Below are 227239 nucleotides of genomic sequence, written 5' to 3'. Positions count from 1 at the left end.
TGCGCAGGGTGAAGCCGAGCGGCAGAAGGCGGCGTGCAGCATCCTGCCCGAGTACGCCCATGCCCATGATGCCCACAGTCGATGTCGAGGCGGCGGGGGGATAATACTGCGTCCAGCGGCGGGCCTGCTGATCGGCGTGAAAACGGCTATAGCGGCGATGGTGCATGGTGACATGGGCCGCCACGTAATCGCTCATCTTCTGGCTGAGATCATCATCGACGAAGCGCACGATCGGCACATCGCCGGGCAGGTTGGGATGCTTGAGCAACGCGTCCACCCCGGCGCCCAGCGACAGGATGGCCTTGAGATTGGTCAGGCCATCAAACGCATCGGGCTTGGGCTTCCAGGCGAAGATGTAGCGGATGTCCCTGGGATCGAAATCATCGCCGCGCCGGACCACGGGATAATCCCCCACTTCACGGGCCATGGTGCGGGCCCAGGCGGCTTCATCGACGTCGGACAGATGTAGGAGCAGCATGTTTCATTCCCCCGCTTCACAACAAAAGAGCCGCACCTGTGGGGTGCGGCTCGTAAATTCGGTCTTCGGCGCGCCGCTTAGTTGCTGGCAGGCGCCGCAGTGGCAGCAGGTGCAGTGGTGGAGCCGCCAGCGGCCGGAGTGCCTTCAACGGCGGTCTCGGTCTGCGTGGTGGATGGCGTCTCGATGACGGCAGCCGGTGCAGTCGCGTCAGCGGGCATTTCTTGCCCTGGCAGCGGCTCTGCCTCGACAGCGGGCGCCACTTCGGCTGCGGGCGCAGCTTCGGCCGCCGGAGCAGCCTCTTCGGCAACCGGAGCAGCCTCTTCGGCAACCGGCAGCGGCTCTGGGTTCGGCGACAACGTGCGCAGATAGGCGATGATGTCAGCGCGCTCTTCGGCAGTCCGAACGCCCGAGAAGTTCATCTTGGTGCCGGGGACATAGGTCTTGGGCGCGGCGAGGAACTCGTCCAGGTGCTCATAGGTCCAGGTGTCGCCAGCGGCGTTATGGGCCATCATGCCGTCCGAATACGAGAAGTTCGGGTGGCTGCCTTCGAGGCGGCCGACGACTTCATAAAGGCCAGGGCCGGTCTTGTTGGCATTGGCTTCCGAGAAATCGTGGCAAGCCTGGCACTTCTTGACCGCGGCGGCGCCACGATCGACGCTGGCGCTGGCCAGCAATACCGCAAGCGGCACTTCCGGCTCGGCCGGTCCGGCTTCGGCAACGGCGGTCGGTTCGGGTTCGGGCAGGGCATAGCCCGGGCCGTTCCCCACGATTGGGTGATAAATGGCTTCGGCAAGGAAGCCGGCACCCATGACGAACAAAAGAGTGCCAAGGACGGCGCCCATGATCTTGTTAAGCTCGAACGAATCCATTTGGTCTCTCTGCCAGTCCCATCCCCTGCGGACGATAGCCGAACCGTGCTAAATATACGACTTCCACAGAAAGGAAATCACCTCAACGGCCCGGTTCGACGCGCGCGGAAGATAGTATCAAGGTGGTGTGGGCGCAACAGTGCAATCCCCCGGTGCGACAATTCCTCACCACCGTTTCGCGCAAAGCCGCTTCCGCAGTCGAATTGACTCCCATCCGCCAGCGGTTCAAAAGCCGTGGCGCATTAGGATGGACATTGCAATGACCAAGAAAATCGCCTTCCAGGGTGAGCCCGGAGCTTTCAGTCACGCCGCCGCCCAGAATTTCTTTCCCGGCGACGACGCTGTTGGCTGCGTCACCTTTGAGGAGACCATCAATGCGGTTCAGTCCGGCAAGGCGGATTTTGCCGTGGTCCCGGTGGAAAATTCGCTCTATGGGCGCATCACCGATATCCACCACCTGCTGCCCGAAAGTGGTCTCTATATAATAGGAGAGACTTTCCTGCGGGTGGAGATGACCCTTCTGGGGGTGCCCGGCGCCACGCTGGCGGACATCAAGGCGGTGCAGTCGCTCTCGGTGGCGCTCGGCCAATGCCGCAAATTCATCAGCCAGAACGGCTATCGCACCATCAATGCTGTCGATACCGCGGGTTCCGCCCGCGAAGTGGCCGAAAAGGGCGACAAGTCGGTTGCCGCCATCGCCTCGCGCTTCGCCGCCCAGATCTATGGGCTGAACGTGCTGGCCGAGAATATCGAGGACGCTGCGCACAATACCACGCGCTTCCTCGTGTTGTCGCGCGACCAGCAGGAAGCCCCTGCGGGCAATGGCAAGGTCAAGACCACTTTCGTGTTCCGCGTCCGCAACGTGCCGGCCGCGCTTTACAAGGCCATGGGCGGCTTTGCCACCAATGGCGTCAACATGACCAAGCTGGAAAGCTACATGGTCGGCGGTGCCTTCACCGCCACCCAGTTCTATGCCGATATCGAGGGGCATCCCTCCGACATCGGCGTCCAGCACGCCTTTGAGGAACTGGGGTTCTTCACCGACTATTTCCGCGTCCTCGGTGTCTATCCGGCCGCTGGTACGAAATAGTCGCAAGGGAGCGGTATCCGCCGCTCCCTCCTCCGGCGCTTTGTCCTGAATTGATCCCCGTTCGTCGGGGCCGCGCTGCGCCATGGGCGCATCTGCGCGGCGTCGTTGCGCGACTAGCTCTGATGCGCCGCATCGCCTCGCGCTTCCCTTGACATGTCTACGCCATTGCCGTGCAGGCAAAGCGCTACACGCGTCGCTCCTAGGGTCGTCTTTGCGCTGAATTTGCATTCATTGCACACCAGTGCAAGTGTTTAAAGTAGATAAAAACCCATGTTTGCTTAGCGAATGCGGAGTGTTGTCGATTGACAATGATCTGGACTCATGAATTTCTTGCACAGCTTTGCAAGGCTGCAAGCATGCAGTCCTGCAGCGTCAATATCTGGGAGGATGAGATGCGATTTGACTTGCTAAACAAGAGCCGCCGGGGGGAAGCCGGTGGCGCGCTCTGTTCGGCCGCCGCAATTGCGGTTGCCATGATGCTGGGGTCCGCCCCGCTCGCGCAGGCGGCGGACTGGAGCGTGGCCGCAGTGCCCTCGGTGCTGCAGACCAAGGCGCTGACCGAGGCCGATGGCGATGCCGATGCCGATGACCCGTCCGTCTTTATCCACCCAACCGATCCGGCCAGGAGCCTGATCGTTGCTGCTGCCAAGAAGGGTGGCATTCTGGTCTATGGGCTGGATGGCCAAGTGGTCCAGGCGCTGGACGTTGCCGATGGCGGGCGCATCAACAATGTCGACGTGCTCTATGGCTTTCCGCTGGCCGATGGCAGCCCCGCCGATCTCGTGGTCGCCTCTGACCGGGGTCTCGATATCATCCGCGTCTACCGCATCGATGGTGATGCCGCGGCGCCGCTGACCGAAATTACCGATCCGGCCGGCCCCCGCGCCTTTCCCAGCCGCAACACCGCTGATGGTAGCGCCGTCGAGGACAATCCGGTCGATGACCAGAATACCGTCTATGGCCTGACCACCTGGCACGACAAGGCGGGCGGCAATGCCTGGGTTGTCGGCACGCAGCGCCATCAGCCCACGGTGGGCATCTTCAAGCTGGAGGCCCGCGACGGTGGCGTCGTCGCTGCCGTCCTCGATCATGCGTTCAGTGCCCCCACCGAACATGCCGGCCAGTCGCTCTGGCAGGAGAATGACGATAATCCGCTGCTCGATTTCAGCCCGCAATTTGAAGGCGTGGTCGTCGATCGGACGACCGGCATGATCTATGCCGGCCAGGAAGATGTCGGCATCTGGGCCGTGCCGGTGACTGGCGGCGAACCGGTGCTCGGCTATGAAACGCGCGGCTCGGCTGAGAGCAGCTTTCACAATCCTGACAGCGTCATTGCCCGCGACGTCGAGGGGCTGACGATCTATTACGCCGCCGATGGCACCCGCTATCTGTTGGCCTCCAGCCAGGGCGGCGCCCATGGCGACAAGCTCAAGCCCGACGCGCCCTATCACGACAGCTTCGTGGCCTTCTCGCTCGATGCGGGCCTGACACCGCTCGGATCCTTCCATGTCGCCGCGACTGGGGATCGGGACGCGGCGCAGGAAAGCGATGGCTCCGATGTCATTTCGGTCGGCTTGCCGGGCTTTGAAAATGGCGTGTTCATCGCCCAGGACGGCTATGCTGGCGATCTCAACAATCTGGATGGCGAACTGGCCTCGACCGGCTTCAAGTTTGTTGATTGGGCCGAGATCGCCAAGTCTTTCACCCCGCCGCTTGCCGTGACCCCAACGGGCTGGGATCCGCGCCAGTAAACAGGTCTGGGGCTCAACCAGCCCCGGACATGTCTTTGTGCCTGCGGGACCCCTTGCCTTTGCCGCAATGATGTCCGATATAGCCCTCGGGAGGTTGGCGCGGACGTGTTCCTCGCCAACCGGGTCAGGTCCGGAAGGAAGCAGCCCCAACGAGACCTTCACGGGTCGTTGCCAGCCTCCTACTTCGCCCTATGATAGCCGCATGGCTTTTGGCAGATTCTCTCAAGACCGAATGACGGAAGGGTAGGGATGGCTGACGTTCAGACATCGTCGCCCTATCTGGTGCTGGCGCGCAAATACCGCCCGGTGAGCTTTTCTACGCTCATCGGCCAGGATGCGATGGTCCAGACCCTGGGCAATGCGTTCAAGCAGAACCGCATCCACCACGCTTTCATCATGACCGGTGTGCGCGGCGTCGGCAAAACCACGACAGCCCGTATTCTGGCGCGCGCCTTCAATTACGAAGACGCCACCGGCCGCCACCCGACGCTTGATCTCGAGGTCGAGGGCGAACATTGCCGCGCCATCATCGAAGGCCGCCATGTCGACGTGATCGAGATGGACGCCGCCTCCAATACCGGCATCAACGATATCCGCGAGATCATCGACTCGGTGAAGTACGGCCCGGTTTCGGCGCCCTATAAGGTCTACATCATCGACGAAGTGCACATGCTCTCGACCGCGGCCTTCAACGGGCTGCTGAAGACGCTCGAAGAGCCGCCGCCTTATGTGAAGTTCATCTTCGCGACGACCGAAATCCGCAAGGTGCCGGTCACCATCCTCAGCCGCTGCCAGCGCTTCGACCTGCGCCGCATCACGCCCGAGGTGATGACCGCCTATCTCGAAAGCATTCTCGCCCAGGAAGGCATCGGCTTTGAGCCAGAAGCCCTGGCGATGATCGTGCGCGCCGGCGAAGGCTCGGCCCGCGATAACCTGTCGCTGCTCGACCAGGCGATTGCCCATGGCAATGGCATGGTCACCGCCGATACCGTCAAGGCCATGCTGGGCCTGGGGGACCGCGCACGGATCATCGACTTGTTCGAGGAACTGATGGGTGGCCGTATTGGCGACGCCATCACCACCATGCGCGCGCTCTATGACATGGGCGCCGATCCGCAGACGCTGGTCGCCGACCTCGCCGATTTCACCCATCTGGTTACCCGCATCAAGGTTGTGCCCGCTGCGGCCGATGACGTGTCGCTGACCCCCGATGAGCGCAATCGCGGTGCCGAAATGGCCGGCAAGCTGCCCATGCGCGCGCTGACCCGCGCCTGGCAGATCCTGTTCAAGGGCTATGACGAGGTTTCGCGCGCCGGTAATGGCCTGCAGGCGGCCGAAATGGTGCTGATCCGGCTGGCCTATGCCGCCGATCTTCCCAGCCCGGAAGACCTGATCGCCAAGCTGTCCAATCAGCCGGCACCCTCCGGCCAGGGTTCGGCGCCGATCTCCCGGCCGCCCCTTGATGGTCCCGGCGCCAGCCAGTCAATGATTTCTTCCGGTGGTTCATCCGGCGGCGCGACCGCGCTGCGGCTGGAATCCTCGCGTCCGGCTCCCATGCCACTGTCCTCGGCGACCCCGGCACCGCAGCACACCATGCCGCAGCCGGCTTTGTCGACCGTGCATTCCTATGCCGAACTGGTCGCCCTGGCCGGCGCCAAGCGCGAAATCCTGCTCAAGAACGCGCTGGAAGCTTCAATGCGGCCGGTCTCGTTCAGCGAGGGGCGCATCGAAGTGGCGCTTGTCGATGGCGCCGATCCCGGCATCATCGCGACGCTTTCGGCGCGGCTGCAGGCCTGGACCGGCCAGCGCTGGCTGGTCAATGTTTCCAACAAGATGCCCGAAGGCAAGACCATCCGCGAGGAACAGGTCGAGCGCGTTCAGGCTGCCCATGCCGCCGCCCACGACGATCCGCTGGTGCAGGCCATTCTTGAGACATTTCCCGGTGCCAAGCTGGTCAATGTGAAGGTCCGCGACGATGCCGTCGTGGCCACACCTGAAATTGACGCACTGCCAGAACCCGAAGAGGACGACGAATGAAAGACATCATGGGAATGATGAAGGCCGCGAGCGAGATGAAAGGCAAGATGGAGGCCATGCAGGCCGAACTCGCCAATCTCGTGGTCGAAGGCAAGTCCGGCGGCGGCCTCGTCACCGTCTCGCTATCGGGCAAGGGCGAAATGAAGGGCCTCAAGATCGACCCGTCCCTGTTCAAGGAAGACGATGTCGAAGTGCTCGAAGATCTGATCCTGGCCGCCCACAACGACGCCAAGGTCAAGGCCGAAAGCGAAATGCAGTCGCGGATGGCCGAAGTCACCGCCGGCCTGCCGATCCCGCCCGGCATGAAGTTGCCATTCTAGTTTTTGGTCACTAACGGGACCGTCAGGCTGCGCGATGACCGCGCGATTGAACGCAGAAATCGGAACTGAACTCCATGGCGTCCGGCGGACCCGAAATCGAGCAATTGATCCAGCTACTGGCGCGCCTGCCGGGGCTCGGGCCCCGTTCGGCGCGCCGCGCCGTGCTGCACCTGATCAAGAAAAAGGATCAGCTGATGATCCCGCTTTCGGCGGCGCTGGATCGCGCCGTGCTGGCGGTGCGCAGCTGCGAAGTCTGCGGCAATGTCGATACGCAAAGCCCATGCTCGATCTGCGCCGATCCGCGCCGGGGCGATGCCGGCATGCTGATCGTGGTCGAGGATGTTGCCGATTTGTGGGCGCTTGAACGCGCCGGCGTCGGCGCCGTGCGCTATCACGTCCTTGGTGGCGTCCTGTCGCCGCTGGATGGCGTCGGTCCCGATGATCTCTCGATCGACATGTTGATACGCCGCGCACCCGATTACCGCGAGATCGTGCTGGCGGTGAACGCTACGGTCGAGGGCCAGACAACGGCGCATTATATAACCGACCGGCTGGTCGGCTCAGGCGCCAAGGTTACCCGCCTCGCCCATGGTGTGCCCGTCGGCGGCGAACTGGACTATCTCGATGAAGGCACACTAAGCCAGGCACTGAAGGCCCGCACCGAAATCTAGTTTTTGCCATGTTTAGAGGGGTCCTGCCGTCCTTATCCGGGGAAGGGGACCCAACAACCCGCCTGCTTAATGTGTGCCGTGCTCGGGGCGGAAATCGTCGCCCTCGTCCCATTCAGGCTCCTCGACATCCTCATCGTCAAACATCTCGTCCTCCCCCTCCAGCGCATGGCGGGCGTCGATATCGTCGGGGGAAAGAGCGTCGAGATGATCGGCTGGATCACGACCAAGCGGCGCCGCCAGACCGGCATAGTCATTGGTCTCGTCGGCATTGTTGGAGGTGACGCTCAGCGCTTCGATAGCGCGGTCGATTTCCGCGAGTAGCGCCTCGGGATCCTTGTCGCCAAAATCGGCACTGCCGCGTGCCACAAGCTCGTCACGGATTTCCTGCAGCCGCTGCAGCCGTTCCTCCGCCGAACGTTCATCGCCGAACAGGAGTTCCTCGATCTCGCTCTGGCTGAACGGCTGGGCGATGCCCGGCTGGTCGGCATTGTCGAAATTGGTCCGCTGCGGCACGATGGTGCCGCGATGGTCGTGATGCTGAGCCATGATGGTCCTCCCGTGACTGCTGGTCACCGGAAAACGCGCAAAAGCCCCGCGAGTTCAACGCCGCTGCAAAATGTGATCCCGCATTTCAGGCCAGATCGCCCGGCTCGTCCCGACCCACCAGCCGCAGGCCCGGCGCATCGTCGGCACCGCTTTCCCAGCCGGCGGGCAGGGCGCGATTGGTCTTGGCGCCCAATTCCTTGAGCATTTCCACCTGCCGCAGCACATTGCCGCGCCCGGTCGACAGCTGCCCCTTGGCATCGGTAAAGCTTTGGCGCGCTTTTTCCAGATGCCCATCGACCTTGTCCATGGTGGTGAGGAACCCGGCCACCTTTTCGTAGAGCGCACCGGCCCGCTCGGCAATCTCGTCGGCATTGCGGTGGCGTTTTTCGATGTCCCAGATATTGCGCACGGTGCGCAACACGGTCATCAGCGTCGTCGGCGTGGTCAGCATGACGCCCTGGCTCATGCCATATTCAAACAGCTTGGGATCGGCCTGGATGGCAATCGCCAGTGCAGATTCGATGGGCACGAACATCATCACATAATCGAGGCTGCTGCGGGCATGGCGCTGATAGGTCTTCTCGCCCAGCGTGCGGATATGGCCGCGTACCGAGACCAGATGGGCCTGCAGATACTGCGCTTTCCCGTCCTCGTCGCTATTGGTATAGGCCTCAAATGCGGTCAATGAGACCTTGGAATCGATGACCAGCCGGTCGTCATTGGGCATCAGCACTTCAACGTCGGTGCGCAGGCGCGCCCCGTCCTCGCCGGCATGACTCTTCTGGGTGACGAATTGCTCGCCTTCGCGCAGCCCCGACTGCTCGAGAATGGTGGAGAGGATCATTTCCCCCCAGGCGCCCTGGGTCTGCGAATTGCCCTTGAGCGCCCGCGTCAGGTTATTGGCTTCGGTCGTAATTTGCACATTGCTTTCCAGCAGCGCGCGGATCTGCTCGCCCATCGTCGCCCGGTCCTTGATCAGCCCGGTATGAAACTCGCCGATCTTTTCCTGCAAAGGCTTGAGCAGCACGTCGACCTGCTCGCGGTTCTGCTTGGAAAAGGTCTCGCCATGGCTTTTGAGCACGTCGCCGGCAATGGATTTGAACTCGTCGGTCATCTGCTGGCGCGCTTCGAGGAACCGCGCCAGATTGGCTTCCGACTGCTTGGTCTGCTCGGCCATTCGGGCGCGCAGCGCCGATAACTCGGCATAGAGGTCCGAACTCTTGCTGCGTTCGCTCTCCAACAGATCCATGCCGCGTTCGCGTTCCTTGTGGACCTGCTGGTCGAGGTCGCGGATGCGGCTGTCGCGTTCGGCGATCTGGCTCTGGAAATTGGCGCGCAGCTGATCAGCCGCCTGCTGGGCCGCCGCTTCGGCCCGGGCGGCACTGGCGCGCATCGCCCCGATCAGAGAACCGACGACCAAAAGGGCGAGCAGGGCCGCGCCAATGATGATGGCGTGCTGCTGGGTAACCGGCCAATCGCCGGCAACGAAGATGACATTATCCATCCGGGGAACTTACCGCGATTCGCATGTTCGCAGAATGTTCTCTTTCGACATGGCCACAAGAGTTGACCGCGCGGCGGAAAATACCATATCGAGAGGCAAACATCCCCTTTGGACGCAATTTGTCATGGCCATCCGCCCAATTCTCGTCATTCCCGATGCTCGCCTGCGTGCCGTTGCCGACCCGATCGACAGCGTCGACGAGGATATCAAGACCCTTGCCAAGGACATGCTGGAGACCATGTATGACGCGCCCGGCATTGGCCTGGCCGCGCCCCAGATCGGCGTGATGAAGCGTATCGTCGTCATGGATCTGGCGCCAGAAGGCGAGCCGGCCGCGCCGCTGGTGCTGATCAACCCGGAAATCCTCAAGGTCTCCGAGGAAACCGCGGTCACCGAGGAAGGCTGCCTGTCGATTCCCGAGCTCTATTACGACGTCGAGCGCCCGGCCGAAGTGACGGTTCGCTATACCGATCTCGATGGCAACATTGTCGAGCTGGAAGCCAAGGAGCGCCTGGCGGTCTGCGTGCAGCACGAACTCGATCACCTCGATGGCGTGCTCTATATCGATTACCTCAGCCGCCTGAAGCGCGACCGGGTGATCAAGAAGTTCGACAAGGCCGCCAAGCGCGCCGCGGGCTGATTGCCTGCACTGACCGCGACACTGCAATCACCGGGCTTGTCCCGGTGAACCATTTTTGGACACGCGCCTGCCATCCTGGGCCCGAACCATCGCTGAGGAATTTTCCATGCGCGTCGTCTTCATGGGTACGCCCGATTTTTCCGTCCCGACCCTGACCGAGATCGTCTCTTCCGGCCACGAAGTCGTTGCCGTCTATACCCGCGCGCCAAAACCGGCTGGACGTGGCCAGGCCGAGCGCAAGTCGCCGGTGCATGAGGCGGCGGAGGGTTTCGGTATTCCGGTGTTCACGCCGCGCTCGCTCAAGGGCGCTGACGAGCAGGGCGTCTTCGCGCTGCATGATGCCGATGTCGGCATTGTCGTCGCCTATGGCCTGCTGCTGCCCAAGCCGATCCTTGATGCACCGCGGCTGGGGTGTCTGAACCTTCATGGCTCGCTCCTGCCGCGCTGGCGGGGCGCCGCGCCGATCCAGCGCGCCATCATGGCCGGCGATGCCCAGACTGGCGTCATGGTGATGCAGATGGATGAGGGGCTCGATACCGGTCCCGTCGCCGTCGGCGAAGTCATTGCCATCACCCCGGACATGACCGCGGGCGAATTGCACGACACCATGATGCGCACCGGTGCCGACCTGATGGGGCGGGCGCTGGCCGCGCTCGAACGCGGCAGCCTCGATTTCAAGCCGCAGCCTGAAGAGGGCGCGGTTTATGCCAGGAAGATCGAAAAGGCCGAGGCCCGCATCGATTGGAACCGGCCCGCCGCTGACGTGCACAATCACATTCGCGGCCTCTCGCCCTTCCCGGGCGCCTGGTTTGAAATCGAACTGGCCGGCAAGCCGGTCCGCATCAAGGTGCTGCGCTCGACGCTTGCCGAGGGCAGTGCCGCCCCCGGCACCATCCTGCCCAATCTGACCATCGCCTGCGCCGATGGCGCGGTGCGGCTGGTGCAGGTGCAGCGCGAAGGCAAGTCGGCCATGGACGCGGCGACGTTCCTCCGTGGGGCCGGTGACCTGCCGACGACTGCGCTCTAGCAATGCCGCGCTACAAGCTCACCATCGAATATGACGGAACCCCCTTCAACGGCTGGCAGCGCCAGCCGGATCGCCCCTCCGTTCAGGCGGCGGTCGAAGCGGCAATCCTGGGCTTTTCCGGCGAGACGGTGACTATCCAGGCGGCCGGGCGCACCGATAGCGGTGTGCATGCGCTGGGGCAGGTCGTGCATTTCGATCTGTCCAAGGCATGGGACCCGTTCCGCATCCGCGAGGCGATGAACTATCACCTGCGGCCCAATCCGGTGGCGGTGGTGGAAGCCGAGGCGGTGCCCGATACCTTCGAGGCGCGGTTCTCGGCCCTGGCGCGGCATTACGAATACCGCATCCTCAATCGCCGCGCCCCGGCGGTGATCGAGCGCAACCATGTCTGGCACCTGCCGATGGAGCTGGACGCCGATGCCATGCATGCGGCGGCGCAATTGATCCTGGGCACCCACGACTTCACCACGTTCCGCGCGGCCGAGTGCCAGGCCAAGTCGCCGGTCAAGACGCTGGATCGTTTCGCCGTCAGCCGCCAGCTCGATCACATCATCGTCACGGCGAGCGCTCGCAGCTTCCTGCACCATCAGGTGCGCGGCATGGTGGGATCACTCAAGATGGTGGGTGAGGGCAAGTGGCGACCAGCCCAGTTCCGCGCCGCGCTCGATGCTGCCGATCGCAGCCGGTGTGGCGCGTTGGCGCCGCCCGATGGGCTCTATCTGGTCAGGGCGGATTACTGACCGGGTCAGGCCGGCAGTGGCGAACCGGCGACGATGATCATGCTGAGAATGAGCAAGCCAATCAGCACCGCCGCAATCTGTGCCACGCACAGGGTGGCAATCTGCATCGGTGTCAGCGTCACGATCAGCCGGCCGATATTGACGAAGATCACCAACATGCTGACCAGGATGGCCACTAGCAGCAACACGCCCAGTCCGCCCAGCAGGGGCGCAATGAACAGGGCGATCGCGGTCAGCAGGGTGACCCAATTGCTGGCGACAAGATAGGGAATGAAACCATCAAGCCGGCTGATCTGGCGCAGTACCAGATAGGCGACTAGCGCCTGGATGGCGAAGGCGCCGATATTGCCGAGTACGACCTGGGTGGCGGTGCCCGGCGATTGCGCAAAGCCCAGCAACATCGGTCCATAGGCGGCTATGACAATTCCGGCGATAACCGCGATGAAGCTACTCACCAGCCCGCGCTGGCTGAAGTCGAAATAGCTGGCAGCCTGCCTGTTGCCGGTTAGCAGGGCCCAGCAGCCGCGGGCGGCGCTCGTCATCTCGTCGACAAAGGTTGCGGTCTTTTGGGCCAAGGGTGAGTCTCAACGATCAGATAGGGGAACCGGCGGGTGTGGCCAGCATGTAGAGCGTCATGGGCAAGCCGACAAGCAGTGCAACGGTTAAAACCGCAAATGCCACCGAAACGCCGATCGGCCAGCTGCCCGCCACGCGGCCCAGGCGATAGAACAGATAACCCACGGCGAGCAGTGCCAGCGTGATCATCTCGATGCCAATACTGGCCAGGATTGTGCCGGCGATCAGGTAGAAGACCAGGGCATAAATGCCGGGCACCAGCATTTCCAGTACCGGTCGATCCAGCTGCAGGATGAAGCGGGCCAGATAGACCGCGATCAGCAGTGCCGAGATCGCCAATCCCTGCACCAGAAGATTGACCGCCACCCCGATGCCACTCGGCATGCCACTGCCCAGCGAGCCATAGCCGATGGCGATGAAGGCAAAGAAGAAGTAGATCGCCAGTGCGGTGGCGAGGCCTGCACCGGACAGGCTGAACTGCTCGCGCCAGCCGCCCTGGTTGCGCACGATTTCAACCCAGCCGCGCGCGGCATTGCGGATCGCCAGCCAGAGCTTCATGACGGCGTCTCCCCAAAAAACCTGTTCATGAACTCGGTATAGATCGCGGTCAGCCCGGTCACGTCGCTGATCAGCACATGCTCGTCTGCCTTGTGCATCGAGGGCCCGACCAGCCCGCATTCGACCACCGGGCCGTATTGGGCGATGAAGCGCGCGTCCGACGTGCCGCCGCCGGTGGAAAGGCCCGGGCGCTGTCCGGTCACCGCCGCAATGGCGTCGCCCAGGATATCGACATCGGCGCTGACCGGCGACAGGAACGAGCGCGACGGCATGCCGGCCACGTCGAACCGCACCTTGATCGCCCCGGCGTCGACGCTCGCAATGCGCTCTCGCACCCAGTCGGCGAGAGTCTCGGGGGTCCAATTGTCATTGTAACGGATGTTGAACTTGATGGCGCCCTTGGCCGGGATCACATTGCCCGTGGGATTGCCGACATCGATCGAGGTGACCTCCAGATTGCTGGCCGGGAAATGCGCGGTGCCGCCATCGATGCGTTCGCTGCTCAGCGCGGTGACGATGGCCGCCAGCACCGGGAGCGGGTTGCTGGCCTTGTCGGGATAGGCGACATGGCCCTGCACGCCTTCGACAGTGACCAGCCCGCTCAGCGAGCCGCGCCGGCCGATCTTGATGCTGTCGCCCAGCGTAGCGGCCGAGCTGGGTTCGCCGACAATGGCGAAGTCGAAGCCGTGGCCCTGCGCCTCGGCCCATTCCATCAGCTTGGCGGTGCCGTTGATGCCGTCGGCTTCCTCGTCATTGGTGATGGCGAGCATGATGGTGCCGGCTTGCGCCGGGATCGCTGCAGTGGCGGCGACAAAGGCGGCGACGCCGCTCTTCATGTCGGCCGCGCCGCGCCCGTAGAGTTTGCCATCGGCCTCGCGTGGGGTGAATGGATCGGCAGTCCAATCGGCCAGGTCGCCCGGCGGCACCACATCGGTATGGCCGCCAAACAGCAGGCGGCGCCCACCGGTGCCACGGATGGCAAAGAGATTGTCGACTGGGTAGGAGCCGTCACCCTCAAAGCGCAGGCGCGTCACGGTAAAGCCTAGGCCAACAAGGGCATCATCGAGCAGATCGAGGACGCCGGCCGTTTCCGGCGTCACCGATGGCCGCGCGATCAGGGCCTTGAGCAGCTGGACGGGATCGATGCCGATTGCGGAAGTCACTGATAGTCCCGTCCTGTGCTTGACGTCAGATAGTCGCCGCAGCCCCGTCAAGGGGATCTGCGCCATATGAGTTGGAGCCGGCAGTTCCCCGCAGGAAACCACAGACGACGAGCAGGTAAAGCCCGAAAATGCCGAGGGCGCCAAGGGCCAGCGACAGCGGTGCCGAGGGCATAGGCATCATAATGCCGCCGCCGAAATCCACCATCGACATACCAAGCCCCAGCGCCTGCACGATCAGTAGCAGCGCAGCCACCGCCATATAGATGGCGACGTCGCGGCCGCTATTGTTGCGGTCGTGCCGACGTTTCACCATCAGGTTATAGGCAGGATAGGCCAAGATGGCGAAATTGATCAGGCTTCCCCAGGCCCCGGCGCGCATGGCGGCGGCACTCGCCTCGGCCACGGCGGCCATATCGGCATTGCTGGGATCGAAGGCCGGCAGGCCCATGTTGAGCCCCAACCCGAAAACCCCCAGAATGATGCTGATGATCAGGCTGAGAACGATCAGTCCCAGCACGCCCAGCCACCAGGTCTTGCGCGCGATGCGCCCGTCCGAATGGGTATAAAGCGATACGATTGCGTCCATCTGGTCCCTCTTGCGTGTCGAGCATGGCTCCGCTGGTTCCCTCTCCAGCGAAGCCAAGACTAGGTGAATCGCGCCCGGACGCCTAGTCGCGCAGCAAGTCGTTGATGCCGGTCTTGGAACGGGTCTGCGCATCGACGGTCTTGACGATGACGGCGCAATAGAGCGATGGGCCGGGCGTGCCATCGGGCAGCGGCTTGCCGGGCAGATTGCCCGAGACCACAACCGAATAGGGCGGCACCTTGCCGATATGGATTTCGCCGGTAGCGCGGTCGATGATCTTGGTCGATGCGCCGATGAAGACGCCCATCGAGATCACTGCGCCTTCGCCGACGATCACGCCTTCGACGACTTCGGAGCGCGCGCCGATGAAGCAATTGTCTTCGATGATCACCGGGCCGGCCTGCAGCGGCTCCAGCACGCCGCCAATGCCGACGCCGCCCGAAATGTGGACGTTCTTGCCGATCTGGGCGCAGGAGCCGACGGTGACCCAGGTGTCCACCATGGTGCCTTCATCGACATAGGCGCCCAGATTGACAAAGCTCGGCATCAGGATGACGCCCTTGCCGATATGGGCCGAGCGGCGCACCACGGCGCCTGGAACGGCGCGGAAACCGGCGTCGCGGAAATTGCTTTCCTCCCAGCCTTCGAACTTGGTCGGCACCTTGTCCCAATAGGACGAGCCGCCCGGCGCACCGGGGATCATGGTGTTATCGTTGAGCCGGAAGCTGAGCAGCACGGCCTTCTTGAGCCACTGATTGACCTGCCAGGTGCCGTCGATCTTTTCGGCAACGCGAGCCTTACCGCTATCGAGCAGCGCCAGCGCGTCGTTCACCGCCTCGCGCACCGCGCCTTTGGTGCCGAAATTGATCTCGGCGCGCGCCTCGAAGGCATCATTGATGGTCTGGGCGAGATCGGCATGCGACATGGTGTGGTCCTTGGCAGAGCGGCGTTCGGCCCGGACCATAGCGGCACGCGGATTGCTGTCAATCGTGGCGCGCTGTCGCAAAGGTGATGCTTTGTCGCTTTACCCCGGCCCCATTGATCCTTAACCCGGCTCTGGCACCATTGTGACGCCTATGAAGGAGAGCCGGAATGGCCAAACGCCGCCACACCCCCCTGCGCACCTCGGTCGAGGATTTGGTCGCCGCCAAGCGCGCGCCGCAGACGCCGCAGACGCAATCGAGCGCGTTCCGCCTGGCCTTCTCCGACGAAGATTTCATGACCTCGGAAGATACCCGCGGCATCCGCTTCCAGCTGGAATATCTCAAGACCGAGTTCCGCCTGCGCGAAGCCGGGATCTATTCGACCGTGGTGCTGTTTGGCGGGGCGCGCATTCCCGAGCCGGGCAAGCCGGCCTGGGCCGCCAAGAACGAAACCCAGAAGCGTAATCTCGAGGCGGCGTCGCGCTATTACGAGGAGGCCCGCCGCTTTGCGCAACTGGCGTCGTTGACCGCACGCTCGCTGGATTTCAAGGAATATGTGGTGGTCACCGGCGGTGGCCCCGGCGTGATGGAGGCCGGCAATCGCGGCGCCGCCGATATGGGGGCGCCCTCGATCGGGCTCAACGTCGTGCTGCCGCACGAGCAGGCGCCCAACCTCTATGTAACGCCCGAACTGAGCTTCAACTTCCACTATTTCGCCACCCGCAAGATCCACTTCCTGCTGCGGGCCAAGGCCGTGGCGGTGTTCCCCGGCGGCTTCGGCACCATGGACGAATTTTTCGAAACCCTGACCTTGATCCAGACCGGGCGCATGGAAAAAGTCCCGGTGCTGCTGTTCGGCGCCGAATTCTGGGGCAAGGTGATCAACCTCGAGGCGCTGGCGGAGGCCGGCACCATCGCGCCGACCGATCCGGACCTGTTCCATGTCGTTGATGACGCCGAAGCGGGCTGGGACGTGGTGCGGAAGTTTTATGATTTGCCGAAGGTGCGTGAGACCGAGGGGTAGTCGGGCAGGCGAATGCCCTACTCACCGGGCTGCCCACGGGCTTGACCCGTGGGCCAGTCTCAATCTGGTAGGAGCGGCGAGTGGTCCTCGGGTCAAGCCCGAGGACAGCCCGGTGGAAGGGAACAGAGCGGTGGAGGGTATGGCCAAGCCTTCCCCCCTCGGGTCAAACTATCCCTTGAACACATGCGCCGCGATCGACTCCGGCTTCATCTGGATCGAGAACCCTGGTTTGGTCGGGGGCATGTAGGCGGCGTTCTCGATAATGCAGGGGTCGATGAAGTGCTCGTGCAAGTGGTCGACATATTCGATCACTCGGCCGTCCTTGGTGCCCGAGACGACGAGATAATCGATCATCGACAGGTGCTGCACATATTCGCAGAGGCCGACGCCTCCGGCATGTGGCCAGACGGGCAGACCGAACTTGGCCGCCATCAGCAGCACTGACAGCACTTCATTGAGCCCGCCAATGCGGCAGGCATCGATCTGCACGATGTCGATGGCGCCGTCCTTGATGAACTGCTTGAACAGGATACGGTTCTGGCACATTTCGCCGGTCGCCACCTTGACCGGCGCGATGGCCTGCCGGATGGCGCGGTGGCCCGACACGTCGTCGGGGCTGGTCGGCTCCTCGATGAAATAGGGATTGAAGCGCTTGAGCTGGTTGACCCAGTCAATGGCCTGATCGACTTCCCAGACCTGGTTGGCGTCGATCATCAGATAGCGGTCGGGCCCCATGATCGCCCGCACGATTTCCAGCCGGCGGACGTCGTCTGCGAGATCGCGGCCGACCTTCATCTTGATGTGCTGGAAGCCCTCGGCCACCGCTTCGGTGGCAAGCCGCGTCAGCTTCTCGTTGGAATAGCCCAGCCAGCCTGCCGAGGTGGTGTAGCACTGGTAGCCCTCGGCCTTGAGCGTGGCGATGCGCTCGGCCTTGCCGGCTTCGGCTTTCCTGAAGATTGCCAGCGCCTCTTCGGGGGTGATCGCGTCGGTGAGGTAGCGGAAGTCCACAATCGAGACGAGCTGCTCGGGCGTCATGTCGGCAACCAGCTGCCAGACCGGCTTGCCGGCCTGTTTGGCCAGCAGGTCCCAGACCGCATTGACGACGGCACCGGTTGCCAGATGCATGGCGCCCTTGTCGGGGCCGATCCAGCGCAGCTGGCTGTCGCCGGTGACATGGCGCCAGAAGCGGCCGGGATTTTCGGCAATCCAGGCGAGGTCGAGACCGATAATGCGGCTCTGCAGGGCATTGATCGCGGCGCAGACCACTTCATTGCCGCGGCCAATGGTGAAGGTCAGGCCATGGCCTTCCAGATCGCCATCGGTGCCCAACACGACATAGGCGGCGGAATAATCCGGATCGGGGTTCATCGCATCCGAACCATCGAGCGAGGCCGAGGTGGGGAAGCGCAGGTCGAACACGCGCAGATCGGTAACCGTGGTCATTATCAACCGCCAGAGAGTTGGAATGGCGTGCCGGGGCCGGACAAATGTCCGCCCCCGGCACCGGGGCTTACTGGTAGAGCACGGCCGCGATTTCGGGATCGGCCATGTTGGACTTGTCGTAGAAGTAGAAGCCGGTATCGATCACGGGTGGCAGAGCCTCGCCCTTGAGCGCCTTGACGGCGGCAGCGACGGTTTCGTAGCCGATGCCGACCGGGTTCTGAGTGATGGCGCCAGCCATGACGCCGTCGGTGATGGCCTTGATCTGGGCGGCGCCAGAGTCAAAGCCGATGATCACGACCTTGCTGCCGAGCTCGGTCGCGCCATTGGCGACGCCGATAGCCGAGCCTTCATTGGCGCCAAAGATGCCCTTGAGGTCCGGATTGGCCAGGAGGATCGACTTGGTGATCTCGGTCGACTGCAGCTGATCGCCGCCGCCATACTGCACCGAGACGACTTCGATGTTGGGATAGGCTTCCTTGATGCGGTTGACGAAGCCATCAACGCGGTCGATGCCGGTGCGGCTGGTCTGGTCATGGGCGACGACGGCAACCTTGCCTTCTCCGCCGATCAGTTCGGCCATCTTGTCGGCAGCCAGAGCTGCGGCAGCCACGTTGTCGGTGGTGGCGGTGGTCAGCGGGATATCGCTGTCGACGCCGGAGTCGAAGGCGACGACCGGGATGCCAGCGGCCTTGGCCTGTTCCAGCAGCGGGGTCGCGGCCTGGCTGTCGAGAGCGGCAAAGCCGATGGCACTGGGCTTGCGGGCCAGGGCGGCGGCCAGCATGTCGATCTGACGGTCGACCTGGGCTTCGGTATCGGGACCTTCAAACGTCACGCTGACGTCGAGCTCGGCAGCAGCCTTGTCCGCACCGGCTTTCACGGCCTGCCAGAACTGGTGCTGGAACCCCTTGGAGATCAGGGCGATATCATATTGCTGCGCAAAGGATGGGGCGCTGGCGGCGAGAAGGGCGAAGGCGCTGATGGCGCCGATCAGGGTGCGTCTGTTGAACATGGTTCCTCCCGGAGGGTTAAGTCGTTTCTTGTCGTCGAGGCCTTGGGGCCTTCTTCCTATTGGCATCGCCACGGGGCGGCGCGGGTGAGCCGGTGCCTAAAGATTGCGGCGCCGCAGAATATCGGCGTAGACGGCCAGGATGATGATGCAGCCGGTCACGACCGTCTGCCATTCCTGAGCCACCGAAAGGATGCGCAGGCCATTGGCCAGCACGGAAATGATAAGGGCGCCGATCAGCGTGCCGAGCACGGTGCCGCGGCCGCCGCTGAGCGAGGTGCCGCCGATAACGACGGCGGCGATGGCGTCGAGCTCATAGCCCTGGCCGAGGGCGGGCTGGGCCGAATTGAGGCGCGAGGCGATGAGCAGGCCGGCGACGCCGCAGACCGAACCGGCCAGCGCGTAGACCGCGATCTTCCAGCGATCGACATTGACCCCCGAGAGCCGCACGGCCTCTTCGTTGGAGCCAAGGGCAAAGGTGTAGCGGCCCAGCGCGGTCTTGCCGAGAATGAAGCTGATGACGGCAGCGACGAGGAACAGGATCAGCACGCCATTGGGGACAGGCAGCGCCGGGATGATCGAGCCGATCAGCGAGCCCTGGGCGATCTGGGTGAAGCCGGGCGTGTCGTTGAAATAGATCGGGCGTGTGCCTGAGATCACCAGCGACAGACCCTTGAGGATCAGCATCATGCCGAGCGTGGCGATGAAGGGCGGCACCTTGAGCTTGGCAATGATGGTGCCCGAAACCAGCCCGGCAGCGGTGCCGGCCAGGATTGCGCCGAGCACACCCAGCGGCAGCGGCAGCCCGAGGAAGGTCAGGATGACGCCGGCAATGACAGCGCAGAAGGTCATCAGCGTGCCGACCGACAGATCGATGCCGCCGGTAATGATTACCAGTGTCGCGGCAATGGCGAGCACGCCATTGACCGAGGTCGCCTGCAGGATAGCCAGCACGTTCTGGGTCTGCATGAAATTGGGCGAGGCCAGGCTGAATACCACCAGAAGGGCAATGAGGCCCGAAAAGGCCAGCAGCTTGTGAAAGGCGCCGGAGGTGCGGATGCCGGCGATCAGGCCGGGCTTGGTCTCGGTGCTGATACTGTCCATTATGCCGTCTTCCGGTTGGGTTCAGTTTCGGCCACAGCGCTTGGGCGCATGGTGGCCAGCCGCATGATGTCTTCCTGCGATGCGCCGCCGGGCAGAAAGCCGGTCAGCCGCCCCTCGCACATCACCGCAATGCGGTGGCTGAGGCGCAGGATCTCGGGCAGTTCCGAGGAAATGACGATGATGGCGCGTCCCTGGGCGGCCAGGGCATTGAGCAGCTTGTAGATTTCCGACTTGGCGCCGACATCGATGCCACGCGTCGGCTCGTCAAAGATCAGCACTTCGCAGTCGCGCAGCAGCCATTTGGCGATGACCACTTTCTGCTGGTTGCCACCCGAAAGCAGGCGCGCCTCCTGGCTGTCCGAGGGGGTCTTGATCGCCAGCTGCCTGATATAGCCCTGCGCCGTGTCGCGCATCGCGCTTTCGCGCAACACGCCAGCCGGACCGGTAAAACGCGACAGGCTGGCCAGCGCGATATTGTTGCGCACATCAAGCCCGGTCGCGAGACCGAAATGTTTGCGGTCTTCCGAGAGGTAACCTATGCCAGCGCGCACCGCATCCTGCGGCGCCGAAATTCGCACCTGCTCGCCATTGACGAAGACTTCGCCGGCCTCGATCGGATCGGCGCCGAAAATCGCCCGCGCCACCTCGGTGCGGCCGGCGCCCATCAGGCCGGCAAGTCCGAGGATTTCGCCCTTGCGGACGCTGAAGCTGACATCGCGGATTTCCCGGCCGCGCCTGAGCCCGCGCACATCCAGCGCAACCGGGGCGGCGGAGACATCGGGGAAGGCGGGGGTCTCATTGCTGAGCGTGCGGCCCACCATCATCGAGATGATGGTCTCGATCGGGGTGGTGGCGGCGGGCACCGTGCCGACATATTCGCCGTCGCGCATCACCGTCACCCGGTCGGCAATCCGTTTCAGCTCGTCCATCTTGTGTGAGATATAGACAATGCCAACGCCTTCGGCCTTGAGCCGGCCGATGATGGCGAACAGCTCGTTGATCTCGGCATCGTTGAGCGCTGCCGTGGGCTCATCCATGATCAGCACGCGCGACTTGTAGGACAGTGCCTTGGCGATCTCGACCATTTGCTGGCGCGCAATGGTCAGCCCGCCGACCTGCACGCGCGGATCGAGCTTGAGGTTCATCGAGGCAAAGATCGTCGCGGCCTGCGCATTGAGGGCTGCCTCGTCGAGCAGCAGCCCGCCCATGCGGCGCGGCTCGCGGCCGATAAAGATGTTCTGCGCCGCCGTCAGGTCGCGCATCAGCGCCAGTTCCTGATGGATGATGCCAATGCCCATGTCCTGGGCCTGGCGCGGGCTGGCGATGTCGACAGCCTGCCCATCGAGCAGGATCGATCCGGCATCGCGCTGGTAGACGCCGGACAGGATTTTCATCAGCGTCGACTTGCCGGCCCCGTTTTCGCCCATCAGGGCGTGAACTTCGCCGGCCAGCAGTTCGAACTTTGCCTTGTTGAGCGCCCTGACCCCTGGAAACGATTTGTCGATATCGACCATTTCAACAAGGGCGCTCATGGGCGGTGTCCTCTAGATCGTGACGCCGCCATCCACGAGGATGGCTTGGCCAGAAACAAAGCGGGACTCGTCAGACAGCAGGAACAGCACCATCGGCGCGATATCATCGACGGTGGCGAGGCGCCCCATCGGCTGGCGGGCGATGAAGTCTTTTTCCGCCTGCATCGGATCGGGTGAACCGGCAATGCGGGCGCGCAGCGATGGGGTGTCGACGGTGCCGGGGCACAGCGCATTGCAGCGCAGGCCCCGCTCGACATAGTCGGCGGCCATCGCCTTGGTGAAGCCGATCACGGCAGCCTTGGTCGTGCCGTAGAGCAGGCGATTGCGGAAGCCCTTCACCGAGGAAGCCATCGAGGCCATGTTGACGACGGAGGCAGCGCCATTGGTCTTGGCCTGTGCCAGCAGGCCCGGCAGCAAGGCCTGGGTGACATGGTACATGCTGCGCACATTGAGATCGAAGCTGAAATCCCAGTCGGCGTCGGTGGTGTTTTCGATGGTGCCGTTGTGCACGAACCCGGCGCAGTTGAAGATACCGTCAAAAGCCTGCTGGCTGGCCGCGAACGCCTTGATTGCATCGGCATTCATCACGTCGAGCAGCACGGTTTCGATATTGGCATGTTCGGCGGCGAGGGTCTTGAGACCCTCCGCATTGATATCGGTGGCAACGACATGCGCGCCTTCGGCGGCGCAGGCCAAGACGCTCGCCCGGCCGATGCCCTGGGCCGCAGCCGAAATGAAAATACGCTTGCCGTTCAGTCGCATGCCGAAAATGTCCTCCCTTGGCGTCACTGCATTGCGCCATATACAAACAATCTATTCACAAATGAACTATCGAGGCAATTGAATTCGTGTAGACTTGCGGGCAGGGAGTGAGGCGATGACCAAAACCAATGAGCTGCACGGCCCGGACGAGGCCAAGGAAGACCGCTACCGCGCCCCGGCGCTGGACAAGGGTCTCGATATTCTGGAGCTGCTGGCCGAGACCGACGGAGGCCTCAGCCAGGCCGAAATCGCCAAGGCTCTCGATCGCTCACCCAACGAAATCTACCGCATGCTCGACCGGCTGGTGCGGCGTGACTATGTCCGCCGCACGCTGGAGGATCGCTACGAGATCACCCTCAAGATGTTCGAGCTTGCCCATGCCCGGCCGCCGATGCGGCGCCTGGTGAGCCTGGCCACGCCGGTGCTGCGCAGTTTTGCGCTCAAGGCCCAGCAGGCCTGCCATCTGGTGATCCAGGACCGCAATATCCTTGTGGTCATTGCCCAGGTCGACGGGCCCGGCTACTGGAACGTCTCGATCCGCATTGGCAGCCGTATCGGCCTGCTCAATACCGGCTCCGGCCATGTCTTTCTGGCCTTCGCGACCCCTGAAGAGCGCGTGTTGATGCTCGAAGAACAGGACATGGGCAGCCCCGAAACGATGCCGAAGGGCCTGGAGGCGCGCCTGACGCTAGTGCGCGAACAGGGATTTGAAGACCTTCCCAGCGCCCAGGTGTCGGGCGTCACCAACCTGACCGTGCCGATCTTCGGGCCGTTGGGCTCGGTGCTGGCGGTGCTGACCTGCCCCTATACCCAGCGGCTCGACAAGGTTGATGCTCCCGACAAGGCGCAGTCGCTGAAGCTTCTGCTGGCGGCCGGCCGCGAAATCTCGCAACGTACGGGCGAACACACGGCGGAGTAGGATAAGCATGCGCATCCTCGATACCCATTTGCACCTGGTCTACCCCGAGCGCTTCTCCTACCCCTGGCTCTCGGGTGCGCCCGCGCTCAACAAGCGCTGGTCGGTCGAGGATTATTTCGCCGAGGCCGTGGGCCTGGGCATCGCGTCGGCGCTGCACATGGAAGTCGATGTTGCACAAGCCGATATGCTCGGCGAAACCGAATATGTGCTGGGCCTGCCGCGCATCATCGGCGCCATTGCCGGGTGTCGACCCGAACACATGAATTTCGTCGACCAGATCGAGCGGCTTTCCGAACATCCTCACGTCAAGGGCGTTCGGCGTATCCTGCATGAAGTGCCTGATGATCTCAGCCAGTCGGATCTGTTTGTCGAAAACATCCGCCATCTGCCCGACTACAATCTGAGCTTTGATCTCTGCCTGCGCGCCGATCAATTACCCATCGGCATGATGCTGGTGCAGCGCGCGCCCGATGTCGAATTCATCCTCGATCATTGCGGCGTACCCGATGTGGCGGGCAAGGGGCTCGATCCCTGGCGCGCCCATATCACCGAATTTGCCCGCTTGCCCAATGTGATCGCCAAGATTTCCGGGGTCATGGCCTATGCCGGGCCCAACTGGACCGTCGATGACCTGCGCCCCTTTGTCGAGCATGTCATCGAGAGCTTCGGCTGGGACCGTGTGGTCTGGGGGTCCGATCATCCCGTGGTCACCCGCACCGGCTCGCTGACCCGCTGGGTCGAGGCGACCCACCAGATCATTGCCGGTGCCAGCGACAGCGAAAAAGCCAAGCTGCTGCATGCCAATGCCGAGCGCGTCTACCGCGTCTGAGCGTCGCATCAGGGGAACGGGCGTGTCTGGCAGCCGTTCTGCAACAGGCGCCTTGAACCCGGCGCCGCGAAGGGGCAGTCTCGCCCTTGAACACCAGCTTGGGATGATTGCATGGCCTCCGAAGATCGTATCGCCGTATCCACCTGGTCGCTGCACCGGCACCTGGGCACCACCTATCCGCATGATCTCGACACGCTGGCAGTCGGCCCGGTCGAGGAAACCTATGGCGAAGGCACCGAGTCGCTGCTCGACATTCCCTCGGCAATCGCCAATCGCGGCATCAAGCGGCTCGAAATCGTCTCCTTCCATATTCCCAGCCGCGATCCGATCTATCTCGGCGAATTGCGCGATGCGCTCGATATCGTCGATGTCGAACTGCAGACCCTGCTGATCGATGCCGGCGACATCAGCAATCCGCTGACCAGCAAGCGCGACACGGCCTGGATCGCCAGCTGGATCGAAACCGCCAATATCCTGGGCGCCAAGCACGCTCGCGTTATCGCCGGCAAGCAGAAGCCGACCCGCGATGCGCTGGACCTGTCGGTCAAGGCGCTGACCAGCCTCGCCGATGGCAATGCGGGTTCATCCACTCGCCTGATGGTCGAGAACTGGTTCGATCTGCTGGCCGAGCCCGCCCATGTGCATTTCCTGCTCGACAAGCTCGATGGCCGCGTCGGGCTCAATGGCGATTTCGGCAATTGGGGCGGCCCGACCAAATATGCCGACCTGCAGTCGATCTTCGGCCGCGCCGAACTGTGCCATGCCAAGGCCAATTTCATCGATGGCGATCTCGATGAGGCCGATTACGGCAATTGCATCGCCGCCGCCGAAACGGCTGGCTACAAGGGGCCCTACACGCTGATCTTCGACAGCGAAATCCCCAATGAATGGGCCGGCATTGCCGCCGAACGCGATTTCGTGCTGACCCGGCTCGACTGATCGGGCGCCGGCGCGGCCGTCAGTCCAGCGGCTTCAGATCCGCCAGCAATGTCGGCAGCAATTCGGTGACGGTGGGGTGGATATGCATGGTCTGCTGCATTGAGGTATAGGGCAGATCGCCCGCCATCAATTGCAGCAGCGATTGCACCACCTCATCGCCGCCAATGCCCAGAATGGCAGCGCCGAGAATGCGCTTGCTGCTGGCGTCGACCAGCACCTTCATCAGCCCCTGGGTTTCGCCCCGCTCCTTGGCGCGGCTGACCCGGGTCATCGGCATCGTCCCCATCAGCACTGGCCGGCCATAGTCGCGGGCCTGCGCCTCGGTGATGCCGATACGTCCCAGCGGGGGATCGATGAACAGGCCATAGACCGGCACGCGCCCGGCAATCGAACGCTTGCCCTTGTCGAGCAGGTTGTCGGCGACGATTTCGAATTCATTATAGGACGTGTGGGTGAAAGCGCCCCGTCCATTGATATCGCCCATGGCCCAGATACCGGAAACCGCGGTGCGCAAGTGGTCGTCCACCGGGATATAGCCGCGCTTGTCGAGTTTGAGCCCGGCCGCTGCCAAATCGAGGTCCCCGCTATTGGGCGTTCGCCCCAGCGCGATCAGCAGATGCGAGCCTTCGATCGAGGACCGCCGTCCGCCGCTTTCCAGCGACAGCAGAATGCCGTTCCCCGCTGGCGCCACGGCTTCGATATTGGTGTTGAACAGGAACGAGACCCCATCGGCCTCCAGGATCTGGCGGATCGAAGTTGAAATGTCTTCGTCTTCGCGCGATGCCGGGCGGGCGCCGCGTTCGATCACCGTGACCTTGGCGCCGAAGCGCGCGTATATCTGCGCGAATTCCAGACCGATATAGCTCGCCCCCGCGATCACCAGATGCGCCGGCAGCACGTCCAGGTCCATGATCGTGGTATTGGTGAGATAGGGGACGCGCGCCAGTCCCGGCCAGTCGGGCACGCTGGCGCGGGCACCGGTATTGATGAAGATTTTCGGCGCTGTCAGCACCCGCCCATCGACGCAAACTTCCGTGGGCGAGACGAACGACCCCGAGCCCCTGATCACTTCCAGCGTCTTGAACCCGCCCAGCCAATCGGTCAGGCTCTTGACCGAGGCGCCGACCACCTTGTCCTTGCGGGCCTTGACCGCGAGCATGTCGACGGTGACGGGCCCCGCGATCGCCACGCCGAAGTCCGCGGCATGGCGGGCTGCCCAGGCGGCGCGGGCACTTGCGACCAGGGTCTTGGTGGGGGTGCAGCCATCATTGACGCAGGTGCCACCCAGATGCTCGCGCTCGATCAGCGCGGTTTTCCAGTTCGCCTCGGCAAGCCTGGCGGCGAGAAACGGGCCGGACTGACCGGCTCCGATGATGATCGCGTCGAACGTTTCGCTCAAGGCTACCCCCCGTTTCGCGGCGGCGAGAATGCGATGCCTCGCACCCTGGGGTGCGAGGCATCTGCTTGGTCGTTTACGCCCACTCGCCCTTGCGCATCACTGGCTCGGTCGTCCCATCGGCATGCACGCCATCGATGTCGATCTTGTCCGAGCCGATCATCCAGTCGATGTGGATATTGGAGCTATTGCCGCCCTGGGCGTTGATCTGTTCCTGGGTCAGGTCCTTGCCGCCCTCGAAGCAATCCGAATAGCACTGGCCCTGCGCGATATGGCAGGAGGCATTTTCGTCATAAAGCGTGTTGAAGAACAGGATACCCGAGGCCGAAATCGGCGAAGAATGCGGGACCAGCGCCACTTCACCCAGCCGGCGCGCGCCTTCATCGGTGTCGAGCACCTTGTTGAAAATGTCCTGACCCTTGGCGGCCTTGAGTTCGACCAGCCTGCCACCCTCAAAGCGTGCCTGCATCTCCTCGATCAGCGACCCGTTATGGCTGAGCGGCTTGGTGGCGGCCACATAGCCATCGACGCGCAACCGGTGCGGCGTGGTGAACACTTCTTCGGTGGGGATATTGGGATTGCAGGTAATGCCATTCTTGGCTTCCGAGGCGCCGCCCTTCCAGCGGTGACCATCGGCCAGCCCGACCGTCAGGTCCGTGCCGGGGCCAGTATATTTGAGCGCGGCAAAACGCTTGCCGTTCAGCCAGGTCCAGCGCTGCTTCAGGTTGGCATTGTGCTCGGCCCAGGCGGCGATCGGATCGTCGCGGTCAACGCGCGATGCCTTGAAGATCGCATCGGCAAGCTTGCCGACCGCAACTTCTTCGCTGTCATTGGGGAATACCAGCTTGGCCCAGGCGGCGCTCGGATAGGACACGATGTTCCAGTTGATATCGAAGCCGGTGATCAGCTGCAGGGCAGGCTTATAGGCCGCCGAATTGGCGCGGTTGGCGCGCGATACCTTGTCGGGGTCCTGGCCTGCCAGCATCATCGGATTGTCGCCGGCAATGGCGAGGCGTGCGGTATTGGCTTTGAATGCATCGGCCATGCCCTGGTAGAGCCAGCCAGCGGCTTTGTCGAAGCTGGCATCCCGGGCGTGCCGGTAGCGCGCCAGGGTGGCTTCCTCATCCGAATAGAGCGTGGTCACCAGACCCGCACCGGCCTTGTAGGCATGCTCGGTAATGCGGCGCACCAGCGGTGCCGCTGTCATCGGCGCCGTCATCAGCAGGTCCTGACCCTCAGCCAGCTGCAGGCCGACCTTGATGGCCACTTCGGCCAGCTTGTCGAGCTTCACCGGGTCGATGGGATTGGTATTGGTCATGAAATACAGTCCAAAGCAGTTGAATTGGCTCGAACCCTAACCGCTCGTTTCGCGCCCTGCCAGCCCCAAGCGCAAAGCTGTTGATGCAGGTCAAAGCATCGACCGCTTCTGGCGTGCAGATGTGGGTTCGCAAGCAACAATGGAGCGTCCAATGCACGTCGATGTCACCCTGATTTCTCTTGCCAGCATCGCCATGTTCGGCATTTTCCTGGCGGCCCTGGCCTATGGCCAGCTGGCAACCCGCAATATCGACAAGCAGAAATAGTTGCCGACGATGCCGGCGGGACTGGCTGCCGTCGCTCAAATCGATGGGATCGCTTGGTAGCGGTCCCTCTACTTCTCCACCGCCGAAGTAATCCAAGGAGTCATTCCCGCCTGCGCGGGAATGACTCCGTGTGTTCTGACGAAGCTGGAATGCGGGATTGGCGATGAGACCGGCGGTGGTCGCCCCAATGCTCGCTACCGCCTACCCGCTCCCCAACCACCCCCCCGCCTGTTGCCGGTTTGCATCATCGGGTGACGCGCTCGCGTGCGCCCTGTTGGCAAATCCGAACGCCTTCGCTACAAATCGTCTACCGCATCGGATCGAACGAGGGAGGCGGCATATGGCAGTATCAGTCATCGTCTACCCCATGGGCAGTTTTCGACCTTAGGTCACGCCCATCCGCGGCCCGCCGTTTTTAGGCCCGCCGCCCGCGGTCTACCCATCACAGCCCACCCGATCTGACAGGGTCATTATCGTCCCTGCACCGGCTGTGCCTTTCATCTCTGCCTTTTGAAGGGCCGGTTCGCGGATAACGCGGCCGGGTCACCATAATGAGTCGCAAGAAACTCGATTTTCGCGCCGATGCCTTCCGCAAGGTTCTCGGCTTCACCTTTGCCTATTGGCGCCAGCAGCCTTTGCGGTCGGTGCTGATTGCCGTGCTGGTGCTGGCCGCCACTCTGGCCGAGGCATTGAGCCCGATTTTCGCCGGCCGGCTGGTCGATGCTGTCGCCTCAGGCAGCGGGCAGGATGCCGGCTTCTGGACGGCGGCGCTGGTCGCGTTCTGGACCATGGCGGGGCTCTATCTTGCGTCGGTCGTGCTGCGCCAGCTGGTGTTCTTCAACCTGATCACCTTTACCCTGACGATGATGAACGGCGTCATCGCCAGTGCCTTCCATCGTGTCCAGCGCTTCTCGACCGATTGGCACGCCAACAGCTTTGCCGGCTCGACCGTGCGCAAGATCACCCGCGGCAATGGCGCGCTCGATCTGCTCAACGATACGCTGCTGGTGGCGCTGCTGCCCTCGCTGGTCATGCTGGTGGGCGCCACGGTGATCCTGGGCGCCTATTGGCCGGTCATGGGCCTCGTTGTCGGTCTCGGCTCGCTGATCTATGTCTCGATCACCGTGTGGGTCTCGATGGGCTTTGTCGCGCCCGCCGGTGCCCTGGCCAACACCTGGGACACCAGGATGGGCGGCGCTTTGGCCGATGCGGTCAGCTGCAATTCGGTGGTCAAGGCCTTCGGCGCCGAAACCCGCGAAGAAAAGCTTCTGGGCGGTGTCGTCGGCAAATGGCGCAAGCGCACCAAGCGCGTCTGGCAGCGCGGCACGCTCAATGGCGGCCTGCAGGGCCTGATGATGGCCATCATGCAGACGGCCATTCTGGGGACGGCTCTATTGCTCTGGCAGCAGGGCGTGGCAACACCGGGTGACATCACCTTCGTGCTCACCATGTTCTTCGTCCTGCAGGGTCACCTGCGCGACGTCGGCCAGCACATTCGCAACCTGCAGCGCTCGGTCAATGACATGGAAGAGCTGGTATCCCTGTTCGACCAGCCGCTGGGCATCGACGACAAGCCGGGCGCCGTGCCGATCGAGATCGGTAAGGGTGCCATCGCCTTCGAAAACGTGACGTTCCAGTACGGTTCGCACGTCACCCCGCTCTATCGCGATTTCTCGGTGCGCATTGCGCCGGGCGAACGGGTCGGGCTGGTGGGGCATTCGGGCTCGGGCAAGACGACCTTCGTCAAGCTCATCCAGCGGCTCTATGACGTCAATGCCGGAGCGATCCTGGTCGACGGGCAGACCATAGCCGATGTTCAGCAGTCCTCGCTGCGCCAGCAGATCGCCATCGTGCAGCAGGAGCCGATCCTGTTCCATCGCACCCTGGCCGAGAATATCGCCTATGCCCGTCCTGGCGCCTCGCGCGCCGAGATCGAACTGGCGGCCAAGCAGGCCAGCGCCCACGGCTTCATCATGAACCTGCCCAAGGGCTACGAGACCATGGTGGGCGAACGCGGTGTCAAGCTGTCGGGTGGCGAGCGCCAGCGTGTCGCCATTGCCCGGGCCTTCCTGGCCGATGCACGGGTGCTGATCCTGGACGAGGCCACCTCGAGCCTGGACAGCGAAAGCGAAGTGCTGATCCAGGAGGCGATGGAGCGCCTGATGGTGGGCCGGACCACGCTGGTCATCGCCCACCGCCTGTCGACCGTGCGCGCCCTCGATCGCCTGCTGGTGTTCGACAAGGGCGAGATCGTCGAGGAGGGCAGCCACGAGACGCTGATCACGCTCAAGGGCGGTATTTATCGCCGGCTGTTCGAGCGCCAGGCGCTGGAACTGACCAAGGGCCTCAAGATCGCCTGATCGACAAGCGCCGGGGAGCGATCCCCGGCGTAATGCCATTTACTGGCGACCGCCAATATCGTCGAGATTGACCCGCCCAAACGCCTGGAGATCGGGTCGACTTCGCGGCGTTGGCCGTGCGGCGCAGCACGCGCCATGACCGGTTCCAGCCGGGCAGGGCGGGCATTGCCGTCACTTTGACGAACAATGCCTTCGTCTGGGTGGCAATGGCCCCGGAGCGTGTGCCCGATTATATCAGGGGTCAATTCAGTGCGCGGCCCACATGCCGCAAGGCACATAGGAGCCCGCCATGATTGACGCCCGCGTCCAGACCGATGTCCGGTCCGTCCCCGTCCTGCCGCTGAGTACCGTGCTCGGTCCGGTCCATCTCGCCGTCACCGAAAGGGAGCGCGCCCTCGCCATCTGGCGCGATGTCGTCGGCCTCCAGGTGATTGCCGAAACCGACAACATCTTGACGCTGGGCGCTGGCGGTAAGCCGCTGATCGTGCTGGAAACCGGCGCCACCCGCCCGTCCGAGCCGCGCACTATCGGCCTCTATCATGTCGCTATCCACGTGCCCAAGCGCGCTGACCTGGCGCAGCTGGCCGTTCGTGCCCTGCAGCGCAATGTGCGCATCGCTCCCACCGACCATCTGGTCTCCGAGGCGATCTATCTGTGGGACCTCGACGGCAATGGCATCGAAATCACCTTCGAGACGCCCTGGCGCGGCACGCTGGGTGATCCCGAGCTCGGCCATTATGCCGTGACCACGGAAGGCAAGCCGCATTCGGGCCGTGATCCCATCGATCTCGATGGTCTGTTGGCCGAACTGGGCTCGCAGCCGGTGCTGGAAGCCGACATGCCCGAAGGCACGCGCATCGGTCACGTCCATGTGCATGTCAACGATCTGCACCAGGCGATGGATTTCTATCGCGACGTCATCGGCTTTGCCGGTTTCCTGCTGATCACCTCGTTCGGCATGGGTGATGTCGGGCTTGATTACATGCCCCACACCATCGCCTTCAACATCTGGTCGGGCCCCAATGCTGCCCTGCCACCGGCTGGTGCGGCGGGGCTGCTCTGGTTCACCATCGTGCTGCCCGATACGGGAACTCTGGACGGCGTTCGCGCCCGCCTCGATAGCGCCAAGGCGCCGATCATCCCCGTTGAGGACGGCATCGAAACCCAGGACCCGTTCGGCAACCGCATCAAGCTCGTGGTCAAGGCGTAGCGAACATGGTTAGGTCTCCCTCGCATACGTGAGGGAGGCATCATGCGCAGCGCCGAAGACGTCATCGACTTCTGGTTTGTCGAGTATGGCAGGGACGACTGGTTCGGCGGCAAGGCCGAGTTCGACGCAGTGCTGGCGTCACGATTTGCTGAAACCCATGCCCATGTCGCGCTCGGAGAAGCCTGGCAATGGCGGCAGACGCCCGAGGGGCGTCTCGCCGAGATCATCGTGCTCGACCAGTTTTCCCGGCAATTGCACCGCGGCTCGCCCAAGGCCTTCGCCCAGGACACTATGGCGGTGGTGCTGGCTCAGGAGGCCATCTCCGCCGGCGCCGACATGGCGGTCGATCCATCCCGGCGGATGTTCTTCTATATGCCGTTCATGCATTCGGAGTCGCTGGTGATCCAGCAGGAGGGCGTAACGCTGTTCACGCCGCTGGGCCCGGAAATGCTCGATTTCATGACCAAGCATCGCGATACCGTCGCCCGTTTCGGCCGCTTTCCGTTCCGCAACAAGGTATTGGGGCGCCAGAGCACGCCCGAGGAACTTGCCTATATGACGGAGCAGGGCGATCGGGTGTTCTAGGGCTTTGTCCGGACGCCCACCCGGGCTCATGACCCGGTTGAGAAGGGGACCGCCCAGCGTGCCCCTACCGCAACAGCGTCGGATCGACCAGCGCGCCCTTCTGCCCGATGACAATGCCCGCCACCCGGTGCGCTGCCTCTGCGGCCTCGGCCAGTGATTTGCCTGCCAATCGGGCGCTGAGATAAGCCCCGTTGAAACTGTCGCCCGCGCCAGTCGCATCGACCACCACGGCCCCCGGCTTCGGCCCGACCTTGACCCGTTCGCTGGCGGTGGCGATCAGCGCCGGATCGGCACCATCCTTGACCACCACTTCCTCTACCCCAAGTTCGAGATAGCGTTCGGCCGTGTTCTCGACACTGTTGTCGCCAAAGATCGGGGCTTCGTCCGAATGCGTCGGCAGCACGATATCGCAGAGGCTCGCCGCCGCCGTCAGCATCGAGCCCATCACCCGCGCATTGGTCCACAGCGCCGGGCGCACATTGGGATCGAACGCCACCTTGGCGCCGGCATCGCGCGCCTTGACGATGGCGCCGAGCAGGCGGCCGCGGGCGCGCGGATGCAGGATGGCCAGGGTGATGCCGGAGAAATACACCATGCTGGCCCCGTCCAGCGCCGCGTTGAGCGCGTCCTTGTCCTCGGCCAGCAGCTTGGCCGCGGAGGTATCGCGCCAATAGGTAAAGTGGCGGTCGCCCTTTTCCTGATGGATCATATAGAGGCCCGGGCGCCGGCCCTTGATGGTGGCGATATGGCTGGTGCCGATATTGTTGGCCTCGAGGAAGTTGCGGATCTCGCCGGAATAACGGTCATCGCCCAGTGCGGTGAAGTAATCCACCGACCAGTCATCGCCGAGCAGGGCCCGCATATACCAGCTGGTGTTGAGCGTATCGCCGGCATAGCCCAGCCGGTATTGGCGATCTTCGCCGCCGCTCATCTCGATCATGCATTCGCCGATGCTTACGAACCGCTTTTGCGTCAAGGCTGCACTTCCTCGTTGGATTCGGTAAGGGTTATGCCGGTAAACACAGCCGCGCCGCAACCTCGGGTTGCGACAAAGTGCTGATCGCCCGCATCTTCCATACAAGATGCGAAGGCATTATGGTGCCGCCACCCTAGCTTGGAGATTCTCGACCGATGACGCGCCTCAGCGCCAAGACCCTTTCGGGGTCCCCCACCGCCTTTGCCACGCCCGATTATGACCGCAGCGCCGTCACGCCGGGCATTGTGCATCTGGGCATCGGAGCATTCCACCGCGCCCATATGGCTGTCTATGTCGATGACCTGCTCAAGCAGCATCCCGATTGGGCGATTGTCGGCGCCAGCCTGCGCCGCCCCGACACCAAAGAAGCGCTGGAGCCGCAGGACGGTCTCTACACCGTCGCCATCCGTGACGCCGCCGGCACCCGTGCCCGTGTCATCGGTTCGATCCTCAAGGTGCTCGACGCCAATACCGAGCGCGATGCATTGATCGACCTGATGGCGTCACCCGCCATCCGCATCGTCTCGCTGACCGTCACCGAAAAGGGCTATTGCCATGATCCGGCGACCGGCGATCTCGATAAAGGCCATGTCGATATCGTCTATGACCTCGCAAATCCCGATGCTCCGCGCAGCGCGCCCGGCCTGATCGTCGCCGCCCTGGCCCGCCGCAAGGCCGCTGGCCTCGCCCCCTTCGCGGTGATGAGCTGCGATAACCTGCCCTCCAACGGCCAGACCACCCGCCGGATCGTCACCCATTTTGCCCGCCTGCGTGATGGGGAGCTGGGCGATTGGGTCGAAGCCAATGTGGCCTTCCCCGGCACCATGGTCGACCGCATCGTTCCCTCGACCACCGATTCTGACCGCGAGACCATTGCCAGCCTGACCGGTCTGGAAGACGCCTGGCCGATCATGACCGAGCCCTTCACCCAATGGGTGATCGAGGACAATTTCCCCCAGGGCCGTCCGCCCTTTGAAACCGTCGGCGCGCAACTGGTCGAGGATGTCGAGCCGTTCGAGCGGATTAAGCTGCGCATGCTCAATGGCGCGCACTCCACCTTGGCCTATCTCGGCTACCTCGCCGGCCATGAATATGTCTCGGACGCTATGGGCGATCCGGCTTTCGCCAAGCTGATCCACGATATGCAGACGCTCGAAATCATGCCGACGCTGGACATGCCCGGCGTTGATCTGGCCGCCTATCGCGACCAGTTGCTGGAGCGCTTCCGCAATCCCGCCCTCAAGCACCGCACCTGGCAGATTGCCATGGATGGCAGCCAGAAGCTGCCGCAGCGCCTGCTCGGTACCATCCGCGATCGCCTTGCCGCCGACGCACCGTTCGAGCGGCTGGCGCTCGGCGTTGCGGGCTGGATGCGCTACGTCATGGGCATTGATGAGAATGGCGACGTCATCGACGTCCGCGATCCCCTCGCCATGCGCATGTTGGCCATCGCCGCCGACGCCGGCGACGATGCCGAGGAGCTCTATATCGGGCTGGTCAGCCTGACCGAGGTATTCGGCGGTGACCTGCCGGAAAACCAGGCTTTCGGCGAAGCCGTCGCCACCCATCTCGATACTTTGCTGGAGATCGGCGTGGCGGAGACGGTTTACGAGGTTGCCGAGGGAGACGCTGCCTAGGCGGCGCACGCGCCCGACCGCCGTACCATCGTGACCACCGGGCACGTCCCGGTGCCTCCAGCTCCGAAGATGGATTGCCCGGACAGGCCAGGCAATGACGGCGACTAGTGTTTTGGGATTTCCTTACACTATCCCACCCACTGCGCTACCCGCGGGCTTGACCCGTGGGCCATTCTCAACACGGCATGTGCGGCGAGCGACCCGCGGATCAAGTCCGCGGGCAGCCCGAATTTGTAGTTTGATTTAAGGCTTAAATCCGCCCCTCCATCGCCCGGTCAAAGATCTCCAGCGCCCGTGCCTTGGTCAGTTCAATCGGATTGCCGCCCGCCGTGGGATCGACAATTGCCATGTCGCCGATCAGCTCGCGCTTGCTGCCATCGACATTGAAGTCCGCCAGGGTATGGGGCACATCGAGCCGTGCCCGCAGGGCCAGCACGGCATGCTGGAACGCTTCAAAGCTCGGTGACAAGCCGAGATAGGCGGCCAACCGGGCAATGCGGGCTTCGATGGCAGCTTTGTTGACCGCCAGCACATAGGGCATGAACACCGCATTGGTCATGCCGTGGTGGGTGTCATAGAGCGCCCCAACCGGATGGCTGAGGGCGTGAATGGCGCCGAGTCCCTTCTGGAATGCGGTGGCGCCCATCGCCGCCGCACTCATCATGTGGCCGCGTGCTTCGACGTCATTGGGATTGGCATAGACCTTGGGCAGGTTCTCGAACACCAGCCGCATGCCCTCGACGGCTATGCCATCGGCCAAGGGGTGATAGCCCGGCGCGCAATAGGCCTCGAGGCAATGGGCCAGCGCGTCCATGCCGGTACCCACGGTGATGAATTTGGGCATGCCCACCGTCAGCTCGGGATCGATGATCACCACTTTGGGCATCATCAGGGGATGAAAGATCACCTTCTTGGTATGGGTGGTTTCGTCGGTGATGACCCCGGCGCGGCCCACTTCCGAGCCGGTGCCTGCGGTGGTGGGGACGGCGATGATCGGGAAAATCCCCTTGGGATCGGCGCGGGTCCACCAATCGCCGATATCCTCGAAATCCCACATCGGCCGGGTCTGCCCGGCCATGAAGGCAATGACCTTGCCGACATCGAGGCCCGAGCCGCCGCCAAAGGCGATGACGCCATCATGCCCACCTTCGCGCAGCACCTTGATGCCGGCCTCGACATTGGCCGAAATTGGATTGGGTTTGACCTCCGCAAATACGCCAACCGGAATGCCGGCATTTCTGAGCAGCGCGATGGCGTTCTGCGTTACCGGCAGATTGACCAGCCCCGCATCGGTCACCAGCAAGGGCTTGCTGATCCCGGCTGCCTTCAGCGCCTCCGGTAACTCGGCAATGCGGCCGGGGCCGAACTTGATGGCGGTGGGGTAGTTCCAATTGGCTTTGGTCATGGCGCTGTTGCCTTCACATTCACGGTGTCATTCCGGCGGAGGCCGGAATCCATGCGGTGGGTCTGCCACACGCTGGATGTTGCGGTTGACCACGGACAAGGATCCCGGCCTGCGCCGGGATGACCCCGTGGGTTGGGAGCGTTCCGGGCATTACACCCGCTTCAGATGGTAACTCTTCGGCTGGGTCAGATTGGCATAGCCGATCTCGCTCAGCGCGCCGCCCTTGCCGGTGTCCTTGACGCCGGTCCAGACCAGTGCCGGATCGAGGTAATCGCAGCGATTGGCGAACACCGTTCCGGTTTCTACCCGCGATCCCAGCCGCGCCGCGGCATCGAGATCGCCGGTCCAGATCGAGGCCGTCAGCCCATAGGGGCTGTCATTCATCAGCGTCACCGCTTCGTCGTCATCGGCAACCTTCATGATCCCCACCACTGGCCCAAAGCTTTCCTCGCGCATCACCGACATCTGGTGGTTCACATTGGTCAGCACTTCGGGCGCCAGATAGGGCGAGCCATGCTGGTCCAGTTCGTGGCTGGCATTGAGCAGCCGGGTCGCACCGCTGCGCACGGCTTCGGCAGTCTGCAGGCGCACATGATCGGCAAAATTGCCGCGCGCCATCGGGCCGACAATTGTATCGGGATCCATCGGATTGCCCAGCGCCCAGCCCCGGGCGTTTTCAACGAAGCGCTCGACGAAATCGTCATAGACGGCTTCATGCACATAGATGCGCTCGACCCCGCAGCAGCTCTGCCCGGAATTGAAGAACGACCCATCGACGAGGTTTTCCGCCGCATTGGCGAGATCGGCGTCAGCCCGCACATAGGCCGGATCCTTGCCGCCCAGCTCCAGCCCGAGCGTGGCAAATGTCCCCGCCGCCGCCTTCTCGATCCGGCGCCCGCCTGCCACCGATCCGGTGAAATTGACATGGTCGATGGCGCCCGAGCCGATCAGCTTTTCGGTGTCGTCATGGTCCAGTGCCAGGTTCTGGAACAGCCCATCCGGCAGCCCCGCCCGCACCGCGGCCATGGCAAAGCGCTCGCCCGCCAGCAGCGTCTGGCTGGCATGCTTGAGGATGATGGAATTGCCGGCCATAAGCCCGGGCACGATGGAATTGACCGCCGTCAGGAACGGATAATTCCACGGCGCGATCACCATGACAGTGCCCAGCGCCTCGCGGGTGATATAGCGGATAAAGCCGTCCTTGCCCGGCTTCTCGGCCGGTGCCAGCGCTTCGGCGGCCAGATCGATCATGTAGCGGGCGCGTTCCTCGACACCGCGCTTTTCGCCGCCGAAGCGGATCGGCCGACCCATCTGCCAGGCCAGTTCGGGCACGATATCGTCATTCATCGCCAGCAGCGCATCGACGAAATGGCTCATGATCTTGGTGCGTTCGGCAAGGGTGACCTCGCCCCAGCCGCGCCGCGCCGCCTTGGCCCGCGTCACCGCCGTCTCGATCTCGGCGGCGGTGGCCAGCGGCCGCTCGGCATAGACCCTCCCATCAATGGGGGAGATGATTTTTACCGTCTCGGTCATGGTCGGTCCTCGTATATGTCCACCCAACAGCAGTTATGGGCGTCTGGTAAGGCTGCATGTGGAGCGGGTTCAGCTCCGTTCAAACCCGCGTTTCAGCTCCCAGTCAGTGACGCGGCGGTCATATTCAAACTGTTCCCACTCGGCGGTATGCACGTAGTGCTCGATTGCCGCCGTGCCGAACGCCTCGCGCAGCATCGTGGAGTTTTGCAGCATTTCGGTGGCTTCGCGCAGCGTCTTGGGAATTTCGCGCAGCGTCCCGGTCAGATAGGCGTCGCCGACAAAGGCCGGCTCCAGCGGCAGCTTGTCCTCTATCCCCCTGATGCCAGCGGCAATCAGCGCAGCGATGGCGAGATAGGGATTGAGATCGGCCCCACCCATGCGGCATTCGACGCGGATGGCCTTGCTGTGCTCGCCACAGAGACGGAAGCCAGCGGTGCGATTATCCGGGCTCCAGATCGCCTTGGTCGGCGCAAAGGTGCCGGCCTGGTAGCGCTTGTAGGAATTGATATAGGGCGCAAGAAAATAGGTGATGTCGCGGGCATAGGCCAATTGCCCGGCCATGAAATGCTTCATCAATTCGCTCATGCCGCGCTCGTCCTTGGCGTCGACAAACATCGGCTTGCCTGCCTTGTCGGCCAGCGACATGTGGATATGGCTCGACGAGCCGGCGAGGCCAAAATCCCACTTGGCCATGAAGGTCACGGCCTTGCCCTGGCCATAGGCGATTTCCTTGGTGGCGTTCTTGAGCACCACATGGCGGTCGGCCATGGTCAGCGCATCGGCATATCTGATATTGATCTCTTCCTGGCCTGGGCCCCATTCGCCCTTGGAGCTTTCCACCGGAATGCCCGAGGCCTGCAAATGCTTGCGCAGCTGACGCATTACCCCTTCTTCCTTGGTGGTCTGGAAGATGTGGTAATCCTCGATGTAGTAGCCCGACGTGGTCAGGTTGCGGTGTCCCTTGTCATGCACCGTGCGGTAGTCGTCGTCGAACAGGTAGAACTCGAGTTCCGTCGCGGCATTGGCGGTGTAGCCCATCGCCGCCAGCCGCTCGATCTGATGCTTGAGAATGGCGCGGGGGCTGTGGGGGAGCGGTTCGTGATGGTGATCGGTCAGATCGCAGAGGACGATGGCCGTGCCTTCCAGCCAGGTGGCCTTCATCAGAGTGGTCAGGTCCGGCTTCATGACGAAATCGCCATAGCCCTTGCCCCAATTGGCCGCCGTGTAGCCGGGTACCGGCTCCATGTCGATGTCATCGGCAAGCAGGTAATCGCAGCCATGGGTTTCGTCATGGGCCGTGTCGAGGAAATACTCGGCCTGGAGACGCTTGCCAATCATCCGCCCCTGCATGTCGGGAAAGGCGACCAGCACCGTATCGATGCGTCCCGCACCCACATCCTCCCGCAGCGCTTCCAGCGAATAGGCAGCCATACTCTCTCTCCCGATTGCGTCGTTTGGCTGGGGCCTTGATCCCTCCACGGTTCAAGACCCCAGATTGGCTCAGGCCTTGTGTTCGAGCGCGAATTCTTCCTCTGGCGACAGGATCAGCTTGTGACGGCCGACCAGCGCGAAATAGGCGATGAACACGGCAAACCAGATCGCCACGCCCAGAATGCCGGCGCGATAGGCCGCGTCACCGGTGATTTGGAAATAGATGGTGACCGCCGCGATAATCACGGTCAGCGCCGCGCCCGGAACGCCGAAGGGATTGCGGAACGGCCGATCCATGTTCGGCTGGTTCTGCCGCAGGAGGATGAAGCTGATGCCCTGCATGATGTAGCTGAGCATGGCTCCGAACACCGCCATGTTGAGCAGGGTAAAGCCGATCACCGAACCCCGGTTTTCCTCGCCGGCCAGGAACCAGACCGAGAGGATTACGGCGAGGCCGAGCAGGGCGCCCGCCACCATGGCGATGTGAGGCGTCTTGCGGCTGTCATGGGTCACCGACAGCAGGGTCGGGAAATAGCCGGCGCGGCTGAGCGAGAAGATCTGCCGGCCCTGCGCGAAGATGATGGTGTGGAACGAGGCGATCAGCCCCAGCACCGCCACCAGCGCCAGCCCCTTGGCAATGCCGTCGCCATAGATGGCCTTGAAGCCATCCAGCAGCGGTTCGCCCGACGAACCCAGCGCAAACGAGCCAATGCCCGCCACCGATGGATTGAGTGTCAGGATGGCAAAAGCTGAGACCACGAGGGTGAGGAAGGCCGCGATGATGCCGCGCGGCATATCGCGTTTGGGGTCCATCGATTCTTCGGCCGCCAGCGGCAGCTGCTCGACGGCCAGGAACAGCCACACCGCAAAGGGCAGGGCATAGAAAATGCCGATTATGCCATTGGGCAGGAACGGTCCATTGCCCTCTGGCAATTCAACTCCACCCGGCCCGATATTGAGCGCCCAGCGGGAGAAATCCATGTTCGGAATGGCCGAGATCCAGAACACCAGCAAGCAGGCCAGCGCCAGCAGCGTCACCACCAGCGTCACCCGGAAGCTGAGCGCCACGCCCCACACATTGAGCCCGACAAAGACGATATAGGCCAGCACCCACCAGACCGGTTGGAAACTGTCGGGCGTGCCGAAAATCCCGGTGAGATAGGAGCCGATGAAGAACACGATCACCGCTGGGGTGAGCACATATTCGACGTTCTCGGCCAGACCGGTGAGGAACCCGCCCCAGGGGCCCATGGCGGTGCGGGCGAAGGAATAGGCGGCCCCGGTATGGGGCAAAGCCGGGCTCATTTCGGCAATGGCGAAGGTCAGGCCGAGATACATGACGCCGATGACGATGGTGGCAATGAACATGCCGCCCCAGCCGCCCTGCAGCAGCCCGCCATTCCAGCCCGAGAAGTGTCCAGAAATCACGGCGCCAACGCCCAGCGCCCATAGATGCCACACATTGGCGTGCCGGATCAGGCCACGCTTTGCGAAGTACGAACTGTCGCGCGTTGCATAGGCAACACTGCCGACCTTCTTGGTCTCAGCCATTCAAGTCCCCCTGGTTTCAGTCCCCATATCCTTGGTCTAGCGAGCCATTGCCAGTCCACGCGCTGTACGCGCCGTCTCGAGGCAACGGGCCAGCCGGTTGGCCCATAGGGCGACCCCGGCGGGTTCGAGAATTTCGTCGTTCCGAATTTCGATCATCGTGGCTTCGAGCCCGCGCCCGTCGCCATGCTTTTCCAGCGTCAGCGTCACCCCGTTGAGCGCCGCATAGGGCTGGTTCCAGCCCACATTCATGTCCGGCTCTTCCGCCTTGAGCGCGTCGTATACTGTCTGGGTAAAGCGCGGATCGGTGCCGTGGATCAGCCCGATTGGCCAGGGCCGTGCTACCCCCAGATAGACCGGGGTGAACGAATGCATGCAGACCAGAATGGTGTCCTGCCCGGCCCTCCGGCGCATTTCCAGCACCGCATCGATGGCGTCGTGGAAAGGCCGGTGAAAATGGGTGATGCGGTAATCCCGCTCGTCGGCGCTCAATCCCTCATTGGCGGTGATCCGCGTCGTCTCGGACAGCGTCCAGATCAGGTCGGGTGCGTCGAGATCGCGATTGCAGTCGATCACCAGCCGCGACACTGTCGATTGCACCAGCGGCGCCCCCAGCAGATCCGACAAGAGATGGCTGACCGACAAGGCGCCCGGGTCCCAGGCGATATGGCTCAGCCGCTCGATGCCGGACAGACCCATATCGCCATATTTTTCGGGAATGCGGTTGGAAGCATGGTCGCAGACCAAGACAAAGGGCGAGGTCCCACTCGCATTGGAAACGATCACAGCCTTGTCAGCTTGCGTATCCACCTTGCCCCGCCCGTGCAGCGATTAACTCTGTACTAGTAGTTCCATATTGGTGATATCTGTCAATCCTGAATTCAGAAATCCAGGACGGTTGGGGATGGAAGGCAAGACGGTCGCAGCGCGGATCCACGATGCGATGCATCGGCTCACGGCGGCTGAAAAGCGCGCGGCACGGGGGCTTCTGGCCAATTACCCCACCATTGGTTTTGCCCCGGTCGCCGAGTTCGCCGCGCAGGCCGGCGCCAGTTCGGCCACTGTTCTGCGCTTCGTGTCCCAGCTCGGCTACAGGTCTTACCCCGATTTCCAGCGCGCCCTGCGCGAGGAGCTGGACGAGCGGGCCAAGTCGCCGCTGCAGCGCAGCCAGTCCGCGCCGCCCCGGCAGGCGGGCGATGCCAACTTCCTTGATCGCTTCATTACGCAGTCCATCGACAATCTGCGCAGTTCCGCCGCGCTGATCCCGGCCTCCGAGTTCGAGGCGCTCTGTGTGCGGCTGGCCGAGGGCAAGGGCACCTGCTACCTCGCGGGCGGACGGTTTACCGACTTTCTCGCCGGCTATCTCGAAGCCCATCTGCGGCTGGTGCGCCCCGGCTTGCGCCGTCTCGATGCGCGTCCGGCGACCCGCGCCGACCAGATGATCGACGTCAAGCCGGGCGATACCGCCATCATCTTCGACGTCCGCCGCTACGATGCATCCCTGCTCGAGGCGGCGGCGGAGCTTGCAGCCCGCCGCGCCTTCCTCGTGCTGATTACCGATGAATGGATGAGCCCGATAGCGCGCCATGCCAAGCTGGTACTGCCCTGCCATACCGGCCTCGATCGGACCTGGGACGCCAATGGCTCGGTCTTCACCCTGGTCGAAGCGCTGATCGCCCGCACCACCGAACTGGCCTGGCCTGTTGCCAGCAAACGCATCAGCTCCATCGAGCGCAGTTAGCGCCTCAGTCCGTCTTCTCCAAATCCAGGTAGTCCTCGGCGCTCATCCGGATTTTCGGGTCGAGCTCGCCGATGGCCTTGGCACTCTTGCCGGTATAATCCAGCTTGTGCAGCACGGTACGGATAACGTTGAGCCTTCCGCGCCGCTTGTCGTTGAAGCGGATTACCGTCCAGGGCGCATGCCTGGAATCGGTGCGCTTGAGCATGTCGTCCCGCGCCGCCGAATAGGCGTCCCACTGGCCTAGCGCCTCCAGATCAATGGGCGACAGCTTCCACACTTTGAGGGGGTCGTGGCGGCGGTCATGGAAGCGCTTGAGCTGCATTTCCCGCCCGATAGACAGCCAGAACTTGAACAGGTGGATGCCGTCATTGGTGATGCGTTTTTCAAATTCCGGCGCTTCCGCTAGGAAGGTCTCGGTCTGCGCGGGGGTGCAGAACCCCATCACCGGTTCGACCCCGGCCCGGTTGTACCAGGATCGGTCGAACAGCACGGTTTCCCCGGCCGCAGGCATCCAGTCGACATAGCGCTGAAAATACCATTGCGTCCGTTCGCGATCGTTGGGCTTGGGCAGGGCTGCGATCAGATTGTAGCGGGGATTGAGATTTGCCAGATAGGTCTTGATGGTGCCGCCCTTGCCGGCAGCATCGCGCCCCTCGAACACATTCATGATGCGCTCACCGCTCTTGCTCAGATGCGCCTGCAGCAGAACCAATTGCTTTTGCAGATCATACATCTGCTCTTCATAGAGTTCGCCATCGAGTTTATCCTCATAGGGATAGCCACCAGAGCCCATTGCCGCTTTCTTGATGGCCTTGGGCAGTTCCGGATTGTCGATGTCAAAGCTCTCGAGCAGGTCGGTCACACTGTCTCTCCGTTGTCGCATTCAACGTGCTATGAAGGCGATCCACGCGCAAGGGGCGCGTTCTATCGAGGTTTCCAGACGGCTCACATGGTCGATTTTCCGTCCTCTCCGGCTCCGTCCATGCCCGTGACGGCGCGCCTGCGCGCGCGCGCTTCCCTGCTTGCCGCCATGGCAGTCATTCTGCTGGTTCTGGTTATCGCCGGCAGCCTCACCATTGTGCCTGCGATCATGGCGCTGCTGGCCACTTTGGGCATCGCGGCGCTGCTGCCCTCGGCCGAGGTTCACGTTGAGCCGACAGTCCTCGAAGTGCTGGAGCCTGGGCGCGAGGAACGCTCGGTCGCCGCTTTCGCCGAGGCCCTTACAGATCCCTGCCTGGTGCTGGATCGGCGGGCGGTGGTGGTCCATACCAATGCCGCCGCCAGCCGGCAGTTTCCCAATGTCGTGCCCGGCAATCCGGTGACGCTGTCGCTGCGCAATCCCGAATTGGTGCAGGCCATCGAGGCTGTCGGCAAGTCTGGCGCCACGCGCACCTTTGAATTGCATGAAACGCTGCCGTCCGAGACTTGGGACAAGGTCGTCGTCGCGCCGTTGCGCCTGCCGGGCACCGATTGGCTGACCGATGATGCCCGCCAATCGGTCGTGACCTTTCAGAGCCTGACCGAGCTCAAGCGCGTCGATGCCATGCGTGCCGATTTTGTCGCCAATGCCAGCCACGAATTGCGCACGCCGCTCGCCTCGTTGCTGGGCTTTATCGATACGCTGCTGGGCCCGGCGGCCAAGGACGCTGCCGCGCGCGAGCGCTTCCTCGGCATCATGCGCGGTCAGGCCGAGCGGATGAGCAAGCTCATCGACGACTTGCTCAGCCTCTCGCGCATTGAAATGCACCAGCATGTGCGCCCCACCGGCAGCATCGATCTTGCGGCATTACTGCGCGAAGTGCGCGATGGTCTGCAAATCCAGGCCCGCGCCGCCGACCTGGATATTGTCATGACCCTGCCCGAGGGCGTCGCCACCACAATAGGCGATCGCAGCCAGCTCTATGAAGTGTTTGAAAACCTCATGGACAACGCCATCAAATATGGGGCCAGCGGCAAGACTGTCGAGGTCACCCTGACCCCGGCCGGTCGCACCGGCTTCCAGCATCTGGTCAGCGTCACCGACCATGGCGGCGGCGTCGAACCCGAACATGTGCCGCGACTGACCGAGCGGTTCTACCGCATCGACGCCGAAATCAGCCGCAAGCAGAAGGGCACGGGCCTTGGCCTCGCCATCGTCAAGCACATCGTCCATCGCCACCGCGGCCTGCTTACCATCAAGAGCCGCCCCGGCGAAGGCATGCGGGTTGAGGTGCTGCTGCCCTGAGGGGGGGGGGAGGCGCCTACTGCTCGGCATCTATGTTCTCCGTTTGCCATAAGCAATCTCGTTGGCATGAAGCGCCGCGGACACAGCGCTACTAACACCCCTGAGTCATTCCCGCGCAGGCGGGAATCTATTCTTCCTGCCGTGGCCGCCCAAGAGTGGATTCCCGCCTGCGCGGGAATGACTCCGTGATGATGGGGAGATGCGGCCATTACATGTCGCGGCGGCGGGCAACCTTTGACCCCACCACCTCCCAAAACAAAAAGGGCGCCAGTGGCGCCCCTTGTCATTCTCAGTCTGCAATCCGCTTAGCGACGCTTCTTGTCTACCTGGTGGTAGGCGCGGCGCGAGTGGAATTCGCAATAGGGCGTCGAGTCCTGCGAGTGCTGACCGCAGAAATAGAAGTCCTTGGTCAGTGGATCGCCGATTGGCCACTTGCAGGTGTGCTCGTTCAGCTGCAGCAGGCTCAGCCGCTTGTCTTCAGGAATGAAAATCTCGGCCGCTACCGGCGCGACATACATCTGGACTTCGACATCATTGCTGACGGCCAGCGCGGTGGCGCCGATCGACTGCGGACGGCTGACACTGGCGCGAACCTTGTTCATGCCGGCCATGGTGCTGCCGATGCTTGCCGTGGGGCTCGCGACCCGACGAGGCGCTGGACGCGCTGCCGGACGGGCGCGCGGCGTGGAATTGGTTGGCTTGGCGCGCGCCGACAACTTGAGCCGGTGGACTTTGCCGATCACCGCATTGCGGGTGACGCCCTGGCCGAGTTCGCCAGCGATCTGGCTGGCGCTAAGGCCTTCCATCCAGAGCTTCTTCAAAAGTTCGACGCGATCCTCAGACCAGCCCGCCGATTGTGCTCCTGAATCTATCGTCAAAACAGAATCCTTCATTGTGCTGCCAAAATGGTCGGCAACCTGGTATATCTACACGTCGTATGCAGAGCGGGTCCGCCACACGAGATATCGTGTCCCCGACGCCTTCTATAGTACGCCATGGGAGGAATCGGGATCAAGAGTCCGAGCCAACTTTCACGGGGAAAACACTTGGTTAAAATCCGGTAAAGAAAGTCAGAGTCATATCAGGCACTTGCTGGCGACACGCCCGCGAAACATTGACTTTCAAGACGAAAATCGCCTAACTGCCCCCCGCGACGCGCTGCAAAAAGGAGCGCGTTTTTGGTCTTTTCGGGGCCAGTGGCAAACTGATTGGTCCGCTGCGCCTTTCCTGCAACAGCTTGATATTGAGGATATGCCATGTCTGCGCTCTACGGCACCTATGCCCGGTCCGAACTCGCGTTTGAGCGGGGCGAAGGCATGCGCCTGTACGACCAGCACGGCCGATCCTATCTCGACTTCCATTCCGGCATTGCCGTGAACGCGCTCGGCCATGGCGACGCTCATCTTGTCTCCGCGCTCAAGTCCGCCGCCGACAAGGTCTGGCACACCTCCAATGTCTTCACCATTCCCGAGCAGGAACGGTTGGGGCAGCGGCTCGTCGATGCGACCTTTGCCGACTCGGTGTTCTTCACCAATTCGGGCGCCGAGGCGCTGGAATGCGCCATCAAGACCGCGCGGCATTATTTCTGGGCCAAGGGCGAGACTGATCGCTACGAGATCATCGCCTTTACCGGCTCGTTCCACGGCCGCACCATGGGTACCATCGCCGCCGGCGGTAACCCCAGCTATCTGGAAGGCTTCGGCCCGCCAATGGCCGGCTTCAAGCACACCGCGCCCGGCGATCTCAAGGCCGTCGAAGCGCTGATCACGCCGCAGACCTGCGCCATCCTGATCGAAACCGTGCAGGGTGAGGGCGGCGTGACCGCCATGACCCCCGAATTCATGCAGGGCCTGCGCGCCCTCTGCGATGAGCACGGCATGCTGCTGATCCTGGACGAAGTGCAGTGCGGCTACGGCCGGACTGGCCGGTTCTTTGCCTTCGAATGGAGCGGCATCACGCCCGATATCGTCGCCGTGGCCAAGGCCATTGGCGGCGGCTTCCCGCTGGGTGCGTGCCTCGCCAAGGGCGACGTTGCCGCCTCCATGGTGCCCGGCACCCATGGCTCGACCTATGGCGGCAATCCGCTGGCGTCGGCCGTCGGCAATGCCGTGCTCGACCGCATCCTGGCGCCAGGTTTCATCGATCACGTCAACCAGATGGGCCAGAAGCTCGCCTGGCACCTGCAGCAGCTGGCGCAGAAATATCCCGATTACGTGGTGGAATCGCGCGGCAAGGGCCTGCTTGCCGGCATCAAGATCACCCCGCCGGTGCGCGACTTCGTTGCCCGCCTGCGCGATGACCACCAGATGCTAGCCATCGGTGCCGGCGACAATGTGCTGCGCCTGCTGCCACCATTGATCGTCTCCGAAGCCGACATTGAAGAGGCGATGGACAAGCTTGGTGCGGCCTTTGCCGCCATCGAGGCTGAAACCGCTTCGGTTCCAGCCGTGGGGTAAGCATGAGCACGCGGGTTCGCTATTTCGGCCGCCGACGACGCGGCCTGTTCCCTCCCCCCTGAAGGGGAGGGCTAGGGTCGGCCCCGGAGCCGTGCAGACTAAAGTCTGCGCACCGGGCGCCGCCCTCGACCTCTCGCAAAGAGAGGAGCGACCGAGCGATCAGCTCACGAACCCAAGCGTCAAAAAAGGAACCCGGCCCATGACTTCGACCGGCACCCCACGGCATTTTCTCAATATCGACGACTTTTCCTATTCCGAACTGCGCGGCATGCTCAACGCCGCCGTTTCCCTCAAAGGCCGCCTCAAGGATGGCGACCGGCCCAAGCTGCTGGCCGATAAAGTCCTGGCCATGATCTTTGAGCGTCAGTCCACCCGCACCCGGGTCAGCTTCGACGTCGGCATGCGCCAGCTTGGTGGTGAGACCATCATGCTGTCCGGCCAGGACATGCAGCTGAGCCGCGAGGAAACCCTGACCGATACCGGCCGGGTGATGAGCCGCTATGTCGATGCCATCATGATCCGCATTCTCAGCCATGCCGATCTGGTCGAGCTGTCCGAAGGCGCTACCGTGCCGGTGATCAATGGCCTGACCCGCCGCGCCCATCCCTGCCAGGTGATGGCCGATCTGATGACCTTTGAAGAGCATCGCGGCAATATCAAGGGCGCCAAGGTGGCCTGGGTTGGCGACAGCAACAACGTGCTGCATTCCTGGGTCAATGCGGCCGAGCTGTTCGAGTGCGAGCTGACGATTGCCGTGCCGGACGAATACTGGCCCGAAAAGGACCTGATGCTGGATATCGAAAAGGCCGGAAAATGGGTCAAGCTGATCGAGGATCCGCGCGAGGCGGTCGAGAATGCTGACCTGATCGTCACCGATACCTGGGTGTCGATGGGCGACACCGACGCCGCCGAGCGTCGCCGGGTCTTGAAACCCTACCAGGTGAACACCAATTTGATGGGCCTGGCGAACAAAGACGCTCTGTTCATGCACTGCCTGCCCGCCCATCGCGGCGACGAGGTGACCGACGAGGTGATCGACGGTCCCCAGTCAGTGGTGTTTGACGAAGCCGAAAACCGCCTCCATGCACAAAAAGCCATCCTGTGCTGGGCCTTCGGGGTCGAGACCAACTAGTCCCCGATATTGACCGGATTCATCACCAGACTTCATGGTGAGCCTGTCGAACCAGCAGATCGCACCCACCTTGGGTTGTGGTCTGCTTTCGATGCGCTCAGGATGGGGTCTGCTGGTATTGCTGGTTGGCCTTGCCGACCTGAAAGCCCTTTCTGACAATGACGACGGACGCGACTGCCATGACCGACACCCTGATGTCTTCCCTCGGTCTCGATCGCCCGGAAACGGGCGACGATGCCGTGGTGCCCTTCACCCTCGACAAGCTCGATACCCGTGGCCGCTCGGTGCGGCTGGGTGATGCCCTGGACACCATTCTCAATCGCCATTCCTATCCGGCGCCGGTTGCCCGGCTGCTGGGTGAAGCGGTGGTGCTGGCGGCGCTGATCGGCTCCTCGCTCAAGTTCGAGGGGCGCTTCATCATGCAGACCCAGACCGATGGCCCGGTCAACCTGATCGTCGTCGATTTCGACGCCCCCGACGGGCTGCGCGGCTATGCCCGTTTCGATCACGATGCCCTGGTCAAGGCAGCCGAGAGCGGCCGCACCAAGCCGGGCGAACTACTCGGCAAGGGCCATCTGGCCATGACCATCGACCAGGGCCCCCATACCGAGCGTTATCAGGGTATTGTCGCCCTTGATGGTCATTCGCTCGAGGAAGTGGCGCATACCTATTTCATGCAATCCGAGCAGATCCCTACCATGGTGCGGCTGGCGGTTGCCGAGATCACCCGCAAGGGCGATCATCGGCCCCATTGGCGCGCCGGTGGCGTCCTGATCCAGCACCTGCCGGAGAGCGGCATCAGCCGGCAGATCGACCTGCCGGGCGATGGCAATTACGAGGAACTGGACGAGGCCGATGGCTGGAGCGAGGCTAAGGCCCTGCTCACAACGCTCGAGGATCTCGAACTGGCCGATCCGGACCTGTCGCCCGAGCGGCTACTGTTCCGGCTCTATCACGAGACCGGCGTGCGGGTGTTCTCGCCCCTGCCAATGGTTGAGCGCTGCACCTGCTCGGCCGATCGTATCGAAGAAATGCTGGCCGATAGTTTTTCAGCCGAAGACCGCGAAGAAATGGCGGTGGATGGTCAAATCGAGGTGGTCTGCGAATTCTGCTCGACGGCCTATCACTTCAATCCGCACCAGTTCGGCGTCAAGCACTAGCGCAGTTGCACTGCCGCACGAAACCGCCGCTCCCAACGGGGCGGCGGTTTTTCTTTGTTGTCAGCAGTTTGAGGATGTAGGCATGACTTGCGCAATCTCGCGTATCCGGCCAGACTGACCGCATGAACCGGGCCAGGGGGATGCCAGGTGAATGTCGATCTGCTCTCGACGATCGAGGCGATCCAGCGCCAGACCAGCGCGCCGGCCGTCTTCGATCTGATGCACAAGGCGATTTGCTCTTACGGGTTTGATCGCTTCATAATTTCAGGACTGCCTGATCCGGGAATGGATGTGCGCCCGCTCGTGCTGCTTTCGGGCTGGCCGGAGGAGTTCTACGAACGCTATATCGAGCGCGACTATGTGCGTTTCGATCCGGTCGCCCGCTACTGCTTTTCCACGGCCATGCCGTTCACCTGGGACGAAGCGCCCTTCGATCCCAATGCCGACCGCATGGGACAGCGGATCAAAAGCGAAGCCAGCGATTTCGGTTTGCGCGAGGGGCTTTGTGTCCCCATTCATCTCGGAGGTGGGGGGCATGGCGCTGTATCGCTGGTCGGTCCGACCGGGCACCTGACTCATACGCTGCGGCTCGAGTTGCATATGCTGGCTCTCTATGCCCACGGACAGATGCGCCACATCAATGCCAATGCCGACGATGCCAGCCAGCGTCGTGCCATTACCCAGCGCGAAGCCGAGGTGCTCAAATGGGCGGCCAATGGCAAAACGGCCCATGAGATCGCCACCATCACCGGCCTGACCGAGCGCACGGTCAACCAGCATTGCGAGAACGCCCAGCGCAAACTGGGCACCAGCAACCGGCTGCACACGGTCGTTGAGGCGATCCGTTATCGTCTCATCGCATTGTGACTTCCCCCAATACCGCACGGCCGGCTCCACTGCCTAAATGAAGTCTTAACGCCCGGACGGCGTTGGGGGCAGCAATGAAGGCGCATCTGGAAAGCGCGCTGGTCGCTGGACCGGCATTGGTCTTGCACGGGCGCAATGGGCATCTGCAGCACCGGGGACACTTTGACCTGCCGGGTGGTGACGCCCCGAGCTGCCGCGATGCCGATGCGGGCCATTGTCGTGATGATACCCGGGCGATTACGCAGCTCATTTTGCAGATCATCTGGCGCGTCAGCCGTCCTCCAGATCCCCGCCAGCACAGTCTGCTCCCGCATTGACCCAAACTTGCAGGTTGCCGTGTCGGACACGTTGGACTTGATAAAAGCGATCTTGCGCCAGGATTGCCCGGACGACGAGACTGCACGCCAAGTGCTCCATGCCGCTCTGGAACGCGAGATCGACGTCCTGGTCTATTGCGCCGTGATCCTCGGCATCGGCGAGGCGCCGGCAATGGAGCGCGCCGCCGCATGGCTGGATATGGCCTATTTCGACGTGGTGCCGCGCAATCTCAGTGGCTCCAGCGCCCCGGTGCGGCTCGACGCCCTGGCCGATATCAAGTGCTTCCGCGTCATGGTCCTGGACATCGATGTGCTGTTCTGTGCTCCCGATTTCAGCAATCTCCTGGCGATGAAGGCATATCGGCGCCGCCATCCCGCATTGGCGCGCCAGGTTTGCCTCGTTCCGGCCTCGGCCCTGCGGGCCTATCTGGTCAATGCGTGTTCGTCGGCACTGATCGATGGCGCCCGCCAAAATCTTGCCCGCCGCTGGCCCTATGCAGCAGCACAACTGGAACTGACCAGGCCGGCGCGATGGCTCTTCGTTTCTGGCCTGCTGGTATTGCTCGGCGCGGTAATCCTCATGCCGTTTCTGGGGCCGTCGGTACTCGGCCTGCTGGTGCTTGCCATGCTGGCCGTGCCTGCGGCCATTCGCCTTGCCGCCATCCGCCATGCGCTGGTCACGCCGGTTGCGGCTGCGCCCGAGCCGATCCCCGACGCCGAACTGCCGGTCTATTCGGTGCTGATCCCGTTGCGCAACGAGGCGCATATGGTGCCGCAATTGCAGCGGGCGATGGCAGCGCTGGATTATCCCGCCGACAAGCTCGACATCAAATTCGTGGTCGAGGCCCGTTCGGCGGCGACTTTGGTGGCGGTACGCCAGTTACTTGACGATCCGCGCTTCTCGCTGGTGCCGGTGCCCGAAGCTCTGCCCCTGACCAAGCCCAAGGCGCTCGATTTCGCCCTGCCGCTCTGCCGGGGTCAGCATGTCGTGGTCTATGATGCCGAGGATACGCCCGACCCCGGCCAGCTTCGTCTCGCTGCCGCGCGGTTCCGCGCCGAGCCGGACATCGAATGCCTTCAGGCTGAACTGCTGATCGACAATGGCCGCGAGAGCCTGCTCACCGGCCTGTTCGCGGGTGAATATGCGGGTCTGTTCGGGGTTATGCTGCCAGCGCTTGCCGCCTGGGGCCTGCCGGTGCCGCTGGGTGGCACCTCCAACCATTTCCGCGTCTCGACTTTGCGGGCGCTGGGCGGCTGGGATGCCTTCAACGTCACCGAGGACGCCGATCTCGGCATGCGGCTGGCCCGGATGCGCTATCGCATCGGCGTTTTGGCGTCGAGCACCCAGGAAGAGGCGCCGATCCGACTGAAGACCTGGATGAACCAGCGCACGCGCTGGCTCAAGGGCTGGATGCAGACTTTCATCGTCCATAACCGCAGTCCCTTGCGCCTCTATAAGGAAATGGGCCTGGTCCCGATGCTGGTCTTCGAGTTCCTGGTGCTGGGGATGATCGTCGCGCCGCTACTCCACTGCGCTTTTTTGCTGACCCTTGTGGGGCGGCTGGCGCTGGGGCTCCCGGCGCTGCCCGATACGCCCCTGTCGTGGCAGGTGCTCTATCTCGGTGTGTTCGCCCTGGGGCATGGCGCGGTGATGGCGCAGACCCTGTTGGGGCTCCACCGGCACCGCCGCTACCATCTGATGCTCCAGCAATTGGCCTTGCCATTCTATTGGCTGCTGATCGCCTTTGCCGCGCTGCGCGCGGTGCGCGAGCTCCTCGACAGGCCGTTTCACTGGGCCAAGACCGAGCATCGCCCCATCCTGTCGCGGCGTCGCCACCGCCACCGGAGCGGGACTGCGCCCGCTCCGCAAGTTGCGCCGGTTTATTCGGCTGCCGGCAAGCTCACGCCATAGATGGCAGCCAGTTCGTCGACCATGGTGAAGGCGCTGAGAATGCCGCCGCCGCTGTTCCACACCAGCTCGCTGACGCGCTGGGCCTTGCCGTTCTTGACGGCGTCGAGGTTCAGCCACAGCGGGTCGGCCAGCCATTCGGTCAGGTTCGCCTTGTTTTCTTCCGGGTCGGCATCGGCCGAGAAATAGAAGATGCGATCGCCGGCCATTTCCGGGATACGTTCCTTCTGCACTTCCTCGGCGAACTCGTCCTTGTCCTGCGCCGCGGGGCGCTTGAACCCGATCTGCTCGAGAATGCCGCCGGCAAAAGTATCCTTGTAATAGATGCGGGTACGGCCGGGCGCGAAGCGCACCAGCGACATCTGATCGTCAATGGCGGGGCCAACGGCGTCCCGCAGCGCGGCAGTGCGTGCGGCGAATTTGGCGAGCCCGGCTTCGGCCTCCGCCGCCTTGCCGACCGCGGTGCTGTAGAGAAGCTGGTTTTCGCGCCAATTGCCGCTGAGGTTTTCCGCAAACACCGTCGGCGCGATCGCCGAAAGCTGCGCATAGATCTTTTCCTGGCGCACCTTGTTGCCGATGATCAGATCGGGCTCGAGGCTGGCCAGCACTTCCAGATTGACCGCATTCTCGGTCCCGAGCGGCACGGTGTCCTTGAGCGCTTCGGCAACATGGGCATACCAGGGGTCGCCATTCCAGCTCTGCACCGCGCCGACCGGCACCACGCCGACATAGAGCAGGGCCTCGGTGCCCTCATTGGTCAGGATCACCACGCGTTGCGGCGCGTCGGGGACTTCGGTGACGCCCATGGCGTGGGTGATTTCGCGCGCTGCCACTGGGGCTGCGAAGGCCACGCCGGCAAGGGCGATAGCGAGGAACTGCTTGATCATGGATTTACTCCAGGGTGCAAAAGAACGGCCGGCACCATGGGCGCCGGCCAATTGGGATCAGCGGGTGGGGGCGACGCCGTAAATGGACTCGATCTGGTCGAGCAGCGCATTGGCCGCGATGATGCCACCGGCGGTGTTCCAGATCGCGTCATCGACCTTTTGCGCCTTGCCGGCCTTAACCACGGGCAGGGCCTGCCACAGCGGATCGGCGGTCCAGTCGGCGGCCGCGCTGTCAGCGGCGCCGTCACCGCTCTCGTAGACGAAGTAGAACAGGCGATCACCCTCGAACTCGGGGATACGTTCCTTGGTCACTTCATCGACGAATTCCATGCGGTCCTGGTTGGCCGGCCGGGCAAAGCCCAGCTGTTCCAGCACGACGCCGGCAAAAGTATCCTTGAGATAGATACGGGTGCGGCCCGACATGAAGCGGACCAGCGAGATCTTCTCGGCCTTGGCATCGCCCAGTTCGGCGCTGAGCTTGGCAATGCGCTCATCATAGGCGGCGACGGCGGCGGCGCCTGCATCGGCCTTGCCGGCAGCTTCGGTGTACAGGGTGAAGTTTTCTTTCCAGTCGCCGCGTAGCCGCTCGGAGATCACGGTGGGAGCGATGGCCGATAGCTGCTCGTAGATCTTTTCGTGGCGGATCTTGGTGCCCAGGATCAGGTCGGGCTCCAGGGCGGCCAGCAGCTCGAGGTTCACCGCCGATTCTTCGCCCAATACGGTCACGTCGGCCATCTGGGCGGCGATGTGCGCATACCACGGATCGCCCAGCCATGAGCGCACGGCGCCGACGGGGATAATGCCGACAGCGAGCAGCGCCTCGGTGCCTTCATTGGTCAGCACCACGATGCGCTGCGGCGCGTCGGGAACTGTGGTAACGCCCATCGAATGGGTGATTTCGCGGGCCATACTGGCCGGCGCGAGCGCGATGAGCAGCGTTGCTGCGGCCCCCGCGATCAGGTTACGAAAAGTGGACATTTGTCGCCTATAAACTTGACAGGGTGGGTCAGAAAATGATCTGGGCAAACAGTCAGAATTTAATCTGACTGTCAATATCATCTTATGGGGTTCGCCCTGTCTGCTCCCGCCCTGTCCACTGTTCGATCCGGCCCGCTGGCCCGGCCTCTGCCATTGATCTATGCCGGCCTTGTGGTCGGGCTGGTCATCGCCGTGCTGGCCAGCCTGACGCTCGGCTACAAGATCTATTCGCTAGAGCAGGTGTGGCAGGCGCTGTTCGCCTTTGACGGCTCCGAGACGGCGGTGGTCATCGCCAATCTGCGCCTGCCCCGGGCGGTGATTGCCCCCCTTGTCGGCGCCGGTCTCGGTATTGCCGGCGTCCTGGTGCAGACCCTGTCGCGCAATCGGATCGCTTCGCCTGACACGCTGGGGCTCAATGCCGGGGCCTCGGTGGCGGTGGTTATGGCCAGTGCCGTCTTTGGGGTCGGATCGCTGCTGGGCCTGTCGCTGGCGGCTGCGGCGGGGGCTTTGGCAACCAGCATGCTGGTTTTCTTGCTGGCTGCCACTGCCGGTGGATTGTCGCCCATTCGCATCGTTTTGATCGGCGTAACCGTTGCCGGGCTTGGCAATTCCATCGTCCAGATCATCCTGACCACCAATGAAGCACAATTGCAGCAGCTGCTTTTCTGGCTGTCGGGTGCTTTTGTCGATCGGCCGATGGCGCTGGTGCAGAGCGGCGCGCCGATCATTCTTGTCGGCGCACTGATCGCCATTGCCCTGGCCCGCACGCTCGATGCGCTGCAGGCCGATGACTCGACCGCCACCGGTCTCGGCGTGCCGCTGGTGCTGGTGCGGGGCGCCAGTTTCCTCTCGGTATCGCTGTTGACCGGAGCTGCCGTCTCCATGGCTGGCCCGGTCGGCTTTGTCGGCCTCGTCGTGCCCCATGCGGCGCGCTGGCTGGTGGGCCTGCGTCACAAGCTGCTGATCCCGGCGGCGGCGCTGATCGGGGCGGTCTATGCGACGACGGCCGATATTGCCGCGCGCTTCGTCATCTATCCGGTGGAGGCCCCCGTTGGCGCCATAACTGCCGTTGTCGGCGCCATGGTGCTGTTGATCCTGTTGAAGCGGAGAGCGGCATGAGTGGCCTGCCATCCACCCTGACCGCGGCGCGGGCGCCGCTGGCCGTTGGCCTCATGGGTCTCGCTTTTGTGCTCCTGGCCCTGTCTGGCGTGGCCTTTGGCTCCACCTGGATCCCGCTTGATCAGGTCGCTGCGACCATTCTGGGCGCCGGTGAAAAGACCCAGAAGATCATCGTGCTGCAACTGCGCCTGCCGCGCGTGGTCATCGCTGCTTTGGCGGGTGGTGGCATGGCGGTTGCCGGTTTCCTGCTGCAAAAGATCACCCGCAATTCGCTGGCTTCGCCCGGCGTGCTCGGGGTCATCGATGGCGCGGCGCTTGGCGTCGTCATCTTCCTCGCCATGATGTCCAATGAGAGCAATGCGCTGGTCACCTCCATTGCCTATCAGCCGGTTGCGGCCATGCTGGGGGCGGTGGCGGCGATCAGCCTCGTCTTCATCCTTGCCGGCCGCCAGTCCTCCTCGGCCATTCGCCTGCTGCTGTTCGGCATTGCCGTTGCCGCCGTCGCCAAGTCGGTGACCATGGTGATGATGCTGATCGGACCGATCTACCAGACCAGCCAGGCGGCGCGCTGGATTGCCGGTGCGGTCAACGAGGTCAATTGGGGTGAAATCCAGATCACCGCCATCGCCATGCTGCCGGTGATGGCACTGGCCTTTCTCGTTGCCCGCAAATTGCCGCCTGCCGATCTTGATGAAGTCTCGGCGCGCGGTGTCGGGCTCGACCTGCCGGTGTTCCGCCTGCTGATCTTCGCGCTGGCCGCGGCCATGACGGCGCTGTCGGTGGCCTTTGTCGGCGGCGTCGGCTTTGTCGGGCTGATGGCGCCGCATCTGGCCCGGCTGCTGGTCGGGCGCAATGTCTATGCCGGGCTGATCGGCAGTTTTCTTCTGGGCGCCATCATGCTGGTGGGCGCGGACCTGATCGTGCGGGTGGTCTTCGCCCCCACCGAGGTTCCGGCCGGCACGGTTACCGCCATTATTGGCGCGCCCTATTTCCTCTTCCTCTTGATGGGCAGGCAACGCCATGACGGATAGCGAAAACCGCATCGAGGTACAGTCTCTCAGCCTCTCCTATGGCAATACTGCCGTGCTCAAATCGCTGAGCCTGCCGATTGCGCGCGGCAAGATCACTGTGCTGGCTGGCCCCAATGGCTGCGGCAAGTCCACACTGCTGCGCGCCATCCGCCGTCTGCACAAGCCCGAAAGCGGCCGCATCCTGCTCGAAGAGCTTGATATCGCCAAGTTCAACGACCGCGCCCTGGCGCGCCAGATCGGCCTGCTCGCGCAGAGTCCATCGGCACCCGAGGACATGACGGTCGAGGAACTGGTGCGGCTGGGGCGTTATCCGCATCAGTCGATGCTGCAGCCCTGGAGCCAGAACGATTCAACGGCGCTGGAAGCGGCGATGGAGGGCACTGGCGTCGCTCACCTGCGCAGCCGTCGTCTCGGTTCGCTCTCGGGCGGCCAATTGCAGCGCGTCTGGATCGCCATGGTGCTGGCGCAGGAAACCGACGTGGTCTGTCTCGACGAGCCGGTCAACCATCTCGACATGGCCCATCAGCTCGATTGCCTCGACCTGGTGCGCCGCCTCAATGTCGATTACGGCCGCACCATTGTGCTGGTACTGCACGATCTCAATCTGGCGGCGCGCTATGCCGATCGCCTGGTGTTTCTCAATGACGGCGTCATCGCCGCCTCCGGCACGCCCGAGGAATTGATGACCGAAGCCATGATCGCCTCCGTATTCGGGGTGCAATCCATGGTGATTACCGACCCTGTGCATGGACGCCCGCTCTGCATTCCCCTGCGGACCGGCCCGGCGCACAACAAAGGAGATGCAGATGCTGCCCGTAGCTAACGAGACCGCCGACCCGACCTATGCTGCTATCCGCGCAGCGGTTTCGGCATCCTATTCGGGCGCGCTTGGCAGCACGCGACTGCCGCCACTCGAGGTGCTGGCCTATCTGGCGACCGCCATCGGCTCGCTCTACCGCGAAGTGGCTGGCGCCCATGAAGGCCCCGAGGGCTGCCCCTGTGGCTGGGAGCCCTGCGCGCTGATGGATGTCATCACCATGCAACAAGCCCTTGCGGCCAGCGCCTTGCCCAACGATGATCCGCGCCAGACCGCGCTGCTCACCATGGAGCCGGCCGGCCACGCCTGACCCAATTTCCCGTTCCGTGCCGTGAGAGGGCGCCGACAAGACCAAGCTGTATTGAAGACCACTCATGCTTCGCCGATTTTTCTCCTATTACGCGCCCTATAAGGGGCTGTTTTTCCTCGACTTCGGCTGCGCGGTTCTCGCCGGCCTGCTTGAGCTGGGCTTTCCCCTGGCGGTCAAGCTCTTCGTCGACGACCTGTTGCCCGGCCAGAATTGGGGCCTCATCGCTGGGGTATCCGCCCTGCTGCTGGTGATCTATGCGCTCAATACCGGCCTGATGGCGGTGGTCAATTACTGGGGCCATGCGCTGGGGATCAGCATCGAAACCGATATGCGCCGCCAGGCCTTCGACCACATCCAGAAGCTCAGCTTCCGCTATTTCGACAACAACAAGACCGGCCACCTGATCACCCACGTCACCAAGGACCTCGAAGAGGTCGGCGAAGTGGCCCATCACGGTCCCGAAGACGTCTTCATCGCCATCATGACCTTCATCGGGGCCTTCATCCTGATGTTCACGGTGCATTGGCAGCTGGCTTTGCTCACCACCATCATCGTGCCGTTCATGACCTGGCTGGTCAGCCGCTATGGCGCGCGCATGACCGAAACCTGGCGCAAGCTGTTCCGCCAGGTCGGCGAGTTCAATGTCCGCGTGCATGAAAGCGTTGGCGGCATCCGCGTGGTCAAGGCCTTCGCCAATGAGGACCATGAGAAGCGCCTCTTTGCCCTGAGCAATGAGGGCTACAAGACCACCAAGCTCAGCGCCTATGCCTATATGACCGCCAGCATTACCCTGTCCTATTTCAGCACCCGCTTCGTGCAGCTGGTGGTGATGATGGCCGGCACCTGGTACGTCATCCATGGCGAGCTCAGCTATGGCGGTTTTGTCGGCTTCCTGCTGCTGGTCAACGTCTTCTTCCGCCCGATCGACAAGATCACCTCGGTGCTCGAAAGCTATCCCAAGGGCATTGCCGGCTTCCGCCGCTTCACCAAGCTGATCGACACCGCCCCCGATATCGCCGACCGGCCCGATGCCGTCGCCGTCGATCACCTCAAGGGCGACATCGCCTACCAGGATGTGAGCTTCGGCTATTCCGACCATGGCAAGGTGCTGGACGGGCTCAACCTGACCATTGCGGCGGGCGAGACCGTGGCCTTTGTCGGTCCCTCGGGCGCCGGCAAGACCACCATCTGTTCGCTGCTGCCGCGCTTCTATGAGGTCGATAGTGGGTCCATCAGCATTGATGGCATCGACATCCGCGACATGACCCAGCAATCGCTGCGCGCCCAGATCGGCATCGTGGCGCAGGACGTGTTCCTGTTCGGCGGCACTATCCGCGAAAACATCGCCTATGGCCGCCTTGGCGCCAGCGACGAGGAGATCATCGAAGCCCTGCGCCGCTCAGCGCTCGACGAATACATCCTGTCGCTGCCCGATGGGCTCGATACCTTGGTGGGAGAACGTGGCGTCAAGCTTTCGGGCGGCCAGAAGCAACGGCTCGCCATTGCGCGGATCTTCCTCAAGAACCCGCCGATCCTGATCCTCGACGAGGCGACCTCGGCGCTGGATACCGCCACCGAGTTCGCCATCCAGCAATCGCTGGCCGCGCTCTCCCGTGGCCGTACCACGCTCGTCGTCGCGCACCGCCTCGCCACCATCCGCAATGCCGACCGGATCGTCGTGGTCGGCCCGACCGGGATCTCCGAGCAGGGCACGCATGCCGAGCTTCTTGCCCGCCGCGGGGATTATTCGCGGCTGCATGAGGCGCAGTTCGGGTCGCTGGAGGGGTAGGGGCAGGCTTGTGGGGGGCAGGCCGAACGCCTGCCCTCAAGCCAGCGGATGAATGGCGGCGAGGCGCCAGCGTGGGGTCATCTTGGCGTCGTCGCCATCCACCAGCGCTTCGCAATTGCCGTGCATTGGCGCGATCTCGGCGCGCAGGTGGACCTGCAGCGGCGCATCCCCGGCGGTGACGGTGACGCTCAGCTCATCGCCATCCAGCACCGCGGCGGGCCAGACAATATCAGGCATGCGTACATTGTCCTGGCCCAGCCCATTGGCATCGGCCCAGACCATGGCGGCATGTTCTGCCACTTGGGCGGTTTCCGGCAAGCCGGCGCGGCCGCGATAGGCCGGCAGATAGATCTGTCCGGCGGCCAGCGTGGCGAGAAACTCTACGGCCTGTTCTGGTTCCACCCTGCCATAGCGCTGCCGCTGCGGCAGCAGCACCAGCGAGGCGGCGAACCGGCAGCCGCCGATATGGGTGGCCTGCACGATATGGAAGGTTTCGGGGTCCGCCGCCGCCACCAGCGCCTTGTAGGTTGCAAAGCCGAACCGGGCGCAACAGGCATCGCGGCGGCTATCGGTGCAGCAGAGAATGACCTTGCGCGGATCGGCCCGGCCCACCAGCGGCTCGCCCGCCGTGAGGCGGGTGATCGCCGCCGCCAGCTCGATCTCGCTGTCGAAATCGGCGGCGATGCCATCGGCCTGCAACTGGGGCAGGGTGCCGGTTTCACCCACCCGATCGACCAGTGCCACATGGATGCCGGCCCGCATGGCCAGCCGGATCGCATCGGCGAGCGCCGGGCCCATATCCACCGACTCAAAGCGCGGCAGCCGCCACTTGCCGCGCGGCCATGCCACCAGCATGGAGCGCTGGGCCACATTGCCGGTGCCGGGCAAGGGCTCCCCCCGCTCCAGGCTGAGTTCGCGGCAAAACACGTGCTTGGCCATGATAGGCTGCCTTCTCGATCGTCTACAGGTCAGCCGGACCGGCCGTTAGTTGACTGTGAAAGTCATGTTTGTGCTGCGTACCAAAGTGGTGAAACGCGATCAAGATAGGCGCGGGAGATGACTGGCGGAAAATCTGCGGGGCTGGCCAGGGCATGCGCTCCAATCATAACCAGCTTTGTGGAAAAATCGCCGATATCCGCGGTTGATCCGTTGGGTCTCATAACTCCTGGGATATGAGAGGCGGCAGGGAATTCATTTTCGCCCATTCGGTTTTCTTGCCACATATGGCACAGGAGCGGGCAGCGGCGTGGACGCGGCCTGGGCGGGTCATGGCCGCCACGGATTTTGGGAGGACTGCATTGAAAAAACTTGTTCTGGCTTCACTGCTGCTGGCGCTGTCCAGCAGCGTCACTTTTGCCGACACGATCAAGGTCGGCGTCGTCGGCCCGTTTTCTGGCCCGGCCGCGCTGCAGGGCAAGAACTTCCAGGCCGGGATCAATGCCTGGCTGGCCGTCAACGGCAATACCATCGGCGATGACACCATCGAGATCGTCTATCGCGACCTGCCGGCGCCTGATCCGGCCCAGTCCGCCGCGCTGACCCAGGAACTGATCGTCAGCGAAGGCGTGCAATATCTCGCCGGTTATTACTACACCCCCGACGCCATGGCGGCCGCGCCGATCCTCGAAGAGGGCAATGTGCCCATGGTGGTGTTCAATGCCGCCACGTCGGCGATCGTCAATGCCAGCCCCTATGTGGTGCGCACCTCGTTCACCACCTGGCAGACCTCGACCCCGATGGCCGCGGTCGCGCGTCAGCGCGGCATCGACAAGGTCATTACCGTGGTTTCCGACTACGGTCCGGGCGTCGACTCCGAAGCCGCCTTCGTCGCCGGCTTCACTGGCGCGGGCGGCGAGATCGTTGAATCCGTGCGCATGCCGATGAACACCAATGACTTCAGTCCGATGATGCAGCGCATCAAGGATTCGGGCGCCGAGGCGGTGTTCGCCTTCCTGCCAGCCGGTCCGGCAACCCTGGGCTTCGTCCAGGCCTATGTCGAGAACGGCCTCAAGGATGCCGGCGTTACCCTGCTGGCCCCCGGCGATCTGACCCAGGAGCCCGATCTGGCGGCGCTGGGCGACAATGCGCTGGGTCTTTTGACGACGTTCCACTACGCGGTCAGCCATGACTCGCCTGAGAACTCCGCCTTTGTCGAAGCGGCCTCCAAGGCCATCGGCAGCGCCTCGGAACTCAGCTTCCCGGCCGTCGGCGCCTATGACGGCATGTATGTGATCTCCAAGATGATCGAAGCCACCGGCGGCAATCAGGACGCAGCCGCTGCTGTCGAAGCGGTCAAGGGGCTCTCCTGGGTCAGCCCGCGCGGCCCGGTCTCGATCAATCCGGAAAACCGCCACCTGACGCAGAACATCTACCTGCGCGAAGTGGCGCTTGAGGATGGCCAATACATCAACAAGGAAATCCAGACCTTCGAAAACCAGGGCGACCCCGGCTGGAAGGCTCCGTAAGCCTGGCGGACGGATCCCCCCCCCCACCCTCCCCCTGATAGGGGGAGGAGCCGAGCCGGTGGCTATCCCAAATCCTGCCCAGCCCTAAATCTGTCCCTCCCCCTATCAGGGGGAGGCTAGGTGGGGGTAACGAACGTCGCGGTGGGTAATGCCCCGCCGGGCATAGGCGAGGTCCAATGCAAACCATACTCTCCATCGCCGCCGACGCCCTTGCCTATGGCATGGTGCTGTTCATCATCTCCATCGGCCTCAGCGTCACCATGGGGCTGATGAAGGTGGTCAATCTCGCCCACGGCGCCTTCGCCATGATCGGCGGCTATATCGCTTCTTATGCCACCCAGCAGATGGGCCTGCCCTTCGGCGTCGCCATCCTCGCCGCCGTGCTTGGCACCATGCTGATCGCCGTGCCGCTGGAGCGCTTTCTCTATCGCCGCATCTATGGCGCGCCCGAGCTGACCCAGGTGCTGATGACCATCGGCATCACCTTTGCCATTATCGGCATCGCCAATTTCGTCATGGGTCCCACCCTCAAGACCATCGCCCTGCCGGCCCAGTTGCAGGGCCCGGTCGATCTCGGTTTCCGCACCATTGCCGCCCATAAGCTGTTCGCGGTGGCTGTGGGCATCATTGTCGCCGGCGCGCTCTGGTTCATCATCGAGCGCACCCCGTTCGGCGTGCGGCTGCGTGCGTCGGTCGATGACGCCGCCATGGCCGGCGCGCTCGGGGTCAAGACCAAGATCGTCTATGCCGTCAGCTTCGCACTCGCCGTCGGCCTGGCCGCGCTGGGCGGCGTGGTCGGCGCGCAATTGCTGCCCATCGAGCCCTATTACGCGCTGCATTACATGGTGACCTTCCTTGTCGTGGTCTCGGTCGGCGGGGCCGGCTCGATAGCCGGCGCGCTGGTCGCCGCGCTGCTGCTTGGCGCCGTGCAGACCACTGGCCGCTATCTGATGCCCGAATATGGCGAGTTCTTTTTCTATCTGGCCGTTATCGCCATCGTCTGCGTCTTCCCCAATGGCCTGATGGGGCGCAGCAAATGAGCGATATCAGCCTGACCTCGACCAAACCCGTCTGGCAGCGCACCGCCATGCGCGACCTGATCGCCGTGCTGATCCTCGCTGCCGTTGCGGCGCTGGGTTATCTGCTCTTTCCCAGCAATCTGGCGCTGCTGACCCGCATCATCGCGGTCATGTTGCTGGTGCTGTCGCTCGATCTGGTCACCGGCTATTCCGGGGTGGCGACCCTCGGTCATGCGACAGTCTTTGGCGCCGGCGCCTATGCCGCCGGCATCTTCGCCGCCAAATTTGGCGTTACCGATCCGCTATTGATGCTGGCCATCGGCGCATTGGCCGGGGCCATTGCCGGGGCGCTGTCGAGCCTCATTATCCTGCGCGGTCATGGCCTCAGCCAATTGGTGCTCTCGATCGCCGTCGTCTCGCTGGCGCATGAGGCCGCCAACAAACTATCCGCCTGGACCGGCGGCAGCGATGGCCTCTCCGGCATCGCCCCGGCGCCGCTGCTGGGCCTCTTCCGCTTCGATCTTTTCGGCCGCACTGCCTTTATCATGGCGGTGGTGCTGCTGATCGCCGTGTTCGTCGTCCTGCGCATCATCGTCCGCTCGCCCTTCGGCATGCTCTGCCGCGGCATCAAGCAGGACCCGATCCGGGTGCGGGCCATGGGGGCGCCAGTCTACTTCACCCTGGTCAAGATGTACGCCATTGCCGGCGCCGTGGCCGGTCTCGGTGGTGCGCTATCGGCCATCGCCACCAAGGTCGTGGGGCTCGACAGCCTGTCTTTCACCATGTCCGCCGAAGCGCTGGTCATGCTGGTGCTGGGCGGCACCGGCAAATTGTATGGTGCCATGATCGGCACGCTGGTTTTTGTCTGGTTCGAGGACCGCGTCTCGGCCATCAATCCCTTCCACTGGCTGACCATTGTCGGCGTGCTGCTGGTCATCGTCGTGCTGTTCGCCCCCAAGGGCCTGACCGGCGCTGCCGAAACGCTCTGGACCCGATTGCGGAGGCAGTCATGACCCTGTTCGAAGTCCGCAACCTCAAGAAACGCTTTGGCGGCCTTGCCGTCACCGATGACGTGTCGCTGGCGCTCGACAAGGGTGACCGCATCGCGCTGATCGGCCCCAATGGCGCCGGCAAGACCACCTTCGTCAATCTGGTGACGGGGCAGCTCAAACCCGATTCCGGCAGCGTTCAACTCGATGGCGCCGATGTCACCAAAGCCTCCCCAACCGCCCGCGTCGGCGCCGGTCTGGTGCGCAGTTTCCAGGTGACGCGGCTCTTCTCCGAGATGACGCCGCAGGAACATGTCGCGCTGGCCCTGCTGCAGCGCCTTGGACGATCACAACACATTTTCGCCGATTATCTTAGGATGCCGGAGATTGTGGGGGAGGTGGGGGAGATATTGGGGCTGCTGAACTTGCGCGACATTGCGCAGGTGAAGGTCAGCGAGATTGCCTATGGGCAGCAGCGCTTGCTGGAGATTGCGCTGGCCATGGCGCTGCGGCCCAAGGTCTTGTTGCTCGATGAGCCGGCGGCAGGGGTGCCGAGTTCGGATACGGTGCTGATCGAAAAGGCGCTGGCGCAATTGCCGGCCGACCTGGCCGTGCTGATGATCGAGCACGACATGGATTTCGTTTTCCGCTTTGCCCGGCGCGTCGTGGTGCTGGCGGCCGGGGCGATCATTTTCGATGGTACGCCGGCGGAAGTTTCGGCCGATCCGAAAGTGCGTGAAGCCTATCTGGGGAGCTATGCCGATGACCGCAGCGTCGCTTGAGGTCGCCGGGCTGAGCGCCGGCTATGGGCCAACGCGGATTCTGGAGGGCGTGAGCTTCTCGGTCCCTGCCGGCGGGCGCCTCGCCGTGCTGGGCCGCAATGGCATGGGCAAGACCACTTTATTCGCCAGCATTGCCGGCCAGACCCGGCGCTATGATGGCAGCGTGCGGCTGGGCGATATGGAGATAACCGGCCTTGATGGTTCCGCCCGGGCCCTGGGCGGCCTCGGCTATGTCCCGCAAAGCCGCTCGATCTTCAAATCGCTGACCGTCGAGGAAAACCTCTTTGTCGGGCTGAAGTCGCGGCCGCGCTCGGCGCTTGAGGAAGCCTATGCGATGTTCCCCCGGCTCAAGGAGCGGCGGCGCAATCTCGGCTCGCAGCTTTCGGGTGGCGAACAGCAGATGCTGTCGACCGCGCGCACCATTCTGGGGCAGCCGACCGTGCTGCTGCTCGACGAGCCGCTGGAGGGGCTCGCCCCGGTGATCTGCGAGGAACTGATGGCGGCGTTCGCTCAATTGGCGGCGACCAAGGCGATGACAATCCTTCTGGTCGAACAGCGCATCAAGGCGGCGCTGGAGTTTGCCGACCGGGTAATTGTTCTGGAACGCGGCCAGATCGCCTGGTCAGGGACGCCCGCCGAGCTGGAAGCGCAGCCGGAGACGGTGGATCGGTTGTTGGGCGTGGGGCATTAGGGGCGTTCGCCCCGTGTCTCCTTCCAGGTCCCGCCACTCCCCGCCAAACACGGAGTCATTCCCGCGCAGGCGGGAATCCATTCGTGCTTCGGTGTCTGGAAGAATGGATTCCCGCCTGCGCGGGAATGACCCGGTGGTTTGGACGGCGGCCTGGGCCGAGAGTGGAGCCCCCCTATTCCAGCCCCACATAATTCTCCGCCAGGCTCTGCTGCGCTGCCAGTGACCCGCGCAAATAGTCGAACTCGGCGCGCTGGATGCGGCGGCCGAAGGGGCCGGTTTCGGGGAAGGTGTGGAGCAGGCTCGTCATCCACCAGCTGAAGCGCTCGGCTTTCCAGATGCGTTGCAGCACCTGGGTGGAATAGGCGTTGATCCCGGCGGGGGAGTGCTCGACGAACCATTCGATCAGGGCATCGGCCAGCGAGCCGACATCGCTCATGGCCAGGTTCAACCCCTTGGCGCCGGTGGGTGGCACGATATGGGCGGCGTCGCCGGCCAGGAACAGCGCGCCGAAGCGCAGCGGCTCGGCGACGAAGCTGCGCAGCGGCGCGATGGATTTCTCGATCGCGGGGCCGGTGACCAGGCTTGCTGCGGTCTGCGGATCCAGCCGCAGGCGCAATTCATCCCAGAAGCGCTGGTCCGACCAGGCGGCGACCTGCTCGTCGGCCGGCACCTGTACGTAATAGCGGCTGCGGCTGGGCGAACGCATCGAGCAAAGCGCGAAGCCGCGCTCATGATGGGCATAGATCAGCTCATGCGCCACCGGCGGCTGATCGACAAGAACACCAAGCCAGCCAAAGGGATAGACCCGCTCGAAGGTGGTCAGCGCCTGTTGTGGCACGCTCTGGCGCGAGATGCCGTGATAGCCATCGCAGCCGGCAATGACGGCGCAGTCCAGCCGCTGGGTAACGCCGTTCCGGCGATAGGTCACATGCGGCGTGGCGCCGTCGAAGTCGTGCAATTGCACGTCGTCGGCTTCATAGATCGTCAGGGCCCCGCTGGCGGCGCGGGCATCCATCAGGTCGCGCGTCATTTCGGTCTGGCCATAGACCATGACCTGCCGGCCGATCAGGGCCGAGAAATCGATACGATGACGCTCGCCATCGAAGCTGAGCTCGATCCCTTCATGCAGCAAACCCTGCTTATGCATGCGGCTGCTGACTCCAGCGCGGTCCATCAGCGCCATGCTGCCCTGCTCGAGCACCCCGGCGCGAATGCGCGACAGCACATAGTCCGCACTCCGGCGCTCGATGATGACAGCCTCGATTCCCGCCAGTTCCAGCAGACGGCCGAGCATCAGCCCGGCCGGACCCGCGCCGATAATGGCGACCTGTGTACGCATGCAAATGCCTCCCTTGGAACCAGCATGCTGGACTTCTTGTTGCCGCTTTCCAATGGACAGGCGCCGCAAAGTCTTGGATGATCCGAACATGAGGACCATCCCGATCTACGCGCTCTATGGCGAAGCCCTGCAGGATCAGGGGCAGGACTGGCTGCACTGGGAAACCGTGCGTTCGCGCAGCCGCCTGCATGACTTCCGCATCCAGCCGCACCGCCACGAGCAGTTCTTTCAGGTGCTGCTGCTGACCCATGGCCGGGCGCAGGTCAGCATGGATGGCAATCGGTTTGAGCTGTCGCCGCCGGCCTTGCTGGCGGTGCCGGCGCTGACCGTGCACGGCTATGACTTCAGCCCCGATGTGGAGGGACTGGTGCTGACGCTGATGGATCGCGACGTCGGCACGGTGCTGGCGGCTGCGCCGGATCTGTCGGCGCTGCTATCCGCGCCCCTGGTGCTGACCGGCACCGGGCTGGATGACGTTTCCGCCGCCATCGACCAGTTGATCGCCGAAGCCAGGCGCCCGGCCAGCGGCCATGGCATTGCCATGCAGGCGCTGATTTCCCTGCTGCTGGTCGCGATCCACCGGGCGCATCTGGCATCGGCCGATATTGCCAAGGCGGCGGCCGACCGTTCGGTGCACCATGCCCAGGCATTCCGGATGCTGGTCGATCAATGCTACCGCCAGACCCGCTCGATTGCCGAATATGCCGGGATGATCGGCATCAGCCCGACCCATCTCAACCGGGTATCGCGGCAGGTACTGGGCGCTTCGGCACTGGCGGTGATCGAACGCCGCATTGCGCTGGAGGCCAAGCGGCATCTGCTGTTTTCGACGCTGGAAATCAAGGAGATCGGGGATCTTCTGGGCTATCCCGACCCAGCATATTTTACGCGGTTTTGCACGCGGGCGCTGGGCATGCCGCCGGGGGCATACCGGCGGTCGGTGCGGCAGGGGCGGTGAGGGAGGGTGGGCGGAATGCCTTTCTTCCCCTTGAGGGAGGGGTGGGTATTGGCGCGAAGCCAAGAGACCCCCACCCCGACCCTCCCCCTCGAGGGGGAGGGGGCGACTGAGGATGGCCCGGTTCACGGGGCGTCATCCCGGTGGGAGGCGGGATCCAGTTTTGGGGAGAAAGTGGATTTGGACGAGCCGGGGGCCGGCGATTGGGTGGGATGGGGCCGGATCGGTGGCATGCGTCTTTCTTCCCCTTGAGGGTGGGGTGGTTGGGTATTGGCGCGAAGCCAGGTGACCCCCACCCCGGCCCTCCCCTCAAGGGGGAGGGGGCGATGGGGGCGATGGTCCCTGGACAGGCGGGCGAGCGCGATGCCTGCGCCTAGCGCTGTCCCGCCGCGACATTGCGGACGGCTTGAATGAACGTCAGCGCGGCGAGGGATTGTGTGGTGTCGGTGCGGGTGGTGAGGCCAACCGGGCCGATGGTTTCGCTGGTATCTACGGGCAGCAGCGCCAATTGGCCATCGGCGACGTCGCCGGCGACGACGCCTTCCGAGATCAGCCAGACGGCGTCGGTTTGCCGGACATAGGCGCGGCCGAAGGCGTTGGAGACGGTTTCGACCTCGTCGCGCAGATTGGTGACGCCATTGGCCAGCAGCATGCGGTCGACGAGGCGGCGGATCACCGAGTCAGGGGTGGGCAGCAGGGTCTGGTAGCGGTCGAGCATGCCCAGATTGAAGCGCGGTTCGCGCAGCAGCGGATGGCCCATGCGCACCACCATCACCACGCGTTCGGAATAGAGATGCTCGAAGGAGAAGCCGAGCATGGCATCGGGTTCGGCCATGCGCCCGATCACCAGATCGACATCGCCGGTGCGCAACAGCGACAGCAGATAGGCATTGGGGCCGGTGACGATGCGGGTGCGGGCGCTCTGGCCGTCCTGGGTGAAGGCATGCACGGCCTGCGGCAGGATCAGCGCCGACACGGTGGGCAGGGCCCCGACCTTGACCAGCGTATCCTCATGGCCCTGGCTGGCGGCATCGACGCCCTGGCGCAGGGCGGCAAGGCTGGTGCCGGCATAGCGATAAAACACCTCGCCATAAGGGGTGAGAAACAGGTTGCGGCGGCTGCGGTCGAACAGCGGGCTGCCCAGCAATTCCTCCAGCTCCTGGATGGTTTTCGAGGCCGCCGGCTGGCTGATATTGAGCGCGTCGGCGGCATTGACCACGCTTTTGAGCCGAGCCACTTCGAGAAAGCAGGCGAGATGGCGCAGCTTGATGCGGGGATCGATGGCGCGTTTGGCCATGATGCTTGCCTCCGGTTATGAAACTGGCCTTTTCGGCGCGGCAGCGGCGGTCCAGTCGAGATTAAGATAATCTCTGGGTTATGATCTCCGGGCAAGTAATCATTTTACTTGCGGCGCTGCACAGCCTTAAATCGGCGGGGAGCGAAGGGGCGTGCCATGAGTTTTGTGCAGATCGGCGGCTTGACGCTGCACTATCGGGTGCAGGGCCGCAGCGATGCGCCAGCCCTGGTGCTGGTCAACTCGCTCGGCACCGATGCGCGCATCTGGGATGACGTGATCGCGCTGCTCGGCGCGCGCTATCGCATCGTCTCCTATGACAAGCGCGGGCACGGCCTGTCCGACGCGCCCGAGGGCGATTACAGCCTCGACCAACATATCGACGATCTCGAAGGCCTGCTGGACCACCTGCAGATCGAGCAACTGGCGCTGTGCGGCGTTTCGGTGGGCGGCCAGATTGCCCAGGGCTTTGCCATCCGCCATCCCGAGCGGCTGACAGCGCTGGTGCTGTGCGATACGGCGGCCCGGCTGGGCAGCGCCGAGATGTGGAACGCCCGCATCGCCGCGGTGCGCGCCGGTGGGCTGGACGCCATTGCCGATGCGGTGATGGAGCGCTGGTTTACCCCGGCCTTCCGCCGCGAACGGCCGGCGGAACTGGCGGGGTGGCGCAATCTGCTGCTGGCCATGCCGGTCGCGGGCTATGCCGGCACCTGCGCAGCGCTGCGCGATGCCGATCTCACTGACGCCGTGGGCGCGATTACCACCCCGACGCTGGTGGTCTGCGGCAGTCAGGACCTGTCGACGCCGCCCGAACTGGTGCTGGCAACGGCCCAGCTCATTCCCAATTCCCGCTTCGAGCTGATTGCCGGGGCAGGCCATATTCCGTCCATCGAACAATTCCAGGCACTGGCGGCACTGATGCAGAGCTTTTTCGACGAGGTCAGCCATGGTTGAAGTCACCCAACGCTTTACCGAGGGCATGGCGACCCGCCGCGCCGTTCTGGGCAATGAACATGTCGATGGCGCCACGGCGCGCAAGACCGCGTTCGACGACGATTTCCAGACCTTCATCACCGAAGGCGCCTGGGGCTCGGTGTGGTCGCGGCCCGGCCTGAGCAAGCGCGAGCGCTCGATGCTGACGATAGCGCTGCTCGCGGCGCTGGGCCATGACGAGGAAGTGGCCATGCATGTGCGCGCCACCGCCAATACCGGGGCCTCGGCCGAAGACATCAAGGAAACGCTGCTGCATGTGGCGGTTTATGCCGGGGTGCCGGCGGCCAATCGGGCCTTCAGGATTGCCAGGGAAGAACTGGCCAAACGCGCGACGGGGGAGACGCTGCCATGACCGGACTAATGCTGCCAGGCGAGGATGGCGCCCTTTATCCGCGGGACCGTTCCTGGCATCCGCCGGGGCTGACGCCGGGCTACAAGAGCTCGACCTTCCGCGCGCCAAAGCATGCGCTGCTGTCGCTGGGGGCGACCGCGTCCGAACTGAGCGGGCCCACCTTTGGCCATAGCCTGATCAACCCGCTCGACAATGACCTGATCCGCAATTTCAGCCAGGATGGCAGCGAGGCCATTGGCCAGCGGCTGATCATCTATGGCCAGGTGCTGGATGAGAACGCCCGGGCCGTGCCCAATACGCTGGTCGAATTCTGGCAGGCCAATGCCGGGGGCCGCTATCGCCACAAGCGCGAGGCCTATCTCGCCCCTCTCGATCCCAATTTCGGTGGCTGCGGCCGCGCCATCACCGATGCCAATGGGTTTTATTCGTTCCGCACCATCAAGCCGGGGGCCTATCCCTGGCCCAATGGCGGCAATGACTGGCGCCCGGCCCATATCCATTTTTCGGTGTTCGGCCATGCCTTTGCGCAGCGCCTGATCACCCAGATGTATTTCGAGGGCGATCCGATGATCTGGCAATGCCCGATTGTCGGCAGCGTGCCGGATAAGGCCGGGATCGAGCAGCTGATCGCCAGGCTGGATCGGCATAATACGACGCCCATGGATGCGCTGGCCTACCGCTTCGATATCGTGCTGCGTGGCCGCCGCTCGACCATGTTCGAGAACAAGCTGGAGGGCAATTGATGCTCAACCCCCTGCCCAGGCTCAAGGAAACTCCGTCGCAGACCGGCGGGCCCTATGTCCATATCGGGCTGACGCCCAATTTCGCCGGTATTGCCGGGGTTTACGATACCGATCCCGGCGCCACCATGCTGACGCCCGAGACCAAGGGCCAGCGCATCACCATTGCCGGGCGGCTGATCGATGGCAGCGGCGCGCCGCTGACCGACGCGGTGGTGGAAATCTGGCAGGCCGATGCCGATGGCCGCTATGCCGGAGCCATGTCGCACGCGGCCAATGCCGGCCCGGCCTTTCTGGGCTGGGGGCGCCAGCCCAGCAATGGCGAGGGGATTTTCAGCTTCGAGACCATCAAGCCGGGCCCGGTGCCGGGTCCCGATGGCAAGCCGATGGCGCCCCATGTCGTGCTGTGGATCGTGGCGCGCGGCATCAATATCGGCTTGCAGACGCGGCTGTATTTCGCCGATGAGGCCGAGGCCAATGGGACGGATTATGTGCTCACCCGCATTCCCGATATCCGCCGCCGCGCGAGCTTGATTGCCCCGCGGGACGATAGCGGGCCGGTGCCAAGGTATATGCTGGATATTCACCTGCAGGGTGACAGGGAAACGGTGTTTTTCGACGTATAGGGGCGGTGCTCCTTCCCTCGATGCTCTCCCTCACGCAGCGCTGCCCACGGACTTGATCCGTGGGCCATTCTCAGCACGGTGTGCGTGACGAATGATCCCCGGGTCAAGCCCGGGGACAGCGCAGTGGGTGTGTGGGATTGAGTGTTTGCAGCGGGCCTTGCGACACCCGCACCGACGCTCGTGTTCTACCCACCGGGTCATTCCCGCCTGCGCGGGAATGACTCCGTGATGGAGGATCACGCGGTGTTTGTGAGGGCAACGTCGCGGACCCACCAAAAAAAGCCCGGCATCGCTGCCGTGCTTTTGTTTAGATCGGGTAGTGGATCGGGCCGTCCTGGACGGTGATCCAGCGCAGTTCGGTGAATTCGGCGACGCCGGCCTTGCCGCCGAAACGGCCATAGCCGGAGGCTTTGACGCCGCCGAAGGGCATCTGGGCTTCGTCGTGGACGGTGGGGCCATTGATGTGGCAGATGCCCGATTCAATGCGGCTGGCAACGGCCATGGCGCGGTTGATGTCGCGGCCGAACACGGCTGAGGACAGGCCATATTCGGTGTCATTGGCGACACGGACGGCCTCGTCGACGCTGCCGACGCGGATCACCGCGACCACGGGCCCAAAGGACTCGTCGCGATAGAGCTTCATGCCGGGGGTGACGCCATCGACGACGGTCGCCTGCATGATGGTGCCCTCGATGCCGCCACCGGCGACGACGCGGGCGCCCTTGCTGACGGCGTCCTTGATCAGCGCATCGATGCGCTGGGCGGCGGAGAGATCGACGAGGCAGCCGAGCGGGGTATTGCTGGCGCGCGGATCGCCCGCCTTGAGCGCGGAAGCCTTGGCGGCGAGTGCGGCGACGAAGGTGTCGGCGATCTTGTCATCGACCACCAGCCGCTCGGTGGACATGCAGATCTGGCCCTGGTTCATGAAGGCGCCAAAGGCAGCGGCGGCGACGGCGTCCTCGATATTGGCGTCGTCGAGCACCACCATTGGTGCCTTGCCGCCGAGTTCGAGCAAAGCCGGCTTGAGGTTGCGGGCGGCCAGTTCGGCGATCAGACGGCCAACGCGGGTCGAGCCGGTGAAATTGACGCGGCGGATGGCGGGGTGGGCGATCAGCGCCTCGACCAGTTCGGGCGCATCTTCGGGGGCGTTGGAAACGACATTGAGCACGCCCGGCGGCAGGCCGGCCTCAAGCAGGGCATCGCCGATCAGGCGGTGGGTGCGCGGGCAGATCTCGCTGGATTTGAACACCACGGTATTGCCGCAGGCCAGCGGGGTGGCGAGGGACCGCACGCCCAGAATGACCGGGGCGTTCCAGGGCGCGATCGACAGCACCACGCCGGCGGCCTGGCGAATGCCCATGGCCATCGAGCCCGGGCGATTGGAGGGAATGACCTCGCCAGTAATCTGGGTGGTCAGCGATGCCGCCTCGCGCAGCATTTCGGCGGCGAGCATGACGTTGAAGCCGGCCCAGCCAGCGGTGGCGCCGGTTTCGGCACCCATGGCGGCGATGAAGTCATCGGTGCGCGCCTGCAGCCGGTCGGCGGCGGCGAGCAGGATCTTGCGGCGGGCGCCCGGCGCGGTCTTGGACCAGCCGGGAAAGGCGGCGGCGGCGGCATCGGCGGCGCGCAAGGCGTCGTTGACGTCAGCGGCGGCAGCGCGGGTCGCCAATTCGCCCGAGATCGGGTTGCGCCGATCAAAGGTCGCGCCGCCAGCGGCCGCACAGTCCTTGTTGTTGATGAGCAGGCCCAGATCGGTCATTGCAAGTCTCCGTTGGTCAAGGAATAGGGCTGGTAAGGCCGCGTCGCACACCGGGCTGTCCCCGGACTTGATCCGGGGACCTCTCCCCGCATGTGCCGTGTTGAGAATGGCCCGCGGGTCAAGCCCGCGGGCAGCATTGGTGATTGTCTGGTACCGCAGCACCCCCACCCCGGCCCTCCCCTCAAGGGGGAGGGGGCAGGCCGGTGCGTGTGGAAGCAATGTGCAATCATGCGACCGCCCCCAGGAACGCCCGCTGCACGGCGGGGTCTTGGCGGAGCGCCTCGGCAGTGCCGGTGCCGACGATGCGGCCGGCATCCATCAGGTAGCCGCGGTCGGCGATGGCGAGGCTGGCCTTGACGTTTTGTTCGACCACCAACAGCGCAATGCCGGTCTGGCGGATGCGGCCCAGCGCCTGGAACAGTTCGCCGGTGACGATGGGCGCGAGGCCAAGGCTGGGTTCATCGAGCATCAAAAGGCGCGGGCAGCTCATCAGGGCGCGGCCGATGGCCAGCATCTGCTGCTCGCCGCCCGACATGGTGCGGGCAATCTGCGCCTGCCGTTCGGCAAGGCGGGGAAAGAGGTCGAGAACCAAAGCGCGCTGGCGCTGTTCATGCGGGCGGGCATGTCTGGTATAAGCGCCGAGTTCGAGGTTTTCGGCGACGGTCAGGTCGCCAAAGATGCCGCGGCCTTCGGGGACGAGGGCAATGCCCAGTTCGAGGAATTTGTGTGCGGGCAGGCCGAGCAGGTCCTTGCCGTCGAGGTGCAGTTGCGCTGACGGAGCGGGGCGCGCGAGGCCGGCCAGGGCCTTGAGCAGCGACGATTTGCCGGCACCATTGGCGCCGAGAACCACGACGGTTTCGTTGGCATCGACGCCGATGGAGACGCCATCCAGCGCCAGGTGCTTGCCGTAATGCAGCGAGATCGGGCCGGCGCTAAGCATCTTCAACTCCGAGATAGGCGCGGACGACTTCGGGGTCGCTGAGCACGTCGGCAGTGGGGCCATCGGCGATCTTGGTCCCCGTATTCATCACGATACACCGGCTGCAGAGCGCCCGGACGGCGTCCATCACATGCTCGACCAAAAGGATGGTCATGCCGCTTTCGCGCAGGCTCGTGATCAGATCGATCCCGGCCCGCAATTCGGTCGGATTGAGCCCGGCCAGCCATTCGTCGAGCAGCAACAGGCTGGGTTCGGTGGCCAGCGCCCGGGCCAGTTCCATGCGCTTGAGATCGATATAGGTCAGGCTATCGGCTGGCTGGCGAGCGCGGCCGGCGAGGCCGACCTGGGCCAACAGCGTCTCGATGCGCACTTCGGCGTCGCGGCCCCAGAGCGGATTGCGACGGAAGGCGAGGGCGGCCAGCACGTTTTCGCCGACGCTCAGCGAGGGCAGGGCGCGCACCAATTGGAAGGTGCGGGCGACGCCCTTATGGGCAATGCGATCTGGCGAGAGGCCGCTGATCGTATCGCCACCCAGCGCAACACTGCCATCGCTGACCGGCAGATAGCCCGAGATCATGTTGAGCGCGGTGGTTTTGCCCGAGCCATTGGGACCCAATAGGCCCACGGTTTCCCCGGCGACGAGATCAAAGCTCAGGCCATTGACGGCGGTGAGGCCGCCGAAGCGCTTGGTGACTGACTTGAGGGACAGAAGGCTCATGGCGTTGCCTCCTGGCGCAGCCGGCCGAAGAGCTTTTCACCGGCCGCCAGCACCCCATTGGGCAGGACGAAGACGATGGCGATGAACAGCAGCCCCAGAATGATCGAATAATGGTTGGGGAAATTGGCCGAGAGCCATTCGAACAAGAGGAACAAGGGGATCGCGCCGAGCAGCGGCCCGAACAGCCGCGTCGGCCCACCCAGCAGCGCCATGATGACGACGAGGAAGGAGACGGTCGGATTGAACACGATGGACGGCTCGATATAGGTCCAGCGCGGGGCCTGGATGGCGCCGGCCAGCGTCATGATGACAGCGCTGACGGCGAACAGGGTCAGCTTGGTTTTGGTGATGCCGATGCCGAGATGGCTGGCCACCACCGGATCATCGCCGATGACGCGCAAGGCCAGCCCGATCCTGGCGCGGCGCACCCACCAGGCAATCACCAGCGTGGCGGCGCCCAGCACCAGCAGCTGCCAATAGATATGCTCGGGCCCAAAGGGCAGGAACACATAGCGGCCGAGGGTGCGGGTGACATTGACCTCGTAACAGGTGACCAGCTGGCGCACCAGTTCGGTCAAGCCGAAGGTGAACACCACGAAATACACCCCGGCCAGCCGCAGCGTGGCGAGACCGACAATCACAGCCACGACGAGGCCGATGACGGCAGCGGTGAGCAGCACCAGCGGATAGGCCATGACATCGCTGAGCACGCCCACCGTATAGGCGCCGATGCCGAAGAAGGCGACGGTGGCCAGCGATACATAGCGGGTGGGGCCGGAGAAAAACGCCCAGGCGGTGGCGAGAATGGCATAGCCCAAAATGCCGATCATCAGCCCGAGCGGGTAGGGCCCGGCGAACAGCGGCACGGTGGCGAGGCCGGCGAACACGACCAGCGCCGTGCCCCAGATGAGAAGCGTCTTGCCGGTCATCTTGCGGCCTTTCCGAACAGGCCCAGCGGGCGAACGACCAGCACCGCGAGGAAGATAAGATAGGTGGCGGCCAGCGTCAGGCCGGGATCGATGAAGCTGGCGACGAGGGTTTCCACCAGCCCCAGGATCAGCCCGGCCGCGAGCGCGCCCATGAGATTGCCGACGCCGCCCATGATGACGACGATCAGCGCCTTCATGGTGAAGATCACCCCGGCAGTGGCCGAAAAGGTCAGATACATCGAGATGACGACGCCACCCGCAGCGGCGAGCCCGCCGCCCAGCGCAAAGGCGAGGCGGGCGACGCTGTCGACATTGATGCCGACCAGTGGCGCCGAGCCGGGCGAGGAGGCGACGGCGCGAATGACGGTGCCGAGCCGCGTGCGGGTCAGCAGCAGGAACAGCCCGCCGCCGAGGACGATCGCCAGCACCAGCGCCAGCAGGCGATTGGCGGCAATGGTGGTGCCGAAGACGTCGACCGGAATGGCGAGGAAATTGTAGCTGACAAAGCCGCTGCCGAAGATCACCAAAGCCACGCCCTGGATGACAAACAGCAGGCCGAAGGTGGCCAGGATCGAGTCACCTTCGAGCCGCCCCCGGTCGCGCGAGCGGGCAGCCAGGGCTGCAGCATCACCGCATAGATGGTGTAATTGAGCGCAAACCCGGCGGGGATCACCAGCAGCATGCCCATCAGCGGATTGATGCCAAGGCTGTTGAACAGCACGAAGGCGCCAAAGGCGGCGGCAATGATCACATCGCCATAAGCCAGGTTCATGATGCGGGCGACGCCATATTGCAGCGTCAGGCCCATCGCCACGAGGGCGTAAGTGCCCCCGAGGACGAGGCCGGTGAGTATGGCGCTTAAGAGCATGAGGGCTCCGGGTGGTTGATTGTCATGAAGGGATACCCCCTCCCGACCTCCCCCTGGTAGGGGGAGGGGTGCATCGCGATTGGGGCAGGATGTTGCCTATGCACCGGCCCTGCTCCTCCCCCTCGAGGGGGAGGTTGGGTGGGGGTGCCGCCACAATTATCGAGCTGGGGCGAGCGCAGAACCCCCACCCCCGACCCCTCCCCTCAAGGGGGAGGGAGAAGCAGCGGAAGGACCGACCTAGCTGGCCGGAACCCAGGCGGGCTTGGGCACGACCGGGTCGCGGGCGGCGTCGCGTTCGGTATGGGCGAGGCCGACAAATTTGCCGTCCTGCCATTGGCCCACCGTCCACAGCGCGCGCAGTTGGTTATCGACCAGCTTGACCTTGCCGATAATGGTGTCGAATTCGCCGGTCGAGAGCTCCGCCGATACCGCCTCGCGGTCGAGGTCGCCGACGCGCTCGATGGCCTGCTGCAGCATTTCCAGGCTCGCATAGGTGATGGCGCTGGCCCAGCTATCGGGGGCCTGGCCATTGAGCGCGGTGTGGCGCTCGAAATAGGCGGCGAGCGCTTCGCTGTCGGGATCGATGCCGCCAACGCCCATGACGCCGTCATGATTGGGGCCGGCGACCTTGGGATAGATCGGGAAGGCAGTGCCGACGCCCAGATAGAACACCTTGGGGCTGAAATTGGCGACCACGGCCTGCTGGGTGAGGGCGAAGGTATCGGGCGGATAGGAGAAAGCGACGAAGGTGTCGACGCCCAGATTGGCCACCTCGTTGATGATCGGGGCGAAGTCGGAAGTGCCCAGCGGATAGGTCTTGTCATAGACCAGCTCGAACCCGGCCTCGGTGAAGGCCGGCGTTGCCGCCTTGGAGAGGTCGATGCCGAAGCCGTCGGCGACCGAGGCGATGGCGACCTTGTTGTTGATGGTGCCGGCATCGCGCTGCTTGACCAGCAATTGCACCAGCGCATTGGCATAGTCATGCCCGCCGCCCAGCATCCAGAAGCTGTGCTTCCAGCGCCTGGCAAGGTCCGGCGCCATGTCGGTCACGGCCGTGCCGGCGAGCTGGGGATAGCCGAAGCGGTCAAAGGTCGGCCCGGAAGCCAGGTTGGCGCCGGTGCCCCAGGTGGGCAGGATGAAGTCGACATTGTCCTGGGTGGCGAGACGCTCGATGGCGCGCACGGTTTCCTCGGCGGCGGAGCGGTCGTCATATTCGGTGACGTCGAGCGGCAGGGTGACGCCCAGCTTGCTGAGCTTGATGCCGCCGGCCTTGTTCACGTCATCGACCCACAGCAGATAGTTCGGCGTGGTGGAAATCCCGGCGCCGGCGGCATTGGCGCCGGTCTTGGAAATGGCATAGCCGATGCGGATGGCGGTGCGGTCCTGCGCGAACACGGGCAGGCTGGCCAGTGCGGTGGCCAGGGCGGCGCTGGCGCCTAGCCCCTGCAAAACGGTTCTACGGCCGATATTGGTCATGTCTTCCTCCTCCAAATGCCCGCCTGGCGGGCGCTCCCGGCGTGGCTCCGTTGCTGACCTTGGCGGTCATTTTTGCATCCGGATCCAACCCTGCCCGAACGGTAGCGATAGGGTGAGTGGGTGAAAATGGACAATTCAAAGAGATAATTGTACTTTTACGGCGATTTTGGAGGAGATCGCATGTTGGGGACAACAGAGCTGCGGGCGCGGCAGCTGCCTCTGCCGGAGCCGGGCCAGGCGCAGGACGTCGAAGTCGCCGACATTGCCAGCGCGCTTTCGGCCATTGAATGGGATTTCGGGCCGATCAAGGCAAGGCGCGGCGGGCATGGCTTCGTGCTCGCCTCGGGGACGGGCGCACTGCATCTGGCCGCTGGCGAGACGGCCATCGAGGCCCCCTGCGTGATCTGGCTGCCCAGCGGCACCACGGGCAGCGTGCGGCTGGATGCGGGCGCGCGCGGCGCCATGATGACGGTGTCCGATGCCGCGCTCGGCCGGGTAGTGCCGGCCAGTTCCATCGCCGGGCCCCTGCGGCAGGCCATCGACCGGCCGCTGCTGGCAGTGCGGCTGGAGCCCGCTGCGGCCCGGGCGGTTCTCCGCGATCTCGAAGACATGCGCCGCGAGGCCATCGACGACCTGCCGGGGATGCGCGAGGCGATCATGAGCCGGCTGTGCCTGGTGCTGATCGCGTTCTGGCGGCTGGGCGGTGGCGCGGTGGCGCAGCCACAGGCCTCGCCGCGGGTGCTGGTGCAGGGCTTCATGCAATTGGTGGAGCTGCATGCGCGCAGCCAATGGCGGATTGCCGACTATGCCGGGGCCATGGGGATATCGAGCGACCGGCTGACCTCGGCCATCCGCCGCGCCACCGGCCAGAGCCCGCTCGAACTGGTGCATCGCCGTCTGCTCGATGATGCCGAGAGCCTGCTCGAACGCTCGTCGCTGCAGGTCAGCGAAATCGCCGATGCGCTGGGATTTCGCGATGCCGGCTACTTCAACCGGTTCTTCTCGCGCCAGAAGGGCATTTCGCCCGGCCGCTATCGCCAGCAGGCCATGCGCCTGCGCGCCGGGCGCGATGGATCCTATGCCGCCTGGCCGTGATCAACGGCCAAGCGGGGGGCCCGGTGCTGGCCAAGACCGCAGCGCATAGCCGATGTGACACCACAAACCCTTGCGCGGGGGGCTGCTGGATGATTTACGGAGCACTCCGTGCTGCCACCCGTCTGGACGCAGCTGTCCGCAAAATCTCCGGGTACCGCAAAAGCATGATCCGTCTCGAAAGCATTGGTAAGCAGAACGGCAAGCAGATCGTCTTCATCGACGCGTCGGCAGCGCTGCAAAAGGGCGAGAAAATCGGCCTTGTCGGCCCCAATGGCGCCGGCAAGACCACCCTGTTCCGCATGATCACCGGTGAAGAGCAGCCCGACGAGGGCCAGGTCTCGGTCGATCGCGGCGCCACCATTGGCTATTTCAGCCAGGATGTCGGCGAAATGGGCGGCCGCAGCGCGGTGTCCGAAGTGATGGACGGGGCCGGCCCGGTCAGCGCCATCATCACCGAAATGCGCGCGCTCGAAGCCGATATGGGCGATCCCGACAAGGCCGACGAGATGGACGCCATCATCGAGCGCTATGGCGAAATCCAGCACCAGTTCGAGGAGCTCGACGGCTATTCGCTCGATGGCCGCGCCCGCGAAGTGCTCGATGGCCTGGGTTTCTCGCAGGAAATGATGGATGGCGATGTCGGCGCGCTGTCGGGCGGCTGGAAGATGCGCGTGGCCCTGGCCCGCATTCTCTTGATGCGGCCGGACGCACTGCTGCTCGACGAGCCGAGCAACCACCTGGACATCGAAAGCCTGATCTGGCTCGAAGCCTTTCTGCAGAACTATTCCGGCGCCCTGTTCATGACCTCGCATGACCGCGAATTCATGAACCGCATCTGCACCAAGATCATCGAGATCGATGCCGGCACGCTGACCACCTATTCGGGCAATTACGAATTCTACCAGCAGCAGCGCGCCATCTCCGAAAAGAACCAGCAGGCCCAGTTTGAGCGCCAGCAGGCGATGCTGGCCAAGGAGCTGGACTTCATCGCCCGCTTCAAGGCGCGCGCCAGCCATGCCGCGCAGGTACAGAGCCGGGTCAAGAAGCTCGACAAGATCGACCGGGTCGAGCCGCCCAAGCGCCGCCAGACCGTCGAATTCGAGTTCCGCCCGGCGCCCCGTTCGGGCGAAGACGTTGCCATGCTCAAGGGTGTCAGCAAGGCCTATGGCAGCCGCAGCATTTATGAAGGGCTCGATTTTCAGGTTCGCCGCCGCGAGCGCTGGTGCATCATGGGCGTCAATGGCGCCGGCAAGTCGACGCTGCTCAAGCTGATCACCGGCACGGCCGAACCCGATGCCGGCACGGTGACGCGCGGCCCCTCGGTCAAGATGGGCTATTTCGCCCAGCATGCCATGGATATTCTCGACGGCGACCGCACCGTGTTCGAGCAGCTGCAGGATACGTTCCCGCAATCGGGCCAGGCGCCGCTGCGCGCGCTCGCCGGGTGCTTCGGCTTCTCGGGCGACGAGATGGACAAGAAGTGCCGCGTGCTGTCGGGTGGCGAAAAGGCCCGGCTGGTCATGGCCATCATGCTGTTCGATCCCCCGAACTTCCTGGTGCTCGACGAGCCGACCAACCACCTCGATATCGCCACCAAGGAAATGCTGATCAGCGCGCTCTCCCAATATGAGGGCACCATGCTGTTCGTCAGCCACGATCGCCATTTCCTCGCCGCGCTGTCCAACCGCGTGCTGGAACTGACGCCCGAGGGCGTGCATGTCTATGGCGGCGGCTATACCGAATATGTGCAGAGCACCGGCCAGGAAGCCCCCGGCCTGCGCAGCTAAGCTGGCGGTCAGGCTGGGCATGCAGAGAAGCCGGCGTCCTTGGGAACGCCGGCTTCGGGGTCGTGCTGATTGGAGGTCAGCGCACGCATGTCAGGCGGCCGGGGGAAGCCGCCGCGACATTAGAAGCGGTAGTTCACGCCAACCTTGACGGCGTGATTGGTCAGGTCGTCCTGGCGGCCAATGCCACTGACGGCGCTGTCGACGTCGAAATAGCGGGTCTGCAGGTATTCAGCGCGTAGGCTGAAATTGTTGCCCAGGTTCTGCTCGACGCCGGCACCGAAGACGACGCCGACATGGTTGTCCTTGCCCGAAGTGGTGGTGCCCCATGGCTCCAGCTCGGCCAGCGATGCGCCGGCGGTGCCGTAGATCAGGGTGTCGCCAAGGGCGAAACCGGCACGGGCCTTGGCAGCCACGGACCAGTTCTGGGTGAGGCCGGCGCCCGGGGCCAGTTCATAGAGCAGCGCATCGGTGAATGCGGCTTCGACTTCCGCACCGACGACGAACATGTCGAACTGCTGCAGGTAGCCGGCCTGTACGCCACCGGTCCAGGCGGTCTTGCCATCCTTGAATTCGTCGGAAGTGACGCCGCCGATATGGGCGCCAGCATAGAAGCCGGTCCATGCGTCGCTGACCAGCGCAATGCCGGCGTCGGGGTAGGTGACAGCCGGTGCCGTCGTCGGGAAGGACAGGTCAGCCGCCTGGGCCGCGGAAACCGAAGCCAGGGCCGCGACGCCGGCCAGGAGAGCGAGGGTGAGGGGACGAATGTGCACGTATATGCTCCTAGTAAACCAGATCAGGTTGGCGGCCTTGCCGCCGCTGCGCTCGCCACAGGGACATGCCGAACGCCGGGCCACCCTGTTCCCCCAAGCTTGCGCGGAGCTTACGGCGTGGTGGATTCTGTGTGTTGTGTGTGCAACACCGGCAGGGTGATGATCAGGCAGGCGCCGCCGCCCGGCGCATCGGCGATCGACACATGGCCGTGGTGATGCCGGATCATGGTCTCGACCAGGTTCAGCCCGAGCCCGGCGCCATGGGGCGATGGCTTGACCCGGTAGAACGGCTCGAACACCCGGTCGCGCTCGCCCTCGGGAATGCCGGGGCCTTCGTCACAGACCATGACGGTGCCATCGCGGCTGACATCGACCCGGATCTCGCCGGCCTTGCCGCCATGGGCAATGGCGTTCTGGATGACATTGGTCAGCACCCGGCCCAGGCTGCCGGCATCGCCATTGACCAGCACCGGCTTGTCCGGCGCATTGAGCGAGAGTTCATAACCGGCGGCGATGGCGAGGGGGGCGAGGTCGCCCACCACCTGCTCGGCGAGGTCGCCGAGATCGACGGGCACGAAACTGGTTTCCCCCTGATCCATGCGCTGCAGGTCGAGCAATTGTCCGGCCAGGCTGGAGAGCCGCGCCACATCGATCAGCAGCCGCCCCTGTTCGGGAAAGGGATCGGCGGTTTCGATGCGGGTCTGCAGGATCGCGATGGGCGTGCGCAATTCATGGGCCGAGTCGGCCAGGAACCGCTCGCGCCGCGCATAGGATTCGTCCAGCCGCGCCAGGGCGTCATTGACCGCCTTGACCAGCGCGCGCACTTCCTCGGGCACATTGTCGGTGGGCAGGCGGGTGCCGCGGGTATTGATGTCGATCAGCCTGGCCTGATTGGCGGCGGTTTCGATGCCGCGCAACTCGCGGCGCACCACGCGCGGAATGGCGATGACGCTGGCCAGGATCAGCACCGCAATCGTGCCCAGCGCCAGGGTTGCCGAGAGTTCGCGCACCAGGGCGGCGAGGCCGACGACGGGCCCGGCGCCGGTCATCACCATCACCGGTCCGGCAGGTGAGGTCTCCGGCCGCAGCAGCACCGAGGAGCCCTCGACGTCATGGGCCAGCCGGATCTCCATGGAATCGACATACCACATCGTGGCTTCGATGAGCTGGTATTGGGTCGGCACGCGGCCGATGCCGGCATTGGCCCCGTCGGGGGTGCGTGCATAGAACCAGACGTCGGGATAGGCTTCGACCAGCTCGCGCAATTCCCTGGTCTCGACCACCTTGATGCCCCCCGCGCCATCCGGCTGCAGGCTGCGGGCAAAGGTCAGCGTGGCACTGGGATCGAGCGGCTTGGCATTGCCGATATAGTCGAGCGCCGGATAGATGGTGAACGGCACCACCCCGACAAAAAAGAACAGCGTCAGCGCCACCAGCTGCACCTGGATCATGCGCCTGGTGAGCTGGCGTTCCAGCAGTTTGGGCTTTTGGGTCCTCACGCGTCCTGCTTCAGCAAATAGCCGACCCCGCGCACGGGGTGGATGGTGACACTGGCGCCGGCCGCGGTCAGCTTGCGGCGCAATCGCGATATATGGGCCTCCAGCGAATTGGAAGCGATCTCGTCATCGGAGCCATAGACTTCCTCTTCCAGTACGCCACGGCGTACCGTGCGACCAGCCCGGCGCATCAGGCTTTCGAGCACCAGATATTCGCGTCGTGGCAGGTCCAGCCGTTCGTCATCGACAAAGACTTCGCCCGCATTCAGGTCGAAGGACAGATTGCCGATGCTGAGCGGCTTGGACGTGACCTGGGACGGGCGCCGCAGCACCGCGCGCAACCGCGCCACCAGCTCGCTGATCTCGAATGGCTTGGGCAGGTAATCGTCGGCGCCCAGATTGAGGCCTTCGACCCGGTCATTGGCCGAGCCACGGGCCGACAGGATGACGATGGGCACATTGGGGCGGCGCTTGCGCAGATAGGCGATCAGCGAGGCGCCATCGCCATCGCCCAATTGCCGGTCCAGGATCACGAGGTCATGCGCCACCGTCTCGATGGCCTCGATGGCGATCTCGATCGAGGGGGCGCAATCGGTGACGAAATCATGCTTTTCCAGGGCCGTGCGCAGCAGCGCCGCCATGTCGGGCTCGTCTTCAACCAGCAGTAATCGCATCCGCACAAGTCTCCTTGCCTGCCAGTGTGCACGCAAACCCTTGCGGCAACCTTGCACGGCTGGCCGGCCATTGCGCCCGCGCACTGGCGGCATTGGCTCCATGCAAGCGCCCCGGGCGATCGCAGCGCAAGGTTCACGCAATCTTGCCGGGGCAAAACCACCGCGTTGCTGTGTCCTGCAGTTCAGCCGCTCTCCGGAAATCCGGTTCTGCGACAGCCAGGGGGGAGGCAACACCCCGTGATTTCTCTTTGTAGCCGGAGTAGCCCAGTGGTCCAACAGGCAGAGCCCATCGACAATTCCAAGCCCGAATGGGCGCTCACCCGCCGGGAGCGCAAACGCCAGGCGCTGCTGGCTGCAGGTATCACGCCGCGTCGGGTTCCCTGGGTCTGGATCCTGGCGGTGGCCGCCGTCGCCGGCGGCGCGGCCTATGTGCTGATCCCGCAGCTGACCGCTACTGAAGCCGCGACGCCGGTTGTCGCCGCAGTCACGCCCGATCCGGTCAAGCGCCTGCTGAGTCTGGATGTCACGACGCTGGCGCCGCAAGCGGTGCAGGAAACCCTCAAGGCCACCGGCTCGCTGGCGCCGCGCCGCACCATCGGGTTGACCTCGCAGGTTGGCGGGACGGTCTCGGCGGTCAATTTCCGCATTGGCGATACCGTCAAGGCAGGCGATGTGCTGGTGCAGGTCGATATCGAAACCCTTTCCATCCAGCTGCAGCAGCAAAAAAGCACGGCCGAAGCCACCCGCGCCCAGCTGGCTTTGGCCCAGACCACGGTCGAGCGCACCGCCAAGCTGCTGGAGCGGGGCCTGGTGCCCAGTGCCAATCTCGATGCCGAGCAGTCGCGCCTTGAAGCGCTGCAGTCCAATCTCAAGGCGCTGGAAGGCCAGGTCGCAGCCGCCGAAATCGGCCTGCGCAATGCCACCATTGTCGCGCCCTTCGACGGCGTTGTTGCCGCCCGTTCGGTCGAGCCGGGGCAGGTGACAGCGCCCGGCGCGGCGCTGATGCAGCTTGTCGATCTCTCGGTGATGGAAATGACCGCCTATGTGCCGGTCAGTGCCAGCCCCAGTGTCAGCCCCGGCCAGCCGGTCATGCTGACGGTCGAGGGCCTGCCCGGCCGCCAGTTCGAAGGCAGCGTCGACGGCATCAGCCCGGTCGCGACCCAGGGCACCCGCACGGTGCCGGTGCTGGTCACGGTCGCCAATCCCGAGGGTGAATTGCGCGGCGGCATGTTCGCCACCGGCCATATCGTGACGGCAGCGGCCGACGCAGCCCTCGCCGTGCCGCCCGCCGCCATTCGCGAGGATGCCGAGGGCGATTACATCCTCAAGATCGTCGATGGCGCCCTGGTGCGCCAGCCGGTCGAGCCCGGCCGCAACTGGCCGGCCGCCCGCATGACCGAACTCAGCGCCGGCCTTGCCGTCGGCGATAGCTTCGTGTCGGGACGCCTGGATGATCTCCAGCCCGGCATGCAGGTCGTCGTGGTGGAGAACTAGCCGATGTTCCTCACCCGCATTGCCGTCAATAACCCTGTCTTCGCCACCATGGTCATGGTGGCCCTGATGGTGTTCGGGGTCTATTCCTACCAGCGCCTGCCGATCGAGCAGATGCCCGATATCGACCTGCCGGTCGTTGCCGTGGTCGTCAGCTATCCCGGCGCCTCCGCCGAGTCGGTGGAAAACGACATCATCAAGCCGATCGAAAATGCCGTGAACACGATCAGCGGCATCGACACGCTGCAATCGACCGCGCGCTCGGGCCAGGCCCTGATCATCATGCTGTTCGACATGGAGGTGAACTCCGTCGAGGCGATGCAGGAAGTGCGCGACAAGATGGCGCCACTCGAGGCGACGCTGCCGCAAAGCGCCGACAAGCCGCAGATCCTGCGTTTCGATCCGGCCGCCATGCCGGTGATCTCGCTGGCCATCCGCTCCGACACCATGTCGGCAACCGACCTGACCAAGCTGGCCGACGACGTGGTGGTCGAACGCCTGCGCAATATCCAGGGCGTCGGCAGCGTCTCGCTGGTCGGCGGCGTGCCGACCCAGATCGACGTGCTGGTCGACCCCGACCGCCTCGATGCCTTCGGCGTTTCGATGGGCGAAGTGATGAGCGCCATCGGCCAGAACAATCGCGATCTGCCGGCCGGCACCATTACCGAGGGGCAGGTCGCCCGCTCGATCCAGATCGAGGGCCGTCTCGAGCAGATCGATGACTTTGCCGACATCATCGTGGCGCGGACCGGCGGCCAGCCGGTACGTCTGGGCGATGTCGCCACCATCAGCGCCGGGGCCGCCGAAGATGAGAGCCTGGCCTTCATCAATGGTCAGCGCGCTCTGGCCATCGATATCGTCAAGGTTCAGGGCGCCAACACCGTCGGCGTTGCCGCTGCCGTGCATGAAGCGCTGGACCGCCTGGAGCGGGATGAGCTGCCCGAGGGCGTCCATGTCGACGTGGTGCGCGACAATGCCGTGCCGGTCGAGCAATCCTTCCACACCGTGCAGAACATGATCATCGAAGGCGCATTGCTGGCCGTCCTGATCGTCTTCATCTTCCTCAATTCGTGGCGCTCGACGGTCATTACCGCGCTCACCTTGCCGATCTCGATCATCGGCACGATGATCGTGCTCTATGCCTTGGGCTTTACGCTGAACATGATGACGCTGATGGCCCTGTCGCTCTCGGTTGGCATCCTGATCGACGACGCCATCGTGGTGCGTGAAAACATCATGCGCCACCTGCATATGGGCAAGGGGCACTTCCAGGCTGCGGTCGATGGCACCAATGAAATCGGCCTCGCCGTGCTCGCCTCGACCCTGTCGATCGTCGCGGTGTTCCTGCCGGTGGCCTTCATGGACGGCATGCTGGGGCGCTTCTTCCTGCAGTTCGGCGTCACCGTGTCGGTGGCGGTGATGATCTCGCTGTTCGTCGCCTTCACCCTCGATCCGATGATGTCGAGCGTCTGGCACGATCCAGCCTCCGAACCCGGCGTCAAGCGGGGGGCGGTCGGTCGGGCCATCGCCAGGTTCGATGACGGCTTCACCTGGCTCAGCCAGCGCTATCGTAGCGTGCTGCGCTGGTCGCTGCGCCATCGCCTCGCCACGCTGGGCATGGCGGCGGCGTTGTTTTTCTCCAGCTTCCTGCTCGTCCCCATGGTCGGCATCGAATTCGTGCCGCCGACCGACAATGGCGAGTTCCAGGTCGAGGTGGAAACACCCCAGGGCTCCTCGCTGGCCTATACCGGCGAGAAGGTACGCCAGATCGAAGCGCTGCTGCGCGAAATGCCCGAGGTTGAACGCACCTATGCCACGGTCAATGCCGGGCAGGGCGCCAGCGGCCAGAACGCCGCCAGCATCCTCGTGAGCATGGTGCCGGCAAGCGAGCGCGATCGCATGCCGCACGAAATGGCCGGTCCCACCCGCGAAGTGCTGGCCCAGGTGCCGGGCATCACCACCGTGGTCGGTGTCGCCAGCTTTGGCAGCGTCACCAAGCCGGTGCAGGTCACCCTCTATGGCGATAGCTTCACCACATTGAGCCAATTGGCCGATGACCTCTCGGCCCAGCTGGCGGACATTCCGGGCCTCGCCGATATCGAAACCTCGCTGCAGGATGCCCAGCCGGTTGTCGCCATTCGCGTCAACCAGGATCTGGCCAGCGAACTGGGCGTCTCGCCCCAGCAGATCAGCGCCGTGCTGCGCCCGATGCTGAGTGGGGAAGAGGCCAGCGAATGGACCTCGCCGGAAGAAGACACCTACAAGCTGATCGTCCGCCTGCCCGAAGGCGCGCGCGACCAGATCGAGGCTCTGTCCAACCTGCCCATCTCGCGCACCGAAACCGCGGTGGTGCGGCTCGGCGACGTGGCCGATGTGGTGATGTCGACCGGTCCGGGCGAAATCATGCGCAAGGACCTGACGCGTCAGGTCACCGTTGACGCCAATATTTCGGGCGTCACCATCGGCGATGTCATGCCCGGCATTCAGGCGGCTATCGACGGCATGGAACTGCCGGCCGGCTACCGCATCTCCATGGGTGGCGATGCCGAGCAGCTCGGCGATACGGCCGCGTCGGCCGGCTCGGCCCTGCTGCTGGCGGTGGTGTTCATCTATCTGGTGCTGGCCAGCCAGTTCGGCAGCTTCCTGCAGCCCATCGCCATCATGATGTCGCTGCCGCTGTCGCTGGTCGGCGTGCTGCTCGGCCTCATGGTCGGCGGCACCACGCTCAATATGATGAGCATGATCGGCTTCATCATGCTGATGGGCCTCGTGGTCAAGAACGCCATCCTGCTGGTCGACAATGCCAACCAGCGCGTCAAGGAAGGCCACAACCTCTACGACGCCCTGCTCGAAGCCGGCTATACCCGCTTCCGCCCCATCATCATGACCACGCTGGCCATGATCATGGGCATGCTGCCGCTGGCGCTGAGCCTGCATGAAGGCAGTTCCCAGAATGCTCCGATGGCCCATGCGGTCATTGGCGGCTTGATCAGTTCGACCCTGCTGACCCTCGTCGTCGTGCCGGTGATCCTCACCTATATCGACGGTTTCTCCCGCTTCATGAAGCGGCGGATGCAGGGCAAGCCGGCCCCCCATGGCCAGGACGATGGTGACGTAAAAGTCGCCGTCTGATGGCCGATCACGGCAGGCGCGAAACCGAGCTCCCACGGCATGCGCGCCTGCCGGTCCCCGTTTCAAAACTCCATTCCAGCAGCATCACAGACAAGGACCGCGCCATGCACGCCATGCCGGCTGACCTCTCTCCATCCGCGCCCGTCGCCCGGGCAAACCGCAACACCCGGCGCCTGCTGGCAGTGACCTGTTCGGTACTGGTGCTGGCAGGCTGCACCACTACCGGCTACCAGAAGCCGAACATGGCCGTGCCGGCGACCTTCGCCGCTTCCGGGCAGGCCCAATCAGTCGACAACTCAGCCAATCGCTGGTGGCTGGCCTTCCGCGATGATCGCCTCAACACCTTGATTGCGCGCGGTCTCAGCCAGAATCTGGATATTGCCCAGTCGCTCGAGCGCATCAACCAGGCCAATGCCGGGATGATCGCCGCCGGCGCCACCATGGTGCCCGCGGTCTCGCTCAGTGCCGGCGCACGCCATGGTACCGAAGGCGTGAGCCCGGCCATCACCACCGCATCGGTCGGCAGCAGCGCCTCCTGGACGCTGGATCTGTTCGGGCAATATGGGCAGTCGCGCCAGCTGGCCCAGGCCAATCTCGACGCGGCCTATTTCTCGGTCGATATCGCGCGGCTGACCTTCCTGTCGGAGCTCTCCAACGCCTATATCGACCTGCGCTATTATCAGGAATCGCTGGCACTGGCCCGCGCCAGCCTGGCCACCCGACGCGAAACCGTGGCGCTGACCGAAACGCTGTTTTCCAGTGGCGCCGGCTCGCAGCTTGATGTGCTGCAGGCGCAAAGCGCCCTCGACGCGGCCTCGATGCAGGTGCCCGGGCTCGAACTGGGCTTCATCCGCTCGCTCAATCGCCTGGCGACGCTGACCGCGCAGAATTCGGGGGCGCTGGAAACCGATCTGCAAAAGGGCGCGCCCCAGCCCTGGCCGCGCCTCAGGATCAATGCCGGCATTCCCGCCGATCTGGTGCGCCAGCGCCCCGATATCCAGGCCGCCGAGCGCCAGCTCGCCGCCGCCAGCGCCGAGGCCGGCATTGCCCAGGCCCAGCTCTATCCCTCGCTGTCGCTGACCGGCAATATCCAGCTGGTGCAGATGGCCGGCGGCGCCATTGGCAGCTGGGGATTCGGGCCGGCGCTGAACCTGCCCTTCCTCGATGGTGGCCGCGCGCGCGCCAATCATCAGGTGGCGCTGTCCAAGGTCAATCAGGCCTATAACAGCTGGCAGATGGCGGTGCGCCGCGCCATTGAGGAAACCGAGAACGGCCTGGCGGCCGTGCGCCGCGATAGCCGCAGCATCGAAACCGCCCAGAAGGTGGTGTCCATCGCCGAGCAGACGCTGGGGCTCGCCCGCGAAAGCTACCAGGCCGGGCAGGGCCAGATCCTCGACGTGCTCAATGCCGAACGGGCCCTGTTCGATGCCAGGGCCAGCATGGCCTCGGCAACCCAGCAATATGCCCGCAATTATGTCGTGCTCAATGTCGCTGTCGGCGGCGGCGTCGCTGCCATCGCGGCGAAATAGGCGCTGGCTGGAGCGCGCCCTGCATGAATTCCTTCCGATTCCAGAAAAAAGCGCATCTCGCCATCGGGACGCAAGGTTGAGGCAAGCTACGGAGCGCATTTGAGGGCGTCTAACCTGAAAGGATATCAAATGAAATCGTCCCTCGTGATCGCTCTTGCCGCTGTCGCTGCCATGGCTCTGCCGGGCGTGGCCTTCGCTGCCAGCACCGCCGAAGAGAGCACGTCCAGCGAGCGCACCGTCTTCGGTCAGGACACCTTCACTGTCGAAAAGGCGCTGGCCGATCGTGGCATCAATGCCGAGCGCGTCGAAGAATGGGGTAGCCTGGTGCGCGCCTTCGTCGTTCAGGACGATGGCAAGGTGGCCATGCAGTTCTTCGACGCTCACTCGCTGCAGGCCGTGAACTAATAGCGTCTGACTTGCGCCTGGGCGTCGGAACGCGCGTTCCCGACGCCGGTCGTTCCCTCCCGAACTGACCTGCTCCCCCCGCCGGGGAGCGCCCATCGCGTCCACATTGCAATGGTTGTCTGGCCGATGATGGCAACATCACCGCGCCGATATCCATTGCATTTGTGCGTTTGCGGCGGACTGTTCCATCCGCCCCATTGCCCTGTCGCGCCCCGGCCCGCCAGCGGCAACGCATTGCACTTGACAGCAAGATTATTTGCAGCAATCCTTGATCTTGCAAGGAAGGTTGCGAGTCATGAACATTCTGGATCGGGTCAATTCCCATTCCGCCAAGCTGACCGAGACGGATCGCAAGATCATCGGCACGCTGTTCGATAATCGGATGGAGACCGCCTTCCTGTCCGGCCCGCAGCTGGCCGAACGGGCAAGCGTGCATGAAGCGACGGCCACGCGGCTGGCGCAGAAGCTCGGCTTCAAGGGCTATCCCGAATTGCGCGCGCAATTGCAGCGCGAACTGCTGGACGGCCAGGACGCCGCCGAGCGCATGCGCCGCTCGGTGTCCAAGGTCGAGCATGGCGGCTATCTCGCCGACCTCATCGCCATGGAAAAGGCGGCGCTCGATGGCCTGGCCCAGGCGGTGACTCAGGCCGAGATCGACAGCGCTGCCGACATGCTGTTCGCGGCCAGGCGGGTATTCATCTTCGGACAGGGTCATGCCCTGTCGGTGGCGACTTTCCTGCAGCGCCGGCTCGATCGCTTCGGCATGACCACCATTGCGCTGACGGGGCGCGGGCGCGACATCGCCGAACGGCTGGTGAGCCTGGAGGCGGGCGATGCCGTGATTGCCCTGGCCTTTCGCAAACAACCTGAAAGCTATGCAGCCCTGGTGCGCCACAGCGCCGCCGTCGGGGCCAGGACCATCCTGGTGTCCGATCTGGCCGGCCCGATGATGGAGCCCAAGGCCGACCTGATGCTGGCTGCCCCGCGCGGGCGGTCCGGCAGCGAATTCCAGACGCCGACAATTCCGTTCGCCATCGTCAACGGCATCCTGCTGACGATTGCTGGCCGGCACGAAAAACAAGTCATCGGCAAACTGGAAAAACTGTCGGAGCTGTTCGACCGCTTCGACTAACTGGAGGAGGAACCAACATGTTGAAGCTATTGAGGTCAGCCCTGTTGCTGACTGCCGTGTGCCTGCCGGCAACGGCCATCGCACAGGACGTGACGACGATGACGCCGGAGGAGGCCCTGCCCTATCTCGACGCGATGACAGCCGAGGAACTGTTGCCGCTGGCGCTCAAGGAAGGGCAGGTCACAGTCTTCTCGCTGTCGAGCCGCATTGCGCGCGTCGAGGCGGCGTTCGAGGCCGCCTATCCCGGCATCGACCTGATCGGCGTCGACCTGAGCTCGGTCAAGCAGATCGCCCGCATCAAGGCCGAGCAGGATGCCGGCGTGTTTGCCGTCGACGTGCTGTATCTGGCCGATACCCCGGTCGTATACAGCGAGCTGCTGGCGCAGGGCCGCATCCACAATTACCTGCCGCCGCGCGTCGCCGCTGACATTGCCGACGAACTCAAGTCGCCGCTGACCGCCCATCGCCTCTCGACCAAGGTGCTGATGTACAACGAGGCCGCCTATCCCGATGGCTCGCCGATCTCCAATCTCTGGCAGCTGACCACGCCCGACTGGCGCGGCAAGGTGCTGATGGTGGACCCCGGCCAGCGCGGCGAACTGCTCGATCTGCTGACCGAAATCTCGCTGCATCCCGACGAGATGGCCGCCGCCTATGAAAAGCAGTTCGGCAGCCCCATCGCCGTCGACAGTGACCTGCAGGGGGCCGGCGAGCAGTTCATCCGTGATCTGTTCGAGAACGATCTGATCCTGGTCGCCAATAGCGACGTGCTCAATGAATCGGTGGGCGACAAGGCCGCCACCAATCCGCCCGTGGCTTTCGGCACCTATTCGGACCGCCGCGACAATGAGGATGAAGGCTGGGCCCTGCAGGTGGCCAATGACGTCGAACCCGCCAATGGCATCCTGTTCCCGGCGGTCCTGACCCTGGCCAACAAGGCGCCGAATCCGGCGGCTGCCCGCCTCGTCATCGACTTCATGTTTGGCGATGACAGCCCCACCGGTGGGCCCGGTTTCGCCCCCTTCAACGTCCCCGGTGACTATGCAACGCGCAGCACCATCACCGACGATCCCGATTCAGTGCCGCTGGCGGAACTGAATGCCTGGACGATCAACCCGGCCGCCATTGCGGCGGCCCGCGGGCGCATCGCCGATCTGATCATCACCTTGCAATAGAGCGTTCGGCCGGCACGCCCTGGCGTGCCGGCCCCGCCGAGGCAAACAACATGACATCGAAATCGCCGACCCTGGCTTCGGGCAGCCGTCTGTTCCGATCCGAAACCGTCACGCCGCTCATCCTGATCGCGCTGGTCGCCGTGCTGGTAATCGCGCCGCTGGTCAAGATCGTGCTGGCCACGCTGACCCCCGATGGCCTTGCCGCCTGGCAGGCCGTGCTCGCCAGCCCGCTCTCGCAAAACCTGTGGTGGAAGCCGCTTGCCAATACCCTGATCCTGGGCTTTGGCGTCGCCAGCGGCTGCCTGCTGCTGGGGGGCTTCCTCGCCTGGCTGGTCATCCTGACCGATGTGCCGGCGCCAAGATTTCTCGGCGTGCTGTCGACGCTCCCCTTCATGATCCCGAGCTTTGCAGCGGCATTGGCCTGGGGCACCCTGTTCCGCAATTCGCGGCTGGGCGGTTCGGCCGGATTCTTCGAGGTCAATGGCATTGCCATTCCCGACTGGCTGGCCTGGGGACTGGTGCCCACGCTGATCGTGCTGGTCGCCCATTACTATTCGCTGGCCTATACCATCATCGCCGCCGCACTCAGCTCGGTCGGCGCCGACCTGATCGAGTCCGCCCAGATGGCGGGCGCCAAGCGGCCGCGCATTTTCTTCGGCATCATCCTGCCAGTGGTGACCCCGGCCCTGATCGCCGCGGCATCGCTGACCTTTGCCGGCGCCGTCTCCAATTTCGCCGCCCCGGCGCTTCTGGGCCTGCCGGTGCGCATGCAGACGCTGTCGACCCGCCTGTTCGGCATGATCGAAACCGGCAGCGGCGAACGGGGCTTCGTGCTGGCACTGCTGCTGATCGGGGTCTCGGCCAGCTTCCTGTTCCTGGCCGATCGCGTCGTTTCGGGCCGCAAGGCCTTCATCACCGTCACCGGCAAGGGCGGCCGCACCAAGCGCTTTGCCCTGGGCGCCTGGCGCTGGCCGCTCTTCGCTCTGGCCGTGCTGCTCGGCGTCGGCACCACCATCGTTCCGGTTCTGGTGCTGGCCGCATCCAGCCTCGCCCCGCAAAGCGGCGCCCTGTTCTCCAACTGGACGCTGCATTTCTGGATCGGCGAGGGGGGCGGCCAGATGGCTCAGGGCCAGGCCGGCATCTTCCGCAATCCGGTGCTCATCGATGCGCTATGGAACACCATCAAGCTTGGCCTGACCGTCGCCGGCATCACCATGGTGCTGGGTCTGGCCCTGGCCCACACCATCGTGCGCCGCAAGGGAACGCTGCTGGCCAATGTGCTGAGCCAGCTGGCCTTCATGCCGCTGCTGATCCCCAGCATCGCCTTCGCCGCCGCCTATATTGCGCTGTTCGGCGCGCCCATCGGGCCGTTCCCCTCGCTCTATGGCACCTTTGCCCTGCTGGTCATCGCTGCCGCCGCGCATAATCTGCCCTATGCGGTGCAGTCCGGCCGCTCGGTGCTCGGTCAGGTCTCGGCCGATATCGAGGAAAGCGCCAAGCTGACCGGCGCCAGCGCGGTCCGGCGCATGCTGGTCATCGTCTTCCCGCTGGCCATTCGCGGCCTCCTGGCCGGCGCCATCCTGGTCTTCGTCAAGATGGTGCGCGACCTCTCGCTGGTCGTGCTGCTGTTCAGCGCCACCTCGCCGGTGCTGTCCATGGTCGCCTATCGCTATGCGTCGGAGGGCTTCATGCAGTTCGCCAACGCCATCACCCTGCTCATCCTTGTCATCTGCCTCGCCGCGTCCCTGGTCGCCCAGGCGCTGCAGTCGCGGGTCCAGAAATGGAAACAGTCATGACCGCCCAACCTGCCGGCATCGCCGATGCCATCAAGATCACCGATCTGGTCAAGCAATTCGGTGCCTTCACCGCCGTCGATCACGTCGATATCGCCGTCCCCAAGGGCGCCTTCCTCGTGCTGGTCGGCCCCTCGGGCTGCGGCAAGTCCACCCTGCTGCGCATGCTGGCCGGGCTCGATGAACCCAGCGCCGGCGAGATCAGCTTTCTCGGCAACACCGTCTCCAGCGGCACCGGCGGGGTCGTCGCCGATCCGCGTCAGCGCAATGCCGGTCTGGTATTCCAGAGCTATGCGCTCTGGCCGCACATGACCGTGGCCAACAATATTTCCTGGCCGCTCAAGGTCGCCAAATGGAGCAAGGCGGATCGCGACGCCCGGGTCAACGAGGTGCTGGCGCTGCTCGGGATCTCGGCCTTGCGCGACCGTTACCCCGCCGAGATTTCGGGCGGCCAGCAGCAGCGCGTCGCCATTGCCCGCACCATTGCGCCCAAGCCCTCGATCCTGCTGTTCGATGAACCGCTGTCCAATCTCGATGCCAAGCTGCGCATCGAAATGCGGAGCGAACTGATGCGCATTCACCGGGCCACCGGCGCCACCTCGGTCTATGTCACCCATGATCAGGTCGAGGCCATGACCATGGCGACCCATGTCGCTGTGCTCAATATTGGCCGGGTGGAGCAATTCGGCGCGCCGATTGATCTGCTGCGCGAGCCGGCGACCACGTTCGTGGCCACCTTCCTGGGCACTCCGCCGGCCAACCTGCTGCCGGTTGTCCGGCGGGGAGCGGAGCTGATTTATGGCGATCTGCCCCTGGCCGATGCCGCCATTGCCGGCAATCTCGACAGCGCCCAATTGCTGTTCCGGGCCCAGGACATCGGCATTGGCCGTGTCGAGGGGCGCCCCTCGCTGGCCGCCACCTTCTCGGAAGCCGCCCCGATTGCCGGCCAGACCATGGTCACCGCCATGGTCGGCGACGTGCGCATCACCGGCATGGTCGATGGCTATTTCCATGCCATGCCCGGCGATCCGATCGAGCTGAGCTTCCTGCGCGATCCCGACGCTGTATTCACCACCGGCGGCGAAAGGGTTGCCCGATGAGACTGATCCTGTTGCGCCACGGCGAAACCACCTGGAATGCCGAGCAACGCCTGCAAGGTCAGGACAATTCCAACCTGTCCGAGCGCGGCATCCAGCAGGCGCTGCGCTTTGTCGGCTTCGCCCGCGCCTTGCAGCCGGCCCGCAGCGTCTCCTCCGATCTGGGGCGCACGCGCCAGACCGCCCAGCTGATCGGCCATGGCGAATGCCCCAGCGATCCGCGTCTGCGCGAGCTCGACATGGGCGAGTGGACCGGGCGTATCAAGGCCGACCTGATCGCCGAACGGGCCGAGGACTATCACGCCTGGCGGGCCGGCCAATTCACCCCGGCCGGAGCCGAAACCTGGCAGATATTCCGGGCCCGCATCACCGACGGTCTGCGCGACTGGCTGGGGCGCGGGGCGGGGGACATGCTCGCCATCGTCCATGGCGGGGTGATCCGCGCCGCCTGCCACGAATTCATCGGCCTGCCGCCCTCGCGCGTTATCCCGGTGACCCCGGGCACCGCCACCATTCTCAACTTCGCCGGCCCCACCACCGAAACGGCGCAGCTCGAAGGCTACAATATCGGCGCCGTGGTGCCCGATATCGCGGTCGCCGATTAGCGGCGTCGGCGCTCAGTATGGCCTGGCAATGCCCAGTTTGGATGCGAGGTTCGCCCAGGTGGCGGCCTCAAACCGCTCGGGCCATTCAGCGCCGATATTCCGGGCCATCACCCGTGCGCGCGGCAGGAATGCCGCCGCATAGGCCAGTTGCGCATGCTGTACCGCCTCGGCTTTCGGCTCCAAAGCTGGCATCGAGGCCAGCAAGGTTTTTTGCGCGGCGGTGATCTGCCGGTTGAGATGCAGCATGCCGCCCCGATGCGGCAGGGCGGCTTCTGCTATCAGCAGGTCAATCAGTGCTGCGCGCAGCATGAAAACGCCAGTCAGGCCGATGACATATTCCTGGCGTCCCAGCGCCAGTGGCATCAAGCCAAGAATGCGGATGAATTCTTCCACCTGCCAGCGGAAGAATTTCGGGTCAGGACGCGGCGGGGCAACCTGGTCGGGCAGCGTGTCGTAAAGGCCGTCGTGATCGAAGATGACCTTGAGCGCATTCTGGGGCCGGCCTGCCAGCTGGGTCGATGTGGCCATCTCGACATCGACACGCAGCCAGTCATCGGTAATCGCATTGATCAGCGTCGGCCGCACCGAGCGGTCCCACCACAGGACGATGTCGCCCGCCGCACTGATGGCGCGCCGGCACAGCGCCGCGATCTCGTCGCTCGGACCATCCTCGGTCACGATCAACAGGTCGATGTCACTATAGCGGTCCGCAAGCCCATAGCCGAAACTGCCGCTCAGATAGAGCGCCCGCACCTTGGGCTCCCTGCCAAACACGCCGGCCATGGTTGCGATGGCGGTCTCGAGATTGGTCGGCATGGGTCAGCCTCCGCTGCAGCGCAGCGCGACGCTCGCACGAATAGCGGTGGTGTCGCAACATGCCGGGAAATGCGCTAGAATTTGATTCTGGCGCGGTCCACGCCTCCCCCCTCCGCTGGGAAAGCAGCATTCATGCAGGACGAGATGATCATCGAACCAACTGTTCGAGCGAAAGCAAAAGGAGGGATTGCTGTCATTGCTCGCAATAGGAGGTTTTGCGATGAAACTATCGGCCCCGATCTATCGTCTGAAACAGAATGCCAAGCGCCTGGCCCGCCAGTTGGCCATCCCCCTGCATGAGGCCCTGGATCGCGTGGCAAGCCAGGAAGGCTATAGCGGCTGGAGCCTGCTGGCCGCGCGCCATGCGGCGCTATCGCCTGCCGCCCGGCTTTATGATCGGCTGACAGCCGGCGATCTGGTGCTGGTTGCGGCGCGGCCCGGGCAGGGCAAGACCTTGATGGCCCTCGAACTGGCTGCCGAGGCGGTCAAGTCCGGCAGGCACAGTGTGTTCTTCACGCTGGAATATACCGATGCCGACGTGTTGGAGCGCCTGCGCGCGATTGGCTTTGACCCGACGCCCTTCGGCCAGAGCTTCATGTTCGATTGCTCCGATGCCATCTGCGCCGACTACATCATCAATATGCTGCAAAGGGTGCCGGTCGGCACGCTCGTCGTCATCGACTATTTGCAGTTGCTCGATCAGAGGCGGGAGAATCCGGCCCTGGCCGATCAGGTCGCCGCGCTGAAGGCCTTTGCCCGTCAATGTGGGTTGGTGATCGTCTTCATCGCGCAGATCGATCGGTCATACGACCCCGCCGTCAAGGCCTATCCCGACCTGGACGATGTGCGCCTGCCCAATCCTTTGGACCTCAGTGTGTTCAGCAAGACCTGCTTCTTGAACAATGGCGAAGTTCACCTCCAGGCCGCGCACTAGCCGGAGAAGACGGACGACGGGCAAAGTGGATTTGCCCGTCGTGACCGGTTCGGGCCGTGCTAAACCCGCAGCTCTTTCTGCCCGCCCGGCAGGCGCATCAGCACGAACAGCGACAGCATGGTCAGTACCAGCAGCAGCGTCGAAAGCGCCGCGGCGGTGCCGAGTTGGCCGCGGATGACTTCGGCGTAGATGCCGAGCGACAGTGTCTGGGTCGAGGTGTTGTAAAGGAACAGCGTCGTGCTCAGCTCGGTGATGATGGTCACCCAGCTCAGGATCGCGCCCGAGAGGATGCCCGGTGCCAGCGCCGGCACGATGATGCGCATCAGCGTGCGGAACTTGGAGGCGCCCAGGCTGACGGCTGCTTCTTCGATGCTTGGATTGAGCTGATACATCAAGGCGGTGGTGGAGCGGACCGCATAAGGCAGGCGCCGGATCGTCAGGGCGATCACCATGATGGTGAAGGTGCCGGTGAGCAGCAGCGGCTTCTGGCTGAAGGCAGTGACCAGCGCGATGCCGATGACCAGCCCCGGCACCACATAGGGCACCATGGTCATGGTATCGAGCGTGCTGCTGAGCACGCCCTTGCGCCGCACCGTCAGGTAGGCGACGAGCACCGCGACGACGACCAGGATCACCAGCGCGGTTATCCCGATGCTGAAGGTATTGCCGACATAGCGCATGATGTCGCGCTGGGAATCCACGTAATTGTCGAGCGAGAACCCATCGACGAACTGTCCGTAAAGCGTATTGCGGAAGGAGCTGACGACAACCACGATCAGCGGCGCCAGCGCCAGCGTCAGGAAACCGTATACATAGGCATGGGCAGCAACGCCGCGCCATCCGGGCAGGCGCTTGGGCTCGATGGAGCGCAGTGCCGTCATCGAGAATTTCTGCCGGCTGGCGAGATAGCGCTGCAACAGGAATACCGAGAGAGTGACCGCGATGACGATCACCGCGACCGCTGCGGCAAAGCTGGTATCGGTCCCCACCTCGCCCACGAAGGAGCTGTAAATCAGCACCGGTACGGTGCGGAAGCCCTGGCCGATCAGCATGGGCGTGCCGAAATCGGCGAAGGCCCGCACAAAGACCAGGAGGCTCCCCGCGAGCACGGTGGGCCAGAGCAGGGGCGAGATCACCTGGACGGCCCGTTTCCAGCCGGTGATGCCCATGCTTTCGGAGGCTTCCAGCAGGGAGACGTCGATGGTGCGCCATGCACCCATCAGATAGGTGAAGATCAGCGGCACCAATTGCAGCGTCAGCACCAGCACGATGCCGACAAAACCATAGATGCTGGGCGGTTTGAACCCGAACAGATCCTGGAAAAACGTCGTGATCATGCCGTTATTGCCGAGCAGCAGGATCCAGGAATAGGCGCCGATAAAGGGCGGCGACATCATCGAGGCCAGGATCAGCATCTGCACGGTGCGATTGCCGGCAATGCGGAACATGGTCATGAAATAGGCCAGCGGAAACGCCACCACCAGCGCCAGCGCGGTGACGCAGACCGTGACCATCATGCTGTTGACCAGCGTGCCGTAATAGAGCCGCGAGGAGAAGAACTTCTCGAAACCGGCCAGCGACATCCCGCCGTCGACCGAGAAGCTGCTGATCAGCACCATCACCAGCGGCCAGATCACCAGCAGCAGATAGCCGCCGGTAAGGGCGACAGCGACGGAGGTCCAGCCGTCGAACCGGTCCCCGGGGACCTTCATTTTGCTGCTCCCCGCATGATCGACACGCCGCTCGCGGCATCGAAATAGGTCAGCATGTCGGTATTGAGCTGCAGCGACACCTGCTCGCCCCGCGCCCACAAGGCATCGCGGCGCGAGAATTCGAGGAACTCGATGGTCTCACCGGTGCGCAGCCGCGCCCGGATCTGCGAATGCGAACCGAGGAAGGTTTCTTCCACCACTTCGGCTGAGAGGCCACCATCGCCCACTTGCACGGCTTCGGGGCGCACCGATACCTGCACCTTGCCAGTGGCGGCGGGGTCGATGGCTGCGCCGACATCGATCGTAACGCCGTCGCCCAGCTCGAGCAGGCTGGCGCCGTTCCGCTGCAGCAGGTCGCGTTCGATCAGATTGGTCTTGCCGATGAACTCGGCAACGAAGCGATTGGCCGGATTGCGATAGATCTCGGCCGGCGAGCCGACCTGTTGCACCACGCCCAGATTCATCACCGCGATCCGGTCGGAAACCGCCATCGCTTCTTCCTGGTCATGGGTAACGTAGACCGTGGTGATCCCGGCTTCGCGCTGGGCCTCGCGGATGGTGTCGCGCATTTCGACGCGCAGCTTGGCATCGAGATTGGACAGCGGCTCGTCCATCAGCAGCACGGCGGGGCGGATCACCAGGGCGCGGGCCAGGGCGACGCGCTGCTGCTGGCCGCCCGACATTTCGCCGGGCAGACGATCCTTCAGATGGGCCATATGCACCTGTTCCAGCGCCGCGGCGACGCGCCGGGCGCTTTCCGCCCGATCGACATTGCGGGTCTGCAGGCCGAAGGCGACGTTCTTGCCGGCGCTCATCTGCGGGAACAGGGCATAGCTCTGAAACACCATGCCGATATTGCGCGCCGACGGGGAGCGATCATTGATCACCACATCGTCGAACGCGATGGTGCCGGATTCAATCGAATTGAATCCGGCGATCATGCGCAGCAAGGTCGTCTTGCCGCAGCCCGAAGGCCCCAGCAGGGTGAAGAACTCGCCGTCCGCAATGTCCAGGTCGAGATTGGGTATCGCGACCTGGCCATTGTACTCTTTGCGCAAGGCGCGCAGCGCGATGCTGGTCACCGGGCTGCTCCTGGGTTCGACAAAGCCAAGATCAAGACCTCACTGCGCTTCAAGGATCGCGCGATACTTGCCGACGATCTCGTCGCGGTGCGCCGACACATAGGGGCCGTCTTCCTGGACGGTCGGAATATCGGCAAGCGCCGGCAGGCCCGGCTTGACCACGCCCTCGCGCAGGGGGCGACCGGCGGTCTTCTCGGCGATGATGGTCTGGCCTTCTTCGGAAATCACGAAGTCGATAAAGGCCTGGGCGGCGGCCGGGTTCGGCCCGCCCTTGATGACCTGGATCGTTGCCGGCAGGAAAGCGGCGCCTTCCTTGGGATAGACGATCTCGACAGGAGCCCCGCTCAGCACGAAGTTGAGCGACAGCGGCTCATAGGTGAGGCCAACGATGTATTCGCCGGCGGCCACGTCCTTGGCCACCTGGCTCGAGGAGCCGATGGAGATGCCGTCAAGCTGGGTAACCAGGGCTTTGACATAGTCCCAGCCAGCGGCCGATTCATAGTCGCCGCCGACGGCCTTGAGCATGTTGGTCAGCTGCGCGAAGGCCGATGACGATGCGGTGGGATCGCCGAACGCGATCTTGCCCTTGAGTTCGGGGACCAGCAGGTCGGCATAGCCGCCGATGGTGACCCCGGCCGCTGCCGCTGCATCGGTGTTGACGAGCAGGTTCGAGCCATCGGCCTGATAGGGGGTGAAAAAGCCGGTCGTGTTCTTGCCCGCTGCCACCATCGCGGCGTCCTCGGGCGAGACATATTCGCCCCAAAGCTCGAGATTGGCATTGGCCTGTGCCGCGCCGCCACCGAACATCACGTCGCCCTGCGGGCTGCCGGCTTCGCTGCGGATGCGCTGGTAGAGCTCGCCGGTGCCGGCGGTGATCAGCTGGACGGTCACGCCGCTGGCGTCTTCGAACACCGGGATGATGTTGTCCAGCATCCCTTCCTCATTGGGCGTATAAACAACCAGGGTCGATCCCGAAATGCTCGCGTCCTGGGCATGTGCGCCGACAATGGTCGGGACCGCGAGAGCGATGACAGCCAGGGCTGTCGTGCCGAAGGCGGAAATACGGGGCATTGATATTCCTCTCGATGGGGCATTGTGACGGAAGTGTGACAGTTCTGTGACAGAGCATTGCACTCTTTTCAGAGGCTCGCCACCTCATAAATCAACGTCCCGAAAGTTCTGCACTGGGGGGCAGGGGCGCGCGGCGGCCAGGCGGTAGACCGTTAGCCGAAGACGGCGGTTCCGGCGCCCAGCCGCTGCGCTATGCCCGTCAGCGCGATGGCCATGACGAGGCCAGTGCCCAGCGCCGCAAGGCTCAGCCAGAGCGTGAGCCTGCCGAGGGAAGCCGATGTGTCAGGCTCGATCCGGCCATCGCCGAGGAGCCGACGCAGGCGCGTCAAATGGTGCTCGACAATGATAAGCAGCCCGGCAATGGCGGCAAACAGGCCTGCGACGAAGGCGCTCAGGAGCAGGGTGCTGCTGTCCAGCATGGCGGCGCCGCCCAGCACCAGGCCGCCATTGCACAGTGCCAGGCCCGCTGCGACGAGAAAGATCAGTCGGGCCATGGGTCTCGGACCGCTCCTGTCGGCTAGATCAGCGCGTCGCGCAGGCTTTTGGGCGCTTCGATATTGCCCGAGAGCTTGAGTTCGTTCTCGACATGCTCGAGGTGGTGCACCATGGCCGATTTGGCCCGTTCCAGATCACCGTTCTTGAGGTGCAGCAGCAGCGCCTCGTGCTCGTCGGGGCCGCAATTATACTTGTCGGAATCACGGAAGGCGGCGGTAATCAGCGAGGTGCGGCTGATCAGGTCGCGCATCAGGCCGCAGAGATAGTCTGCCTGCGCCATTTCGGCCAGCATGATGTGAAAGCCCCCCGACAGCTTGATGATCTCGCGCTGGTCATTGGCATTATTGGCAATGCGTTCCTTGGCGACATGCTCGAACATGTCCACCAGCTTGGCCGAATCCAGATGCCCCATCAGCCGCTCCAGCACCCGCTGTTCGACTTCGCGGCGAATGTGAAAAATGTCGCGGGCTTCCTCGGCGCTGGGCTCGGCCACGATGGCGCCCTTGTTGACCTCGATGGTGACCAGGCCTTCGCGTGCCAGCATGGCCAGCACCTGGCGCACGCGCGCGCGACTGACACCAAACACTTCGGCCAGTTCAGCTTCCTTCAGCCGCATGCCGGGACGCAGGCGTCGCTCGGCAATGGAGAGCCAGATGCGTTCGGCGATATCGTCTGCGGATATGGGTGCCATGGCTATGCCTGGATGAGGTTGCTCGCAACTTCATAACTTTTTTTTGCCGCCGGTCCACATAAATCACCGACGTTATTGTAGACAATAATGTCGACTTTCTATCATATCAGCGGCAATGGCCGTGACGGAAGGTGCGCAATGGAATTCGATCTGACCTCGCTGGGGCCACAGGACCGCTATCGGCTGCTGACCAATTTCGTTGGCCCGCGCCCGATTGCGCTGGTCACCACCAAAGCCGGGAGCGGGCACAATAACGGCGCGCCGATGAGCTTTTTCAACCTGTTCTCGCATGACCCGGCCATCGTGGCGCTGGGCATCCAGCCGCGGCTGGATGGGCGCGAAAAGGACACCATGGCCAATATCCGCCGCACCGGCCAGTTCACCGTGAACATGGTCGACATGGCCCTGTCGCGCACCATGCTGGTCTGCGGCCTGGGCGTCGATCCCGATGTCGATGAACTCGAACTTGCCGATGAGCAGGTGGCGCCGGGCGTGCAGGTCGAGAGCGTCTACCTGCCGGCCAGTCCCTGCGCCATGGAGTGCCGGGTCGAGCGGCTGATCGAATATCCGCGCCGCGTCATCATCCTGGGCGAGGTCGTGCATATGCACATTCGTCCCGATTGCCTCGACGAGAGCCAGCGCTACGTCAATCCCGAGGTCTATCACCCCATCGCGCGCCTGCATGCGGACAACTACATCGTTGCCGACCAGCAATTCGTGCTCAAGCCCCCGGCGCTTGCCGACCTCCAGAAATAGACCGTCCATCATGCAGATCTTGCTGATCAATCCCAATTCCACGGCGTCGATGACCGAACAGGCCTTGCGCACCGCCCAGCGGGTGGCCGCGCCCGGCACCAGCATTTTCGCCCGCACCGGCATCGACACCCCGGTGAGCATCGAGGGCTTCTCGGACGAGGCCTTGTCGGTGCCCGACATGCTGGCGCAGATCCGCGCTGGCGAGGCCGATGGCGCCCAGGCGACCGTCATTGCCTGCTTTGACGATCCGGGGCTCGATGCGGCGCGCGAGGCTGCCGGCGGCCCGGTACTCGGCATCTGCCAGGCCGCGGTGCAGGCGGCCATGGTGCTGTCCAAGCGCTTTTCGATCATCACCACGCTGCCCCGCTCGGTGCCCGCCATCGAGGATCTGGTGCTGCGCTACGGCGCCAGCCAGCATTGCCGCCGGGTGCGCTGCATCGACCTGCCGGTGCTGACGCTGGAGACCGAAACCCAGCGCGCCTTTGACCTGCTGGTCGCCGAAATCAGCCGTGCCCGTGACGAGGATAGCGCCGAAGCGGTGGTGCTGGGTTGCGCCGGCATGTCGGAGATGACCGCAGCGCTGACCGAGGCCACCGGGGTGGTGGTCATCGACGGGATCGTCGTTGCCATCAAGGCGGCCGAAGCGCTGGTGGGCGCCGGGCTGCGCACGTCCAAGGCCAATGCCTATGCCTATCCCCGCGTGAAGGATTAAGCGCGGGTCCCTGACGAATTGCACGGAATAAGCCCGGCACCTGACAGATTATAATGTCGCCAGAATTGTCGACAATATAATTGACAAGGGTGCGTGCCGGGGTAGGATATGACCCAAGCGGCTGCGCAGACAGGTCGCATGACAAAGAGGGAACTATGGGATTTGTCGAAACGGCGCAGCCCTGCTCCAGGGTGCGCGCAGCAACATTGATGGGCCAGATGCCGTCGGCTCCCCGCCATTTTCGATTGATCGGGGAATAGGCCCATGCTGGTCTTCATCATCAAGAAGCTCGCCAACGCACTCCTGGTGATGCTGGCCGTGGCCTTTCTGGCCTTCCTGATTTTCCGCCTCGCCGGCGATCCGGTGGATATGATGTCCACCGAGCAGACCACCCAGGCCGACCGCGAGCTGATGCGCGAAAAGCTCGGCCTCAATGACGGGTTCTTCGTGCAATATGTCCGCTTCGTCGCCAATGCGGCGCAGGGCAATTTCGGCATTTCCTATCGCAATGGCCAGGAAGTGCTGGGGCTGATCGCCGAGCGTTTCCCCGCCACCATGGAACTGGTGCTGGTCGCCACCATCCTGTCGCTGGTGATCGGATTGCCCCTCGGGGTGCTGACCGCGATCAAGCGCGGCAAATGGTATTCGGAAATCCTGCAATTCGGCTCGATCATCGGGGTGTCCCTGCCCAGTTTCGTGGTCGGTATCCTGTTGATCCTGGTGTTCTCGGTGACGCTGGGGGTCTTGCCGGCCTTCGGGCGCGGCGACGTGGTGGATCTGGGCTGGTGGTCAACCGGCTTCCTGACCCGCACGGGCCTCATGGCGCTGATCCTGCCCTCGATCTCGCTGTCGCTCTATCAGGTGACGCTGATCATGCGCCTGGTGCGGGCGGAAATGCTCGAAGTCATGCGTTCCGATTTCATCAAGTTCGCCCGGGCCCGCGGCATTCCACGCCACCGGATCTATTTCAGCCATGCCCTGCGCAATTGCCTGATGCCGGTGGTGACGCTGACCGCCATGAATATCGGCACCCTGATTGCCTTCGCGCTGATCACCGAGACGGTGTTCCAGTGGCCGGGCATGGGCATGCTGTTCATCCAGGCGGTGACCTTCATCGATATCCCGGTGATGGCGGCTTACCTCTGCATCGTCTCCTTCATCTTCGTTTTCCTCAACACCATGGTCGACATCTTCTATGCGGTGATCGACCCGCGCCTGCGCGGCGCCAACTAGTCGGGAGAATGGCAAGATGGCGATGAAATCAACACCTGTCCGAGCCTCGTTACTGACCCGCATCCGCAAGAGCGACCTGTGGTGGGCCTTCACCCAGTCGGTCTCGGCGCGTGCCGCGGCAATCCTGTTGATCGTGTTGCTGGGCTCGGCGTTCCTGGCCCCGCTGATCGCGCCGCAAAACCCCTATGATCCGATGCAGCTGGACATGTGGAAGTCCGAATTGCCGCCGATCTGGGTGCAGGGTGGCGAATGGCCCTACCTCCTGGGCACCGATACGCAGGCCCGCGACATGCTCTCGGTCATGCTCTATGGCACCCGCACCTCTGTAATGATCGGGCTGCTCTCGGTGACGCTGTCGCTGTTGATCGGACTGACCTTTGGCCTTCTCGCCGGCTATTTCGGCGGCATCGTCGACAATCTGCTGATGCGTATCGGCGATGTGGTGCTGTCTATCCCCACCATCCTGATCGCCATCCTGGTGTCGGCGGTGGTGCGGCAGATGCTGCCGACCAATCTGCGCGAGGTCGGGGCCTCGGCGGTGCTGATCCTGGCGATTACCCTGTCGGGCTGGGTGCAATATGCGCGCACCGTACGGGCCCAGACCATTGTCGAGCGCGGCAAGGAATATGTAATGGCGGCGCGGCTGCTCAAGGTGCCCTCCCGCCGCATCATGGCGCGGCACATCCTGCCCAATACGCTGACCCCGGTGATGGTGGCAGCAACGCTCAGCTTTGGCATGGCCATCCTCACTGAGGCGACGCTGTCCTTCCTTGGTATCGGCATGCCACCGGGCCAGCCTTCGCTGGGCACGCTGATCCGCATCGGCAATCAATATCTGTTCTCGGGCATGTGGTGGATCGTCCTGTTCCCCGTCATGCAGCTGTCCCTGCTGGTCATCTCGGTGAACCTGCTGGGCGACTGGCTGCGCGATGCCCTCAATCCGAAGCTGAGATAGACATGCACAATCTGCTCCTCAAGAATGTCCGTCCCCTGGGCGGCGCCACTACCGACATGCTGGTGCGCGATGGTGTCATCGTCGAGATCGGCTCGATTGCCGAGCAGCAGGGCGTGGCGGTTGAAGATGGCGGCAATGCCATTGTCTGGCCCGGCCTGATCGACGCCCATACCCATCTCGACAAGACCAACTGGGGCATGGCCTGGCACGAGAACAACCGCGAAGCCGTGCTGCGCAGCCGCATCGATTACGAGCGCGAAAACCGCATCGCCATCGGGCTGGATCCGCATCGCCAGTCGATGCGCCATGCCATTGGCCTGGCCGCCAACGGCGCTTCCCACATTCGCAGCCACGTCGATATCGACACCACGCATGGCCTGACCCTGGTCGAAGGCGTGCTGGAGACCCGCGAGAAGCTGGCGGGGATCATCGATATCGAACTGGTCGCCTTTCCGCAGTCCGGCGTCATGGTCATGCCCGGCACCGTTGAATTGCTGGATGAAGCGCTGGCCAATGGCTGCACCGTGCTTGGCGGCATCGATCCCTGCGGCATCGACCGCGATCCCAAGGGGCAGCTCGATGTGCTGTTCCAGCTGGCGCTCAAGCATGGCGTCGATGTCGATATCCACCTGCATGAAGCGGGCGAGCTCGGTGCCTTCACCATGGAGCTGATCTTCGAGCGGGTGCGGGCCAATGGCATGCAGGGGCGTTTCGGTATCAGCCACGCCTTTGCGCTGGGCATGAATGACTATCTGCGCGTCGGCAAGCTGATCGAGGAAATCGCCGAACTCGATATCGCCATCCTCACCACCGGCGCGCCTTCCGCCACTGTGCCCTCGGTCAAGCGCCTGCGTGAAGCCGGCGTGCGCGTCGGCGCCGGTTGCGACGGCATCCGCGATACCTGGGGCCCCTGGGGTCAGCCCGACATGATGGATCGCGCCCGCATCATCGGCATGAAGAATGCCGTGCGCTCCGATATCGACCTCCGCCACATGCTCGAACTGGTGTCGCAGGGCGGCGCTGACGTGATGCGGCTCGACGGCTATGGCGTCGCTGTCGGTGACAAGGCCGATTTCACCCTGTTGGCTGGCGAAACCGTCGCCCATGCCGTGGTCGAGACCACGCCGCGTCCGGCGGTGATCAAGGCCGGCCGGGTCATCGCCCGCAACGGCACCTGCATCGTGGACATGCCATGACCGGCGCGAACCAGACTGCCCTTGCAGCGCTGAAACTGGGCGCGCGTCCGGATGGCCGCACGCTGCTGACCGCCGATTGGGTCCTGGTCCATGAGGGCGCCGGCCCGGTGCTGCTCAAGCGTGGCGAAGTGGTGATCGAAGGCGACCGGGTCATCTTTGCCGGTCATGACTTTCCCGGTGAGGTGGCCCGCCGCGTCGATTTCGGCGCTTCGCTGATCTCCCCCGGCCTCGTCGACCTCGATGCGCTGTCCGATCTCGATACGACGATCCTGGGGATCGATCATTTTCCTGCCTGGAAAAAGGGCCGGGTGTGGCCGCTCTCCTATGTCGAGAACGGGCCGTACGAAATGTACACGCCCGAGGAACTGGCCTTTCAGAAGAAGTTCGCCTTCGCCCAATTGCTGCTCAATGGCATCACCACGGCGGCGCCGATTGCCTCGCTGTTCTATCGCCAATGGGGCGAAACCACTGCCGAGTTCGACGCTGCCGCCGATGCGGCGGGCGAGTTGGGCCTGCGCGTTTATCTCAGCCCCGCCTATCGCTCCGGCGGCATGGTGCTGCACGGTCCCGGCGATATGCGCGCTCATTTCGATGAAGCCCGCGGGCTCGAAGGCCTTGATGAAGCGGTCAGATATATCGAGCGGCAGGCTGGTCGTTATGAAGGGCTGGTACAGGGCCTCCTGGCGCCCGACCGCGTCGAAACCGCAACCGCCGGCCTGCTGCGCGCCACCCTTGCGCGCGCCGAGGAACTCGATTGCAAGGTGCGGCTCCACATGGCGCAGGGTGTCATGGAAGTGCACACCGTCAAGGCGCTGCACGGCTCGACCGCTCCGGTCTGGCTGGCCCGCGAAGGCCTGCTCAATGACCGCCTGATCGCTCCCCATGCCACCGAGGCAAGTGCCGAAGACCTGACGCTCTATGCAGGCCATGGCGTATCGGTGGTGCATTGCCCGCTGGTCTCGGGGCGTGGCGGCGGCAGCCTCAAATCGTTCTCGCGGCTGCGCGACATGGGCATCAACATTGCGCTGGGCACCGATACGACGCCGCCCGACATGGTGATGAACATGCTGATCGGGCTGATCGTCTGCCGCATGAATGATGGCGCCCCCGACCGGGTGCTCTGCCGCGACTTCTTCGACGCCGCCACCCTCGGCGGCGCCAAGGCGCTGGATCGCGACGACATCGGTCGCATCGCCGTCGGCAGCAAGGCCGATATCGCCGTGTTCGGGCTCGACGACCTGCATATGGCGCCCTCGATCGATCCGATCACCACGCTGGTTACCGGAGGCTCCGGCAAGGTGACCAAGGCCGTGTTTGTCGATGGCCGCCTCTCGATGCGCGACGGTCAGGTCGCAGGCTTCGACCTGCAGGCAGCCCGCGGTCAGGCCCAGGCCCAGTTCGATCGCCTGATTGCGCAATACCCGGCCCGCACCTGGGGCAATCCGCCAGTATCCGAGATTTTTCCGCCCAGTTATCCCACGAGGGACCGGCTCAATGGCTGACGCAAACCAACCGTGCCTGGACGTCCGCGACCTGGTCGTCGAATTTCCCAACCGGCATGGCACCCTGACGCCGCTCAACGAGGTCTCGCTGACCATCCAGCCGGGTGAAATCCTCGGCGTGGTCGGCGAGTCAGGGGCCGGCAAGTCGATGACCGGGCTGGCCATTCTGGGCCTGCTTGAGCGGCCCGGCCGCGTCACTGCCGGGGAGATCTATCTCGAAGGCCGCCGCATCGACCAGTTGAGCGATGCGGAAATGGAAATGGTGCGCGGCCGCGAAATCGGCGCCATCTTTCAGGACCCGCTGACCTCGCTCAATCCGCTGTTCACCATTGGCGACCAGCTGGGCGAAACCATCCGTCAGCACATGCCCGAGATGGGCAAGAAACAGGCCCGGACCCGCGCCATCGAATTGCTGCGCGAAGTCGGCATTCCGGCTCCCGAAGAGCGTGTCGATCAATATCCGCATCAGTTCTCCGGCGGCATGCGCCAGCGCGTGGTGATCGCCCTGGCTTTGGCGGCCCGCCCCAAGCTGGTCATCGCCGACGAGCCGACCACGGCGCTCGACGTCTCGATCCAGGCGCAGATCACCGGCCTTCTGCGCCGGCTGTGCAAGGAGAACGGCACGGCGGTCATGCTGGTGACCCACGATATGGGCGTCATCGCCGAAACCGCCGACCGCGTGGCGGTGATGTATGCCGGGCGCCTGATCGAGATCGGGCCGGTCGACAAGGTGCTGAAATCACCCTCGCATCCCTATACGCGTGGGCTGATGGCTTCGATCCCCGCGCTTGGCGCCCGGGTCAAGGAACTCAACCAGATCGATGGCTCGATGCCGCGCCTCAATGCGACGCCGCCCGGCTGTGCCTTCAATCCGCGCTGCGCCGAGGCCGGCCCCCGCTGCCGCAGCGAGCGCCCCGCACTGGTTCCAACCAATTCCGGCAGCGCCGCCTGCTGGCTGCACAATGGAGGCGTCGCATGACCGAGGCACCAACCAATGCGCTCGAAGTGGTGCATCTCGACAAGGTCTTCGACGTCTCGGCCTCGTTCCTTAACCGGGTGGTCTATCGCCAGCCGCGCCGCCTGCTGCATGCCGTCAACGATGTCACCTTCGACGTGCCCATGGGCGGTTGCCTGAGCCTTGTCGGGGAATCGGGCTGCGGCAAGTCGACGGTCGCCAAGCTCGTCACCCGGCTTTACGAGATCAGCGCCGGCGAGATCCGCTTTGCCGCCGGCAAGTCGGGCGCGCCGCTCTCGGCCCAGATGATCTTTCAGGATCCCTATGCCTCGCTCAATCCGCGCTGGCGGGTCAAGAACATCATCGCCGAGCCATTGCGTGAGCTGAAGCTGCGCGACAACGAGGCCGATATCGCGGCGCGCGTCGCCGAGCTGCTGGACATTGTCGGGCTCAATTACGCCGATGGCGAGAAGTTCCCGCACGAGTTTTCCGGCGGCCAGCGCCAGCGCATTTCCATTGCCCGCGCCCTCGCGTCCGAGCCGGAATTCCTCGTCTGCGACGAGCCGACCTCGGCGCTCGACGTATCGGTGCAGGCGCAGATCCTCAACCTGATGCGCCGCCTGCAGGATGAGTTGGGACTGACCTATCTGTTCATCAGCCACGACCTCAGCGTCGTCCGCCACATGTCGGATCGTATCGCGGTGATGTATCTCGGCCGCATCGTCGAAGAGGCGGAAACCGAGCTGCTATTTGCCGATCCGCAGCACCCCTATACCCAGCTTTTGCTGCAGACGATCCCCAATGTGAACGACCCGCAGCGCGACCGCGAGATCGTGGCCGGCGAAGTGCCGAGCCCTTTGTCACCACCCTCTGGTTGCACCTTTCACACGCGCTGCCCGCTGGCGCAGCCGCGCTGCAAGGCCGAGCGACCCGAACTGGAACACAAACCCGATGGCCGCCGCGTGGCGTGCCACTTCGCCTGATCACGGCCGAGGGGACCGCAGGCGAAATCGAGATCATCCCGAAGGCCGTGTGCCGGGCCGAGGGACGAGAATGGAACGCAGTCACAACAGGAGAGAACGCATGTCAGTCTTGAAGAAAGCAGTGGCCGTATTGGCACTGTCGCTGTCGCTCGGCGCGATGGCAGCACACGCCGAAACCGTGAAGTGGGGTTCACGCGCCGATATCTATTCGCTCGATCCCAATTCGATCCCATCCACCTCCAACCTGGCTTTCCTCAACCACATCTATGAAAGCCTGGTCCGTTACGACAAGACCTTCCAGCTGCAGCCGGCGCTGGCGACCGAGTGGGAACTGGTCGATGGCAAGTTCTGGCGCTTCAAGCTGCGCGAAGGCGTGAAATTCCACAACGGTGCCGAGATGACCGCCGATGACGTGGTGGCCTCGTTCAAGCGCGCTGCCGATCCTGCGTCGCCGCTCAAGGGCAACATGCCCTTGTTCAAGGACATTCGGAAGATCGACGACTACACCGTCGAAGTCGATGTCAGCGCCACTTCGTCGCTGTTCCTCAACGACATCACCAATATCTTCGTGTTCGACGCCGATTGGCTCAAGGACAATAATACCGAAAAGCCATCGGACTACGCGCTGGGCGTTGAAGGCTATGCCACCAGCCACGCCAATGGCACCGGCCCCTTCATGCTCGAAAGCCGCTCGCCCGACAGCAAGACCGTGCTGCTGGTCAACGACCAGTGGTGGGATGAAAAGCACCACAATGTCGATCGCCTGGAATTCATCCCGATCACCTCGGCTGCAACCCGTATCGCGGCACTGCTGTCGGGTGAAGTCGATCTGATCGACAGCGCCCCGATCCAGGATCTGGAGCGTCTCAAGGCCGATCCGAACATCAATGTGATGAACCTGACCGAACTGCGCACGGTGTTTATCGGTTTCAACCGCAACGAGACCCTGCCCAGCGGCGCCCCCAATCCGTTCAACGACCTGCGCGTGCGCCAGGCCTTTGAAACCGCTATCGATCGTGACCTGATCAACCAGCGCATCATGCGCGGTCTGGCGCGGCCCTCCGGCTCGCTGATCGCCCCCGATATCGCCGGCTATTCGGCCGCCCTCGATACCTATGAGCCGGGTGACACTGCCAAGGCCGCAGCCATGTTGAAGGAAGCCGGCGCCGAAGGCTTGCCCTTCACCTATACCTGCATGAACGACGAGAGCATCAACGAGGAAGACTGGTGCCAGGGCATTTCCAACATGCTGTCGCGCGCTGGTTTCCAGCCCACGATCGACATGGCCCCGCGCGCCGTCCAGTCGCCCAAGCGGACCAAGGGCGAAACCGAAGTCTTCAACATCAGCTGGGCCAATGAGCCGACGCTGGATGCCTTCTCGCTGCTCTCGCAGGTGCTGGCAACCAGGGAAGGTACGTTCGGCGTGTCCAATTATGGTGGGTGGTCGGAACCCGAACTGGACGCACTGGTCCACAAGGCTGCGGAAGTGAGCGATCCGGCTGAACGCCTGGCGCTCGAAGAGCAGGCTCTGCGTATCGCCAAGGAACAGGTGCTGCTGATTCCGCTGCACCAGCAGCCGATTGCCTGGGCCACCACCAAGCACATCGAATCCATCGACGTGCGCGCCGACAACAAGGCGCGTCATTGGTTCACCATGGCGACCACCGAGTAAGACGACAAGCCGGTGCCCCACTGGGGCACCGGCACCTGATCATGGGGGGCGATATGACGGGCTTGGGCGACCTCAATCTGGGTGAACGGCCGGCCGGACGGACCCTGCTGACGGCAAATTGGCTCTTGGCCCATCAAGACGGCTGCCACGTGTTTTTCCGCAATGGCGAACTGGTGCTGGAAGGCAGCCGCGTGCTCTATGCCGGCCAGCGCTTCGAGGGCGACGTCGCCCGGCGGATCGATCTCGGCGATGCGCTGATCAGCCCGGGCCTCATCGATCTCGATGCCCTCTCCGATCTTGATACCTATACGCTGGTGCTGGACAACCAGCCCGGTTGGTCGCGCGGCCGCATCTGGCCCACCAGCTATGTCGAGCGCGGCCCCTACGAAATGTATTCGGCCGACGAGCTGGCGTTCCAGAAGAAGTTCTCCTTCGCCAGCCTCCTGCTCAATGGCATCACCACGGCGCTGCCCATCGCCTCGCTTTATTATCGCCAATGGGCCGAAACCGTCTCCGAGTTCGACGCCGCAGCCGATGCCGCGATTGAAATCGGACTGCGCGTATTTATCGGCCCTGCCTATCGCTCCGGCGGCTCGGTGGTCGATGATGCTGGTGTGTTTCACCTGCGGTTCGATGAAGCGCGCGGCCTAAAGGGCCTGGACGACGCTATCGAATTCATCCGCCGCCGCCATGGCGATCATGGCGGGCTGATCAACGGTCTGCTGGCGCCCGACCGGGTGGAAACCAATACGCTGCAACTGATGCAACGCACCATGGCCGCCGCCCGCGATCTCGATTGCCGCGTCCGCCTGCACATGTCCCAAGGCAAGCTCGAACTGGACACCATGCAGGCGCTGCACGGCACCACCGGCCCGCAATGGCTGGCCTCGCATGGCCTGCTCAGCCAGCGGCTGATCGCCCCGCACGGCACTCATGCCAATGAAACAGATATCGAGCTCTATGCCGAGCATGGCGTGACCCTGGCGCATTCACCGCTGGTGTCGGCGCGCATGGGCAGCGTGCTCAATTCCTTCGCCAAATTCCGCGACAAGGGCATCAATATCGGCATGGCCACCGATACCGCCCCGCCCGATATGTGGATGAATATGCTGGCCGGGCTGATCGCCAGCCGCATCGCCGACAAATCCTCATCCGCGACCAGCAGTGCCGATTTCTACAATGCCGCGACGCTGGGCGGCGCCAAGGCTCTGGGTCGCAGCGATCTCGGCCGGCTCGAAGCGGGCGCCTGTGCCGACGTCTCGATCTTCCGGCTCGATGATGTGCATATGACGCCCACGGTCGACCCCATTACCACCCTGGTCATGGGCGGCAATGGCAAGGTCACCCAGGCGGTGTTCGTCGATGGCCGTCTGGTCATGCGCGATGGCTGCATCACTGGCTTCGACATGGTCGCGGCCCGCAGTCGCGCCCAGCGCCAGTTCGAAGGCCTGATCGCCAGATATCCCGACCGCAGCTGGCAGCATCCGCCAGTCGAAGCGCTTTTCCGCCCAGCCTTTCCAGTGCTTTGACTGGCACCGGCCTATTGTGATGATGGAGCAATGACATGGCAGCGATAGTTTTCGTCAACGGCACAGTGGTGCCGGTGGACAAGCAGCGCCGCATCATCGAGCGCGGCGCAGTGCGCGTGGTCGATGACCGGATTGTCGAGGTCTGCGCCAGCGACGACGTCACCATCAATCCGCAAGACCGGGTGATCGACTGCCGCAACAAGCTGGTCATTCCCGGCCTGATCGACGCCCATGGCCATGCCGGCCATTGCCTGATCCGCAGCATCGGGGTGGATACCAACCCGCTCTGGATGAAGATCGTCACCCCGGTCTATTATCACTACACGACGCGCGACTATTGGTATGCCGATGGCCTGGTGTCCGGCCTCGAACGGCTGCGCTCGGGCGTCACCACCGGGGTCAGCATCATCTCCTCGATGCCGCGCAGCGACGATCCGCAATTTGCCATCAATCACGCCCGCGCCTATGGCGAACTGGGCCTGCGCGAAATCATCTGCACCGGCCCCGCCGGTCTGCCATGGCCGCGCGCCGTCACCCGCTGGGAAACCGGCGCGCCGGTGCCGCACAGCATTTCGTTCGCGCAGATGATGGACGGCACCGAAGCCGCCATCCAGAGCATCAATGGCTCAGCCGATGGCCGGCTCAGCGTCTATGTGACGCCGTTCACCATCGTGCCCTCTCTCGACCCTTCCAACATGTCGACGCCTGATCAGGCGGTTTCCCTCACTCAGGATGACCGTGACCAGGCCCGCGCCGTGCGCGAGCTGGCGCGCAAATACGGCGTCCGCATCCATTCCGATGCCTTTGCCGGCCAGATCCGGCTCGCCTATCAGGACAAGGAAAACGCCCTGCTGGGGCCCGATATCCATCTGCAGCATTGCTGGGGCATTTCGCATCAGGAGATCGATATCCTGGCCGAAACCGGCACCCATGTGACCCATGCGCCGCCCGGGCGCTCCACCCCGGTGATCGAGATGATGGCGCGCGGCGTCAATGTCGCCATCACCTCGGATGGCACCGCGCCGAGCCGCTATTTCGACATGCTGCAGACCGCCCGCTCATTCCAGGCGACCCAACACGTGCTGCGCAATCACGACCGTTATTATTTCCCGCCCGGCAAGGTGCTGGAGATGATCACCATCGACGCGGCGCGGGCGCTGGGCCTGGACCATGAGATCGGCTCGCTCGAAGTGGGCAAGAAGGCCGATATCGCCGTGCTCGACATGAACCAGCCGCACCTGACGCCCAATTGGCTGCCCGTGCACCGGTTGGTGCATCAGGCCGTCGGGTCAGATGTGGAAATGGTCATGGTCAATGGAGAGATCATCATGGAGAACCGCAAGGTGCTCAATGTCGACATGGACGCGGCGCTGGAGGAAGCCAATCGGCAGGCCAATGCGCTGGTCGAGCGGGCAAACCTGCAGCAATATCTCTGCGATCCCGGCTGGGGCCAGCTCTACCGCACCTTCGATCAGAAAGTAGAGCTGCCCGACCTGCCGGTGTAAGCGGCCGGACGCGCCGGCCGCCAAAGCTCAGGCGCGCTTTACGTCAAGCAGCGGAATAGGCTGGGTCAGCATATCGGAGGCCTCGGCCTTGCCATGCAGGGCCCGGACCACGTCCAGCCCGTCCTCGACCCAGCCAAAGGCCGCAAAGCCCTGGCCGTCGGGCTGGCGCTTGCCGCCTTCATCCAGCTCGGGCTGGTCGCCGACGCAGATGAAAAAGCCCGACGATGCCGTGCCCGGCGCAAACCGCGCCATGGACAGCGTACCGTCGCGATGGCGCAGGCCGGTCTGGCTGGTGGGTTCATGCACGATTGCGGGCAGGGGCGTGGGATATTCCTTGCCCTGCATCAGGTGCCCGAACTGCAGCACGTCGATCTTGGCCGGCAGCGTATCGGGCTGATTGCAATCGGCCACGATGCGATAAATGCTGGCATTCTTGAGCAGGCCCTGATCGACATAGGCCAGGAAATTGGCGGCTGTGACGGGGGCGCTCGCGACGTCGACGACGATGGTCATGTCGCCCAACGGAGTGCTGATAACGACCTTGGGGAGGGGAGTTGCTTGAGACACGTTACTAACTGCGCTTCTTGGTGAGTCTGGTCGTGGACCCTATACATCGCCGCCGGCCCAATCCACCATCCTCAACACGCCGCCCGCCGCAAAAGTGAACGCCCGGCCGGAAACTGCTCCGCCGTGCCCTGGCTTTGACATGGGTCAAGCGCCCGCCTGACGGTGCCGCTATGGTGGCGCCGATGGATCTCGATACCGTTCTCCCGCGCTGGTAAACCCCGAAGTGAGGCGACATGACATTGCAGGCATTGGTTCCCCTGATCACCTACCCCGACGTCCCAGCCGGTGACTTTGCGCACCGCGCGGCCAATGTCGCCCAATATCTGGGCGCCGCGCTGCACGTCGTGGTGCTGGAGCCCGATTTTCACGCGCCGACCAATACGATGGCACAATTTGTGGTCGATGTGCCGGGGATGCTCAAAGGCATCAAGGATGCCTGCCATGCCCGCGGACAGGAAATCGCCGACGCCGTCGCGCAAGCCGCCGCCCAGGCCAATGTCGGTGTTCGCTCTGGCTTGATCGAGGCTATTCCCGAACGGTTTGGCGAAGCGGCAGCGGGGCAGGCCCGCTACCACGATCTGACCCTGTTCGGCTGGAGCCAGGACAATCAGGCAATCCGTGGCGCCATCGAGGCCGTCATCTTCGGATCGGGTCGCCCGGTTGTGCTGTTGCCCGAACGCCAGGATGATCCCGATTATGGCACCGTGTTTGTGGCCTGGGACGGCAGCCGGGTTGCGGCCCGCGCCGTTGCCGACGCCGAGATTTTCCTGACCAGGACCACCCGCGTCATTGTCGGCACAGTGAAGGACGAAAAACACATCGACGATCTGCAGGCCACCGAGCGCCTCGTGGAGCACCTGAAGCGGCGCGGCATCAAGGCCGAAGCCCGCGCCATTGCCGGCAATGGCCGGCCGATTGGCCAAACCCTGCAGGATGCGGCGCTGGCCGACAATGCCGGGCTGCTGGTTCTGGGCGGCTATGGCCATTCGCGGCTGCGCGATTTCGTTCTCGGCGGGGCAACGAAAGGGGTGCTGGACGACCTGCGATTGCCCGTTCTGCTGTCGCATTGACCGACTGCGCCTGGCGTTCAGTCCAAGAACGCCAGGTCGCAGGAGCGCGTCGGCGCCGGGTATCGGGCGCCGATCCCCGCATCAGACCAGCGTGAGCAGCGCACCAGCTGTTGCCAGCGTGATCACAACGATCCACGGCGCGGTCTTCCATACGGTCAGCAACAGGAAGCCCGCCAATGCCAGGGCAAAATCGGCGGGTGTCAGCACCGCGCTGGTCCAGACGGGGGTGTAGAGGGCTGCCCCCAGAACGCCCACCACGGCGGCATTGGCGCCGCGCATTGCGGCCTGAGCATGGGGCCGGGATCGAAACGCATCCCAGAACGGCAACGCGCCCACAACCAGCAGCAGGCCGGGAAGGAACACCGCTACCAGGGCGATGGCAGCGCCCAGGGGGCCTGCCGGCCCCTCCTGCATCACGGCCCCCAGATAGGCCGCGAACGTAAAGAGCGGGCCGGGGACGGCCTGGGTGGCCCCATAGCCGGCAAGGAAGGCATCGCTGGAAATCCAGCCGCTTTGCACCACCTCCGCTTCCAGCAGCGGCAGCACGACGTGTCCGCCCCCAAACACCAGTGCGCCCGCGCGGTAGAATGCATCGAAGAGGGCAAGAGCCTGCGATGAAGCGGCGGCTTCGACAACGGGCAGTCCGACCAGCAAGACAAAGAAGAGGCAGAGCGCCGCCCATCCGACCGCCTTCGGCACGCCAAATGTCAGGTGACCAACCTGGTTCAGCGGCAGTCCGCGACACAGCCACCCCCCCGCAAGTCCGCCGCCGACGATCGCCGCGACCTGCCCGATCGAGCCGCCAACCAGAACCACCAGAAATACGGCCAGCAACGCGATGCCAGCCCGCTCCCGGTCCGGCGTGAGTGCCTTGGCCATGCCCCACACGGCTTGTGCAACCACTGCCACGGCCACAAGTTTGAGGCCATGCAGCAGCCCGGCTCCGGCGTCGCCTTCGAACCAGGCGGCTGCGTACGCGAAGAGCAGCAGAAAGAGCGCCGAGGGCAGTGTAAACGCCGTCCAGGCGGCCAGGGCGCCGAGCGGTCCGCCGCGCAGCAATCCCAGCGCGAAGCCGACCTGGCTCGATGCCGGCCCCGGCAGGAACTGGCAGAGTGCAACGAGATCGGCATAGCCTGCTTCACTGATCCACTGGCGCCGTGTGACCAGTTCATCCCGGAAATAACCCAGATGGGCAATGGGACCGCCAAAGGATGTCAGGCCCAGCTTGAGGAAGACCTGGAAGACCTCGCCCGCTGTGCCGGGCGTGCCGGTGCTTGTCGGCCTCCGAGGCCCGTCAGCTTCCGGCCTCACGCCAGGCGCCGCCGGTTTTCCGGCGCGCCGGCTGCCGACCAGCGCGACCCGGAGGAAGCACGAAATGCCGGCTGGGCGGGGCCCGGAGTGTCGTGACTTGATCGCATTAGGCCTACCCCACCGAAAACCGGAGTGTATAGGCCATGCCATGACATTTTCAAGAAACGCAGGCCTTCAGGCCTTTGTTCGGCTATCCGGAATGGGGTTCCACTCGGCCAGGTGAAACCGCCATCGTGGATAGGGGCTCATGCTGGGGCGTGTTGCCAAAGCGCTGAAGCCAGATTCAGTCCAGGCGATGATTGCGTCCCCCCATGTCGCATTGAGAATGCGCCGGCTGGCGCCCTGGGGCGCCCGATTCGGCCACTTTGCGCCACTCGTCTGCGTCGGCCCGTTCCCAAGTCGAACAGGCAAAGCGATATCCATCTCAGTTTGTTGGCCGCAAATGCCACTCGTCCTCTTGCCAGATCGCGATGGAGTTGACATGTTGCGGTTCAGTTCAGCATACTAAGTTAGTTCAATATATTGAACTTTAGAGGGGCGTCACAGTGAGCGGCAGGGGAGCGGAGCGTATTCTGGATGCGGTCGAATGGTTCGCCACCACGACCACCTCGGTCAGCTACACCGATTTTGTGCAGGCGCTTGATGTGCCTAAGAGCAGCGGATTGCTGCTTCTGCAGCTGCTGGTGAAGCGCAACTACGTCGAGCGTCTTGCCGACAACCGCTATCGGCTGGTGCGGCTGCCCGGGGAAAGCGTCGAGGGCGGCGCGACCTGGGGGACAATCCTGCGACTGGCGGAGCGGCATCTGCATGAAGCCGTTGCCAGCGTCGGTGAGTCAGCCTTTGTCGCCGTTCTCGAAGACGGTCGTATCCGCTATCTCAACAAGATCCTGCCGCAGCGCGAAATTCGTTACGATCGGGATATCGCGCCGACCCGACTGCCGCATCAGGTGGCCAGCGGCCTGGTCTTTCTGGCTGACTTCGACCCCGCTGCGCTGGAGGAGTATTGCAGCCAGGTCGGTCTCGCCCCTTCGGAGCGGGCGGAGCTCGAAGACCTGCTGGTCGCGATTCGGCGCGATGGTTTTGCCGTCAACATCAATGGCGTCGTCGAAGGCGCATCTGGCGCCGCTGCCCCCGTGCGCGACGCCAGGGGGCGCGTCGTCGCCGCCATCAATATTTCCGGACCACGCGAGCGGTTCATCTCAAATCTCGACGCGGTGAAGGCCGCGGTCGCGAGTGTCGGGCGTGCCGTTACCGCTGAAGTAGCGCACCGAACCCGCAAATCAATGTGACTCACAGGAGGATCGTTCACATGAAGCATGTTCTAAAGACCAGCCTTGTCATCGCCAGCTTTGCAGCCCTATCGGTCAGCGCCTTTGCGCAGACCGTGCCGGTGCCGGATTATTATCCGGCCGATTATGCTGACCTGATCGAAGGCTCGCGCGCCGAAGCTGGCATCGTCATCTATTCCAACATGGCTGACAACAACTGGGCGCCGCTGCTTGAGGGCTTCAAGGCCCAGTATCCATGGATCAATGTTGAGACGCTTGATCTGGGTTCGGGCACCGTGCATTCGCGCTGGGAAGCCGAAGCCGGTTCCGGGTCGCGCTCCGCCGATATCCTGGTGTCCGGTGCCAATGACCGTTGGGCCAGCTATGGCGTCGAAGGCGACCAGATGATGGCCTATGAGAGCCCCGAACTGGCGCAGCTGCCCGATTTCGCCAATCCTTATCCGGGTGTGAGCGTGCTGTCATCCGATCCGCTGGTCATCACCTACAACGCGGCACTGCTGCCCGAAGACAAGCGCCCAACCGGCCTCAAGTCGCTGGTCGAAGACGCTGTCGCCGATCCCGGCACGTTCGACGGCAGGATCACCACCTATGACGCCGCCCGCAATTCCTTCGGCCTTGCCGCCTGGTGGAACTACATGAACGTCAAAGGCGAGGAAGGCTGGGCCGACCTGCGCCAGATCGGCAAGATGATCCGCGGCGAGACCTCGGGCGGCGCGATGAACGAGAAGATCGCCACCGGCGAATATGTGACCGGCATCGCTGTCTCGGGCATCACCATTTTCCCGCGTCTCGAGCAGCCCGGCGGCGAAATTCTCGGCTTCTCCTTCCCCGATGACGGCACCATCATGATGCTGCGCGGCATGGGCATTCCAGAAGGCGCGGCCAACCCCAACTCGGCCAAGCTGTTCGTTGACTTTGCCCTCAGCAACCAGGGGCAGACGCTGGTCGGCAAGGGCGGGCTCGTTCCCTACCGCGACGACGTTGCCGAGGATCAGGTCCGCTATACCTACCAAGGCATCACCGAGCTGATCGGCGCCGACAACCTGATCGTCGCCGGTTTTGACGAAGGCCTCATCACCGAGGCCAGCGACTTCGTCGTCAAGTGGAATGCCGCTCTCCAGGGCCAGTAAACGCCTCACTCCCGCGACGAGGACGGTCGGTCATTGCCGGTCGACCGTCCTGCCGGCGGAACATGGATCATCAACATGACTGACTTTAGCGAAACGCGGGCGAAAGCCCCGTTCATCGACCGTTCCCAACTGATCTTCTGGGGCGTCTCGATCTTGACGGCCGTGCTGGTCATTGGGCCGATCGCACCCATTGTCATCCAGGCCTTCCTGGACAAGCCGCTCTACGCGGCCGATGCAGGTGCGACTCTGGCCAATTTTGGCCGGCTGTTCAGCGAAGCCGGCATGTTGGCCATTTTCCTCAACACGCTGTTCTTTGCGGTGCTGACCATGGTGGTCGCCCAGGTCTTCGGCGCTGTCATGGCGGTGCTGATCGGACGCACCAACCTGCCGGGCCGGGCCTGGTTCGGCGAAATCTTCGTCTGGCCTTTGTTCGTCTCGAACCTGGTGATCGCCTTTGGTTGGTTCACCATGTATGGCCCCTCGGGCTTCATCACCCTGGCCTTCAAGAGCTGGTTCGGGCTTGCGCCATGGGACCTCTATTCCATCGCCGGCATGGGTGTCGTGGCGGGGCTCAGCCAGGCGCCGCTGGCCTTCCTGATGTGCCTTGGCGCCGTCACCAAGGCCGATGCGCAGCTCGAAGACGCCGCGCGTTCGGCCGGCGCCGGCCCGTTCCGTGCGCTCTGGTCGGTTACCGTGCCCATGATGCGTCCGGCGATCATCTATTCAGCTGTGCTCAACTTTGTCATCGGCATCGAAATGCTCGCCATTCCGCTGCTGTTCGGTGGTCCCAGCGGCATCCAGACCATCACGACCTTCCTCTATGACCAGGGCATCAACGCTGCTGTCCGTCCCGAATATGGCATTGTCGGCGCTGCCGCCGTGATCCTCCTGATCGTCGTGGCCTTCCTCGTCTGGCTGCAGGGCTTCCTGATGAAGGGCAGCGGGCGCTTTGTCACCGTGCGCGGCAAGGCCAGCCGCCCGGCTCTGCTCGACCTCGGCGCTTGGCGCTGGCCAGCCTTTGGCATTGTCTTTGCCTTCCTGTTCTTCACCATCATCACCGTGTTCGCCGGCATCTTCCTGCGGGCAGGGGTGAGCTTCCTGACGCCGCTGGTGCCGTTCTGGAAACTGCTGACGACGGCAAATTTCGAGCTGATCTTCTCGTCGGCCAACTACATGCGCTCGATCACCAATTCGATCATCATCTCGCTGGTCGGCGCTTTCATCGGCACGTTCTTCGTCACTCTCATCGCCTTGGTGGCTCGCCGCTCCGAGTTCAGGCTGGGCCGTCCGCTCGAGTATCTGGCGCTGTTCCCCCGGGCCGTCCCCGGCATCATCGCCGGCCTTGGCTTCTTCTATGCCGTGGTCTGGCTGCCCGGTCTGGACGTCGTGCGGGGCACCATCTGGATTCTCGTACTGGCCTTCATCCTGCGCTACATCCCGGTCGGCTTCGGCACCATCTCGCCGGCGCTGTCCCAGATTGGCGAGGAGCTCGATCGTGGTGCCCGCATCTCGGGTGCCGACTGGTGGACCACCGTCACGCGGATCATCATGCCGATCCTCAAGCCGGCGCTGTTCTCCTGCTATGCGCTGCTCTTCATCCACTTCTTCAAGGAATATGTAACGGCGGCTTTCCTGTTCCAGCCGGGATCGGAAATCATCGGCACCACCATGCTGCAACTCGTCGCGCAGGGTGACAACGGCCCCGTCTCCGCCCTTGCTACCATTCAAGTCATCATCACCGCGGTGTTTGTGTTCCTCGCCCGCCGCGTTCTGGGAGCCCGTATCTATGGCTAACCTTGTCCTCGAAAACCTCACCATCCGCTATGGTGGCGTTACCGCCGTCAACGACATCTCCATCGATGTCGCTGCAGGCGAATTCCTCACCTTGCTGGGCCCCTCGGGCTGCGGCAAGTCGACGACACTATTCTCGGTCGCTGGCCTTAATCACGCGACCTCCGGGATCATCCGCATCGGCGACAAGGTGCTATTCGACGGGTCGAAAAAGACCTTCGTGCCGCCCGAACACCGCAATATCGGCCTGGTGTTCCAGTCCTATGCGCTATGGCCGCATATGAGCGTGGCCGACAACCTGGCCTTCCCGCTCAAGCTGCGCAAGATGGGCCGAGCCGAGCGCGACGAGCGCATCAAGGAAGCGCTGTCGCTGGTCGAAATGCTGCCCTATGCCGAGCGCTTCCCGTTCGAGCTGTCCGGTGGGCAGCAGCAGCGTGTGGCGCTGGCTCGTGCGCTGGTCTATCGTCCAAGCCTCCTGCTGCTCGACGAGCCGCTGTCCAACCTCGATGCCAAGTTGCGCGAGCGGGCCCGGGTCTGGCTGCGCGAATTGCAGGAACGCCTCAACGTCACCACCATCTATGTGACGCATGACCAGTCAGAGGCCCTGGCCGTGTCTGACCGCGTTGCCGTAATGAGCATGGGCCATCTGCGCCAGCTCGGCACGCCCAAGGATATCTATGAGCGTCCGACGGATTCCTTTGTTGCCGACTTTATCGGTTCGTCCAACTTCCTGGCCGGCAAGCTGGTGGAATCCAACAGCACCCATAATGTCGTCGAGCTGGGAAATGGCGTGCGCATCAAGACCGCGCCGGGTTCGGCAAAAGCCGACGGTTCGCTGGTCGTCGCCGTGCGCCCCGAGCGTATCGAAGTCGCGCCGCCGGCCACCGACAATACGATCGAGGTCGATATTGCCGGCAGCACCTATCTCGGTTCGACTTATCAATATGCCGTCGATGTGGGCGGCGGCGAACTGCGCATTCTGACACCGCATGAGATCCAGCCGGGCAGGGTCAAGGTCCGTATTCCGCCCGAGGCCACCGCCGTCTATGCCGACCGCCCAGGCGAAGCCTGAGGACCGGGTGATGACTAAAACCAGACACTTCCAACCCGAGGCCACCGGCCCGCTGAGCGGGACCAGGGTGCTCGACCTGTCGCGATTGGTCGCCGGCAACATGCTGTCGGTGCAACTGGCCGATTTTGGTGCCGATGTCATCAAGATCGAGCCACCCGATGGCGACCCGCTGCGAGACTGGATCGATGACGGCCAGTCGCTGCACTGGAAGACCTATGGCCGCAACAAGCGCTCCGTCCTGCTCAACCTGCGCGAATCCGTCGATATGGCAGCGCTCAAGGCACTGATCCCGACGGCCGACGTGTTCATCGAGAATTATCGGCCGGGCACGCTCGAAAAGATGGGTCTGGCACCGGACGTCCTGCTGGCGCTCAATCCCGACCTGATCGTGGTCCGCATCTCGGGCTTCGGCCAGACCGGTCCCTATGCCCAGAATCCAGGCTTTGGCACATTGGTCGAGGCCATGAGCGGCTTTGCCGCCCGCACCGGCTTTCCCGATCGCGAACCGGTGCTGCCGCCGCTGGCGCTGGCCGACATGATCGCAGGAATCTATGGCGCGCAGGCCGTGACCATGGCCCTGCTGGCCCGTGAAAAGGGTCTCGCCAAAGGCCAGGTAATCGATCTGTCCCTGCTCGAGCCCATGTATGCAGTGCTTGGGCCGGAAGCGGCGATCTACAAGGTCACCGGCAAGGTCAAAGAGCGTTCGGGCAGCGCCTCCAACACCGTCTCGCCACGCAATGTCTACAAATGCAACGACGGCAAATACGCCGCCCTGTCGGGCTCCACCCAGACCGTTGCCATGCGCATATTCGACATTATCGGCCACCCCGAGATGAAGACCGACCCGCGCTTTGCAAGCAATGCCGAGCGGGTGCGGCATCGCTCCCTGGTGGATGCGCCGATAGCTGCCTGGTTTGCCCAGCGCGGCCGCGAGCAGGCCCTTGCGGAGATGCGCGCCGCCGGCGCAACGGTTGGCCCGGTCTATGACATTGCCGATATTTCGGCCGATCCCCACTATGCCGAGCGCGAAATCATCGTCGATGTGGAAGATGCCGAGAACGGTACGCTACCCATGCACAATATCCTGCCACGGCTTTCTGAAACCCCCGGCGTGTGGCGGCGCCAGGCGCCCGGACATGGCGAACACACCAGGCAGGTGCTGCGCGATGCCGGCATTGCCGAAGCCGATATTGCGCAGATCCTCAAGGGAGCGCCGTCGTGATTATCCGCTCGCTGCTCTATGTGCCCGGCAGCAATCCAAGGTTCATTGAAAAGGCCCATGCCCGCGGCGCCGATGCAATCATTATCGACCTGGAAGATGCCGTCGCGCCATCGATGAAGACTCCGGCCCGCGAGGCGCTGGCTGAGTCAGTCAGCATGGCGGGCAGGTCCGGCGCGCCGGTTCTGGTGCGCATCAACGCCACCGATGACCGCCGCTTTGCCGATGCCGAAGCGGCGTGCCGGGCAGGAGCCTTCGGCATCTATATTCCCAAGGTCGATTCTGCCGCAGTGCTCGTCGCCATGGCGGATTTCCTGGCCCCCATCGAGGCCGAACTGGGGCGCGAGCCCATGGTCTTTGTGCCGCTGATCGAAAGCCCGCTGGGGGTCCTGGGAGCCCTCGATATCGCCAGAGGTCCGCGCGTCTTCGCCCTCAGCGGTGGCGGCGAGGACCTGGCCACGGCGATGGGCGGGCTCCCCCTGCCACAGGTGCTGAGCCTGCCCAAGCAGATGATCCATCTCGCTGCCAGGGCGGCCGGTGTGCGCTCCTTTGGGCTGCTGCGTACCGTGGCCGACTATAACGATCTCGATGGCATGCGCGCTGCCGCCATCGAGGCGCGGCAGTTCGGCTTCGACGGCGCCAGCTGCATCCATCCCTCAATTGTCGCGACGCTCAATACGGCCTTTTCGCCCAGCGAAGCCGATATTGCCTGGGCCAGCAAGGTCGTCGCGGCCGACGAGCAGGCGGCGTCGGGTGGCATCGGCGCTCATACCGTCGATGGCAAGTTCGTCGATGCCCCGATCGTTTCCCGGGCCAGGGCGCTGCTCGCGCTGGCCAGCACTCTGGAGCACAACAATGGCTGATTTGTCTGCCGCTACCGGTCAGCGCGGGCGCCGTATTCTGGTGACCCACAATACCATCGCGGCCAGCGCGGTGGCGCTGCTCAACGCCAATGATATCGACGTCTATTTCTCGCCCCCCTACACGCCGTCCGATGCGGTCGCCGCACGCTGCGCCGAGCTTGGCGTCGACGCGATCATGGTCCGCCAGGGCCAGATCAACGCAGAGGTCATCAACGCCTCTCCCAAGCTCAAGGTGATCGTCAAGCATGGCGTCGGCGTCGACAATGTCGATATCGCTGCCGCAGCGGCGCGGGGCGTGCCGGTGCTGCGCTCGATGGGCTCCAATGCACTGGCCGTTGCCGAGCATTCGATCGCGCTGGCCATTGCGTTGCTCAAGCAATTGCCGACACTCGACAAGGCCATCAAGGGCGGCGCCTGGCCCAAGCCCAGCTTCATCGGCCGCGATATTGCCGGCTCGGTGATCGGGCTGGTCGGCTTCGGCTCGATCGGCAAGGAGACCGGCCGACTGGCTGCAGCCCTCGGCATGACGGTACTGGTGTTCGACCCGATGACGCCGCAGGCGGCCAGCGATTGCGGCTTCGAGCCGGTGACGCTCGACGACCTCGTGTCACGCGCCGATATCGTCAGCCTGCATTGCCCCCTGACCAATGAGACGCGCAATCTCATCAATGCCGCCCGCATCGAGCAGATGAAGTCCGATGCCATCATCGTCAATACGGCGCGCGGCGGCATTATTGATGAGGCAGCATTGCTCGATGCCCTGGCGCGCAAGCGGATCGCCGGCGCCGGCCTCGACAGTTTTTCAGTGGAGCCACCGCCTGTCGACAGCCCGCTCTGGGCAATGGACAATCTGCTGGTCACGTCGCATGTCGCTGGCGTCACCAAGGGGTCTGCCATCCAGATGGCCGAGACCGCCGCGCGCCACATCATCTCGGTGCTCGACGGCGCCCCTGCAGACGAACGCAGCCTGGCCCGTGTCTCCGAACTTTCCGCATCCTGATTTCGACTGAGGACAATTTATGACCAGCGGCTTTCGTATTCGCAGCCAGTGGGAACGCCTGGACCAGGCTTTCGTCACCGATTTCTCTGAACTTCCCGTCGCCGTCGTCAGCGATGTGATGTCGCGCCTGGTGGGCGGCGGTGTGGCGCTGCGCCCCATGCACACCGCCGGCGTGCTGGCTGGCGCTGCCCTCACCGTCAAGGCGCGGCCGGGTGAAAACCTGATGATCCACAAAGCCATCGAAATGGCCCAGCCGGGCGATATCATCGTTGTCGATGCGGCTGGCGACACCACCAATTCGCTGATGGGCGAATTGATGTTGGCCCATGCCATCAAGCGTGGCGTGGGCGGCTTCGTGCTGAATGGCGCCATTCGCGACGCGCAGGCCTTCAAGGACCAGAACCTGCCGGTCTATGCGGTCGGCGTCACCCACCGCGGACCCTATCGCGATGGACCGGGCGAAATCGGTTTTCCCATCGCCATCGAGGGCATGGTGATCGAATCCGGCGACCTGATGCTGGGCGATCTCGACGGCGTGGTCTGCGTGCCCAAGGCCGACCTTGCCGAGGTCCTTGCCGGCGCCCGCAAAAAATTCGCGGCGGAGGAGAAGCAGATGGCGCAGACCCTCGACGGCTCTGTCGACAAAAGCTGGATCGACAAGGCGCTCGCGCAAAAGGGCTGCGTCTACGTGTAAGCGTTTGGCCATGGTCTTCCAGCGGCTGGCCATGGCCAAACTGTCCACAGGGCTCGCTTCGGTCGGGGATCGACCGCCAGGCCGAGCGCCTGGAGCCGTGTCTGGACGAAGCGCCACGCGTCGAGTTCGAATAGCGACATCAAGTCTAACCCCGAAGCCGCCAACAGAACGCGAGGCTGTTCACGCCAGGATTTTCCACCAGTCGGTGTGATAAAAAGATAGAGGCCTGCCCTGTCCGGCAGTTTTCTGCCTTACCGACCGATCTTGCGTTGCGAAGCTGAACATCCGGCAGCGGCAATACGGTATAGCTGAGTTATGGCGCGCGTGGGTGCCGTCGAAAATACCGATAAAAGCGTTGGCTGTTAGATGCGATGAGACGATTTGAGCCTAGTTTCCTCGAGTATCGGCCAAATCCAGAAAAATACCTTTCTAGTCACTGTCGTAGCGACACCAGTGGCGCTAGGTGGCCGCCATCAGAACACCAGCGATCCAAATGGCCGCACGCGACCCCGTTCCGGTCATCGGAAGTAAGATTGCCCAATCCCGAAAGCTGCCGTTCGCAGCTCATATTTGCGACTATGGAACGATAGGCGCAGAGCGCGTGTGTGTGCATCGAACCGACAGTGGCTCATAGCCCAGACCGGTAATTGCGGATTGGCTATTTGAGTAGCGGAGCGAGATAGCCGCCGTTTACGCTGAGTAGCCCAGCGAGCAGGCGGCACGGTCGCCAGTCCTCGACACTTTCAGAGGCCGTCCAGATGTCAATATCTCGCAACTGGTCGAGAACCGCTGCGCCATGGATAAGCGAAGGCCCATGAATTGGATCCATATAACGAGCCGCGATTTCGATGGTGGCGTTGCCTGCGTCCGAATTAATTAGATGGCCATCGTCGGATACGCAGGCCTCGCATACCAACCGGCACAGGTCGATCTCGACGGGACCGAGCACGGCGAACTCAAAGTCCAGCAAGGCGATGACGTCTCCTTCCCATAAGGCATTCATCAGCGCGAGATCGCCATGGTTGGCGATTTGTTCAACTAACGGCGCAGCCCGGAAATAACCTTCTATGACCTTATAGAGCTGCGACTGCTGAGCACTGGAAAGTCCCAGCTTGACGTTGGCACGGTCAGCCGCCGCGATGGCAGCATCAAACGTAGCCGGTATGAACCCCCCGTGAGATGCGACTATCGTGCTGAGCGACGGGGTCGCGTCGTGCACTATCTGAGCCCGAGCCCACAGTTGACGGACCGCCGCTTCCCTTTGCGCAGGCGTCAGCGTCGACCACGCCTCGTGAAGGTTCTGGCCGCGAATCTCTGCGCTCACGATCCAGCCATGGCCATTGGTAGTGCCCTCACCAAGAATTTCGGGATGCCCGACCTCTTTGGGTAGAGCGCGCAAAATCGCAACCTCGCGTGCCATGCCGACAGCTGTATGCGCAATACGCACGGCAATGCCATTACCGACCCAAGTCGCGTTCGAGTATCCATTGGCTCGCTGCATTCGCGCGAGGTCGCCACCGTATTGAGCCGCTACCTCAGCGGCCAAGCTTCGGACAAGCGCTGTGCTGATCGGGTCCCGATGTTCATCAAGCGGATGAATACTTTTACTGGACTCTTTCATTGTTGTTTTTCCATTGTGTATCAGATGCGGTTAGTCCGAGTGCTCGGCCAAAGTTCGTCTATCCTGTAACGGATTTGGCTAGGTCACGGGTCGCCTGCTTTTTCAGCAGTGGTGTATCGCTCAACAGGTTGAAACGACCAATCTTGGCTTCCGCTAGGACGTGCCCACGCTCGACCTCAACAATCTCACGCGAAGAGACAGCCCTAAAATCAGGCTTTATGCATCACTTTTCTGGCCCTGCAATCCCCATAGCTGCACGGTGCTGAAGTCAGGTTCGTATGTTGCACCGGATGTCAGGACACGTGTCAATTGATGCCGGATTTCGCAATCAAGTCACCAAAAGCCGCCTGTCCGCAAACCACCCCATACCCGCCATTGGGATGACGAGCGGCGCTATGGTGGCGAAGGTTTTGATCGCGACCTTCGCGTGCATAGTAGTCCGACCGACCAGCCGCTTTGTGGCGACATGCTCTTCGACCCAATTGCACGTTTATCCCCATGAGGCCCGGCCTAGTCGGTGCCAATTTGATTCCTATTCAGGGAATCGAACTCTCGTCGGAATACGGAAGCTCATTCGAGAAATCTTGCAATTATTTCAAATGCTTGGGGTCAGGAAATGTTGGTTAGTAGCTGTATGCTCGACACAGCTAACCAGCAAATTGACCAACAAAACGAAAAGCTTAATGCATGCGAGCGCCGAAAAGGCGCGTTCACGTAGAGTGGAGCGGGTGAAGGGAATCGAACCCTCGTCACTTGCTTGGGAAGCAAAAGCTCTACCATTGAGCTACACCCGCAACGCGTCACTAGATGCGTGAATTTGGTCGGGGCGTCAAGCGGGGGCAGGGGTGTATCGCAATGCCGGCACCAGCCGGCCCAGCTGGGAGAACATCCCGCGCTGGTTCATCGCCATGGCATAGGCAACATAATCGGGGTCGGCGGAGAGGTGTTTCTCTTCCATGCGGGCGCGCAGGAAATAGATGGCATTGATCAGCCCCAGCAGCAGGCAGGCCCGCAACGCCTCGATTGGTCCGCCCAGCGACAGGAACGGCATGTGGATCAACCAGAAGAAGATGCTCTTGGCCAGATAGTCCGGATGCTTGGTGAAGCGGTAGGGCCCGTTGGTGATGATGCCGCGATTGGTCAGGTTGGACCAGCGCAGTCCGAAGGCCGCAGTCGCCCAGAGCCAGACTGCGAAGCTGGCCAGCAGTGCCAGCGCCCAGAGCCATGACAGGATCGGCAGGCCGCCCAGCCAGTCATACCAGTGGATCCCGTCGGTATAATCGAGCAACCGCCCGCTGACCAATTGGTTGAACGGCTCGTAGCAGGCCAGCGTCACCAGCCAGGCCCCCAGATATGGATTGGTCGATCGGATATGGGCGTCGAGCGCCCGAACCGTCAGCGTATAACCGACGCAGACAATCGCCAGTTCGCAAGCCGCCACGAAATCGGTCAGCCAGCGCACGGCCAGCAGATGGCCGCTGGTTACCATATCGATATTGACTTGCAGGCGTTGATGGGCGCCGATCAGGTAGACCAGCATGATCGGCAGGAACAGGCCCTTGACCACCCAGCCCATGGCAAAGGCCCGCAGGGCCGGCCAATCCACCTGATCGGAGCGCCCCAGCAGCAGCTTGCCGGCCTGCCAATAGCCGTCACGCGGCGCGATCATCACCCGATCGACGGCGACAAAATAGGCTATGACTATGGGAGCGATGATCCACGACAGGGCCAGCAGCAGCGCGCCCACGCTCGCTATCTCCTCGATCTGGTAGAGGCGGATGGCCCAATGGGCCAATGCGACGGCGCCCAGCGTGCCAAAAAAGCCGATCAGCTTGATGCCAACGCGTCGCCAGTTCACCGGCGCGGCCGGCCGGTCCCAGTCGAGGCCGGTGGAGGCGCGGCGATGCACCTTGAGCAGGCCCAGTTCCAGCACCGCCACCGGCAGGGCATAGGCCAGCAAACAGAGGAACGCGGCGATGACGGCCGGGACGCCCAGTGCCGTCACCACAATCGTGGCGACCAGCATGGCGACGAGCCCGGCAGCGTTGATCCATTGCGATGTCACCGAATGCGGCACGGCGGCCCCCTGCCAGTACCGCACATTCTTATCCGGAGGCCGGTTAAACCGGGGCTAACAGCCCCGGAGACCGCTAGCCCGGATAGGGCTTGAAGTGCTTGGACAACTTGAGGGTCTGGGCCTGGTAGTTGGAGTTCAGCGCCGAGCCGTAAAGACGGTCGGGGGCTTCGGCGAGTTTTTCGTAGATCAGCCGGCCAATGGTCTGACCGTGTCCGAGCAGGAACGGCACTTCGCGGCTGCGCACTTCCAGGACGGCGCGGCTGCCGGTGCCGCCGGCGGCCGAGTGGCCAAAGCCGGGATCGAAAAAGCCGGCATAATGCACGCGGAATTCACCCACCAGTGGATCGAACGGCACCATTTCAGCGGCATGGCTGGGTGGCACATGCACGGCCTCGTCGCTGACGAGGATGTAGAATTCGTCGGGATCCAGGATCAGCTCCTCGCGGCCGCGATTGAACAGGGGATCCCAGAAGTCCAGCACGTCGAGCGCAGCCTTCTTGTCGACATCGACCACAGCGGTGTGCCGGCGCGAGCGGAAACCGATCAAGCCGTTGCGGCCATCACCTTTGAGGTCGATGGAAAGCGCCACGCCCTCTGCCACCGGCACGTCATTGTTGAACACCAGCGTGTCGCTGGCATGCAGTGCCTGATGCTCGGCGACGCTCAGGCGATGATCGCCGCAGCGGAAGCGCATCTGGCTGAGGCGGGAGCCCGTGCGCACCAGGATGGGGAAGGTGCGGGGGCTGACTTCGAGATAAAGCGGCCCGTGATAGCCGGCAGGCATCTGGTCAAAGCCGCGGGCGCGGTCGCCAATGACGCGGGTGAAGACGTCCAGCCGGCCGGTCGAGCTTTTTGGATTGGCCGAAGCGCTGACCATGTCGGGCAAGGCCAGGCTTTCCTGCAGCGGCACCAGATAGACGCAGCCCCGCTCCAGCACGGCGCCGTGCTTGAGGTCGATTTCATGCAGCTTGAGCGCATCGATCCGCTCGGCCACCGAATGGCTGGGCCCCGGCAGGAAGCTCGAGCGTACGCGGAACGCGGTTTCGCCCAGCCGCAGGTCGAGGCTGGCTGGCTGCACCTGATCGCTGTCGAAGGCGCGCCCGGTGGCGATGGCGCCCTCGGCGCGCAGCTTTTCGATCAGCCGGGCTGGAAACACGCCTTGCGGCCAAGTCTGGTTGCTCATGGTGTCCTCATCCGGGCCTGACATGCACTCCCCTAGCAACCCACGCAATTGACGCCAAGGGCCAATTGGCCTTACATCGCGCCCCAGTGGTGATTTGGCCGGTCTGGTTGCAGCCACTTTAAACAAGTTGCTAAGAGACCGTTTCAACCGGCCGCCCCTGCGCGCCGGTTTTTTGTTTGAAGGCACGGCATGTCCAAGTCCAACAACCCCCTCAATGATCCCTCCAAACTCTCGCCCGCGACGCAGCTGGTTCATGGCGGCACCGAGCGGACACCGTTCGGGGAAACCTCCGAAGCGCTGTTCCTCAATTCGGGCTACAGCTATCCCAGCTCCGAGCACGCCGAGAAATTGTTCAAGGGCGAGGTCTCCGGCCACAATTATTCGCGCTTCGCCAATCCCACGCTCGACATGTTCCAGGACCGCATGGCGCTGCTCGAAGGCGCCGAGGCGGCCCGCAGCTTTGCCACCGGCATGGCCGCGGTCACCAATGCGGTGATGAGCCAGGTCCGCGCCGGCGATCACATCGTCGCCTCGCGGGCGCTGTTTGGCGGTTGTCGGTTCGTGGTGGAAGATTTCATGCCGCGCTGGGGTGTGGCGTCGACACTGGTCGATGGCCGCGATCCCGAGAACTTTGCCCGCGCCATGCAGCCCAATACCAAGGTGGTGTTCATCGAGACGCCGACCAATCCGACGCTGGAACTGGTCGATATCGCCGCCGTTGCCGAGATCGCCCACGCCCATGGTGCCAAGCTGATCGTCGACAATGTCTTTGCCACCTCGCTGTACCAGAAGCCGCTGCAGCTGGGCGCCGATCTCGTCACCTATTCGGCCACCAAGCATATCGATGGCCAGGGCCGGGTGCTGGGCGGTGTCGTGCTGGGCAGCAAGGAACTGATCACCGGCGACGTCCATACCTTCCTGCGCCAGACCGGCGCCACGCTCAGCCCGTTCAATGCCTGGTTGTTGCTCAAGGGGCTCGAAACCCTGCCGCTACGCGTCAAGCAGATGACCGAGAGCGCCGCGCGCATTGCCGATGCGCTGGCCGATCACCCCAAGATCGCCCGCGTGGTCTATCCGCACCACAAGTCGCATCCGCAATATGACCTGGCCAAGCGGCAGATGAGCGCCGGCTCGACCCTGGTGGCGCTCGAAGTCGTGGGCGGCCGCGAGGCCGCGTTCAAGCTCAGTGACTCGCTGGCGGTGATCCTGATTTCCAACAATCTGGGCGATGCCAAGTCGCTGATCACCCATCCCGGTACCACGACGCACCAGCGCTTCACCGAGGAAGTCCGCCAGGAATCCGGCATCCAGCCCGGTTTGCTGCGCCTCTCGGTCGGGCTTGAGGATAGTGACGACCTGATCGCCGACCTGCTCTATGGGCTGGACCAGATCTAGTCCCCATGCTGGGTTCCCGCTTCTCTGGGAACGCAGCGCTTTCGCAAGGCCTTGTTCATGAGTAGACCTCATGGTGAGCCTGTCGAACCACGAGGTCGTGTCTGATGCTGTCCCGGATATTGCCTGTTCTGGCGCTATCGGTCTTGGCCACGATCGGCGCACTGGCCCAGCCATTGCCCTATCATGCCGATCCCAGCGCCCGCGAAATCCTGCCCAATCTGACGCCGGTTCCCGCCATCCGCTTCCTGACCACTGCCGATTTCCCGCCGTTCAATTTCCGCGATGGCACGGGCGAATTGATCGGCTTTCATATCGATCTGGCCCGCCGCATCTGCGCCAAGGTCGATGTCGGCTGCACCGTACAGGCCTGGCCCTGGGAGCAGGCCACCAGCGCCCTTGTCGACAATCAGGGCGATGCCCTGATCGCCGGCCTGGCGCTGACGCCCGAAAATGGCGAGCAGTTCGATTTCTCGGCAATCTACCTGGCGCTGCCTGGGCGCTTTGTCACCCGCAGCGCCGATGTTGCCGGCTTTTCGCCGGACAGGCTCGGCGGCAAATCCGTTGCCGTCCGCACCGGCTCCAGCCATGCCGAGTTCCTGGCGCGCTACCTGCCCAATGTGACCGTCACCGGCTTTGCTACCGAAATCGAGGCACTGGCCGCGGTCGAGGCCAACACCGCCGACGCCTATTTTGGCGACGCCATGCGCGCCTCGTTCTGGCTCAATGACAATCTGGGCTGCTGCGGCTTCGCCGGCGAACCCTATTTTCGTCCGGATCTGTTCGGGGAAGGCCTTGCCATCGCCGTCCCAGCCGGCCACGACGCCGTCCGCCACGCTATCGACTGGGCGCTGGTCAAACTCAAGGAAGACGGCTCGCTGGACGAGCTTTACCTGAGGTGGTTTCCGGTGGGGTTTTACTAGGACGCTTGCAGGGGCACTTGGTCAGGAGGCGAGGCAAGAGTCTTGCCTTCCGCAACGGCTCATACCGAACAGGTCCCCATCACCGGGCTGCCCACGGGCCTGACCCGTGGGTCACTCTCACCCCGGCAGGCGCGACGAGTGGCCCGCGGGTCAGGCCCGCGGGCAGCACCGTGGTTTCTGCTGGGGGCGGTGATATCTGCAGGCTGTCTGCGTATAATAGCGGGCCGGAAATCGCTCATACTCATCCCCACCGTCACGCGCCGCAATTGCCCGGCCGGGCCGGGGGGCTGTCAGTTCGAACGGAGCACGAGCCTTACCCCGGCATGCGGCGATGCCGCGCCCGCGCGGCGACCTCGATGGCAGCGGTGGTCAGCCGATCCAGGTCCAGCTTGTCGCGCAGCAATTCAAGGAAGCGCAATTCCTCCTGCTCCAGATGCAGGTCCACGGCCGTCACCTCGACCGCCACCGCATAGGCGGTGTCCTGCAGCTTTTTCGGCAGTGCGGCGATGGCGTCGTCCATCAATAGGTCCAGCCCGCCGGGGCCATTCAATTTATCGGCGCAGGCATTGGCGACTTCGGTCAACCGGTCGCGGTCAAACCCTTCAAATACCGGCAACCGCCCCACCAGCGCCTGGATGCGCAGCAGTTCCTTCTCAGTCATGGTGCTGTCGGAGGAGGCGGCGACGATCATCAACTGGATCAGGGCATCATGAGCATTAAGGGTCATTGCGGTTTTCCGATATCAATTCTGAGCGCGAAAAGTGGGCATACGACCACTCCGTTGCAAGATGCGGCAGCATTGACGCATGCAGCGGGGAATGCAACACACCTCGCTCGACATATCGCAAGCCCGAAAGGCCATTTCACCTTGTCTCCCGCTCCACTCCCCGCTCTCGATCCTGCGTTTTTCGACGCCGCCCAGACCGCCCGTGCATGGCCGTTTGAGGAAGCGAAAAAGCTGGTGAAGCGGCTGGAGAAATCGGGCAAGGGCGAAGCCTTGTTCGAAACCGGCTACGGCCCCTCCGGTCTCCCCCATATCGGCACGTTCGGCGAAGTGGCCCGCACGACCATGGTGCGCACGGCCTTCCGGCTGCTGACCCGCGACCAGATCCCAACCCGGCTGATCTGCTTCTCCGACGATCTCGATGGCATGCGCAAGATTCCGGAAAACGTGCCCTCCAGGGAGGCCATGGAGCCGCACCTGCAGAAGCCGTTGACCGCAGTGCCCGATCCCTGGACCAATGAATATCCCAGCTTCGGCAATCACAACAACGCCATGCTGCGCCGGTTCCTCGACACTTTCGGCTTCGACTACGAGTTTGCCAGCGCCACCGAATATTACCGCTCCGGCAAATTCGATGCCGTGCTGCTGCGCGCCGCCGAGCGCTTCGACGACATCATGAAGGTGATGCTGCCCACGCTCGGCGCCGAGCGCCAGGCAACCTATTCGCCTTTCCTGCCGATCTCGCCGATTTCCGGCCGCGTGCTCTATGTGCCGATGAAGGAAGTCGATGCCAAGAACGGCACCATCACCTTCACTGACGAAGATGGCCGCGACACCACCGTCCCGGTCACCGGCGGCCATGTGAAAATGCAGTGGAAGCCCGATTTCGGCATGCGCTGGGCCGCCCTCGGCGTCGATTTCGAAATGTTCGGCAAGGACCACCAGACCAATGCGCCGATCTACGACAAGATCTGCGAGATCCTCGGCGGCAAGGCTCCGGAACACTATGTCTACGAGCTGTTCCTGGATTCCGAAGGCCAGAAGATTTCCAAGTCGAAGGGCAATGGCCTGACCATCGACGAATGGCTGACCTATGCCAGCAATGACAGCCTGGGGCTCTACATGTTCCAGAAGCCGCGCACGGCCAAGCGCCTGCATTTCGATGTCATTCCGCGCGCCGTCGACGAATATTACGCCTTCATCGCCGCCTATCAGAACCAGGATGTTGCGGCGCGGCTGGAAAACCCGGTCTTTCACGTCCACTACGGCGCCGTGCCCAATCCGGAAGTGCCGGTCAGCTTCGCGCTGCTGCTCAACCTCGTGGCCACGGCCAATGCCGAAGACACCAAGGTGCTCTGGGGCTTCATCTCGCGCTACCTGCATGGCGCCACCGCCGAGACCCATCCCGAGATCGATCGTCTCGCCGGCTATGCGGTGCGCTACTTCAATGACAAGGTTAAGCCCAACAAGGTCTATCGCGCCCCGACCGATCAGGAGCGCGCCGCCCTGCAGGACCTCTACGACCGGCTGGCGGAATACGAAGGCTCCACCGATGGCACCGCATTGCAGGATCTCGTCTACGAGATCGGCAATGCCCACAAGTTCGAGCCGCTGCGCGACTGGTTCAAGGCCATCTATCAGGTGCTGCTGGGCGAGGATCAGGGCCCGCGCTTCGGCTCCTTCATCGCCCTGTTCGGCGTTGCCGAAACCCGCAAGCTGATCGCCGACGCCCTGGCCGGAAAGCTGCTCAAGGCCTAGAAAACTGGTGTGGCGCATGGTCTTTCGGCATGCGCCACCCAGGTTCAACACTCAGCGGCGCTGCCTATGGCGCCGGCCTGCGGGCAGCCAATTGGGTAGGGCGCAGCAGTCATTGGCCCGTCCGCTCAGGCGCGGTGCCCCATTGCGCTCAGTCCAGCACCTTGCGGAAATACACCACCCGCTGGGTCTCCTCGAAGCCGAGCGCCGCGTGCATGGCGTGACTACGCAGATTATCGAGTGACGCGTCCGAGGCGAACTCGCTGCAGCCCCGGGTCCGCGCCCAATCCTCGACCGCCGCCACGAGTTGGCTGGCTATGCCGGACCGCCGATACTCGGGCATGACGTAAATACCCTCCAGAAACGCCACCGGGCTGGTCTCGCAGCCATTGACATAGTCCCGTCGCAGGCTTGCCTCGGCCAGTCCTGCAGCAAGTCCATCTTCGGTCCGGGCAATGAAATTGGCCAGATCAGGCGCCGCCAGCATCCCGGCGATTTCGGCCCTATGACCATCCAGCCCATCATCGGGCCACAGCGCCTGCCGCAAATCCGCCCAGTCGGCCAGATCGGCCGCTGTCGCCGGCGCGACGATCACTGGCTCGCCCAGATGATGCGCGCGATCCACTCGATATCGACCATGTCGATCATGCGCGGCTCATAGGCCGGATTGAGCGAATGCAGTTCGACCTGCCGGGCGCTCTGCCGAAACAGGATCTTGGCCATCACCTCGCCGTCGCGGGTCTTGACCACCACGCGGTCGCCCCGGCGCACCTGCTCGGTCGGCGACACCACGATGCGGTCGCCCTCGCGATAGAGCGGTTCCATTGAATCGCCCTGCACTTCGAGCGCATAAATGCCGGCTTCTCCAGGCGAGGGCAGGGCAATCTCGTCCCAACCCTGGCCGGCGGGAAAGCCGGCACTGTCAAAGAACCCGCCCGAACCGGCCTGCGCCAGACCCAGCAGCGGCACCGTGCGCATCGGCTGGTTGTCATTCATCTGCAGGAACGCTCCACTGCCGTTGAGAAAGGCGTCAAAATTTTCGCCGGTCGCTTCCAGGATCTTGGCAATGCTCTCGGTCGAGGGCCAGCGCTCGCGTCCGTCCTTGCTGACGCGCTTGGAAACGTTGAACGCAGTCGCGTCGAGCCCGGCCAGCTTGGCCAGCGCCGAGACCGAATGGCCGTGCCGGCGCGCCAGCGCGTCGATGCCGTCCCAGATGGCGCGATGTGAAAGCATGGCTCAACCCGACAGGAAACGAGTCTCATTAACGGAATGTTGTCCTATTGATAGGAGGCTGCGAGGTCATTGTAAAGAGCATCGCCCCGCTTGCGGAGCTGGGGCGGCGCAACTAGGTTCGCGCCCATGAGCGCACCCGACCATATCTACAAGATCACCACCGCCGCTGCCTTCGCCCCGGCCCGCCAGCAGGCCAGCTTTGCCGGCATTTTGCCGGGCAGTCCGATCTGCTGCTGCTGGCCGTGCGATCCGCCGATCTCGGTGACAAGCTGGTCTGGGAACCATCGCGGGGCGGGGTGCTCTTTCCCCATCTCTATGCCGCGCTCCCCCTTTCCGCCATTGCCTGGGAGGCGCCCATCAGCGTCGCCGCCGATGGCAGCTGCACCTTGCCCGAGGCCGTTCGATGATCTTTTCTGCGCTTTCCCCGCTGCTGCGCCTGCCGGCCCTGCAGAATCTGAGCCGCGAGGCGCTGCTCAAGATGGATCCCGAAACCGCCCATGGCGCCACCATCACTGCGCTGCGGATGGGCCTGGCACCCGAACAAAGCCAGCCCGATGCGGCCGAACTGCGCACCACGCTGTGCGGTCTCGACCTTAGGAACCCCATCGGCATGGCCGCCGGTTTCGACAAGAATGCCGAAGTGCCGCGCCCGCTGGCGCTGATGGGCTTTGGCATGGTCGAGATCGGCACCGTCACCCCGCGCCCCCAGGCCGGTAACCCCAAGCCGCGCCTGTTCCGCGTGCCCGAAGCCGAAGGCGTCATCAACCGCATGGGCTTCAACAATGAGGGCCATGACGCCGCCTTTGCCCGCCTCAAGGGCCTGCGCGTTCCCGCCGCCCTGGGCGTCAATATCGGCGCCAACAAGGACAGCGAGGACTTCGTCGCCGACTATGTGCTGGGCGTGCAGCGCTTTGCCGATCTGGCCGATTATCTGACCGTCAACATTTCCTCGCCCAATACGCCTGGCCTGCGCAATCTGCAGACCGATGAGGCGCTGCAGCGCCTGCTGGGCGAAGTGCTGGCCGCCCGCGCCAAGGCCAGGACCCGCGTCCCGGTCCTGCTCAAGATCGCGCCCGATCTGGACGAGACTGCGCTCGATGCCATCGCCAAGGTGGTCCTGGCAACCGATCTCGATGGCCTTATCGTTTCCAACACCACCATTGGCCGCGACCCGGTTTCGGGCATGACCAATGCGGGCGAGGCCGGTGGCCTCTCGGGCAAGCCGCTGTTCAATCTCTCTACCCAGCGCCTGGCCCAGATGCGCCTGCGTGTCGGCCGCCTGCCCATCGTCGGCGTCGGCGGCATCCACTCGCCCCAGAGCGCGCTGGCCAAGTTCGAAGCCGGCGCCGATGCCGTCCAGCTCTATTCGGCCATGGTCTTTGGCGGCCTCGACATGCTCGACCGCATCAAGCGCGGCCTCGTCGCCGCCGTGCGGGCCGAAGGCAAGACCAATATCAGCCAGCTCGTCGCCACGAAGACCTCCGACTGGGCCGCCGGCAAGGTCAGCCTCTAGGTTCGGCGCGCCCACTTCCCCAGGTCCATTCCCGCGTAGGCGGGAATCCATTCTTGCTTGCCCTGAACTCCATCCCTCAACATCCACCACACAAGCCCCTGGGCAGCCCGGTGGAGGCGGATGGAGGAGAGCGACTGGATTCCCGCCTGCGCTGGATCCGTGACACCCCCCAAACAAAAAATCCCAGACCTGTCGATTTCCCGATTGCCCGCTCGACTATCTCGCGTCACCGTTCACCTGGAGGAACCGGAAATGCGATATCTGTGCCTGGTCTGTTTTGACGGCAAGCAAATCAACACCATGCCACCTGCCGAATGGGAGCGACTGGTGCGCGAGTCAGCCGAATATGATCGCGAGTTGCAGCGCCTCGGCCACTATGTCCATGCCGAAGCCCTGCAATCGCCCGATACCGCCACCACCGTGCGTATGCGCAATGGCAAGATGTCGGCCACCGATGGCCCCTTTGCCGAGCTCAAGGAGCAGGTCGCTGGCTTCATTCTGATCGAGGCCGCCGATCTCAATGAGGCCATGCGCATCGGCGCCAATATTCCGCTGGCCCGGATCGGCTCGGTCGAGGTGCGCCCGGTGATGGAATTCTAGGCATGCCAGAGAACGCGACGGCGCGCATCGAGGCGATCTACCGCGCCGAAGCGCCCCGCGTCCTCGCCACCTTGATCCGCCTGCTCGATGGCTTTGATCGCGCCGAAGAGGCACTGCATGATGCCGCCATCGCCGCGCTCGACCAATGGCCGCGGCAGGGCATTCCCGCCAATCCGCGCGCCTGGCTGGTATCGGCCGGGCGCTTCAAGGCCATCGACCGCATCCGCCGCGACGTCCGCTTTGATGCTGTCTCCGCCCAGCTGGTCCAGCAGCTCGAACTCGCCACTCTGCCCGACGATACCGACACCCCCGCCATCGCCGATGACCAGCTGCGGCTAATCTTCACCTGCTGCCACCCCGCACTGTCGCCCGATGCGCAGGTGGCGCTGACCCTGCGCGAAATCGCCGGGCTGACCACCGAGGATATCGCCGCCGCTTACCTCGTGCCATCAGCCACCATCGCCCAGCGCATCGTCCGCGCCAAAGCCAAGATTCGCGACGCCGGTATTCCCTATACCGTCCCCGAGCCCGCCGACTTGCCCGACCGCATCGAAGCCGTGCTGCAGGTGCTCTATCTGATCTTCAATGCCGGCTATTCCGCGGGGCAGGGCGACACTGCCATCCGCGCCGATCTCTGCGCCGAGGCCATTCGCCTCTGCCGCCTGCTGGTCGGGCTGGTCGATGAACCCGAAGCCTTTGGCCTCCTGGCGCTGATGCTGCTCAATGATGCCCGCCGTCCGGCCCGCCTCGATGCGTCAGGCGATCTGGTGCCGCTGACCGAGCAGGACCGCAGCCGCTGGCACCATGCCCAGATCGCCGAGGGCGCCGCCCTGGTGCAGCGCGCCATCCGCGACCGCCGGATCGGCGCCTATTCGCTGCAGGCTGCCATCGCCGCCGCCCATAGCCAGAGCCCCAATAGCGCCGCCACCAACTGGGCCCAGATCGTGCTCTACTACGATCTGCTGCTGCGGCTGGAGCCCTCCGATATCATCGCGCTCAATCGCGCCGTCGCCGTCGGCATGCGCGATGGGCCGCAAGCTGGCCTCGCGCTGGCCGATGCCATTCTCGCCAGTGGCGACCTGGATGATTACCACCTGGCCCATGCGACGCGCGCCGATTTCCTTGCCCGGCTCAACCGCCCCGATGAGGCCGCCGCGGCCTATCGGCTGGCGCTGGAACTGACCCGGCAGGCGCCCGAGCGCCGCTTCCTGCAAAAGCGGCTGGATGCGCTCTCTAGGCGGTAAACAGCCCGCCGCGCCGGCGCTCCAGCGCCCACCAATAGATGCCGCCCCGCGCCAGAAACCACACATGCAACGCTGCCCACAGGCCCCAATTGCCAAATTGCGGCTGCAGAATGAAGGCGGCAAGCAGGAACACCAGCAGCGACACCACCATGCCGTTGCGCATCACGACATTGAGCGTGGTGCCGACCAGAATGCCATCATAGACAAAGGCCGGCATGAACGTCAGCGCACAGAGCGCTGCGATCGGCAGATAGGTCATGGCATGGGCATGCACCTCCCCATTGGTGGTCATGAAGCCGATGACCGCCCCGCCGGCAAAATACCAGCCAATGCCCAGCCCCACTGCAATGATCAGTCCCCATTGGAAGCTCAGACCATAGGCCCGGTCGAAGGCCGGTCGCCAATTGGCGCCCACTGCCTTGCCGCTCAGTTGCTCGGCCGCCTGCGCAATGCCATCGAGGAAAAAGCCGACCACCATCAGCAGATTGAGCAGGATTGCATTGGCCGATAGCGCGACCTCGCCCATCCGCGATCCCTGCGCCGCAAACCAGGCATAGGCGCCCATCAGCGCCATCGAGCGGATCATCAGGTCGCGGCTCAGTCCGAGCATGCGCTGCACCGCATGGGGATCGAGCAATTCCCCCGGCGCAATTGCCCGCAGGATCGCCCCCAGCCCGCCATAATGGCGGGTGAACAGCGCCAGCCCCAGCAACGCCGCCACCACCTGTCCCAGCACAGTGCCCAGCGCCGCGCCGGGCACACCCCAGCCCAGCCCATAGACGAACCAGATGCTGGCAATGATGTTTATGCCATGCAGCAGCATCTGCAGCATCATCCCGGTCGTGGCCGCCGCACGCCCATAGAACCAGCCCAGCAGCGCGTAATTGATCAGCACGAACGGCGCCGACCAGATGCGGAAATTGAAATAATCCGCCAGCGCCGCCGCTACGCCGCCCTCGGCGCCCAGCAGCCGATTGGCGGCCCATAGCATCGGCCAGGCCAGCACGATCATGGCGATGCCGATAGCCAGGCCCAGCACCAGTGCCCGCGCGACATGCAGCAGCCCATCGCGCGGATCGCGCGACCCCACCGCCTGCGCCGTCAGCCCGGCCGTGCCGATGCGCAGGAAATAGGCCATCGAGAAAATGACGTCGAAAACCAGCGCGCCCAGCACCAGCCCACCCAATAGGCCGGCATCTCCCAGCCGCCCGATGACGGTGATATCGACCAGTCCGACGATCGGCTCGGTGATGAATGCCAGCGAAGCGGGCAGGGCGATCTTCCAGACATCGCCATGGCGCACTTCAAACGGAAACTGCGGCCGCGCCGCTGCTGGATCGGTGGTCATCTGCTGCTCGGAAAGGAATCGAGGTGTTCGCGGTCACCCGCCCCAAACTTCTAGCCACCACGCCGGATGGGCGGAAGGCGCAAAAGCGTTCTGGTCCGAATGGCCTAGTGCGCTCGATCGCGTCCAAGTTTGAGGGCAGGGGCCGGGGGTGCTCAAGCCCGACCCGCCTACGAAGCTCGCGAATCCATGGAGTGCCCGGACAAGCCGGGCAATGACGGTGTGGAGGACACTAAGGCTCATCCCCCACGGCGCTGTCCCCGGACTTGATCCGGGGACCACTCCGCACACGAACCTCGCTGACAGTGACCCGCGGATCAAGTCCGCGGGCAGCCCCGTGGCATCGCCTCGCCACCACCATCTCGATCACCACATCCGCGCGATGCGCCGATGCCGCCACCAGGTCGAAATTCGGCAGATCCGTCCGCTCGATATGCGCCCGGTTGCGCTCCTCGGTGAACAGCCCTTCTTCCGCATGGCGCTTCAGCAGCCGCGCCTTGACCGTTTCCCGGGGCACGTCGATGAACACGGCATAATCCAGCTGCGGCTTGATCCCGGCCCAGGGGCCCTCGGTCAGCAACAGATAATTGCCCTCGACGATCAGCACCCGCACTTCGGCCGGTACGGTGAAGGCATCCTCCACCACATCCTCGATCTTGCGTGAATAGCCCGGTCCCTTGACCGGCGCATTGGCGGTCTTGAGGTGATGCAGGAAACTGACGAATTCAGCGCCCTCGAATGTGTGCGGCGCGCCCTTGAAATCAACAGTGCCCAGCGCTTCCAGTTTGGCATGGCGCATGTGAAAGCCATCCATCGGCACCAAAGCGGCGCTGCCGGGATGGCTGGCATTGAGCATGGTGACCAGTTCGGCCGCCAGCCTCGATTTCCCCGCGCCGGGACCCCCGGCAATGCCGATGGCGATGCGCCCCTCGGCCCGGCTTTCCATATCGAGGCAATGTGCCACCAGGCGCTGCAGCGCGGCTTGCGGCGTCAGCTTCAGGCGTTCCGGCTTCATTTCCGCCGGCCAGCCGAAGTGAGGCGCAGCACCAGCCAGATCGGCACCACGATGGCCGCGCCGGTCAGCACATAGAAGGCCAGCCCACGGATGACGCCGGCACTATCGCGCAGCGTCTCGCGGAACAGCGTAACCGCCATCTCCACCAGCGATTGGGCATTGAGCCCCAGCATAGACATGACGAAGCCGACCACCAGTGACACCACCAGAAGCCGCACCACCACGGCCATGGGCCGGTCGCCAATGATGCGCTCCAGCGCCGAGGGCTTGGGATCGGGACGTGTCGTCTCGTTGCTCATGAGTGAACCTCGCGCTGCCTTCTGTGTTCTTGTGCGATCATATAGGCTCTTTTGCGATTTGCAGAAGACCCAGCCGGATTCTGCCGGAGCCCAGATTGACTGACCTGCCACCCCGCATCGCCGACTGGTTCGCGTCCAAGGGCTGGGCGCCCCGCGCCCATCAGCTCGATGTGCTGGCCAGTTGGCAGGCGGGCGCTTCGGCTCTGTTGATCGCCCCCACCGGCGCCGGCAAGACCCTGGCCGGCTTCCTGCCCACCCTGACCGACCTGATCGATGGCGATTACGAGGGCCTGCATACCCTCTACATTTCTCCCCTCAAGGCGCTGGCGGTCGACGTGGCGCGCAATCTGACCACGCCGATCAGCGAGATGGGCCTCAGGATCAAGGTCGAGACCCGCACCGGCGATACGCCCGCCAGCCGCCGCGCCCGCCAGCGGGTCGATCCGCCCCAGATCCTGCTGACCACGCCCGAACAGATGGCGCTGCTACTCAGTCATCCCGATGCGCCGCGCCTGTTCGGCTCGCTCAAGCGCATCGTGCTCGATGAATTGCACGCCCTGGTTACCTCCAAGCGCGGCGAGCTTCTGTCCCTCGCCATTGCCCGGCTCGGCCTCATCGCCCCCGCCATGCGTATCACCGCATTGAGCGCCACCGTTGCCCGGCCCGATCTGCTGCGCGACTGGATTGCCGCTCCGGTCCCCGATGCAGCAGCACATCTCCTGACCGCGCAGGGCGGAGCACAGCCGCATCTGTCCATCCTTGCCACCGATGAGCGCCTGCCCTGGGCCGGCCATTCGGCCAATTACTCCCACCGCGCCCTCTACGACACCATTCTTGAACACAAGACCACGCTGCTCTTCGTCAATACCCGCAGCCAGGCCGAAATGCTGTTCCAGGGTCTGTGGGCCATCAATGACGACATGCTGCCGATTGCTTTGCATCACGGCTCGCTCTCGGTCGAGCAGCGCCGCAAGGTCGAAAGCGCCATGGTTTCGGGCGCACTGCGCGCCGTCGTGTGCACCTCGACCCTGGATCTGGGCATCGACTGGGGCGATGTCGATCTGGTCGTCCAGGTCGGCGCACCCAAGGGGTCCTCGCGCATGTTGCAGCGCATCGGCCGGGCCAATCACCGGCTCGATGAGCCGTCCAAGGCCATGCTCGTGCCCTCCAATCGCTTCGAAGTGCTCGAATGCGAAGCCGCGCTCGAAGCAGTCGAGGAAAACCATCAGGATAGTGAGGACCCGGTCTCTGGCGGCTATGACGTGCTGGCCCAGCATATTCTGGGCATGGCCTGTTCAGCCCCGTTCCATGCCGATGCGCTGTTTGCCGAAATCCGCCGCGCCTGGCCCTATCACGATCTGCCGCGCTCCCAGTTTGACCGGGTGCTCGATTTCGTCGCCACCGGTGGCTATGCCCTGCGCGCCTATGAACGCTATGCCCGCCTGCGCCTCACGCCCGAAGGCACCTGGCGCATCGCCAATCCGCAAGTTGCCCAGCAATACCGGCTCAATGTCGGCACCATAATCGAAGAGCCCATGGTCAAGGTGCGTCTGGTGCGCGGCCGCGGCTTCAAGCAAGGCCAGACCTCCGGTCCCATCGGTCGCGGGGGGCGGGTGCTCGGCGAAATGGAGGAATATTTCTTCGGCACGCTGATCCCCGGCGATACCTTCATGTTCGGCGGCGAAATCGTCGCCTTCGAGGGCATGCGCGACAACGAGGCCTTTGTCAGCCGCGCCGTGGCCACCAATCCCAAGATTCCGTCGTATATGGGCGGCAAGTTCCCGCTCTCGACCTATCTGGCCAGCCGCGTCCGCACCATGCTCGATAGTCCCGAGAGCTGGTCGCGCCTGCCCAATCAGGTCAGCGACTGGCTGCGCCTGCAGCAATTCGCTTCCGAGCTGCCCGCCCGCGATAGCCTGCTTGTCGAAACTTTTCCGCGCGGCACGCAGAATTATCTGGTCTGCTATCCCTTCGAGGGGCGCCTTGCTCACCAGACCCTGGGCATGCTGCTCACGCGCCGCCTCGAACGCGCCCGCGCCCGGCCACTGGGCTTTGTCGCCTCCGAATATGCCCTGGCCATCTGGGGGCTGGGTGATCTCTCGGCGCTGATCCGCACCGGCCGGCTGTCGCTCGATGACCTGTTCTCCGAAGACATGCTGGGCGATGATCTCGAAGCCTGGCTCGATGAATCGGCGCTGATGAAACGCACTTTCCGCAACTGCGCCATCATTTCCGGACTGATCGAGCGCCGCCATCCCGGCAAGGAAAAGACCGGCCGCCAGATCACCATGAGCTCCGATCTGATCTATGACGTGCTCTACCAGCACGAGCCCGATCACATCCTGATTCAGGCCACCCGCCGCGATGCTGCGCGCGGCCTGCTCGATATCGAACGGCTCGGCCAGATGCTGGCGCGCATCCGTTCGCATATCGTCCACAAGCCGCTCGAGCGCATTTCCCCGCTCGCCGTCCCGGTCATGCTCGATATCGGCAAGGAGCCGATTTTCGGGGAGGGCCGCGAATCGGCTATGGCTGATGCTGCCGATGAATTGATGAAAGAGGCCCTGAGCGGGCGCGACAGGCCATGAGAGCCGGGCTCGAATGACGAGAGCAATTTGATGAGCCAGGTCTTACATCAAGCCGAGATCCTGGAGACCCCGATCTTGCGCTTTGCCGGACACACCTTCGAGCCGCTGCCCTCGGGCGCGCTGTTCTGGCACGCCCAGCAGACGCTGCTGGTCGCCGATCTGCATCTCGAAAAAATGAGCTCCTTCGCCGCCCGTGGCCAGATGCTGCCGCCCTATGATAGCGGCATGACCCTGCGCCGCCTTGAGGGCGATCTGCGCCGCACCGGCGCGCAGCGCCTCATTGCGCTCGGAGACAGTTTCCATCGCGATAGCGGCACCACCACGCTCCCCCCCGCTGATCGCGCGCGCCTCGATAATCTGACCGCCATGGCCGAATGGATCTGGCTGTCCGGCAATCACGATCCCGCGCCGCACGCGCTGGGCGGCCAATGCCTGCCCCAGCTGCAGCTAGCCGGTCTCACGCTCGCCCATGAACCCCGTCGCGATGCGCCCGGCCTTGTCGCCGGCCACCTGCATCCGGCAGCCCAAATCCTGGTGAACGGCCGCTCCACCCGTCGTCCCTGTTTCGTGCATGACAATCGCCTGATGATCCTGCCCGCCTATGGTGCGTCCACCGGCTCGATCAATATCTTGTCCCCGGCCTTTGTTGGCCTGTTCCATTGGCCCAGCCTGGAAGTCACCATGCTGGGCAAGGACCGGCTCTATCCCGTCAGTCCCAGGCGGTTGGTGCAGGGTTAGTCTTTCTGCCACTCCGCATGCGTTTGAACATGCGTGACGTGCAGCACGACGCCCGCCCGCCTACCGCCTGAAAATCAGGCCGCCCAGCCATCCGGTAAACAGCGCCAGGATCACGCAGATCAGCCCGTAAAGCAGGGGCTGCTGCACGGCAGCGAGTGCCAGGAAACGCTCGAAGCCGATCTTGCGCACCGCAAAGCCTTCCGACTTGCGGGCGATGATTTCGCCATTGCGGAACACATAGGTCAGCGCCAGATAGGACCCCGGCGGGGCATTGCTTGGCAGCGTCAGCCGGGCCGAATAGACGTTCTCGGAGAGGAAGTTGACCGCATTCTGGTTGACCCCGAACAGCTCTTCCTCGGTCATCAGCCGTACCAGTTCGCGCCCGAACACCGCCGTCTTCCACCAGCCCGCCTCATTGGGCTTCAGCGTATGGGACTCCGGCAGGATGAACTGCGTGGTCAGCGTCGTCACATCGGTGATGTCGCGCAGCCGCCCGCTCGAGAGCACGTGGAAATAGCTTGGGAAGCGACGGAACGTTACCTGGTCGGTATTGAGCCAGATGCCGAAATTGTGCGTCTTCTGCCGCGCCACCCGGTCCGCCGTCGGGCCGACCACCACGATCACCACATGGAACGGGCCCTTGACGACCAGGTCTTCCGAACCGCTATCGGGCACGATGGCGCCAAAGAACGACATGCGTTCGCCATCAAAGCTCGAGGTGATCTCGATCGTGTCGTTGGACATCTGCGAGATCAGCCGCGCTGCGCCTGCAGGCGCAGCCAGCCCCACCAGCAGCGCCAGTGCCGCGATGATGCGCGACGGCCTCACGATGCGCTCCCGGGGCTGACCACAGCCATGCTGAACGGATCGGCCGGGGTCAGCACCAGCGACAGTCCAAACCGGATGGCCACGGCCAACACCAGCAGTGCCAAAAGGCCCCGCAACTGCTCGCCGCGCAACTGCTTGCCGGCCGCCGCGCCAAACTGGGCTCCGGCAACGCCACCGACCATCAGGCAGAAGGCGAGCAGAATATCCACGCTCTGGCTCTGCACCGCGTGCAGGATGGTGGTCGCCGCCATCATCGCCACCACCTGCGCCAGCGAGGTGCCGATCACCACATTACCCGGCACCCGCAGCAGATAGACCAGCGCCGGCACCATGATGAAGCCGCCGCCAATGCCCAGCAGCGAACCGACAAAGCCGATGAACAGGCCGATCACCAGCACCGGCAAGACACTGATATAGAGCCGCGACTTCTTGAACCGTACCCGCATCGGCAGGCCGTGCATCCAGTTGTGCTGGTTGGGCAGCCGCTCACGCACCACGACGCCCTTGCGCTGCTTGAGGATGGCGCGGCCCGCCTCGATCAGCATGACGACGCCGACAAAACCAAGCAGGATCAGAAAGCCCAGCGAGATGACCAGGTCCAGCTGGCCCGCATCCCGCAGGATGTCGAAGACGGCAACGCCGCCAAAAGCGCCGAGGATCCCTGAAAGGATCAGATACATCACCAGATGCAGATCGATGCCGCCGCGTCTGTAATGGCTGAGGGCCCCCGAGGTCGACGCCGCCACCACCTGGCCGGTGACCGAGGCCACGGCAACCGGCACGGGAACGCCGGAAAAGATCAGGAGGGGCGTCAACAGAAAGCCACCGCCGACGCCAAACAGGCCCGACAGGAAACCGACCGCCCCTCCGATCCCCACGAGAAAGAAGAGGTTTACGGAAAGCTCTGCGATCGGCAGATAAATCTGCAAGACCCTGTTCCGTTCAAGCACATTATGCACGAGCCCAGCCGGGATCGTGCGCCAATCATAGATATGGACCCGATAGCCTCCAGACGCGCTGCGCCGGGAAGTTTCGCGGCACCGCCGCGCTCAGGACCCGAGTGATGCTGGGGGCTTAATTCGCCCCAAGCCGAGTGTCAAACCAAGTTCGACGCAGATATGCCTGCGTCAGACCGGCTGGCTGCCCAGCACGGCCAGTAGTCGCGGATTGACCAGGCCGCTCTCGCTCATGCCCGTTCCGCGTTCGAATGCCTTGATGGCTTCGGCAGTCTTTGGACCGGCCATGCCATCGGGCGTTCCAATATCATATCCCAGCTTGGTCAACGCTTCCTGAACCTTGGACACAACCGGCTTGGAGGCGATCACTTCGCCCGGATCAAAACTGGGTGACCAGGTGCCGATAGGGGCGAAATTGGCCGCCAGCTCGATCGGGTCGGCCTTCCAGGCAGCAATCGTTTCGTCGAGCGTCTTGACCGTTTCGGCCGACAGCGAACGCACAATATCGTCGCGGGCCTTGCCGGCATCGACATCGCCATTGCGGGCGGCCAGTGCGAACCAGAGATATGACTGCTCGAGGTTCTGCTTCACGCCCAGCCCGCGGGCATAGAGCATGCCCAGATTGAACTGGCTGTCGGTCATGCCCAGTGCGGCAGCCTGCTCGAACCATTGCGCAGCAGTCTCAAACTGCTGCTCGCCGAGCTCGCCACCCGCATAAAGCGCCGCCAGATTGTGCATGGCCATGCGGTTGCCCGCCTCGGCGCCGCGCTGATACCAGAGCTTGGCGATCTCGATATCCTTATCGACCCCCGAACCCACCTCATAGAGATTGCCCAGGCGATATTGTGCCGGCACGAAGCCCTGGGCCGCCGCACGTTCATACCAGGTCGCGGCGGCCGCGAAATCCTGCGGCACGGCGCGGCCTTCGCTATAGATCGCGGCGATTTCGAACTGAGCGCGAGCCTCGCCATTGGCAGCAGCCTGGCGCAGTTCCAGCGGTCCAAGCGCTTCGGGCGGCAACTCGAAGGCTTCAGCGATAGCGCCACCGCCCGGCGTGGGGGCCTGCAGCGTTGGTGCGTCGAGCGCTGACATCTCGCTGCCTGTTGCGGCGGTGAGGCTGTCCGGCATCGGCGTCATTTCGGGGCGCTTGGAAAAGCTCATTGCTGTCGGCGGATTGATCGAGCCGGTGGCCGTATTGTCCACCATCTCGATAACGCGCGGCGTCGGCGACACCAGGGCCGCACTATCGTCGGTCGCCATCGGTTCTGCGCTCATCGGCACCATTGCTGGTGCAGTGGCCGCGGCGGAGGCCGGCTCGACGTCGGCCCGGCTCGGGGCCGTGCGCTGCAGCACCAGGTTGAGGGCCAGCATCGACACAGCTGCCAGCGTCGCCGCCAGCAGCAGCGGCCGGCGATAGCGTGTCAGGAAGCTCGCGGTCTGCACCACATCCTGGTCCTGCAGGCCGAATGGTTCGGGCGCGACGGCGTCCACCTTGGGTGCCTTCGTCGCCCTGGGCTCCTTGGGCTCCCTGGCAGGCTTTGCCGGGGCTTCAGCCATTTCGTCCGTTGCCGGGGCAGGCTGGGTCGGCATCACCCGCGCCAGGGCGCGGCTGATCAGCGAGTTGGCCGACGCGCCAACCGAGGCACCTTCGTTTTCCTGCTTGGCGCGCTGGGCGCGCCGGGCGGCAGCCACGAATGTGCTGGTGCTGTTCTGGTTGACCATGGGTTCGGCCGTTGCAGGCTCGGCATTGGCCTGCGCCTCGGGCGCAAATGGATCAAGGCCGTCGGTCAGGCTCGACTGCGGCCGCGGCGGCCGGACCACGCTGGCCGGATCAAAGGCGGGCTTGGCAGTGATGGCGGGGGCAGGCGGCTCCACGACAGGTTCGGCAACGCTGGCAACCGATGGCGTCGCTTCCGGCAGCGGCTGGCTCGGTGCGGTCTTGGCCTCCATAGCGACCTGGATCGGCCCGTTATCCTTGAAGCCCGGATCGATCAGCGGCGCGTCGTCGGCCGGATTGGCCGGCATCGCATCGCCCTTGTTGTTCGATAGCGCGGCCAGCATGGCGTCGAGCGCCGAGCGCTGCTCATCCGCTTCCTCGACCGGGGCTTCGGTCGGGATTGGTGGCAGCTTGGGGCGGGGCAGTTCGGCCTTGCCGGGCTCTGCCCTGGCAATTTCCGCCTTGGCGGCATCGGTGCGGTTCTGGCGATCGTTCAGCGCCGTTTCCAGGCGCGCCAGCCGCTCGGCAGTGTCCTTGCCGGCGGTGTTGAACAGCGCCGTCATCCGCGTTTCGAGCGCGGCCATGCTGCTGTCGCTGACCATGGCGACCGCTGGAGCCTTGCTGGAGAAAGCGGTCGAGGTCTTCTCGGCCACCATCTGCGCCAAAGCCTCGAAATCGGGCTTCACGCTGGGTTCGTCCTGGCCATAGAGCCGCGCCAGCCCATCGAGCTGGGCGCCGGTCTCGTCCATGCGCGTCATCAGCAGCTTGAGCTGGGTTTCGATCTGCTTGCTCGCGCCTTCGGCGCGAGGCGTTGCCAGCTGTTCCGACAACGCTTCGATCTGGCTTTCTATGCGGTTGAAGCGGGGCTCCATGCCAGCCGTCAGCACGTCGCGCAGCGCCGAAATATCATCCTTCAGCCCGGCAACGTCTCCATTGGCGCCCTCAAAGCGGCCGATATCGGCTGTCAGCGCATCGATCTTGGCCACCAGGGCATCAGGTGCCGCATCGCGGTCGCGCATCGCCTGGGTGAAGCTGGCCATTTCGCTGGTCAGCTGCTCGAATTCATTGGCCGAGAGCGACACGCTCTTTTCGATCGCATCGATCCGATCATAGACATTGCGCACGCTTTTTTCGATGGCATGCATTGCCGGAGCGAGCAGCTCGTCGCCGTCCTGGGCCTCGCTGCGGTCGGCGCGAACAATCTCGCGCTCCATTTGCTGGGCCTGCAGCTCGGCCAACTTGCCGACCGTGGCCGAAACGTCATCGAGACGGGTATTGATCGCCGAAAGATCGACCTTGGGCGCGTCGCCGATCAGTTGCGCCAGGCCCGCGATCTGGGCTTCAAGGCGCTTGACCTGCCCGGTTTCGCCGACAGCACCGGCCAGCAGTTCGACCACATGAGTCAGCTGCTCGACCTGGCTGGCCACTTCGCGCACGCTGCCATTGCTGGCGCGCTGCTGCTTGAGTTCACCCTCGAGCTGTTCCAGGCGCCCGGAAAGCCCCCCGACCAGTGCCGCGAGATCGCGGAATTCGGGGCTGTCGACCGGGCGGCGGCCGAGTGCTGCTGCTGGGGTGGAAAACTGGCGACTGCGGATTTCGGCAATCGCGGAGGCCAGCGAATCAGTTTCGCCGGCGGTCAGGGCTTCATCGCGCTCGCTGAAACGGTCAACAGCGCGCTTGACGGTGCGCAGCGCCTCGCGGCGGCGCACGGCCGGCTCTGGCCGCACAACCTGATCGCGCAGATTGCGCACCCGCGCTGCCAGCCCCTCATAGGCGGGGTCGACGCGTTCCGGCGGCGCATAGCGCCCTTCGACCTGGTCCAGCAGGGCGACAAGTTCGCCCCGCAAGGCCTGCCATTCGCCGGGCTGCGGGTCGAGTGCCAGTTCGGCATTGTCCGAAAGTGGGAAGGCTCGGGCCATGTTCGGTCCCTGTCCATGAAACTCTGTGCCCCTCGCGATTCAGCACGAAGGAATGAGGTTCACTCTTGGGAAAACATGGTAAAGAACCCGTTAAGCCTTGCTGCATTATGCAATGCTGACCCCGCCAAACTGCTGATTTGATGCGGGGATGCCGCCACGGTACGCTAGGAAACGGACCAATACACATGCCGGACCCCGGCCGAGGAGTAGCGCAGACCATGACGCGCCGCCGCATCATCATCGTCGACGATCATCCCCTGTTCCGCGCCGCGCTGCGCCAGACCCTGGCTGGCGGCGATGCCACCGTCTCGGTCGAGGAGGCCGGCGACCTGGCCAGCCTCAGTGCCGCGCTGGAAACCGATCGCGATTGCGATCTGGTGCTGCTCGATCTCAACATGCCCGGCGTGCGGGGCTTTTCCGGCCTGCTGCTGCTGCGCGCCCAATATCCCGATATTCCGGTGATGATCATTTCGGCGGTCGAGGATGGCACCGTGGTGCGCCGCGCCTTCGAACTCGGCGCCGCCGGCTATCTGCACAAATCGGTCGGCCCCACCGAAATCCGCCGCGCCATCGAAACCGTGCTGTCGGGCGAGGTTTTCGTGCCCGAAGGCATGGCGCTGGGCGGCGAGGATGACCACACCGCGTTGATGCGGCGCCTCTCGACGCTGACACCGCAGCAGGTGCGCGTGCTGATGATGCTGAGCGACGGCTTGATGAACAAGCAGATCGCCTATGAGCTGACCATCTCCGAAGCCACGGTCAAGGCGCACGTTTCGGCCATCCTGCAGAAGCTCGATGTCGATAGCCGTACCCAGGCCGTCATCGCTGCTGCCCGCATCGAAGAGGGGCAGTTTGAAGCCCTGTTCTCCATCGGCACCGCCGACAAGGTTTGACAGCTTCGCCCGGCAGCGCGGCTATCGCGGCTGCCATCCAGGGGGACCATCGATCCCCTCAGACTCTCCTATCCGGCACGTCCGGGGGGTCGATCTGCCTGGACATGCCAGCAAAACTGGATTGCCCGGACAAGCCGGGCAATGACGGGGGAACCGGGGATGACGTGCCCCTATGTCCCCTTAGGCCGGCTTCTTGTTGATGCTGCGGGTCTGGTTCGCCAGCCCGCTGATCGCCGCCCGCAGCGCGGCCGGCTTGACCGGCTTGGTCACCACGGCAATGCCGCGCTCCTCGGCCAGCGCCCGCACCGCCGGGCTGCGGTCGGCCGTCACCAGCGCCGCGGGCAGGTGCCCACCCACATTGTGGCGCAGCCATTCCACCGCATCCAGGCCCGAGGTCTGGTCGAGGTGATAATCCATCAGCACCAGGTCCGGATACCAGCCCTCCAGCAGCCGTTCCCGGTCGATCTGCTTGAGCGACAGCGCCGTGCGCACATCGCAGCCCCAATGGCTCAGCAGCCCCTCCATCGCCTCCAGGATTGCCCGCTCATTGTCGACGCAGAGGATCTTGAGATCCATGGTGCCGAAATTGGTCTCGCTCGGCGCCGAACCGATATCGTCGGGCGCCCGCATGGTCCGCGTGGCTGGCAGGAACAGCGAAAACCGCGAGCCGCGTCCCTCGACGCTGTCCAGCTCCAGCGTCAGCCCCAGCGCCGCCACCAGTCGCTGCACGATCGATAGCCCCAGCCCCAGTCCCTGCGCCATGCGCGCACCGCGCTCCAGCCGCGAAAACTCGGCAAACAGCAGTCTGTGTTGATCACGGTTGAAGCCGATCCCGGTATCGATCACGTCGAGCCGCATCCGGCTGCCGCGCCGCCGCAATCCGACCAGCACCTTGCCGCCCTGTGGCGTATACTTGATGGCGTTGGAGACCAGGTTCTGCACGATGCGCCCGACCAGCATCTTGTCGACGATCACCGTCGCCCGCGTCGGCACGATCTTGAGGGTGATATTGCGCTCGCGTGCCATCGGACCGAACTCGACCTCGATTTTTTTCAGCAGGTCGCGTGCATTGACCGGGGCCGGCGCCGGGCGCAGCGCCCCGCTGTCGATCCGCGAAATATCGAGTAGCGCGGACATGATGTCTTCCACGGCCGTCAGCGATGCCTCGATGGAATTGGCCAGCTCCGCCAGCCCCGTCGATTTGGAGCGCTCGATCAGCGTCGAGGTATAGAGCCGCGCTGCATTGAGCGGCTGCAGCAGGTCATGGCTGGCGGCCGCCAGGAACCGCGTCTTGTCGTGATTGGCCGCATCGGCCTTGGCCCGGGCAATTTCGAGTTCGGCATTGACCCGCGTCAGGTCGGCGGTCCGCTCCTCGACCCGCCCCTCCAGCGACTGGTTCATCCGCTCCAGTTCGCGCTCGGCCTTGACCCGCGCGGTCACGTCGGAAAACGCAATGACCAGCCCGCCATCGGGCAGGCGGCTCGAATGAAATTCCAGTGTTTGTCCGCCCGTGCCCAGCCGCTGCGTCACCGTGGTTGGGGCTGCGGTGAGCAGGTTAATCCGCTCGATCGCCAGCCGCGCCGGATCGCCGGGCCCCAGATCGCCGCGATCCCCCAGATAAAGCGCGATATCGAATAGCGGCGTTCCTGGCTTGATCAGCGCCTCGGGCAGCGCCAGCAGGGTATTGTAGCGCTGGTTGGAGGCGAGCAGGCGCAGGCCATTGTCGAACACCGCGATCCCCTGCGGGACGTGATCCATCGCCTGGCGCAGGCTGGCTTCGGCGTGTTTGGGGCGGCTCGACATCAATTCTGGGTTCCGGCGAAGCGACAGTCCGGCCAGTATCCGCCCCTCGCTCAACAGTCGCAAGGCCGACTTAGGGCCTGTACCGCGGCACAGCGGTGGCGATGTGATGTGGGTAAGCCATTGCCTTATCGAGCAATCTGGGAAAATCTGCCATGCCGCCAACCGTGCGGTCCGCCAGATTGGGGCCGGCGCAACTGACATCGAGAGGGCTTGAAATGTTTAAGGAATTCCGTGACTTCGCCATCAAAGGCAACATGATCGATCTCGCCATCGGCGTGATCATCGGTGCCGCGTTCGGTGCCATCGTGTCCTCGATCGTCGAGGATATCTTCATGCCGATCATTGGCCTGATCCTGGGCGGTATCGATTTTTCCAACCTGTTCATCGTCTTGTCCAACCCCAATGACTTGCCCGTACCCTCGCTGGCCGTGGCGCAGGCCGCTGGCATTGCCACCCTCAATATCGGGCTGTTCATCAATGCCGTGGTCAAGTTCACCATCATTGCCATTGTGCTGTTCATGGTGGTCAAGGGCATCAATTCAATGAAGCGCGAAGCCGCCAAGGACCCGGCGCCCGCCGCTCCGAGCGCCGAGGAAGTGTTGCTGACCGAGATCCGCGACGCCCTGCGCGCCCAGAACGCCGCCAAGCCGTAATCGGCCGAGACCGGCGTCTGCGGGCGCCGGTTTTTTCAGGCCACAACACTAGGAAATAACTCCGTTGACGGCGGTCAACTAGGGATATATACCTAGAACTAGGTAGTAGCTCCTACGTATTCTCCATATCGGACGGCACGAACACTTAGAGCAAACTACCTCAGCGATTCACTCACCAGAGCCCGTCTTCCTGGCGCAGCCCATGCTGTCCCATGACCGGCGCAGCTTTGTCCCGGGGGCGGGCGATGGATCGTTTTTAGCGAAACTGACCAAAGGTGTAGGCAGATGAGCGACGAGATCTACTATCATTCATTTCTGAACCGCGACCGCCTTGTCCATATTGTCGATCCCGATCCCGCTACCTGTGAGGCCCTGAGTGTTCTATTCAGGCTCGAGGGTTTTCAGACCACGTTCTCGCTTGAGGCCAGTCATTTCGTTGCCAGTCTCGAGCGGTTGCGGCCCGATATCGTCGTGGTCAATATCAAGATCGGCCCCGAAAGCGGGCTGAACCTGCTGCGCCGGGTCAAGGCCATGCGCACCGGAACACCGGTGTTCCTGCTCTCGGACTATCCGCAGGTCGATGCCGCCGTCGCCGGCATGAAGCTGGGGGCTTCCGACGTGATCAGCAAGCCCATCGATACCGAGCATTTCCTCACCGTGGTGCGCGATGCCCTGCGCCGCGATGTCTATCTGGGGGCCATGCAGGGCGGGCGCCGCCCGGTCGAGGTGCGCGGTTTCTCCCAGCTGACCCCGCGTGAGCGCGAAGTGCTGCAACACATCACCAATGGGGAATCCAACAAGGAGGCCGGCCGTGAGCTGGGCATTTCACCCCGCACCATCGAGGTGCACCGCGCCAGGGTCATGGAAAAGCTCGGCGCTCGCAACACTGCCGACCTGATGCGCATTGTGCTCACCAGCTGAGCGCTGCCCCCCTGACGGTCCCCGGGCGTCCAGGGATCGTCAGTCCGGCTGTGGTGGCCAGCCCTGCGCGCCGATCAACGGCACAAACTGCACCGCGCCCAGATCGTCGGTTGCGTATGTTTCTGCGCCCTGGCGCGTCACTCGCACCAGCCGCTGTGCTGCGCCCGAGCTGCCCACCGGCATCGCCAGCCTGCCGCCGATTGCCAGCTGCTCGCGCAGTGCCTCCGGCACGTCAGGGCCGAAGGCCGAGACGATGATGCCGTCATAGGGCGCCGCATCGGGGTAGCCCAGCGTGCCGTCACCCGCAATCACCCTGACGCTGCCATAGCCCAGTCCGGCCAGCCGGGCGCGCGCGCTGGTGGCCAGTCCTTCGCGCCGCTCGATGGTGACGACACTGCGCACCAGTTCTGCCAGCAAGGCCGCCACATAGCCCGAGCCGGTGCCGATCTCGAGCACGTTATGGTCCGGGCGCGGCGCGATCGCTTCCAGCATCAGCGCCACGATATAGGGTTGGGAAATCGTCTGCCCCTCGGCCAGCGGCAGCGCCTTGTCCGCATGGGCATTGTCCTGCTGGGCCGCCGGCACAAAGGCTTCGCGCGGCACCTTGCGCATCGCGGCGAGCACGCGCCGATTGGTAACGCCCATTGCCTGGATCTGGTCGACCATGGCGCGTCGCGCCATCCGGACGTCAGCCATGGATGCCTCCCCTGCAGATCAGGCAGACTTGATCACACCGGCTGCTGAACGCAGTTCAATCCCCAGCATGAGGTCCATCGCACCAAATCGGGCGGCGCAGGCCGCCTGACTATCCGCCGATCGTCGGCAGGGTCAGGTCGCCCGAGGTCAGCTTGCTGGCGGTGATCGCTGCGTCGGCGCGCTCGCGCGGCAATTCCAGGCTGGTCCAGACGCTCACCAGCGCGTGCCGCAGCTCGAAGATCATCTCATCGGTATGTAGCGGTGTCGGGGTGATGCGCAGCCGCTCGGTGCCCTTGGGCACGGTCGGGTAGTTGATCGGCTGGATATAGATATTGTGCTTTTCCAGCAGCATGTCGCTGGCGGCCTTGCACTGGCGCGCGTCCCCAACCAGCAGCGGCACGATATGGGTATCGGTCTGCATCACTGGCAGTCCGGCATCGGCCAGGATCGCCTTGGTCAGCCGCGCCTGGCGCTGCTGCATCGAGCGCTCTACCGAGGAGGCCTTGAGGTGTTCGATCGAGGCACGGGCAGCGGCGCAGAGGGCCGGCGGCAGCGAGGTGGTGAAGATGAATTCGGGCGCATAGGAGCGCACCGCGTCAATGATCGCCTTATTGGCGGCGATATAGCCGCCCATGACGCCAAAACCCTTGGCCAGCGTACCTTCGACGACGTCGATCCGATCCATCAGGCCGTCGCGCTCGGCAATGCCACCGCCGCGCGGGCCATACATGCCCACGGCATGGACTTCATCGATATAGGTCATCGCGCCGAATTCTTCGGCCAGGTCGCAGATTTCCTTGATCGGGGCGACGTCGCCATCCATCGAATAGATCGATTCAAAGCAGATCAGCTTGGGGCGCTTGCGGTCGCAGGCAGCCAGCAGGTCGCGCAGATGCGCCACGTCATTATGCCGGAAGATCGCTTTCTGCATCCCCGACTGACGAACACCCTGGATCATCGAGGCGTGGTTGAGCTGGTCCGAGAAAATCATGCAATCGGGCAGCAGCCGGGCAATGGTGGCAATCGCGGCTTCGTTGGACACGAAGCCCGAGGTGAAGACCAGGGCGCCTTCCTTGCGGTGCAGGTCGGCGAGCGAACGCTCCAGCTCGACCAGCGGGCGGTTGGTGCCCGAAATATTGCGCGTGCCGCCCGAACCGACGCCGAGTCGGCCAGCAGTTTCCTGCATCGCGGTAATGGTGGTCTCGTGCTGGCCCATGCCCAGATAATCATTCGAGCACCAGATGGTGATCTCACGGGCATTGTCGGAGCCGTCGCGGTAGACCGCGCGCGGGAACCGGCCGGCGATCCGTTCCAGATCGGCAAAAACGCGGTAACGCTTTTCCTGCCGCAGGGTGTCCACCGCATCTTCGAAAATGCTGCGATAATCCATCGGTCCGTCCTTCGCCGTCTTGCGCAACCCCGCGTGGCCCGGACCCATCTGGACCCTGCAGCGCAACGGAACCTATTCAGCGCCGGCCGTCATTGACATATGTCAATTCGCCGCGCGCCACGAGCCGGCTAACCCATTCATTTGCAACGGGCCGGCAGCCTCAACTTGAGAGCCATTCTAAAGTGTGGCGGGCCGCCTGCCAAGTTTGTTGCGCAGCCAAATCGTGCCGCCGCCCTAGCGCGTCGTTAACGCAGCGATGATAGATAGGCCCACAAGCGCTGACCACGGAGCCCGCCATGTCCGAATTTGCCCGCTTTCCAAGCCTGCAGAACCTGCCCGTCGTCATTTCCGGCGGTGCCTCGGGAATTGGCGCGTCGCTGGTGCGCAATTTCGCCGCGCAGGGTGCCCGTGTCGGCTTTGTCGATATTGCAGCTGAAGCCGGCGATCAGCTGGCCGCCGAACTCAATGGCCTGGGCCAGTCTGTCCGCTTCACCCGCTGCGACATCACCGATACGCCCGCCTACCAGGCCGCCATTGCCGGTTTCGCGGCCGCTCATGGCGATGCCATGGTGCTGGTCAATAACGCCGCCCATGACCAGCGGCATGACTGGGCCGAGGTCACGCCCGACTATTGGGACGATCGTATGGCCGTCAACCTCAAACATGCCTTCTTCGCCATCCAGGCGGTGGCCCCGGGCATGGTCAGGGCCGGGCGTGGGTCGATCATCAATACCGGCTCGATCAGCTGGATGATCATGTCGCCGAAAATCCCGATCTACGAAACCGCCAAGGCCGCCATCCATGGTCTGACCCGGTCCATGGCCCGCGAACTGGGCAAGTCCGGCATTCGCGTCAACTCGCTGGTGCCCGGCTGGGTCATGACCGAACGTCAACTCACCCACTGGCTCGACCCGGAGGGCGAAAAGCTCATCGATGCCAGTCAGGCCCTCCGCGGCCGGGTCTATCCCGACGATGTCGCCCGCATGGCCCTGTTTCTGGCCGCCGATGACAGTGCCATGATTTCGGCCCAGCAATTCGTCGTCGATGGCGGCTGGGCCAATGCCTGAGACAGCTGCCATGCAGCGGCGTTCAGAAGCCGTTCATCTGTAATTCGGCACACACCATTCCACCACCTTGCTGCCGTATTCACTCCGCAGTAACGGCCACCAATCCTTCAGGGGGATAAATTGAAGAAGACCAAGATTATCGTTGCGGGTCTTGCCGCATTGGCGCTGAGCGCCTGCACCACTGCCAATCCCTATACCGGCCAGTCGCAGCTCTCCAATACGGCGGGTGGCGCGCTGCTCGGCACCGGCGGCGGCGCCATTGCCGGCGCGCTGGTGGGCGCTGCCGTCGGTGGTGATCCGCGCGTTGGCGCCCTGATCGGCGCTGGCGTCGGCGGGCTGACCGGCGTTGCCATCGGCAGCTATATGGACCAGCAGGAGGCCGAATTGCGCGCTCAGCTGCAGGGTTCTGGTGTTTCGGTGACCCGCGTGGGGCAGCAGATCATCCTCAACATGCCGTCCAACATCACCTTTGCGACCGCCGAGGCCCAGGTGCAGCCGCGCTTCAACGAGACGCTGGTTGCCGTGGCGCTGGTGCTCAAGAAGTTCGATAAGACCATCGTCGACGTCTATGGCCACACCGATAGCCAGGGCGACGACGCCTATAATCTCTCGCTCAGCCAGCGCCGTGCGGTCTCCGTGGCCACCGTTCTGGCCAATCAGGGCATCGATCAGCGCCGCTTCTTTATCGAGGGCAAGGGCGAATCAAGCCCCATCGCTTCGAACGCGACCGAAGCCGGTCGCGCGCAGAACCGCCGCGTGGAAATCCAGATTTCCCCGATCAACGGCTGATTTTTCACCGATCGCATTCACAAAAGCGCGGCCTGCGGGTCGCGCTTTTTCTATGGCTGTGGCGCCGGGGTCACCGTGACGTCCACCACCGGCTCGGCCACCGGCGTTCCCGGTTGCACCATGGTGCCGGGTGCCCCTTTGAACACCTGCATCAACAGCAGGATGGCGATGATGATGGCCAGCCCGAACAGTCCATAAAGCCACCAATTGGTCGGCCCGGTCGCGCCTATGGTTTCGTCATGCTCGCCCGCCACCTTGATCGGCGTATCTTCGGGCAGTGGAATGCGCGCACCATTCTCGTCGATCAGCGCGTCCACCTCCGCCACCACGGGCGGTGTCGTCTTGTCGATAACGGCCATCAGAAATCTCCCCTCAGCACTGTTGAACTGCCTATTCCGTCCTGCACGCCCTGGCGCACTTCCTCCATGGCCAGATCGATCTCCTCGGCATCAAAGCCCAGGGGTGTGCCTTCCTGCGCCGCAACGGCCACATCGGCCTTGAGTTGCTGCAGCAGGTCCAGCTTCTCGCGCGCCGTGAACAGGGTGTTATGGGCGATGCGCATGGGGGTTACATTGTCCCGTCCTCCCATGCGGTCGCTGAGCGAGTCCAATACCATTGTCGCCTCCATGGTCGATCTGTGGTCCGGCTATCGGGCCCATTCACTTTTTCAATGCTCTGGTGGTGACCATGGTTCCGCGCGGGGCGTGGAAAGCCTTTCTCTGCCGGGCGTTTGCCGCGTATCGGCTTTTGGTTCCACGCCTTTTTCGACGATTTTGCGGGGTCAATTTCGGAACTGGGGCGGGGTCGCGACGTTTACCAGTCACACCCCAACGAAAGGATCACACCATGGCTTATGACGACATCCGCAAGAGTGACGCCAGCATCAAGGAAACCCATGACCTGATCGCTTCCGACAAGGTCGAAGGCACCAAGGTCTATGATCCGCGCGGCGAACACATCGGCTCCATCGAGCGGATCCTGGTCGAAAAGCGCAGCGGCAAGGTCTCTTATGCCGTTCTCAGCTTCGGCGGCTTCCTCGGCATCGGCAACGATCATTATCCGCTGCCCTGGTCCAAGCTCAATTACGACGAGAGCCTCGGCGGCTACCGGGTCGACATTACCAAGGAACAGCTTGAAGGCGCTCCGAAATACGATCGTGAAGACGACGCCTACTGGAACCAGGAAAATGGCCGCCGCGTCCATGACTATTATGGCGTTGCGCCTTACTGGATCTGATCCAGCCACTATCGGGGACGATATGATCCCCGGCTAAACTGCGGCCGGCATCCGAATGGATGCCGGCCTTTTTTGTGCCGGGCTCAGATTTGGTCACGACGGTTGGGCAAGGTGCATTGCTTTAGGCTACACCCTCGCCCAGATTGTTGGTTGTCATCAGGGCATTAGCCATGGCGCCCGGGAGAGGCAATGAAGGTCGACGCCGAAACTCTGGACCTGGTGTCAGATCGCTTCCTCGAGGCCGCGATTGATCCCACGCTGTGGAAGGACGTTCTGGAGGATCTGGCGGTGGCCAGCGGCGCCTTCGGCGTCAATATCGTGCCGATAGGCCCCGTTTTTTCAGGCATTGTCGCGACCACCGACAGCCTGGCTCCAGCCATGGAACTCTATATTGGCGACGAGTGGTACAAGCGCGATTTCCGCGTCGAGAACGCCCCGCTGCTGAGCGCCGAAGTCGCCGTTGAGCAGGACTTCGCGACAGCCGAGCATTTCTCCTCCCTCGATTATTACCGCGCGCAGGAAAAGTTCGGCCTGCGCTGGACCGCCATCATGGCCATGCCCGCCGATTCCGGCCTTGTCAGCTTTGTGCTGCAACGCCGCATCGATCAGGGGCCGTTCGAGCGTGAGGAAGTGGCTCTGTTTCGCCATGTCCGCCGCAAGCTGCTCGCCAGCACACTGGTCATGCGCGAACTGGCCGGCGCTCGTATCGCCGGCCTGTCCGCCGGCTTTGAAACTGCCGGCATTGCCTGCATTTCCTTTGATCGTGCCGGCAAGGTCGCCGGGTGCAACGAGCGGGCGAGCCGCCTGCTTGGTGCCGACCTGCAGATCACCGCTGGTCACCTGCGCTGCCGCCGTCCCGCCGATAGCGCCGCATTCAATGAACGGCTGCGCCAGGTGCTGGGGCAGGGGCCGTCCTTCGTGCCAGGGGTTGCCGATGTCATCGTTGTGCCACGCCCGGACCGCCGCCCTCTGGTCATCCGCCTGCAACGCGTTGGCGGCGGCGCCCAGGAACTGTTCGGAGCGGCCGCTGCCGTGGCGCTGATCGAAGACCCCGAGCAAGCCCGACCCATCGATACCGCGCTGCTGGTCACGGTCTTCGATCTCACCCCCCGCGAAGCCGAGATTGCCTGCATGATGGCCAGCGGCGCCGGCCTTGTCGGCATTGGTCTGCATCTCGATATCACTTACGATACCGTGCGCACTCATGCCCGCGCTATCTTCCGCAAGACCGATACCGGCAGCCAGGGCCAGTTGATCGCGCTGCTTGCGCGCTTCCGCTTCTAACGCCTGGGCTGCCCCTTAATCGCGCGGCGAATAGGTCGCCAGCAGCCAGCCGATCAAGGCGCCGCGCTCCAGCAGATACTCTGCCGGCACCGATGCCCCGGCAAAGCCGTGGCGTTTCAGCGCCGCGTTCAACGCCATCGCCCGGTTCGCCGGATTGACCACCTCGAGCGTGCGATCGGCGATTTCGCCCGCCATGGTCTTGGACATGCGCTTGCTCATGCGCCCGCGCCCTGCAGTCGGCCCATGCCGGGCAACCAGCCCCCGATAGCCCTTGCATTGGATATTCCGGGATCCACCCTCTCGGTATTCGCCATGGCAACCTCTGTTCTGATCGGCCTCACCTGCATGAGTGCAGCTTCTTGCGCAAGTCTATCGGGCGTGACCGCCGCGCCACCATGCTTGGGTGGACAAAGGCGGCGCCAGGCATTCTTGTAGCCACCTCGACGCGCTGCCGTCGTCGAAGGGAGGCCAGACAGCCATGAAGATCGCCAACGATGCTCAGTTCTGGGACAAGTCCTCACGCGGCTATGCCAGGAGTGCGGTCGCCGATCCCGCCGCCTATGAGCGCACACTGCGCCGGACGCGGGACTATCTGCGGGCCGGCGACCATCTGCTGGAGCTGGGCTGCGGCACGGGCAGCACGGCGCTCCATCTTGCCGATGCGGTGCAGACCTATCAGGCCACCGACATTTCCCCCGGCATGATCGCCATTGCCGAAGAAAAGCGCGCCTTGCATCCGGTCCCCGGGCTGAGCTTCCGCGCCGCTACCGCCGAGACCCTGGCGCCAGCGGCGGGCGGCTATGATGCCATTCTGGGCTTCAACTACCTGCACCTGGTCCGCGATGTGCCAGCGACGCTGCGCCACATCCATGACCTGCTGGCTCCCGAAGGGCTGTTCATCTCCAAGACCGCCTGCCTGGGCGACATGAACCCGCTCATCCGCCTCGTGCTTCTCCCCATCATGAGCGCCATCGGCAAGGCCCCGACAGTCACCGCCTTCACTGCGCAGCAATTGGCGCAAATGCTGACCGCATCTGGCTTCGATATCCTCGTCACCGAAAACCACGCGTCCAAGGGCAAAGATTCCCGCCCCTTCATCGTCGCGCGCAAACGCTAGCCACGGCGCCATGCTCGACCGGTCAAAACCTGGGCCAGAAGAGCCCGGCCCGTTCACGATAGGCCGCGTAGTCCGAGGCCATGGCACTCTTGCCGAGTAGGGTCTCTTCGTATCGTGCCGCGATCGTATAGAGCGCCGCCATGATCGCCACCGGCAGCAACGACCAGATGGACCAGGTTGCCACTGCCCATCCCAGCCAGAATATGAGGTAGGAGGCGTAGAAGGGATGGCGCACGCGCCGGTAGGGGCCGGTGGTCACCAATTGCCGTGGCAATGCCGCGTCAAAGGCGAATCTCAGCTTGGCCGCCTCCGAGGCCTTCACTGCCGCCCAAAACAGCGAGAGGCTGAGAAGCATGATCGCCACGCCGGCCACCTGGGCAGCTGCAGGGTGGTCCAGGCGCCAAACCAGGATCAGCATGATGAGGCAGGTGAGAAGCGCGCCCGCCGAAATCGTACGCGCCCCGCCCGTCATCCGGTCGGACGCGAAATGGCCCTTCAGGGCCCAGATATGCTGACCGAAAATGCCAAGAGCGACTATGGAAACGATACTATCCAAAGCAAATTGCATGGCAGGTCTCCGCTGTCTGTTTACTATTCGGAAAAACCGGTTCTTAGCCTCGAAGACTTAGTGTGCTGATTATCTCTAGCGATAAGAAGCACCATGTCCATCTCCGAGTTTCGTCTCCAAGTCGATGGCATCACGATTGCAGGTCGGCAAAGCGGCGCGCAAACCAGCCCGCCGGTATTGCTGCTGCACGGCTCGGGTGCCTCCAGCGCCGTATTCGAGCACCAGCTCGATAGCGAATTGGCCGGCGTCTGCCGGCTGATTGCCATCGACCTGCCTGGCCATGGCGCCTCGGGCAATGCGGTGGACCCGGCCAGCACCTATGCCATCCGCGGGATGGCGGCGATCATCAGCGGCGTCATCGACCAGATGGGCCTGGTGCGGCCGGCTGTCTATGGATGGTCGATGGGCGGGCATATTGCACTGGAGCTCGCCGGGCAGCGATCGGATCTGGCGGGACTGGCACTCGGCGGGGCGCCACCGGTTGGGCCAGGCCCGCTTGCGGCGCTGCGCGGCTTTCATGCGCGGTGGGACATGCTGCTGGCGTCCAAGGAAAACTTTTCCGATCGCGACGCCTATCGGTTTCTGCGACTGTGTTTTGGTGACAGCGGGACGCCGCAATTTCTCGCGGACATCAAGCGTGCTGATGGTCTGGCGCGCGTCCATTTCCTGCGCAGCCTGATGCGCGGCGATGGCACGGACCAGCGCCGGTTGGTGGAGACCAGCGTGCTGCCGATTGCCATGATTGACGGTGCCGATGATCCCATCGTGCGCCGGAACTATATCGAGCATCTCCGCTACACAGCGCTGTGGCAGGAGACCTGTCACGCTATCGCAGGCGCCGCCCACGCACCGTTTTGGGAACAGCCGCAGACATTCAACCGGCTCCTGAGCCAGTTCCTGCGCGACCTGGCATCCCGTCCCCAGGCCCGTCCGGTCCGCGCGACTACCTCCAGGACCGGCTGACCCTCCGCTCCACGCCGGGTGCAGCCTCTCCCCTCCTCATCGAGAACTGGGATGACCGCCATCCCCCATTGCTGGCGCGCTCGACGCAGGGCCGGCAGGCACGCAGTGGCATGAACATGCTTGGCGCTGATGCGCCACTGCTGTCGTAAATACAGTAGTGCGAACTGAGTTGGCGACTATCGGTGAAAAATCTACATCGATTGTTCTTTGCGAAGTAGTAATGTTCGGATCGCGTATTCTTGTCCAAGATCAAGGGATGTGAAAGACTGCGCTTTTCCACCAAATAACTGACCGGTCAGAGAGTTAAACCAGCGATGATGCCGACGCTCGCGCGCCTAAATCCGTTCATCGCACCGATGGTCCGCCGTGTCTCGCAGGCAGATGGGGTGACTGTTGAGGAACTTCAGCCGGAGGAGATCGAAATATTGCCACCGGCGGCCATTCTTCCAGGCCAAATTGATCGCGTGACCAGCACTGACGGGCTTTCGCCGCTCGAATACCATCTACAAAGCCTGACCGCCACGACATTCCGGCACGCGCCGGTGCTCCGCAAGATGGCGAAAAATGCAATCGTGGCCTTTGACGGCTTTGCCACTGCGCGCCATAGCCGGCGCCACAGCAATGCGCTGTTTGCGCAGGTATTGGGGCAGAGGCTCGCGTCCGTCAACCGTCTCCGGTACTGCCATGAAGGCCTTGCGAGCCGCCATTTTGGCCATTGGTTGACTGATGCAATGCTCGAATCGTTGATTGACGGGCCTGAACTTGGGCATCTGTGGATGCCAGCGCCCAGCAATTGGCCGCACGCAACGCAATATCAGCAAATACTCGACCTTCCCTCTGTCGGTGCCGATCTCGTCTTCGCGCGCGAACTCTTCTTCTATCAGGACTTTGGTCAGGGCTCCCACAAGCGCGCCCGCTACGCCAGGATTCGGCGAGCGATACATGCTCGACATGGTGCAGCCACTGGCGCTGAGTGCGTCTTCATTTCTCGAGGCAATACCGGCGCCGCGCGGCTCATTCGAGACCAGGACCGCCTTGTCGACGAGTTGGTTCGGCGCAACTGGACAATTATCGAGGTTTCGACGGCTAGCCTCGACCAGCTGCAGACCGCTCTATGCAGTGCGCGCATTGTTGTGTCGATGGACGGGAGCCATCTGACGCACGCTCAGCTATCGCTAACGCCCGGATCCGTCTTGATTGTCCTTGTGCCTCACGATCGGTTCACAACTGTGCATCTCGACTATGCGAATGCCAATCGCATCTCTGCCGGCTTTGTCGTGCTTGAGGGCTCTGCCGGCGAAGGATACGTCGTCAACTGGGACGAGGTCATGCGCACTATCGAGCTCTCGACGACGCGTGCGGGCCTCATGCCGCCGGCGGAATAAGCCACGCCGGGCTTTGCCGGAGGCCGTTTAGCTTTGGCTCAACGCGCTGGGCACTGGCCAACAGCCGACAGGGATCGTGGCGTTAGGCGGCATGCTTATATCAGGTGAACTGGTGCTGCCGGACAGGATTGAACTGTCGGCCTCCCCCTTACCAAGGGGGTGCTCTACCACTGAGCTACGGCAGCATCTGGTGCGCGGCGGATCGGGCTGGGCCACGTCCGGCGACGGGCGCTCTAGTGCCATAGGCCTAATCTCGACGCAAGGCTAAAAAACGCTTATGCAACGGCACACAGTGATTTCCTCAGGACAAGTCCAGAAATGTCCAAAGCCGTCGAGGCCCAGCAGCGCGAGCAAAGATTGGCCGCAAAGCTTCGCGAGAACCTGAAACGCCGCAAAGGGCAGGCCAAGGCCCGCTCTGACGCGGATGCGCAGGCCCCCGAACCGATTCGGGCGGCCGATGGCGCTGCGGGAAAGAAACCGTAAACCATTTTCGGGCGAACTGTTCGCTTGAAGCCCCTGGCCGAATGGTCGCCTCAGCCTTGCTGGCCGGCGGTTCTTCGGATAGGCGAGACCCAAATTCGGCCTTTGTTCCCCCACATTTGGCACAAAGGCTGCACGTCACACATGGCGCAGGCCAGTCAGCCCCGTCCGGGCGCACATCTAGGATAAAGATATGGATCGCATTCGTTTGGTCGGCGGCAATGAGCTTCGGGGCGAAATCCCGATCTCGGGCGCCAAGAACGCCGCTTTGCCGCTGATGATCGCCTCGCTTTTGACCGATGAGCCGCTGGTGCTGCAAAACGTGCCGCGCCTGGCCGACGTCAAGCAGCTCGAGCGCATCCTCGAGAATCACGGTGTCGATATTGCGGTCCATGGCCGCCGCCGCGGCGAGGACCAGGGCGTTGGCCAGCGCATGACCTTCCATGCCGCCGACATCGTCGATACCACCGCGCCCTATGAACTGGTCTCGGTGATGCGGGCCAGCTTCTGGGTCATCGGGCCGCTGCTTGCCCGCTGCCATGAGGCGCGCGTGTCGCTGCCCGGCGGCTGCGCCATCGGCACCCGCCCGGTCGACCTCTTCCTTTTTGGCCTCAAGCAATTGGGTGCCGAGATCGACATCGACGAAGGCTATGTCGTCGCCCGGGCGCCCAAGGGCGGCCTGGTCGGCGCGCATATCGTCCTCCCCAAGGTTTCGGTCGGCGCCACCCACACCATCCTGATGGCTGCCACGCTCGCCCGCGGCGTCACCGTCATCGAGAATGCCGCCCAGGAACCCGAAATCACCAATGTCGCCGAATGCCTTGTCGCCATGGGCGCCAAAATCACCGGCATCGGCACCCGCACCCTGACCATCGAGGGCGTCGACAAGCTGCATGGCGCCACAGTTGACGTCATTCCCGATCGCATCGAGACTGGCACCTTCGCCATGGCTGCGGCCATGACCGGTGGCGATGTGCTGCTGCGCGGCGCGCGTCCCGAGCACCTGCAGAGCGCCCTCGATATCCTGGCCAGGACCGGCACCGAGCTGACCTATGAAGTCGATGGCATCCGCGTCCGCCGCAATGGCAATGGCATTCAGCCGGTGGATGTCGAAACCGATCCATTCCCCGGTTTCCCCACGGATCTGCAGGCCCAGTTCATGGCGTTGATGACCATGTCCTCGGGGGTCTCCAACATTCGCGAGACCATCTTCGAAAACCGCTACATGCATGTGGCCGAACTGGCGCGTTTCGGCGCCGACATCCGCGTCGAAGGGCAGTTGGCGACCATTACCGGCAAGCCCACGCTCAAGGGCGCCCAGGTGATGGCGACCGACCTGCGCGCCTCGGTGTCGCTGGTCATTGCCGGCCTCGCGGCCCGCGGCGAAACCGTGGTCAATCGCATCTATCACCTCGACCGCGGTTTTGAACGCCTCGAAGACAAGCTCAGCCGCTGCGGCGCCGAAATCGAACGCGTGGCGGGGTAGGGGCTCTCGTCGCTCCACAATCTCGGTACTCCCACCGGGTCATTCCCGCGCAGGCGGGAATGACTCCGTCTGTGGGGGATGAGGGCGGCTCCGCCCCCCTAATCCAGCGTCTGCCGATAGCGCAGCATCGCGCCAATCGAGATCACCACCAGGATCACTGTCAGCGCCACGAATTCGGCGCTGACATCGCCAATGCCGGCGCCTTTCAGCATCACCTTGCGCACCAGCCGGATGAAGTGGGTGGCGGGCACCATGGTGCCGAGGGCCTGTGCCCAGCCCGGCATGCCCGCAAACGGGAACATGAACCCTGACAGCAGCACCGAGGGCAGGATGGTGAAAAAGCTCAGCTGCATCGCCTGCATCTGGTTGCGCGCCACCGTCGAGATCAGAAAGCCCAGCGCCAGATTGTCGAGGATGAAGAGGTTAAAGCCGATGAAGAAGGCCAGCATCGAGCCTTCGAACGGCACAGCGAACACCAGCCCCGCCGCCAGCACGAAGACGATGGTCTGGATATAGCCCACCACCACATAGGGCAGGATCTTGCCCAGCATCACCTCGAGCGGCCGCACCGGGGTGGAGATCAGCATTTCCATGGTGCCGCGCTCGCGTTCCTTGACGATGGCGACGGCGGTGATCATCACCATGGTCATCGAGAGGATGATCGCCAGCAGCCCCGGCACGATATTGGTCGAGGTGCGCCCTTCGGGATTGTATTCGCGATGCACCACCAGCGAAAACGGCGGCGGCCCATTGGCCAGTCCCGCCAGCGGCCCCGAGAGCGTCTGGCTGATCGCCCCTTCGAGGATGCCGCTCATGGCGCTCATCGCCCCGCCCACCGCCGAAGGATCGGACGCATCGGCCGAGATCAGGATCTGCGGCCGCAGCCCGCGGATCACGTCGCGCTCGAACCCATCGGGAATGACCACGACGAAATTGGCCTCGCCCCGGCGCAATGCATCCTCGCCGGCGCCGACGCCCTCCACCGTGCCGCGAAAATCGAAATAGCCCGATACATCCATGCCCGACAGGATCGAGCGCACCAGCGGCCCGTCATCGCCCACTTCCACCAGCGTCGGCAGGTGGCGCGGATCGGCATTGATGGCAAAGCCGAACAGCAGCAATTGCACGATTGGCAGGCCGATCATCATGGCGAAGGTGACGCGGTCGCGCCGCATCTGGATGAACTCCTTCAGCAGCACCGCCAGGAATCGCGACAGCGAAAACACCCCGCTCATAGCGGCGCTCCCGCCGGGTCGCCGGCAAAATTGTCGCGTGCCCCGGCCATCAGGTAGATGAATGCCTCTTCCAGCCCGGCCGGCTGCAGGCTCCACTGATGCGTGCCCTCGGCCTCGAGCTGGCGGACGCTCGCCTCCAGCGCTGCCCCATCAATGCCCGACACATGCAGCACCGAACCAAACCGGGCCACCTGCAACACCCCGGGCATTCCGTGCAGCCGCTCTTCCAGCTTGCCCAGTTCCGGCCCCGAGACGCGCCAGGTGGTCAGCCCCACCATGGTGGGAATTTGTGCTGCCGGCCCGTCGATCAGCTTCTTGCCATAGGCGATATAGGCGATGAAATCGCACTGCACCGCCTCGTCCATGTAATGGGTCGATACCAGCACGGTGACGCCCGCCTTGCTCAGCCGTCGGATCTCGTCCCAGAAATCGCGCCGCGCCTTGGGATCGACGCCGGCGGTCGGCTCGTCGAGCAGCAGCAGTTTCGGATCGTGGATCAGGCAGGCCGCCAGCGCCAGCCGCTGCTTCCAGCCGCCCGATAGCGTCCCCGCCAATTGCCGGGCGCGATCGGCCAGCCCCAGCTCGGCCAGCGCCCGGTCCACCCGCGCCTTGCGGCCGGCCACCCCATACATGCGCGCCACGAAATCGAGATTTTCGCGGATCGACAGGTCCTCGTAGAGCGAGAATTTCTGCGTCATATAGCCGACCTCGGCCTTGATCGCGTCCGCCTCGCGCCGGACGTCAAAGCCCAGGCATTGCCCGTCCCCGGCGTCGGGCGTCAGCAGGCCACACAGCATGCGGATCGTCGTGGTCTTGCCCGAGCCATTGGGGCCCAGAAACCCATAGATCGCGCCGCGCGGCACCGAGATGTCGAAATCGTCCACCACCTTGCGCCCGCCAAACACCTTGGTCAGCCCGGTGACGGCAATGGCCGGCTGCGGCTGGGCGCTCATGGCAGCAGCGTCACGGTCACCGGCTGGCCCGGCAGCAACCCGCCCGGCGCATCCAGCACCGCCTCGGCCAGGAACACCAGCCGTGCCCGCTCGTCGCGCGAATAGATCACCGGCGGCGTCGTCTGCGGTTCGGCCGCCAACTTGCTGATCCGCGCCGTCATGTCGGCGGCGCAGCCATCGCAGGCAACGCGCACTGCCTGCCCGATGCCGAGTTGGGACCGTGCCGCCTCACCCACATAGAACCGCGCCTTGATCTGCCCATCCGGGCGGATCGACAGCACCGGCGACCCCGCCGGCACCATCTCGCCCACCTTGTAGAAAATGCTGTCGATGACGCCGGCCACCGGCGCCGTCACCGTCCGGTCATCCAGATTGATCCGTGCCCCTTCGGCATCGGCAATCGCCGCTGTCAGATTGGCCTCCGCCGCTACCTGCTGGGCATTGCGCGCCGGCAGTTCCGCCACCTGCACCTGCGCCTTGAGCTGGGCCACCTGCGCTTCGGCGCTGGCCAGTTGCGCCTGGTTCTGCTCCAGCTGCGCCCGCGTCGCCGTCCCGCCGGCATAGAGTTTTTGCGTCCGCTCCAGCGTGGAGCGCGCCAGCGCCAGATCCGACTCCGCCTTCGTCAGGGTGGCGCGGATCACCTCGATTTCCGGCTCCCGGCTGCCGGTCACCAGATTGTCCAGCGTCGCCTGCGCTGCCACCACCCGTGCTTCGGCTGCCGCCACCTGCGCCGCCTGTTGCGCCCGGCTCAGTCCAAACAGCACATCGCCAATCGCCACCGTGCCACCCTCGGCCACCGGCAATTGGCTCAGCGTGCCACCCGCCACCGGCGCGGCATAGACATAGTCTGCCTCCAGATACCCAGTGAACCCGGCGGGGGCGTCGTGCCCCGGTAGGAGGCTCATGATCGCCGCTAATATCCCGGCAAGGAACTCGTTCATTGCCCATGCTCCATCGGGTGCGCACTCAGCCCGTCAAACAGAATGGCCAGGTGGTTGTCCATGAACCGCTCCAGCGCCAGGCCATCCCCGGGCGCGATGTCGAACACCTCTGCCAGCATCAGGTGCACCGCAATCGGCCCGACAAGCGAGCGCACCGTCAGTTCCGCATCCAGCTGGCGCAGATAGCCCTGATCCATTCCGCGCTGCAGCAACGCCGTCACCGCCGGGATCGCCCGGTCGAGCACTTCGCGCCGATACATCTCCGCCACCTTGGGAAATTGCCAGGCCTCGCGCAGGATCAGCTTGGGAATGGCCATGCGTTGGGGATCGCTCAACTGCACCATCAATGCCCCGATCACGCGCCGCAAAGCCACGCGCGGGTCCCCCTCGACCACCGCCAATTGCGCCAGCGCCGAATCCGCCACCGGCGAAATCGCCCGGCGCACTATTGCCTCCAGCAAGGCGTCTTTGGATGGAAAATAAAGATAAACCAGTCCCTTGGAGACCCCCGCCCGCCGCGCCACATCCTCAACCTTGGCGGCAGCAAACCCCTTCTCCAGAAACATCTCCAGCGCTGCATCCAGCACTTCATCCGGCCGCGCCTCCGCCCGACGCTTGAATTTCGGTTGCTTGTCCATCGCCCGTATCCATTCTTGTCCTCAATATAAATAACTGACTGGTCAGTTAGTTGCAAGGGGGTGGCAATGAGCCGGGGCGGGAAGGGGCCGGCGCGAGGGCGAGTGACGGCGATGAGGGCGGGCGGCGGGAAGCGAGGTGGAGGGAGAAAGGAGGCGGAGTGAAAGAGGGGCAAGAAGGGAGAAGGAGGCAGAGCCCCCACCGCGTCATCCCGGCGAAAGCCGGGATCCAGTTTCCTTTCCCAGTACTGCGCTCCCCGCTAGACGCAGTTCGCCTCTCATACCACTACGCATCATCCCATCCACCGCTCTGCCCACGGGCCTGACCCGTGGGCCACTCTCCTCCGCACCGCACAGCGATTGTGACCCGAGACCCGCGGGTCAAGCCCGCGGGCAGCCCCGTGAACTGGGCGAGACTATGCCCGTCAGCACCCCCACCCTTGCTCCCTCCCAAAAGGGAGAGGGAGATGACTGCTGCTCCATCACCATTCCATCAGTCGACCCCCTTGTGGGGAGGGATGCGAGATAAGACTTAGCTTTCTAAGTCCGTCATCGAGCAGGGTGGGGGTATGGCGCCGCAAACTCGGGTCAAAATCCACCCACCGTGCTGCCCACGGGCCTGACCCGTGGGCCACTCTCCTCCGCACCGCACAGCGATTGTGACCCGAGACCCGCGGGTCACGCCCGGGCACCCCCGGTAATTTGGGAGGGGTATACCGACTGCGACACCCTCCCCCTGGGGGGGAGGGATCAAGGGTGGGGGCCTCGCAAACGCTGAATGGCGACAAAACCGAAACTTATCCCCGCCCCCTCCACCCTCCTGCATACTCCCCGCACTCACCCACGATAGCTGCGGGGTCGCGCGAACCGGCTTGTGGGAGGCAGATGGGAGAGGGGGGCGTTCGCCTCCCCTTGGGTCCATGGGGGCTGTGTCGGCCTAAGCTCAAAAGGTCGGCCGCACCTGAGTTCCAGAAAACCCATCGCATGCGGCGAGGCGGTGTCTCGCATATTCAAAACTCATGAGGCCCGTTTCGCCGCATGCAACGCAGTCCCCGCAACCGCCGGTCACCCCGCGCGGCGCGCCCGCACGCCGATTTTCTCCGTCATCGCCACGGCCCCGGATTGCCCCGCTACCGACAAACTTGTAGATCGGGCGGGGTGTGACCAGATAGGGTCGTTTCCGTTGCGAATAGGGCCGACAACATCATGACCGATCTCAAGCTGCTGGCGCTCGATACCGAAGACCTTGAGGTGATCTCTGCCCATGTGCAGGATGCCGTGGTCCGCATTGCCGATATGGGCTATGCCCGTGGCGACCGCCGTTTTGCGCTGTTGATGAACCGCTTCGATTGGGAGACCGGCCAGCACGGCCGCCGCGACAAAGGCCAGCGCAAGCGCGCCGCCCTGCATTTCGATGCGGTCCAGTCCGTCGTCACCGCCGGCATCGATACCAATGCCCATGAGGGGGTGCTCAACCTCCTCGCCATCACCTTCATGCCCGTCGATGGCCCGGCCGGCATTGTCGAGCTGAGCTTTGCCGGCGGCGGCACGGTGCGGCTCGGCGTCGAATGCCTCGAAGCCCGCCTCGCCGATCTCGGCGCCACCTGGGCCGCCAGCGCCAAGCCCACCCACGCTATCGACTGATCCAAACACTGCCTCTGCAAGGACTGCTCATGCCCATTCGTCTCGACAGCCACGACGCCGATTTCGAGCAGCGTTTTGCCGCCCTGCTGGCCGGCAAGCGCGAAGCCTCCCAGGAAGTCGGTGATGTGGTTGCCAATATCATCGCCGATGTGCGCGCCCGCGGCGACGCGGCGGTGGTGGAATGGACCAATACCTTCGATAAGTCCGATGTCGCCCCGGCAACGCTGCGCATCTCCGATGCCGAGATCGAGGCCGAAGCCAATCGCGTCGGCCCCGAGGTCGTCGCGGCCCTGCAGACCGCCCATGACCGTATCCGCGCCCACCACGCCAAACAGCTGCCGGTCGACCATATCTATCAGGACCATCTCGGCGTCACCCTTGGCACCCGCTGGACCGCCGTCGAAGCCGTTGGCATCTATGTGCCTGGTGGCCTGGCCTCCTATCCGTCCTCGGTGTTGATGAATGCCGTGCCCGCCAAGGTTGCCGGCGTCGAGCGCATCGCCATGGTCGTGCCGGCGCCGCATGGCCAGCTCAATCCCGCTGTCCTCGCGGCCGCCCGCATTGCCGGCGTCACCGAAATCTATCGCGTCGGCGGCGCCCAGGCCGTGGCCGCCCTGGCCTATGGCACCGAACATATCGCCCGCGTCGACAAGATCGTCGGCCCCGGCAATGCCTTCGTCGCCGCCGCCAAGCGTCAGGTCTTCGGTCAGGTCGGCATCGATATGATCGCCGGACCCTCCGAAGTGCTGGTCATTGCCGATGGCTCGGCCAATCCCGCCTGGGTCGCGGCCGATCTGATTGCCCAGGCCGAACATGGGGCAGGGGCCCAGTCCATTCTCGTCACCACCGAAAAGGGTCTGGCCGACGCCGTGGCCGCCGAGGTCGAACGTCAGCTCAACCTCCTGCCCAAGCAGGGTATTGCGCGCGACGGCTGGGACGAATTCGGCGCCATCATCACCGTCGCCTCGCTGGATGCCGCTGTGGTCCTGGCCAATCGCATCGCCTCCGAGCATGTCGAACTGGCCATCGATGATCCGCAATCGCTGGTACCGCGCATTCGCCATGCCGGGGCCATTTTCCTTGGCCACCACACGCCCGAAGCCATTGGCGATTATGTCGGCGGCTCCAATCACGTCCTGCCCACGGCGCGTTCGGCGCGTTTCGCCTCGGGGCTCGGCGTGCTCGATTTCGTCAAGCGCACCTCCATTCTCGGCTGCGATCCGTCTTCTCTGGCTGCGCTCGCCGAAGCCGCGATCACCCTGGCCGAAGTCGAGGCGCTGGACGGCCATGGCCGCTCCATTTCCATCCGGCTCAACCGGTGAGCATTTCGATGCAGCAGGTGGCCGATAAAACCGACACCGACCGCCTCGTCACCGTTACGCTCGACCCCAATACCATCACCTCGATCAATCCGGACGAGGTGCATGAATGGCGCATCGCCATCTATGATCTCTTGGAAGAGAACAGCTTTCGGCCGGCCCGCGTTGCCGCCACGGGGCCGTTCGCCCTGCATATCTCGATCGTGGGCAATTCCATCGTGCTCGATGTGCGCCATCCCGAGACCTTCCAGCCGATCGCTGCGCACTATCTCTCGCTAACCCCGTTCCGCCGCCTGATCCGCGATTACTTCCGCATCCGCGACGCCTATTACGAAGCCATCCGCTCGGCCCAGCCCTTCCAGATCGAAACCGTCGATATGGCGCGGCGCGGCATGCACAATGAAGCCGCCGAGCTGCTGCGCACCAGGCTTCACAACAAGCTGATCATCGATCTCAATACCGCGCGGCGCCTGTTCACCCTCATCTGCGCCGTCCAGCCCTATGCCAGCCGCATCGATGAGAGCAAAAGCGAATTGCCCAGCGTGCTGTTCGTCTGCTCGATGAACTCGGTGCGCTCGCCCATCGCCGCTGCCCTGGCTCGCCAGCAGTTTCCCGGCCGCCTTATTGCGCGCTCGGTGGGCGTCAATGGCGGCAAGGCCGATCAGTTCGTCTATGAGGTAATGGAGGAGGTCGGCATCGATATGAGCGTTCATACCCCCCACATCCTGGATGAGCTGGTGGCCAACCGCTTTGATCTGGTGATTACGCTGTCGGCGGACGCGCCCGAAGCCGTTCGGCGCAAGGGCCTGGAATCGGGCGCCGTCGAACATTGGCAGGTCGAGGATCCCTCATTGGTCGAGGGCAATCGCGAAGTGGTTCTGGCGGCCTATCGCGAGTTGCGCGACAGTTTGCGCAAGCGCGTTCGCACCCGGTTGGAAGCCTTGGTTTCCGGTGGTTCACAAACTACTTGATTTCCGCTAGGTTGCGGCAAATTTTCGACCCCTTGGTTCGGCAAGACCACCTGCCGCGGGGTCTTTTCAGGAGACAGTATGGCGAAGGAAGAAGTGCTCGAATTTCCGGGCGTTGTTATCGAATTGCTTCCCAATGCGACCTTTCGGGTCAAATTGGAAAACGACCATGAAATCATTGCCCACACCGCTGGCCGCATGCGCAAGAACCGTATCCGTGTTCTGGCTGGTGACAAGGTGTTGTGCGAAATGACGCCGTATGACCTGACCAAGGGTCGCATTACCTATCGTTTCAAGTAGAGCATAGCCGATGGCCAGCCGCCCGGACCTGATTCTGGCATCCGCCTCCCCGCGGCGCCTCGCGCTTCTCAACCAGATCGGCATTGATCCCGAACATCTGGTGCCGGCCCATGTCGATGAGACCCCCGAAAAGGCCGAACTGCCGCGCAAGCTCGCGGTTCGCCTTGCCGATCTCAAGGCATTGACCGCCCAGCACAAGGCGCGCTCCGCCGGCTTCGGTGCCGATGCACTGGTGCTGGCCGCCGATACGGTCGTCGCCGTCGGCCGCCGCATCCTGCCCAAGGCCGAAACCATGGAAGAGGCCTCCGAATGCCTCCGCCTGCTCTCGGGCCGCTCGCACCGGGTGTTTACCGCCCTGACCGTACTGACGCCCTCCGGCGCCAAGCGCCAGCGTCTGGTCGAAACCCGCATCCGCTTCAAGCGCCTCTCCACCCGCGAGATTGAAGCCTACCTGGCGTCAGCCGAATGGCGCGACAAGGCCGGTGGCTATGCCATCCAGGGCATTGCCGGGGCCTTCGTGGTCAAGCTGGTCGGCTCATATTCCGGCGTGGTCGGCCTGCCATTGATGGAAACCGCCGCCCTGCTGGCCGGCGAGGGCTATCCTGTGCATTTCAACTGGCTCAACCAGTCGACTCTGTCGGGCGTCTGATGACCGAAACACCGACGCCCACCAAGCGCTGCCCGATTTGCGGCAAGCCCGCAGTGGAAAAATACCGTCCATTCTGTTCATCGCGCTGCGCCGATGTCGATCTTAATCGCTGGCTGACCGGCGTCTATGTCATCCCCGGAGATGCCGGGAAAACCGATGATTCCGAGGCCGCAATCCCCGCGCTTCCGGGCGATGACGAGGACGATAATATCTGACGCCTGGCCTTCGGAAGCTGTTCTTTGCAAAAGACCTTTTCCACATGCTGCTTTCGCTCTTGCACCCGCAAAAACGATCTCCTATAAGGCGCAGGCATTACGCGGGGCCGGACTTCTCCAGCCCCTTGCCCGGGTAGCTCAGTTGGTAGAGCAGCGGATTGAAAATCCGCGTGTCACTGGTTCGATTCCGGTCCCGGGCACCACTTTCTTCGCGAAAGTGCAGTTAGCGCAATGATTTCCCAAGAGATGATCTTCCCTCCGGCATACATGCGGAACTAATGACCTCGCCTTGGCGTCGAGCCCTTCAGAGCGGGGCGCCAAATGCTGGTCTGGGGTAGTTCGCCGCCGGCAGTCTCGCCGATCAGCCGAAGCGCGCGTTCACGAGACGCCGGCCAATCCTGCAGCAAGCCAGCGCGATTCCGGCGCGCTTGATTTCGTTCCCAATACTTGGTGGCGGCTCGTAAGTTAAGTGATTGTATTCGGCTCCCCGCGGGATACCATCCTCTTGCGAAAGACACAGAGGAGGTCGCAAATGGAAGACGCACAAGTAGGTTGGATTGCTGCGATTATTATTGGGGGCATTGCCGGCTGGCTGGCCGGCATGTTCATGAAAAGCAGTCATGGGATCGTGCTGAACATCGTCCTGGGCGTGGTTGGCGCTATTCTCGCCAATTTCCTGCTCGGGGTGATCGGAATATCCCTGGGTGGCTGGATCGGCTACCTGATCGCAGGTTTTATCGGCGCGTGCATTCTGGTTGCGCTTGGTCGTTTCATCAAACGCTAGCCGCCGGGCCTGCATGTTCTGAAACAGACGTCAGGTCCCGGCAATTACCTGGGGCCTGACTGGTGGTGCTATTTGAGATTGGCAGCGATCGGGCTGTTACCGCCGGATGCTGGTCATGGGGTGCCGCCGCTTTGGCTGATTGCGGATGCGCGTCGGCTTTTTCTCTTCGGCCAACTCAAAGGCATCGGCGCGATAGTCCAGATCGGCGTAGGGATCGGGGTCGGATTGGGCGATGGTCATGCCTGGGCGCACATATCCGGCCCCGTCCTCATCATCAATTCAGCTCGTCAGTAGCCGGCCCGATGAGCTGGGAAATGCCGTCTTCGGCAACAGCGCGCTCGAATTCTTCCCAGGCTTCGGCGTCGGTGGCGAAGCTGTCTTCCCAGATCAGGGAATTGTCGTCTTCGTCGATCACTTCCAGCGTCCAGCCGTCATTTGAGCCTGCGGCGCGGTAGATGCCGACCTGCACGGTAATCCCCTCATGGGTCACTTCGCTGCTGCGTTCTGAAAGCTCGATGTCCTGAGCGTCGTCTTCGGTCATGGTGGGATACTCTCTGTTTCGGTAGTTCCCTTTAGCGTAACGGCCCGTGACAGGCCACACCCTGCATAGCCTCGTCCCATGCCATTCCCGCGACATTTCCGCCCCGCCTCGGCGTGTCACCCACAGGCGCGGCCCCCTGTCTGTGCGAAGGCGATGTAGCCAACTCTGTAGGTGCATGACGACTTGTGTCCGTGCTATTGGACGGAACCGTGCATGACTTGGGAACGCAAAGTTTACCAGACCGCGTTATTCTGGCTCTCTGCGTTCGGGGAGCGTCTCAATGGCGTCAGGCAATAGCGCGTTGCTGCTGCGCCTTCAGACTGAAGTTCTGGAGGCTGTTGCCTATGGGAAATCCCTGGCGAACGTCGTTGAAATCCTGTGCCATCATGCTGAATTGCTGGCACCCGAGGTTATGTGCTCCATCCTGACTGTCGACGCTGATGGGCGCCTCCATCCATTGGCGGCGCCAAGCTTGCCGCAAGGCTTTTCCGATGCTGTCGAAGGGCTGGCGATCGGGCCGGGCGTGGGCTCCTGTGGCACCGCTGCCTATCGCAACGAGCCGGTTCTGGTGACCGATATTGCCGCCGACCCGCTCTGGGTCGATTTCAGGGACTTGGCCTTGTCCTTTGGGCTGCACGCCTGCTGGTCCAGTCCGATCCGGGCACGCGATGGCAGGGTCGTCGCCACCTTTGCCTTCTATTACCGAACCCGGCGGGGGCCGACCGATCTGGAGAGACGCATCGTCGAGACCTGTGTGCACCTATGCACCATTGCCCTCGATCATGAGGCGGGGCAGCAGCGCAATTACCGCCTCGCCTATTACGATGCTCTCACCGGCTTGCCCAATCGGGGCCATTTCCGTGAACTGCTGACGAGCTATATCGAAACCGCCCACCCTTTCGGTCTGTTGTTTGTTGATATCGACCAACTCAAGACCACCAATGATGCGCTCGGCCACGACGTTGGCGACGTCTTGATCCACACGATCGGCCAGCGGATCGAAGCCAGTGATCCGGCCTTCCGCACCAGCCGCATGGGCGGCGACGAGTTTGCAGTTCTGGTCAGCCGGAGCGCTACGCCTGAAGCCCTGGCCCAGGCAGCCAGCACCCTGCTGAGCAGCGTCAAGGGCCTGATCCAGGCAGGCGACAACACCATAGAGCCGCATGTGACCATTGGCGGCGCCTTGTTCGGACCAGACGGCGTCGACGCCGACTCCCTCTGCCAGAATGCCGACTTTGCCCTTATCAGCGCCAAGGAAACCCATCGCGGGGGTTATCTCCGCTTCCAGCCCGGCATGCGCACCCAAATGGTTGAGCGCATCAACATGGTCCACAGCGTCGATCTCGCCCTGGCTGACCATCGCATGCTGCCCCATTACCAGCCTGTGGTGCGCCTCGATACCGGTGCCATTGTCGGGCTTGAGGCACTGGCCCGTATGCGCACGCCCGATGGACGGATCGCCAGCGCCGGTGAATTCCACGTCGCGCTGGCCGATCCGCGTATTGCCTATGAACTGACGGGCTCCATGTTGGCCCAGGTGGCCGCCGACCTGCGCAATTGGCTCGATGCCGGCATTGCCATCGAATATGTCGGGATCAACGTCACCACCGGCGATTTCCAGCGTGGCGATCTGGAACAGCGGATCGTCAGCGCGTTCGAAACGGCAGGGGTGCCGCTCCACCACGCGCTGCTCGAAGTCAACGAGGCGGTGTTCATGGGCGGTAGCGACGGTCGGGTGCCCCGAGCCGTCGAAGCGCTGCGCAAGCGTGGCCTCAAGGTCGCGCTCGATGATTTCGGTACTGGCTTTGCCTCCCTTACCCACCTGCTGAGCTTTCCTGTCGACATCATCAAGATCGATAAGTCCTTCGTTGATCGTTTGGGCAGCGACGCGCCCAGCACCGTCATTGTGCAAGCCATCATCGATATCACCCGCAAGTTGGGCATGCAGGTTATTGCCGAGGGTGTTGAAACCGTCGAACAGGCTCAGATACTGCGCAGCCTGGGCTGCCGGAGCGGGCAGGGGTTTCTCTACGCGCGCCCGGTCTCGGCAGCCGAAGCCGTCGTTCTGCTGTCGACGCCAGACCCGACGCGGCGTTCCGCCTGAGTCCGATTGATTTCCAGTGCTGGTGGGCGCAAGTTCCTCTGGACGCCGACCTGCGACATCCTGTCTTGCTGACAGGACGCTGACAGGGAGCGGCCCTAGTATTGCCTCACGAACGCAACGACGTTCAGGAACTATTGGGAGGACTTATGAACAAGCTGTTTCTTGCTGCGCTGGTGTCTGGGCTGATCGCTCTGCCGGCCTATGCGGCTGACTATTCCATCATGGCCCCTGCTTCCCCCGGCGGCGGTTGGGACCAGACCGCCCGCACCATGCAGGCGAGCCTGCAGGACGAGAAGATCTCCGGCAATGTGCAAGTCACCAACGTACCAGGCGCCGGCGGCACCATCGGTCTCGCCCAGTTCGCCAACCAGGCCAATGGCGATCCGAGCCAGCTGATTGTTGGTGGTTACGTGATGGTTGGTGCCATCCTGACCAACCAGTCGCCGGTGACCCTGGCAGACGTCACGCCGATTGCCCGTCTCACTGGCGAATCGGTGGCGCTCGTCGTTCCAGCCAATTCACCCCTGCAGACTGTTGATGATCTCGTTGCCGCGCTCAAGGCTGACCCCGGCGCTGTTGCCTGGGCCGGCGGTTCGGCCGGCGGCGCCGATCACATCACGGCTGGCCTCATCGCCAAGGCCGTTGGTGTCGATCCCACCCAGGTCAACTACATCGCCTATTCGGGCGGTGGCGAAGCCCTCGCTGCCATTCTCGGCGGTCAGGTGACCGTGGGCGTTTCTGGCTATGGCGAATTCGCCTCGCAGGTGGAATCGGGCGATCTGCGCTTGCTCGCCATTTCCGGTGAAAAGCGCCTCGACGGCGTCGATGCACCAACCCTGTCGGAAGCCGGCGTCGACGTTGTGCTGGAAAACTGGCGCATGGTCGCCGCTGCTCCCGGCATTACCGACGAGCAGAAGGCCGCCATCAATGCCGATATCGAAGCCATGGTGAATTCGGCAACGTGGCAGACGGCTCTGGCGGATCGTGGTTGGGTCAATACCTACCTGGCCGGCGACGCATTCGACGCCCAGCTGGCCAAGGATATCGAGGCCACCGGCGCCATCCTGAAAGACATCGGCCTGGTGCAATGACCACCGGCTCTCCAAACTCTGAGCGTCGCCCCGATGGGGCGGCGCTTTTCATCGCCGCCATCCTGGCCGTCATCGCCGCCATCATCATCTGGCAGACCTCGCAAATGCGGGTGCCACCGATCCAGGCGCGCGTCGGGCCCACGGTTTTCCCCTATATCATCGCTGGCGGGCTCGCCCTTCTGTCCGTCGGCACGCTCATCTCTGCCTGGCGCGGCAGCTTCCCCCCGCGGGAAAAGGACAATTATGGTCCGATGCTGTGGATCGTTGGCGGGCTGATTGGGCAGATCCTGTTGCTCTCAACGGCTGGCTTCTCCATCGCGACGGGCGTGCTGTTTGCGTTGACCGCCAAAGGCTTTGGCCGGGGTCCGCTTTGGGTATCGTTGCCCATCGGCATCGCCTTTTCATTCATCGTCTGGTTTCTCTTCTCGCGCGGACTACAGCTGTCACTGCCGGCTGGCCCGCTCGAGCGCTTGATCCCCTGATCGGAAGGCGAACTCATGGATACCTTCGCTCTCCTCGCCCAAGGCCTGATGGCCGCCATGGCGCCAATGAACCTGGTCTACGCGCTGATCGGCGTGACGCTGGGTACCGCTGTCGGCGTCCTGCCTGGCATCGGCCCGGCGCTGACGGTGGCGCTCCTGTTGCCGGTGACCTATCGGCTTGATCCGGCCGGCTCCCTCATCATGTTTGCCGGCATTTACTACGGCGGCATGTATGGTGGCTCCACCACCTCGATCCTGCTGAATACCCCGGGTGAAAGCGCCTCGATCGTCACCGCGCTCGAGGGTAACAAGATGGCTCGCAAGGGCCGGGGCGGGCCGGCTTTGGCTACCGCCGCCATTGGCTCCTTCGTCGCCGGCCTGCTTGCTACGCTCGGCCTTGCCTTCATCGCGCCTTGGGTGGTCAAGTTCGCGCTGTCCTTTGGCCCCGCCGATTACTTCGCGCTGATGGTGCTGGCTTTCATCACCGTCTCTGCTGCCTTCGGCGATTCAGCCCTGCGCGGCATTACCGCGCTGTTCATCGGCCTGGGCCTCGGCATTATTGGCATTGATCTGCAGACCGGCCAGGCGCGCCTGGCCTTCGGCGTCCCTGATCTGTTTGACGGCATCGAAGTCACGACGCTGGCCGTGGCCCTGTTCGCCATCGGCGAAACCCTCAAGATCGCCTCGTCCCCGAGCCAGCTCAAGGAAGAGATCCTGGCGGTCAAGGGCTCGGTCTGGATGACGGTCGAGGATTGGAAACGCTCGTGGGTTCCGTGGCTGCGCGGCACGGCCATCGGCTTCCCGATCGGCGCCATGCCGGCCGGCGGTGCCGACGTTGCCAGCTTCCTGTCCTATAGCGCCGAGCGCAGCTTCGCCAAGAAGCCTGAGGAGTTCGGACATGGTGCAATTGAAGGCGTGGCGGGGCCCGAAGCGGCCAATAACGCTTCGGCCGCCGGTACGCTGGTGCCGCTACTGACCCTGGGCCTGCCGACGACGGCGACAGCTGCGATCATGCTAGCGGGCTTCCAGCAGTTCGGCCTGCAGCCGGGGCCCTTGTTGTTCGCCAATAATGCACCATTGGTCTGGTCGCTGATCGCCAGCCTGCTCATCGCCAATTTCATGCTGCTGGTGCTTAACCTGCCGCTGATCGGGCTGTGGGTGAAACTGCTGACTATTCCCAAGCCGTGGCTCTATGCCGGCATCCTGACCTTCGCCACCCTTGGCACCCTGGGTGCCAACGGGGCGATGTCGATGCAGGTTTTCGGCATCCGCTTCTCGTTTGAACTGGTGCTGCTATTGGCTTTCGGTATTCTGGGCTACGCGCTGCGCCGCTTCAGCTATCCGATCGCGCCGGTCGTGGTCGGTCTGATCCTGGGGCCGATGGCCGAGCAGCAGCTGCGCCGCGCTCTGGCAATCAGCCAGGGCGACCCGGGCATCCTGATCGGCTCGCCAGTTGCCATCGTCCTCTACTCGGTGGCGATCCTCGCGCTCGTCCTGCCAATGATCATGCGGATGCGCGGCAAGGGTGGTGCCTTGGCCCAACTGGCCAGCGACGAAGACTAGCGGCTGCTCAAGAGCCCCAAAAATGAAAAAGCCCGGATACCAAAGTGGCATCCGGGCTTTTCTTTGTCGATGGCAGAGCAGTGACAAGTCGCCAAGGGAGGGCAAAGCGCCCTGTCTGGTCACGCGGTTCGGCGGCGCCTGGGGGAGGCGCGCAGCGGAACGCAGCGCGGACCTTAGAGCTTGCCGATCGAGCGGAAGGCGTCGGCATCGATGCCCAGAGTCTTGAGGTGCTTTGCCTTGGGCGCCCGCCCAGCCTCGACAGCCGACGCTGCGGCAGCAGCGCTACCGAATACATCGACAATAGTGCCAAGACTTGCAAACAAACGATTGTTGCGCAGGGTGCTCATTTCAAAACCTCCAAGACCGGGCCGGATTGCCGGGTCGCTTTCATGACCAATAGATGGGGCCATTACCGTTGCGTTGGTAGAGGCTGATCGCGCAGGCCAGCCATGCGCTGGGAGAAAATCTTGAACCGGCATGGGCCCATGCCGAAACCTGACCCTGAGATACGCCCCATAGGCCTAGGGCTTGGGCGAAACGATCTCGTTCCAGGTGTCCAGAAACCGCGTCCGCCGCTGCTGGTCCAGCGACACCATCAGGGCTGGCCCCAGCGCGATCGGCTGCAATATGCCCCGGCCACGCGCCGCAATCGCTTCGCTGCTCCATTCCCCGCTCGATCCCGGAATGACCGAACCCAGCGCCGTCTCGCTGGCTGCAATCTCCTGACCCGCCGGCGACAGGGCAAAATCCACGAATGCCTTGGCCAGGTCGGGGAAGGGGGCATCCCTGGGGATCAGCATGGCGCGCGTCAGCACCAGGACATAGTCATCGGGCACGACGATTTCGATATCGGCCCCCGCCGCCTTGCGCGCAAAGGCATAGGAGCCCAGCACGTTGTAGCCGAGCGCCAGGCTGCCATCGGCCACCCCATTGAGAATGCCGGGGCTCGAGCCGCTGAAATGCGCATTGACCCGCCCGAAAGCCGCCGCGAGGCGCCAGAAATTGGATGAGATCACCTGATCCTGCGCTGCCAGCAGATAGCCGACACCACTGACCCCGATATCGTAAGTGGCAATCGTGCCGCGAAATCGCTCGGATTGGTTTTCCAGCAATTCAGCAAGCTTGAGATGGGTGCGCGGCACTTCATCGGCGCCCATCAGCTTGGGATTGTAGATGATCACCGCCGGCTCGAAGGTGAAGCCGAACACCTCGTTGCGCCAATGCGCCCAGGCCGGCAACTGCCCCAGATAGGGGCTGTCATAGGCCATGGCATGGCCGTCATTGGCCAGCTTGACCTGCAAATCCGCCGCCGAGCTGATCATCAAGTCCGGGGCCAGCGCCATGGTGCCATCCAGAAACGTCTCGAACATCGGCAGCGTGTCGGTCTCTTCATAAATCACCGCGACATCGGGGCGTTCCAGTTGGAACCCTCCGATGAAGCGGGCAAACAATGGCGTATCGGTGGTGCCGACGATAGTCAGCGTTGCGCCGGCACTCGGCTGCGGCGCCGGATAGACCGAGGTCGCCGCTTCGGTCGAATTCGGCGACAACACCAGCATGGCGGCCAGCAGCGCGATCATCCCGCCTGCCGCCGGTCGCTTGTTCCGACCACCGGAGCGCCCCAGCAGCGGCAGCGTAATCCGCACCACCAGCCCACTGCCGACGCGATCCGTCAGCACCAGCGTCCCCCGATGCGCTTCAACCACGCGCTTGACGATAGAAAGCCCCAATCCCGATCCTGCCTTCGCTCCGCTGGAGCTGCCGCGCGTGAACCGCTCCAGCACCAATGCCTTCTCTCCCTCGGCAATTCCGGGTCCGCGATCGCTGACCGTCAGCTCGAGCATGCCCGCCGCGGTCCGCGCCACAATGTCCACCGGCCCATCCGAATAGACCAGCGCATTATCAACCACATTGCGCAGCATCTCGCGCAGTGCCACGCGGTCGCCCCGCAATTGCACCGCCGCCGCCTGATCCAGGTCCAGCACGAGCCGTCCCGCCTGATCGGGGTCCAGCCGTTGGCGCACATCCTCGATGACTGCCGAGAAGGCGGTGGCGTCTATCTCCTGGTTTTCCAGCCGATGCGAGATCGTGGCATCCATCAGCAATTGACTGACCAACTGGCTGGCCTGGATGGCGCCCTGATGGATGCGCCCCACCCGCCGCCGCAGGGCTTCGGGGTCCTGCTCGTCCATCGCCACCTCCGCCTGCGCCCGCAGCGAAGCCAGCGGCGTTCGGACCTCGTGCGCCGCCTCGGCCACGAGCCCGCTCACCCGCTCCATGGCACTGCCCAGCCGCGCCATGAAGGCGTTCAACCCCTGCACCAGGTGGCTGACCTCTACCGGTACCGGCACATCCAGGGGGCTGAGATCGTCGGGTGCCCGTCCGCGCAATTCCAGCTCCAGCTGATAGAGCGGGGCAAACATCCGCCCGATGCCGAACCACACCAGACCCACTGCCAGCAGCGTCAGCGCGATGACAGGAACAATGGCATTACCCAGGATTTCGTTGGCCAGCGCTTCGCGCTCGTTCTGCGTTTCGGCCACATGGATAGTCACCCAGTCGGTGGCACTGGCCGATGAGCTCAATCGCCCGACGCTCGCCACCCGCACCAGTTCGCCGCGATAGGTTACATCGGTGAAGATCGGCCCGGCATCCTGCATTTCCGGCAGATTGGCCGATAGGTCGTCATAGCCGGTCACCGCCCGCCCATTCGGATCTTCCACGGCATAAAACACCCGGTCACGCCCGGAGAACATCGCAAACGAGGCAAATGGCAATTCCACGATCACCGCATCGCCCTCGACCTGCACCGCCCCGGCAATCGTCAGCGCCGATGCCGCCAGTAGCCGATCGAACGCCCGGTCGGACGCCCGCTCCGCATAATCGCGAATGAACACGATCAGCACCAGCGCCGCCCCCAGCAACAGCGCCAGCGCCAGCGCCAAAATGCGCCTGCGGATCGAAAACGACTTGGGAGGCGTCATCCCGCGATGCTTTCCAGTTCAGAGCGAACCCTAACCATGCGGCGCCCGCACCACATAGCCAACGCCCCGCACCGTACCGATTTCAATATTGCCGCCCTCGAGCTTGCGCCGCAGCCGCGAGATATGCAGCTCCAGCGCATTGACCGAAACCGCCTCGTCGAAATTGAACAGCTGGTTCATCAGCCGCTCCTTGGGCACGACCTTGCCGGCATTGGTAACGAGGATTTCCAGCAGCCGGAATTCGCGCCGTCCCAGTTCCAGCACGGCACCGTTGACACTGGCATTGAGACCCGCCAGGTCCATTTCCAGATTGCCGACGCTCAGGGTGCTCGTGGTCTGCCCGCCGGTGCGCCGGATCAGTGCCCGCAGCCGCGCTTCCAGTTCGCGCAGATCAAACGGCTTGACCAGATAGTCATCCGCCCCAAGATCGAGCAGCCCCACCTTGTCGTCGATTTCCGAGCGTGCAGTGATCACCAGTATCGGCGCATTGAACTTGCGTTTTCGCAGTTCCGCGATCAGGCCGATGCCGTCGCGATTGGGCAGCATCAGATCCAGCGCTACCGCATCGAAGCTGTCGCCTTCGGCGGCCGAGACCACGTCATTGCCGTCCCGCACCCATTCCACCGAATGGCCGGCACCCCGCAGGCGTTTCTCAATCGCTTCGCCGAGGTCCTCGTTGTCTTCGACCAATAGAATTCGCATCGCGCGTCAGTCTCCCCGCGCGCACACTAGGGGGCGAAGCTGCCGCTGTCAGCCAGACAATGCGTTCTAGAACAGGTTGGTGACGATGCTGGCCGCCACGGCCACGATCCCCAGCGCCGTCAGGCTCGCTGCTGCGAACATCATCCGTGCCCTTTGCACGTGGCCGCCGGTATTGGCCTGCTGCCGCGCCAGACGCAGGCTGTCGTGATCGATATGGGTCATTCTTGCCTCCTCACTGAGCCGTTGCCATCGCCGCGATGGGGCTGTGCAACGCGATGGGCAGCCGCTTTGAAGAGAGCTGTTTCTCACCCGCAAGAGAAGGCTAGCGCCGGTCGGGTCGGGCGAAGACAAGTTCCCGGCAACGCAGTTAATTTACATAAAATCCCACAGACCCTGAACTTGTATGGTAGTTATTGATCTCGTGTCCGCTTCATGCCAGAAACTGGTGCATGACTCAGTCCGCCCATCTGCATCCAGATCGCCTGTTCCCCGCCTCCGAGCCCAGCCGCGGCGTGGCGCGCGAGCTCTATCCGGCGGTCAGGGACCTGCCCATCGTCAGTCCGCACGGTCATACCGATCCGTCCTGGTTCGCCGACAATCAGCGCTTTTCCGATCCAGCGGCGCTCTTCCTGACCCCCGATCATTACGTGCTGCGCCTGCTGCGCAGCCGCGGGCTCAGCTATGATGACCTCGGCGTGCCGCGCAAGGATGGCAAGCCTGTCGCCGATGGCCGCGCCGCCTGGCGTCTCTTCGCCGCCAATTACCATCTGTTTGCGGGTACGCCCTCCAAGCTCTGGGTCGATCACTCGCTGCAATTCGTCTTTGGCATCAACGATGAGCTGTCCCCAGTCACCGCCGACGCCATTTACGATACCATTGCCCAAAAGCTTGCGACTCCCGAACTGCTGCCGCGCGCCATACTCGATCGCTCCAATGTCGAGGTCATCGCCACCACCGAATTCGCCCTCGATCCGCTATTGCATCACCAGAAGATGGCCGCCGACGGCTATATTGGCCGCGTCCGCACCACCTATCGCCCCGATGACGTCACCGATCCCAGCCGTCCCGCTATCGTCGATAATCTCAAGCGCTTTGCCGAACTGACGGGCGAGGATGTCGCCACCTGGGCGGGCCTGATCAATGCCCACCGCAAGCGACGCGAAGTCTTCCGCAGCTTTGGCGCCGTCGCCACCGACCATGGCGTGCCCTCGGCCATGACCGCCGATCTCCCACTGGTGGAGAAGCAGGCCTTGCTCGACAAGGTGCTGGCCGGCAGGCATGACGCCGCCGATGCCGAACTGTTCCGCGCCCAGATGATGACTGAAATGGCACTGCTCTCGGTTGAGGACGGTATGGTCATGCAGATGCATGCCGGCTCACGCCGCAATACCGATCCGCTGCTGATGGCCGAACGCGGCACCGATCTCGGCGCTGATATCCCCGGCACCACCGACTACGTCAATGGTCTGCGCGCGCTGCTCGGCCGCTGTGGTAATGAACCCAATCTGCGCCTGATCATGTTCGTTCTGGACGAAACCACTTATGCTCGCGAGCTGGCGCCCATGGCTGGCTATTGGCCATCCCTGATGATCGGCCCGCCCTGGTGGTTCCATGATAGTCCGCAGGGTATCCGTCGCTATCTCGATCAGGTGGTGGAAACCGCCGGTTTCTACAATCTCGCCGGTTTCAACGACGACACCCGCGCCTTACTTTCCATCCCCGCCCGCCACGACGTCTGGCGCCGCGAAGTCTGCGGCTTCCTCGGTCGCTGGGTTGGCGAACATCGCCTGTCCCGTTCAAGCGCTGAGGAAATCGCCAAACACCTGAGCTACCAGGCCGCCAAGGACGCCTACCGGATCAAATAAGCTCCAGCTACCGGCGTACACAGCGTCATCCCGGCGAAAGCCGGGATCCAGTTTTCTTGCTCACCGCCTTGATCAAAAAAGCCCTCAAGGCGCCTTCCACAACACCACCACCAGCACGATTACCCCGGCCAGCAGCAGGATCAGTGTCCCACTCAATCCGTTGAAGATCTGCCGGGCAATACTGGGATTGGCCTCGTCCGCCGCGGTGATATCGGCGAGCTCGTGGCGCGGCTGCGCGTTGTCCATGGCTTGGTGCGTCATAGTCCAGACCCTTCTGTTGATGGGCGCTGTCTTGCGTCAGTGCCAGCCTAGTCGCGCAAGGCTTTACCAAGTCTTTGCAGCGATGATTTCCTGCTTTTAGGGTTGCCATCTCACCAAGCGTCAACCTTACCTATGGGTAAATGCTTGTTCTTGCCCGATTTCGATCAACATTTCGCGGCTAGTGCTGCAGGGGTGTCGAATCGAATGCCCCATTCTGCTCTAATGGGACAATGATGAATCAGTCGCCCGTAGAAACTGCGCTTAGCCGAGCCCTCATCCGCTGGTCACTCACCAAGGCCACGCCGGTCGCCGAAACGCCCACGAGCTGGGTTTTTCGCGTCGAGCAGAACGGCCGTAATTTCGCTATCCTCAAGATACTCAAGCCCGGCATGGGTGAGGGTGAGCGGCGCGGTGGGGCGCTGATGAACTGGTATGGCGGGGAGGGCGCCGCTACGGTGTTCGACAGCCATGGCGACACCCTGTTCCTGGAATGGCTCGATGGTATCCCCCTTAGCGATGCAGTCCGCCAGGGCCGCGACGACGAAGCCACCATCGCGCTATCCTCGGTCGTTTCCAATCTGCATCGTCCCCGCGCTGATGCGCCGGACGACCTGCTGCCCCTGCGCCAGCATTTCAATGCGCTGTTCGCCACCGATGTTCGTGCCTGGCCCCATACGGCGCGCGATCTCTATGCCCGCTGCAATGGCGTGGCGCTGACCCTGTTCGACAAGCCCAGCGCCCAGATTCCGTTGCACGGTGACCTGCACCACGACAACATCATCTCTTCGGGCCGTGGCTGGCTGGCCATCGATCCCAAGGCGCTGGTGGGCGATCCGGCCTATGAAGTTGCCAATGCCTTCATCAATCCGATGGGCGCCGACAAGCTCGCCGCTGATCCGCGCCGCATCGCCGGCATGGCCGATATTTTCAATCAGCGCCTCGGCTTCAGCCGCAAGCGTATGCTGGGCTGGGCCGCTGCCCATGCCGCGCTCTCGGCCTGCTGGGACCTGGAAGACGGCAAGCCGATCACCGGCCAGCTCGCCTGCCTCCCCAATCTGCTCAGCGCGTACGATCAGGCCTAGCGCTTGATCGGCTTCCTATCGGTTTGCCTCATTCGGATTGTCTCATGCTCGACTTGACCCGCCGCAGTTTCCTCGTGCTGGGTGCCGCCGGCGCACTCAGCGCCTGCGTTTCCACCATCCCGGTCATTCCGGCCGGTGGCAACACACCCGAAACTCTGACCGACGCGCAGATCCTGCTCGCCATCAACACGGTGCGGCAGGCCAATGGTGCCCCGCCCTGGAGCTATAGTCAGAGCCTTGAGGATGCCTCCCGCGCCCAGGCGCGCCTGATGGCCGCCAAGAATACGCTTAGCCATGACCTGGGCGTCAAGTTGCGCCAGCGTGTCACCGATGCCGGCTATGCCGGGGCAGTCGGGGAAAATCTCGCGGGTGGCCACAAGACGCTCGAAAGCGCCATCGAAGGCTGGATGAATTCCAGCGGCCATCGCTCGACTCTGCTCTCCCCCAAATTTACCGAATTCGGCCTCGCCGTCGCGCGGGCCCCTTCCGGCAAACTCTACTGGGCCATGATCGCCGGCGGCAGCTTCGACGCATGGCGGGTATACTGAGCGACAGGGCAAGGGGGCTGACGCTACCTGCTTCCACCACTCACAGGGTCATTCCCGCGTAGGCGGGAAACCATTCTTTTCCCGCATGCCTAAGCCGTCAACGTCCGCCGCACCGCGTCGTCCCAGCCCTTCACCTTGCGCTTGCGTTCTGCCGCAGCCATTTTCGGCTCGAACCTTTGGTCACGCGCCCAGGCCTCGCCAAACGCCGCTGCGTCGGGCCACACCCCGGCCTTGTATCCAGCCAGCCAGGCGGCCCCCAGCGCCGTAGTTTCCAGGATCACCGGCCGGTCCACCGGCGCGTCCAGCACATCGGCCAGAAACTGCATGGTCCAGTCCGACGCCACCATGCCGCCATCCACGCGCAACACCGTCTGCCCGCCCGCACTCTTCCAGTCCTTGCGCATGGCTTCCAGCAGGTCGCGCGTCTGGTAGCAGACGGCCTCCAGCGCCGCCTTGGCGATCTCGGCCGGCCCCGAATTGCGCGTCAGCCCATAGATCGCGCCGCGCGCGTCCGCGTCCCACCAAGGCGCGCCCAGGCCGACAAAGGCCGGCACCATATAAACGTTCTGGCTGGGATCGGCCGTTCGCGCCAATGGCCCGGTTTCGCTCGCATGCTTGACCAGTTTCAGCCCGTCACGAATCCATTGGACGGCCGCCCCGGCAATGAAGATCGAGCCTTCCAGCGCATAGGTGGTCTTGCCATCCAGTCGATAGGCGATCGTGGTCAGCAGCCGGTTCTTTGATCGCACCAGGTCCGCCCCGGTGTTGAGCACCGCAAAGCACCCGGTACCATAGGTCGACTTCATCATGCCGGGTGCAAAGCAGGCCTGCCCGATCGTTGCCGCATGCTGGTCGCCGGCCACCCCGAGAATGGGGATCGGCGCGCCGAACCATTCGGCATCCGCCACACCGAAATCGTCGGCGCAATCCTTGACCTCTGGTAGCAGCGCCGCCGGCACATCGAGCAGATCGAGCAGCGCCTTGTCCCAGTCATTGCTCTCGATATTGAACAGCAGCGTCCGGCTGGCATTGGTCGCGTCGGTGGCATGCACCTTGCCGCCCGTCAGCCGCCAGATCAGGAAGCTGTCCACCGTGCCAAAGGCCAGTTCGCCCGCCTCAGCCCGCTTGCGTGCGCCTTTGACACTATCCAGCAGCCACTTGACCTTGGTGCCCGAGAAATAGGGGTCCAGCAGCAGCCCGGTCTTCTTGGTGACCAGCTTTTCCTTGCCCTCTTTGCGCAGTTTGGCGCAGAGCTTGGCGGTGCGCCGGTCCTGCCAGACAATGGCATTGTGGATGGGCTTGCCGGTTATCCGGTCCCAGATCAGCGTCGTCTCGCGCTGGTTGGTAATGCCGATTGCTGCAATATCCCCGGCATCCAGCTTGGCCGCCTTCAGAGCAGCCTTGACCGACCAGACGACGCTCTCCCAGATGTCCTCGGGGTCATGCTCAACCCAGCCATCGCGTGGAAAGTGCTGGGTGAATTCCTTCTGCCCGACTCCGACAATCGCCCGGTCGGCGGAAAACACGATCGCCCGGCTTGAGGTTGTCCCCTGGTCGATCGCCAGCACATATCCGCTCATATCGCCTCCTCAGACGCCGAATTCTCGGTCTTTTTACCTCGCTTCCCGTGGGAGGCGAGCACAGCTTAGTGGCCGCTTTTCGCCAGATAGGCGTCCAGTTTTGCTGCATCTTCGCTATTGGTCCGCAGTCCCAGCTTGGTGCGGCGCCACAGGATATCCTGTGCAGTTCTCGCCCATTCGCGCGCCACGAGATAGTCCACTTCGCGCTGATAAAGCCCGTCGCCAAAATGTAGGCCCAAGCCTGCAAGATCCTTGGCATCGCCAAGCAGGTCACGCGCCTTGGTGCCATAAAGCCGGGTCAGCCGCAGCACTAGGTCATGGGGCAGGGCAGGATAGTCCTTGGCCAGCCGCCGCACTTCGGCATCAAACGCCAGCGGCTCGAAGTCGCCGCCGGGCAGTTTGGCCGTCTTGGTCCAGGGCGCACCCTTCTTGCCCAGCACGCCCTCGATTTTTTCCAGCACCGATTCCGCCAGCCGGCGCGACGTGGTCAGCTTGCCGCCAAACACATTGACCGCCGCGCCTTCGCTCGCCGTCCCATCAACCCGCAGCACATAGTCGCGCGTCGCTTCCTGCGCGGCGCTGGCACCATCGTCAAACAGCGGCCGCACGCCAGAATAGGTCCAGACGATCTGGTCTCGCGTGACCGGGTTCCTGAAGTACTCGCTCGCCGCCTTGCAGAGATAATCGGTCTCGTTGTCCGAAATCGCTACGTCCTTTGGATCGCCGTGATAATCTTCGTCGGTGGTGCCGATCAGGGTGAAGTCGTCCTCATAGGGAATGGCGAAGATGATGCGGCCATCGCCATTCTGGAAAATGTAGCAGCGGTCGTGATCGAAGAGCTTCCTGACCACGATATGGCTGCCCTTCACCAGTCGCACATTATGCGCGCCGTTCCGGCCCATTGCCCCGCCAATGACCTCGTCCACCCATGGCCCCGCCGCATTGACCACCAGTCGCGCCTTGATCGTCTCGGTCATGCCACCGGCATCGGCCACCACCACATGCCAGATGCCACCCTCGCGGCGCACGCTGGTTACCTTGGTCTGGGTGCGGATCACCGCACCCTTGTCGGCGGCGTCGCGCGCGTTCAGCACCACGAAGCGGGCATCGTCGACCCAGCAATCCGAGTATTCGAACCCGGTGCGATAGCCCGTCTTCAGTGGCTTGCCGGTCGGGTCCGTGGTCAGATTGAGCGTCTTGGTCGGCGGCAACAGTCGGCGCCCACCCATATAATCATACATGGCCAGCCCGGCCCGTAGCACCAGCGCCGGCCGCAGCCCCTTGTGGTGCGGCAACACGAAGCGCAGCGGCTTGATGATGTGCGGTGCCGCCGCCCACAGCACTTCGCGCTCCGACAGCGCCTCGTGCACCAGTCGAAATTCATAGTGCTCGAGGTATCGCAGCCCGCCATGCACCAGCTTGGTCGCGGCCGATGAGGTGCCCGATGCCAGGTCGTTCATCTCCGCCAGGAACACGCTAAATCCGCGCCCCACGGCATCGCGGGCAATGCCCGTACCATTCACGCCGCCGCCGATGACAAAAATGTCGAAAATATCGGGAGTGGACATCAGCTCAGGCTCCTTGGCGGCCGGCGAGGGTGTGTTTCGTTTTGTAAGCGAATGGATTTCGGTTTGGAAGGATTTTGTTTCGTTTTGCCCTGCCGTCGCAAATTAACGGCTAACGCACCGATCTTCCATACAAGGGTGAATTGACCTCGCTGCCTGGTGGCGTTAGTCCAGTATCTCCTTCGGCCCCAGGTTCCTCGGCCATGCTTGCCATCATCACTGTGATCGCGCCGATTTTCGCGCTGATGGCCTTTGGCTATCTGGCGGTTCGCTATCGCCTGTTTCCGGCCGATGGAATCAAAAGCCTAATCGCTTTCGTCAACAATTTTGCGACGCCCTGCCTCCTGTTCTATTCCATCCTGACCAGCGACCTGCGCTCCGCCTTCAACCTGGCCATTATCGGCCCTTTCTACCTCGCCGCGCTGATCTGCTTCGTCCTCGGCATTTTCGTCGCCATCAAGCTGTTCAAGAACCGCCCGGGCGAGGCCGTTTCGGTGGGGTTTTCAGGCACCTTCACCAATACCGTGCTGGTCGGCCTGCCGATCATGACCCGTGCCTATGGTGTGGATTCCCTGCCGGTGACGCTGTCGATCATCGGTCTGCATGGTGCGATCCTGCTGACCTTTGGCATGGTCACCATGGAACTGGTGCGGCGCGACGGCCAGCCGCTGAGCAAGACCCTCGTGGTCGCGGTTAAGCGCGTCGCATCCAATCCGCTGATCTGGGGCATTGCCGCCGGCATGATCGGCTATTTCAGCGGCCTTACCCTGATCGAGCCGGCCGAAGCCTTTTTCACCATGATGAGTCAGGCCGTGGTTCCCGCAGCCCTGTTCGGCATTGGCGGCGCTCTCAATGAATATCGCTTGTCGGAGAACTGGAAGCAGGCCCTGGTCGCCTCGCTGTTCAAGCTCGTCGTCCACCCGGCACTGGCCTATGTGCTGATGATCTGGGTGTTGCACGTGCCGATGGAGATCGCCCGCTACGGCATCCTGCTCGCTGCCATGCCCTCGGGCGTCAATGTCTACGTCTTCGCCACCTACTACAATCGCGGCATCAGCGTTGCCGCCAATACCATCCTTATCGCCACCATCGCCTCCGCCGCGTCTATCTCCGCCTGGCTTTACATCCTGAGCCTCTAGCGGGTGTTTCTAACGCGACGTCCGGTCTGGCGAGCGCACACATTTTCCCGATCCAGCGTCACCTGGCTTGTGCGGGCAATCCACCGCACCGCCCTTTTGCTCCACTAACCTACGGCGCCAGTTCGATCGTAACGCCCATATCCCTGGTGCCATCCCCCGCCGGCACGGCGCGCAGCGGCTGGGTACCCAGCGCGTCCAGTCCCGCCGCCAGCCGCACATGCCGGTCGGTCGGACACAGCAGCAGCATCGGGTCAAACCCGATCCAGCCCAGCCCGTCGTCAAACGCCTCGGCCCAGGCATGAAATGCCGCTGGGCTCTCCGCATCGCCCGCCAGATATCCGGTCACATAGCGCGCCGGAATACCCAGCGCCCGCGCGGCGCCGATAAAGCCATGCGCATAGTCCGCCGCCGGCGCTGCCGCCTTCACCGCGCCCTGACCTTGGCTCTGCTTGCCATCCGCCTGCATCTGCGTCTGGCTTTCGTCCTCCGCCGCGCCCAGCGCTTCGCTCACCCGTGCCATCAGACCATGCAGGATATCCAGCCGGCTCTCCTTGGAATTGCGGAACTTGCTGTAGAGCCCCGCCGGCACCTTGGTCAGCGGCGTCACCCGCTTGTAGATCGCTGGCACTGGCTCGCCCCCCGGCCGACCGAGCACGCCATGCCGGTCCACCGTCGCCACCACGCCTTTGACCGTCACCGTCAGCGGCCCGTCCGGCCGCGTCTGGTTGACCAGATGCGCCATATTGCCAAACGCGTCGTTGAAGCGCCCGGCATTGCCGATCCCGGGCGCCTCCACGCTCCAGCTTTCGATGGTCTGGCTCGGCCCAGTTTGCGGCGTCAGCAACAACTGCATCACCGCATGTTGGGTGCCCGGAGGTGGCGTAAAGCTCAGCTGGTGGCGAATGGCTATGCGCATCGGTGCAATCGCGTCCTAATAGAAGTTGTAGCTCTCCGAGAGGCACTCGGTGACGCGATTATTACGGGCAATGAACTCGGTCAGGAATTCGTGCAGGCCATGCGCGAAGATTGTCTCCATCGTCGTGCCCTCCACCATTGCCCGCATCTGGCTGGCCGCTTCGTGGCAGTCCTGCCGCTTGCCATAAAGCTCCGACAGACTGTCCAAGGTCAGCTCGATGGCCCTAGCGCAAAAGATCAGCGAGCGCGGCATTTCCGGCCGCAGGATCAGGAAATCGGCAATGTTATGAGCCTTGTAGCGGTCATGGTAGACATGGCGATAACTGCGATGGGCCGATGCCGCCCGCAGGATCAGCGTCCATTGCTGGATGTCGAGATCGCCACCGATCATCTTGGCACGTGGCAGCAGCACGTAATATTTCATGTCCAGAATGCGCGCCGTATTATCTGCCCGCTCGACGAAATTGCCCGCCTGACTGAACGCAAAGCCGTCATCGCGCAGGATAGTCCCAAGGAGAGCCCCGCGGAACTGGTGGCTCAATTGCTTGACCCATTGCAGCAGGCCCAGCAGTTTGGCCCCCCGCACATCGCGCGGCTTGATCTGTGAAAATTCCAGCCACGCCCCGTTGAGGCTTTCCCACATATCGGTGGTGATGGCGGTGCGCACCGAGCGCGCATTGGTGCGCGCCGCCATCAGGCAGGAATAGACCGAGGATGCATTGTCGGGGTCGAACATCATGAAATGGGCGACCGTATCGACGTCGGCAGTCTTGTGCTTCTTGTTGAATTCCTCGTCGACTTCGGCTGCCTGCATCATCGACATCAGATGCTCACTGGCCCCGCCCTCGCGCCGCGAGGTCAGGCTCATGCGGTATCCGACTTCCAGCAGCCTCGCCATGTTCTCGGCCCGCTCCACATAACGCGAGAGCCAGAACAGGTTTTGCGCAGTCCGTCCCAGCATTCTCATGCGGACACCTGCAGATTATTCATCATCACGGGTAGGTGCTGCATGGACATCATCAATCCTCCAGCACCCACGTATCCTTGGTCCCGCCGCCCTGGCTGGAATTGACCACCAGCGAGCCCTTCTTCAACGCCACGCGTGTCAGCCCGCCGGGGGTGATCCGCACTTCGTCGCCGATCAGCACATAGGGCCTGAGATCGACATGGCGCGGGGCAATCCCGGCATTGACGAAAGTGGGGCAGGTGGACAGCGCCAGGGTTGGCTGGACGATGTAATTGTCCGGCCGGGCCTCGATTTTCTTCTTGAATTCCTCGCGCTGCGCCTTGCTCGAGGTCGGCCCGATCAGCATACCGTAGCCGCCCGAACCATGCACTTCCTTGACCACGAGGTCCTGGATGTTGTCGAACACCCAGGCCCGCTTGTCGCTGTCGGTGCAATTGTAGGTCGGCACATTGTTGAGCAGCGCCTTTTCACCGAGATAGAATTCGATAATCTCAGGCACATAGGTATAGACCGCCTTGTCGTCGGCAATGCCGGTGCCCGGCGCATTGACCAGCGTCACATTCCCCGCCCGATAGGCGTCGAACAGCCCGGGCACGCCGAGCATGGAATCTGGCCGGAAGGTCAGCGGATCGAGATAATCGTCATCGATCCGGCGATAAATCACATCGACCCGCTCCGGGCCGGTGGTGGTGCGCATATAGACCTTGCCGCCATCGACAAACAGGTCTGGCCCCTCGCACAGTTGCGCGCCCATCTGGTCGGCCAGGAACGAATGCTCGAAATAGGCCGAGTTGTAGATGCCCGGCGTCAGCACAGCGATATTGGGCGATGATCCCGCGCCCGCCGGCGCCACGCTATCCAGCGTCCGCCGCAGGTTCTCGGGATAGTTCTCGACTGGCGCAACCTTGCAGCGCTGGAACAGGTCCGGCGCCAGCTGCATCATCGCCTCGCGGTCTTCCAGCATGTAGCTGACGCCCGATGGCGTGCGCAGATTGTCCTCAAGCACATAATATTCGTCCGGACCGACCCGCACGATATCGACGCCGATAATATGGGCATAGACGCCCTTGGCCGGCTCCAGCCCCATCATTTCGGGGCAGAAGGCCGAATTCTGCAGGATCAGCTTTTCGGGAATCCGGCCCGCCTTCAGGATCTCCTGGCGGTGGTAGATATCGTAGAGAAAGGCGTTGAGCGCCTTGACCCGTTGTTCGATCCCCTTGGACAGCCGCCGCCATTCCTGCGCCGCGATAATGCGGGGGATGACGTCAAAGGGAATGACCTTTTCGGTGCCCTCGTCCGAGCCATAAACCGCAAAGGTAATGCCCAGCTTGCGGAAGATGGCTTCCGCATCCGATTGCATCAGGGTCAGGGCTTTGTCGGGTTGCTCGTCCAGCCATTGGGCCAGGGCGCGATAAGGTTCGCGGACAGATCCGTCCGCATTATGCATTTCGTCAAACGGCGTTGTGTCGCCCATTATGCTCCGAGTGGTAATACGGCTCGTCCCATCGCCTTCACATTGCTACACATTTGTACGGCCCCGTCCAGCCGTTCGCGAATGCTTTTCGTCCTTGCTTGTCGACTTGAGGAGTGGCGCGGTCTATCTCTTGATGCACTGTCCGATCCTGTCCGCCGAGTGAACCATGCCCATCGAAATCCTGCAGACTGCCAAGCTTCTCGATAGTTGCGAGGCCGCCCTGGCCGAACGCTACACCGTCCACAAGCTGCATCTGCAGGCCGATCCGGCAGCCTACCTCGCCGAAATCGCCCCGCGCATTCGCGCCCATGCCGGCAGCGGCGTGAAGGGCGATCTGATCGCCAAGCTGCCCAATCTCGAAATCATTGCCGGCTTCGGCGTCGGCGTAGACAACATCGATCTGGCCGCCGCCAAGGCTGCCAATGTGCGCGTCACAAATACGCCCGACGTGCTCAATGACGCCGTCGCCGAACTCACCATCGGCCTGATGATTTCGCTGGCCCGCCGTATTCCGCAGGGCGATCGTTTCGTGCGCGACGGCAAATGGCTCAATGGCGGCTTTGGCCTGTTTTCCGAACTGACCGGCAAGACCGTCGGCATTCTCGGCCTCGGTCGCATCGGCAAGGAAATCGCCACCCGCGCCCAGGCCATGAAGATGCGCGTCGTCTATCACGGTCGCAATCGCCAGGAAAACCAGCCCTATGTCTACTACGACAAGCTGGTCGACATGGCCCGCGATGCCGATTGGCTGGTGCTGATTGCCCCCGGTGGCAAAGGTACCGATCGTATCGTCTCGCGCGAAGTCCTCGAAGCGCTCGGCCCCAAGGGCATGCTGGTGAACATTGCTCGCGGCACCCTGGTGGATGAGCCGGCCATGGTCGATCTTCTGGTCAATGGCGGCCTTTGCGGCGCCGCCCTCGATGTCTTCGAGAAAGAGCCCCAGGTTCCTGAGGCGCTGTTCTCCCTCGACAATGTCGTCCTCGCCCCCCACCAGGGCAGCGCCACCCACCAGACCCGCGACGCCATGGGTGCGCTACTGGTCGCCAATCTCGAGGCCCACTTCGCCGGCGAGCCGCTGATCAGCGCGGTGGTCTAGCGCCAATTTCCGGTCGGGTCACGCAAAGTGGAACTTAGTCCAGACAGTTTGGTGCTTATCAATCCCGTCGACCTCGGGGGTGTAATAGAATGGCTGTTGCACCCCGGAGGCCAGCATTTTGGCGCGCGTCATGTTGAACGAATGAGGCGTATGGCCATCGATCTGGTCGAGGAAATGAGTCAGACGCTCGGGCCCAAAGATGAGCTGTGGCTATGTCGGAGCGTGGATTACCAGCCAGATGCATTGATTGGTGAAGAGGGGCTTGCGGTAGTGCGGGCGGGTGTCATCGTCGCGTATCGGCCTGTGAAGCAACACTAACGGCAGTGCTGCCGAGTTTTATTCCAGATCATCCTGCACGATTGTTCCATTGGCATGGATGCAGATGATCACCAGCCGGTCGGGCCCGATATTGGTGAACTTGTGAGGCGTATTGCCCGGCATGACCGCTATGTCATTGGGCCCGATATCAAGCGTTTCCTCGCCCGCCACCAGTCGTGCCCGGCCGGATTTGACGATCCAGGTTTCGGCATAGGGATGCACATGCAGTGCCGGCCCCTGGCCGGGCTCATTGTCCACCGAGAAGAACGAAATTCCGGTGCCATAAGCCTCGCCCTCGAACTTGATCGTTCGGCTCGCACTGGGCGCCCGCTCTGCTGCGCGCAATACGTGAACCATGGCTGCTCTCCTGTTTGTCCTCGAACAGGCGACGGATGGCCGGTTCAGATTTCGACACGCGCCGGGATGCTGGTCGCAAAGATCCAGTGCTTTTTCCCACTCAGCTGAACGACCTCCACCGTCGTCCATCGCTGTTGCTCGAACAGAGGGACCGCCTCTGCCGTCAGCGAATGTAGCCGCTCATATCCCAGCCGCCGCGCCTCCACCTTGGCCCGCGCCAGCAGCGCCGACGCCACGCCTTGCCGCCGGGCCCGCGGATCGACGACCAGACCACCCAGCCAGGGCGATCGTTCGGTCACCAGCCCACCCGAACTGGCCGTCAACGCACATGTGCCCACCACATCCCCGTCCCTGATTGCGATGATCCCCAATGGCAAACCATCGCGCCGCATGCGCTCGCTGAGATCTGCCCGCGCCGAGGCGCCGCGCGCATTGTACCAATCGGGCCATTCGGCCTCCAGCAGCGCCGTCAGCGCCGCGATGGCGTCCCTGTGGTCGATCAACAATGCAGTCTCGATGGTCATCGTCCTGCCTTTCTCGCACGGCCAACCTGCATTACACGGCGATTCCCAGCGGCCCGACAACGCGCTAGCTTCGCCTCAATGAGTCAGGAGACCAGTATGGCTGAATGGTGGCGTGGCGGGGTAATCTATCAGGTCTATCCGCGGTCGTTTCAGGATAGCAATGGCGACGGCGTCGGCGATCTGCCCGGCATCATCCGCCGCCTCGATCACATTGCCAGCCTCGGCGTTGATTGCATCTGGCTCTCCCCCATTACGCAGTCGCCCCAGGCCGATATGGGCTATGACGTCTCCGATTATCGCGAGGTCGATCGCCTGTTCGGCTCGCTGCATGACTTCGATAGCCTCGTCGCCCAGGCCCATGCCCGCGGCATCAAGGTGATCATGGATCAGGTGGTCAGCCACACCTCGGACCTGCATCCCTGGTTCGAGGAATCCCGCCTCAACCGCACCAATGCCAAGGCCGACTGGTATGTCTGGGCCGATCCCCTCAAGGACGGCTCCCCGCCCAATAACTGGCCCGCCGTCTTCGGTGGCCGCGCCTGGGAATGGAACCCGACGCGGGGGCAATATTACCTGCACAATTTCCTCGCCAGCCAGCCCGATCTCAATTTCCACAATCAGGACGTCCAGCAGGCGGTGCTCGATGTCATGCGCTTCTGGCTGGAACGCGGCATCGATGGCTTCCGCCTCGACACGGTCAATTACTACTTCCACGACAAGAAGCTACGCTCCAATCCGCCCAACAAGCTGCAGGAGCATCTGCCCTATGCGGTCAATCCCTATGACATGCAGGAGCACAAATTCTCCAAGAGCCAGCCGGAAAATCTCGACTTCCTGCGCCGTGTTCGCAAGCTGCTCAACGAATATCCCGGCACCACCTCGGTGGGCGAGGTCGGCGATAGCCACAAATCCGTGCAGTTGATGGCCGAGTACACCTCGGGCGGCGACACGCTGCACATGTGCTATGGCTTTGATTTCCTTGGGCCCGATTTCACTGCTGCCCATTTCCGCACCCGCATCGAGCAGTTTTTCAAGGCCGGTCCCGATGGCTGGCCGTGCTGGAGCTTTTCCAATCACGACGTTCCGCGCCATCTGACGCGCTGGGCGCCCCATAGCCAGAGCCTGTCCAATCTCGGCCGGCAGACCGCAGCGCTCCTGCTTTCGCTCAAGGGTTCGGTCTGCCTCTATCAGGGCGAAGAACTCGGCCTGACCGAAACCGACCTGCTGTTCGAGGAATTGACCGATCCGCGCGGTATCCGCTTCTGGCCCGAGGACAAGGGCCGCGATGGCTGCCGCACCCCGATCCCCTGGGAAGCAGGCGAGCCGCCAAATGGCTTTACGACCGGCACGCCCTGGCTGCCGATCAAGGCCGAGCAAGCTGCGCTCAACGTCGCCGCCCAGAATGCGGATGGCGCCTCGATGCTGGCCTTTTACCGGCAGATCCTTGTCTGGCGCCGCGCCCATCCTGTGCTCTGCGATGGCGACATCGCTTTCTACAAGACCGGCGAACCCGTGCTGGCCTTCCGCCGCTTGGGCGACGGCGAAACCATGCTGGCCGTGTTCAATCTCTCCGGCGAAGCCCGCGAAGTCGCCGTCACCGGCCTGCCCAATGGCACCGAACCCGAGCCGATCTCGCAATCCGCCGTGCTGGCCCGCAAATCGCTCGCGCTCGGCCCCAATGGCTACGCCTTTTTCGCTCTCCCCGCCGACGCCCCCGCCGTCAAGGTCAGCTACAAGCCATGAAAATGGTCCGGCGAGACCAATCTCGCCGGACCATCAATTCTCAAACGCTCGCCGTCACCCACCAGGCCATTCCCGCGCAGGCGAGAATTTCCTTGGCCTTATAGGTGGCCTACCAGACCTGCCGCATCGTATTCGGGTCGAAATAGGCCATCGACTGGCTGCCGTCGCCATTGCGCACGAAGGCGCGGATGCAGCCATTCCAGCGCTCGACGCTGGTCGCATCGACGCCCATGCGCTGCAGCGTGCGTAGATCGGCTTCGTTCAGGGCCCGCTCGTCGGCATTGCGATCAAACTTGTCGTCCCCGAATCCCATCGTGATCGAGACGCTGGTGCGGTTATCGACGCAGAACGGCGCCGCGAGGGCCGGGACGCTGGAAGCCGCCAGCAGGACAAGCACCGGTACAGTGTGACGCAGCATGATAGAATCTCCTTTTGGCTAGTTCTCGCCCGTGATTGTGGCGGTCTCAAGCTTGCGCTCGCGCCGCTGGATCAAAACCACCACGGCCGGAATAGCAAAACTCAGCAGCAATAGCCGGATAACGTGGTGCGCTGCGATGAAGGCCGTATCATAGCCCAATGCAATGCCCAAGGCACCCATGCCTTCCAGTGCACCGGGCGACAGTCCCAGCCAGATCTGCCCGAACGGCATGTCGACGAGCAGGCTCACCCCATAGGCAATAGCGGTGACGATGGCCACGGTCATGCCGGTGGCAATCAAGCCGCCCCACGCCGCCTTGACGAATTCATCCCGCTTGATCCCGGCAAAGCGCGACCCGATCAGCGCCCCGGTCAGGACGAAGGTGATGGTGACAAGCACTGGCGGCAAGCTGGCCGTGTAGAACCCCGCCAGCTTGGCCACCGTCGCTGCCGCCATCGCCCCCAGCACAAAACCGGCCGGCACCTTGAGCCGCACAAATGCCCAGCCCGTCGCGGCGCAGGCGGCCGCCAGCGCCAGCAGCTCGATAATGCTCAGAAACGATGTCGGCACCGGTGGCGCGAAATGCTCGATCGGCAGCACCATGGCGCCCAGCGGCACGCAGATGGTCAGCATCAGGATGCGGATCACCTGAATAATCGCGATCTGGCGCGGATCACCCACGCCCGCCGAGGCAATGCCCATGATGAACGACAGATGGCCGGGGAACGAGCTGAGATAGGCGGTGCCTACATCCAGCTTGAACACCCGCACCAGCATCCAGCCGGTCAGCGAGATGATCAGCACCAGTTCCAGCACCAGCGCGGCCAGGCTGATCGGCCAGCGGGTAATCAGTGTCAGGCTATCGGGCGCGACGCTCGCCCCCATCGACATGCCGATCAAAACGAACGCCACGTCGCGAACCCGGTCGGGCATGGCCACGGGCATGCCCGCCATCGCCGCGGCCGTTACGGCCAGCGCGCCGCCCATCAGCCAGCCGGCCGGCAAGCTCAGCGCGTCGGCGACAAAGCCGCCAACGGCTGAGATAGCCAGCGTCGCAAGGGTCAGCAGGATAAGGCGGCCGCTTGCGGGTAGGGCCGTCAGGCGATCGGAAGGGCCCTTTCGGCCAGGCGTACCCAATAGCTTGTTCCCACTGGAATAATGTCGTCGTTGAAATCGTAGCCGTCAGTGTGCAGCTCAGCCGTGTCGCCATTGCCGAGGAAGATATAGGCCCCCGGCCGCGCTTCCAGCATATAGGCAAAATCTTCGCCGCCCATCGAGGGTGCCGCGTCGGTATCGACCCGCTCGACGCCCGAAATCTCTGCGGCAATCTCGGCCGCAAATGCCGTCTCGCGCTCCGAATTGACTGTCACCGGATAGCCCTTGCGATAGCCGACCGTCGCCTTGGCGCCAAAGGCCGCGACAAAATCGGGCACGAACTGCTTCAGCCGGTCTTCCATGAAATGGCGCACCTGCGGATCGAGCGTCCGGATCGTGCCTTTCAGCCGCGCATTGCGCGGAATGACATTATAGGCCTCGCCCGCTTCCATCACCGTCACCGACAGCACCGCATTATGCAGCGGGTCGACATTGCGCGACACAAAGGTCTGCAGCGCCGTAATCAGCTGCGCCGCGATCATCACCGGATCGATACTGGTCTGCGGGCGCGCCGCATGGCCACCGCGCCCTTCGATCTCGATGGCAAATTCATCGGTCGCCGCCATGATGCCGCCAACGCGAATGCCGAATTCACCCGCTGGGATGCCCGGCCAATTGTGCATGCCATAGACTTCGGCAATGTCGAACCGGTCCATCAAGCCGTCCTGCACCATCTCGCGGCCACCGCCGCCACCCTCTTCGGCGGGCTGGAAGATCACCGCCACGCGCCCATCGAAATTGCGCGTCTCGGCCAGATATTTGGCCGCGCCCAGCAGCATTGCCGTGTGCCCGTCATGGCCACAGGCATGCATGGCGCCCTTGGTGGTGCTGGCATAGGGCTTGCCGGTCGCCTCGGTGATCGGCAGCGCATCCATATCGGCCCGCAGCCCCACGGTGCGGCCGCTGGCATTGCTGCGCCCGTTGATAATCCCGACCACCCCGGTCCGGCCCAGTCCGGACACCACCTCATCGCAGCCGAACGCCTTCAGCAGTTCCTCGACCTTGCCGGCGGTGCGATGCACCTCGAACAGAATCTCCGGATGAGCGTGAAAGTCCTGACGCCATCCGGCGATCTCGGACTGGAACTCGGCGATGCGGTTGAGAACGGGCATAAAACTCTCGAAGCAGTTGGCGCTGGGTCAGTGTCGCTGTCCCAATCACAAGCGTCAACCATACCATGGAGTGAGCGAGTCTGCGCAAGGCAGGGATTTTCCAACAATCTCCGGCATGGTGGACCGAAATTCCCCAACTCCGCCTTGTCCTTGCCGCCCGGATTTGTCAAACCAGCGCCAACTTCCAGGGAGCCTGCCGCACCATGAAGATACTGGTCGCCATCAAGCGCGTCGTTGATCACAATGTGCGCATTCGTGTCCGTCCAGATGGGACGGGCGTCGAAACGCAGGGCGTGCGGATGTCGATGAACCCCTTCTGCAAGCACGCGGTGGAAGCCGCTGTGCAACTTGCGGAAGCCGGTCACGCCGATGAAGTCGTCGTGGTGTCCATCGGCCCCAAGACCGCCAATGACGTCATCCTGACGGCGCTCGCCATGGGCGCCCATCGCGGCATCCTGATCGAAACCGATGCCGAGCTCGAAACCCTCGCCATTGCCAAGCTGCTGGCCAAGCTGGTCGCCGAAGAAAACCCCGATCTGGTACTGCTGGGCAAGCAGGCGGTCGATGATGACAGCAATCACGTCGGCCAGATGCTCGCCGCGCTGACCGATCGTCCCCAGGCCACCTTCGCCTCGGCTATCAAGGTCGAAGTCCAAAGCCTCGAAGTCACCCGCGAGGTCGATTTCGGGCGCATCACTGTCGCCCTGCCTCTGCCTGCCATCGTCACCGCCGACCTGCGCCTCAATACCCCCCGCAATGCCGCCTTGCCGATGGTTATGAAGGCCCGCTCCAAGCCACTGGCGGTGCGCCCGGTCGCCGAATTCGGTGTCGATATCGCCCCGCGCCTCACCGTCGAAAAAGTCTCCCCACCGGCCGAACGCGCTGCGGGCCGCACGCTGGGCTCGGTGAGTGAACTGGCCGGCTTCATCGCTGGCGATATTGCCGAGATGGAGGCGCTTTGATGGCTGTTCTGGTTCTGGCCGATCACGACCTCGGTACGCTCTCTCCCGCCACGGCCCGCGTTGTCCATGCCGTCGCCGAACTTGGCCCCATTGACGTTCTGGTGCTGGGCGAGGGCATCGATCAGGTCGCCACCGATGCCGCCGGTATTGCTGGCGTCGCCCGCGTGCTGGTGGGGCAGGGTGCCGACTTCACCGGTGACTTTGCCGACGCCATCGTCCCGCTGCTGCAGACCCTGTCAGCCAATTACCAGCATATCGTTAGCGCGGCCGGATCGGTCGGCCGCGATGTCATGCCCCGTCTTGCCGCCAGGCTCGACCTGATGCCGGTGACTGACGTCGTCGCCGTGCTCGGTCCCAACCGCTTCGAACGCCCCATCTATGCCGGCAACGCCGTGCAGACCGTCACCGCCAATCAGCCAAAACAGGTGCTGACCATCCGCGCCTCGGCCTTCCGCGCCGCAGCGTCCGGCAATGCCGCTCCCATCGAGCCGGTGCCGCATCAGCCCGTCGCCTCGGCCGCCCGCGTCATCGCCGCCCACCGCACCGAAAGCGATAGCCCCGACCTCGCCACCGCCCAGATCGTGGTCGGCGGCGGCGTCTCTGTCGGCTCCGCCGAAGGCTTCCAGCTCATCGAGCAGCTCGCCAAAAAGCTCGGCGCTGCCATTGGCGCTACCCGGGCTGCTGTTGATGCCGGCTACGCCCCCAATGACTGGCAGGTCGGCCAGACTGGCAAGATCATCGCGCCCGATCTCTATATCGCCATCGGCATCTCCGGCGCGTTGCAGCATCTGGCCGGCATTCAGGGCGCCAAAAAGATCGTCGCCATCAATTCCGATGCCGAAGCGCCGCTGGTCAAACTCGCCGATGTCGCCCTGATCGGCGATCTCTTCACCATCATCCCTGAACTGATCGCCGAGCTGGATAAACTTGGTTTCAAACGGCCCTAGTCAGAAGGCCGCATTGAGTCAGCCTGCGGACTTCTCATAGATTGCAAATCCCGCCCCGCCGCCTATAAAGGCTGCGCCTTCCCACCGGAACGACTCCAAAAATGTTCGAGACTCTCTCCAAGGCCCCCGGCGACAAGATCCTGGCGCTCATGGGCGAATACGCGGCCGACCCGCGTCCCACCAAGATTGACCTTGGTGTCGGTGTTTACAAAGACGAAAAGGGCGTGACCGCTGTCATGTCCGCGGTGCGCAAGGCCGAGGAACGCATCCTCGCCAATGAAAAAACCAAGACCTATCTCGGCATCGCCGGCAATAAGGGCTTCGGTAGTGCCGTGCTCGATCTGGTCCTGGCCGATGCCGTCGATCGCAAGCGCGTCCGCATCGCCCAGGCCCCCGGCGGCACTGGCTCGCTCTGGGTGCTGATGCAGCTGGTCAATCGTGCCCGTCCCGGGGCCACCATCTGGGTGTCCGATCCGACCTGGCCCAACCATATGCCCATCGCTGAAAATGCCGGGCTGACGGTCAAGACCTATCCCTATTTCGACACCGAAACGCGCGGTGTGAAGTTCGCCGACATGCTCGCCACGCTGGATAAGCTGGGCAAGGACGATGTCGTGTTGCTCCACGGCTGCTGTCATAATCCGACCGGTGCCAACCTCACCAATGAACAGTGGGACCAGGTTGCCGCCAGCTTCGCCCGCACCGGGGCGCTGCCCTTCATCGATCTGGCCTATCTCGGCTTTGGCGATGGCCTGCTCGAAGACGCCTATGGCACCCGCAAGCTGCTGGCAGCAGTGCCCGAAGCTCTGGTCGCCTTCTCGGGCTCGAAGAATTTCGGCCTCTACCGCGAACGCATCGGTGCTGCCATCATCCTGGCCCGCGACGAGGCCTCGGCCGATATCGTCAACTCGCAGATGCTCAATGTCATCCGCTCCAGCTATAGCCAGCCCCCCGATCATGGCGCGGAAATCATCCGCACCATCCTCGAGGACAAGGAATTGCGCGCCGAGTGGGAAGCCGAGCTCAACGCCATGCGCGGCCGCATGATCCGCCTGCGCGAAAAGCTCAGCGAAGCCATCCGCCAGCGGTCAAATTCCAAGGACTTCGACTTCATCGCCGCCCATCGGGGCATGTTCTCGCTGCTGGGTCTGCCAAATGAGACCGTCGAGCATTTAAAAGCCGCGAACGGTATCTATATGATTGGTGACAGCCGCATCAACGTCGCCGGCATTCCCGAAGACCGCATCGGCGACCTGGCCGAGGCAATGCTCGCAGCGACGAAATAACCTCAAGCCAAAGCGCCTTGCGGCCCGGACACGCCGTGCTACATCTTGGCCAATGGCTTCGAATAGAACGCATTTTTAGGAGGGAACGATGAAGTTCTTTGTCGATACCGCGGAAATCAAGGATATCCGTGAACTGCAGGAAACCGGGCTTCTGGATGGTGTCACCACCAATCCGTCGCTGATCGCCAAGTCGGGCCGCGATTTCAAGGAAGTGATCAAGGAAATCTGCGGCATCGTTCCCGGCCCGGTTTCGGCTGAAGTGGCTTCGCTCGAATATGAGGGCATGGTCGCCGAGGGCGAACACCTCGCCAAGATCGCCGACAATGTCGTCATCAAGCTGCCGCTGACGCTCAATGGCCTCAAGGCCACCAAGTACTTCCATGACAAGGGTATCAAGACCAATGTCACGCTGTGCTTCTCGGCCAATCAGGCACTCCTGGCTGCCAAGGTCGGCGCGACCTATATCTCGCCGTTCCTGGGTCGTCTGGATGACATCAATCTCGACGGCGTCGAGCTGATCGAAAACATCCGCGTCATCTATGACAATTATGCTTTCGACACGCAGATTCTGGCCGCTTCGATCCGTTCTGCCAACCACGTGACCCAGGTCGCGCTGGCTGGAGCCGACGTTGCCACCATCCCGCCTGCCGTCATCCGCAAGCTTGCCGATCACCCGCTGACCAATGCTGGTATCGAAGGCTTCCTGAAGGACTGGAAGGCTACCGGCCAGTCGATTCTCTAAGGATCAGGCGAGCCGTCTACCAAAGCGATGTCACCCCGGCGAAAGCCGGGGTCCAGTTTCGGGTCTGGTCAAGCAAACTGGATTCCGGCTTACGCCGGAATGACGCGGTGGGTAGCTTGGCCAGAGCGCCCCACTGAAAGACCCCCATGGCCGATACCGAACTCGCCGCTTCGATCAAATCCGCGCTCGACGCTGTCGAAATTCCCGGCGGCGGCGCGCTGTCCGGTTATGCCGGACTGTCCGAAATCATCATCACCACCCATGCCGTCGCCTTCGCCATTGCGGTCGCGCCGGGCATGGAGGCCGCTTTCGGTCCTGCCCGTGAAGCCGCCCAGCAGGCCGCGCAGGCTGCTGCTCCCGGCCGCAAGATCATGGTGTCGCTGACATCCGACAAGGCGCCGGCCACCGGCCAGGCTGCCGCGCAGGGCCGTCCCGGTCCCGCGCCCAAAACCCCGGTCCCCGGCGTCAAGCGCATCATCGCCGTCGGCTCCGGCAAGGGTGGCGTCGGCAAGTCCACCACTGCGGTCAATATCGCCCTGGCATTGCAGGCCGAAGGTCTGCGCGTCGGCGTGCTCGATGCCGATCTCTACGGTCCCTCCATTCCCAAGCTGCTCGGCATCGAAGGTAAGCCCGCCGTCCGCGAGGATGGCATCTTCTCGCCCCACACCGCCTTTGGCCTCAAGGCCATGTCGATCGGCTCCATGCTCAATCCCGATCAGGCCGTGGTCTGGCGCGGCCCGATGGCGACCTCGGCCCTGCGTCAATTGCTGCGCGAAACCGATTGGGGCGGGCTCGATATTCTCGTTGTCGATTTGCCGCCCGGCACCGGCGATATCCACATCTCGCTGTTCCAGCAGGCTGAAGTCGATGGCGTCGTCATCGTTTCCACGCCGCAGGAACTGGCGCTGATCGATGCCAAGAAGGCCATCGACATGCTGCGCCGCCTCAACGTGCCGCTGCTCGGCCTCGTTGAAAACATGAGCTATTTCATCGCCCCCGATACCGGCACCCGCTACGACATTTTCGGCTCCGGTGGCGCCGAAGCCGCCGCTGCGAGCTTGGATATGCCCTTCCTTGGTGCCGTGCCGCTGGTTATGTCGATCCGCGAGAATTCCGATAGCGGCCAGCCGCCGGTGGTCTCCGATCCGACCGGCCCCGAGGCCGAGGCCTTCCGCGCCATCGTCCGCAACATCCTCGCCGCCACCCCCGCTCTGCGCGCCTAGGATCGTCCCTGCGCCGCGCCGGCAGCACCGGCAATATCTGCTATGCAATCGATTGCATAAACGCATTTCCTACGCTATTCGGCTTTGAACGCGCGATCAATCGCCGCCAGAGGAGCCCGCATGTTTTCCATCGATCGCAAGGATTTTGGTCCCGATTTCGTCTTCGGCGTCGCCACGGCCGCCTATCAGATCGAAGGCGGCCAAAAAGACGGACGCGGCTCCTCGATCTGGGATAGCTTCTCCGCCACCCCCGGCAATGTCCACAACGGCGATACCGGCCTCAATGCCTGCGATCACTATGAGCGCTGGGCCGAAGACCTCGACCTGATCCGCGATGGCGGCTTCGACGCCTATCGTTTCTCCTTCGCCTGGCCCCGCCTGATCCCCGAAGGCACCGGCGCCATCAACCAATCCGGCCTCGATTTCTATGACCGCCTGATCGACGGCATGCTCGAGCGCGGCCTCAAGCCCTATGCCACGCTCTATCACTGGGATCTGCCCTCCGCCCTGCAGGACAAGGGCGGCTGGATGAACCGCGATATCGCTGGCTGGCTGGGCGACTATGCCAGCCTGATCGGCGACAGGTTCGGCAATCGCCTGCATGCCACCGCCACCATCAACGAGCCCTGGTGCGTCGCCTTCCTCAGCCACTTCCTCGGCGTCCACGCACCCGGCTATCGCGACATCCGCGCCACGGCCCGCGCCATGCACCACGTCCTGCTCGCCCACGGCACAGCAATTGATGCGCTGCGCGCCGAAGGCGTCAAAAACCTCGGCATCGTGCTCAATCTGGAAAAGTCCGAGCCGGCCACCGACACCCCCGAAGACATTGCCGCCACCAATCTGGGCGATGCAATGTTCAATCGCTGGTATCTCGATGGCGTGCTCAAGGGCAAATATCCCGAGGACCTGACCACCCCGCTCGCCGCCTATCTGCCCGAGGGCTATGAGCGGGACATGGAGATCGTCTCGCGCCCGCTCGATTGGCTGGGGATCAATTATTACACCCGCGGTCTCTACAAATCGGCGCCCTCCCGCATCGGCTTCCCCATCGAACAGGTTCAGGGTCAGCTCGAAAAGACCGAAATGGGCTGGGAAATCTATCCCCAGGGACTGACCGACCTCCTGGTGCGTGTCTCCACCGACTACACCAGGATCCCGCTCTACATCACCGAGAACGGCATGGCCGAGGTCGAAGGCGAGGCCGATCCGCGCCGCGTCAGCTACTACGAGGAACACCTCAAAGCCGTGCTCGCCGCCCGCGCCCAGGGCGCCGATGTCAGGGGCTATTTCGCCTGGTCGCTGCTCGACAATTACGAATGGGCCGAGGGCTACAACAAGCGCTTCGGTCTGGTCCATGTCGATTACCAGACCCAGCAGCGCACCCCCAAGGCCAGTTACCGCGCCTTCCAGGGCATGCTGCACAACACCCGCTGATTGCTCCGCGCGGAAATCCCCCAGCTGCCGGGTCATTCCGGCGCAGCCCGCAAGCCATGCGCAGCTCCCGCAACATGCGCCGCTCAGCGGGCCTGCTTGCATCCGGCCGCCAGCCGGGGCTAACTGACCATGCCCAGCGCCGGAGATCGCCCATGACTGCCAGCCCGTTGATGACTGAAACCAAAGCCGTCGCCGACCCTGCCATCGATCGGGACTGGTGGCGCGGCGCAGTGATTTACCAGATCTATCCACGCTCCTTTCAGGACCAGAACGGCGATGGCGTCGGCGATCTCGTCGGCATTACCAGCCGCCTTGATTATGTTGCCGATCTGGGCGTCGATGCCATCTGGCTGTCGCCGGTCTTCACCTCGCCGATGAAGGATTTCGGCTACGACGTCTCCAACTATCGCGACATCGATCCCAGCTTCGGCACGCTTGAGGACTTCGATCACTTGGTACAGAAGGCCCATTCGCTCGGCCTCAGGGTGATCATCGATCAGGTGATCTCGCATTCTTCCGATAGGCACGCCTGGTTCTCGGAATCGCGCCAGTCACGCACCAATGCCAAGTCCGACTGGTATGTCTGGGCCGATCCCAAGCCCGATGGCACACCCCCCAATAACTGGCTGTCGATCTTCGGCGGGTCCGCCTGGTCGTGGGATAGCCGGCGCATGCAATACTACCTGCACAATTTCCTCGTCTCTCAACCGGACCTCAACTTTCATAATCCCGATGTGCAGGAGGCCCTGCTGGGCGAAATGCGCTTCTGGCTGGAGCGAGGTGTCGATGGTTTCCGCCTCGACACAGTCAATTTCTACTTCTGTTCGCTGGGCCTGGAGAACAATCCCGTGGTGCGCCCCGAGGATTTCAATGCCTCGACCGCGCCTGCCGTGAACCCATACAATTTCCAGGAACATCTTTACGACAAGTCCCGCCCGGAAAACCTCGCCTTCCTCAAGCGCCTGCGCGCCCTGATGGACGAATATCCCGGCAAGACCACGGTCGGCGAAATCGGCGACAGCCAGCACCAGCTGGAAGTCATGGCCCAATACACCTCGGGCGATGATCACCTGCATATGGCCTATACCTTCGATTATCTGGGCGGCGAGTTTTCGGCCGAGCATTTCCGCAAGTCGATCGCCGCCACCGAGGCTGCGGCGCCAGACGGCTGGGTTTGTCTGGCCTTCTCCAATCACGACGTCGTCCGCCATGTCAGCCGCTGGGCTGTCCATGGGCAGGAAGCCGCCTTCACTCGCCTCGCCATCACGCTGCTGCTCGCCATGCGCGGCTCGGTCTGCCTGTATCAGGGCGAAGAGCTGGGCCTCAAGGAAGCGGAGCTATCCTTCTCGGATCTGGTCGATCCCTATGGCATCGAGTTCTGGCCCGAATTCAAGGGTCGTGACGGCTGCCGCACCCCCATGGTCTGGCAGGCACATGTCCGCAATGGCGCGTTTTCTACGGCCGACCGAACCTGGCTGCCGGTCCCCGCCGAACACCTGACACATGCCGTCGACACCCAGCACGAGGTCGAGGGCTCGGTGCTTGAGTTCTACCGCGCGCTTCTCGCCTTCCGCCGCCGGCACGCCGCATTGGCCAAGGGCAGTATCGAGCTCGTCGACGCCAGCGGCGACGTCCTCGCCTTCATTCGCTCGCATGGCCCCGAGCGCCTGCTCTGCGTCTTCAACATGGGCGCCGCCGCCGCGGTATTCACCATTCCCGCAGGGCTCACGCCGCACGGCATCGACTGCCCCGGGGTCACCGCCGCCGCCATCGACCGCGAAATCGACTTGGAGCCGTTTGGGTCCTATATCGGCAAGCTGGGGTAGGGCAGTCGAGGCGGGCCTGGCAGGAAACGCTTCCCAGCAGCATCCCGGGCCACCAGACGCTTAGCTTCCACGGAGTCATTCCCGCGCAGGCGGGAATCCATTCTTGATGTGGCTGGCGCTGCAGAATGGATTCCCGCCTGCGCGGGAATGACTCCGTGGGACGACAAATTTCCCGCCGCCGGCCACGATTCCGAACCCCTCACCCGACCTCCGGCAATCGCGCCGCCATCAATTCCTGCGTTAACCGATGCTGCGGATTGGCGAAAATCTCATCCGGTCGTCCCGTTTCCACGATCCGTCCCGCTTCCATCACCATCACCCGGTCCGCCACGGCGCTGACCATGTCGAGGTCGTGGCTGATGATCAGATAGGTCAGCCCGAATTCGGCCTGCAATTGCGCCAGCAGGGCCAGCACTTCGCCACGCACCGACATGTCGAGCGCTGAGACCGGCTCGTCCAGCACCAGCAGTCGCGGCCGCGTCACCAGCGCACGGGCAATCGCCAACCGCTGCCTCTGCCCGCCGGAAAACTCGTGCGGATAGCGCTTGAGCATGTCCGCGTCCAGCCCCACCGCTTCGATGGATTCCACCAGCCGGTCGACATGCGCCTGTGGGCTCAGCCCCGGCTCCAGCCGCAGCGGCTCGCCAATCGAATGCTCCAGCGTCAGGCGTGGATTGAAGCTGCCAAACGGGTCTTGGAACACCAACGACACATCGCGTCGCCGTTCGCGCGGCAGGTCTGCGCCGCGATAGCGCGCGCCAGCCAGTCTGACCTGGCCGGAAGTGGCGCTATCCAGCCCGACAATGATCTTGGCCAAGGTGGTCTTGCCGCAGCCCGATGGCCCCACCAGCGCCACGCATTCCGCTGTTGCCACCGAAAAACTCACCCCATCGACCGCCCGCAATGGCTTGTCGCCCCACGGCCAGATGCTGGCGTGATGATAGTCTCGGCTGACCTGATCGACCTCCAGCAGCGGCCCGCCAATCGGTGGCCGCTGCAGCGACGGTGCCTCAAAACGCGAGGCGGTCACCAGCTTGCGCGTGTAATCCTGCTGCGGTTGGGCAAAGACCTGGCTCGCCTTGCCGGTTTCCACCAACTTGCCGCGATGCATCACTGCCACCCGATGGCACAGTGCCCCCACTGCCTTGAGGTCATGGCTGATAAACAGCAGCGCCATCTGCCGCCGCGCACAGATCTCGGCAATCAGGTCGAGCACCCGCCGCTGCGTGATCAGGTCCAGCGCCGAAGTCGGTTCGTCGGCAATCAGAATGTCGGGCTGGCTGGCCAGCGCCATGGCGATCATCGCACGCTGCCGCTGCCCGCCCGATAGCTGGTGCGCAAAGCGGTCGCCATGCCGCAGCTCCAGCCCCACTTCCTTGAGCAGATAGGGCACTTCAAGCTGAGCAAACCCGCCCGAGCGCCCCAGAACGATGGCTTCTTCGATCTGGTCGGAAATCCGCATCAGCGGATTGAGCGCCGTCATCGGCTCCTGGAACACCATGCCGATACGCTTGCCGCGCAGTTGCGCCATCTCGCGCTCGCTGCCGGGCAGGGGAACGCCATCAATGCGGATGCTGCCGCTTGTCGATGCGCCTTCGGGCAATAGCCCGGTGATCGCCAGCGCGGTCAGGGTCTTGCCCGAGCCGCTCTCCCCGATAATGCCGAACCGCTCGCCGCGTTCCAGCGAAAAGCTCACATCCCTGACGGCCTCCGTCGCACCGAAGCGCACCGAAAGGCCGACAACTTCAAGCAGCGACATTGGGCGCCCCCACGGCCTTGAGACGCGGATCGATGGCGTCCCGCAAGCCGTCGCCGGCCAGGTTCAAAGCAATGACGATCAGCACGATGCACACGCCCGGCACCAGCGTCAGCCAAGGGTGGATCAGGAAGATTCCCTGCGCATCGCGCAACATCAGTCCAAGGCTTGTCGCCGGCGGCTGGGTGCCCAGTCCCACATAGCTCAGCCCCGCCTCGGCCAGGATTCCCAGCGAGAGCTGGATGGTGCCCTGCACGATGATCAGGCTCATGATATTGGGCAGCAGGTGCCGATAGGCGATGCCGGCATTGCTCAGCCCTGCCAGTCGCGCCGCTGCCACGAAGTCCAGCGTCTTGATGCTCAGCGCCCCGCCACGAGCCACCCGGGCAAACACCGGAATGTTGAAAATGCCGATGGCGATGATCGCATTGGTCGCGCCTGGCCCGAACAGCGATGTGATCAGGATGGCAACGATGATGGCCGGAAAGGCAAAGATGAAATCGGTCAGGCGCAGCACCAGCCATTCGAGCGGCCCGCCCCACGCGGCCGCGGCCAGCCCCAGTGGCACACCGATGCCGGCCCCAATCGCCACGGCCAGCGCTGCGACAAGAAAACTGGTCAGCGTTCCGGCCATGATCAGCGAGGCCATATCGCGCCCCAGATTATCCGTCCCCAGCCAATGCTCGGCGCTGGGCGCGAGAAAGCGGCGGGCAATATCGATTTCGGCAATCGGGTAAGGGGTCCAGACCAGCGACACCAGCGCCAGCAGCGCAAACATCAGGGTCGCGCCCAGCCCGATCCACAGGCTCGGATGCGACAGGATCGGCCGGCGATCCGGCATGATTGTCGTGCTCATCGGGCTCCCCGCTCGCGCAGCCGCGGATCGACCATGGCATAGGCAATATCCACCAGCAGCATGGTGGCCGTCACCGCCACGATCAGCACGATCACCGCGCCCCGCACCAGGATCAGGTCCCGCTCGGATATGGCGGTGAAAATCAACCGCCCCAGTCCGGGCAGGTAGAACACGTTCTCGACGATAATGGTGCCGGCGACGAGGAACGCAAATTGCAGCCCCAGAACGGTCAGCACCGGCAGCAGCGCATTGCGCACCCCATGCCGCCAGACCGCTTCGCCCATGGTCATGCCCTTGGCCCGCGCCGTGCGGATAAAGTCCTGGCCCTGCACATCCACCAGGGCCGTCCGCATTATTCGCGCCAGGATCGAGGCCTGCGGCAGCGCCAGCGCCAGGCTGGGCAGGATCAGCCCGCGAAACGCGGCGCCTGCATCTTCGTGCCATGGCGTAAAGCCACCCGGTGGCAGCCAGCGCAGCGTCACCGCAAACAGCAGCACCAGCAGCATGCCGAACCAGAAATTGGGAATGGCGATGCCCAGCTGCGCCACCACCATGATGCCGGTATCGGGCGCCTTGCCGCGCATCCGCGCCGCTAAAATCCCCAGTGGCAGCCCGACCGCCATCGAGATGACCATCGCAAACACCGCCAGCGGCAGCGTCACCGCCAGCCGGTTCCAGATCAGCTGCGCCACCGGCGCGCTCTGGGTGTAGGACATGCCGAAATCGCCCCGCAGCATGCCCCAGATCCAGGCGAGGAACCGCTCATGCGCCGGCGCATCCAGCCCCATCTGCGCCCGCAGCCGCGCCAGCGATTCCGGCGTTGCATTGATGCCCAGCACGAACTGCGCGGGATCGCCGGGCAACAGATCGAGCAGATAAAAGATCACCGCTGCCGCCAGCAGCAGCGTCACCGCAAAGCCCAGCAGGCGGCGAAGCGTAAAGAGGATCATGAACGAACCGAGGGCAGGGCACCCCCACCCTCATTCCCTCCCCACAAGGGGGAGGGAGGCCAGGCCGGCGCTATGGAAAGATTGTGCCGCTGACCACGCTGCCGTCGTCTCCCTCCCCCTTGTGGGGAGGGATCAAGGGTGGGGGCCTTCACACGCACAAAGGCTGACGTTCTATTCCGTCCAGTGAATGTCGCGCAGCACCAGCCCTTCGATGGGCGAGTTCTGCCACATGCCGGCGAGCTTGGCGTTCCACACACCGGTCTGGGCGAGTTCGAACAGATAGCCATTGACGGCGTCGCGGGCGAGAATCTCCTGGGCCTGGATGGCCAGGGATTTCCGCTTTGCGTCGTCGGTCGTGGCATTGAGGGTCTCGATCAGCGACTGGAATTCGGGGTTGTCGTAGCCGAAGTAGTAGTCGGGATTTGCATAATTTCCAATGTCGAACGGCTCCACATGGGAAATGATGGTCAGATCGAAATCCTTGTTGGTGTAGACGTCCTCAAGCCATTGCGCGAACTCGACATTGATCAGTTCCAGCTCGATGCCGACCTTGGCGAACTGGCTGGCGATAATCTGTCCGGAGAGCCGAGCATAAGCCACCGGCGGCAGCTTGAGCGTCGCCTTGAAGCCATCGGGGAAGCCGGCTTCTGCCAGCAGCGCCTTGGCCTTCTCGATATCGAACGGATAGGTATTGGTCAGGTCGACATAATAGGGATTATGCGGCGCGAAATGGCTGCCGATCGGCGTGCCATAACCATAGGTCGCCCCATCGATGATCGCCTTGCGGTCCAGCGCATGGGCCATGGCCTGGCGCACTCGCAGGTCGTCAAAGGGCGGCTTGCGGTTATTGGTCGCCAGCAGCGTCTCGCCTTCGGTGGTGCCCACCAGCACCTTGAAGCGCGGATCGTTCTCGAACACGGCCAGCGCTTCGGCCGCAAAATTGTTGGTGCCATCGATATCGCCGGCCAGCAGCGCATTGGTCATCGTCGCCGTATCGCTGATGAACACATAGGTCGCCTTGGTCAGCGCCACCGGCTCACCCCAATAGGGGCCATATTGCTCCAGCACGACGCGGCTGCCCTTGTCCCACTGCACAAAGCTGAACGGGCCGGTTCCGATCGGGTCGGTCACATTGTTGTCGGCGCTTTCCGGCGCCACGATCACCGCATCGCCCCGGCCCAGGTTGAACAGGAACTGTCCGCTCGGACGGGTGAGCTTGAAGGCCACGGTCAGCGGATCGATGACGGTGATGGCTTCGATGACTTCGTAGAATTCCTTATGGGCGTTGACGCTGTCAGGGCCCAGGATGCGATCGAAGGTGAACTTGACGTCTTCGGCGTCAAAGCTGCTGCCATCATGAAAGGTCACGTCGGGGTGCAGGTTGAAGGTAAAGGTCAGCCCATCCTCGGAAATGGACCAGTCGCGCGCAAGCCCGGGTTGCACGCTGCCGGTCGGGTCGATGCGGGTCAGGCCTTCGAAAATGTTCTGATAGACCACGATGTCGATGGCTTCGGCGGCGCCGGCAGTCGGGTCCAGCACTGGCGGCTCCAGCGCCACCCCGATTCGGACCTCGGTTCCCGCGGCATATGCCGGGGCTATCAGCGCGGTGGTCAGCGCCAGGATCAGTCCAAACCCAGTCAACGTCTTGCCCATTGGTCACTCCTGATAGCTGCGATCCCGGCCATAAGAGCATGGCCAGCCTGATCGCATGACGTCTGGCGTCGCGGGCTAAAGGCCAACCCTGCTCCGCTTCGTTCACCCAGCCGTGCTGACGCGTGAGGCGTCAGCTCCCATAGCGCGATCATATAAAAGATCGCCACTAACATGGCAGTAGGCGCCGGGATTATACTTTCCTACGATCGCCCAGCCGCGTAGCAAGAATGACCGGGATCAGTCCCGCCAGCACGATGAACAGTGCTGGAAGCGCCGCCTGCGCAAAAAGCCCCACATTGGCGCGCGCATAGACAATCGTCGCCAGCGTATCCACGCCCAGCGGGCGCAGCAGCAGCGTCGCCGGCAATTCCTTGACGATCTCGACGAACACCAGCGTTGCCGCGCTCAGTATCGCCGGCATCAGCGTCGGCAGATCGATGCGGAACAGCAGCCGCCAGCCGCTTTGCCCCAGCACCCGCCCGGCATCCAGCATCGAGCGCCCGCGCCGTTTCATCGCTGCGTCGAGCGTCGAATGGCTGACGGCCAGGAACCGGATCGAATAAACATAGAGCAGGGCGGCCATCGACCCCGACAGGATCAGCCCCGGCCGCCAGTCGAACAGCGCCATGGTCATCCGGTTGAACCAGAGGTCGGCCTGTCCCAGCGGCAGCAGCAGGCCCAGCGCCAGCACCGTGCCGGGAATGGCGTAGCCGAGCGTTGCCAGCCGGATTGCCCCCTTGGCAGGGCGCGATGCGTCCCCGCTCGACAGCTTGGCCGCTACCAGCCCGATGATGACGGTAATCACCGCGCCAAAACTCGCCAGCGTCACCGTTGGCACCAGCGCCGTCAGTGTCATCCCGATCGCCTCAGTATGCGACAGCCGGAACGCCAGATAGGTCATCTGTCCCACGGGAATTCCGAATCCGAGGGTAAACAGCATCATGCACAGCCCAACCGCCACCCATTTGCGTGCCCCCGACAGGGGCTCGCGCCCCGGTGGCACCCTGCTGTCGCGATTGGCCAGGTAAACCCGATTGCGCCGCGCCTGCTGCTCGGCGGCGATCAGCAGCCCGATCACCAGCACCACCGTTACCGCCAATTGCGACGCCCCGCCGAAATCGGAGCGGTTGATCCAGGTGGAGTAGATGATTGCGGTGATCGAGTTGACCCCGAAATATTGCACGGCGCCGAGATCGTTGACGACCTCCATCATTGCCAGCGTCACCCCAACCACCAGTGCCGGCCGCGATAGCGGTAATGTCACCGCAAAAAACGTCCGCATCCCGCCGGCCCCCAGCGTACGCGACGCAATATTGAGTGAGGCTGACTGCATCAGGAAGAAAGCCCGGCAGGCGACATAGACATAAGGATAGAGCACTGCGGATAGCACGACCACCGCGCCCCAATTGCTCCTGATGTCGGGAAACCAGTATTGCTGCAGCGTCGTTGCGCCATTGAGCGAGCGCACAAACCCCTGCACCGGCCCGGTAAAGCCCAAAAACTCGACATAGCTATAGGCCGCCAGATAGGTCGGCACGGCCAGCGGCAGCACCAGTGCCCAGTCGAATACCCGCCGCAGCGGAAATTCGTAATGGGTGACCAGCCAGGCGGCGGACAGTCCGGCAATCCCGGTCGCCAGCCCCACCAGGGCCATCAGCATGCCGGTCTCGCGCAGCGCCGTCGGCAGCATGGTGGCGGCCAGCCCATTGCTGCCGCCTGCAGTGGCGGCAATGGCGCCCCAGCCCAGCCACAGGATCGGCAGGCCCATGATGGCCACCAGCAAAAATGGCACGACCGACAGGACGATTGTCTTGCCGGTCATGCTGCGAAGTGTGGCTGCTCGTCTAGTCAAACGCTCACCAGGCCAGGTCTCCCTCTCCGTCCCCCGGAAGTGTCCGGCGTGGGCGGGTGTTCGGAATTACCCTCGGGTCATGCCCGAGGGGGGCGCTCCGGGCAAGGGAAACTAGCTTGCCCGGCCTTAGTTCTGTGCGCCTTCGTTGAACTTGAGCTCGTCGACCAGCGCAGCGGCCTCGGCGCGGTGGGCGGCAACGTCGACCAGCGGCGTGTCGACCGGGTTGAGCGCACCCCAGGACAGGGTCAGTTCGGCCGGCGCCACCGATGGCACGACCGGGAACTCGTAATTGGTGTCGGCATAGATGCTCTGGGCTTCGTCCGACAGCAGGAAGGCGATCAGCGCATTGGCGTTTTCCACGTTCGGCGCATGCTTGGCGATGAAGCCGCCAGCCACGTTCACCTGCGTCCCTTCGCCGTCCGCATCGGGATAGATGATCCGGGCGGATGCAGCCCAGTCCTTCTGTTCCGGCTCGGCTTCGTTATTGAGCATCGCACCCATGTAATAGGTATTGGTGATGCTCAGGTCACAGGTGCCGGCAAGGATGTTCTTGACGCCTTCGCGGTCGCCGCCAGTCGGGGGATAGGCCAGGTTGTCGCGCACGGCGGTCAGCCAGGTGCGGGTCTCGTCCAGGCCATGCTCGGCAATGCGCTGTGCGATCAGGCCGATATTGTAGGCATGGTCGCCTGGACGGGTGCAGATGCGGCCCTTCCATTCCGGCTTGGTGATGTCGTCATAGGAAAGCGCGGTGGCATCGACGCGGTCCCTGGAGACGTAGAATACGCGCGCGCGCAGCGACAGCGCAGTCCAGTTGTCATTGTCGTCGCGGAATGCCTGCGGCACGCGCTCATCAAGGACGGGAGTGGTAATTTCCTGGGTCAGGCCCTGTTCTTCGGCGCCCACCAGATTGCCAATGTCGACGGTCAGCACCACGTCGGCAGGAGATAGCTCGCCTTCGGCGGCGACACGGTCGAGCAGGCCGTCACCAGCATAGAGCACATTGGCCTTGATGCCGGTTTCCTGGCTGAACCTGTCCAGCAGCGGCTGCAGCAGGCTCTGCTCGCGATAGCTGTAGATATTGACTTCGCCGCTCTGGGCGAACGCGGGGACGCTGAGGCCGGTCAGGACGACAGAACTCATCAGGGCGACGGCAAGGCGCGCGGTCTTGGTCATTAGGCTTCTCCATGAACGCGGGATTCAAGGTCCCGTGCAGATCGGCGCTTTCTGCAATTTTCGTCGCTTGCTGTCAATAAAGCTAGTAAAAACAATGCGTTACAGGTTAGAACCGTTCAAATATTGCTGCGAATTATAAAGCAAAAACAGCCTGTTAGCTGACGGCGGTTCTCCACTTTATTTTACCTGGCGCAGCGCCCATGCACCGGTTGCACGCCGGGAATCTCGGTCACCCAACAGCAAGGCTTCAGGCGCGATCCACCAGGTCGGACGGGATCACCAGCGAAAACAGCATGCCATGATTGCCTGCCGGATCGACCGACAGCGAGAATGCATTGACCGCCAGCAGCGAGCGCGTCAGCGCCAGCCCGACGCTGGACCGCACTGGCGCCAGCATCTGCCCGTCGCGCCCCACGCCATCGCGGAACACGACGAAACGCTCAGCCATGTCCACTGGATTGGTGGAGCTGTCGCGCACATGAATGGCAATGCCGCCATCATCTTCGCGCTGCGCCGAGATCACCACTGCCCCGCCCGCTGGGGTCTGGTCGATAGCGCTGGCCAGCAGGTTCAACACCGCCTGCGCCAGCGAGGCCCGATCCGCCGTTACCCGTGGCAGGAATTCGGAAATCGCGTTGCGCACGATGACGCGCGAACTAGCCGCCTGATGGCGAATACGCACCACGCAGCTCTCCAGCAATCCGGTCAGGTCGATACTGGCCCGCTGCGGCAGGTAACGGCCGTCACGCAGTCTGGTATAATCGTCCAGTTCGTCCACCAGCGCCGCAATTTCGTGCCCGGCGGTGGTGATGTCCTGTGCGTAGCTCTCGTAACGCTCATTGCCCTGAGCCCCAAAGCTGCTCGAGCGGATAAGATCGGAGAACCCGATAATGGTATTGAGCGGCCGCCGCACGCCGCGGCTGATCCGTGCCAGCAGCGCCGGATCGCCATCGGTGCCGCCGGAAATCTGCAGCGGGGCTGCCGGTGTTCTGGCATTCACAAAACCGAAATAGCCGGCCAGGACCCCTGCCTGACCCTGGGCGAAGATCATGATATCGGCGCCACGGCCAATACCGCGCAGGGTAATGCAAGGCCGAGCGGTTTCGGCAAAGCGGGCTGGCCGTTCGAGAAACTCGCGCAGCGCCGGCAGGTCGGCCGGCACAATCACATTGGCCAGCGGCTTGCCGGTCAGAGCGCCTTCGTCCACGCCAAGCGCCTTGCCGGCGCGGCCATTGATCGCGCTCAGCGTGCCAGCGCGATTGGCTTCAAAAAAGCCATCGCCGCGCATATCGGCCAAGCCTTCGGCAAAGGCCCGCACCGCCGCTTCATGGCCAGTCCGCACTTCGGTCGTGCTGGCCGACAGCATCAGGGCAGGGCGCCCCTGCCAGGAGATGGATTGCAGCCGCGCCGTGACCGGCACCAGCGTACCGTCGCGCTGTACGAGGTGGTTGACCGGGCCAGCTTCCTGCCCGTCCGGTCCCGTCGCCGGAAATACCGAGGCCAGCCCGGCATTGCGCAGTTGCTCCACCGAATCATAGCCCACCATTTCAGTGATGGCGCGATTGGCGAACAGCACCTGCTGGTCGCGGAACACCAGAATGCCCAGCGGCAAGCGGTTCAGCACCAGCGTCTCGCCGCCGAGATTGATCAGTGCACCCGATGACGCTGGTATCGGCGCCGGCTGGCTGGGCAGCGGTTCGCGCGGCTGCTGCGCCGGATCGCCAACGCGATCGGTCAGAATGCGCGACAGCTCATCGAAATTGTAGCGCGAGACCCGTTCAACGCGCTCCGCGTCCGGTGGCGGATTGGCCTCGGCCCGCGCCACGATCGGCCCGAGCGCTGCCAGCGCCGCTTCCATTTTCCGGACCGCCTCTTCGTCCGCTGCGGCTTCGGCGACCGCGCCCGGTTCCGGTTCGTCCGTTGGCGTGGTGCTGGCGGCGGTCGCTGCCGCCGTAATTTCCGCGACTGCGCTCAGCCGCTCCCCATCGACCCCGTCAAGCCGGGCCAGATCATCCAGATCGGCTTCAGCGTCGGCATTCTCGTCCGGTTCGTCTTCCGCCGCGAAGACAAATTCATCGCCGTCGATATCGATCTGCCCCGCCTCGATTTCGGCGTCATCGGCTTCCGCCGACAGCAACAGATCGTCGGCATCGGTCAGCGGCGTAAACAGCGCACTGTCCGCAGCGAGCCGATCGATCAGGTCCGACAGGCTCTGGATGGTGACCGGCTCTTCTTCTGCCTCGGCCGCGACTACCGGATCAGGCTCGTCCGTGCCGTCCGGCTCGGCTTCCGCGGCCGGCGCATAAACCTGCTCCTGGTCGGCTGCGCGCCAGTTATCCAGCTCGCGCTCATAGGCGTGATCATCCGCAGCGATCGCCTCGGCAATGCTTTCGTAAGGCGCTTCCGGCCGGGTCTCGTCGGGATCAATGCTTTCCGGGTCCGCCCAGGCAGCCGCCTCAACCATTGCTTCGGCCAGTTCCTGGAACGAGTCGTCCGTCGGCTCCGCTGACGGCTCTTCCGTCGGCTCCGCTGACGGCTCTTCCGTCGGCTCCGCTGACGGCTCTTCCGTCGGCTCCGCTGACGGCTC

The 227239-nt window shown here is 63.6% G+C and carries 209 protein-coding genes, 3 tRNA genes, 1 other RNA gene, 2 pseudogenes and 1 riboswitch (1 of these 216 cut by a window edge); of the genes and pseudogenes, 119 read left to right on the top strand and 96 right to left on the bottom strand.

What is annotated here, in order from left to right; all coding sequences use genetic code 11:
• Nucleotides 1-478 carry the 5' portion of a 2-hydroxyacid dehydrogenase gene (locus tag BUA69_RS12975; protein WP_052950751.1) on the bottom strand. It extends 461 nt beyond the left edge of the window, so the window shows 478 of its 939 coding nt (coding positions 1-478); its start codon is at nt 476-478; the stop codon falls past the left edge of the window.
• Between the two features lie 77 nt (nt 479-555).
• Nucleotides 556-1347 carry a c-type cytochrome gene (locus BUA69_RS12970; protein WP_046136842.1) on the bottom strand — a complete coding sequence of 264 codons (792 nt, stop codon included), beginning with the start codon at nt 1345-1347 and terminating at the stop codon, nt 556-558.
• 259 nt (nt 1348-1606) lie between these two features.
• Here BUA69_RS12970 and BUA69_RS12965 point away from each other — a divergent pair, with 259 nt between their 5' ends.
• The 6 genes from BUA69_RS12965 (at nt 1607) to recR (ending at nt 7216) form a co-directional block, all read left to right on the top strand.
• Entirely contained in the window at nt 1607-2437 is an 831-nt protein-coding gene (locus BUA69_RS12965; RefSeq protein ID WP_046136906.1) for a prephenate dehydratase, read from the top strand.
• A 392-nt stretch (nt 2438-2829) separates the two neighbouring features.
• Nucleotides 2830-4188 carry a phytase gene (locus tag BUA69_RS12960; protein ID WP_160300165.1) on the top strand — a complete coding sequence of 453 codons (1359 nt, stop codon included), beginning with the start codon at nt 2830-2832 and terminating at the stop codon, nt 4186-4188.
• An 88-nt stretch (nt 4189-4276) separates the two neighbouring features.
• An RNA gene (gene ffs, locus BUA69_RS12955) (signal recognition particle sRNA small type) lies at nt 4277-4372 on the top strand.
• Nucleotides 4373-4437: 65 nt separating this feature from the next.
• Nucleotides 4438-6225: a DNA polymerase III subunit gamma/tau gene (locus BUA69_RS12950; protein WP_046136844.1), complete on the top strand. Its 1788-nt coding sequence runs from the start codon at nt 4438-4440 to the stop codon at nt 6223-6225.
• Complete coding sequence (locus BUA69_RS12945) at nt 6222-6545, top strand: YbaB/EbfC family nucleoid-associated protein (protein WP_046136845.1); 324 nt, start codon at nt 6222-6224, stop codon at nt 6543-6545. The genes BUA69_RS12950 and BUA69_RS12945 overlap by 4 nt, the downstream gene beginning before the upstream one ends.
• A gap of 74 nt (nt 6546-6619) precedes the next feature.
• The gene (gene recR, locus BUA69_RS12940; protein ID WP_046136846.1) at nt 6620-7216 is read left to right on the top strand and encodes a recombination mediator RecR; all 597 of its coding nucleotides are present in this window, start codon (nt 6620-6622) and stop codon (nt 7214-7216) included.
• Nucleotides 7217-7282: 66 nt separating this feature from the next.
• Here the strand turns inward: recR and BUA69_RS12935 are convergent, their stop codons facing one another.
• Entirely contained in the window at nt 7283-7762 is a 480-nt protein-coding gene (locus BUA69_RS12935) for a hypothetical protein (RefSeq protein ID WP_046136847.1), read from the bottom strand.
• An 85-nt stretch (nt 7763-7847) separates the two neighbouring features.
• Nucleotides 7848-9266 carry a DNA recombination protein RmuC gene (locus BUA69_RS12930; RefSeq protein WP_052950752.1) on the bottom strand — a complete coding sequence of 473 codons (1419 nt, stop codon included), beginning with the start codon at nt 9264-9266 and terminating at the stop codon, nt 7848-7850.
• Between the two features lie 124 nt (nt 9267-9390).
• Here BUA69_RS12930 and def point away from each other — a divergent pair, with 124 nt between their 5' ends.
• From def to truA, 3 genes are all read left to right on the top strand, one after another.
• On the top strand, nt 9391-9906 hold the full coding sequence (gene def / locus BUA69_RS12925) for a peptide deformylase (RefSeq protein WP_046136848.1): 516 nt from the start codon (nt 9391-9393) through the stop codon (nt 9904-9906).
• Between the two features lie 106 nt (nt 9907-10012).
• Complete coding sequence (gene fmt / locus BUA69_RS12920) at nt 10013-10933, top strand: methionyl-tRNA formyltransferase (protein WP_046136908.1); 921 nt, start codon at nt 10013-10015, stop codon at nt 10931-10933.
• A 2-nt stretch (nt 10934-10935) separates the two neighbouring features.
• Nucleotides 10936-11673, top strand: coding sequence for a tRNA pseudouridine(38-40) synthase TruA (gene truA / locus BUA69_RS12915; RefSeq protein WP_046136849.1), 738 nt, complete (start codon nt 10936-10938; stop codon nt 11671-11673).
• 5 nt (nt 11674-11678) lie between these two features.
• Here truA and BUA69_RS12910 read toward each other — a convergent pair whose 3' ends face one another.
• From BUA69_RS12910 to dapD, 5 genes are all read right to left on the bottom strand, one after another.
• Entirely contained in the window at nt 11679-12248 is a 570-nt protein-coding gene (locus tag BUA69_RS12910) for a hypothetical protein (protein ID WP_046136850.1), read from the bottom strand.
• A 16-nt stretch (nt 12249-12264) separates the two neighbouring features.
• Nucleotides 12265-12807, bottom strand: a complete 543-nt coding sequence (locus BUA69_RS12905; protein ID WP_046136851.1) for a hypothetical protein — start codon at nt 12805-12807, stop codon at nt 12265-12267.
• On the bottom strand, nt 12804-13970 hold the full coding sequence (dapE, locus tag BUA69_RS12900; protein ID WP_046136852.1) for a succinyl-diaminopimelate desuccinylase: 1167 nt from the start codon (nt 13968-13970) through the stop codon (nt 12804-12806). The genes BUA69_RS12905 and dapE overlap by 4 nt, the downstream gene beginning before the upstream one ends.
• A gap of 25 nt (nt 13971-13995) precedes the next feature.
• Nucleotides 13996-14556 (bottom strand): DUF805 domain-containing protein, encoded by a 561-nt coding sequence (locus tag BUA69_RS12895; RefSeq protein ID WP_046136853.1) that lies wholly within the window; start codon nt 14554-14556, stop codon nt 13996-13998.
• 82 nt (nt 14557-14638) lie between these two features.
• Complete coding sequence (dapD, locus tag BUA69_RS12890) at nt 14639-15481, bottom strand: 2,3,4,5-tetrahydropyridine-2,6-dicarboxylate N-succinyltransferase (RefSeq protein WP_046136909.1); 843 nt, start codon at nt 15479-15481, stop codon at nt 14639-14641.
• Nucleotides 15482-15648: 167 nt separating this feature from the next.
• Here dapD and BUA69_RS12885 point away from each other — a divergent pair, with 167 nt between their 5' ends.
• Complete coding sequence (locus BUA69_RS12885; RefSeq protein ID WP_046136854.1) at nt 15649-16503, top strand: LOG family protein; 855 nt, start codon at nt 15649-15651, stop codon at nt 16501-16503.
• Nucleotides 16504-16671: 168 nt separating this feature from the next.
• On the opposite strand, the gene BUA69_RS12880 is transcribed toward BUA69_RS12885, so the two are convergent.
• The 5 genes from BUA69_RS12880 to BUA69_RS12860 all read right to left on the bottom strand — a co-directional run bounded on the left by BUA69_RS12880 (nt 16672) and on the right by BUA69_RS12860 (nt 22350).
• Nucleotides 16672-17946: an L-fuconate dehydratase gene (locus tag BUA69_RS12880; protein ID WP_046136855.1), complete on the bottom strand. Its 1275-nt coding sequence runs from the start codon at nt 17944-17946 to the stop codon at nt 16672-16674.
• A gap of 67 nt (nt 17947-18013) precedes the next feature.
• On the bottom strand, nt 18014-18955 hold the full coding sequence (locus BUA69_RS12875) for an ABC transporter substrate-binding protein (RefSeq protein WP_046136856.1): 942 nt from the start codon (nt 18953-18955) through the stop codon (nt 18014-18016).
• Nucleotides 18956-19051: 96 nt separating this feature from the next.
• Complete coding sequence (locus BUA69_RS12870) at nt 19052-20056, bottom strand: ABC transporter permease (protein ID WP_046136857.1); 1005 nt, start codon at nt 20054-20056, stop codon at nt 19052-19054.
• On the bottom strand, nt 20056-21588 hold the full coding sequence (locus BUA69_RS12865; RefSeq protein ID WP_046136858.1) for a sugar ABC transporter ATP-binding protein: 1533 nt from the start codon (nt 21586-21588) through the stop codon (nt 20056-20058). The genes BUA69_RS12870 and BUA69_RS12865 overlap by 1 nt, the downstream gene beginning before the upstream one ends.
• A gap of 12 nt (nt 21589-21600) precedes the next feature.
• On the bottom strand, nt 21601-22350 hold the full coding sequence (locus BUA69_RS12860) for an SDR family oxidoreductase (protein ID WP_046136859.1): 750 nt from the start codon (nt 22348-22350) through the stop codon (nt 21601-21603).
• A 115-nt stretch (nt 22351-22465) separates the two neighbouring features.
• On the opposite strand from BUA69_RS12860, the gene BUA69_RS12855 reads away from it, so the two are divergent.
• The 3 genes from BUA69_RS12855 to BUA69_RS12845 all read left to right on the top strand — a co-directional run bounded on the left by BUA69_RS12855 (nt 22466) and on the right by BUA69_RS12845 (nt 25037).
• Nucleotides 22466-23269, top strand: a complete 804-nt coding sequence (locus BUA69_RS12855; RefSeq protein WP_046136860.1) for an IclR family transcriptional regulator — start codon at nt 22466-22468, stop codon at nt 23267-23269.
• Nucleotides 23270-23276: 7 nt separating this feature from the next.
• The gene (locus BUA69_RS12850; protein WP_046136861.1) at nt 23277-24098 is read left to right on the top strand and encodes an amidohydrolase family protein; all 822 of its coding nucleotides are present in this window, start codon (nt 23277-23279) and stop codon (nt 24096-24098) included.
• Nucleotides 24099-24209: 111 nt separating this feature from the next.
• Nucleotides 24210-25037 (top strand): sugar phosphate isomerase/epimerase family protein, encoded by an 828-nt coding sequence (locus tag BUA69_RS12845; protein ID WP_046136862.1) that lies wholly within the window; start codon nt 24210-24212, stop codon nt 25035-25037.
• Between the two features lie 19 nt (nt 25038-25056).
• Here BUA69_RS12845 and BUA69_RS12840 read toward each other — a convergent pair whose 3' ends face one another.
• Nucleotides 25057-26436 carry an FAD-containing oxidoreductase gene (locus tag BUA69_RS12840; protein ID WP_046136863.1) on the bottom strand — a complete coding sequence of 460 codons (1380 nt, stop codon included), beginning with the start codon at nt 26434-26436 and terminating at the stop codon, nt 25057-25059.
• A 73-nt stretch (nt 26437-26509) separates the two neighbouring features.
• A complete protein-coding gene (locus BUA69_RS12835) occupies nt 26510-27751 on the bottom strand; it encodes an aminopeptidase (protein ID WP_046136864.1) in 1242 nt (413 codons plus the stop codon).
• Between the two features lie 816 nt (nt 27752-28567).
• On the opposite strand from BUA69_RS12835, the gene BUA69_RS12830 reads away from it, so the two are divergent.
• From BUA69_RS12830 to BUA69_RS12820, 3 genes are all read left to right on the top strand, one after another.
• Entirely contained in the window at nt 28568-30376 is a 1809-nt protein-coding gene (locus BUA69_RS12830; protein ID WP_046136865.1) for an ABC transporter ATP-binding protein, read from the top strand.
• 289 nt (nt 30377-30665) lie between these two features.
• On the top strand, nt 30666-31586 hold the full coding sequence (locus BUA69_RS12825; protein WP_046136866.1) for a VOC family protein: 921 nt from the start codon (nt 30666-30668) through the stop codon (nt 31584-31586).
• A gap of 42 nt (nt 31587-31628) precedes the next feature.
• Complete coding sequence (locus BUA69_RS12820) at nt 31629-32171, top strand: DUF924 family protein (RefSeq protein WP_046136867.1); 543 nt, start codon at nt 31629-31631, stop codon at nt 32169-32171.
• Nucleotides 32172-32235: 64 nt separating this feature from the next.
• On the opposite strand, the gene BUA69_RS12815 is transcribed toward BUA69_RS12820, so the two are convergent.
• Nucleotides 32236-33147, bottom strand: coding sequence for a sugar kinase (locus BUA69_RS12815; RefSeq protein ID WP_046136868.1), 912 nt, complete (start codon nt 33145-33147; stop codon nt 32236-32238).
• Between the two features lie 155 nt (nt 33148-33302).
• Here BUA69_RS12815 and BUA69_RS12810 point away from each other — a divergent pair, with 155 nt between their 5' ends.
• Nucleotides 33303-34784, top strand: a complete 1482-nt coding sequence (locus BUA69_RS12810; protein WP_046136869.1) for a mannitol dehydrogenase family protein — start codon at nt 33303-33305, stop codon at nt 34782-34784.
• Nucleotides 34785-35034: 250 nt separating this feature from the next.
• Here the strand turns inward: BUA69_RS12810 and BUA69_RS12805 are convergent, their stop codons facing one another.
• From BUA69_RS12805 to BUA69_RS12785, 5 genes are all read right to left on the bottom strand, one after another.
• Nucleotides 35035-36189: an iron-containing alcohol dehydrogenase gene (locus BUA69_RS12805; protein ID WP_046136870.1), complete on the bottom strand. Its 1155-nt coding sequence runs from the start codon at nt 36187-36189 to the stop codon at nt 35035-35037.
• 150 nt (nt 36190-36339) lie between these two features.
• Complete coding sequence (locus BUA69_RS12800; protein WP_046136871.1) at nt 36340-37722, bottom strand: aldehyde dehydrogenase family protein; 1383 nt, start codon at nt 37720-37722, stop codon at nt 36340-36342.
• Nucleotides 37723-37791: 69 nt separating this feature from the next.
• Nucleotides 37792-39153, bottom strand: a complete 1362-nt coding sequence (locus BUA69_RS12795) for a glutamine synthetase family protein (RefSeq protein WP_046136872.1) — start codon at nt 39151-39153, stop codon at nt 37792-37794.
• Nucleotides 39154-39222: 69 nt separating this feature from the next.
• A complete protein-coding gene (locus tag BUA69_RS12790; protein WP_046136873.1) occupies nt 39223-40704 on the bottom strand; it encodes an amino acid permease in 1482 nt (493 codons plus the stop codon).
• A 36-nt stretch (nt 40705-40740) separates the two neighbouring features.
• Nucleotides 40741-41511 carry an N-formylglutamate amidohydrolase gene (locus BUA69_RS12785; RefSeq protein ID WP_046136874.1) on the bottom strand — a complete coding sequence of 257 codons (771 nt, stop codon included), beginning with the start codon at nt 41509-41511 and terminating at the stop codon, nt 40741-40743.
• A gap of 94 nt (nt 41512-41605) precedes the next feature.
• Between BUA69_RS12785 and BUA69_RS12780 the strand changes: the two genes are divergently transcribed.
• The gene (locus tag BUA69_RS12780; RefSeq protein WP_046136875.1) at nt 41606-42442 is read left to right on the top strand and encodes a MurR/RpiR family transcriptional regulator; all 837 of its coding nucleotides are present in this window, start codon (nt 41606-41608) and stop codon (nt 42440-42442) included.
• Nucleotides 42443-42446: 4 nt separating this feature from the next.
• Here the strand turns inward: BUA69_RS12780 and ppk2 are convergent, their stop codons facing one another.
• Nucleotides 42447-43325, bottom strand: a complete 879-nt coding sequence (ppk2, locus tag BUA69_RS12775) for a polyphosphate kinase 2 (RefSeq protein WP_046136876.1) — start codon at nt 43323-43325, stop codon at nt 42447-42449.
• A gap of 99 nt (nt 43326-43424) precedes the next feature.
• Here ppk2 and BUA69_RS12770 point away from each other — a divergent pair, with 99 nt between their 5' ends.
• Nucleotides 43425-44666 carry a sensor histidine kinase gene (locus BUA69_RS12770; protein WP_052950754.1) on the top strand — a complete coding sequence of 414 codons (1242 nt, stop codon included), beginning with the start codon at nt 43425-43427 and terminating at the stop codon, nt 44664-44666.
• A gap of 305 nt (nt 44667-44971) precedes the next feature.
• On the opposite strand, the gene BUA69_RS12765 is transcribed toward BUA69_RS12770, so the two are convergent.
• Entirely contained in the window at nt 44972-45544 is a 573-nt protein-coding gene (locus BUA69_RS12765; protein WP_280136820.1) for a GcrA family cell cycle regulator, read from the bottom strand.
• A 378-nt stretch (nt 45545-45922) separates the two neighbouring features.
• On the opposite strand from BUA69_RS12765, the gene BUA69_RS12760 reads away from it, so the two are divergent.
• From BUA69_RS12760 to BUA69_RS12735, 6 genes are all read left to right on the top strand, one after another.
• Nucleotides 45923-47122 (top strand): aspartate aminotransferase family protein, encoded by a 1200-nt coding sequence (locus BUA69_RS12760; RefSeq protein WP_046136879.1) that lies wholly within the window; start codon nt 45923-45925, stop codon nt 47120-47122.
• 199 nt (nt 47123-47321) lie between these two features.
• Entirely contained in the window at nt 47322-48254 is a 933-nt protein-coding gene (gene argF, locus BUA69_RS12755) for an ornithine carbamoyltransferase (RefSeq protein ID WP_046136880.1), read from the top strand.
• A gap of 179 nt (nt 48255-48433) precedes the next feature.
• A complete protein-coding gene (locus BUA69_RS12750) occupies nt 48434-49414 on the top strand; it encodes an Hsp33 family molecular chaperone (RefSeq protein WP_143154508.1) in 981 nt (326 codons plus the stop codon).
• Nucleotides 49415-49561: 147 nt separating this feature from the next.
• Nucleotides 49562-50281: a LuxR family transcriptional regulator gene (locus BUA69_RS12745; RefSeq protein ID WP_046136881.1), complete on the top strand. Its 720-nt coding sequence runs from the start codon at nt 49562-49564 to the stop codon at nt 50279-50281.
• Between the two features lie 74 nt (nt 50282-50355).
• Entirely contained in the window at nt 50356-50598 is a 243-nt protein-coding gene (locus BUA69_RS21010; protein ID WP_046136882.1) for a hypothetical protein, read from the top strand.
• 37 nt (nt 50599-50635) lie between these two features.
• Nucleotides 50636-52510 carry a glycosyltransferase family 2 protein gene (locus tag BUA69_RS12735; RefSeq protein ID WP_160300166.1) on the top strand — a complete coding sequence of 625 codons (1875 nt, stop codon included), beginning with the start codon at nt 50636-50638 and terminating at the stop codon, nt 52508-52510.
• Here the strand turns inward: BUA69_RS12735 and BUA69_RS12730 are convergent.
• On the bottom strand, nt 52480-53394 hold the full coding sequence (locus BUA69_RS12730; RefSeq protein ID WP_046136883.1) for an ABC transporter substrate-binding protein: 915 nt from the start codon (nt 53392-53394) through the stop codon (nt 52480-52482). The two genes, BUA69_RS12735 and BUA69_RS12730, sit on opposite strands and share 31 nt — an antisense overlap.
• A gap of 57 nt (nt 53395-53451) precedes the next feature.
• Entirely contained in the window at nt 53452-54372 is a 921-nt protein-coding gene (locus tag BUA69_RS12725; protein WP_046136884.1) for an ABC transporter substrate-binding protein, read from the bottom strand.
• Nucleotides 54373-54456: 84 nt separating this feature from the next.
• Between BUA69_RS12725 and BUA69_RS12720 the strand changes: the two genes are divergently transcribed.
• The 5 genes from BUA69_RS12720 (at nt 54457) to BUA69_RS12700 (ending at nt 59438) form a co-directional block, all read left to right on the top strand.
• On the top strand, nt 54457-55491 hold the full coding sequence (locus tag BUA69_RS12720) for a FecCD family ABC transporter permease (RefSeq protein WP_082093980.1): 1035 nt from the start codon (nt 54457-54459) through the stop codon (nt 55489-55491).
• Complete coding sequence (locus BUA69_RS12715; protein WP_046136885.1) at nt 55488-56522, top strand: FecCD family ABC transporter permease; 1035 nt, start codon at nt 55488-55490, stop codon at nt 56520-56522. Before BUA69_RS12720 ends, BUA69_RS12715 begins: the two co-directional genes overlap by 4 nt.
• Nucleotides 56512-57345 (top strand): ABC transporter ATP-binding protein, encoded by an 834-nt coding sequence (locus BUA69_RS12710; protein ID WP_046136886.1) that lies wholly within the window; start codon nt 56512-56514, stop codon nt 57343-57345. Before BUA69_RS12715 ends, BUA69_RS12710 begins: the two co-directional genes overlap by 11 nt.
• Nucleotides 57329-57649, top strand: a complete 321-nt coding sequence (locus BUA69_RS12705; RefSeq protein ID WP_052950756.1) for a hypothetical protein — start codon at nt 57329-57331, stop codon at nt 57647-57649. The genes BUA69_RS12710 and BUA69_RS12705 overlap by 17 nt, the downstream gene beginning before the upstream one ends.
• Before the next feature lie 64 nt (nt 57650-57713).
• Nucleotides 57714-59438 carry an ABC transporter ATP-binding protein gene (locus BUA69_RS12700; protein WP_046136888.1) on the top strand — a complete coding sequence of 575 codons (1725 nt, stop codon included), beginning with the start codon at nt 57714-57716 and terminating at the stop codon, nt 59436-59438.
• Between the two features lie 36 nt (nt 59439-59474).
• Here BUA69_RS12700 and BUA69_RS12695 read toward each other — a convergent pair whose 3' ends face one another.
• Both BUA69_RS12695 and BUA69_RS20775 read right to left on the bottom strand, forming a co-directional pair.
• The gene (locus BUA69_RS12695) at nt 59475-60377 is read right to left on the bottom strand and encodes a sucrase ferredoxin (RefSeq protein ID WP_052950757.1); all 903 of its coding nucleotides are present in this window, start codon (nt 60375-60377) and stop codon (nt 59475-59477) included.
• Between the two features lie 62 nt (nt 60378-60439).
• The gene (locus BUA69_RS20775; protein WP_143154507.1) at nt 60440-60643 is read right to left on the bottom strand and encodes a hypothetical protein; all 204 of its coding nucleotides are present in this window, start codon (nt 60641-60643) and stop codon (nt 60440-60442) included.
• Between the two features lie 93 nt (nt 60644-60736).
• Between BUA69_RS20775 and BUA69_RS12690 the strand changes: the two genes are divergently transcribed.
• The 5 genes from BUA69_RS12690 to BUA69_RS12670 all read left to right on the top strand — a co-directional run bounded on the left by BUA69_RS12690 (nt 60737) and on the right by BUA69_RS12670 (nt 65384).
• Entirely contained in the window at nt 60737-61903 is a 1167-nt protein-coding gene (locus BUA69_RS12690) for an ABC transporter substrate-binding protein (protein WP_046136889.1), read from the top strand.
• Between the two features lie 176 nt (nt 61904-62079).
• The gene (locus tag BUA69_RS12685) at nt 62080-62943 is read left to right on the top strand and encodes a branched-chain amino acid ABC transporter permease (protein ID WP_046136890.1); all 864 of its coding nucleotides are present in this window, start codon (nt 62080-62082) and stop codon (nt 62941-62943) included.
• The gene (locus BUA69_RS12680; protein ID WP_046136891.1) at nt 62940-63935 is read left to right on the top strand and encodes a branched-chain amino acid ABC transporter permease; all 996 of its coding nucleotides are present in this window, start codon (nt 62940-62942) and stop codon (nt 63933-63935) included. The genes BUA69_RS12685 and BUA69_RS12680 overlap by 4 nt, the downstream gene beginning before the upstream one ends.
• A complete protein-coding gene (locus tag BUA69_RS12675) occupies nt 63932-64693 on the top strand; it encodes an ABC transporter ATP-binding protein (RefSeq protein ID WP_046136892.1) in 762 nt (253 codons plus the stop codon). Before BUA69_RS12680 ends, BUA69_RS12675 begins: the two co-directional genes overlap by 4 nt.
• The gene (locus BUA69_RS12670; RefSeq protein ID WP_046136893.1) at nt 64674-65384 is read left to right on the top strand and encodes an ABC transporter ATP-binding protein; all 711 of its coding nucleotides are present in this window, start codon (nt 64674-64676) and stop codon (nt 65382-65384) included. The genes BUA69_RS12675 and BUA69_RS12670 overlap by 20 nt, the downstream gene beginning before the upstream one ends.
• 172 nt (nt 65385-65556) lie before the next feature.
• Here BUA69_RS12670 and pobA read toward each other — a convergent pair whose 3' ends face one another.
• On the bottom strand, nt 65557-66723 hold the full coding sequence (gene pobA / locus BUA69_RS12665) for a 4-hydroxybenzoate 3-monooxygenase (RefSeq protein WP_046136894.1): 1167 nt from the start codon (nt 66721-66723) through the stop codon (nt 65557-65559).
• Between the two features lie 88 nt (nt 66724-66811).
• Here pobA and BUA69_RS12660 point away from each other — a divergent pair, with 88 nt between their 5' ends.
• Complete coding sequence (locus BUA69_RS12660) at nt 66812-67681, top strand: helix-turn-helix domain-containing protein (protein WP_046136914.1); 870 nt, start codon at nt 66812-66814, stop codon at nt 67679-67681.
• A 370-nt stretch (nt 67682-68051) separates the two neighbouring features.
• Here BUA69_RS12660 and pcaQ read toward each other — a convergent pair whose 3' ends face one another.
• Nucleotides 68052-68975, bottom strand: a complete 924-nt coding sequence (gene pcaQ, locus BUA69_RS12650; protein WP_046136302.1) for a pca operon transcription factor PcaQ — start codon at nt 68973-68975, stop codon at nt 68052-68054.
• Nucleotides 68976-69131: 156 nt separating this feature from the next.
• On the opposite strand from pcaQ, the gene pcaD reads away from it, so the two are divergent.
• The 4 genes from pcaD to pcaG are packed head-to-tail and all read left to right on the top strand — an operon-like array spanning nt 69132 to nt 71683.
• Nucleotides 69132-69926 carry a 3-oxoadipate enol-lactonase gene (pcaD, locus tag BUA69_RS12645; protein ID WP_046136303.1) on the top strand — a complete coding sequence of 265 codons (795 nt, stop codon included), beginning with the start codon at nt 69132-69134 and terminating at the stop codon, nt 69924-69926.
• Entirely contained in the window at nt 69919-70317 is a 399-nt protein-coding gene (gene pcaC, locus BUA69_RS12640) for a 4-carboxymuconolactone decarboxylase (RefSeq protein ID WP_046136304.1), read from the top strand. Before pcaD ends, pcaC begins: the two co-directional genes overlap by 8 nt.
• Complete coding sequence (gene pcaH / locus BUA69_RS12635; RefSeq protein WP_046136305.1) at nt 70314-71060, top strand: protocatechuate 3,4-dioxygenase subunit beta; 747 nt, start codon at nt 70314-70316, stop codon at nt 71058-71060. Before pcaC ends, pcaH begins: the two co-directional genes overlap by 4 nt.
• Entirely contained in the window at nt 71060-71683 is a 624-nt protein-coding gene (pcaG, locus tag BUA69_RS12630) for a protocatechuate 3,4-dioxygenase subunit alpha (RefSeq protein ID WP_046136306.1), read from the top strand. Before pcaH ends, pcaG begins: the two co-directional genes overlap by 1 nt.
• Nucleotides 71684-71990: 307 nt before the next feature.
• Here the strand turns inward: pcaG and BUA69_RS12625 are convergent, their stop codons facing one another.
• From BUA69_RS12625 to BUA69_RS12600, 6 genes and pseudogenes are all read right to left on the bottom strand, one after another.
• On the bottom strand, nt 71991-73442 hold the full coding sequence (locus tag BUA69_RS12625; RefSeq protein WP_046136307.1) for an aldehyde dehydrogenase: 1452 nt from the start codon (nt 73440-73442) through the stop codon (nt 71991-71993).
• A gap of 226 nt (nt 73443-73668) precedes the next feature.
• Nucleotides 73669-74382 carry an ABC transporter ATP-binding protein gene (locus BUA69_RS12620; protein ID WP_046136308.1) on the bottom strand — a complete coding sequence of 238 codons (714 nt, stop codon included), beginning with the start codon at nt 74380-74382 and terminating at the stop codon, nt 73669-73671.
• Nucleotides 74375-75100 (bottom strand): ABC transporter ATP-binding protein, encoded by a 726-nt coding sequence (locus tag BUA69_RS12615; RefSeq protein WP_046136309.1) that lies wholly within the window; start codon nt 75098-75100, stop codon nt 74375-74377. The genes BUA69_RS12620 and BUA69_RS12615 overlap by 8 nt, the downstream gene beginning before the upstream one ends.
• Entirely contained in the window at nt 75097-76029 is a 933-nt protein-coding gene (locus tag BUA69_RS12610) for a branched-chain amino acid ABC transporter permease (RefSeq protein WP_046136310.1), read from the bottom strand. The genes BUA69_RS12615 and BUA69_RS12610 overlap by 4 nt, the downstream gene beginning before the upstream one ends.
• A pseudogene (locus BUA69_RS12605) lies at nt 76026-76897 on the bottom strand (branched-chain amino acid ABC transporter permease). Before BUA69_RS12605 ends, BUA69_RS12610 begins: the two are co-directional and overlap by 4 nt.
• 237 nt (nt 76898-77134) lie before the next feature.
• A complete protein-coding gene (locus BUA69_RS12600) occupies nt 77135-78373 on the bottom strand; it encodes an amino acid ABC transporter substrate-binding protein (RefSeq protein WP_046134808.1) in 1239 nt (412 codons plus the stop codon).
• 180 nt (nt 78374-78553) lie between these two features.
• On the opposite strand from BUA69_RS12600, the gene BUA69_RS12595 reads away from it, so the two are divergent.
• Both BUA69_RS12595 and BUA69_RS12590 read left to right on the top strand, forming a co-directional pair.
• Nucleotides 78554-79468: an AraC family transcriptional regulator gene (locus BUA69_RS12595; protein ID WP_046134807.1), complete on the top strand. Its 915-nt coding sequence runs from the start codon at nt 78554-78556 to the stop codon at nt 79466-79468.
• Nucleotides 79469-79632: 164 nt separating this feature from the next.
• Nucleotides 79633-81255 carry an ABC-F family ATP-binding cassette domain-containing protein gene (locus BUA69_RS12590; RefSeq protein WP_046134806.1) on the top strand — a complete coding sequence of 541 codons (1623 nt, stop codon included), beginning with the start codon at nt 79633-79635 and terminating at the stop codon, nt 81253-81255.
• A 119-nt stretch (nt 81256-81374) separates the two neighbouring features.
• Here the strand turns inward: BUA69_RS12590 and BUA69_RS12585 are convergent, their stop codons facing one another.
• The 3 genes from BUA69_RS12585 to BUA69_RS12575 form a co-directional block, all read right to left on the bottom strand.
• Entirely contained in the window at nt 81375-82025 is a 651-nt protein-coding gene (locus tag BUA69_RS12585; protein WP_046134805.1) for an outer membrane protein, read from the bottom strand.
• Between the two features lie 110 nt (nt 82026-82135).
• Nucleotides 82136-83524 carry a sensor histidine kinase gene (locus BUA69_RS12580; protein ID WP_052950474.1) on the bottom strand — a complete coding sequence of 463 codons (1389 nt, stop codon included), beginning with the start codon at nt 83522-83524 and terminating at the stop codon, nt 82136-82138.
• Nucleotides 83521-84195: a response regulator transcription factor gene (locus BUA69_RS12575; protein ID WP_046134804.1), complete on the bottom strand. Its 675-nt coding sequence runs from the start codon at nt 84193-84195 to the stop codon at nt 83521-83523. The genes BUA69_RS12580 and BUA69_RS12575 overlap by 4 nt, the downstream gene beginning before the upstream one ends.
• Before the next feature lie 267 nt (nt 84196-84462).
• On the opposite strand from BUA69_RS12575, the gene BUA69_RS12570 reads away from it, so the two are divergent.
• The 9 genes from BUA69_RS12570 (at nt 84463) to BUA69_RS12530 (ending at nt 96554) form a co-directional block, all read left to right on the top strand.
• Nucleotides 84463-85689 carry an efflux RND transporter periplasmic adaptor subunit gene (locus tag BUA69_RS12570; RefSeq protein WP_052950473.1) on the top strand — a complete coding sequence of 409 codons (1227 nt, stop codon included), beginning with the start codon at nt 84463-84465 and terminating at the stop codon, nt 85687-85689.
• Between the two features lie 3 nt (nt 85690-85692).
• Nucleotides 85693-88818 (top strand): efflux RND transporter permease subunit, encoded by a 3126-nt coding sequence (locus BUA69_RS12565; protein WP_046134803.1) that lies wholly within the window; start codon nt 85693-85695, stop codon nt 88816-88818.
• A 104-nt stretch (nt 88819-88922) separates the two neighbouring features.
• A complete protein-coding gene (locus tag BUA69_RS12560; protein WP_160300119.1) occupies nt 88923-90347 on the top strand; it encodes an efflux transporter outer membrane subunit in 1425 nt (474 codons plus the stop codon).
• A gap of 129 nt (nt 90348-90476) precedes the next feature.
• A complete protein-coding gene (locus BUA69_RS12555; RefSeq protein ID WP_046134802.1) occupies nt 90477-90752 on the top strand; it encodes a hypothetical protein in 276 nt (91 codons plus the stop codon).
• Nucleotides 90753-91047: 295 nt separating this feature from the next.
• Complete coding sequence (locus BUA69_RS12550) at nt 91048-91884, top strand: MurR/RpiR family transcriptional regulator (RefSeq protein ID WP_046134801.1); 837 nt, start codon at nt 91048-91050, stop codon at nt 91882-91884.
• Between the two features lie 17 nt (nt 91885-91901).
• Nucleotides 91902-93059, top strand: coding sequence for a type 2 periplasmic-binding domain-containing protein (locus tag BUA69_RS12545; protein WP_052950472.1), 1158 nt, complete (start codon nt 91902-91904; stop codon nt 93057-93059).
• A 50-nt stretch (nt 93060-93109) separates the two neighbouring features.
• Nucleotides 93110-94855 carry an ABC transporter permease gene (locus BUA69_RS12540; protein WP_052950471.1) on the top strand — a complete coding sequence of 582 codons (1746 nt, stop codon included), beginning with the start codon at nt 93110-93112 and terminating at the stop codon, nt 94853-94855.
• Nucleotides 94852-95952, top strand: a complete 1101-nt coding sequence (locus BUA69_RS12535) for an ABC transporter ATP-binding protein (protein ID WP_046134800.1) — start codon at nt 94852-94854, stop codon at nt 95950-95952. The genes BUA69_RS12540 and BUA69_RS12535 overlap by 4 nt, the downstream gene beginning before the upstream one ends.
• Nucleotides 95949-96554 carry a histidine phosphatase family protein gene (locus BUA69_RS12530; protein WP_046134799.1) on the top strand — a complete coding sequence of 202 codons (606 nt, stop codon included), beginning with the start codon at nt 95949-95951 and terminating at the stop codon, nt 96552-96554. The genes BUA69_RS12535 and BUA69_RS12530 overlap by 4 nt, the downstream gene beginning before the upstream one ends.
• A gap of 12 nt (nt 96555-96566) precedes the next feature.
• Here the strand turns inward: BUA69_RS12530 and BUA69_RS12525 are convergent, their stop codons facing one another.
• Nucleotides 96567-97370, bottom strand: coding sequence for a nucleotidyltransferase domain-containing protein (locus BUA69_RS12525; RefSeq protein ID WP_201777444.1), 804 nt, complete (start codon nt 97368-97370; stop codon nt 96567-96569).
• A gap of 220 nt (nt 97371-97590) precedes the next feature.
• Here BUA69_RS12525 and BUA69_RS12520 point away from each other — a divergent pair, with 220 nt between their 5' ends.
• Nucleotides 97591-98304 (top strand): DNA helicase, encoded by a 714-nt coding sequence (locus BUA69_RS12520; protein WP_046134798.1) that lies wholly within the window; start codon nt 97591-97593, stop codon nt 98302-98304.
• 59 nt (nt 98305-98363) lie between these two features.
• Here BUA69_RS12520 and BUA69_RS12515 read toward each other — a convergent pair whose 3' ends face one another.
• From BUA69_RS12515 to BUA69_RS12495, 5 genes are all read right to left on the bottom strand, one after another.
• Nucleotides 98364-100016 (bottom strand): ABC transporter permease, encoded by a 1653-nt coding sequence (locus BUA69_RS12515; protein ID WP_046134797.1) that lies wholly within the window; start codon nt 100014-100016, stop codon nt 98364-98366.
• Complete coding sequence (locus BUA69_RS12510) at nt 100013-101098, bottom strand: ABC transporter ATP-binding protein (protein WP_046134796.1); 1086 nt, start codon at nt 101096-101098, stop codon at nt 100013-100015. Before BUA69_RS12510 ends, BUA69_RS12515 begins: the two co-directional genes overlap by 4 nt.
• 39 nt (nt 101099-101137) lie before the next feature.
• Nucleotides 101138-102169, bottom strand: a complete 1032-nt coding sequence (locus BUA69_RS12505) for an extracellular solute-binding protein (RefSeq protein WP_046134795.1) — start codon at nt 102167-102169, stop codon at nt 101138-101140.
• 152 nt (nt 102170-102321) lie between these two features.
• Nucleotides 102322-102663: a hypothetical protein gene (locus BUA69_RS12500; protein ID WP_046134794.1), complete on the bottom strand. Its 342-nt coding sequence runs from the start codon at nt 102661-102663 to the stop codon at nt 102322-102324.
• A gap of 23 nt (nt 102664-102686) precedes the next feature.
• Nucleotides 102687-103355 (bottom strand): GntR family transcriptional regulator, encoded by a 669-nt coding sequence (locus BUA69_RS12495; protein WP_046134793.1) that lies wholly within the window; start codon nt 103353-103355, stop codon nt 102687-102689.
• 138 nt (nt 103356-103493) lie between these two features.
• Between BUA69_RS12495 and BUA69_RS12490 the strand changes: the two genes are divergently transcribed.
• The 11 genes from BUA69_RS12490 (at nt 103494) to BUA69_RS12440 (ending at nt 116353) form a co-directional block, all read left to right on the top strand.
• Nucleotides 103494-104111: a flavin reductase family protein gene (locus BUA69_RS12490; protein WP_046134792.1), complete on the top strand. Its 618-nt coding sequence runs from the start codon at nt 103494-103496 to the stop codon at nt 104109-104111.
• 10 nt (nt 104112-104121) lie between these two features.
• Nucleotides 104122-104823 (top strand): aspartate/glutamate racemase family protein, encoded by a 702-nt coding sequence (locus BUA69_RS12485; protein ID WP_046134791.1) that lies wholly within the window; start codon nt 104122-104124, stop codon nt 104821-104823.
• Between the two features lie 264 nt (nt 104824-105087).
• Nucleotides 105088-106056 carry an ABC transporter permease gene (locus BUA69_RS12480; RefSeq protein ID WP_046134790.1) on the top strand — a complete coding sequence of 323 codons (969 nt, stop codon included), beginning with the start codon at nt 105088-105090 and terminating at the stop codon, nt 106054-106056.
• A gap of 16 nt (nt 106057-106072) precedes the next feature.
• Entirely contained in the window at nt 106073-107011 is a 939-nt protein-coding gene (locus BUA69_RS12475) for an ABC transporter permease (protein ID WP_046134789.1), read from the top strand.
• Between the two features lie 2 nt (nt 107012-107013).
• Nucleotides 107014-108207 (top strand): amidohydrolase family protein, encoded by a 1194-nt coding sequence (locus BUA69_RS12470; RefSeq protein WP_046134788.1) that lies wholly within the window; start codon nt 107014-107016, stop codon nt 108205-108207.
• Nucleotides 108204-109709 carry an amidohydrolase family protein gene (locus BUA69_RS12465; RefSeq protein WP_046134787.1) on the top strand — a complete coding sequence of 502 codons (1506 nt, stop codon included), beginning with the start codon at nt 108204-108206 and terminating at the stop codon, nt 109707-109709. The genes BUA69_RS12470 and BUA69_RS12465 overlap by 4 nt, the downstream gene beginning before the upstream one ends.
• Nucleotides 109702-110688: an ABC transporter ATP-binding protein gene (locus tag BUA69_RS12460; RefSeq protein WP_046134786.1), complete on the top strand. Its 987-nt coding sequence runs from the start codon at nt 109702-109704 to the stop codon at nt 110686-110688. Before BUA69_RS12465 ends, BUA69_RS12460 begins: the two co-directional genes overlap by 8 nt.
• Nucleotides 110685-111647, top strand: coding sequence for an ABC transporter ATP-binding protein (locus tag BUA69_RS12455; protein ID WP_046134785.1), 963 nt, complete (start codon nt 110685-110687; stop codon nt 111645-111647). Before BUA69_RS12460 ends, BUA69_RS12455 begins: the two co-directional genes overlap by 4 nt.
• 100 nt (nt 111648-111747) lie before the next feature.
• Nucleotides 111748-113319 (top strand): ABC transporter substrate-binding protein, encoded by a 1572-nt coding sequence (locus tag BUA69_RS12450; RefSeq protein ID WP_046134784.1) that lies wholly within the window; start codon nt 111748-111750, stop codon nt 113317-113319.
• A 53-nt stretch (nt 113320-113372) separates the two neighbouring features.
• Nucleotides 113373-114848, top strand: coding sequence for an amidohydrolase family protein (locus tag BUA69_RS12445; RefSeq protein WP_425283934.1), 1476 nt, complete (start codon nt 113373-113375; stop codon nt 114846-114848).
• Between the two features lie 35 nt (nt 114849-114883).
• Nucleotides 114884-116353, top strand: coding sequence for an amidohydrolase family protein (locus tag BUA69_RS12440; protein WP_046134782.1), 1470 nt, complete (start codon nt 114884-114886; stop codon nt 116351-116353).
• Nucleotides 116354-116380: 27 nt separating this feature from the next.
• Here BUA69_RS12440 and BUA69_RS12435 read toward each other — a convergent pair whose 3' ends face one another.
• Nucleotides 116381-116920, bottom strand: a complete 540-nt coding sequence (locus BUA69_RS12435; RefSeq protein WP_210165892.1) for a peptidylprolyl isomerase — start codon at nt 116918-116920, stop codon at nt 116381-116383.
• A 233-nt stretch (nt 116921-117153) separates the two neighbouring features.
• On the opposite strand from BUA69_RS12435, the gene BUA69_RS12430 reads away from it, so the two are divergent.
• The gene (locus tag BUA69_RS12430; protein WP_046134781.1) at nt 117154-117990 is read left to right on the top strand and encodes a universal stress protein; all 837 of its coding nucleotides are present in this window, start codon (nt 117154-117156) and stop codon (nt 117988-117990) included.
• Nucleotides 117991-118071: 81 nt separating this feature from the next.
• Here the strand turns inward: BUA69_RS12430 and chrA are convergent, their stop codons facing one another.
• Complete coding sequence (gene chrA, locus BUA69_RS12425; protein ID WP_046134780.1) at nt 118072-119301, bottom strand: chromate efflux transporter; 1230 nt, start codon at nt 119299-119301, stop codon at nt 118072-118074.
• Nucleotides 119302-119846: 545 nt separating this feature from the next.
• Between chrA and BUA69_RS12420 the strand changes: the two genes are divergently transcribed.
• The 8 genes from BUA69_RS12420 to BUA69_RS12385 all read left to right on the top strand — a co-directional run bounded on the left by BUA69_RS12420 (nt 119847) and on the right by BUA69_RS12385 (nt 128359).
• Entirely contained in the window at nt 119847-120590 is a 744-nt protein-coding gene (locus tag BUA69_RS12420; RefSeq protein WP_046134779.1) for an IclR family transcriptional regulator, read from the top strand.
• A 20-nt stretch (nt 120591-120610) separates the two neighbouring features.
• A complete protein-coding gene (locus BUA69_RS12415) occupies nt 120611-121720 on the top strand; it encodes an ABC transporter substrate-binding protein (protein ID WP_046134778.1) in 1110 nt (369 codons plus the stop codon).
• Between the two features lie 75 nt (nt 121721-121795).
• Nucleotides 121796-123514 carry an ABC transporter permease gene (locus tag BUA69_RS12410; RefSeq protein WP_046134777.1) on the top strand — a complete coding sequence of 573 codons (1719 nt, stop codon included), beginning with the start codon at nt 121796-121798 and terminating at the stop codon, nt 123512-123514.
• Entirely contained in the window at nt 123507-124583 is a 1077-nt protein-coding gene (locus BUA69_RS12405; protein ID WP_046134776.1) for an ABC transporter ATP-binding protein, read from the top strand. Before BUA69_RS12410 ends, BUA69_RS12405 begins: the two co-directional genes overlap by 8 nt.
• 10 nt (nt 124584-124593) lie before the next feature.
• Nucleotides 124594-125805 carry a CaiB/BaiF CoA transferase family protein gene (locus tag BUA69_RS12400; RefSeq protein ID WP_046134814.1) on the top strand — a complete coding sequence of 404 codons (1212 nt, stop codon included), beginning with the start codon at nt 124594-124596 and terminating at the stop codon, nt 125803-125805.
• Nucleotides 125802-126665 (top strand): HpcH/HpaI aldolase/citrate lyase family protein, encoded by an 864-nt coding sequence (locus BUA69_RS12395; RefSeq protein WP_046134775.1) that lies wholly within the window; start codon nt 125802-125804, stop codon nt 126663-126665. Before BUA69_RS12400 ends, BUA69_RS12395 begins: the two co-directional genes overlap by 4 nt.
• Nucleotides 126658-127665, top strand: coding sequence for a hydroxyacid dehydrogenase (locus BUA69_RS12390; protein ID WP_046134774.1), 1008 nt, complete (start codon nt 126658-126660; stop codon nt 127663-127665). The genes BUA69_RS12395 and BUA69_RS12390 overlap by 8 nt, the downstream gene beginning before the upstream one ends.
• A gap of 19 nt (nt 127666-127684) precedes the next feature.
• A complete protein-coding gene (locus tag BUA69_RS12385) occupies nt 127685-128359 on the top strand; it encodes an RraA family protein (RefSeq protein WP_046134773.1) in 675 nt (224 codons plus the stop codon).
• Between the two features lie 658 nt (nt 128360-129017).
• On the opposite strand, the gene BUA69_RS12380 is transcribed toward BUA69_RS12385, so the two are convergent.
• From BUA69_RS12380 to BUA69_RS12365, 4 genes are all read right to left on the bottom strand, one after another.
• Nucleotides 129018-129980 carry a phosphotransferase family protein gene (locus tag BUA69_RS12380; protein WP_046134772.1) on the bottom strand — a complete coding sequence of 321 codons (963 nt, stop codon included), beginning with the start codon at nt 129978-129980 and terminating at the stop codon, nt 129018-129020.
• Nucleotides 129981-130700: 720 nt separating this feature from the next.
• Nucleotides 130701-130774 (bottom strand) — tRNA-Gly (locus BUA69_RS12375).
• 35 nt (nt 130775-130809) lie between these two features.
• Nucleotides 130810-132081, bottom strand: coding sequence for a methyltransferase family protein (locus tag BUA69_RS12370; protein WP_052950470.1), 1272 nt, complete (start codon nt 132079-132081; stop codon nt 130810-130812).
• Between the two features lie 49 nt (nt 132082-132130).
• Nucleotides 132131-133240: a 2'-deoxycytidine 5'-triphosphate deaminase gene (locus tag BUA69_RS12365; protein WP_046134771.1), complete on the bottom strand. Its 1110-nt coding sequence runs from the start codon at nt 133238-133240 to the stop codon at nt 132131-132133.
• Between the two features lie 76 nt (nt 133241-133316).
• A riboswitch (SAM riboswitch) is annotated at nt 133317-133394 on the top strand.
• A 35-nt stretch (nt 133395-133429) separates the two neighbouring features.
• On the opposite strand from BUA69_RS12365, the gene metZ reads away from it, so the two are divergent.
• The gene (gene metZ, locus BUA69_RS12360; RefSeq protein ID WP_046134770.1) at nt 133430-134635 is read left to right on the top strand and encodes an O-succinylhomoserine sulfhydrylase; all 1206 of its coding nucleotides are present in this window, start codon (nt 133430-133432) and stop codon (nt 134633-134635) included.
• 104 nt (nt 134636-134739) lie between these two features.
• Nucleotides 134740-135555: a transporter substrate-binding domain-containing protein gene (locus BUA69_RS12355; RefSeq protein WP_046134769.1), complete on the top strand. Its 816-nt coding sequence runs from the start codon at nt 134740-134742 to the stop codon at nt 135553-135555.
• 313 nt (nt 135556-135868) lie between these two features.
• On the opposite strand, the gene BUA69_RS12350 is transcribed toward BUA69_RS12355, so the two are convergent.
• Nucleotides 135869-136282 (bottom strand): tellurite resistance TerB family protein, encoded by a 414-nt coding sequence (locus BUA69_RS12350; RefSeq protein WP_046134768.1) that lies wholly within the window; start codon nt 136280-136282, stop codon nt 135869-135871.
• Between the two features lie 141 nt (nt 136283-136423).
• Between BUA69_RS12350 and BUA69_RS12345 the strand changes: the two genes are divergently transcribed.
• A complete protein-coding gene (locus BUA69_RS12345; protein ID WP_046134767.1) occupies nt 136424-138037 on the top strand; it encodes a lysine--tRNA ligase in 1614 nt (537 codons plus the stop codon).
• 148 nt (nt 138038-138185) lie between these two features.
• Here the strand turns inward: BUA69_RS12345 and aac(6') are convergent, their stop codons facing one another.
• Nucleotides 138186-138629 (bottom strand): aminoglycoside 6'-N-acetyltransferase, encoded by a 444-nt coding sequence (gene aac(6') / locus BUA69_RS12340; protein ID WP_046134811.1) that lies wholly within the window; start codon nt 138627-138629, stop codon nt 138186-138188.
• A complete protein-coding gene (locus tag BUA69_RS12335) occupies nt 138626-139267 on the bottom strand; it encodes a S24 family peptidase (protein WP_046134766.1) in 642 nt (213 codons plus the stop codon). Before BUA69_RS12335 ends, aac(6') begins: the two co-directional genes overlap by 4 nt.
• A 203-nt stretch (nt 139268-139470) precedes the next feature.
• Here BUA69_RS12335 and BUA69_RS20625 point away from each other — a divergent pair.
• The 4 genes and pseudogenes from BUA69_RS20625 to BUA69_RS12315 form a co-directional block, all read left to right on the top strand.
• A pseudogene (locus BUA69_RS20625) lies at nt 139471-139674 on the top strand (DUF952 domain-containing protein); the annotation flags it as partial.
• A complete protein-coding gene (locus BUA69_RS12325; RefSeq protein ID WP_046134765.1) occupies nt 139671-140780 on the top strand; it encodes a quinone-dependent dihydroorotate dehydrogenase in 1110 nt (369 codons plus the stop codon). The pseudogene BUA69_RS20625 and the gene BUA69_RS12325, both read left to right, overlap by 4 nt.
• Nucleotides 140781-141032: 252 nt before the next feature.
• The gene (locus tag BUA69_RS12320) at nt 141033-141380 is read left to right on the top strand and encodes a YciI family protein (RefSeq protein WP_046134764.1); all 348 of its coding nucleotides are present in this window, start codon (nt 141033-141035) and stop codon (nt 141378-141380) included.
• 2 nt (nt 141381-141382) lie between these two features.
• A complete protein-coding gene (locus BUA69_RS12315; RefSeq protein WP_046134763.1) occupies nt 141383-142624 on the top strand; it encodes an RNA polymerase sigma factor in 1242 nt (413 codons plus the stop codon).
• On the opposite strand, the gene BUA69_RS12310 is transcribed toward BUA69_RS12315, so the two are convergent.
• The 3 genes from BUA69_RS12310 to BUA69_RS12300 all read right to left on the bottom strand — a co-directional run bounded on the left by BUA69_RS12310 (nt 142614) and on the right by BUA69_RS12300 (nt 145283).
• A complete protein-coding gene (locus BUA69_RS12310; RefSeq protein ID WP_046134762.1) occupies nt 142614-143972 on the bottom strand; it encodes an MATE family efflux transporter in 1359 nt (452 codons plus the stop codon). The two genes, BUA69_RS12315 and BUA69_RS12310, sit on opposite strands and share 11 nt — an antisense overlap.
• A 229-nt stretch (nt 143973-144201) precedes the next feature.
• Nucleotides 144202-144984, bottom strand: a complete 783-nt coding sequence (locus BUA69_RS12305; protein WP_052950469.1) for a nucleoside/nucleotide kinase family protein — start codon at nt 144982-144984, stop codon at nt 144202-144204.
• Entirely contained in the window at nt 144981-145283 is a 303-nt protein-coding gene (locus BUA69_RS12300) for a DUF6460 domain-containing protein (RefSeq protein WP_046134761.1), read from the bottom strand. The genes BUA69_RS12305 and BUA69_RS12300 overlap by 4 nt, the downstream gene beginning before the upstream one ends.
• 95 nt (nt 145284-145378) lie before the next feature.
• On the opposite strand from BUA69_RS12300, the gene BUA69_RS12295 reads away from it, so the two are divergent.
• Nucleotides 145379-147871, top strand: coding sequence for a ligase-associated DNA damage response DEXH box helicase (locus BUA69_RS12295; RefSeq protein ID WP_046134760.1), 2493 nt, complete (start codon nt 145379-145381; stop codon nt 147869-147871).
• Nucleotides 147872-147901: 30 nt separating this feature from the next.
• Entirely contained in the window at nt 147902-148609 is a 708-nt protein-coding gene (gene pdeM / locus BUA69_RS12290; protein ID WP_052950468.1) for a ligase-associated DNA damage response endonuclease PdeM, read from the top strand.
• A gap of 60 nt (nt 148610-148669) precedes the next feature.
• Here the strand turns inward: pdeM and BUA69_RS12285 are convergent, their stop codons facing one another.
• From BUA69_RS12285 to BUA69_RS12275, 3 genes are all read right to left on the bottom strand, one after another.
• Nucleotides 148670-149437, bottom strand: a complete 768-nt coding sequence (locus BUA69_RS12285) for a TIGR02186 family protein (protein ID WP_046134759.1) — start codon at nt 149435-149437, stop codon at nt 148670-148672.
• Nucleotides 149434-150366, bottom strand: a complete 933-nt coding sequence (locus tag BUA69_RS12280) for a sulfite exporter TauE/SafE family protein (protein ID WP_046134758.1) — start codon at nt 150364-150366, stop codon at nt 149434-149436. The genes BUA69_RS12285 and BUA69_RS12280 overlap by 4 nt, the downstream gene beginning before the upstream one ends.
• A gap of 198 nt (nt 150367-150564) precedes the next feature.
• Complete coding sequence (locus BUA69_RS12275; protein ID WP_046134757.1) at nt 150565-154029, bottom strand: SEL1-like repeat protein; 3465 nt, start codon at nt 154027-154029, stop codon at nt 150565-150567.
• Nucleotides 154030-154247: 218 nt separating this feature from the next.
• Between BUA69_RS12275 and BUA69_RS12270 the strand changes: the two genes are divergently transcribed.
• Nucleotides 154248-154922, top strand: coding sequence for a response regulator (locus BUA69_RS12270; protein WP_052950467.1), 675 nt, complete (start codon nt 154248-154250; stop codon nt 154920-154922).
• 180 nt (nt 154923-155102) lie between these two features.
• On the opposite strand, the gene BUA69_RS12265 is transcribed toward BUA69_RS12270, so the two are convergent.
• Nucleotides 155103-156725, bottom strand: a complete 1623-nt coding sequence (locus tag BUA69_RS12265; protein ID WP_052950466.1) for an ATP-binding response regulator — start codon at nt 156723-156725, stop codon at nt 155103-155105.
• Nucleotides 156726-156940: 215 nt separating this feature from the next.
• Between BUA69_RS12265 and mscL the strand changes: the two genes are divergently transcribed.
• Both mscL and BUA69_RS12255 read left to right on the top strand, forming a co-directional pair.
• The gene (gene mscL / locus BUA69_RS12260) at nt 156941-157378 is read left to right on the top strand and encodes a large conductance mechanosensitive channel protein MscL (RefSeq protein ID WP_046134754.1); all 438 of its coding nucleotides are present in this window, start codon (nt 156941-156943) and stop codon (nt 157376-157378) included.
• 285 nt (nt 157379-157663) lie between these two features.
• Nucleotides 157664-158299 (top strand): response regulator transcription factor, encoded by a 636-nt coding sequence (locus BUA69_RS12255; RefSeq protein ID WP_046134753.1) that lies wholly within the window; start codon nt 157664-157666, stop codon nt 158297-158299.
• A 39-nt stretch (nt 158300-158338) separates the two neighbouring features.
• On the opposite strand, the gene BUA69_RS12250 is transcribed toward BUA69_RS12255, so the two are convergent.
• Entirely contained in the window at nt 158339-158995 is a 657-nt protein-coding gene (locus tag BUA69_RS12250; protein ID WP_046134752.1) for a protein-L-isoaspartate(D-aspartate) O-methyltransferase, read from the bottom strand.
• A gap of 109 nt (nt 158996-159104) precedes the next feature.
• A complete protein-coding gene (gene hemA / locus BUA69_RS12245; protein WP_046134751.1) occupies nt 159105-160385 on the bottom strand; it encodes a 5-aminolevulinate synthase in 1281 nt (426 codons plus the stop codon).
• A 296-nt stretch (nt 160386-160681) separates the two neighbouring features.
• On the opposite strand from hemA, the gene BUA69_RS12240 reads away from it, so the two are divergent.
• Together BUA69_RS12240 and BUA69_RS12235 are read left to right on the top strand one after the other, a co-directional pair.
• Entirely contained in the window at nt 160682-161452 is a 771-nt protein-coding gene (locus BUA69_RS12240; RefSeq protein WP_046134750.1) for an SDR family NAD(P)-dependent oxidoreductase, read from the top strand.
• Between the two features lie 120 nt (nt 161453-161572).
• Entirely contained in the window at nt 161573-162241 is a 669-nt protein-coding gene (locus BUA69_RS12235) for a YiaD family glycine zipper/OmpA-like lipoprotein (RefSeq protein ID WP_046134749.1), read from the top strand.
• Between the two features lie 50 nt (nt 162242-162291).
• On the opposite strand, the gene BUA69_RS12230 is transcribed toward BUA69_RS12235, so the two are convergent.
• Both BUA69_RS12230 and BUA69_RS12225 read right to left on the bottom strand, forming a co-directional pair.
• Nucleotides 162292-162600, bottom strand: a complete 309-nt coding sequence (locus BUA69_RS12230; RefSeq protein WP_046134748.1) for a hypothetical protein — start codon at nt 162598-162600, stop codon at nt 162292-162294.
• Complete coding sequence (locus BUA69_RS12225) at nt 162600-162857, bottom strand: hypothetical protein (RefSeq protein WP_072866554.1); 258 nt, start codon at nt 162855-162857, stop codon at nt 162600-162602. Before BUA69_RS12225 ends, BUA69_RS12230 begins: the two co-directional genes overlap by 1 nt.
• Before the next feature lie 230 nt (nt 162858-163087).
• Here BUA69_RS12225 and BUA69_RS12220 point away from each other — a divergent pair, with 230 nt between their 5' ends.
• Together BUA69_RS12220 and BUA69_RS12215 are read left to right on the top strand one after the other, a co-directional pair.
• Nucleotides 163088-163477, top strand: coding sequence for a PRC-barrel domain-containing protein (locus tag BUA69_RS12220; RefSeq protein ID WP_046134746.1), 390 nt, complete (start codon nt 163088-163090; stop codon nt 163475-163477).
• A gap of 189 nt (nt 163478-163666) precedes the next feature.
• Nucleotides 163667-164761: a helix-turn-helix transcriptional regulator gene (locus tag BUA69_RS12215; protein ID WP_046134745.1), complete on the top strand. Its 1095-nt coding sequence runs from the start codon at nt 163667-163669 to the stop codon at nt 164759-164761.
• A 15-nt stretch (nt 164762-164776) separates the two neighbouring features.
• Here BUA69_RS12215 and BUA69_RS12210 read toward each other — a convergent pair whose 3' ends face one another.
• Nucleotides 164777-164980, bottom strand: coding sequence for a hypothetical protein (locus BUA69_RS12210; protein ID WP_046134744.1), 204 nt, complete (start codon nt 164978-164980; stop codon nt 164777-164779).
• Nucleotides 164981-165239: 259 nt separating this feature from the next.
• On the opposite strand from BUA69_RS12210, the gene BUA69_RS12205 reads away from it, so the two are divergent.
• The gene (locus BUA69_RS12205; protein WP_046134743.1) at nt 165240-165878 is read left to right on the top strand and encodes a class I SAM-dependent methyltransferase; all 639 of its coding nucleotides are present in this window, start codon (nt 165240-165242) and stop codon (nt 165876-165878) included.
• A 22-nt stretch (nt 165879-165900) separates the two neighbouring features.
• On the opposite strand, the gene BUA69_RS12200 is transcribed toward BUA69_RS12205, so the two are convergent.
• On the bottom strand, nt 165901-166446 hold the full coding sequence (locus BUA69_RS12200; RefSeq protein ID WP_046134742.1) for a methyltransferase family protein: 546 nt from the start codon (nt 166444-166446) through the stop codon (nt 165901-165903).
• Nucleotides 166447-166539: 93 nt separating this feature from the next.
• On the opposite strand from BUA69_RS12200, the gene BUA69_RS12195 reads away from it, so the two are divergent.
• A complete protein-coding gene (locus BUA69_RS12195) occupies nt 166540-167409 on the top strand; it encodes an alpha/beta fold hydrolase (protein ID WP_046134741.1) in 870 nt (289 codons plus the stop codon).
• A 314-nt stretch (nt 167410-167723) separates the two neighbouring features.
• Entirely contained in the window at nt 167724-168794 is a 1071-nt protein-coding gene (locus BUA69_RS12190) for a glycosyltransferase 61 family protein (protein ID WP_046134740.1), read from the top strand.
• Nucleotides 168795-168904: 110 nt separating this feature from the next.
• Here the strand turns inward: BUA69_RS12190 and BUA69_RS12185 are convergent.
• Nucleotides 168905-168979: transfer RNA gene (locus tag BUA69_RS12185), tRNA-Thr, on the bottom strand.
• A gap of 133 nt (nt 168980-169112) precedes the next feature.
• Here BUA69_RS12185 and BUA69_RS21005 point away from each other — a divergent pair.
• Nucleotides 169113-169277: a hypothetical protein gene (locus tag BUA69_RS21005; protein WP_169749451.1), complete on the top strand. Its 165-nt coding sequence runs from the start codon at nt 169113-169115 to the stop codon at nt 169275-169277.
• A gap of 190 nt (nt 169278-169467) precedes the next feature.
• Nucleotides 169468-170760 (top strand): UDP-N-acetylglucosamine 1-carboxyvinyltransferase, encoded by a 1293-nt coding sequence (gene murA, locus BUA69_RS12180; RefSeq protein ID WP_046134739.1) that lies wholly within the window; start codon nt 169468-169470, stop codon nt 170758-170760.
• A 98-nt stretch (nt 170761-170858) separates the two neighbouring features.
• On the opposite strand, the gene BUA69_RS12175 is transcribed toward murA, so the two are convergent.
• From BUA69_RS12175 to BUA69_RS12160, 4 genes are read right to left on the bottom strand one after another with little or no spacing between them, the layout of a single operon-like run.
• Entirely contained in the window at nt 170859-171995 is a 1137-nt protein-coding gene (locus BUA69_RS12175) for an ABC transporter permease (protein WP_046134738.1), read from the bottom strand.
• On the bottom strand, nt 171992-172948 hold the full coding sequence (locus BUA69_RS12170) for an ABC transporter ATP-binding protein (RefSeq protein WP_046134737.1): 957 nt from the start codon (nt 172946-172948) through the stop codon (nt 171992-171994). Before BUA69_RS12170 ends, BUA69_RS12175 begins: the two co-directional genes overlap by 4 nt.
• A complete protein-coding gene (locus BUA69_RS12165) occupies nt 172945-173889 on the bottom strand; it encodes an HlyD family secretion protein (RefSeq protein ID WP_046134736.1) in 945 nt (314 codons plus the stop codon). The genes BUA69_RS12170 and BUA69_RS12165 overlap by 4 nt, the downstream gene beginning before the upstream one ends.
• A complete protein-coding gene (locus BUA69_RS12160; RefSeq protein WP_046134735.1) occupies nt 173886-174527 on the bottom strand; it encodes a TetR/AcrR family transcriptional regulator in 642 nt (213 codons plus the stop codon). The genes BUA69_RS12165 and BUA69_RS12160 overlap by 4 nt, the downstream gene beginning before the upstream one ends.
• A 1203-nt stretch (nt 174528-175730) precedes the next feature.
• On the opposite strand from BUA69_RS12160, the gene BUA69_RS12155 reads away from it, so the two are divergent.
• The 8 genes from BUA69_RS12155 to BUA69_RS12120 all read left to right on the top strand — a co-directional run bounded on the left by BUA69_RS12155 (nt 175731) and on the right by BUA69_RS12120 (nt 180403).
• Nucleotides 175731-176168 (top strand): DUF2948 family protein, encoded by a 438-nt coding sequence (locus BUA69_RS12155; protein WP_046134086.1) that lies wholly within the window; start codon nt 175731-175733, stop codon nt 176166-176168.
• 29 nt (nt 176169-176197) lie between these two features.
• Nucleotides 176198-177490: a histidinol dehydrogenase gene (hisD, locus tag BUA69_RS12150; protein WP_046134087.1), complete on the top strand. Its 1293-nt coding sequence runs from the start codon at nt 176198-176200 to the stop codon at nt 177488-177490.
• A complete protein-coding gene (locus BUA69_RS21490) occupies nt 177487-178458 on the top strand; it encodes a UPF0262 family protein (protein ID WP_143154505.1) in 972 nt (323 codons plus the stop codon). The genes hisD and BUA69_RS21490 overlap by 4 nt, the downstream gene beginning before the upstream one ends.
• Nucleotides 178459-178536: 78 nt before the next feature.
• Nucleotides 178537-178755 (top strand): translation initiation factor IF-1, encoded by a 219-nt coding sequence (infA, locus tag BUA69_RS12140; RefSeq protein WP_046134088.1) that lies wholly within the window; start codon nt 178537-178539, stop codon nt 178753-178755.
• Nucleotides 178756-178765: 10 nt separating this feature from the next.
• Entirely contained in the window at nt 178766-179404 is a 639-nt protein-coding gene (locus tag BUA69_RS12135; RefSeq protein WP_046134089.1) for a Maf-like protein, read from the top strand.
• On the top strand, nt 179404-179619 hold the full coding sequence (gene yacG / locus BUA69_RS12130; RefSeq protein WP_046134090.1) for a DNA gyrase inhibitor YacG: 216 nt from the start codon (nt 179404-179406) through the stop codon (nt 179617-179619). Before BUA69_RS12135 ends, yacG begins: the two co-directional genes overlap by 1 nt.
• A gap of 127 nt (nt 179620-179746) precedes the next feature.
• Nucleotides 179747-179822: transfer RNA gene (locus tag BUA69_RS12125), tRNA-Phe, on the top strand.
• A gap of 329 nt (nt 179823-180151) precedes the next feature.
• On the top strand, nt 180152-180403 hold the full coding sequence (locus BUA69_RS12120; RefSeq protein ID WP_046134091.1) for a GlsB/YeaQ/YmgE family stress response membrane protein: 252 nt from the start codon (nt 180152-180154) through the stop codon (nt 180401-180403).
• Nucleotides 180404-180499: 96 nt separating this feature from the next.
• Here BUA69_RS12120 and BUA69_RS21000 read toward each other — a convergent pair whose 3' ends face one another.
• Nucleotides 180500-180643, bottom strand: coding sequence for a hypothetical protein (locus tag BUA69_RS21000; protein WP_160300098.1), 144 nt, complete (start codon nt 180641-180643; stop codon nt 180500-180502).
• A 34-nt stretch (nt 180644-180677) separates the two neighbouring features.
• Complete coding sequence (locus tag BUA69_RS12115) at nt 180678-180944, bottom strand: hypothetical protein (RefSeq protein ID WP_046134092.1); 267 nt, start codon at nt 180942-180944, stop codon at nt 180678-180680.
• Between the two features lie 280 nt (nt 180945-181224).
• Here BUA69_RS12115 and BUA69_RS12110 point away from each other — a divergent pair, with 280 nt between their 5' ends.
• The 4 genes from BUA69_RS12110 to BUA69_RS12095 all read left to right on the top strand — a co-directional run bounded on the left by BUA69_RS12110 (nt 181225) and on the right by BUA69_RS12095 (nt 186184).
• Nucleotides 181225-183048, top strand: coding sequence for a putative bifunctional diguanylate cyclase/phosphodiesterase (locus BUA69_RS12110; RefSeq protein WP_052950388.1), 1824 nt, complete (start codon nt 181225-181227; stop codon nt 183046-183048).
• Nucleotides 183049-183194: 146 nt separating this feature from the next.
• Complete coding sequence (locus BUA69_RS12105; protein ID WP_046134093.1) at nt 183195-184139, top strand: Bug family tripartite tricarboxylate transporter substrate binding protein; 945 nt, start codon at nt 183195-183197, stop codon at nt 184137-184139.
• On the top strand, nt 184136-184621 hold the full coding sequence (locus BUA69_RS12100; protein ID WP_046134094.1) for a tripartite tricarboxylate transporter TctB family protein: 486 nt from the start codon (nt 184136-184138) through the stop codon (nt 184619-184621). Before BUA69_RS12105 ends, BUA69_RS12100 begins: the two co-directional genes overlap by 4 nt.
• Before the next feature lie 15 nt (nt 184622-184636).
• Complete coding sequence (locus BUA69_RS12095; RefSeq protein WP_046134095.1) at nt 184637-186184, top strand: tripartite tricarboxylate transporter permease; 1548 nt, start codon at nt 184637-184639, stop codon at nt 186182-186184.
• Nucleotides 186185-186357: 173 nt separating this feature from the next.
• Here BUA69_RS12095 and BUA69_RS20995 read toward each other — a convergent pair whose 3' ends face one another.
• The 4 genes from BUA69_RS20995 to BUA69_RS20990 all read right to left on the bottom strand — a co-directional run bounded on the left by BUA69_RS20995 (nt 186358) and on the right by BUA69_RS20990 (nt 190092).
• Nucleotides 186358-186531, bottom strand: a complete 174-nt coding sequence (locus BUA69_RS20995; RefSeq protein WP_160300099.1) for a hypothetical protein — start codon at nt 186529-186531, stop codon at nt 186358-186360.
• 174 nt (nt 186532-186705) lie between these two features.
• Nucleotides 186706-189168, bottom strand: coding sequence for a sensor histidine kinase (locus BUA69_RS12090; protein ID WP_046134096.1), 2463 nt, complete (start codon nt 189166-189168; stop codon nt 186706-186708).
• A gap of 30 nt (nt 189169-189198) precedes the next feature.
• The gene (locus BUA69_RS12085; RefSeq protein WP_046134097.1) at nt 189199-189870 is read right to left on the bottom strand and encodes a response regulator transcription factor; all 672 of its coding nucleotides are present in this window, start codon (nt 189868-189870) and stop codon (nt 189199-189201) included.
• Nucleotides 189871-189936: 66 nt separating this feature from the next.
• On the bottom strand, nt 189937-190092 hold the full coding sequence (locus BUA69_RS20990; protein ID WP_160300100.1) for a hypothetical protein: 156 nt from the start codon (nt 190090-190092) through the stop codon (nt 189937-189939).
• Between the two features lie 227 nt (nt 190093-190319).
• On the opposite strand from BUA69_RS20990, the gene uxaC reads away from it, so the two are divergent.
• Nucleotides 190320-191735: a glucuronate isomerase gene (gene uxaC / locus BUA69_RS12080; protein WP_046134098.1), complete on the top strand. Its 1416-nt coding sequence runs from the start codon at nt 190320-190322 to the stop codon at nt 191733-191735.
• A gap of 84 nt (nt 191736-191819) precedes the next feature.
• Here the strand turns inward: uxaC and BUA69_RS20985 are convergent, their stop codons facing one another.
• Nucleotides 191820-191996 (bottom strand): hypothetical protein, encoded by a 177-nt coding sequence (locus BUA69_RS20985; RefSeq protein WP_160300101.1) that lies wholly within the window; start codon nt 191994-191996, stop codon nt 191820-191822.
• Between the two features lie 233 nt (nt 191997-192229).
• On the opposite strand from BUA69_RS20985, the gene BUA69_RS12075 reads away from it, so the two are divergent.
• A complete protein-coding gene (locus tag BUA69_RS12075) occupies nt 192230-193078 on the top strand; it encodes an aminoglycoside phosphotransferase family protein (protein ID WP_052950389.1) in 849 nt (282 codons plus the stop codon).
• A 44-nt stretch (nt 193079-193122) separates the two neighbouring features.
• Entirely contained in the window at nt 193123-193626 is a 504-nt protein-coding gene (locus tag BUA69_RS12070; RefSeq protein ID WP_052950390.1) for a CAP domain-containing protein, read from the top strand.
• 89 nt (nt 193627-193715) lie between these two features.
• Here the strand turns inward: BUA69_RS12070 and glpK are convergent, their stop codons facing one another.
• Complete coding sequence (glpK, locus tag BUA69_RS12065; protein ID WP_046134099.1) at nt 193716-195206, bottom strand: glycerol kinase GlpK; 1491 nt, start codon at nt 195204-195206, stop codon at nt 193716-193718.
• Nucleotides 195207-195271: 65 nt separating this feature from the next.
• Complete coding sequence (gene glpD / locus BUA69_RS12060; RefSeq protein ID WP_046134100.1) at nt 195272-196774, bottom strand: glycerol-3-phosphate dehydrogenase; 1503 nt, start codon at nt 196772-196774, stop codon at nt 195272-195274.
• Nucleotides 196775-196974: 200 nt separating this feature from the next.
• Here glpD and BUA69_RS12055 point away from each other — a divergent pair, with 200 nt between their 5' ends.
• Nucleotides 196975-197910 carry an AEC family transporter gene (locus BUA69_RS12055; protein WP_046134101.1) on the top strand — a complete coding sequence of 312 codons (936 nt, stop codon included), beginning with the start codon at nt 196975-196977 and terminating at the stop codon, nt 197908-197910.
• 109 nt (nt 197911-198019) lie between these two features.
• Here the strand turns inward: BUA69_RS12055 and BUA69_RS12050 are convergent, their stop codons facing one another.
• The 3 genes from BUA69_RS12050 to BUA69_RS12040 are packed head-to-tail and all read right to left on the bottom strand — an operon-like array spanning nt 198020 to nt 201266.
• The gene (locus tag BUA69_RS12050; protein WP_052950391.1) at nt 198020-198826 is read right to left on the bottom strand and encodes a transglutaminase family protein; all 807 of its coding nucleotides are present in this window, start codon (nt 198824-198826) and stop codon (nt 198020-198022) included.
• 15 nt (nt 198827-198841) lie between these two features.
• Nucleotides 198842-199786 (bottom strand): alpha-E domain-containing protein, encoded by a 945-nt coding sequence (locus BUA69_RS12045; protein ID WP_046134102.1) that lies wholly within the window; start codon nt 199784-199786, stop codon nt 198842-198844.
• A gap of 58 nt (nt 199787-199844) precedes the next feature.
• Nucleotides 199845-201266 carry a circularly permuted type 2 ATP-grasp protein gene (locus BUA69_RS12040; RefSeq protein ID WP_046134103.1) on the bottom strand — a complete coding sequence of 474 codons (1422 nt, stop codon included), beginning with the start codon at nt 201264-201266 and terminating at the stop codon, nt 199845-199847.
• A gap of 166 nt (nt 201267-201432) precedes the next feature.
• Here BUA69_RS12040 and BUA69_RS12035 point away from each other — a divergent pair, with 166 nt between their 5' ends.
• Together BUA69_RS12035 and BUA69_RS20980 are read left to right on the top strand one after the other, a co-directional pair.
• Entirely contained in the window at nt 201433-202362 is a 930-nt protein-coding gene (locus BUA69_RS12035) for a 2-hydroxyacid dehydrogenase (protein WP_046134104.1), read from the top strand.
• Between the two features lie 150 nt (nt 202363-202512).
• Entirely contained in the window at nt 202513-202680 is a 168-nt protein-coding gene (locus BUA69_RS20980) for a hypothetical protein (protein ID WP_160300102.1), read from the top strand.
• 18 nt (nt 202681-202698) lie between these two features.
• On the opposite strand, the gene BUA69_RS12030 is transcribed toward BUA69_RS20980, so the two are convergent.
• Together BUA69_RS12030 and BUA69_RS12025 are read right to left on the bottom strand one after the other, a co-directional pair.
• Nucleotides 202699-203037: a cupin domain-containing protein gene (locus BUA69_RS12030; protein ID WP_046134105.1), complete on the bottom strand. Its 339-nt coding sequence runs from the start codon at nt 203035-203037 to the stop codon at nt 202699-202701.
• 44 nt (nt 203038-203081) lie between these two features.
• Nucleotides 203082-203561 (bottom strand): GNAT family N-acetyltransferase, encoded by a 480-nt coding sequence (locus BUA69_RS12025; protein ID WP_052950392.1) that lies wholly within the window; start codon nt 203559-203561, stop codon nt 203082-203084.
• Nucleotides 203562-203657: 96 nt separating this feature from the next.
• Between BUA69_RS12025 and BUA69_RS12020 the strand changes: the two genes are divergently transcribed.
• Nucleotides 203658-205304 (top strand): alpha-glucosidase, encoded by a 1647-nt coding sequence (locus BUA69_RS12020; protein ID WP_046134106.1) that lies wholly within the window; start codon nt 203658-203660, stop codon nt 205302-205304.
• A 109-nt stretch (nt 205305-205413) separates the two neighbouring features.
• Here the strand turns inward: BUA69_RS12020 and BUA69_RS12015 are convergent, their stop codons facing one another.
• The 3 genes from BUA69_RS12015 to BUA69_RS12005 are packed head-to-tail and all read right to left on the bottom strand — an operon-like array spanning nt 205414 to nt 207989.
• Nucleotides 205414-205722: a hypothetical protein gene (locus tag BUA69_RS12015; protein ID WP_046134107.1), complete on the bottom strand. Its 309-nt coding sequence runs from the start codon at nt 205720-205722 to the stop codon at nt 205414-205416.
• A gap of 18 nt (nt 205723-205740) precedes the next feature.
• The gene (locus BUA69_RS12010) at nt 205741-206859 is read right to left on the bottom strand and encodes an AbrB family transcriptional regulator (RefSeq protein ID WP_046134108.1); all 1119 of its coding nucleotides are present in this window, start codon (nt 206857-206859) and stop codon (nt 205741-205743) included.
• Nucleotides 206820-207989 (bottom strand): M20 aminoacylase family protein, encoded by a 1170-nt coding sequence (locus BUA69_RS12005; RefSeq protein ID WP_046134109.1) that lies wholly within the window; start codon nt 207987-207989, stop codon nt 206820-206822. Before BUA69_RS12005 ends, BUA69_RS12010 begins: the two co-directional genes overlap by 40 nt.
• 203 nt (nt 207990-208192) lie before the next feature.
• Here BUA69_RS12005 and BUA69_RS12000 point away from each other — a divergent pair, with 203 nt between their 5' ends.
• The 7 genes from BUA69_RS12000 (at nt 208193) to bglA (ending at nt 216412) form a co-directional block, all read left to right on the top strand.
• Nucleotides 208193-208951, top strand: a complete 759-nt coding sequence (locus BUA69_RS12000; RefSeq protein WP_046134110.1) for an electron transfer flavoprotein subunit beta/FixA family protein — start codon at nt 208193-208195, stop codon at nt 208949-208951.
• Complete coding sequence (locus BUA69_RS11995) at nt 208951-209898, top strand: electron transfer flavoprotein subunit alpha/FixB family protein (protein WP_046134111.1); 948 nt, start codon at nt 208951-208953, stop codon at nt 209896-209898. The genes BUA69_RS12000 and BUA69_RS11995 overlap by 1 nt, the downstream gene beginning before the upstream one ends.
• Before the next feature lie 101 nt (nt 209899-209999).
• On the top strand, nt 210000-211184 hold the full coding sequence (locus BUA69_RS11990) for an amino acid aminotransferase (RefSeq protein WP_046134112.1): 1185 nt from the start codon (nt 210000-210002) through the stop codon (nt 211182-211184).
• A gap of 88 nt (nt 211185-211272) precedes the next feature.
• On the top strand, nt 211273-211926 hold the full coding sequence (gene fsa / locus BUA69_RS11985; RefSeq protein WP_046134113.1) for a fructose-6-phosphate aldolase: 654 nt from the start codon (nt 211273-211275) through the stop codon (nt 211924-211926).
• 146 nt (nt 211927-212072) lie between these two features.
• Nucleotides 212073-213149 (top strand): Mrp/NBP35 family ATP-binding protein, encoded by a 1077-nt coding sequence (locus BUA69_RS11980; RefSeq protein WP_046134114.1) that lies wholly within the window; start codon nt 212073-212075, stop codon nt 213147-213149.
• 120 nt (nt 213150-213269) lie between these two features.
• Nucleotides 213270-214586 (top strand): GH1 family beta-glucosidase, encoded by a 1317-nt coding sequence (locus tag BUA69_RS11975; RefSeq protein ID WP_046134115.1) that lies wholly within the window; start codon nt 213270-213272, stop codon nt 214584-214586.
• 167 nt (nt 214587-214753) lie between these two features.
• Nucleotides 214754-216412 (top strand): beta-galactosidase BglA, encoded by a 1659-nt coding sequence (bglA, locus tag BUA69_RS11970; protein WP_169749447.1) that lies wholly within the window; start codon nt 214754-214756, stop codon nt 216410-216412.
• A 199-nt stretch (nt 216413-216611) separates the two neighbouring features.
• Here bglA and BUA69_RS11965 read toward each other — a convergent pair whose 3' ends face one another.
• The 7 genes from BUA69_RS11965 to BUA69_RS11935 form a co-directional block, all read right to left on the bottom strand.
• Nucleotides 216612-218171 (bottom strand): dipeptide ABC transporter ATP-binding protein, encoded by a 1560-nt coding sequence (locus BUA69_RS11965; RefSeq protein ID WP_052950393.1) that lies wholly within the window; start codon nt 218169-218171, stop codon nt 216612-216614.
• Nucleotides 218158-219024, bottom strand: coding sequence for an ABC transporter permease (locus BUA69_RS11960; RefSeq protein ID WP_046134117.1), 867 nt, complete (start codon nt 219022-219024; stop codon nt 218158-218160). Before BUA69_RS11960 ends, BUA69_RS11965 begins: the two co-directional genes overlap by 14 nt.
• Nucleotides 219021-219974, bottom strand: a complete 954-nt coding sequence (locus BUA69_RS11955) for an ABC transporter permease (protein ID WP_046134118.1) — start codon at nt 219972-219974, stop codon at nt 219021-219023. The genes BUA69_RS11960 and BUA69_RS11955 overlap by 4 nt, the downstream gene beginning before the upstream one ends.
• Before the next feature lie 171 nt (nt 219975-220145).
• Nucleotides 220146-221627: an ABC transporter substrate-binding protein gene (locus BUA69_RS11950; protein ID WP_046134119.1), complete on the bottom strand. Its 1482-nt coding sequence runs from the start codon at nt 221625-221627 to the stop codon at nt 220146-220148.
• 190 nt (nt 221628-221817) lie between these two features.
• Nucleotides 221818-223449: an ABC transporter permease gene (locus BUA69_RS11945; RefSeq protein ID WP_046134120.1), complete on the bottom strand. Its 1632-nt coding sequence runs from the start codon at nt 223447-223449 to the stop codon at nt 221818-221820.
• A gap of 156 nt (nt 223450-223605) precedes the next feature.
• Nucleotides 223606-224652 (bottom strand): extracellular solute-binding protein, encoded by a 1047-nt coding sequence (locus BUA69_RS11940; protein WP_046134121.1) that lies wholly within the window; start codon nt 224650-224652, stop codon nt 223606-223608.
• A 247-nt stretch (nt 224653-224899) separates the two neighbouring features.
• The coding region (locus tag BUA69_RS11935; protein ID WP_143154504.1) for a histidine kinase dimerization/phospho-acceptor domain-containing protein at nt 224900-227239 on the bottom strand (2340 nt) is incomplete at its 5' end.

This window comes from Devosia limi DSM 17137, assembly GCF_900128975.1.
Lineage (GTDB): Bacteria > Pseudomonadota > Alphaproteobacteria > Rhizobiales > Devosiaceae > Devosia > Devosia limi.
Note: the sequence above shows the minus strand (reverse complement) of the source record. Positions and strands in the feature narration are given on the sequence as shown.

Excerpts from the sequence above, each read along its gene's own strand:
- BUA69_RS12970 (WP_046136842.1), bottom strand. The coding sequence starts at position 1,347 with ATGGATTCGTTCGAGCTTAACAAGATCATGGGCGCCGTCCTTGGCACT.
- BUA69_RS12965 (WP_046136906.1), top strand. The coding sequence starts at position 1,607 with ATGACCAAGAAAATCGCCTTCCAGGGTGAGCCCGGAGCTTTCAGTCAC.
- BUA69_RS12960 (WP_160300165.1), top strand. The coding sequence starts at position 2,830 with ATGCGATTTGACTTGCTAAACAAGAGCCGCCGGGGGGAAGCCGGTGGC.
- BUA69_RS12950 (WP_046136844.1), top strand. The coding sequence starts at position 4,438 with ATGGCTGACGTTCAGACATCGTCGCCCTATCTGGTGCTGGCGCGCAAA.
- BUA69_RS12945 (WP_046136845.1), top strand. The coding sequence starts at position 6,222 with ATGAAAGACATCATGGGAATGATGAAGGCCGCGAGCGAGATGAAAGGC.
- recR (WP_046136846.1), top strand. The coding sequence starts at position 6,620 with ATGGCGTCCGGCGGACCCGAAATCGAGCAATTGATCCAGCTACTGGCG.
- BUA69_RS12935 (WP_046136847.1), bottom strand. The coding sequence starts at position 7,762 with ATGGCTCAGCATCACGACCATCGCGGCACCATCGTGCCGCAGCGGACC.
- BUA69_RS12930 (WP_052950752.1), bottom strand. The coding sequence starts at position 9,266 with ATGGATAATGTCATCTTCGTTGCCGGCGATTGGCCGGTTACCCAGCAG.
- def (WP_046136848.1), top strand. The coding sequence starts at position 9,391 with ATGGCCATCCGCCCAATTCTCGTCATTCCCGATGCTCGCCTGCGTGCC.
- fmt (WP_046136908.1), top strand. The coding sequence starts at position 10,013 with ATGCGCGTCGTCTTCATGGGTACGCCCGATTTTTCCGTCCCGACCCTG.
- truA (WP_046136849.1), top strand. The coding sequence starts at position 10,936 with ATGCCGCGCTACAAGCTCACCATCGAATATGACGGAACCCCCTTCAAC.
- BUA69_RS12905 (WP_046136851.1), bottom strand. The coding sequence starts at position 12,807 with ATGAAGCTCTGGCTGGCGATCCGCAATGCCGCGCGCGGCTGGGTTGAA.
- BUA69_RS12895 (WP_046136853.1), bottom strand. The coding sequence starts at position 14,556 with ATGGACGCAATCGTATCGCTTTATACCCATTCGGACGGGCGCATCGCG.
- dapD (WP_046136909.1), bottom strand. The coding sequence starts at position 15,481 with ATGTCGCATGCCGATCTCGCCCAGACCATCAATGATGCCTTCGAGGCG.
- BUA69_RS12885 (WP_046136854.1), top strand. The coding sequence starts at position 15,649 with ATGGCCAAACGCCGCCACACCCCCCTGCGCACCTCGGTCGAGGATTTG.
- BUA69_RS12880 (WP_046136855.1), bottom strand. The coding sequence starts at position 17,946 with ATGACCACGGTTACCGATCTGCGCGTGTTCGACCTGCGCTTCCCCACC.
- BUA69_RS12875 (WP_046136856.1), bottom strand. The coding sequence starts at position 18,955 with ATGTTCAACAGACGCACCCTGATCGGCGCCATCAGCGCCTTCGCCCTT.
- BUA69_RS12870 (WP_046136857.1), bottom strand. The coding sequence starts at position 20,056 with ATGGACAGTATCAGCACCGAGACCAAGCCCGGCCTGATCGCCGGCATC.
- BUA69_RS12865 (WP_046136858.1), bottom strand. The coding sequence starts at position 21,588 with ATGAGCGCCCTTGTTGAAATGGTCGATATCGACAAATCGTTTCCAGGG.
- BUA69_RS12860 (WP_046136859.1), bottom strand. The coding sequence starts at position 22,350 with ATGCGACTGAACGGCAAGCGTATTTTCATTTCGGCTGCGGCCCAGGGC.
- BUA69_RS12855 (WP_046136860.1), top strand. The coding sequence starts at position 22,466 with ATGACCAAAACCAATGAGCTGCACGGCCCGGACGAGGCCAAGGAAGAC.
- BUA69_RS12850 (WP_046136861.1), top strand. The coding sequence starts at position 23,277 with ATGCGCATCCTCGATACCCATTTGCACCTGGTCTACCCCGAGCGCTTC.
- BUA69_RS12845 (WP_046136862.1), top strand. The coding sequence starts at position 24,210 with ATGGCCTCCGAAGATCGTATCGCCGTATCCACCTGGTCGCTGCACCGG.
- BUA69_RS12835 (WP_046136864.1), bottom strand. The coding sequence starts at position 27,751 with ATGACCAATACCAATCCCATCGACCCGGTGAAGCTCGACAAGCTGGCC.
- BUA69_RS12830 (WP_046136865.1), top strand. The coding sequence starts at position 28,568 with ATGAGTCGCAAGAAACTCGATTTTCGCGCCGATGCCTTCCGCAAGGTT.
- BUA69_RS12825 (WP_046136866.1), top strand. The coding sequence starts at position 30,666 with ATGATTGACGCCCGCGTCCAGACCGATGTCCGGTCCGTCCCCGTCCTG.
- BUA69_RS12820 (WP_046136867.1), top strand. The coding sequence starts at position 31,629 with ATGCGCAGCGCCGAAGACGTCATCGACTTCTGGTTTGTCGAGTATGGC.
- BUA69_RS12810 (WP_046136869.1), top strand. The coding sequence starts at position 33,303 with ATGACGCGCCTCAGCGCCAAGACCCTTTCGGGGTCCCCCACCGCCTTT.
- BUA69_RS12805 (WP_046136870.1), bottom strand. The coding sequence starts at position 36,189 with ATGACCAAAGCCAATTGGAACTACCCCACCGCCATCAAGTTCGGCCCC.
- BUA69_RS12800 (WP_046136871.1), bottom strand. The coding sequence starts at position 37,722 with ATGACCGAGACGGTAAAAATCATCTCCCCCATTGATGGGAGGGTCTAT.
- BUA69_RS12795 (WP_046136872.1), bottom strand. The coding sequence starts at position 39,153 with ATGGCTGCCTATTCGCTGGAAGCGCTGCGGGAGGATGTGGGTGCGGGA.
- BUA69_RS12790 (WP_046136873.1), bottom strand. The coding sequence starts at position 40,704 with ATGGCTGAGACCAAGAAGGTCGGCAGTGTTGCCTATGCAACGCGCGAC.
- BUA69_RS12780 (WP_046136875.1), top strand. The coding sequence starts at position 41,606 with ATGGAAGGCAAGACGGTCGCAGCGCGGATCCACGATGCGATGCATCGG.
- ppk2 (WP_046136876.1), bottom strand. The coding sequence starts at position 43,325 with ATGCGACAACGGAGAGACAGTGTGACCGACCTGCTCGAGAGCTTTGAC.
- BUA69_RS12770 (WP_052950754.1), top strand. The coding sequence starts at position 43,425 with ATGCCCGTGACGGCGCGCCTGCGCGCGCGCGCTTCCCTGCTTGCCGCC.
- BUA69_RS12760 (WP_046136879.1), top strand. The coding sequence starts at position 45,923 with ATGTCTGCGCTCTACGGCACCTATGCCCGGTCCGAACTCGCGTTTGAG.
- argF (WP_046136880.1), top strand. The coding sequence starts at position 47,322 with ATGACTTCGACCGGCACCCCACGGCATTTTCTCAATATCGACGACTTT.
- BUA69_RS12750 (WP_143154508.1), top strand. The coding sequence starts at position 48,434 with ATGACCGACACCCTGATGTCTTCCCTCGGTCTCGATCGCCCGGAAACG.
- BUA69_RS21010 (WP_046136882.1), top strand. The coding sequence starts at position 50,356 with ATGAAGGCGCATCTGGAAAGCGCGCTGGTCGCTGGACCGGCATTGGTC.
- BUA69_RS12730 (WP_046136883.1), bottom strand. The coding sequence starts at position 53,394 with ATGATCAAGCAGTTCCTCGCTATCGCCCTTGCCGGCGTGGCCTTCGCA.
- BUA69_RS12725 (WP_046136884.1), bottom strand. The coding sequence starts at position 54,372 with ATGTCCACTTTTCGTAACCTGATCGCGGGGGCCGCAGCAACGCTGCTC.
- BUA69_RS12720 (WP_082093980.1), top strand. The coding sequence starts at position 54,457 with ATGGGGTTCGCCCTGTCTGCTCCCGCCCTGTCCACTGTTCGATCCGGC.
- BUA69_RS12715 (WP_046136885.1), top strand. The coding sequence starts at position 55,488 with ATGAGTGGCCTGCCATCCACCCTGACCGCGGCGCGGGCGCCGCTGGCC.
- BUA69_RS12710 (WP_046136886.1), top strand. The coding sequence starts at position 56,512 with ATGACGGATAGCGAAAACCGCATCGAGGTACAGTCTCTCAGCCTCTCC.
- BUA69_RS12705 (WP_052950756.1), top strand. The coding sequence starts at position 57,329 with ATGCTGCCCGTAGCTAACGAGACCGCCGACCCGACCTATGCTGCTATC.
- BUA69_RS12700 (WP_046136888.1), top strand. The coding sequence starts at position 57,714 with ATGCTTCGCCGATTTTTCTCCTATTACGCGCCCTATAAGGGGCTGTTT.
- BUA69_RS12695 (WP_052950757.1), bottom strand. The coding sequence starts at position 60,377 with ATGGCCAAGCACGTGTTTTGCCGCGAACTCAGCCTGGAGCGGGGGGAG.
- BUA69_RS20775 (WP_143154507.1), bottom strand. The coding sequence starts at position 60,643 with ATGGGCGAAAATGAATTCCCTGCCGCCTCTCATATCCCAGGAGTTATG.
- BUA69_RS12685 (WP_046136890.1), top strand. The coding sequence starts at position 62,080 with ATGCAAACCATACTCTCCATCGCCGCCGACGCCCTTGCCTATGGCATG.
- BUA69_RS12680 (WP_046136891.1), top strand. The coding sequence starts at position 62,940 with ATGAGCGATATCAGCCTGACCTCGACCAAACCCGTCTGGCAGCGCACC.
- BUA69_RS12675 (WP_046136892.1), top strand. The coding sequence starts at position 63,932 with ATGACCCTGTTCGAAGTCCGCAACCTCAAGAAACGCTTTGGCGGCCTT.
- BUA69_RS12670 (WP_046136893.1), top strand. The coding sequence starts at position 64,674 with ATGACCGCAGCGTCGCTTGAGGTCGCCGGGCTGAGCGCCGGCTATGGG.
- pobA (WP_046136894.1), bottom strand. The coding sequence starts at position 66,723 with ATGCGTACACAGGTCGCCATTATCGGCGCGGGTCCGGCCGGGCTGATG.
- BUA69_RS12660 (WP_046136914.1), top strand. The coding sequence starts at position 66,812 with ATGAGGACCATCCCGATCTACGCGCTCTATGGCGAAGCCCTGCAGGAT.
- pcaQ (WP_046136302.1), bottom strand. The coding sequence starts at position 68,975 with ATGGCCAAACGCGCCATCGATCCCCGCATCAAGCTGCGCCATCTCGCC.
- pcaD (WP_046136303.1), top strand. The coding sequence starts at position 69,132 with ATGAGTTTTGTGCAGATCGGCGGCTTGACGCTGCACTATCGGGTGCAG.
- pcaC (WP_046136304.1), top strand. The coding sequence starts at position 69,919 with ATGGTTGAAGTCACCCAACGCTTTACCGAGGGCATGGCGACCCGCCGC.
- pcaH (WP_046136305.1), top strand. The coding sequence starts at position 70,314 with ATGACCGGACTAATGCTGCCAGGCGAGGATGGCGCCCTTTATCCGCGG.
- pcaG (WP_046136306.1), top strand. The coding sequence starts at position 71,060 with ATGCTCAACCCCCTGCCCAGGCTCAAGGAAACTCCGTCGCAGACCGGC.
- BUA69_RS12625 (WP_046136307.1), bottom strand. The coding sequence starts at position 73,442 with ATGACCGATCTGGGCCTGCTCATCAACAACAAGGACTGTGCGGCCGCT.
- BUA69_RS12620 (WP_046136308.1), bottom strand. The coding sequence starts at position 74,382 with ATGCTTAGCGCCGGCCCGATCTCGCTGCATTACGGCAAGCACCTGGCG.
- BUA69_RS12615 (WP_046136309.1), bottom strand. The coding sequence starts at position 75,100 with ATGAGCCTTCTGTCCCTCAAGTCAGTCACCAAGCGCTTCGGCGGCCTC.
- BUA69_RS12610 (WP_046136310.1), bottom strand. The coding sequence starts at position 76,029 with ATGACCGGCAAGACGCTTCTCATCTGGGGCACGGCGCTGGTCGTGTTC.
- BUA69_RS12600 (WP_046134808.1), bottom strand. The coding sequence starts at position 78,373 with ATGACCAATATCGGCCGTAGAACCGTTTTGCAGGGGCTAGGCGCCAGC.
- BUA69_RS12595 (WP_046134807.1), top strand. The coding sequence starts at position 78,554 with ATGTTGGGGACAACAGAGCTGCGGGCGCGGCAGCTGCCTCTGCCGGAG.
- BUA69_RS12590 (WP_046134806.1), top strand. The coding sequence starts at position 79,633 with ATGATCCGTCTCGAAAGCATTGGTAAGCAGAACGGCAAGCAGATCGTC.
- BUA69_RS12575 (WP_046134804.1), bottom strand. The coding sequence starts at position 84,195 with ATGCGATTACTGCTGGTTGAAGACGAGCCCGACATGGCGGCGCTGCTG.
- BUA69_RS12565 (WP_046134803.1), top strand. The coding sequence starts at position 85,693 with ATGTTCCTCACCCGCATTGCCGTCAATAACCCTGTCTTCGCCACCATG.
- BUA69_RS12560 (WP_160300119.1), top strand. The coding sequence starts at position 88,923 with ATGCACGCCATGCCGGCTGACCTCTCTCCATCCGCGCCCGTCGCCCGG.
- BUA69_RS12555 (WP_046134802.1), top strand. The coding sequence starts at position 90,477 with ATGAAATCGTCCCTCGTGATCGCTCTTGCCGCTGTCGCTGCCATGGCT.
- BUA69_RS12550 (WP_046134801.1), top strand. The coding sequence starts at position 91,048 with ATGAACATTCTGGATCGGGTCAATTCCCATTCCGCCAAGCTGACCGAG.
- BUA69_RS12545 (WP_052950472.1), top strand. The coding sequence starts at position 91,902 with ATGTTGAAGCTATTGAGGTCAGCCCTGTTGCTGACTGCCGTGTGCCTG.
- BUA69_RS12540 (WP_052950471.1), top strand. The coding sequence starts at position 93,110 with ATGACATCGAAATCGCCGACCCTGGCTTCGGGCAGCCGTCTGTTCCGA.
- BUA69_RS12535 (WP_046134800.1), top strand. The coding sequence starts at position 94,852 with ATGACCGCCCAACCTGCCGGCATCGCCGATGCCATCAAGATCACCGAT.
- BUA69_RS12530 (WP_046134799.1), top strand. The coding sequence starts at position 95,949 with ATGAGACTGATCCTGTTGCGCCACGGCGAAACCACCTGGAATGCCGAG.
- BUA69_RS12525 (WP_201777444.1), bottom strand. The coding sequence starts at position 97,370 with ATGCCGACCAATCTCGAGACCGCCATCGCAACCATGGCCGGCGTGTTT.
- BUA69_RS12520 (WP_046134798.1), top strand. The coding sequence starts at position 97,591 with ATGAAACTATCGGCCCCGATCTATCGTCTGAAACAGAATGCCAAGCGC.
- BUA69_RS12515 (WP_046134797.1), bottom strand. The coding sequence starts at position 100,016 with ATGAAGGTCCCCGGGGACCGGTTCGACGGCTGGACCTCCGTCGCTGTC.
- BUA69_RS12505 (WP_046134795.1), bottom strand. The coding sequence starts at position 102,169 with ATGCCCCGTATTTCCGCCTTCGGCACGACAGCCCTGGCTGTCATCGCT.
- BUA69_RS12500 (WP_046134794.1), bottom strand. The coding sequence starts at position 102,663 with ATGGCCCGACTGATCTTTCTCGTCGCAGCGGGCCTGGCACTGTGCAAT.
- BUA69_RS12495 (WP_046134793.1), bottom strand. The coding sequence starts at position 103,355 with ATGGCACCCATATCCGCAGACGATATCGCCGAACGCATCTGGCTCTCC.
- BUA69_RS12490 (WP_046134792.1), top strand. The coding sequence starts at position 103,494 with ATGGAATTCGATCTGACCTCGCTGGGGCCACAGGACCGCTATCGGCTG.
- BUA69_RS12485 (WP_046134791.1), top strand. The coding sequence starts at position 104,122 with ATGCAGATCTTGCTGATCAATCCCAATTCCACGGCGTCGATGACCGAA.
- BUA69_RS12480 (WP_046134790.1), top strand. The coding sequence starts at position 105,088 with ATGCTGGTCTTCATCATCAAGAAGCTCGCCAACGCACTCCTGGTGATG.
- BUA69_RS12475 (WP_046134789.1), top strand. The coding sequence starts at position 106,073 with ATGGCGATGAAATCAACACCTGTCCGAGCCTCGTTACTGACCCGCATC.
- BUA69_RS12470 (WP_046134788.1), top strand. The coding sequence starts at position 107,014 with ATGCACAATCTGCTCCTCAAGAATGTCCGTCCCCTGGGCGGCGCCACT.
- BUA69_RS12465 (WP_046134787.1), top strand. The coding sequence starts at position 108,204 with ATGACCGGCGCGAACCAGACTGCCCTTGCAGCGCTGAAACTGGGCGCG.
- BUA69_RS12460 (WP_046134786.1), top strand. The coding sequence starts at position 109,702 with ATGGCTGACGCAAACCAACCGTGCCTGGACGTCCGCGACCTGGTCGTC.
- BUA69_RS12455 (WP_046134785.1), top strand. The coding sequence starts at position 110,685 with ATGACCGAGGCACCAACCAATGCGCTCGAAGTGGTGCATCTCGACAAG.
- BUA69_RS12450 (WP_046134784.1), top strand. The coding sequence starts at position 111,748 with ATGTCAGTCTTGAAGAAAGCAGTGGCCGTATTGGCACTGTCGCTGTCG.
- BUA69_RS12445 (WP_425283934.1), top strand. The coding sequence starts at position 113,373 with ATGACGGGCTTGGGCGACCTCAATCTGGGTGAACGGCCGGCCGGACGG.
- BUA69_RS12440 (WP_046134782.1), top strand. The coding sequence starts at position 114,884 with ATGGCAGCGATAGTTTTCGTCAACGGCACAGTGGTGCCGGTGGACAAG.
- BUA69_RS12430 (WP_046134781.1), top strand. The coding sequence starts at position 117,154 with ATGACATTGCAGGCATTGGTTCCCCTGATCACCTACCCCGACGTCCCA.
- BUA69_RS12415 (WP_046134778.1), top strand. The coding sequence starts at position 120,611 with ATGAAGCATGTTCTAAAGACCAGCCTTGTCATCGCCAGCTTTGCAGCC.
- BUA69_RS12410 (WP_046134777.1), top strand. The coding sequence starts at position 121,796 with ATGACTGACTTTAGCGAAACGCGGGCGAAAGCCCCGTTCATCGACCGT.
- BUA69_RS12405 (WP_046134776.1), top strand. The coding sequence starts at position 123,507 with ATGGCTAACCTTGTCCTCGAAAACCTCACCATCCGCTATGGTGGCGTT.
- BUA69_RS12400 (WP_046134814.1), top strand. The coding sequence starts at position 124,594 with ATGACTAAAACCAGACACTTCCAACCCGAGGCCACCGGCCCGCTGAGC.
- BUA69_RS12390 (WP_046134774.1), top strand. The coding sequence starts at position 126,658 with ATGGCTGATTTGTCTGCCGCTACCGGTCAGCGCGGGCGCCGTATTCTG.
- BUA69_RS12385 (WP_046134773.1), top strand. The coding sequence starts at position 127,685 with ATGACCAGCGGCTTTCGTATTCGCAGCCAGTGGGAACGCCTGGACCAG.
- BUA69_RS12380 (WP_046134772.1), bottom strand. The coding sequence starts at position 129,980 with ATGAAAGAGTCCAGTAAAAGTATTCATCCGCTTGATGAACATCGGGAC.
- BUA69_RS12365 (WP_046134771.1), bottom strand. The coding sequence starts at position 133,240 with ATGAGCAACCAGACTTGGCCGCAAGGCGTGTTTCCAGCCCGGCTGATC.
- metZ (WP_046134770.1), top strand. The coding sequence starts at position 133,430 with ATGTCCAAGTCCAACAACCCCCTCAATGATCCCTCCAAACTCTCGCCC.
- BUA69_RS12355 (WP_046134769.1), top strand. The coding sequence starts at position 134,740 with ATGCTGTCCCGGATATTGCCTGTTCTGGCGCTATCGGTCTTGGCCACG.
- BUA69_RS12350 (WP_046134768.1), bottom strand. The coding sequence starts at position 136,282 with ATGACCCTTAATGCTCATGATGCCCTGATCCAGTTGATGATCGTCGCC.
- BUA69_RS12335 (WP_046134766.1), bottom strand. The coding sequence starts at position 139,267 with ATGCTTTCACATCGCGCCATCTGGGACGGCATCGACGCGCTGGCGCGC.
- BUA69_RS12325 (WP_046134765.1), top strand. The coding sequence starts at position 139,671 with ATGATCTTTTCTGCGCTTTCCCCGCTGCTGCGCCTGCCGGCCCTGCAG.
- BUA69_RS12320 (WP_046134764.1), top strand. The coding sequence starts at position 141,033 with ATGCGATATCTGTGCCTGGTCTGTTTTGACGGCAAGCAAATCAACACC.
- BUA69_RS12315 (WP_046134763.1), top strand. The coding sequence starts at position 141,383 with ATGCCAGAGAACGCGACGGCGCGCATCGAGGCGATCTACCGCGCCGAA.
- BUA69_RS12310 (WP_046134762.1), bottom strand. The coding sequence starts at position 143,972 with ATGACCACCGATCCAGCAGCGGCGCGGCCGCAGTTTCCGTTTGAAGTG.
- BUA69_RS12305 (WP_052950469.1), bottom strand. The coding sequence starts at position 144,984 with ATGAAGCCGGAACGCCTGAAGCTGACGCCGCAAGCCGCGCTGCAGCGC.
- BUA69_RS12300 (WP_046134761.1), bottom strand. The coding sequence starts at position 145,283 with ATGAGCAACGAGACGACACGTCCCGATCCCAAGCCCTCGGCGCTGGAG.
- pdeM (WP_052950468.1), top strand. The coding sequence starts at position 147,902 with ATGAGCCAGGTCTTACATCAAGCCGAGATCCTGGAGACCCCGATCTTG.
- BUA69_RS12275 (WP_046134757.1), bottom strand. The coding sequence starts at position 154,029 with ATGGCCCGAGCCTTCCCACTTTCGGACAATGCCGAACTGGCACTCGAC.
- BUA69_RS12270 (WP_052950467.1), top strand. The coding sequence starts at position 154,248 with ATGACGCGCCGCCGCATCATCATCGTCGACGATCATCCCCTGTTCCGC.
- BUA69_RS12265 (WP_052950466.1), bottom strand. The coding sequence starts at position 156,725 with ATGTCGAGCCGCCCCAAACACGCCGAAGCCAGCCTGCGCCAGGCGATG.
- mscL (WP_046134754.1), top strand. The coding sequence starts at position 156,941 with ATGTTTAAGGAATTCCGTGACTTCGCCATCAAAGGCAACATGATCGAT.
- BUA69_RS12255 (WP_046134753.1), top strand. The coding sequence starts at position 157,664 with ATGAGCGACGAGATCTACTATCATTCATTTCTGAACCGCGACCGCCTT.
- BUA69_RS12250 (WP_046134752.1), bottom strand. The coding sequence starts at position 158,995 with ATGGCTGACGTCCGGATGGCGCGACGCGCCATGGTCGACCAGATCCAG.
- hemA (WP_046134751.1), bottom strand. The coding sequence starts at position 160,385 with ATGGATTATCGCAGCATTTTCGAAGATGCGGTGGACACCCTGCGGCAG.
- BUA69_RS12240 (WP_046134750.1), top strand. The coding sequence starts at position 160,682 with ATGTCCGAATTTGCCCGCTTTCCAAGCCTGCAGAACCTGCCCGTCGTC.
- BUA69_RS12230 (WP_046134748.1), bottom strand. The coding sequence starts at position 162,600 with ATGGCCGTTATCGACAAGACGACACCGCCCGTGGTGGCGGAGGTGGAC.
- BUA69_RS12225 (WP_072866554.1), bottom strand. The coding sequence starts at position 162,857 with ATGGTATTGGACTCGCTCAGCGACCGCATGGGAGGACGGGACAATGTA.
- BUA69_RS12220 (WP_046134746.1), top strand. The coding sequence starts at position 163,088 with ATGGCTTATGACGACATCCGCAAGAGTGACGCCAGCATCAAGGAAACC.
- BUA69_RS12215 (WP_046134745.1), top strand. The coding sequence starts at position 163,667 with ATGAAGGTCGACGCCGAAACTCTGGACCTGGTGTCAGATCGCTTCCTC.
- BUA69_RS12210 (WP_046134744.1), bottom strand. The coding sequence starts at position 164,980 with ATGAGCAAGCGCATGTCCAAGACCATGGCGGGCGAAATCGCCGATCGC.
- BUA69_RS12205 (WP_046134743.1), top strand. The coding sequence starts at position 165,240 with ATGAAGATCGCCAACGATGCTCAGTTCTGGGACAAGTCCTCACGCGGC.
- BUA69_RS12200 (WP_046134742.1), bottom strand. The coding sequence starts at position 166,446 with ATGCAATTTGCTTTGGATAGTATCGTTTCCATAGTCGCTCTTGGCATT.
- BUA69_RS12195 (WP_046134741.1), top strand. The coding sequence starts at position 166,540 with ATGTCCATCTCCGAGTTTCGTCTCCAAGTCGATGGCATCACGATTGCA.
- BUA69_RS12190 (WP_046134740.1), top strand. The coding sequence starts at position 167,724 with ATGATGCCGACGCTCGCGCGCCTAAATCCGTTCATCGCACCGATGGTC.
- BUA69_RS21005 (WP_169749451.1), top strand. The coding sequence starts at position 169,113 with ATGTCCAAAGCCGTCGAGGCCCAGCAGCGCGAGCAAAGATTGGCCGCA.
- murA (WP_046134739.1), top strand. The coding sequence starts at position 169,468 with ATGGATCGCATTCGTTTGGTCGGCGGCAATGAGCTTCGGGGCGAAATC.
- BUA69_RS12175 (WP_046134738.1), bottom strand. The coding sequence starts at position 171,995 with ATGAGCGGGGTGTTTTCGCTGTCGCGATTCCTGGCGGTGCTGCTGAAG.
- BUA69_RS12170 (WP_046134737.1), bottom strand. The coding sequence starts at position 172,948 with ATGAGCGCCCAGCCGCAGCCGGCCATTGCCGTCACCGGGCTGACCAAG.
- BUA69_RS12165 (WP_046134736.1), bottom strand. The coding sequence starts at position 173,889 with ATGAACGAGTTCCTTGCCGGGATATTAGCGGCGATCATGAGCCTCCTA.
- BUA69_RS12160 (WP_046134735.1), bottom strand. The coding sequence starts at position 174,527 with ATGGACAAGCAACCGAAATTCAAGCGTCGGGCGGAGGCGCGGCCGGAT.
- BUA69_RS12155 (WP_046134086.1), top strand. The coding sequence starts at position 175,731 with ATGACCGATCTCAAGCTGCTGGCGCTCGATACCGAAGACCTTGAGGTG.
- hisD (WP_046134087.1), top strand. The coding sequence starts at position 176,198 with ATGCCCATTCGTCTCGACAGCCACGACGCCGATTTCGAGCAGCGTTTT.
- infA (WP_046134088.1), top strand. The coding sequence starts at position 178,537 with ATGGCGAAGGAAGAAGTGCTCGAATTTCCGGGCGTTGTTATCGAATTG.
- BUA69_RS12135 (WP_046134089.1), top strand. The coding sequence starts at position 178,766 with ATGGCCAGCCGCCCGGACCTGATTCTGGCATCCGCCTCCCCGCGGCGC.
- yacG (WP_046134090.1), top strand. The coding sequence starts at position 179,404 with ATGACCGAAACACCGACGCCCACCAAGCGCTGCCCGATTTGCGGCAAG.
- BUA69_RS12120 (WP_046134091.1), top strand. The coding sequence starts at position 180,152 with ATGGAAGACGCACAAGTAGGTTGGATTGCTGCGATTATTATTGGGGGC.
- BUA69_RS21000 (WP_160300098.1), bottom strand. The coding sequence starts at position 180,643 with ATGACCATCGCCCAATCCGACCCCGATCCCTACGCCGATCTGGACTAT.
- BUA69_RS12115 (WP_046134092.1), bottom strand. The coding sequence starts at position 180,944 with ATGACCGAAGACGACGCTCAGGACATCGAGCTTTCAGAACGCAGCAGC.
- BUA69_RS12110 (WP_052950388.1), top strand. The coding sequence starts at position 181,225 with ATGGCGTCAGGCAATAGCGCGTTGCTGCTGCGCCTTCAGACTGAAGTT.
- BUA69_RS12105 (WP_046134093.1), top strand. The coding sequence starts at position 183,195 with ATGAACAAGCTGTTTCTTGCTGCGCTGGTGTCTGGGCTGATCGCTCTG.
- BUA69_RS12100 (WP_046134094.1), top strand. The coding sequence starts at position 184,136 with ATGACCACCGGCTCTCCAAACTCTGAGCGTCGCCCCGATGGGGCGGCG.
- BUA69_RS12095 (WP_046134095.1), top strand. The coding sequence starts at position 184,637 with ATGGATACCTTCGCTCTCCTCGCCCAAGGCCTGATGGCCGCCATGGCG.
- BUA69_RS20995 (WP_160300099.1), bottom strand. The coding sequence starts at position 186,531 with ATGAGCACCCTGCGCAACAATCGTTTGTTTGCAAGTCTTGGCACTATT.
- BUA69_RS12090 (WP_046134096.1), bottom strand. The coding sequence starts at position 189,168 with ATGACGCCTCCCAAGTCGTTTTCGATCCGCAGGCGCATTTTGGCGCTG.
- BUA69_RS12085 (WP_046134097.1), bottom strand. The coding sequence starts at position 189,870 with ATGCGAATTCTATTGGTCGAAGACAACGAGGACCTCGGCGAAGCGATT.
- BUA69_RS20990 (WP_160300100.1), bottom strand. The coding sequence starts at position 190,092 with ATGACCCATATCGATCACGACAGCCTGCGTCTGGCGCGGCAGCAGGCC.
- uxaC (WP_046134098.1), top strand. The coding sequence starts at position 190,320 with ATGACTCAGTCCGCCCATCTGCATCCAGATCGCCTGTTCCCCGCCTCC.
- BUA69_RS20985 (WP_160300101.1), bottom strand. The coding sequence starts at position 191,996 with ATGACGCACCAAGCCATGGACAACGCGCAGCCGCGCCACGAGCTCGCC.
- BUA69_RS12075 (WP_052950389.1), top strand. The coding sequence starts at position 192,230 with ATGAATCAGTCGCCCGTAGAAACTGCGCTTAGCCGAGCCCTCATCCGC.
- BUA69_RS12070 (WP_052950390.1), top strand. The coding sequence starts at position 193,123 with ATGCTCGACTTGACCCGCCGCAGTTTCCTCGTGCTGGGTGCCGCCGGC.
- glpK (WP_046134099.1), bottom strand. The coding sequence starts at position 195,206 with ATGAGCGGATATGTGCTGGCGATCGACCAGGGGACAACCTCAAGCCGG.
- glpD (WP_046134100.1), bottom strand. The coding sequence starts at position 196,774 with ATGTCCACTCCCGATATTTTCGACATTTTTGTCATCGGCGGCGGCGTG.
- BUA69_RS12055 (WP_046134101.1), top strand. The coding sequence starts at position 196,975 with ATGCTTGCCATCATCACTGTGATCGCGCCGATTTTCGCGCTGATGGCC.
- BUA69_RS12050 (WP_052950391.1), bottom strand. The coding sequence starts at position 198,826 with ATGCGCATAGCCATTCGCCACCAGCTGAGCTTTACGCCACCTCCGGGC.
- BUA69_RS12045 (WP_046134102.1), bottom strand. The coding sequence starts at position 199,786 with ATGCTGGGACGGACTGCGCAAAACCTGTTCTGGCTCTCGCGTTATGTG.
- BUA69_RS12040 (WP_046134103.1), bottom strand. The coding sequence starts at position 201,266 with ATGGGCGACACAACGCCGTTTGACGAAATGCATAATGCGGACGGATCT.
- BUA69_RS12035 (WP_046134104.1), top strand. The coding sequence starts at position 201,433 with ATGCCCATCGAAATCCTGCAGACTGCCAAGCTTCTCGATAGTTGCGAG.
- BUA69_RS20980 (WP_160300102.1), top strand. The coding sequence starts at position 202,513 with ATGGCCATCGATCTGGTCGAGGAAATGAGTCAGACGCTCGGGCCCAAA.
- BUA69_RS12030 (WP_046134105.1), bottom strand. The coding sequence starts at position 203,037 with ATGGTTCACGTATTGCGCGCAGCAGAGCGGGCGCCCAGTGCGAGCCGA.
- BUA69_RS12025 (WP_052950392.1), bottom strand. The coding sequence starts at position 203,561 with ATGACCATCGAGACTGCATTGTTGATCGACCACAGGGACGCCATCGCG.
- BUA69_RS12020 (WP_046134106.1), top strand. The coding sequence starts at position 203,658 with ATGGCTGAATGGTGGCGTGGCGGGGTAATCTATCAGGTCTATCCGCGG.
- BUA69_RS12015 (WP_046134107.1), bottom strand. The coding sequence starts at position 205,722 with ATGCTGCGTCACACTGTACCGGTGCTTGTCCTGCTGGCGGCTTCCAGC.
- BUA69_RS12005 (WP_046134109.1), bottom strand. The coding sequence starts at position 207,989 with ATGCCCGTTCTCAACCGCATCGCCGAGTTCCAGTCCGAGATCGCCGGA.
- BUA69_RS12000 (WP_046134110.1), top strand. The coding sequence starts at position 208,193 with ATGAAGATACTGGTCGCCATCAAGCGCGTCGTTGATCACAATGTGCGC.
- BUA69_RS11995 (WP_046134111.1), top strand. The coding sequence starts at position 208,951 with ATGGCTGTTCTGGTTCTGGCCGATCACGACCTCGGTACGCTCTCTCCC.
- BUA69_RS11990 (WP_046134112.1), top strand. The coding sequence starts at position 210,000 with ATGTTCGAGACTCTCTCCAAGGCCCCCGGCGACAAGATCCTGGCGCTC.
- fsa (WP_046134113.1), top strand. The coding sequence starts at position 211,273 with ATGAAGTTCTTTGTCGATACCGCGGAAATCAAGGATATCCGTGAACTG.
- BUA69_RS11980 (WP_046134114.1), top strand. The coding sequence starts at position 212,073 with ATGGCCGATACCGAACTCGCCGCTTCGATCAAATCCGCGCTCGACGCT.
- BUA69_RS11975 (WP_046134115.1), top strand. The coding sequence starts at position 213,270 with ATGTTTTCCATCGATCGCAAGGATTTTGGTCCCGATTTCGTCTTCGGC.
- BUA69_RS11965 (WP_052950393.1), bottom strand. The coding sequence starts at position 218,171 with ATGTCGCTGCTTGAAGTTGTCGGCCTTTCGGTGCGCTTCGGTGCGACG.
- BUA69_RS11960 (WP_046134117.1), bottom strand. The coding sequence starts at position 219,024 with ATGAGCACGACAATCATGCCGGATCGCCGGCCGATCCTGTCGCATCCG.
- BUA69_RS11955 (WP_046134118.1), bottom strand. The coding sequence starts at position 219,974 with ATGATCCTCTTTACGCTTCGCCGCCTGCTGGGCTTTGCGGTGACGCTG.
- BUA69_RS11950 (WP_046134119.1), bottom strand. The coding sequence starts at position 221,627 with ATGGGCAAGACGTTGACTGGGTTTGGACTGATCCTGGCGCTGACCACC.
- BUA69_RS11945 (WP_046134120.1), bottom strand. The coding sequence starts at position 223,449 with ATGACCGGCAAGACAATCGTCCTGTCGGTCGTGCCATTTTTGCTGGTG.
- BUA69_RS11940 (WP_046134121.1), bottom strand. The coding sequence starts at position 224,652 with ATGACCAAGACCGCGCGCCTTGCCGTCGCCCTGATGAGTTCTGTCGTC.